Here is a 229892-nt window from a genome sequence, read left to right on the forward strand (position 1 = left end):
AGATCTGCATAGTCACGCCTGACAGGACATCAGCCTCTGGCCAGATAACTTGCGCGCCATCCCAGAAGGCTAAATTCCATATCGTGCCTTCACTTATGCGACCGGCCCCATCTTCGAAGGCGGCGTCGTCAAAGCCGCGCGCGTTAGCCCTTCTCAGATAGAACGTCTTTGAGACTTCGCCAACATGCTTGATCTGCGGCAGGTGGCGCTCATGCCGAGCCACGTCGAAGGCCATCGGGGCTGCGGGTGGCTCCGCTGGTTCAAAAACCTTGATCAGGACGTCGAGAGCACTCACCGGACCAGCTGGCATGAACTCTCCGGGTCGCGAGGCTAGGAAGCACGTCACGGACGAGTCCGGCGGTGCGGCCTCAATTGCCACACGCAGGTACTCACGGACCTGGGAATCCGGCAGGTGCTGGTCGAACAGCAGGCTGCTGGCGGTGTGGAGACGGCTCAAATGCAAGTCCAAGCCCTTGACCGAACGGTCGCGTACCTGCATGGCGGTGAAGTGGGAGTAGCCTGTGAAGGCCAACGGTGCAAGGTCCTCAGCCGTAGGAATCCGACCGTTGAAGTAAGTAAGCGAGAATGACATAACTGCAAATGTAGGAGTTGACACTAGTGTCAAAGGCAAGCCTTGGGGGCCGGAAGCTCCTCCGAGTCGGTGAAGTCGCCTCTCTCAGCGGCGTGAGTCCCCGACTTATTCGCTACTACGAGAATCAGGGCCTAATCTCGGCAGAACGCTCCTCGACCGGGCAGAGACACTTCGAAATCGCCGCGGTCGAGCAAATCCGGCACATTCGGCTGCTGCTGGATGCTGGTCTTCCCACACGCATCATCAGCGAACTCCTAGACTGCATCCACGATCCGGGGCGTTTGGAGCTCTGCGCGGTGCCAACTTTGGTTGAACACCTTCGCGCTCGTGACGAGAGAATCGCGGAACTGGTCAGCACTCGCCAGGCCCTCCAGGGATTGATCGATTCTTCCAGCCTTGGACCTGACAGACGACTAGCCGGTTCATGACCGGCCATTTTTGCATACAAAACTGCTGCACCGTATATGGGACCCTCACCGGGCAATTTTGCGGGCGGGTCTTGTGGGAATCCGGAAACTTCGGAACCGCGCGGTCTGTCGCATCGCCCGGTGGGGCATGGTGCGATAACCGGTGAGGGACCGGCTTACGGGCGCGCTGCTTTCCACCCAGCGCTACAGTTGACCGGACCGTGCGATTCATCGGTACATGGGCAGGTAGGAAGGCCGACGTTGGGAAAGTACTTTGAACATGAAGTTCTTAGGGGCTTCTACCTGGAAGACAGCTGGGTATTGGACATCAGTGCAAAGCGAGGACAACTTGTCATTACCGCGTAGTTCGTACTGACCGAGGAACACCCCTCCTATGGCCCGGCGCGCCCCGGAGAGCAATACTGCTACCGCAAGGGAGTACTGGTGTTCGACGGTGTAACAGATGTGAATTGGACGGGTCAGCTCAGTTCCCGGCCTTCGCGCGACCCTGACTGGTCAGTCGACTACGGCAATATCGACTCCCTCATCATCGAGGGAAATCACTACACCGTTGAAGGGGACCTCGGCAAAATCGACCTCCACGCTGCATCCATCCGAGTTGCACTGGTCTCGGACGGCACGATCATGACTTCGCACAGCACCCGCCACTGACCTGTAGCACGGTCCCGGTCAAGGATCCCTCACCGGAAACGGATTGAGGGTGGAAAAGCCATTCTGTCCGGCATGATCGAGGGAATCCTGAGCACACGGACGATGACCCCGGCGATAATCGACATATGACTGAGCGCCTGCCGTCCTGGCCAATCACACCACCCACATACGGTTCAATCGTTTTGCGCGAGTTTACCGACGACGACGTACATCTCGCCTTCGAGTTGGGGGACGACCCTTACATCCCTCTCATTGGGAGCCTTCCCGCCCTCCCCACAGCACAGCAGGCTCTGGAGTGGATCTACCGTCAGCGCGGCCGGTTAACCGAAGGAGCAGGGTTGTCCTTCGCCATCGCCGATGCCGAGTCCGACAACGCCGTCGGGGCCATCGGGCTGTGGCTTCAGAACATGTCGGCCGGACGCGCGACGGTCGGCTACTCGGTTGCACCCGCCCACCGGGGACGCGGGATCGCCAGCAGTGCGCTGAAAGCACTGACCGCGTTCACTTGGACCATCCCCACTCTGCACCGGATCGAGCTGTACATCGAACCGTGGAACAGCAACTCAAGTCGGGTTGCCGAGGCGGCTGGTTTCCAGCGTGAGGGCCTGCTCCGGAGCCACCAGCAGATTGGTGATACCAGGCGCGACATGCTGCTCTACGCGACAACGCGACCTTGACCACATCCTGGCTATTCGTGTTAGGTGTCCCGCTCAAGGTTCCTCAAATGGGAAAGCCACCACGACGCCGAAGACATCATGATCATCAACGTTTGGCTTAGCCTGAGGCCGGCGCTATTCGCCAACGGCATTTCGACATCGTCAGAGAGCTACTTTTGCGGCTGACGGATTGTGATCCAGTAGCGTCGCACGGCGCCGTTGTTGGTGTCCCGATCGAGCTCGAGAATACCGCCTTGACGCTCGATCGTCTTAGCAGAGGTGCTGTTGCCGTCCTCGCAGATAACCATCACTCGGTCCATGCCGAGCGCCCGCGCCTCATCTACTACTTGACCTAGTGCCCAGGTAGCCAGCCCATGCCCGCGCGAGGACGGCCGGATGCCGTAGCCGATGTGTCCAGCCTGTGCCACCAGTTCGTGGTTTTGGTGCCGCAGCGCGATCCCGCCCAGGATTTCGTCATCGTCAACGATCCACCAATAAGTACAACTGCCTGACTCGCCGGCAAGCCTCGCCAACCAGGTGTGGAACCCGGCCAGCGAGTCGACATCATCGGTGGCCAACAATCCGAAACCATCCTCGTGGAGTCCCGCCCCCCACTCGGCATGGGCCTGAAGCCAAGCTTTATGAAGCCGTTCGGTCGGTACGATCAACTCGGGCATGCCGCAACTATATCGATCAACGACAATGGCCCTTCCGCAGGCGCCCTCGGAGCGTTCAAGGTTCCCCTTATGCTTCACCTAACTGGCTTGTGAGTAGCGGCTAGTTCTCGTCTGAACGCTCGGGAAAGCGTACGGGGTGCTTGGGGTCTCTGCCGCGTACGCCCAGTATTCATCGCGCTGCCACAAAAAACCGCGTCACCCAGATGACGTAAACGATCCTGCCGAGAGCAGGGACAGCAGGCTTTAGAGGGAACTGCTATCGTCGCTCATGAGACTACAAAGTAGCGCTACTGCGATAATCCGACCTGTGCTACCGTACCGGACAGCATCCGGCCTCTGGTGGGGCCTCGTTGGAGTAGTTGCCTTCTCCTTCACGGTCCCCTTCACGAAGCTGGCAGTCGGCGGCCTATCGCCGTTGTTCATCGGATCGGCACGGGCGGTGGTGGCGGCCTTCCTTGCCGCCATGGCCCTGTCTCTGGCGAGGCAGCGCTTTCCGCGAGGCGTGCAGTGGGCCCGGCTCGCCATTGTCGCTGCAGGGATTGTCGTGGGCTTCCCGCTGCTCACGTCCTTCGCGCTTACTGCCGCGCCTGCCAGTCATGGAGCCGTCGTCATCGCTCTCTTGCCGGCGGCCACGGCTACGATGGTCGTCCTCCGCAGCCGAGAACGTCCACCGGTTGTCTTCTGGATCGTGACAGCGGTGGGTTCGGTGGCGGCGATGGCCTTCGCTTCTACACAATCGGGTGGTTTAGGGCAGCTGCATTGGGCGGACTTGCTGCTCTTCGTCGCTGTCATTGCCGCAGCCATCGGGTACGCGGAGGGAGGTTTGCTGGCCCGTGAACTGGGCGCGTGGCAGACAGTATCTTGGGCGCTTGTCCTAGCCTCGCCCCTAATGGTGGTCCTGACCGCCCTCTCCATGGCGCAGCAGGTCCCGTCCGGTACACCCTTGCAGTGGGCAGCGTTCGCCTACCTTGGGGTCGTCAGCATGTTCCTGGGTTTCTTCGCCTGGTACCGCGGCCTTGCGATCGGGCCGATGGCACAGATAAGCCAGATCCAACTGGCGCAGCCGGTCCTAAGCATCTGTTGGGCAGGTCTTCTGCTGGGCGAGACCTTGACTTCGACCACCATCATCGGCGGTCTGGCCGTCATTCTCTGCGCCGGCGTTGCTGTCCGCATACGACGGAGCCCGAGACCCAAACAGCTCCACTGATCCTCACCAATATTGGCAGTCTCCCCGAGGGGTGTTTCAGGATTCCTCGGGGCCGCATAGATGTGCCGCAAGGCCTTCGCCTTCAGTCCCGAGTAGCCTCAGTGGAAAATGACCGTTTAAGGTTCGGCTAACGCGCAGCAAGGGCCGGGTGATCGACCGGCTTACTGGCATTGAAAGCAACGATTAAAAGTCAGGTGGCCGCCGCGTCTGGGGTGCGGTTCCTTCCGACAATGACCACGAACACTGCTACCAATGACAGGGCGCTGACGGCATAGAGAACCTTGCCCCAAGGCGCGTGATCCCCGCCCGAAGTTGCAAAGGCATCAGCGAGCCCCATCCCGGCTGGAAAGGATGCCATCCAATGTGATGGTACCGCTAGCACGAGCAGCAATAGGTAGAGCCCTGCAGCGGCTCTTCTCGAGATGGAATGCTTCAGCCCCGCAATCAGAACTGCTGCAGCCAACAAAATTCCAGCGGCTGCCCATATAAGAACCGCTGGCGCCGCAAGTGATTCATTCGCCTGATCCATAAGCGCATGGATTTCGGCCAGCGTTGCGCCTGGTACAGCAGCCAGAGGGTTCCACACCAGGACCTGGAGCGCACCGGCAACTGCGTAGCCCACCACGAGCAGGAATCCCGCTACCCCTATCCATATAGCCGAGCGCTGCCTGTCTTTTCCCCCATGCCCCATGCCCCATACCCCATACTCGCAGCCTAGCGCCTGTGATCCTGTGACCCCGCCACAGGATCATCACTCACAGGGAACGGGTCCACAAATGGGGGTGAAGGCGTCCCACTTACCCTTCGGCTTACGGGCGCCAAACTCAGCCGAAACAGGTGCCGTAGACTCGCGGCATGAACGAGAAGCGGCCCTTGTCATTGCGTGAAGCAATTGAGTTGGAGCGCCCGGAAGCACTCTCCGCGTCGCGCGAAGCGTTGCTTGATCGCTGGCACTCCCTTCCGCCGGACAAAGGAACCGCTCTCAGGCTCGCATTCATCGACTGGTGGTCCTGCAGTGAACCTGACTTTCTGACGGGTCTACCTGACTACGACTACGATGCCTCTCTTTTCCCCGAACTGGCTGCCTACCTCACATCGCCTTCCGAGATTGACACCACGGTTCGGTTCGTCCTGGGTTGGATGGCGAAGTCGTTCCCCTGGTGTTGCGGCTGCGGTCCGACGTCCTGGGACTCTGTTGGGGAAAAGCTGTGGTCAGAGTTCGAGACAAGCAACGATTTGGACCTGTCGGAGTTCTCGGACGATAGCGAGTACGTGTCTACTTCACCCACATCTATGCCTCCGCTCAGCGGAAGCGGTCGGCTGACACGGGTGACTAGGGCCGCGCGCTCAAGGTTCCGCTTGCGGGCGCTGTCGCGACGTTTTGTTTTCCTTCAACGAATCAATGGAACGCTTCCACCCCCGGAGGGAAACGCTCCGAGTAGGCGCCCGGGTGCCGCAAACGACTATGCCATCAGAAGTTTTGGTCGACCTTCCGCACAAACTGACTGTCCAGTAAGTGCCCTACTTTTTCCACACAGCCTCGGTTATGCTTCCGGATCGCCTTCTGATACGCAGCGGGTATTGGGACCGGGGACTCGACAAGAATTTTCATGGTCAGTCGGCAACCAGCGGTGATGTTTTCCAGGGAGTATGTTGTCTTAACCGACGGCTGTTCTGAAGAACAGACAGACCTGGTCACGGCTGAACGGCCAGGGTCCTCGCTCATAACCTCAATGGCCGAAACTTGCCCCTCTGTTGAGATAAAACACTGCAATTCGCCTTCCCCATCTGGGGTGCCTGGCACTTTGAACGCCCTAGCAGCGCCATCTAAGAGGATGGCGGCCTCAGCGGGTCGGATCAGAGCCCAAACAGTCGCTGGTGCATGTTTGTACTCTTTAGCAGCGGATGCGTGAAAGGTGTAGGCGCGGAACGGTTTTCCTGCCAGCATCCGGCGGGTGCTTCGGACATTGCGATACTGCCGCCAGGAATAGGCCATCGTCAGTACGAGCCCGCCCCCCAGCAGGACGAGAACAGCGACGCCGCGGGGATCCTCCCCTTGGGCTTGTGACACTCCATACAGTCCGAGCGTCAGAAATCCAGCTACTTGGAGGATGACGGCATAAACATCTACTGCTCTCTTCACCCGATAACTAAAGCACGTTCACACTGGCACGCAGGGCAGGACCATACTCAAGGCGCTAGCAAATGCACTCTAGGCTCAAAAGGTTCCGCAACGGACACCAACAGTGCGGTGAGGGACCGGCTTTGGGGCGCATGAAAGAAACTTCTTTGGCACTAGAGTTCGGTCCATGATTGTTTGGCTCAATGGCACCCACGGGGCGGGAAAGACGACGACGAGCAAGCTCGTGGCAATTGCTGCCCGACGCGCGCGTCCTCGACGGTGAGAAGGTCGGTGAGGTGCTCATGGACATCAAGCCGGGACTTCCTGCAACGGACAACTTCCAGCACTGGGAGCCGTGGCGGGGGCTCGTTGTCGAAACCGCTCGGCGCGTGCTCGAGTACACCGGAGGTACACTCGTGATGCCGATGACTGTTCTGGTCGAGAGCTACTGGCGGGAGATCAGCGATGGCCTTACAAAGTACGGCATTCCGATCCAGCATTTCGTGCTCCACGCCGACCAGGCCACGCTCCGCGACCGCATACAGAACGACAAAGTACTCGGCCCTTCAACGTTCCGCTTCGCATACTTGGAGCCATACGCCGAGGCAGCTCATACCTGGCTGCACAATGAAGCCGAGGTCATCGACACCACACACATCACAGCGGACCAGGCCGCACAGCAGATCGTGGATTCGGTGCTTGACCGCTGAGAGCGCGAAACGTCCGGCGTGGTGTGTCCGCTGAGGGATCCGCTTGCGGACGTCCGCTGACGGACCGAGTTTGGGGCGGACCCTGCGAGCGCGTGAGGCCTCTCGATTCGTCTTCAGTGGATCGGGGTATGCGATGGCCAGCAGCCCGCGCATGGCCCACCGGTGGAGGAACGAGCTTTGCGCCGCTAGGTGAGATCGAGCCTTGAACGTTAAACCTTGAGCCGAGCATCAGCGCGGAGGGTCTACGATGAACGGCCAGGAAGGCAGACAAGACGACAAGGGGCGTGCCACAATGTGCGTGGGGAGGGATCACTGTGGGTGAGGTTGCTTACGGGTCATTGGCGTCTGTGTATGAGTGGCTGGTACCGGATGCTAAGGCGTCCCCGGCGGGCAATGCGCAGGGGTTCGAGATGGTGACGGCGGGGCTCGACCCAGGGGGACAGATCTTGGACTGCGCCTGTGGGATTGGGTTGCTGGCGGTGGGGCTGGCTGAGGCCGGATTCCGGGTCACTGCGTGCGATGCCAGCCCGGCGATGGTCGAGCGGACCCAGGCGCTGGCTCGCGCTCACGGAGTCGAGGTGTCGACGCGGGTATGCCGCTGGGACCAGCTACCCGATCCAGGCTGGCAGGACCGGTTCGACGCTGTGATGTGCGTCGGGAACTCGCTCGCGCACGCGGTCGGCCGCAGTGGCCGGCGCGCCGCACTCGACGGCATGGCATCCGTGTTGGCTACAGGTGGGGTGCTGGCGCTGACCTCCCGCAACTGGGAGCAGATCCGCTCAGCCGGCCGCAAGGCAATGGTGGTGTACTCCTGGCAGGTGCCGCCTTCATGGGACGCCGAACACCACCTGCAGATTTCCGTGGCAGCACTCCAGGACGGTGACCAGCTGCAGGTGACGACCGAATTGCTGCCTATCTGGCCCTTCCACCACGAGGAACTGCTAGCCGATGTCGCGGCCGCAGGTCTAAGCCTCGCAGGGTCCACGTACGACGCGACCCAACCAAATTATCTCGTCACCGCTCAGCGACGCGCAGGGTTACCAACCTGACCCACATTCTCCTCATCCCGGCGTCGCATGATCACACCGTCCGCGGCGAGACCGGACGGCCATGTAGCGTCCCGCTCAGGCACCGGCTTACGGGACGGAAGCGCTATACAGGTGGTGCCTTCGCAGTGCAGCGTCCACCGGCGGGACTAACGACGGCATTGAACCAATTACAAGTTATTGGTTCTTGTATCCCCCATTTTTCCAGGCAGAGTGTAGGGACAATCAGCAGATGCACCGTTCCAGAGTGAGTACACGAATGACATATGACCAAGAAGCTGACGCTGTGTACGTCTATTTTGCGGATGAGATCCTAGCCGGGGATGTGAAAAAAACTTATCTGTGCGATCCCATTGAAGTCGACGGAATGATCAATCTCGATTTTGACCGCGACGGACGACTCGTCCGTGTGGAAGTTCTCGATGCGAAGAGCAAATTGCCGCCAGAACTACTGGATCGACTTATTCAGGGATGAGGACCCCGCCCTGTTCGACGAACCGAATCTGATCCAGTCAGGGTTCCTCTCAGGGACGATTCTAGGGCTCTAGCCGGGACATCCCTAAAGGACAGCATTGACCCATCTAGCTGCTGAGCCGGAACCTCCAGCTGCTCTTCAGTCGTTGCAACTGTTGGACGGAGGGCAGTGGGAGGCGTTGAATGGCTCCATAGCTGAAAGCGTCGGGGGGCTTATGACTAAGCAGTTACATGTGAGCGGCCGGCACGTGCCATGGAGCCTCACCCTCAGTGTTTTGTGTTGGCTCGTTCCCGGTGTGTGGTCCGGCCTTGGCACGCTGATCCCATCCCTGTTGGTGCCGTCCCACATAAGAGACTCCGGCTGGTTCGGCTCAGGTACCCTTGTCGTTCTGGCTGGATACACAGTGGTCGTGATTGGCGTTCCGATTCTGATGCTTTACCGGTCCCGGGTAGCCAGGGCTCTGCTGTCCCTGGTCGCTGGACTGTTTGCCATTATTGTCATAGCTGTTCCCCCGATAGAGCCGATGTTCGCTTTTATCCCTGTCGCGCTCGGCGCCGTACTGATGTGGCTTCCGCCGTCGAATCAATTCCTCCGGAAACGCATCATCGCTGGAAACGGCGCCGTGCTCTGAGCGAGACTGCAAGCTCGGGGACTAACTGTCCGTTTAGGGTTCCTTGGGTTCTTGCGAACCCAAGGTTCGTCTAACGCACACAAGACGGCGCGGTGATCCACCAGCTAACGGACGTTGCCCTGTCCGGGGGTTCACGGGTGTAAAGGCGCGCAATCCTTACAATAAGAAATGGTGCAAAGCTCCCGGCATTGACATGGAGCTCCGTCGCTGGGAACCGAGACCGAGGGGACATGCAACTCGGCAGTAAGTTGAATCCGCTCCGCCTGCGCCCCTGCCCCCGTCCTGTTGATACCAGAAATCTATCCCTTAATTGGCAGAACCCAACCAATACCGGTGCAGAGGCCTACACTTTCAGCCATGGGGGACTCAGAGTCAGACGTCGGGGCAACTCCGGTGATCGTGCGGGTCACCGCCGGCATCTGCGCCGCGGCCAACCTGACCATTCTGGGCGTGCTCATCACAGGCGCGGTATCCAGCAGCACCGCCGCGGTCCTGTCCGGCACGGCACAATCAGGGCCCCTCGGGCTACTGGCCTTCGGCCTCCACGCTTCCATCGTTATCGGGCTCATCTTCGCGGTGAACTCCCTGACCGGTCCCGACCCCGAATACGGGAAGATTCTGAGTCTCTTCAGGGGCAACGACCTCAAGGGATTGAGCGACGCCGCACCAGCCATGCTCTTGGGGTTTTCGTTCCTGACTTATTGGCTTGGCTTCATCGGCGTCTCCTGGTTCGGGTGGAGAATCCACGAGCCGGCGTCTGCCATGGCAGAGGTGAGCGCCGCCCTCACACTCGTCGGCGCTGCCGCCTTGGCTCTCTGGATGATCCTGGTGGCTCTCGGCAAGAGGTCACCACACTCCGCAGGAAGTGGCGCGCAGGAGCACGAGGCAGTACTTTTGGCGAACACACTCAGCCGACCGCGGAGACGAAGGCCGATGGAGCCTTATCGACGTAATGTCGGCTTCAAGTACCGGACAATCCGAGCCACGATACCGCTCGTAGAACTCAGCGCGACCTCAGAGGAGCTCCATTTCAGGTTTCGGTTCGGTCTTGGACTCATTTTCGGGCCATGGCACTTCCGCAGGGAACAGGTATTCGAGGTGTTCACAAGACGCGGACTATTTTCCACGCGAATCCACATCCGCGGGGAAGACTTTGAGATCTATGTCTATGCGTCGCCTCCGGAACCGCTGCTCCTAACCCTCGAGGAACTCGGCTACCCCGTGGACTGGATCATGCGACGATGACAGCGCCGGAATGTGCAGGTGGGTTCGGGTGCCCGGTGAAGTATCCCTTACCCGGGCGCTGCGGTCACCCAACGCATTTGGTATGGAGTCAACAAAACCACACGGTGGGTCGTTCCCCGTGCCGGAACCCGCCCCGTTGATCATCACAGCTTCAATCCGGCCGGTCATGCCGACCGCTGAGAACGACCACGGAGAAGGACCAAGAGAATCGTTGTGACGACAGCTGCGGCGATACCGCCCAGAAGATCTGACCAAAAGATGACAGGCAGCTTGTTAATAACGAACAGCAGTTGCATCAGCGCGCTCAAGCCGGCAATCCCGGCGCCGGCGATCAATAGTCTCGTTCTATGGTCCATGCCATCCCCCAATGCAGTGGGCTGTTCCGCAGCCCGTTCGCAGTCAGCCTATCTGACGGCTTATTCTCGCTCCGGGCCGAGAATTCCTTCGGGGCACACCCTGGGTGACGACTCTGTCCCGCAGAGCGTTCATGAGCGGGCACGCGATAAACGAGCTCACAGGAAAGGCCGCCGAGAACGAGGTCTGTGGGGGCCGCTCCTGCACACAAGTTGGTCTACGGTGCGGAATCCGGCCGGGCAATTAGGGCATCATCCTCGGAGCCTGCTCTTTACGCGGATGAACAGGGCGGCCAGCGCCATCCCGAAGAAGGACGCGGTCAGGAGGGCCAGCACCGCCAGCGCCGGGTTCGTCCACAGAGGAACCATGTCGTACTCGGCGTTGCACTTGGTGGTCAGGGGGAACAGCTGGAGCTGCTCATGCCCGTTTTGACTGCGGTATTCGTGGTCGTACGTGTGTCCACGCAATTCGCACGCCTCCCCCACGTCAAGCCCGCCGGCGGAGACACCTTGGAAGAAGACCAAGAACAGCAGGAACGCGGACAGTATCGTCAGCTTGAGCCAGAAACCGGCAGGCTTCGTTTGTAGCATCTCGGCCGGTGAGGGATCCCCCTTCCGGCCATCAGTCTGCCCGGTCAGGGTTCCTCAAATGCGACGATTGGGTTCCTCCGATAGAACGTCCGTCGTTTACAGAGCTCAGGGTCGGTGCGATGCTGAACCCACTACGGCGACCCTGGGCTGTGGGCCGAATGGGGGCAAGCGTAAATGCAATGGAGAATGCCGAAACGACGACCTCCCTGGCCGCACGACATGCTGATTACAGTCAAGGATGATCCTCACCACCTGACTCTCTTGCTCTTTGTCCGGCAGGCTTGGGCGCTGGCTGGAGATGTGGACATCCCGCCCCTGGACCCTGTGCCTGACTGTGGTAGCTCCCGGATGCCTGCGTCAGCTGATGCAGAGACGTGGGACAAGCGCTGGAAAACGGCTTGGGAGCAAGCTTGGGCCTGGTACGAGATTGAGGATTCGACGCACCATCCCACGCCTTCTGAAATGCGAGAGGCCGAGGATCCTGATCACGGATTGAGCCCTTTCATGGCGCCCGGTGGATGCAGCGCTATGGGTGGGAAGGCCTGGATAGTGACGCCTACCAGGCGTGGGACCGAAGCCTTGTCCCGAAGTTTCCCCACGGTGGGGAACGTCAAAGTCTCCAGGAGCTGATCCCGGCGTGGGAGAGCGGACTCGACACCATCATTGTTCTGCCTTATAAGGGGTACTTTGCGCAGCGACTGACTCGCCGGCTCCTCGTTGTGTCCGCTGACGTCCGGAACCACCGTGAGGACTACAGCAGGGCGTTAAGAGAGAGCACACTCTAAAACGACCCATTGAGGGTTCGGCTGCGTGTGGCAGCTAGCTGTCGAGGCCCATTGAAAGCTGACCGTCCCTAGGCGGACCAATCCCAGCATTCGTGCGCGCATGGCTCCTCAAAGGAGACCGTGGCGAAATTGGCTTTGTTAGCGGATCTGCTGGTCAGGGTTTTGCAGGTCGTATAGCTCCCGTGATGCTCCTATGGAGTCTTTGTGTTCCAAGGACCAGTCTGCGAGCTGTTTGACCAGCAGGGTGAGGCTGCTTCCACGCTCAGTGAGTTGGTAGGTGACTTGGGCAGGGACAGTCGCGTAGACCGTGCGTGTAACAAGGCCGTCCCGTTCGAGGCGTCTCACCGTGAGGGTCAGCATGCGCTGCGAAATCCCTTCGATGGCCCGCTGGAGCTCGCGAAAGCGCCGGACACCCGAGGCCAGCTCCACGATGACCAGCACCGACCATTTATCCCCGATTCGATCCAGAACGTCGCGGATTCCACAGTCTGGATGGTCGGGTTCGCCGCAGGGTTCCAAGACAGGGGTTACTTCCATGTGACTGCCTAACACCAAAGTGCCTCCTTGTGGGCTCTCGCCTTGTTACCGAAGATGAGTCTAGTTACCGAAAAGTACCAGTGAAATGAGCATGCCCATGATTCTCGTAACCGGCGCCTCCGGCCACCTCGCCAAAGCAATCCTTCAACACTTCACGCAGGCGGGAGCGGCTGCAAGCGGAGCAACCCGTAATCCCAGCAGCAGCGACCAGCTTCGGGCCTTGGACTTCGACGTCCCCGAAACAATCTCCTTCGAGGGCGTGGAGACATTGGTAATGGTGTCCGCCGGAACTGAAGAAGACGATGTCGTCATCACGCGGCACAACAACGCCATAACGGCGGCCGAACGCGACGGGGTCAGGCACATCGTGTACACGAGCCTCACCGAGGCCGGCGATCATCTGGGATTCGCGTTGGCCCATCGCTGGACAGAACGCCGCCTTCAAAGCGGAAAGGCGCAGTGGACGATTTTGAGGAACGGTCTCTACGCGGAGCTGATCGGCCATCTCCTGGCTCCCCGTGAAGGAGTCATCTCTGCCCCATTCGGACAGGGCGGCGTCGCCGCCGTCGCCCGTCAGGATCTTGCAGAAGCAGCGGCAATCATCGCGCGGAACCCCGAAATACACCAAGGCAGAACCTATAATTTCGTCGGGAACACCGTCGTCACGGGGCAGAACATAGCTGACACACTGGGGGCGGAATACCGGCCGGTCAAGCTCACCGAACTACGACAGGCCCTGGATTCTGCCGCGCTGCTGCCCTTCCAGCCTCCTATGCTGCTGTCCATACATTCCGCAGTAAGCCACGGATTCCTTGAGGAAACAGGCACCGACATCACCGCCATCCTTGGACGGGAACCCCTGAACGCACTCCACATTGCCGCGGCCGCAGCGACCGCATGACCAGTAGCAACTGGCCCGAGCGCCCAGGCCGGGTGCCGCCGTCGCCCTTTCCTTTGTGGTTTGGCTTTTAGGCAGGTGACTGGGAAATCCGAATCATGTTGCCGGAAGGATCACGGAAGGCACAGTCGCGTGGGCCCCATGGCTGGTCGATAGGCTCCTGCATCACCTCTGCGCCGGAGGCCCGGACTTTCTCGAATAACCCGTCCAGATCATCAGTACGGAACACAAGCATGGGGAGAACACCCTTGACGAGGAGCTCCTGGAGTGCGTCTCCGTCGGCCTGGGAACGGCCAGCATGCGGCGAGGACAGAACGATCTCGAGGCCAGGCTGGTCCGGCATTCCAAGGGTGATCCAGTGGAAGCCGCCCTGGGCGACGTCGTTCCTGACCTCAAGGCCGAGAGCATCACGGTAGAACGCGAGTGACTCTTCGGGATCGTTGACAGTGATATTGCAGTACTGGAGTGCGATAGTCATGGTGGCAACGCTAGTCCGAAGCTGCCGGTACCGCTTCTCGAATACTGCTTTTCACGTACTGGGCGGGACGGGTCCTGATCTTGGCAATGCACGCGGGCATGGCCTCGACGGCGTGGTGCTCCCGGGAACGATACGAACTGGGCGTCTCCCCTACGATCTCCGTGAACCGGGCGCTGAACGAGCCCAACGATGTGGACCCGACTTCCATGCAGGCGTCCGTAACGCTCCACCCGGCCCGCAAGAGAGCCATAGCCCGCTCGATCCTGCGCGTCATGAGGTAGCTGTACGGCGTTTCGCCATAGGCCTCGCGGAACTGCCTGGAGAAGTGCGCCGGTGACATTAATGCCTGGCGGGCCATGGTGGGAACGTCCAGCGGACGGGCGTACTCACGGTCGATCAGATCCCGTGCACGGCGCAAAAGAACCAGGTTGGCCAGGTCCTGAGGAGTCATGTGATGAGGCTACCACCGGGGCCGAAAGTTCTCATTGGGTCGTTGACGGGGATAGGCGCTTACGCGCCCGGTGTGTCCGGACTTTCCTTGAGCCGGGCCACCAGGACCGGTGCGCCCTCGCTTTCCGGGAGCGGATCCGCGTGGCGGTGCACCACCTTCCACTCGCCGTTCTCGCGTCGCAGGATGGTGGTGACGCGGAGTGAATAGGGCTTGGTGACGGCGCCGTCAAGGGAAGCAACGGTGTGCTCGATTCCCGCGAGATAACCCAAGTCACCGCTGACGCCGGCCGCCACGACCTCATATCTGAAGGACTGGCAGTCGGAGAAACGATGGGCCAACCAGTTGAAGACAGGGGCTATCTGATCCCATCCGCTCTTCGACTGGGCCGCACCAAAAAGGGTTACGGGAGCATTCCGCGACCACATCGCAATCCGCTGAGCGGCATCCCCGTTGTGAATAGCTGTGTCCGCTTCTTCCAGGCGCGGCAATACCGATGCCAGGAATTCTTCAAGTTCGCTCATTTTGTCCCCAGACCTCGAACCGGAACCTCCACTTTCCAGTATCGGCACGGCCTTCACACGGTCACAAGGATCTGCCGGCAGTAAAAACTGCCGGCAAAGAGCAGTCAGTCCGGCTGAGACAGGCGTCGCGCGGATTCTTCAATGGCCGCACCGATCTCTTCGGTGCGGCCATCGAATTCCCGGCGTTCCCCGAAAACACAGAGGGAAGCAACGATGGTGCCGGCCGTATCCCGGAGCGGCACAGCCAACTCATGGACGCCGTGCTCGAACTCTTCCACAGCGTGGACCACGCCCCTGGGCCTGTCCCGCTCCATCAGCGCTAAAACTTCGGCAGCGGAGTGGGCTGCTTGGGGACCCCCGACGCCGATAAACTCCACGTCCGCAAGCAGCCCCTGCAATGCCTTCTCGCTGTGATCCCAGAGCAGCGCCCGGCCTGATCCGGTGCACCATACGGGGGTGACCATGCCGGGCTGCATCATTCCGCCGGAGAGGCCATGGTCACTTGAGGACCTGATGAGGATGACACGGGCGCCGTCCCGGACCGACACCCTGCCCTTGAGTCCGAGATCGGCAGTTATCCGCTGGAGCTCCACTCTTGAGGAGCTGACCCACCCGCCGTTGAGGGAAGCCGCCAGCGAGAAGAACGCAGGACCTGCACGGAAAGGGCCCCGGTCCACCCTTTCCAGCAGGTCCAGGTCACAGAGTTCCTGGGTCAAACGCGAGACCCTGCTGCGGTCCATACCCAGCTCGACGGCGATCTGGGTAACGCCGTACAGCGATCGGCCCCACTTCTCACGGTCAGCGACGATGCGGACAATCCGAAGCCCCTGTGCCAGGGATGAGACTTCAGAAGTTTCCATGTTCGTGGCTCCTCACCGCGGGACGACGCCCTATTCTTGCACAGCCGGTTCTTGCACAGCCGCTACTTTGCCGCTGCGGCCAACTGGCGGGAGCGGCCGTATTTGAAGTGGAAGAACGCGTAGCAGCCAATGACAAACGGAATTCCGAAGTAGAGGGCATAGATCTGGTTCGGGTCAAAGGCGATACCTACCAGGGATACAAGGCACAGGCTGAATGCAAGGATGGGAACCAACGGGTACAACGGCGCCTTGTAGCTGAGCGTGGAAACGTCCCCGCCGTTCCGGACGAAGGCCCTGCGGTGGAAGAAGTGGGATGCCGTAATGGACATCCAGACTCCCACCACGGCAAACCCGGCCACGGACACCAGCGCCAGGTAGACCAATTCCGGTGAGACAACGCTGCAGATCAGCGAGGCAACGCCACCCACCATGCTGACGCTCAATGCGAGCAGGGGGATCCCGCGCTTGGTCAGTCGCCGAAAGGCTTTGGGAGCATGACCCTCCTCTGAGAGTGAGAAGAGCATGCGTGCACAGGAGAACAGCCCGCTGTTTCCGGCCGAAAGCAGTGCGGTGATGATGACGAAGTTCATGATGTCCGCGGCGAAGGGAATGCCGATGGAGGAGAAGACGGTCACGAACGGGCTCTCGTCCAGTCCCACCTGCTCATAAGGGATGGTTGCGGCGATGACAGCGATGGCACCGACGAAGAAGATAAGGAGCCGGATGACGGTGGTGCGCATGGCCTTGGGGATGCTTGTTTCAGGGTTCGCCGTCTCGCCCGCTGCCACGCCAATGAGCTCGGATCCGGAGAAAGCATAGAAGACGGCGAGAGCGGTCACGAGCACGCCGGTGAAGCCGTTGGGGAAGAGGCCCGACGTCGTCGCGAAGTTTTCGAAAAGCATGGGGTGTTCGCCGCCGGCGGCAAGGGGATGGAACCCCAGGAGCGCCGCTCCACCAAGCACAATCAGGACGACGATGGCGCCCACCTTAATGATGGAGAACCAGAACTCCGATTCACCAAAAACTCGCGAGGAGATGGCATTGAGGGAGAAAAGGATGGCGGCAAAAAGCACGCACCAGATCCAGACGTCCACTTGCGGAAACCAGCGCTGCATCAGGAGCCCGGAGGCCGTGAACTCGGAGCCGATGGCAACCGCCCAGCACAGCCAGTAGAGCCATGCCGTGGTGAAGCCAGTGGCCGGACCGATGGACCTCGCAGCGTAGATGTGGAAGGCGCCGGAGACGGGATAAGCGATGGCCAGCTCGCCCAGGCAGGACATGACGAGATACACCATGAAGGCGCCCACGAGGTAAGCCAAAACGGCGCCAAGCGGCCCGGCCTGCGAAATGGTGTAGCCGGAGCTCAGGAAAAGCCCCGACCCGATTACGCCCCCCATGGCGATCATCACGAGGTGGCGCGGGCCCATGGAGCGCCGCAATCCGGATTCTTGCGCGGCCGGCGGTGCGGCCTGAGTACCCAGCTCAGTGGGTGAAGAGAGTGACATGAGGTCTCCCGGGAGTGGTGAGGATGCCAGCGTTTGCTGCACCGGCTCCGGTTGCGGCGAGTCAGGGAATCTCCGACTCCGCACTTCCAGAGGTGATGAAAGTAACACAGATCACGAGAAACAGTCATTAAAAACATCCAAATATGCATATGTTGCACGTTGCGCTCATGTATGGTCCGGCCAAAGTGCGCAGAGCATGGTCGATCTGACATGTGGCCGGTGCAGAAAGACATGGTTCGGCTGACACGAGGTGGGGCGAGCATGGAAGGACCAACCCCTCCTGACGAAGGACCATCATGACCACCTATGATCTTGCTTTGATTGGCTTTGGCGGCGTAAACCGGACCCTGGCCGAGCTGATCCACACCCGTGGCGACTCCCTCGAAGCCGAACTGGGCTTCGGTTTGAGAATTGTTGCCATCACCGATCTCCGGCTGGGTTCGCTGGTGCAGCCTGAAGGTATCGACCTCGCCGTTGCGCTGGGGCTCACCGGTGTCGGGGCGTCGTTCGCCCAGCATGGTGGCTCCGCAGTGCCCGATAATGAGGGGGTCATCAAGACCTGCTCGGCGGACATCGTCGTCGAGGCCACTTTCACAAACCCCGACGACGGCGAACCCGCCGTTTCGCACGTGCGCTGGGCTTTGGAAGCGGGCAAGCACGTGTGCACCACCAACAAGGGACCGGTGGCGCTGCGGGGCCGCGAACTGTCTGAGTTGGCACGCCGGCAGGGAGTGCACTTCGAGTTCGAGGGTTCCGTCATGAGCGGGACTCCCGTCATCCGGCTGGCCAAACAAATGTTCAGCGGGCTGCGCCTTGGCGGGTTCGAAGGGATCATGAACGGGACCAGCAACTACGTCCTGGGCCGTATGGAAGCGGGGCTCGGCCTGCAGGAAGCCGTCCGGGAAGCCCAGGATCTGGGTTACGCCGAAGCCAACCCGAGCGCCGACATCGAGGGCTTCGACGTGCAGCTCAAAGTGCTGATACTGGCCAACGAGCTCCTCGACGCCGGCCTGGAACTCCGCGATATCGTCCGCCAGGGAATCTCCTCCGTGACGGTCCAGGACGTCCGCCAGGCCTCACTGGACGGAAAGCGCTGGAAACTGGTGGGCTCCGCCCGCCGTAACGCTGACGGCTCGGTGACAGCCGGCGTCGCGCCCGTTGCCTTGCCTCTGGATCACGGCCTGGCCGGGGTTTCAGGGGCCACCAACGCGGTTGCCTTCACCACCGATCTCCTAGGGCAGGTCACCGTCTCCGGCCCCGGCGCCGGCCGGGTGGAAACCGCCTATGCCCTGCTCTCGGACATCATTGCCATGCACGCGGGGATGACCACCCAGGCTTCATCGTCCAAGGTCGTGGCAAATGCGTAGCGCCGTGGCTCAACGCCTTCCCGTCGGATACCTCACTGTCACCAGTCCGTTCGAGGGCGGAACAGTAGGAAGCGTGAGCGTCACCCCGGCGACCGGGGTAGAGGCCGTTCTGGAGAAGGCCCGTCGCGGCGCCAAGCTGGCAGGCGGTCTCTCCCGCGCAGCCCGGGCAGCCATTCTGGCCGGTGCCGCTGCAGCGATTGAGCTTCGCAGTGAAGAATTCGCCCGCACCATCGTTGCCGAAGCCGGCAAAACTATCCGCCAGGCCCGCAAGGAAGTGGTGCGTGCCGTCAACACCCTTCAGCTCTCAGCCGCGGAGGCAAAAAGCAACGCCGGCGAGGTCATTCCGTTCGATTCCTATGCGGGCTCGGAGAACCGCACCGGCTGGTTCAGCAGGGAGCCGCTGGGAATCATCGCCGCCATTACGCCCTTCAACGATCCGCTGAACCTCGTGGCCCACAAGATCGGTCCAGCCATTGCAGGCGGTAATTCAGTGATCCTGAAGCCGTCAGCTTTGACTCCACTCTCCGCCCAACTCCTCGTCGACGCCCTCATCGAAGCAGGCCTGCCGCCGGAGGTAATCACAGTGGTGAACGGAGGACGGGAGGTGGTTGCCGCCGTCGTCCGATCACGGGATGTACGGATGGTGTCCTTCACCGGCGGGTTCTCCACAGGGGAGGCCATTGCGCGGGAGGCCGGGCTGAAAAAGCTGTCCATGGACCTGGGCGGAAACGCTCCCAATCTGGTGCTGGCTGATGCCAACGTCCAGGATGCCGTCGACGCCTGCGTTTCAGGGGCTTTCTGGGCGGCCGGCCAGAACTGCGTGGGGGTCCAGCGGATCCTCGTCCAGCGGCCCGTTTATGAGGAATTCCGCAGCAGCTTCCTCGCCGCCACCAGCGTCCTTGTGACCGGCAACCCGCTCGAGGAAGCCACCGATGTCGGGCCCATGATTACCCAAGACGCCTTGCATCAGGTCCAGTTGAAGGTCGACGACGCCGTTGCTGCCGGCGCCGTACTCCTGATAGGCAACCGCGCGGAGGGCAATGTATTGGAGCCCACCGTCCTGGAACAGGTCCCGCTGGATGCCCGGCTCTGGCAGGAGGAGGTTTTTGCGCCCGTGGTGATGCTCCAACCGTTCGATTCCCTGGACGAAGCATTGGAACTGGCCAACGCGATCGAATTCAGCCTGCATGCAGGTATTTTCACCAACTCCCTGGCTTCGGCAATGGAGGCGGCGCGGCGCTTGGAGGCCGGCGGCGTGATGATCAACGACTCCTCCGACTACAGGTTTGACGGCATGCCGTTCGGCGGCTCCAAATACGGGAGCATGGGCCGGGAAGGCGTGCGGTTTGCCTACGAGGAAATGACGCAGCCCAAGGTGGTGTGCATCAGGAACTGACGGGCGGAGCGGCGGTTCCGGCGCTGGGCTGGCCTGTTTCGGGTTGGCCGGCGCCGGGACGGCGGATCACAGTGGAAAGCGTCAGTGCCGTCACGGTGTCATTGACCCCGGGAAGGCTGGCGATCTGCTCCCAGATGACCTGGATCCTGTCCAGCGACCGCGCCTCAAGGCGAACCAGCAGGTCGAAGTCGCCGCTGAGGACGTCGCACAGCACCACTTCGGGAATGGTGCGAAGAGCCGCGAGGACGTCGGCACCCCGCATCCGGTCTTTGCGATACACCAGCAGCATGGCCGAAACCACGTGCTGGCCGGGCGCTCCGGCAACCACCGTGTACCCCTGGATGTGCCCGCGGCGCTCCAGGCGGCTGATCCGCTGCCTGACGGCGTTGCGGGACAAAAGGACACGCTGGGCAAGTTCAGCGTGGGAAATCCTGGCATTTTTTGTCAGCTCGGCGATGATCGCCTCATCGATGTGGTCGATCGTGTATTGCTCCACACTTGCCTTTCGCAACCGGCCGACGCCGCTGGGGCCGGACGAACATCAACGGACCAGGTCCGCTTGGGGCACCCGAGTAAAGGATAGTCCCTGCAGCGCTACGTACCGACGTCGTCTGGCGCTTAAGATGTCCCTGCAGTTCAGGTGGTTATCCAGTAGCGCAATTTGAGCTTTGTCCCGCTTTCCTGGCCGAGGAGAGCTTCCGGAACGCCACCGCGGCTTTCGATCACGCGCCGGGAGGCGACGTTGTCGGCGTCACAGGTGAGCAGCGCTTCGCCGATCCCAAGGTTCCGGGCTTCGATCAAGGCCAGGTCCAGGATCTGCCCTGCGAAACCGTTCCTCCGGAATCTTGGGCGTACCGAGTAGCCAATATGACCCCCTACCAAGCGCAGTGAAGGATTGAGGTGATGGCGTATGAGACCCGACCGACTATCTGGCCTCCCACGTCAGCGACCAGAAGCGTTTCAGGAACATGATTCTCGGACAGATCGATCCCGTGAAGAAGACGTCCCTTTTTGTGCAGAAAATCGGCCCAGTCCATGTCGGGCTCATAACCATGGAGAAATTCAAAGCCTTCAAGGGCGAGTTCTTCATGAGCCTGCGCTGCCTCATGCACATCGTGAAGTGTGAGCCGGCGAAGTTCCATGACAAGAGACACTACCGTCTATCCGCCGATCATGAATGGGACGGGTTGAAAAGGCGCTCGGACCATCCGAACCGACCGCACGCCGTCGTCGATTCTCACCGCCCCGTCGGTGAGAAACCCATTCTTTCGGTAGAAAGCTTGGGCGCGCGGGTTAGGGTCGGCGACCCAGAGTTCAGCAGGTGCTGAGCGGTCGATGACTGTGTCGAGGAGCGCCGTACCCACCCCCGAACCATGGAAGGCGGCATAGGTGTAGAGGAGGTGCAACTGCTGTAGCCCCTCGGCGTCGTCAAGGGAGGGCCCTGACATTGCAATGCCTATCAACGATTTCCGGCTGGTCCTTGGCGACGGCGGCCACAGCCCGAACCATGCCGGCGCATTGCTCCCTGACGCGCTCAGATGGATTTGGCGGTAATTCGCTGGCATCTGGCACAAGCATCTGTTAGAGCCCTGTAATCCGTTGGCTATGCTCGAAACGTGACTTCCGATACCGCTACGGCGCTGAACCCCCACCGGGTCCAGCGCCGTACAGTCTTAATTCTTAGCCTGGCCCAGCTTCTCAGCGGGATAGGCAGTGGCGCAAGCCTGTCCGTGGGCTCCCTCCTCGCCGTCCAGCTCTCCGGTTCTAACGCCTGGGCAGGTTCAGTCACCACCATTACTACCCTGGCGGCTGCGATTGCCGCCATGCCGCTGGCGGGCCTCGCCGAACGACGCGGCCGTCGGGTTGGGCTGGTATCTGGTGTGCTGTGCGGAATGCTGGGGGCAATTCTGGTAATCGTGGCAACGGTATCAGGGTTCTTTCCCATACTCCTGGCCGGAGCCGCCCTCCTGGGACTTGCCACCGCTGCCAACCTTCAGGCCAGATTTGCTGCGGTTGACCTGGCGGAAGCCGAGCACCGGGGACGTTCCCTTGCCATTGTCGTCTGGGCTGTCACCGCCGGTGCGGTGGCCGGCCCCAATCTGATCAAGCCTGGCGCTGTAGTGGGGGAGGCGATGGGCCTGCCAGGCATCGTTGGACCCTTTGTTTTCTCGGCAGCGGGACTCGCGTTGGCGGCCGTCCTGCTCCTAATCGGCCTCCGCCCGGATCCACTGCTCCACGCCCTGGCCATCAGACAGGCAGCGGACGGAGTGGCGGATACAGCGACACGGGGTCCCCGTCGGGGCTCGCTTCGCAGGGGTCTGGCCGCCATCCGATCATCGCCACGCGCTGGTTTGGCATTGCTGGCCATCGTTGCAGCGCACGCCTGCATGGTCGCCGTCATGTCCATGACACCGCTGCATCTGCAACTGCTCAGCGAAGGACCACTTGCTTCCCAGAGTGCAGGTCACGTCGACACCGCCAGCACAGACGTCTTTGTGCTGATCGGCTTCACCATTTCCCTGCACATCGCAGGGATGTATGCGCTGTCTCCTGTGATGGGATGGCTAACTGATCGTTTTGGCATGGTTCCGACAATCGTCTTCGGGCACGGACTGATCCTGGCAGCGGCGTGCTGTGCAGGGTTTGGCGCCGGAGAGGCCATCAACGTCACAACAGGCTTGGTGCTCCTGGGACTAGGCTGGTCTGCCGCGACCATCGCCGGTTCCACGATGCTGGCCGAAAGTGTAAGTCTCGATCACCGGGTTCTGGTCCAAGGCGTCTCGGACATGCTGATGGGTGCTGCCGGAGCTGTTGGCGGCGGTTTCTCCGGCCTGGTCATGAGTTGGATCGGCTATCAGGGACTTAACCTTGTTGCTGTGGCTATTGCCGCCTTCGTGTTGGCCGTAATGTTGACGTCGAAAATGCGCAGTGGACGCGCTCAGCTCCTCGACGGCCAGCTGAGTTAACCGGGATGAGCGCTGTGTCTCCAGCAGCGTCCCAGCGTTGTCCCTAAAGCAGCTCCAGACTCAACCGGTCCATGTCCAGGAAACTTTTCCGGTGTCGACGGCGGTCCCGCCTAACGTTGCCCCGCTGGGTGACCGTTCTGTGCTGATAGCCAGCGTTGGAGGTCTGCCATGAGCGCGATGGGTGCGTCGAGCTGTATGAGGTGTCCGGCTCCGGGGACCATGGTCAGCGTACTTCCGGGGATGGCGGCTTGCAGACGGCCCGCCCGGTCGGCCGGGATCCAGGTGTCGTCTTCTCCCCAAATGATGTGGGTGGGAGCGTTGACGGAGGCCAGGTGTGGTTCGAGTTCGTCCGTGTAGCGCTGATCGGCTTGGGCGATCTGCCGGTAGAAGGCGGCTTTGCCCTCATCGTCTGTCCATGGAGCGGCAAGCAACTCGGCATCGTCAGGACGTAGTCCGCTGTGGCTCGCGCCAGCGATGTAGGAGTCCAGTGCTCCTCGATGAATGGCTGCTGGGAGTTGCGCGAAGACGTCGGAGTTCTCCTTGACCAAGGTGAAGAAGGGCGATCCCCAGGGCCGGATTGCGACGACGTCCACCAGGCACAATGATGCGAAAGCGTGCCCGTGGAGGAGATGTGCCCGAAGTGACACGGCACCGCCGTAGTCGTGGGCGACGACATGTGGCCGGTCCAGCTCCCAATGCGTCAGAAGTGATGAGAAGGCACTCCCCTGCACGCCGAGGTCGACCTCATGGTCAGGTGCCTTCGAGGATGCTCCGTAACCTGGCATGTCCCAGAGGTAGACGGTGAAGTCACGAGCGAGGGCATGGGCGAATGGAACCCACAATGCCGAGGACCAGGGTGTGCCGTGGCAGAAAACGAGCGGCGGGCCGTCCCCGGTTGTCCCCCAGGCGATCTCACGGCCGCGCCACTTGAATGTTCGGTCAAGTATCACTCGTCCATGGTTGCAGACTCGGTCGTTATTGACCCGGGAGACTTGGGAACGAAGGGGCGGGGAGGTATGACCGCGGCGGAGGTCATCGAGGGGGAATGGCGTAGGCGGGCTAAACTCGACAGACGGCTGAAGGAGAATCTTGGGGAAATTATCTTGGCGGAAATGCGGCACGTGCGGCCGCCGCATTTCCGAGCATGACCGCGATGTCCGTTTCCAACTCCCGGACCCAGTCCTCCACACTCCTGAACAACATCGAGTCGAAGGAGCGTGGCTCAGCCATAAGGACCCGAATACTTCAATAATGATGCAGATCCCCGAGATGGGCGCCTTTGTCCGGGCACTCTTGCCGGTGTCCCTTACCGAAGGCCACAGTGTGCGGTTCGGTGTATGGGTGTCTGTGCATCCGGACGATGCGCAGAGGGCTGCTTCCGTTTGGTTGGAGCCGGAATACAAGGATCTGACACTGACCGGCTACTTAGCCAACAGGATCGAACCGTGGGGCCTTCTCGCTTCTCCCGTAGATCTTGCTGTGAGAAACGTAGATCACACACCCTATTGCGTGAGCAGCTCGAACATGGAGCTTGAAGAAGTGCTGACGAAATCCTGGCCCCACAGCATCCTTGCGTCGCTTCCCTAGCGCGGGTTTAAGCGACTTCCAGCATTCGTGGACGGGGAACCAGTAACCGGCATCCCGGGGAACATACCCGGGATGCCGGACGGAGCCCACAAAATACCTAGACAGAAGCCTCAGCGAGCTTCTTGTCGCTTGAACGGGCGCTGCGCTTGCCATTGGCAGCCGGTGCGGCGCCGGCTCGTTCTTCCACGGCCTGGGCGGCAATGTAGAGACCCTCACGGTTGAGGTTTCGCGAGTAGGAGGAATCCAGGTACAGAGTGGGGAACGAGTCCACCGAGTTCATCTCGGTGGCCTTGGCCAGAAGTGCCGGGTACAGATGTGGCTTCACCGGACCTGCCCCGCCGCCGAAGACATACGCGACCTCCGTGGTCGCACCAACGACGGCCAGAACGCGGCCGAACCGCTCGGTAACTTCCTTGGCAAAGAACCGCATCTCTTCATCGACGAACTGAGCGACCTTGTCGTAGAAGTTACGCTTCAACGGCGACGCTCCGGCCTGCAGGTACTCGGCCAACTGCTTCCGGGAAGTGAAGCCATGCGAGAAGCCCTGGTCCTCCATCGCTTTGAGCGCGTCGTTAAGAACCGAACCGTAACCTCGGTTGTGCGTGGTCGAGGCGTCGGCGTTGAACTCTCCGGCGGTGAAGACAGGAAAATTCACTGTCCCTTCACCGACATCGATGCCGACAGTGTGCTCGGCTGCAAGCACGTCAGCAGATGTGATGCCCACCAGTGACAGGCCTCTGCGGCGGACATCAGCGAGCATGGCGTCCATCAACGGCTCACCCTTGGCAGTGATGGCATACTGAGCCGATGCACCCTCGGGGATCACCTGTACATCCACGAATTCAAGCTTCACGGTGACCGGGGTCTCGAAGTTATGCACGGTGACCGTATGCGTGCCGCTCGTGAACTCAGCTGCGTAGCTAGTGCGGTGTGAGATGTACTCGTTGATCGGCAGCGCAAGTGCTACCCGGGCCTCCACACTTATGGTTTCGATAGCCGGCGGCAATCCGCCGTGCTGACGCACGTAGTCACGCAGGGCCTTGGCGGCGAAAGCACCCATGACCAGAACCTTGCTCAGCTCCTGCTGGGCCTTGCTGCGACGGCCCACCACGTCGAACTCATCAAAGGCACCTTGGGCGCTCAGGGCACGCAGGCCGAAGAGCCTGCGGTGATGATTGCTGACCAGAGGGGAGATGAAGCTGACGTCCAGCTCATTGTAGAAGTTGCCTTCCATCTTCGCTGGGGCTTCATTGTCTGGGGTCGGCAGAGCGTTCGGGCGGGTGATCGTTGACACGCCGCTTGGCAGGTCGATCTCGTCCACCTTGGCGGCACCTGATGCACCGGCGCCGCGGATGAGGCCTTTGACATAGCCGTTGCCAACGTCGATGCCACCGGTGAGATTGATCGAAATGGTCATGAATGTGATCCCTTCGTGGAGTGTTTTGTGGTTACTGAGTTGCCATACAAGAGAAAGTGCGGGGAGTTGTTACGGATTAGCGCAGCATCGAGAAAATGTCGTTGACTTCAACGGCAGAAGGCTGCTCCGCTTCAGGGCTGGTCGAGGAGGAAGTTTTGATGTCGTCCTGTTGTGGTGCAGGCTTCTGAACCAGTGTCGGGGCTGCCAGGGCGATGCCGAGGATCTCGGGTTCGGTCTTTGTCTGCTGGCTGAGATCCGGATCCTCAGACGCGGCGGGTGTCGCCACCTGCTGACCCAACGCAGCCGGCGCCGCTGCCGTTTCTGCATTCCGCTGTGTGCGTGTCGATTCCTCTTCGGGACCAACAGGACGCTCCCGCGTGGGAAGCTGCGAAACTGGCCGGTTAACGACATCGACGTAGCCAAGGCGCTCGATGCTCTCACGGATCAGCATCCGAATAGACAGTGATGGGTTGTCCTGCAAATTCATCCACTCCAGCACAGCCTCATCGGCTGCGGGGACGCTCAAGCGGAATCGCTGCGGCGGCGGTTTCACAGTTGTTACAGCAGAAGTTTTTGCCGTTTTCTTAGCAGCGGCCTTCGCTTTTGGTGCTGCCACTTTGCTCTGAAGATTGGCCATGGACCCTCCCCCTCTCTTTCTCCGTTTAACAAAAGTTCATGATGAGACTCTGGCTAAACCCCACGTTCGCGGCTATTAACCCACATATGACCCGTCTCCCGGTCAATTCTGGTCAGGAACAACCCAACCTTAGCCCGCAATTTATGGTGCAACTTACCCGTCACTGCAACTGATCCTTGCACCTCGGCGCAGCGGTTTCTTTTTTGTTGGTATCTGCCCGTAGAACTAATGTTGTCCACATGAGTGCAGAACGAAAAGCCAGCCGCCACGCCCAAGAATTTCGGTGGCACCAGATTAACCTCCAGTTACCGGAGACAGAAGCTGCTATTCGTGACCTCAGGGCCCTCAGGGAGGCGGTTGACCAGCTCCTCATCGAAGCTGTCGTTCGAGCCCACGACGAAGGAATGAGCCCGGCAAGCCTTGCTGAATCGCTAGGATTTACCAAACATGTCGCAGCAGAGCGACCCTCCCCTGAAATCCTGAACCCTCCATTAGCACGTCCTTCTGGTCGCCGTGGCATTCATTTTGAGCCAATGCCCTAATTGAGTGGAAAACTACTGGAATCACAACACTGCCTTTCATGGTGAGCTGGTCGCACGCGTCACGGCCGCAGGCGGGCGTGTTCTCGACGTTGGCTGCGGCGACGGCCTCCTACTCCAGTAGACAACGGTCGTTTTCCCACGGCGCCCCTCACACTGGCGTACGCTGGCGCAGTGAACAGTGAGAGCCGGGTGCCGGTTGAGGAGCGCCTCTATGTGACGGCGCCAGGCGAGCAGTCCGACGTCGAACCTATGCCGGCGGGCGATCTCACCGAAGGTGTGGTGCGGGTGGGCGCCACTATCCGCCGCCCCCATCAGCTGCAAAGCTTTGCCGTGGCTGACTACCTGGACTGGCTGGAGGATGCCGGCTTTGACGGCGCTCCACGGTTCCTGGGCAGGGACGCCGAGGGCCGGGACGTCCTGACCTTCCTTCAGGGGCAATGCGCCGGGGCGCAACCCGAAAGGTGGGTCCAATCGGAGCAGCTGCTGGCTTCGGTGGGCCGACTGACCCGCAGCCTTCACGAAGCCTCAAAGGGATTTGTCCCCGATGCGCATCCCTTCCCGCCTCGCCCTGTCAGGCAGGATCCAGCGGAACTCGTCTGCCACTTGGATGTCACACCCCAGAACATCGTGGTGCGCAAGGGTATGGCCGTTGGCTTGGTGGATTTCGATCTCGCCGGCCCCAGCTTTGCTCTCAAGGACGCCTTCAATACAGCCATGCACTGGGTGCCGCTCCGCGACCCCGCAGACGCGTGGCCCGGCTGGGAAGGAACTGATCCCTTCCGCCGCCTCCGGATTTTCGCCGACGCCTACGGCTGGGCGGCTGAAGAACGACGGCGGGTTCCCGCCGTGGGGATCGACGCCGTCAGGTTGTCGTACGAGCGGATGGAACATAACGCCCGGATCCTGGGAGGCGGGTGGAAGCGGATGTGGGATGACGGCGTCGGCGGCCTTATTGAGCGCCGTGCGCTCTGGCTGGATGCCCACAGCGAACGTTTGCTCAGTTCCCTGATTGACGGCTAAGCCACGAGAAGCCAGCCGGAAAAGACCAATCCCTTGACTTTTTCCCGGTTCGGACGGTCAATGAAATTAGGTACGGCCGCAAAGGGGTTCCCATGGTTCATCCACATCCTTGGAGCCGGTTCGTTGCCTTGGGAGACTCTTTCACGGAAGGAGTCGGAGACCCGGAAGCGGAAAGCCCCGGCGGCCTTAGAGGCTGGGCCGACCGTGTCGCAGAAGAACTCAGTGTTGACCACCCTGATTTTGCCTACGCAAACCTCGCGGTAAGAGGGCGGCTCCTTCAGCAGATCATCAACGAGCAGTTGGAACCGGCGCTGGCCCTGAATCCGGACCTGGTCACTCTCTCCGGGGGCGGGAACGATCTCGTCTTCCGCGCAAGCGACCCGGACCGCCTGGCGGAAAAACTGGATGAAGCGGTGGACAAGCTGAGCGCGACTGGTGCGACGGTGGTGCTGTTCACAGGCCCTGATTGGGGCGCAACCCCTGTATTCGGACTGGTTCGTGGAAAGATTGCGATCTTCAACGAGCATTTGCGGGCCATTGCTGTGCGCCACGACAGTATCATCGTAGACCTGTGGGCCCTGCGGCAGTTGAGGGATCACAGCATGTGGGATCCTGACCGCCTGCACTTCTCCCCGCTGGGCCACCATACGATTGCCGCCATGGTCCTGGATACTCTGAACGTTCCGCATTCTCTCGAACCCCTGGAGCCCAAGCCGCTTCCCAAGAGCTCTTGGCGTGGAGCCAGGACGGAGGACCTCGTGTGGGCACGGGAATACCTCGCACCGTGGATTCTCCGACGCCTGCGCCATCGGACCTACGAGGAGCGGGCCGCTAAACGGCCTGAACCCGGTCCCGTCTTCGGCACCGCGATGCCGGAGCACACCTCATCGAGCGGCGGCTCCTGAACCCTTGCCTGACCCGGTTGCGCCAGAGGCAGGATCAGGACACTTTTGCGTCCGCGATCTCAAGGACCTCATCCAGGATGGAGAGTCCCCTGTTGGCGTCCTCCGCCGAAATGTTCAGCGGCGGGACAACGTGGATGCGGTTGAAGTTGGCGAACGGGAGCAGTCCGCGCGTCCGGCAGGCTGCAATAAGTTCGTTCATTTCAGGGCTTGAGGCGCCGTAGGGCGCCAGCGGCTCGCGGGTCTGGCGGTCCTTGACGAGTTCAATGGCCCAGAAGGCACCGGTACCACGCACCTCGCCCACTGACTGGTGCTTCTCCTGCAGCGCGGCAAGTCCCGGGTCGAAGACGTGGGCCCCCAATTTCGCCGCATTCTCGACGATGCCTTCATCCCTCATGGCGTTGATTGTGGCCACAGCCGCCGCCGTAGCCAGTGGGTGGCCAGAATATGTCAATCCTCCAGGGTACGCCCGCTGCCCGAAAGTGGCCACGATCTCCGGAGAAATGGCTACGCCGCCCAGCGGGACGTAGCCTGAGTTCACACCCTTCGCAAACGTCAAGAGGTCAGGAACCACGTCAAAATGGTCGATCGCGAACCATTTTCCTGAACGTCCGAAACCGCACATCACTTCGTCTGCGATGTAGATGATGCCGTATTTGGTGGCCAGTTCCCGGACGCCCTGCAGGTAGCCCGGCGGCGGCACCATGATCCCGGCTGTCCCGGGGATCGATTCAAGAATGACTGCCGCGATAGTCGTCGGCCCCTCAAGCTGGATCATTGTCTCCAGATGCTCCAGTGCGCGCTGCGTTTCTTCCTCCGGCGTCGACGAATGGAACTGCGTGCGGTAGAGGAACGGCGCATGGAAATGGACCGTCCCGGCGTTGCCGTAGTCATTGGGGATGCGGCGGGGGTCGCCGGTCACGTTTACGGCAAGGGCTGTTCCACCGTGATAGGAACGGTAGGCAGAGAGCACTTTGTACTTCCCGGTGTGCAGCCTCGCCATGCGAATGGCATGTTCGACGGCGTCCGCCCCGCCGTTCGTGAAGAAAATCCTGTTGAGCTCCCCCGGGGTCAGCTCGGCGATGAGCCGTGCTGCTTCCGAACGGGCCTCGTTCACGAACTGGGGGGCAACGGTGCAGAGCTTGCCTGCCTGCTCCTGGATCGCGGCCACGACTTTCGGATGCTGGTGGCCGATATTGGTGTTGACCAGCTGTGAAGAGAAGTCCAGAAGCCGGTTGCCGTCCCCGTCCCACACATAGGAACCCGCGGCTCGCGTGATGGTCATCGGAGTGAGCGTTTCCTGGGCTGACCACGAGTGGAAAACGTGCTTGCGGTCGAGCTCGTAGGCACGCCGTCCGGCCGCAAGTTCTTCCTCGGGTATCTGCTGTTCGGTGGTTGCAGTCATGGTTCTCTCCTCAAGGACGGCGGGGAACGCTCCAGTGACTCACTCTACGTCGTCGCCGGCAGCACCAAAGGGATACTCTTCCTCGTCAATGGGAACACTGAGAGCCTGCTCGGCCAGGTCCGCTTCCGAAGCCCCAGCTGCCGCCTCAAACGCATGCTCCGGCCTTCTCCCCTCATGACCCGGTACAGCTGAAACATGCTGCTCCAGATAGTCGGCTTCGGGAGCCTCGGACGGAATCTGCGGTGACGTACTTTTTTCGGCCGGCTCCTGGGATTCGTCCGGCAAAGCCGGCAGCTGCTGTTCGACGAGATCCGCCTCCGGCACGTCACGTGGTGACGTTGTGCCCCTGTTTTCGCTGTCCATGATTGGTCCCTTCTCGAGAGCGTCATCCACTCAGAGCGGCCCTCCCCTACGGGTCACGAGGACCTATTAAAAAGCTACACCCGGTGCCCATTCCGTGCCTCTAAGCAGCCGTAAGGGACTATTGACAAGGGTTAGAATAAGCCATAGCGTAAGCCCGTTGCTCCGCGAAATAAACCGCAGAGCTTGGACTTTACGAAGGGAAAGCAATGAAGCTTCTTGAAACCAACGTGTCCCGCCGCAATGTGCTGGCCGGCCTTGGCGCCACCACCCTCGGTGTCATCACCCTCACCGCCTGCGGCTCAAGCGGTTCCGGTACTGCCTCGTCCGGCGGGGCCAAGAACTTCGTGATGACTGTGTGGGGCGGGGACCCGGACAAGGCTGCCTACCAGACCCGCCTGGACCTGGCGAAGGCGAAGTTCCCGGACTACAAGATCACGCTTCAGATCATCCCCAACAAGGACTACGCCCAGAAAGTCCAGACCATGATCTCCGGCGGAACGGGCCCGGACATCATGCAGGTGGCCGAGGACGCGAATGCCTACAGCTCCAAGAACCAGCTCCTGGCCCTTGATGAGTACATCTCCTCCTCCAAGCTGGACCTGAATGCCACCTTCGGTGCCGTCGCTGAAAACTGGAAGTACAAGGACAAGACCTACGCTGTCCCGGACCGCGCCGGGGCAATGATCCTCTATTACAACAAGGGTGAGTTCGAAAAGAAGGGCCTGGCCATTCCCACCGGCGACTGGACCTGGGACGATCTCCTCTCCACCGCGAAGGAGCTGACGGGCGACGGAGTCTACGGCTACGGCGGAACCGAATGGTGGCCCATCTGGATGTCCTTTGCCTACCAGAACGGCGGCAAGATCATCGACCCGGACAGCGGACGTCCCACTGTGGACACACCGGAGGTCATTGAAGCCCTGCAGTTCTGCCAGGACCTGATTTACAAGCACAAGGTGGTCCCGTCCAAGGTTGACTACGCCAACATGGGTGCCGGAGTAGGCGGGGACGCCGCGTTCGCTTCCGGCAAAGTGATGATGAACAGTACCGGCTTCTGGAACATCGGCAGCCTCGCCAAGCAGGACAAGATCAGCTGGGACGTTGCGCAGATCTGGCATGGCAAAGAGAAAGCCATTTCCGCCTTCGGCTCCGGACTGGCGATCTCCCGCAGCAGCAAGAACCCGGCAGATGCCTTCAAGATCATTGAGTTCATGACCTCCGCTGAAGGCCAGAAGCCAATCCTGGACCTTGGCCAGGACGTTCCCGCCCGCCAGGACCTGCAGAACAGCCCCGAATTCCTTAAGCCTTCCTGGCTGAAGGCTGACGTGAACATGGAAGTGTTCCCGGAGTCGACGCCGTCGATCTTCAAGCCGCCGTTCATCCCTGAGTGGAACGAAATGCAGAAGGCGATCACCGACGCCACCGCAGACTTCTGGCTCGGTAAGAGCGACGCTGCAGCCACTGCCGCGGATCTCCAGAAGCGCCTCGGTTCCATCGTCAAGACCCAGGCCTAATCCGGACCGCCATGACCACCCTGCAGCAAAAGAACCCGGCTCCGGCCCGCCCGCCGGAGCCGGCAGTCACCGGGATACCAGTCAAGCCCCGTCCCAGCAAAATGAGGCGCAAGGAAGCCCGGTTCTTCTGGCTTTTCATATCGCCGTGGATCTTCGGTTTTGTGGTCTTCCTCCTTGGCCCCATGCTGGCCTCCGTCTACCTCTCCTTCACCGACTGGGACTCCTTCACGGACCCCACCTGGGTGGGTTTCGGGAACTACGTGAAGCTCATCACCGAGGACACCGTCTTCCACAAGGCGCTTTGGAACACCCTCTACTTCGCGTTCTTCTCGGTGCCGCTCGGCATGGGCATCGCCCTGTGGCTCGCCGCGTTGCTGAACAAGAAGATGAAGGCGCGGAAGATCTTCCGCACACTGGTCTACTTGCCGCACCTGGTGCCGATTGTTGCCGTTGCCCTGATCTTCCAGATGATCCTGGCTCCGGACGCAGGGCCCCTCAACCGGGTCCTCGCGATGTTCGGGGTGGATGGCCCGGCGTGGCTCTTCGATTCAGAGTGGGTCAAGCCGGCCATCATCCTGCTCTCCCTATGGCAGGCCGGCGGGGCAACGGTTCTGCTGCTCGCCGGGATGAAGGGCATCCCCCAGGAGTTCTACGAGGCTGCGGAAATCGACGGCGCGTCATCGCTCAGGCAGTTCTGGAGCATCACGTTCCCGCAGCTGACTCCCATCATCTTCTTCAACCTGATCATGGGGATCATCGGCGCGTTCCAGGTCTTCGCCCAGGTGTACATCCTGACTCAGGGCGGACCGGACAACGCCAGCCAGATGCTGGTTCCACTGCTCTTCACCGAGGCATTCCGGAACTACCACATGGGGTACGCGTCAGCCATCTCGTGGCTGCTGTTCCTGATGGTCATGGCCCTGACGATTCTCGCTTTCTCGACGTCGCGCAAATGGGTTTTCTACGAGACGGAGGTCAAGAACTGATGGCTGAGCTCAAGGTGTACCAGAGCACCGCCTTTACCTACGCGGGGCTGATGGTTGCTTCCGCGGTGTTCTTCGCTCCCCTGGTCTTTGTGGTTTCCATCGCCCTCAGCAGCGACCAGACGGTGGGCACCGGGGCGTTCTCGTTGTTCCCCACCGAGTTCCGGTGGGAGAACTTCGTGCGGATTTTCCAGACGCAGCAGCCGGTGGGGAACTTTGTGGTGAACTCGGTGATCATCTCGGTGTTGTCCGCCGTCGGGCAGGTTTTCTCCTCGGCCCTGGTGGGCTATGCTTTCGCCCGGCTCCGGGCGAAAGGCAAGAACATCACCTTTATGATCATGCTCGCCACCATGATGATCCCCGCCCAGATCACCATGATTCCGCAGTTCATCCTGTTCAAGGAGCTCGGCTGGATCAACACATTCCTGCCGCTGATCATCCCCAACTTCTTCGGCAACGCCTACAACATCTTCCTCATCCGGCAGTTCGTTTCGAGGCTGCCAGTGGAAATGGACGAGGCCGCGATGGTGGATGGCCTGGGATACTTCGGCATCTTCCGACGGATCGTCCTGCCGATGATGATGCCGGTTCTGATCGCCATCGCCATCTTCACGCTCACCTGGACCTGGGGCGATTTCATGGGTCCGCTGATCTACCTCAATGAGGACACCAAAATGCCGTTGGCCCTCGGCGTGCAGTTACTCACCAGTACCAGCCAGGAGCTTCAGACCCCACCCTGGAACCTGGTGATGGTGGGAACCGTGTTCCTGTCGCTGCCGATGATCATCATTTACTACTTTGGTCAGAAGTACATGTATGAAATGAATATCTCAACGGGCAGTGCAGGCGTTAAGTAGTCATGGACAGCACCTCCGGAATCCCGCCCGCGGGAGGCTCTGGCCTCATCCGAACGCAGAAACAGGACATGAAAAAGAGAACGTCCAAGGACATCCGGAATGAGAGCCGCTTCGCCTTGCTGCGCGGGCTGTATTCCCTCCACACCGCCACGCGGCAGGAACTGGCGGCCGCCACGGAGCTCAGTTTCGCCACCATCGCCAACATCGTCGGCGAGCTTGTCGACGTCGGCGTTTTGGTGGAGGCGGGCCGGGAGGATTCCGGAGGCGGACGGCCTGTAACAAGGCTCAGGATTTCGCCAGACCGCGGCGCCCTGGTGGGGGTGGACATCGCGGAAACGTACATCCATGTGGATATTTACGATCTGGCCCTCGACGTCATCGGCCAGGCCGAGAGTGACCTGCCCATCGACGAGAACGACCCCTCGTCGCTGGCCAGGCGGGTCGCAGGCCTCGTTGAGCAGGCGGCGGCAGCGGCAGGCATTCCCCGGGAAGGAATTCTGCGGGTGGGCGTCAGCCTCCCGGGCCAGGTTGATCCCCAGCGCGGCGTCTCCGTATTTGCCCCCAACTGGGATTGGCATGAGGTCCGGATCCAGTCGCTTCTTTCGGAAGCGATCGGACTGCCGGTCGACGTCGACAATCCCCTCCGCGCTATCGCCATCGCTGAATTGTGGTTTGGTGCGGGACGCCTGGTGGACAACGTGGCAACGGTGAACCTGGGCACGGGCGTAGGCGCGGGTCTCGCCGTCGGCGGTGATCTGGTTCGCGGAACCAGCAACACAGCCGGCGAATGGGGCCACACAACCCTGATCTTTGGCGGACGGCTGTGCCGTTGCGGACGCCATGGCTGTGTGGAGGCGTACCTCGGTGTGCCCGGGCTCCAGATGACCATGGCTGAGGTCAATGCTTCCCATGACCTGCTGACCGGGGACCGCCAGCGGGAGTTTGTGTCCGACGTCGCCAAGGGCCTGGCCGAGGGAGATCCTGACTGCATCGAACTGCTGGAGGTGACGGGCCGTTACTTCGCCGCCGCCTTGGGAAACCTGATCAACTTCATCAATCCGGACCACGTGAGTGTCCTGGGATGGACCGCCAAAGTCCTTGGTCCCGAACTGCTCAAGGTCACCGCAAAACACTTGCCGAACGAGGTGCTCCCTAGCGCAGGGGCTGCCGTCCGCGTGGAACTGTCCACGGTGCCTGGAAACTCAGTCACCCTGGGCATGGCCACTTTTGCCCTCGAGGGATTCCTGGAGCAGGTGGGGTTGCCCAGCCGCGGGCCCACCAACAGGTTGACGGCATCCCGCAAACGATCGCCGGAGGTTGCTGGCGCATGAACCGCCCTTTCCTGGACCTGCCCGAGCGGGACTATGAGCTCTCCCCCTACACCGGCCTCACCCGTGAACACTGGGCAGGCTACGCCGACTTTCTCCTCCGCTCAGTCCATCAGCACGCCTCGGAAAGCCATGCGAACATCTACCTCCCCGGGCCGGCGAGCGCCTTCGGACGTTCCAGCGATTCGTTGGAAGCGTTCGCCCGGACTTTCCTCCTGGCGTCTTTCCGCATCGCCGGGGACCCCGAGGGCACGGCTTGGCTCACTGACTGGTATGCCACCGGGTTCGACGCCGGAACTGACCCGGCCTCCCCTGAACGGTGGCCAAGGCCTGACGAGCTGGGGCAGGCCAAGGTGGAGGCCGCTTCCCTGGCCGTAGGGCTTGCCCTCACCAGGGAACACCTTTGGGACAAGCTTCCGCAGCGGGTCCAGGAACAGACGATCGCCTGGTTCGAAACGGTGATCGGCGGAGATTACCCGCCCATCAACTGGGTCTGGTTCCAGATTGTGGTGGAGACCTTCCTTTCCAGTGTCGGCGGCCGTTCCTCTCAGGAGGACATCGACGCTGGCCTTGCCATCCATGACTCCCTGTACAAGGGCGGGGGCTGGTTCGCGGACGGCCCCGAACGCGCCTACGACCATTACGTAGGCTGGGCGTTCCAGGTCTACCCGCAGGTGTGGGCGCTGATGGCGCCCGATGATCCGCGCGTGATTGCCCGCAAGGCCATGGATGCTGAGCGCCTTGTTGAATTCCTCGACGACGCCGCCCACCTGGTAGGCGCCAACGGTGCCCCGCTCATCCAGGGGCGCAGCCTGATTTACCGCTTCGCCGCTGCAGCACCCTTTTGGGCAGGAGAGCTGGCCGGAAACACCGGGCTAGCTCCAGGGCTGAGCCGGCGTGCGGCCTCCGGGATGCTGGATTACTTTGTCCGCAACGGTGGGATCGATTCCAACGGCCTTCTGTCAGTCGGCTGGCATGGCGAATACCCCGGCATGAAGCAGAGCTACTCGGGGGCAGGCTCACCGTACTGGGCGTCCAAGGGAATGATGGGCCTGGCCCTCCCGGCAAACCACCAGGTGTGGAACGCCGTCGAGGAACCCTTGCCCGTGGAGGCCGGAAACACGCGCCGGATTATCGCGGCACCGGGCTGGAACGTCAGCGGTACGGTGGCGGACGGGGTGGTCCGCGCCGCCAACCACGGCACCGATCACGCCAATCAGGGGGATGCCACCACCGACTCCGCCCTCTATGCCCGCCTTGGTTACTCCACCCACAGCTTCCCGGACCTCTCCTCCGAATCTCCGGACAACGCCGTCGTCCTGGCGGATGCGACGGGCCGGCTGACGCACCGTACGGGGTTTGAAGCCCTGGGCACGCGTGACTCCGGGGTGGCCCTCATTGGCGCCTCGAGCTGGAACGCCAACTGGATCACTCCACCTGCGGATAACGGACGGGACCATGGCAGCGGGTTCCGCGGCGAGGTTACGGCCGGCCCCGAAGTGACTGTGGTGTCAGTTACCTGCGGAGCAGCGGAGGTAAGGATCGTGCGGCTGCGTGGTACTGCCGCCTCTTCCCCCGCAAAGCTGATGATGGGCGGCTGGCCGCTCGCGCCGTCGTCGGACCTGACCAGTGTTGTCCGTCCCCTGCCCGGCTTCCCGGCTCCGGTGGGCCGGGAGCTCGAAACCGGGACGTTCGTGCGGGATACACCGCAACCTATGGGCGACGGACTCCGGATTCCGTGGCTGGGAACTGTTGGTCCGGCGGTCGACGGACTCTACGCAGCCGTGGTGGCCTTCGGCGGCGAGGGGACCCTGAAGGCGGCCGACGCCGTTCGGTACGTTCCGGATGTTTCGAAAAACAAGACGGACGACGGCGGTGCACGCCTTGAACTCGCCCGCCTTGAGTTCGGTGACGGCACCGTAGTCCCACTCCATGAACTTGCCGATCTCTTGGCACCCTAAAACTTCTAAAAGGAATGAACATGTCTACTTTTGCTGTTGGCGCGCAGGACTTCCTGCTCGACGGCGAACCGTTCCGGGTGCTCTCCGGCGCCATCCACTACTTCCGGGTGCACCCCGATCTCTGGGCAGACCGCATCCATAAAGCGCGGCTCATGGGCCTGAACACCGTGGAGACCTACGTTCCCTGGAACGAGCATTCTCCCCGGCCCGGCGAGTTCCTGACCGAGGGGCAGCTGGATCTGGGCCGCTTCCTGGACCTGGTGGCGGCCGAGGGTATGAAGGCCATCGTCCGGCCCGGCCCGTTCATTTGCGCCGAGTGGGACAACGGCGGGCTGCCGGCCTGGCTTTTCCGCGACCCCACGGTGGGAATCCGGACCAGCGAGCCCGGCTACCTTGCCGCCGTCGACGCCTTCTTCAGGGCCTTGCTCCCTGCCGTCGTCGACCGGCAGATTTCCCGTGGCGGCCCCGTGATCATGCTGCAGATCGAAAATGAGTACGGGGCTTATGGCAACGACAAGGCCTATCTTCAGCACCTGGTGGATCTGGTGAAAGGCGGGGGCCTGGACGTTCCGCTGTTCAGTTGCGACCAGCCTGCGGGAACCATGATCGAGGACGGGTCGCTTCCGGAGCTCCTGAAGACGGCAACGTTCGGTTCCCGGGCGTCGGAGCGTCTGGCCACCCTGCGGAAGCACCAGCCCACCGGCCCGCTCATGTGCGCGGAGTTCTGGAACGGGTGGTTCGACAATTGGGGCACGCACCACCACCGGACCGACGCCGCTGCTGCCGCCGCCGAGCTGGACACACTCCTGGCTTCCGGGGCGTCCGTCAACATCTACATGTTCCATGGGGGGACCAACTTCGGCTTCACCAACGGCTCCAACGACAAAGGCATCTACGAGCCCACCATCACGTCGTACGACTATGACGCCCCGCTGAGCGAGGACGGTTTTCCCACCGCCAAGTACTTCGCGTTCCGGGATGTCATCGCCAAACACTTCCCGGTGCCGGAGGAAATTCCGGCTGTGCGTGCTGATGCTGCGGCCAGCTCTGTTTCAGTGACGGACTCGGTGGCCTTGCTGGACGTCTTGGAGATGCTCGGCTCGCCTCTTTCGGTTGACGGCCCGGCTCCGACCACTGAAGACGCCGAACACTACCGCGGGTTCTCCGTGTACACGGCAGCGGTGACTCGTGGTGGCGTACTTTCCGTGGCCGAAGTGCGGGACCGTGCGCAGGTGTTCCTGGATGGACGGTCTGTTGGTGTGCTCAGCCGGGACCACGGCGAGCGCGCCATCAGTCTGCCCGCCGGGGGTCTGCTTCAGGTGCTCGTGGAGGACCAGGGGCGCGTCAATTACGGCAAGCGGATCGGTGAGGTCAAGGGCCTGATCGCCCCTGTAACGCTCGACGGCGTGGAGCTGCTGGAGTGGGAAATCCGGCCTTTGGATTTCACCGAGGTTGGTTCCCTGCGGGCGGCGGCTGTGCCAGTGGGTAGGTTAGCGGACGCGGGTGTCGCGGGCCCGTCCGTTTCCTTTGCGGACTTTGACGCTGATGGCCCCGAAGACCGGTACCTCCGGCTGGACGGCTGGACGAAGGGAAACGCGTTCATCAACGGCTTCAACCTTGGCCGCTACTGGAGCCGGGGGCCACAACGGACGCTGTACATCCCGGCACCGCTGATCCACCCCGGGCGCAATGAGCTGGCCATCCTCGAACTGCACGGAAGCGCCACAGGGAAGGTGCAGTTCGTTACCGCCCCGGACCTGGGCCCGGACGAAAAATAAGCCCGCCCCTAGTGGTGACGCGTCGGCGTATGACGTGGAGCAAGTACAGGCCTCTCTGACAGGTAGAAGAACAAGTACCGGCTACGCGTGACACTTTACGGAGGCCGATCGTAGGCTCGACTACACGCGGGGCACCGTCCTGGCAACGAAAACGGAACCTGACGTCAAACCGTTATATCGAGGCGAGGCTGATGTCCATTTCCGATTCAAACTCCACAAGGCGCGCTGAAGAGCTCCCTGGCATTCAGCCCCCGAGCCGCCGCCCCTACGGTCAGCTGAATTCCAACTCCGAAGGCCAAATGATGTTCCAGCCAAATAGACGACTATCAGCCCTCTCTTCCGCTTTCACCCTGCTCTTGGCGATCTCGACTGTGGCGTCGTGCGCGGCACCGGATGCCGGGGGGGCGCGGGCCACCTCTACGAGTACCTCGGAGCCGGCGTCGCCGTCGCCGACAGTGACGTCTGAGGCCCCATTACTGTGTGGGCCAGGGTCTGCGATCAACTTCGACAAGACCGCCTTCCAAAACTCTTCGACGATCGACAATAAGTGGTTTCCACTGAAGCCCGGCACTGAGTACACGACGACCGGCGAAGTCGTCAGTGCCGACGACACCACCGAGCGGAAGGTAACACACACCGTGACCGGCTTGACCAAGGTCATTGACGGAGTGAAAACCCAGGTGATGTGGGACCGCGACTACCAAGACGGAGTGCTCGTAGAATCCGAGTTGGCCTTCTTCGCCCAGGATAATTCTGGAACGGTTTGGCTTTTCGGTGAGTATCCCGAGGAGTTCGAGAACGATAAATTCATAGGGGCACCCAATACTTTCATCCACGGAATTTCCGGGAGCCAGGCTGGAATCGCCATGCAGGCCGAACCCAAGGTGAAAACGCCGGAATATGTCCAGGCCCACGCACCTTCAGTTAACTTCCTGGACTGCGGGGCCGTCTTGGAGCACGACGTGGCGCTATGTGTCCCCACCGGCTGCTACGGAGACGTGATGGTGATAGATGAACACAACCCGCTGGAACCAGCTGTTGGCCACCAACGCAAGCACTATTCAGCCGGGACGGGGCTCGTGAAAGTGACCGCTGTGAGCGGCGCAGACCAGGAAACCCTGGACCTCGTCAAAATTGAACAGTTCACCGATGCCCAGCTGGCCGAGGCCAATGACCAGGCACTCAAGCTTGACCAGCACGGATATGAGGTCAGCAAAGATGTCTACGCCAAGACAGCTCCCGCCGAAGTTACCACGACGACTTCGGGCGGCTGAACAAATAGGAAGAAGCAGCGGGAGCCGTAGTGGCGGCTGTACTGGCAAGACAGGGCTTCCCCGCTGCATACTTTGGACGCCTCGTCGACCGGAAATTGATCGGAATCTGCGTCGACTGTTAGATCCGTGATGAAGCTGCACAAAGCCTTTCCCACTCCTGCGGAAACGCTGCCTAAATCTGCTAACGTGCGGGGGCATGATTAATCCAACAGTCAGGAAACCCCACGGAAAATGAAAGCGGAGGCCCTCCGGTGGCAACAAAAGCAGACAAGGCGAATTACCGTTACAGCGACTTCTACTGCTTTATGTCCCTCTCGGACTTCACAGCCTACGTCTCCCGCGATGACGTTGACGGCGAGGACTTCTTCTCCATCAGCACGAGCAGGCTGGCCGCGTAAGACACTCCATCGATAGGCCAGGCCAGGCGAGTCAGCCCTCCTGCAGCGCCGCCTTAAACGAGAAGGTTGCGTTGCTCCACACCACGAAAAGCAGCGGCGCCGGCGCCAGGGCCGTTCCCAGAACCGGCTGGGTCAGCGCCGCAACTGCGACGATGCCCAGCAGCGCCAACGCCGCCAGACTGAGGTACCAGCGCTTAATAGCGAGATAGAGCGCAGCCTTGGCGAGGCTTTTGAGCCTGGCCTGGGGAAGCAGCACCATTCCGCCGATCATCAGCACGCTGATGCACACCACAAGAGCGGCCGCCGTCACTGTCAGGGGAACCAGCACAGCGGCTCCCGGCATCGACTGCAGGATCACCAGGTCAAAAACCAGAAACGCCAAAAGTACGACGGCGGCCACGCCCACCGGGGCGGCTCGGCTTAAGGACTGCTTGTAACCCCTCAGGAAGGCAGCCACCGGCCTGACGGCCGGCCCGTCCTCCTCAGCCAGAGCATAAAAGGCACTGAAAGCGCCGGCCAGAGAGGGCCCCACCGTAACGGCGAGCGCGAGGAAGAAAGGCCACGCTCCCACCGGATCGCCCACAAAGGACAAGAAGAAGACGAGGGGTGCGTTCGCCGCCGCGAGCAGGAAGTTCACGGCCAGGAACGTGTAGACGAAGCCGAAGATACTGCCGAAGGTTTCGAAGCCCGGACCTGCCCACTTCCGACTCAGCGGCTGCATGGCGTGCTGGCGCATTGTGCTCATCCCTTCATACCGCTCGTTGCGATTCCCTGGATGAAGTAACGCTGCCCCACCAGGAAGATGATCAGGATCGGAACCACCGAAATCACTGAACCGGTCATGATCATGGCAAACTCGGCGTCGAACTGGCCCACAAAGGAACGCAAGCCCAACTGCACAGTCCACAGCCGGTTACTCGTCAGGTAGATGAACGGCCCCATGTAGTCGTTCCACGTGTTCACGAACGTCAGCAGGGCAAGGCTGGCAAGGGCGGGCTTGGACAGCGGCAAGATGACCCTGGCCCAGATTCCATACTCGCTCAGGCCATCGATCCGGGCAGCTTCACACAGCTCGTCGGGGATGGTCATGTAGTACTGCCGCATGAGGAACACCCCGAATGCGCCGAACGCCTGCAGCAGGATCAGCGCATTGAAACTGTTGGTCAGCCCCAACTGCTGCATCATGATGTACTGCGGCACCATGTAGGCCTGCCATGGCACAGCGATGGTTCCGATGTAGCCGAGGAACAGCACGTCGCGTCCCGGGAAGCGCACCTTGGAGAAACCATAGGCCGCCAAGGAACCCGTGAGGACCTGCAGGATGGTGATGATCACGGACAGGTAGAGCGAGTTCTGCAGGTACCCCATCATGGGAATCCGCGTCCAGATGTCCGAATAGTTGCTCCAGACGAACTCCTCAGGGATCCACTGGATAGGGACCGTGAACACCTGGTTGTTCTCCTTCAGCGAGGAGGACACCATCCAGATAAAGGGAACCATCAGGGCGGCCACGAGGACCACGAGCACCGCGTAGACGATGACGTTGAGGGTGCGCGCCTTTTGCTCCCGCGGACTCCGCCTGCGGAATTCATCGCGGGCAGAGACGTCGTTTGCAGCGCCCGGTACGGCCTCAGCTTTGAGGTCTTGGGTCAGGTTGGTCATCAGCGTTCCCTCCGCTGCTGGATCTTGAACTGCAATACCGTCACCGTCAGGACGATGAGGAAGAGGACGAGGGAGACAGCAGATGAGTATCCGAACTTACCTTCGCCGATTCCTTCCTGGTAGATGAGCTGGGACAGAACCGTTGTTGCCCGCCCTGGTCCGCCGTTGGTCATGACCACAATGAGGTCGAACACCTTGAAGCTGGAGACGGTCAGCATCACCACCACAAAGAACGTGGTGGGCCGCAGCGAGGGGACGGTGACGTTCCAAAAGCGCTGCCAGGGGCTGGCCCCGTCCACCTCTGCTGCCTCGTATAGCTCCGTGGGGATCGCCTGAAGGCCGGCTAAGTACAGGATCATGTAGTAGCCCATGTCACGCCACACGCTGGTGATGATGACCGCGGGCATTGCCCAGTCGGAACTTGACGTCCAGCCTGGCGGGTTGGCCACTCCCACGAACTGCAGGAACTGATTGATAGGGCCATCAGTGGGGCTGAACAGCATGTTCCAGACGACGGCGACAGCCACCAGCGAGGTGATGTACGGGAAGAAGATGGCAACCCGGAAGAAGCCGATGCCTTTGAGTTTTCGGTTCAGCAGCATGGCAAGCCCCAGTGCCAGCACTAGGGTCAGCGGCACGTGGCCCACCGCGTAGATCACGGTGTTGCGGAGCGCGATCCAGAACGAATCGCTCCCGAGCATCCGTTCGAAGTTTTCCAGCCCTACCCATTTCGGGGCAGAGAACGAGGTCCATTCCATGAACGCCAAGGCGAACGCCGCCAGGACCGGGATGAGGGTAAAGGCAAGGAAACCCAGGAAGTTCGGAAGGATGAAGGTCCAGCCGATGAGTGTGTTCCGCCGCGCCTGTTTCCGGTTCCCGCTATTGAGGTTGTTCCTTCGCTTCGGGTCAGGGCCGACTGCAGGTGCCCGGAGTCGTGTTTCGGTAGTCATAATGGGGGCCCGGCGTCAGCCAGGCGTTCCTCCGTTCAGGGTCCGTAACCGGGGGCCGCGTGTGTGGCGCGACCCCCGGCGTGGCGTTTTACTTAAGGACTTCGTCCTTGACTCGCTTCCCCATTTCGGCGATGCCGTCGTCGACGGAACGTTCACCGGCCATGATGAGCTCGTGCTCCTGGGTCAGGATCTTGTCCGTTGGTGCGGACTTGTAGCTGACGGGCATCTCAAGGGCGGTCTTGTCCGGGGCGAAGGCCTCCTTGGACAGTTCATCGGAGGGCAGGCCCTTGAGCTTGAAGTACTCCTCGGTGATTTCGGCGGTCTGCAGGGCCGGAACCACGCCGATCTTGGCGATGGCCTTGGCGCCCTCCACACCTGCGGCCCACTCGATGAACTTCTTTGCTTCGTCTGAGTGCTGGGCGTTCTTGTTCACGGCAAAGGCGGTGGGAGACCCGAAAGTGGTGATGTCCCCGCCCTTTGATTTCTGCGGAAGCTGGGCGAAGCCCCAGTTGACGTTGGTCTTGCCGTCCTTCAGGGCGGCGGCAAAGCTCGAAATGTACCAGGACCCCATGGGCATCATGGCAGTCTGACCGGTCTCAAACATGGTGCGGTAGCTGGTCTTCTGGCTCTTGGCCGTACCAAAGTCCATCAACGCCCCGCTCTTCTGCAGGTCCAGCGTCATGTCGTACTGGTCCTTGAAGAAGGGATAGTCACCTCCGATCTGGTCGCCGTCGTTCTGGGCGGCTGCAACGGCCTGCACCAGCGAGCGCCAGGTGTGCTGGTACGTGCCGTAGACCTTCTTGCCGTCCGCAGCCGTCCCGGTCAGTTTCTTGGCGAGCTCAGCATACTCATCCCAGGTGATGTTGTTCGGCTCTTCGAGTCCCGCTGCCTTGAACAGGTCCTTGTTGTAGTAGAGCAGCCAGAAGTCCTGGCGGTAGGGGGCAGCGAAGTACTTCCCCTCCAGGTCAAAGGCATCAAGGCCGGCCAGGTTTTCCTTGTCCAGCTTGTCCACAACGCCATTGATCTCCTGGAGCTGGCCGTTGCTGGCGTAGCGTGAGTAGTCGATGACATTCTTCATGGTGAGGACATCGGTGGTGTCGCCGCCGGCGAGCATGGTGGTGACTTTTTGGGGGTAGTCATCGGCCAGGATGTCCACGGGTTCGATGTCCACGTTCGGGTTGGCTGCCTCGTAGGCATCGAACAATGCTTTGAACTCGGGCGTGCCCTCATAGTTCCAGACGGACACGCTGAGGGTGGTCTTGCCTTCCGCTGCGGGCTTCTCTGCGGGGCCGGCAGCGCCTGCGCAGCCGGTGAGCCCGAGTCCTGCAGCGGCAGCCAGGGCAATCGCTGCGAGAGTGGTGCGCTTCATTGCGGTTCTCCTTGTCGAGGGGGAGGTGGAACTTGATGGTTGGAGGTGTAGATGGTTTTCTCGCCTACGCGCTGACGCTCAGGTCCTCGGCGGATACCTCTGCGAGCAGGTCCTTACCCGCGAGGTAGCGTTCAAGTTCGTCCAGGGCGGTATCGGACATCCTGCGGGTTTCCGTACCGAGGGATCCTGCGATGTGAGGCGTCAGGACCACATTGGGAAGGTCGTAGAGTACTGAACCGGCCGGCAGCGGTTCGGGTTCAGTGACATCGAGGATGGCATGGATCCGGCCGTCGGAGCACGCGGCCTCAAGCGCTGCCGTGTCCACGAGGGATCCCCGCGCGGTGTTGATCAATGTGGCATTGTCCCGGAGCAGGGCCAGCTGGGGTGCGCCGATCATGTGCCGGGTCTGCGGCAAGGCCGGGGCATGGATGCTCACGATGTCCGACTGGCCCAGGAGCTGGTCAAGCCCCACGAGCTTTCCCCCTGCTGCGGCCACCGCCGCAGGGTCGGCATAGGGATCCGCGACCAGGCAGGTGACGTCCTGCAGCTGCTGGACCAGCCTCACCACCCTCCGGCCGATGCGGGAGAATCCGACAACGCCGATGGTGCGGCCGATGTTTCCTAACTCCCCGCGGCCCGACGCATAAGACCAGTCGTCGCGGCCGATCCTTGCGTCGTTGGCGAGGACCTGGGCCTTCTTTCCAGCCAGCACTATAGAGGCGAACGTAAATTCAGCGACGGGAATGGCATTGGCATCTGCTCCGTTGGTGACCAGGATGCCCCGGTCCCACAGTTCGTCGCTCACGAATGAACGAACCGTTCCGGCGCAGTGGAACACAGCGCGCAGGAGCGGCATGCTGTCCAGCCGAGCAGCATCCAGCCTGGGTACTCCCCAGCTGGTAATCAGGATTTCAACTTCGGCCAAACGGGCGCTGAGCCCAGGCTCGTCCAGCGACTCCGTCCAGGCCGGATCCACCAGCTGAACCAGTTGCGCAAGGCGGTTCATCCGCGAGGCGTCGAACTGATCATCCAGAGTTCCGCGGTTCATGAGCAGCAGGGCCTTGGGCTTGCGCGTCATTCTTCGGGCCTCCTTTCTAAGTACGTGGCCGGGCCGCCTTGCCCGGCTTTCCGTGTGTTGCATCACAACTGCGAATCAGTAGATACTCAGATGCAACAAAGTTCAATCGAGTCATTCATGATCAATCTCAACCGATCACGAACGAACAACCTAACCCAGAAGTTACGCCGCAGGAGGCACCATGCCAGGCAGCCCAACCAGCCAGCTTTCGACGCCGGATGCTCCTGTAAGGTTTTCCGCTCCAGGTGTGCGGTTCCGCGGCCCGCTGGCGGAAGCCTGGGGATCGACGGCGGGAGCACCGGACCTGATTGCCCACCTCCATGGCTTCCGCGACAGGATGAGTGTTCGCCCGATTGAGGACCAGGCGCGGTGGAGTGAGCTGCCCATCACCCGCATGGAGTGCTTGGTTCAGGAAGCCGAGAACGAAAAGCGGACGCCTTGGCCGCAGCCCTTGGTCTCGCACTACGCGAGGTACTTTCGTGACGGCAACCGCACCGCGTACGAAGACCTGGTACGGGCCCGGCAGGAGCGGCTGACGCGTGCCGTCGTGATGGCATCGCTCACTGCAGCGCGGGCATCCTGCGCTGCTTCCCATGCCTCTGACTCCGATCCAGAGGCCGAGGCATGGCTCGATGAAGTGATCGATGGCGCGTTCCTCTTGTGCGAGCAGAGCTCCTGGTGCTGGGCGGCCCACGACGACGTCCACGGCCGCCTCGGCCACGTGGTGCCGGACCGTGACCGCCCCTATCTGGATCTGGGCGCCGGTGAAGTTGCAGCACAGCTGGCCTGGCTGGACCATGTCCTCGGCACATCTCTGGACCGGCGCGCCCCCGGGCTGCGCCGGCGTATCCGGCAGGAAGTCCAGGAAAGGATCATCAGCCCGTTCCTCGAGCAGGCTGACTGGCACTGGCTGGGACTCGACGGGCATGTCCATAACTGGAACCCCTGGATCCACTCCAACATCCTGGCAGTGGCCCTTTTCCTCGTGGACGACAGTGAGCTGCAGGCCAAAACCGTGGCCAGATGCATCGAGGGCCTTGACCGTTTCCTTGCCGTCATCCCCGCAGACGGCGCCATAGACGAAGGGTTTTCCTACTGGTGGAACGGAGCAGGCCGGGCGCTCGAGGCCCTGGCGCTGCTGGAGGAGGCCACGGCCGGTGCCATCGCGGCGGACCTTCCCGTGGTGCGCGCCCTGGTTGCCTTCCCGCACCGGATGCACATCGGGCAGAAGTGGTTCCTTAATGTTGCGGACGGCCGAGCGCTGGCCGAAAGCAACCTTCCCTGGAACATGGTCCGCAAGTGGGCACTGAGGCTCGGGGACGAGGAGGCGGCCAGCCATGCCGAGGCCATGACAGCGACGGCGCCGGACGCGGCTTTCGGGCTGGGAAGGACACTCCACACCCTTCTTGAACGCGATGTTGCAGCCCCGGACAAGGCACCCACCGCTCCCCCGCTGACGGCCTTCACCTACCTGCCGTCGGTCCAGATCATGGTTGCGCGCCAGACTCCCGGGACCACCAAAGGACTCCTTGTCACGGCGAAGGGCGGGCACAACGGCGAGAACCACAACCACAAGGACGTCGGCTCCGTCACTGTTGCCGTGGACGGGGTTCCGTTGCTGGTGGATGCCGGCCAACCTACCTATACAGCCCAGACTTTCGGCCCTGATCGCTACCAAATCCGTGCCATGCAAAGCGGCTGGCACAGCGTTCCGGTTCCCTTTGGCCTGGAACAGGCTGCCGGCGCAGAATTCGGTGCCGACGTAAAGCAGGCACCAACCGTGGAGGATCCGCGGCTCGTTCTGGAACTGGCCCGCGCCTATGGCCTGGCTGGAGGTTACCGGTGGACGCGGACGGTTTCCCTGGACCGTCGCGGCTCCCGTGTTCGGATCGAGGACAACTGGGACCTGCCGCCAGCCGATGCCTCTGCGTCCTCCGCCTCCCTCGCGTTGGCAACAGAAGGAACGAATGACGTCGCCATCCACTTTCTCCTGGCAGGAACCGTCAGCCTCGGCCCGCAAGGCACGGCGACTGTCCTTCCCCGCGGCATTCCCGCCGCCGAGGACACCGGCGGCGGTGCCACGGAAATCCTGCGCGGTGGAATCCTGCGCTGGGACCAGCCGGCCGCCGTCGTACTGGTGGACGAGTGGCTGCTGGACGATCCGCTGCTGGCCTCCGTGTGGGGTACCCGGCTGACCCGCCTGCGCTTCCGGATGCCAGCGGATCAGCGGTCAGCAGGTTCATTTACCCTGACAATGGAGGCCACACCATGACGCCACGCCAAGGCCCGGAGCAGGGTGCTGAACCGGCCGGGAAGTCGCTCTTTTCGCTCCAGCGCCGGGAAAAACTCATGGACGAACTCCGGGCCCACGGCTCCATCACGGTGCGGGCCATCGCGGCCGAGCTGGGCGTCAGTGAGCTGACCATACGCCGCGACGTGAACCTTCTTGCCGTTGAAGGACTGGTTTCGCGGGTCCATGGCGGCGCCACGCTCCCGAGTCCCCTGGACCGTACGGCGTCCATGACGCGGCAGCAGACTAACCGGTACTCCATCGGCATGGTGGTGCCGTCCCTGGACTACTACTGGCCCCAGGTGATCAGCGGTGCCCGCGCTGAAGCCGACGAGCGGCAGGCCAAGATCCTGGTTCGCGGCTCCACCTACGATGCCGCCGACAACCGCCAGCAGGTCCAGGCGCTGCTCAACACGCAGAACATCAACGGGCTCATCGTGGCACCGGACACCACCGGGGAGGCCGGACGGGAATTGCTCCGCTGGCTCAATTCGCTTCCCATCCCCGTGGTGCTGGCGGAGCGTCGTTCGCCTACCGAGATACCTGCGCACCGCCTGGAGTGGGTGGCCACGGATCACGCGTTCGGCGCAGGCATGGCAACCCGGCATTTGTGGCAGGAGGGGCACAGGAAAATCGGCTGCATGACCGACTCGAACAGTCCCACGAGCGCGCACGTCGTGCGGGGCTGGCTCCAGGCTCTCGGCTCCCTGCGGATTCCGGCTGCCCAGTCCGTGAACGAGGATTCGGCTCACGTCCCTACCAGCGACCGCGCCGAGCATTTCGACCGCATCCTGCAGCTGTGCCGGGAAACCCACACCACCGCCATGCTGGTCCACTCCGACACCCAGGCCGTGGCTTTCGTCCAGCATTGCGTGGACCGCGGCGTGGATGTTCCCGGAAGCATGGCAGTGGTGGGTTACGACGACGAAGTGGCCTACCTTGCCGAACCCGCCATTTCAGCGGTGCGTCCACCCAAGCAGTATGTGGGACGACTCGCGGTTCAGCTCATCACGGCCCGCATTTCCGAAGGGCCCAAGCGTCCCGTCCACCGTGTTCAACTAAACCCCGATCTCATTGTGCGCGATTCCTCCCTCGGTGGACCGCGCTCTTCCAACCACGCCCTGGAGGACTCCCTGTGACTGAACCAACCGCCCTGCTGCTCAGCGGAACCGGACGATACTCCGACCCCTGGCACCCGTTCCCGCAGACCTCCGCCGCTATCGCTTCGCTGCTGCGCGAGGCGGGCCTTCAGGTGGAGGTGGCGGACGACGTCGACACCGCCTTGGAGGGTCTGGGCACCTCGGCGGCGCTTCCGGACCTTCTGGTGGTCAACGTGGGTCAGCCACGCGACGGCGGAACTTCCCCCGGCACGCCGGCCGCGACCCGTGGGCTTGAGGAGTGGGCCGCCGCCGGCCGCCCACTCCTTGCCTTCCACGTGAGCTCTACGAGCTTTGTGGACTCCCCGGTGTGGGAGGAGACGCTTGGTGGAAGCTGGCTCCGGGGCACCACGATGCATCCCGACTATGGTCCCTCCCAGGTGCTGATGGATGCGCGGTCAGGGCCGCTTGCCGCCGGCATCCCCGATTTCGAGGTGCTGGATGAGCGCTACAGCTGGCTGCGCACCTTGCCGGGCATCACAGTGCACGCCAGGCATGAGCACGAGGGAACACTGCATCCCCTCGTGTGGTCATATGAGCGCGGCGGCCGAACGTTCTATGACGCCCTCGGCCACGATTCCGCCTCATTTGACTCCCCCGAACACCAAGAACTCCTCAGGCGCGGAGTCAGCTGGCTGCTGGAAGGGACTCGTCCGGCAGCGCCTCAGTCCTGACGCTTCCCTTGGGTTCGGCAAACACCCGGAAGCCCAATTCTGCGTCATAGCCGTGGACCTCGCGGGTGTCGAGGGCGGCCATGAACTCCAGGGCATCCGAGGTGATCACCTGGCCGGGAACCAGAATGGGGAAGCCCGGAGGGTAGGGCGTGACGAACCCTGCGGAAATGACTTCCTCGCCGCCCGCCACCCGCCGCGAAAGCTCCGCTGGCTCGAGGTACTCGGTGGCACCCGTTTTGTACGTCTCAAAGTAGGCCGCCCTCAGGTTCCCATCGGGGTTGGTGTTGTCCGCCCTGAACCTGTCCGCGAACCGGCTGAAGTCGGGAAGGGCAATCGGAGCACTGACCGTTGTACCTTCCGGATGGCTCCCGGTGTGGCTTCCCGGATCGCTTCTGAGTGCCCGAACGCGGGCATCACGCGCCTTCAGCCCGCGCGGCCCCAGCGTCCTTTGTTCCGCATCAAAGGACTCAGCGAGCTTTACGAGGACTTCCACGAGGTAGGCCACGGCGCTTCGTGAGGTTCCGATGTTGGTCATAAAGAGGACGCTGTTGCGCGATGTTTTGTTGACCTGAATGCCGTATTTGTCCATCAGGTACTCGTGCTTGAAGGTGTCGCCGTCGATTCCGGTGAGGCCGATGTCCAGGGTCAGCCGGCTGGGGTCAACCACGAACTCGTCGCGCCTCCAGGCCTCATCCAGTACGGACAGCCCCTTGCTGAGGGGCATCGAGGTGCGCGTTTCCCGGTACTCCTCCGGGATGAGCTCGCTGGCGCCGAGCACCCGGAAGTACTTCTTCAGCAGCGGGTTCCTGGCCACGGCCTGCGCGATGCTGACAGCCAGGTCCGCCTGCTTCTGCACGAGAGCGAAGCCTTCCAGCTCCACCTGCCGCCGGCCGATGTCCAGCGACGCCAGGATCTGGTAGTTCGGGGAGGTGGAGGTGTGCGTCATGTACGCCTCCCGGAACGCTTCGCCGTTGAGGTATTCGAAGTCCTGGTCGAACACGTGGACCATGGATCCCTGGCGCAGGGACGTCAGGGTCTTGTGGGTGGACTGGGTTGCGTAGATGCGGAGCCGGGCCTTTGACGGATCCGGGATGAGCCGCGTGTTCAGCCATACCTCGTCATCCACGGGGGCGCCGGTTTCCCGATCCCAAAGAAGTTCTGCCTGTTCGGCGTAACGGAGAACGTAGTCCGGGTTCCGGAACTCGGACTCCAGTTTCCGGGCTGCTGCCATCGCAGTCCGGCGCCGGTACACCGGGTGGAAAGCAGCGAACGCGAACCAGGCCTCGTCCCAGAGGAAGACGAGGTCCGGCTTGATGGCCAGGCACTCCTCCATGACACGCTCGACGTCGTACACGATCCCGTCGAAGGTGCAGTTGGTCAGGGTGATCATTTTGACGTCGTCCAGCCGCCCCGCCCGCCGGTAATCCAGGAGCATCTTCTTGATGCTGGCCAGCGGAACAGCACCGTAAAACGAGTAGCGGTCCAGCGGGTACGCGTCCAGGTAGGCGACCTGCGCACCGGACAGCATCAGCGCATAGTGGTGGGACTTGTGGCAGTTGCGGTCAACCAGGACGATGTCCCCGGGAGCGACGATTGCCTGATGGACGATTTTGTTGGCCGTGGACGTGCCGTTGGTGACGAAGAACGTCTGCTCAGCACCAAAGGCCCGCGCGGCCAGCTCCTGCGCTTTCTTGATGGAACCATGGGGGTCCAGCAGCGAATCGAGGCCGCCGGAGGTGGCTGACGTCTCGGCCAGCAGCAGGTTCAGCCCGTAGAAGTCAGCCATGTCCCGGATCCAGGGTGAGTTTCCCACCGAGCCTCCACGGGAGATGGGGAGTGCGTGGAATACGCTCGCGGGGCGGCGGCTGTATTCCTGGAGGGCAGTGAAAAAGGGCGTCTCATAACGCTCCGCGACACCGGCCAGCAGCGATAGATGCAGGTCCAGGCGGTCTTCCCGGCGGAAGATCCTCTTGAACGGCCGGGTCAGGGAGCCCGCAAGCCCTTCAATAGCCACGCCGGCAACGAGGTACACATCCAGTTCAGGCCGAAGCTCAGCCATTCGCTCCGCCAGCCGGAGGATCCGGTCGATGGGCCGCAGCGCTTCCAGACCGTCGTCGATGTGGCGTGCGAGGAAACTCTTCAGGTCAGTACCGAGCCTCCGCCCGCCCCTGATGGTGAAGCCAGGGCGCAGGATGCAGGCCTGGATGTCAGGGTTCAGCAACACGGCTACAAGGGCATCCTCGAAGGAGGGCACCACGTTTACCTCGTAGCTGAACGCGTCTGCCGGCCGCCGTTGCCCAAGCATTTCGCTCTTGAGCGTCTCCGCTTCTTCGGCAGTAATGTCATCAACCACCAGGACCTCGAACTTGGGCCGCTCCGGAGCGTCCTGGCGGCCTTCAAGGGGTTCGCCTTCCCCGCCGTCGGCCGGATCAGCGGCTTGCCTGGCCTGTTCAGAAGTGGGACGGGTCCGGCCAATCCGGGTTCTGACGCCCTCGATCAGGTCGAATGCCTCGCCATATTCACCGGCGGCAATGATGCTGCGAAGCCTTGCCAGCATCGGCAAGCCGGGGAAGGCCCAGTACAGTTCGATGGCCTCGAGCAGGACAAGCGCCCGGCGGGTCTGGTCCTCCAGCCCGCTTTGGCTGCCCGATCCCTTCGCCGCAGACTTTCCATTCGGGCCGGTTTTTCCTGCGGCCTGCGCTCCTGCTGCGGCGGAAGCCAGTTGCTTCATGGCGTACCCCAGGAAGTCCCATGCGTCGGCGCGAACACGCCATGCCCGGCTCGGTGTGCCTATTTCCGTTCCAGCCCCGGTGGTGGGAGAGACGCCGTCGTCAATCATTTCTTCTAGTTCTCATGCTTTCTGGTCAATGTCTAAGAGGGTGCGTCGATGCACGCATGCCGGCAGAAGGCAGCGCGTATCGGATCAGGAAGTGCAGCAAAACCTGCTGCTGGTGTGGGTGAAGCTTGCCACCGTCCCGGCGACGTTGCCGGGGTGGTGGTGTATCCAACTCTAGGTCCGGGGGGATAGTTTTATGTTGGTTGCTGGGCCAAGAACGCAAGGATGAATTTGTACGCCCAGCTAAATTTCTGTCGTCATCGGGCGAGTAGCGTACTTGGCTGTGGCTGTCGCCGCAAAGAGCCGTGCCTGTGTGGCATGTTGCCCAAACAATCAGAAAGGGTCGGGGTGCCGGGGTGAGGACTGAGGAACTCAACGGAGAGCTGCCGCGGGTAGCACTCAGCGATGTCCTCGAAGACATTGGCATCGACAACGCACAGCTGCTTCTTGCCCCCGCCGCAGACAACGAGACAGTCCAGGATGCGGTCATCACCGATTCCGAAGACCATGACTCCGTGCAGCGCGGGGCGTTGGTGCTGCTGGTGGGAGCCAGGGGACGCGCGGCCTTGCCCACGGTCCGGGCGCTGATCGGCAACAGGCCCGTGGCCATTGCAATCAAGGGAACGGAAGCCGAGCTCGCCGCAGTCCGGGAAGTCCTGCGTCCCACCGGAATCGGACTGGTCGCCGTCGCCCTTTCAGCCCGCTGGAACCGTCTCGAAAGCGTCGCGACAGACCGCATCCGTGAATCGCTGCCTTCCGGCGACACCTCCACCCTGATGCAGCGGGACCTTTTCGGCATTGCCCAGACGACGGCGACGCTGACGCACGGCCACGTGGTCATCGAGGACCCCGCAAACCGCGTGCTCGCCTACTCCCCCGCGTCAAACGACGTCGACGAACTCCGCCGCTTGTCCATCCTGGCCCGCCGCGGTCCCGAGCGGTACCAGAAGCTCCTGAAAGAATCGGGGGTCTATAAACACCTCCAGGCCGACGAGGCGCCAATTCACATCCCGGCCAATCCGGACGAGGGGCTCAGGGAACGCGTGGCCATCGGCATTCACGCCGGACGGCGCGTACTCGGATACATCTGGCTCCAGGAAGGGGCGGAACGGCTTGCCCCGAACACGGACCGGATCCTGGTGGGATCGGCCCGGCATGCCGCCATCGAGCTGGTGCGCCACCGCAATGAACAATCCCAATCCATGCGCCAGGACAGGGTCTCCAGCCTGCTGAGCGGGACAGCGCAGATCCATTCGCAGGCGCAGTCGGCAGGGCTTGATCCCTCCAGGCCGGCGGCCCTGGTGCTGTTATCGTCCGGAAGCCTGCAGCAGACTCCCCCCGGGCTGCAGTTGCAGCGGGGCGAATTGGCCAACCTGATCTCTATCCATGCTGCCGCCTACCGTCCGGGAGCTGTGGTTGGCGCGCTTGGGCTGGAAACCGCCGTCATTCTTCCCGACCTGGATCCAGTGAAGTCCCCGGCTGCGATAACCCGCTTGGCCAATGTGATTGTGCGGGACGCCCGGGCACACCTGGATCTGCAGGTCCAGGCCGCCGTCGGACCTATCGTGGAGCAACTGGACCTGCTGCACACGTCTGTTGAACACGTCCGCAACGTCCTGAAAGTGCTCAAGGAGACGCCTTCCATGCGCGTGGCTTCGTTCAGCGAGGTGGAAACGACTGTCCTGGTCAACGAGCTTCTGGATCTCATCGGCTCCCGTGACCGGCTCCGCCATAAGGGCATCACCGTGCTGTGCGAACGCCATCCCGAGTTCGCCTCCACACTGCTGGCCTACCTTGAGTTTTTTGGCGACGTCAACCTCTGCGCGGAGCAGCTGAGGGTCCACCGCAATACCGTCCACTACAGGTTGCGGCGTTCCTGCGAAGTTGCCGGAATCGACCTTCAGGATTCCGGTCAGCGTCTCCTGGCCCACCTGCAGATCCGGCTTTGGGAATCAGAACACCGGTCTGCATCCGCCAACACACCATCCCCCAGCATCACCTCCCCCAACACCACATCGTAGAAGTAGAGAACCATCGGTTATGGACATGCAGAATCTCCTCGACGACATCGTCGGGACCATCAAGCCCCACCTTGGACAGGGTGAGGTAGCCGGCTATATCCCTGAGCTGGGTGCCGTGGGCGCGGACCATTTCGGAATTTCCGTTGCCACCAGGGAGGGGGAAGTCTTTGCTTCCGGGGATTCGGAGATGGCCTTTTCCATTCAGAGCATCTCAAAGGTGTTCGCCCTTGCGCTGGTGCTTGCGGACGACGGGGACAGGATCTGGAAGCGGGTTTTCCGGGAGCCGTCCGGCAATCCCTTCAACTCGCTGGTCCAGCTTGAGCACGAGGACGGGATTCCGCGCAACCCGTTTATCAACGCCGGCGCCCTCGTCGTTACAGACCGGCTCCTGAGCATTTCCGAGAACCCAGCCACGGCCGTCCGCGACCTCTTGCGGCAGGAAAGCGGCAACGATTCGCTGGAGGTTGACGCCGTCGTCGCCGATTCAGAAGCCCGGCACAGCAACCGGAACAAGTCGCTGGCACACTTCCTGGCGAGCTGCGGCAACCTCGACAACCCAGTGGACGAGGTCCTCGAGGCCTACATCAGCCAGTGCTCCGTGGCCATGAGCTGCACGGACCTCGCCCTGGCCAGCAGGTTCCTTGCCTCCAACGGCATGCGGGGTGACGGAACCGCTCTGCTGTCGCCGCCTCAGACTAAACGGATCAACGCCGTCATGCTCACCTGCGGAACCTACGATGCTGCCGGCGAGTTCGCCTACCGTGTGGGGCTACCCGGAAAAAGCGGGGTAGGCGGTGGCATTATTGCCGTAGTGCCCAACAACTGCACCGTCTGTGTGTGGAGCCCTGGGCTGGGACGCTCCGGCAACTCAGTAGCCGGTATGGCCGCCCTGGACGAGTTCACCACCAGGACAGGTCTGTCCATCTTCTGATCCGCTTAGAAAGTCTGCCCCGAATATTCGTTGGCCAGGCCCCCGATAATTGCAAAGAAGAAGATGAGGAAGACAACCGTCAAGGCGATGCCCACGTAGCCCATCACCAGTCCGGCTATAGCCATCCCCTTGCCCGCCGGCTCCTTTTTGAGCGCCATGTGGCCGAGGACCACAGCTGCAATCTGGGGCAGGATTATGAAGCCAAAGCCAATATAAATCGAGATGCCGCAGCACAGGCTGGCGATACTCAGGCCCTTGGGTTCCGGCGTCCCGTAGTAGCCGGGCTGGCCGTAGGGCTGCCCATAGGGGCTGGGTGCCTGACCATACTGCTGTCCATAAGGCTGCGAGTAGGGGCTGGGGGTATGTCCGTACTGATCCGCTGGCTGGCCATACGTCGTTTGGCCATAGGGCGATTGGTCATGCTTTTGACCATAGGCGTGGGAGCCTGAAGAGTCCGGCTGTTCGAACTTGGGCTGTTCGGACTGCTGCCCGGCCGGAGGCGCCGGCGGCGGTAGAACGTCGGAGCTATCGGAGGGAATGTACGACGGCGGCCGGTAGCCATTCGGTGTATCGTCGCCGCCGGTTTTGGGTTGCTCAGTCATGGTGGATCCCCCTCATAAAGTATTTAGGACAAGCCTACCGCCGTGCTGGCCCGAAGGCCGCGGAACCCGCCATCACTTCCGTGGTAGCCCCCTGCTAGACTGGCTCACCCTGCCAGCACGGCGCAGATGTCTGCCAAGACCTTGCCGTCGAGGGAATACGCGGTGATCGTGTTGGTGTCGGCGTCGAATGTGAAGGTCTGGTGTCCGGCGACGCTGTAAGTCTCAGTCTCTGTCACCGGGCCGTCAGGCCCTATGTCGCCAGGGATGAACCCTATAAAGAACCGGCCATTGATGGTGACGTGGAAGTCGTTGGTCGCTTCGTCGTACGTCGAAACCAAAGCGTAGCGGGACCGCTGCGTGAATGTTTGGCCGGACTCTGCGTTTGTCCATACGCCGGTGCCGACGTTGTGTTGTCAGAATCTGTCACCGGGAAGGGTTTTTTCGGAGCCCTTTACCGTGATATCCCCCAGTACGGCGAACCCGGGGCAGAACTCGCCCGCCGGAAATTCGACCTCAAATTCCTCAGCATTGGCGCTCGAAACCGGCCCGAGAAGCACGACGGACAAGATAGCTTCCGCGGCTATGGCGCGGCGTGCCAGCACGGACATGGAAGCCTCCAAGATCGGACTGTGATGTGGACGTTACGCCTCAGCATGGGCGACGGCAAGGGTACGCACGAAGGCTCACCACTGGAGCTAATCGCTCCGCCTTGGTAGCTTCAACGCATGGCCATCAAACTTGAGAATGTGGGTATCGCTGTTCGCGACATCGAAGCAGCTATCGCCTTTTTTACCGATCTCGGTCTTACAGTCATGGGCCGGGATAGAGTCAGCGGTGAGTGGGCCGATACTGCTGTTGGACTTGATGGAAACCACGCCAAAATCGCTATGCTCCAGACCCCGGACGGTAACGGCCGGCTTGAGCTCTTCGAATACATCCATCCCGCGGCGATCGAGTCGGACCCAACGCGTCCCAACGACATTGGCATGCACCGGGTGGCCTTCTCGGTAGACGACATCGATAAGGCCCTCGAAGTAGCCGCCAAGCACGGATGCCATCCCCTGCGGGGCGTGGCGACCTATGCCGACGTCTACAAACTCACGTACCTCCGCGGGCCAAGCGGAATCCTTGTGATGCTCGCCCAGGAACTGAAGAAAGACTGACCCACGGATCGGCCCACAACGGGCAGCAACCTCCGCCGTCGTTAAGAGAGCCTCCGCCGACCTTGCAAGAAAAGGTCAACGAGCCGATAGAAGGTGACGCGGGCCGTATCCGCCTGTTCTACGCAAGGGGCAGTCCTCAGTCCGCAGGGAGCGCAGGGTGTGCAGGGTGCGAACCGGCTTTTACCAATTCGTTTGTCAGGCGGGTGATGGCATCCTCAGCCGTAGGCGGCGGCCCGAACAGCTGCGCCTGTCGGCGGGGATTCGCGACATATCGGCCGGTATCGAACCAGCCGAACATGGCCGTCATGTCCTGGACTATGGGCTTGAAAGGTCCGGCGACGGCGCCTATGGCACGGGTGACGGCAGAAGGAATTGCGCGCACCTTGATCGGCTTCCCAGCGCTGACTCCCATGAGTTTCGCCACCTCGAGTACGCTGACCGGTCGGTCCCATCCGATGTCGATGCGTTCTCCGTCTTCAGCATCGGCGTCGACGGCTGCCGCCAGGTAGGCAGCGAGATCGGAGGTGTGGACGAAGGTCAGCGGGATGGACGCCTTGCCCAGCCACATCATCCGGCCCTTATCGACTGGGTTGCCGCCCATGCTGGCGACCTGGTCAATGAACGCCCCTGGACGCAGCGCTACGAACGGGACTCCGAGCTGTTCGAGCTTGTCCTCGGCGACCTTTTTGTGCCAGAAATGGGGAACATTAGGTGTCTGATCGCTGGTGAGGATGCTGGTCAGGACGAACCGCCGGATACGGGTCCGGCGTGCAGCTTCGGCGAGGTTGGAGTTGCCGATGGTGTCGATGTCCTGCGCGTTCTTGCCGCCGCGGGTGTAGCCGGCCGCGGTAGTGATCACGGCATCCGCCCCGTCCATGGCTGCAACCAGCGAGTCGACGTCGAGCATGTCGCCGCGGGTGATCTCAACACCCCTGGCCTGGAGCCGGCTGGCGTCGCTAGTCGAACGGACCAGTGCGCGGACACTCTTGCCGCGCTTGAGCAGTTCATCGACGACCTTGCCCCCGAGGGAGCCGGTCGCCCCGACGACGAGGACAGGGAGGGTCGAAGGGGTGGTAGTCATGGGGTCTCACTTTCCATCCGGTCCGTTTGGATCCGGGAGTTGATTGCGTTCACGATGGCGTCAGCGGCGGCCATCACGGACTCCGCCTGCTGTGGTGACAGATTCCGCATCGTGGTCTCTTCCAATGTCTGCCACATGGAAGCGATCGGCTCACGCATGGCTCGGCCCTTCTCAGTGAGATGGACCACCATCACGCGCCGGTCATGGTCAGCCGGTTGACGGATAAGAAGGCCGGCGTCCTGCATCCGGCGCAGGGTCTTTGAGACCGTGGAGTGGTCGAGTCCGACGCTGGCGAGAAGCTCGGACTGTGTTTGGCCGTCCCGGTCAAAGAGGTGCATGAGCACCAATTCTTGTCCCGGATGGAGATCCAGCTCCCGGAGCAGGCCGGCCGCAAATCCCCGGTGGGCGCGGGCAAGTTGAAAGATCGCGTAGCTCACCGGACCCTGGTCGAATGTAGTGGGGATGTGCAGGTGTGGAGTAGGCATCATTCAGTCCGTTCAGCCGGTGTGCGTCGGGTAGTCGGTGTAGCCTACAGCGCCGGAAAGCCTGGGCCTGGTCAGGATACGGTGAGCACGAGCTTGCCCCTGACGTGCCCGGCATCGCTGACGTCTTGGGCCCTGGCGGCCTCAGCGAGAGGGTAGGCGGTGACGGTGGTGACGACCTTTCCGATCGCAGCCTCCTGCGCCAGCGCAGATAGATGCTCAGCCGAACGCTCCTGACCGCCGGTGGCAAAAGTGATCCCCAGCTGATGAGCGCGGAAATCAGCGAGGGTGACGATCCGGTCGGTACCACCGCGCAGGGTGATGGAGTCCTCGAGCGCTCCCTTCCCTGCAACATCGAGCACCGCGTCAACCCCGTCAGGGGCAAGAGCCTGCACCCGCTCTACCAGCCCATCCCCGTACAAGGTGGCCGCGGCGCCGAGAGAGGCCACATAGTCCTGGTTGCCAGGGCCGGCCGTGCCAATGACGCGCGCACCACGGGCAGCGGCGAGTTGGACGACGATCGTCCCGACCGCTCCTGCGGCACCGTGGATCAGCAGAGTCTCCCCGGATGCGACGGCGAGCAAGTTCAAGACCCGCTCGGCTGTCTCGCCTGCCACTGGGAGCGCCACCGCGCGTTCCCAGTCGAGTTCAGCGGGCTTGGGGGCGACCGTAGTTGCCAGGGCGTACTCGGCGTAGGCGCCGGTATCTGACCACCCGAAGACCTCGTCTCCAACGCTTACCTCCGTCACGCCGGCACCCACCGCCTCCACCGTGCCAGACACCTCGTAACCGGGAATTACCGGCAGCGGCGTCGGAAACACGGCCGCCAGTACACCCGAGCGGATCTTCCCGTCCAGCGCGTTCACTCCGGCCGCCCTTACCCTGACAAGCACTTGGCCTGAACCTGGCTGTGGGACCTGAATGTCCGCCTCATGCAGAACTTCGGTTCCGCCGAACTGCTCAAACTGGATGGCTTTCATGGTCTCTTCTCCCTGTTAGAAAACAAATATGTGGCTAGCCACATACTGTACAGGAGAATCATGTGGCTAGCCACAAATACCGGAGGGACCACTCGGTAATACTCGGTTAGGAACACTGCACCGTCGACGAAGAGCAGCGTGGAATCGAAAATCAGGACCTGGTCAGGTACCAGATTTCCGGTTCGATACCATCCTCGGCATCCACCCACGCCATGAAGTCAGCCAATGACATGAAGCAGTAGTAATCGCAGTACCGTAGCGTCTGTTTCTCTGCCTTGCTCATATCCACTATTCGAAGCACGCTTCGACCGGGATGGCTCGTGGCCGGCTAGCGTGTTACCGCATTTCCTTCGCTGCGTTTCGGAACGCGGCAGGCGTGAGGCCGGCGCGCTGGCTCAGCTGACGGGAAAGACGAGCAGCGACCCGGTGGCAGTAGCCACAAGTTTGCCGCTGGCGTCGGTGACAGTGCCGTCTGCGAAAGCAACACGGTTTCCGGCCTTCGATACGACGCCTACACAGGTCAATGGGCCGCTACCGACGCGGATTGAGCGAAGATAGTTCACCTTGATTTCTATCGAGGTGTAGCCCACCCCCTTCGGCAGGGTGGTTTGCACGGCGCAGCCCAGCGCTGAGTCGAGCAGCGTGCATACCAGCCCGCCATGAACCGCGCCGATCGGGTTGTAATGGGATTCGTCAGGCTGGCATGTGAAGGTGGCCGTACCCGGTTTCGCCTCGGTCAGCGTCATGTTCAGCAGTTCGCCCATCGGCGGAGGCGGCAGCTTTCTGCCCATCATTGAATGCAGATACTCCAGGCCGCTCATGCTCGGCATGGCTGCCGCGCCGACGGCAGGGTCTTCCCAGGTGATGAGTCGTTTACGCTCTGCCACTGCCGCTCCCAAAGTTCGTTTGGTTCCGGTTGAATAAGTCCCGGAAACGTAACACGCTTGTTCCTCTTATTCCGAAATCTGTCCCTACTGAGTATCTATTAGGGTGGAATGAACCTACAGATGGAGAGACGAATGGGCCGGGCATTACGGGCCGACGCCGAACGCAGTGTGCGCGCGATTTTGGAAGCGGCCGAGCAAGTGCTCATTGATGACCCCGGCGCTTCCATGGAGCAGATCGGCGAGAGGGCAGGACTGACCAGGACCACAGTCCACCGCAGGTTCGCTAACCGGAAGGCGCTCATGGACGCCCTCGCGGTCTCCGCCAAACAACAGCTCGCCGACGCCATCGAGGCTGGCAACCCTGACTCATCCCCTCCCCTTATTGCGTTGCATCGCGTGACAGCGAACGTTCTCAGGACAAAAAACTCGTGGAGATTCACCCTTGGCAGCCCCCTGGCTGACACCAGCGCGGCTGCGGAGATCTGGGACCGGATCAACGTCCGCTGCCTCGATCTCCTCGGAAGGGCACAACGCGATGGACTCCTGGATGCGGACGCAGACCTGGAATGGACACGGCAGGTCTACTACGCACTGATGAGCGAGGCCCTGCAGAGATTCCCGGAAGATCCGGATCCCGACGCAAAGACCACGGATACGCTCGCCACACTCGTGGTGGACACCTTGCTGCATGGGACCGGCGCACGAAGTTGACGCAATGGCCTCTCGATAAAATGGGACATTTCTGGAACAGTTTATCTTCTAACTGATACAGTCATGTAACAAATAGTGCTTGCGTGACTACATACAGACTCCATGGAGGCAGAAATGGCACCAAACCAAAAAGTAGTTCTTGTAACCGGAGCGTCAACAGGCATTGGCCAAGCCGCCGCCGTCGCTTTTGTGGAAGCAGGATTCACAGTAATCGGGACAAGCCGCAACGCATCGAAGGCCCAGCCGCTCAGCGGAGTGGAGTTCGTTGATCTCGACGTCGCCAGTGACTCGTCTGTGGAACAAGCGCTCGAAGAGGTAGTCCGACGGCACGGGCGCATCGACGTTCTGGTGAACAACGCAGGGATCGGATCGTCGGGTGCAGCGGAGGAAAGTTCCGTGATGCAGGCTCAGCACGTCTTCGACATCAACGTGTTCGGAGTCATCCGTGTGACCAACGCAGTCCTTCCGATCATGCGGGCTCAGAAGGGGGGCCGCATCGTGAACCTGTCGTCGATCCTCGGGATAATCCCGCAACCGTATATGGCCGTTTATGCGGCATCGAAGCATGCTGTGGAGGGGTACTCCGAGTCCCTCGATCACGAACTCCGGGAGTTCGGCGTACGGGTCACACTGGTCCAGCCTGCGTGGACCAACACCTCATTTGAGGCTAATAGCATCAGGCCTGACCGGCCGTTGCCCGTGTACGCCGAGCGGCGCCAGGTGTTTGAGGAGTTCTCAATCGGCCAGATCAAGGATGGCGACGACGCGTCGACGGTGGCAAAGGCGATCGTCGCCGCCGCTACTGACACCAACCCCAAAATGCGGTACGCAGGCGGCTCAAAGACTGCCAGCGTGTCGAAAATGCGGCGTTTTGTGCCTGCCCGCATGTTCGACCAGCAACTACGTAAGCTCAACAAGCTTCCCGCCTGATGGCGGCTCTAACCTTTGAATCGGTCCTGTGGACGGATAGCGCGCTGTGGAGCTCCAACGGATCCTTCAGGAGGACCTCCACGGCAGATATGCACGCCGCCTGGAACCTGGTCCCGGACGGGACACCGCGATCAGGGCTGTTGCCCTCTACTCGAAACTGGGCTACACAGAATCAGCCCTCTAACCCGTCTGTCAGATGGCCTTTTGGCCAGTCCGGAGGTGTTTCTCCCATCTCCGTTAGTCATGGAAGGAAATATCCAGCATCAGAAAGCGATTGCTGAATCGTGTCAAGGGCCGAAAGCCCGAAAAATGACACTAGTTTCATGTTTTTTATGACCAAAACTCTTGATACCTCTAAAACTTGTTTACGCTAACAAAAGGAGCTGAAAGGAGTTGGGCCTGCTCGGTTCCCTGAGCTTGAAGGGCGCTATGAAACAGGTCAACGAGGTCCTGGACGCAGTCGATCAGTTGCGGACGGTTAAACCGTCCCCGTGCAGGTCCCTAAGGAGGGACTCCCCCACTGGTTGCCTCGGCCTTAATAACTTTGCTTTAACATCGCCAAGCACATCGCATCCTGGATCGCGCCCCGCGCACATTTCGGACTCCTTGTTTCGGAAACGGTCGCCGCGGAATACGCGCTTCCACGCCGCCGCCTCCGGCCGTGACAGCCCCCACCGGGCAACAGCTCACCAGCACTGCTGAACCTGTGCCGTTCCGTCAGTAGCCGTACAGCACAGGCGGCCCCGCTGGGCATTACGTCACATTTTGGCAGTTGCCCCATCTAATTAGCAGACCCTTCAAGTCCAGCTTCGCCAACGACGGCGAGGATTCACTTGGGAACCAGAAAGGACGTACACGATGTCCACGGGACCGTCACCCCTGAACGCCCGCTTGGAACCCCCGCGCGACGTCGATGCGACCCGTGCCCAAGCGTTGAACGTCCTCTCCAGGGCACCAAGAATGGCGATGCTCAGAAGCCTGCGCGGAGAAACCTGGCGTCCCTCCGGCCAGATCTACGAAGCGGCAGGGATTTCTCCCCAAGAGGGGTTGCCGCACCTTCTGGCGCTGCAGGATCTGGGAGTGGTCCGCGAGGACCAAGGCAGCTTCAGCCTGGACGTCGAACTCCTTAACCGGATCCTCGAACAGACTTCACTGTCCGCTCCGGCCACCGGAATGGCTTCCACCCACGGTGAAATAGCCTCCGCATAAATTCTTTGAGAGCTAAATTCGCTGTCATAGGAGCCGGATTGCGGACTTAGCGTGTGGAGTGACGCCTCGTCTGGCATGCTGGTGCCATGGCTAGCCGCGCGGGTACTGTTGCCCAACCCCAAGACCTTGTTGACCTCACCGCACTCCTGGATGCGTACTACGACGTTTCGCCGGATCTCACAGACCCCGGCCAACGGGTAGCGTTCGGTACGTCCGGACACCGGGGCTCCAGCCTCAAAGCCTCGTTCAATGAGCCGCATATTGTCGCCATAACCCAAGCCATCGTTGAGTACCGGGCGGGGCAAGGCATTACCGGGCCGCTGTACTTGGCCAAGGACACCCATGCGCTCAGCGAGCCAGCCCAGAACTCAGCGCTTGAGGTCCTGGCGGCCAACGGCGTGAACGTGCTGATCGACGCACGTCACGGCTACACCCCCACCCCCTCCCTGAGCCACGCGATCCTCACCCACAACCGCAACTCCCCCTCCGGCGCTCCCCAGGCAGACGGCATTGTGGTCACGCCCAGCCACAATCCGCCCGGCGATGGCGGCTTCAAGTACAACCCCCCGCACGGCGGCCCGGCTGACAGCGACGCCACAGGCTGGATCGCCAACCGCGCCAACGAACTCCTGGAAAACGGGCTTCGCGGCGTCAAGCGGATCCCTTTGGCCGATGCCCTCGATGCCGACACAACGGGCAAGTTCGACTTCCTGAGCAGCTACGTTGACGACCTCCCCTCCGTTCTGGACCTTAACGCCGTCCGGGAGGCCGGCGTCCGGATCGGCGCAGACCCCATGGGCGGCGCAGCTGTCGACTATTGGGGTGAAATCGGTGAGCGCCACCATCTCAACCTCACAGTGGTGAACCCCACCGTGGACCCGCAATGGGCCTTTATGACCCTGGACTGGGACGAAAAGATCCGGATGGACTGCTCTTCGCCCTATGCTATGGCCTCGCTCATTCAGCGGATGTCCAACGGCGGGGCAAGCTTTGATGTCGCCACCGGTAATGACGCTGACGCCGACCGCCACGGCATCGTGACACCTTTTGTTGATGGGCAGGGTGGCTTGATGAACCCGAACCACTATCTCGCCGTCGCCATTGACTACCTTTACCGTCACCGCACCGGCTGGAATCCGCAGTCCGTGATCGGCAAAACCCTGGTTTCCTCCTCGATCATCGACCGCGTGGCGGAGAGTCTCGGCCGCAAGCTGGTGGAAGTTCCCGTGGGCTTCAAGTGGTTTGTTCCCGGCCTGCTTTCCGGGGAAGGTGCCTTCGGCGGCGAGGAATCGGCCGGCGCTTCCTTCAACAAAATGGACGGCAGCGTGTGGACCACGGACAAGGACGGCATCCTGCTGGCACTCCTGGCCTCGGAAATCACCGCCGTAACAGGCAAGTCCCCCTCCCAGCTCTACAAGGACCTCACCGACCAGTTCGGTGACCCCGTCTACGCGCGCATCGATGCCGCCGCCAGCCGCGAGCAAAAGGCTGCCCTGGGCAAGCTGTCCTCCTCCGACGTCAGCGCCACCGAACTTGCCGGCGAAACCATCACCGCCAAGCTGACTGAAGCTCCGGGCAACGGGGCCGCAATCGGTGGACTGAAAGTGGTCACTGAGAACGCCTGGTTCGCGGCCCGGCCCTCCGGCACTGAAGACGTGTACAAGATCTACGCGGAGTCCTTCAAGGGTGCAGACCACCTCAAGCAGGTGCAGGCTGAAGCCAAGGCCCTGGTGGACGGCGTCATCTCCTAAGGAGCGCTGCTCCTGAGGGGACTCTGCCTCAGCCGCGGATCATCTCCTGGGCCGGATAGCGGCCCAGGAGATGATCCCGCTCGGCAAGCGTAATCGGCAGGACGGAGCCGTGGCGGGCACCGGGAGGCAGCATCGCTTCTTCCACCGGTTCCCAAATCCCGGCAGCGATATCGGCTGAGTGGAACGCCATGTAGCCGCGCCTCCCGAATTCATCCAGGAACAGGTACCAGCCGCCGCCGTCGGGAGCCTGGAGTGCAATGGGTCCCTCACCGTGCTCCATGGCCCCCGCCCCGATCCCTTCCCGCACCGGAAAGTAGTCGGGATCCAGCACGGATTCGCCGCGTTCCTGGAAGATGAACTTCGAATTGGGCCCATTGCCGGACCGCTCGCGCTCGTCTTTGGTGAACCTGTAGATCTGGCCTTCGTGCTCGATCATGGTGCTGTCGATGACGGAGTGTCCCCGGTCCAGGTACACGGCTGGTTCAGAGAACGTCACAAAGTCCGTCGTCGTGGAGTACATCATGCGGTGGTACGACGGGTCAGCGTGTCCCGCATCCTGGTACAGGGAAGATGCCCAGAACACCACGTAAGTGCCGGACTCGGCGTCGAAGAAGGCTTCGGGAGCCCAGGTGTTTCCTGCCTCCGGCCCCATCAGCTCGACCAGTCTGGGTCCTGTCCAGTCCATCAGGTTCAGCGAGTCCCACACCAGGATGCTCCGGCTGCCCTGGCGCACGGCATTTTCCCAGTTCTGGCCATGGGCGCGGAGATCAGTGGCCAGCAGATGAAACGATCCCGTCAGCACGGACCGCACCAGGAAAGGGTCCCTGACCCCCTGTTCTCCGACGTCGGAAACCAAAAGCGGAGCTCCCGCATTCAGCGGAACATAGCGCAGCGGGTCACCGGCCTCACTCACCGCGAACCGGACCTGCTCGCCGTCGGGCTCTCCCTCGGAGCAGAAATAGGCGAATAGGAAGGCCCCTTTAGCGCCATCCTGTTGACCTGCCGGTGAAGAGCGGGGCATCGAAAGCTCCAGTCCTTAGTGGGTGAAATTGGCTTAAGCTTCGAGGACAGACTCTACAACGATGTAGAAATGCCGGGCAACCTCTGGAGTGAACTTGTCCATCGATGTAGAGTCGACGCAATCCACGGGCCCTGCCCGGACCCCAGAGAAAGTGATCCATGAGCCAGACAGAGCGGCCGACCGCGTCAACAGCCACCCAGGCAGCATTGCCCACGAGGAACCCATCTCCCGCCCAATCCCAACTGCCGGGCCTGTACGCCGATCCGAACCTGATCCAGTACGGGGACACCTATTTCCTCTACCCCACTTCCGACGGCTTCGAGGATTGGGCGGGCACCTCCTTCTCGGTACTCTCCTCCCCGGACCTGGTGGATTGGACCGATCATGGCACCATCCTCACCCTGGGGACAGACGTCACCTGGGCCAGCGAGCGGGCTTGGGCTCCGGCTGCCGCCCAATGCAATGGCAAGTTCTACTTCTACTTCACCGCCAACGGAAATATCGGCGTGGCAGTGGCCGACTCCCCCACCGGCCCCTTCAAGGATCTGGGTAAGCCGCTGGTGCCGGCGGGAGTGTTTGCCGGTTTCACCATCGATCCCTCTGTTTTTGTGGACAAGGACGGCAGCGCGTATCTGTATTGGGGCAACGGCACCGCCCATGGCGTGAAGCTGAATGCAGATATGGTTTCGTTCGACGCCGGCGCCGTAGTTTCGTGGCAGCCGGAGGGTTTCCGTGAGGCCGCCTGGGTCCACCGCAACGGTAACAACTACTACCTGTCGTGGTCCGAAAACGATACCCGTGAGGACGACTACCGCGTCCGTTACGCGAGCGGACCCGGACCCCTTGGCCCCTGGACGCACCACGGAGTGATCCTCGAAAAGGACATGGAGCGGGGCATCCGGGCTACAGGCCATCATTCGATCCTGAATGTCGAAGGTACCGGGGATTGGATCATCGCCTACCACCGCTTCGCCATTCCGGGTGGAAACGGCTTCAACCGCGAAACTCTCTTTGAGCGTCTGGTTCATCAGTCGGACGGTTCAATCGCCAAGGTAGAGTTCGACGACGAGCCCTTACGGGTTCCAATTGCCCGGCAGTCTTCGCGTTAGTGCGCTCCTTAATACTCATCGGCAGTGCGGACTGCTCTGGAAATCGATGTGGGAAATCGTTATCCTCAATGACGGGACAGTTAGCAGGTCCCTGGCAAGTCCCGCCGCGCTACCAGGAGATCACATGAGCCTCGATAGTCCCCCCACCACTTCGGACGATCAGCGTGTGGCTGTTTCCAGGGCAGTGATGTCAGAGAAGGTCCGGCGGCCAAAAGCCCTTCTGGCCATGACGCCCGCAAGCCTGGCCGATCTGGTCTTCGGTGCCGGTTGGCCTGGGCTCCATGACCGCGTTGAACTGCTCAGCCCGGACGTGGTCACCGACTGGCACCTGGTGGATCCCGCCATCCTGGCCCGGACCGAAGTAGTCGTCACCGGCTGGGGCTGTCCGGCATTTACGGCGGAAGTGCTGGAGCTGGCGCCGGGATTGAAAGCAGTGGTGCACCAGGGCGGGGTCGCTTCTACGCAGCTGCCTCCCGGGGCGCGAACGGGGATCAGGTTCTCAAATGCCGGCGACGCGAACGCAACCCCGGTGGCTGAGTACACGCTGGCCATGATCCTCCTGGCCAACAAAGACGCCTTCCGGGCAATGCGCCTCTACCGTGGGGAACAGGCCGCCATCGACAGGGAAGAGCGGTTCCCGCTTTCGGGCAACTTCGGGCGCACCGTGGGAATCGTGGGCGCCTCCCGGATCGGGCGCAAGGTCATCGCACTGCTGCGTCCTTTTGATCTCCGCATCCTCGTATCGGACCCAACGCTGGATCAGCAGGAGGCTGAACTTCTCGGCGTCGAACTGGTGGACCTGGATCAGCTGATGGCTTCCAGCAGCGTGGTTTCCATCCATGCGCCGGTACTTCCTTCCACCTTCGAGATGATCGGCGCAAGCCAGCTGGGCCTGCTGGAGACCGGAGCCACCCTGATCAATACCTCACGTGGGGAGCTGGTGGACCAGGACTCGCTTCTGGCGGAGCTGCGCACCGGGAGAATCAACGCCGTCCTGGATGTGACCACGCCGGACGTCCTGCCGCCGGCGCATGAACTCTATTCGATGCCGAACGTCGTGCTCACGCCCCACATCGCCGGGTCAATGGGCAATGAGCTGGCGCGCCTGGGTGAACATGTGCTGGCCGAGCTGGATTGCTACCGGTCTGGCCAGGAGTTTGCCTACCCCGAAGTACCGGTTCGATGAGGACGGCCATGACCATCACCAACCCCATACTCCCCGGCTTTTTTCCGGACCCGTCCATTGTCCGGGTGGGAGAGTGGTTTTACGTGGCCAACAGCTCCTTTGAATGGTTCCCCACCATTCCGATCCACCGGTCCAGGGACCTGGCGAACTGGGAGTTCGCAGGCTCACTTAACGGACCCGACGTCGCCCTTGACTTCAGCGGGATCCAGGACTCGGGTTCCATCTGGGCGCCGTCACTGAGCTGGCACGATGGCACGTTCTGGCTCACGTTCACGGTGGTACGGTCCTTTGGCGGAGCCCAGAAGGACATGGACACGTATGTGACGAGGGCGGAACATATCGCCGGTCCCTGGTCAGCACCGGCCAGGGTCACCAGCACTGGCTTCGACCCCTCCATCTTTCACCATGAAGGCCGGCACTGGCTTGCGAACATGGAATGGGACAACCGCCCCAACGGCCGCGGCGGATTTGCCGGCATCAACGTCCAGGAACTGACAGCCGACGGCTCAGCCGCTGTCGGGGCGCCCCACTCCATCTTCCGCAGCGCCACACTGATCGAGGGGCCCAACCTGTATTTCCGGGACGGCTGGTACTACCTCATGACGGCCGAAGGCGGAACGGGCTTCAACCACGGCATCCTGATGCTCCGCTCCCGCGAGCTGCTTGGCCCCTACGAGGCCGACCCAGACGGGTCCCTCCTCACCAGCCGGGACGACGACACCCTCACCCTCCAGAAGGCCGGCCACGGCGAGCTGGTCAGCACAGAAGCGGGCGAGGACTACCTTGTGCACCTTGCCAGCCGCTGGATCGAGTCCGACGGCGACCGCCGGGCCATTCTCGGCCGGGAGACCTGCCTCCAAAAAGTGAACTGGACTCCCGATGGCTGGCTTCGGCTGGAACAGGGTGGCCACCATGCTGCCGAACACGTCACCGCGCCTGACGGTCTGGTCCTGGCGCCCTTGGGGTTGGTCCCGGCGCCTTCGGGGTTGCAAACGGCACCCGACGGGCAGCCGCCGGCTCCCGCCGTCGGCCCGGCCTCTGGTTTTCCGGCTGCCGGCCAGCCTCTTGCCTGGCCGTGGAGCACCTTACGCTCCCCCGCTTCGAAGGCCGACTGGCTAAGTACCACCGTCCGCCCTGGTTGGCTGCGCCTGCGCGGGATGAGGAGTACGGATTCCTTGCGCGACCAAAGCCTGATCGCCCAGCGCATCAGGAGTGAATCCGTCTCCGCGAGCGTTGTCCTAGACGCCGCGCCGGAAAACTACACGCAATCCGCGGGCCTGATCTTCTACTACAACACCAGCGCCTACTTCTACCTGAGGCTTTCGGTACGTGACAGGGAAAACTCGCTGGAACGCGTAGTGGAGGTATGGGAGCGCGACGCCGAGAAGGGACTGCTGGTCCACGCCACCGCCGTAGTTCCTGATTCAGGACCGCTCCTGTTGAAGGGCACGATGACGCCGAGTGAAGTGCAGTTCTTTTGGGGCAGCGAGGACGGCGGGCTTCAGCAACTTGCCGCCGGCCTGAACGCGACGCACCTGTCCGATGATTACGGCAGGACCCTGAGGTTCACCGGCCCGTTTGTCGGAGTCTGCGCCCAGGACCTTCGCGATCAGAGCTTCTGCGCTGATTTTTCACGGTTCACGCTGACTCCGTCGGGCCGGTCTTCGTCCGGCTGACGCCCCACCTGAGTGCTGGCGCCCGCTGTCCGGCTGCATAACTGCTTGACGGCCCCATCAACCCTCTGGAGGATAGCTGGGATGCTTCCCCTCAGCGAGATCAAGTCCCTGAACAGTACCGTCGACGAAGCCTGGCGCAGCCCTGTGGCTGACGCCGTGGCTGCCGCTTGGGGACTGCCCCCTGGAGCCGCGCTCTACCTGCGCTCGAGCGCAACCCACGTATTCATCGTGCCGGCGAAGACCAAGGCTGAAGAGACGATCTTCCTGCGCTTTGTGCCGGCAAAACTTCGCACAGAGGAGGCGCTGCTGCGGCCAGCCAGGTTGCTGGCCGCGCTTTCGTCGGCAGGGCACCCGGTGGTGTCCCCCGTGCTTTCCGGCGCTGGCCGGCTCGTGGAAACGCTCGCGACGCCGACCGGCCTGGTCCACGCTGTGGCAGTTACCGCAGCCCGAGGGGAAGAAAGGGAGCCCGACGCCCTGACCGAAAACCAATCATGGGCCTGGGGCGCCGCTCTTGCCAGATTCCATCTGCACGCGGCCACGCATTCTGGGATCTTCCTTGATCCGGACAACGCCGGGAATGCAGACAACCCGCACGCCTTGGCCACGTCCCCTTTTACCACCCTGGCCAACCTGAAGGATGATCCGCCCCTGGCCCGGGCTGCCGAAGCCCTGGCGGCCGAGTGGGCTGCCCTTCCCTGCCTTCCTGCCCAAAATGGCGTTTTGCACGGCGACTTCGAGCTCGACAATCTCCGCTGGGATCGCGATGCAGTGTCCATTTTTGATCTGGACGAGGCCCGCATCGGCCGGTTTGCAGAGGACATTGCCTCAGCGCTGAGAGACATAGTGGGACCGGACTACGAAAAGCCAACCCACCCTGCCCTGCTCGCCTCCTTCCTCGATGGTTACCACTCTGTACGCACCCTGCACGAGGACGAAATCGCCCTCCTGCCCATCTGTATGGCCTCCAACGCCGCCCGGGATCTCTTGCACGGAGCCGGTGTCCTCGATGTGGAACACGCAGCCGGAGACTCCCCACCATGGCTCCCCGACCTTCGCTCCTCCCTCGTGAACCATTACGACAAGAAACGTTCCCTGATCCTCAGAGTGGCCGAAAAGACCCGGAAATAGCTGCTCTGGACGGGTAGAAGCACCTCCTCGCCAGCAAAAAGAACACAAAGGGCGCAATGGCCCTCGCATTCCGTTTGGGAAAACGTTATCCTCAAAAGATCGTATTTCTAGGACAGTTCCGGCAAACAGGCTGCCGAACCACCACCAGGAGCCACCATGACCCTTACTCACCTCCCACCGGATGTCGAGGACAAACCACCCACCCTCGAGGTACCGGAAGGCGGCGAGATCCTCACATGGGGAAACAGCTGCATTCAGCTGCATATCCTCCATGGGGAGGACACGGCACCCCGCCTGCTCGCCCTTCATCACGCCAGCGAACCTGTTCCTGATCTCGCCGGATTGCGACGCTCAGCCCTGCCGTTGGTGGAACTGGCCCTGGCCGGGGATGGCCGCCATGGCACGGCCGGAAAACGGCATGTGGACGGCCGGGCCGCCCAGGGCTTGCGGCTCGCGGCAGTCGTCCGCAGCGAGTACGACGGCGGCAATCGCCTTCAGATTGACGCCCGCGACGGCGTATCCGGCGTCGAGGTTTCTGTCTTTTATGAGCTCTCCGACGGCTCCGCCGTCCTCCGGTGCTGGACAGAAGTACGGGCCGGAGCCACCGCCGTCGAACTTGAATACATCTCTTCCCTGACCCTGTCCGGCCTCGGGCATGGAGCGGACTGGGAAGAGCGCTTTGGTCTGTGGGAAGCAGCCAACCCCTGGTCCGGGGAGTTCCGCTGGCGCCGTTCAACGCTGGCCGAACGCGGGCTCTACAACGTCGGGATGGTCCAGTACAACCAGGTAGGCTCCAAAAACCGGATTGTCACAACGTCAACAGGGGCGTGGTCCACGGGCGAACAGCTGCCCTTGGGGATCCTCGAGGATCTGCACTCAGGCCGTATGATCGGCTGGCAGGTGGAGAACAACGGGGCCTGGCATTATGAACTCGGAGACCGTTACGACGACGTCTACCTCACCGTTTCCGGGCCGACTGCCGAGGAACACCAGTGGGCGGTGACCCTGAACCCGGGTGAGCAATTCACAACCGTCCCGGCCGCCGTCGTCGTAGTCCCGGTTGGCGGCTTGGACGCCGTGGCCACCGAGCTGACGGCCTACCGGCGCCGGATCCGCCGGCCGCATACCGACAGCGTGCAGCTGCCGGTGATCTACAACGACTTCCTCAACTGCCTGATGTCCGATCCCACCACCGAGAAGGAGCTGCCACTCATCGCTGCCGCCTCGAAGCTGGGGGTGGAGGTCTTCTGCATCGACGCCGGCTGGTATGACGACGAAAACGGCGGCTGGTGGGACTCCGTGGGTGAGTGGGAGCCGTCCTTGAACCGGTTCCCCGGCGGCGGTCTTGGCGGCCTGATCGAAAAGATCCGCCAGGCCGGCATGAAGCCTGGCTTGTGGCTGGAACCTGAAGTGGTGGGAGCCCGTAGCCGGATGGCGGACCTGCTTCCTCCCGAGGCATTTTTCACCCGTCGGGGCAAAAGAATCAAGGAATGGGGCCGCTATCAGCTCGACCTCCGGCATCCGGCGGCGCGCGCCCACCTTGACCAGGTGGTGGACCGGCTTATGGCTGACTTCGACCTCGCTTACCTGAAGCTCGATTACAACATCGACATCGGCTCGGGAACGGACTCGACGGGCGCGGCCGGCGCAGGGCTGCTTGAGCACAACAGGGCATTCCTGGAGTGGGTATCCACCGCAATGGACCGGCACCCCGGCCTCACCATTGAAGGATGTTCTGCCGGTGGTTCCAGGACCGACGGCGCTTCGGGAGCAGTTTTTCCCGTCCAGTCACTCACTGATCAGCAGGACTTCATCAAAACTCCTCCCATCTCTGCTGCCGCGGCCTTGGCGATTGCCCCTGAGCAGTCCGGGGTCTGGGCTTCAGTGGAAGGGAGCATGAACGCCGAGGAGTTGGCGTTCTCACTGAGCAGCGCATTGTTGGCGCGAGTCCACTTGGCGGGACATATCGACACGCTGAACGAGGCCCAGTTGGACGTGGTCAGTGAAGGGATTGAGGCCTACAAGAGGTTGCGGACCGGCATTGCGGCCTCGGAACCATCCTTCCCACTGGGATTGCCGGGATGGCGCGACCACTGGATCGCCCAGGGCGCCACGTTCCCGGGTATCGCAGCCGACGAGGACTCTCAGACCGACCGCTACCTCATTGCCCTCCACCGGCGTGGCGGCCTGGAAGAACAGCTGATCACACTCCCGTCCTGGCTCGGCCCGAACCCCTTGGTTTCGGTGGCGTACCCCAGCTGGGGATCGTCCGCCGTCGAAATCCTGCCGGGCGCTGCAGGCCAGTCCGCTGTGCTGAAAGTGACCATGCCCGAGGCCCCGAGTGCGCGGGTAATCGAGCTGCGGCCAGCCTAAGCAGGGTTCCCTTGCTCGTCCCCCGCATGACCGGCCCGCCCCCGACAGCCCTTGCCCAGCACGTGGCCTAACGAGCACGTGGTCACCGGCCGCTCTTGTCAGCCAGTGACCACGTGTGTTTGGGGGGCGGGATGAGCAGGCACCGTTTGCTGCAATTGCGCTACAAGGCGCTGTGGCGTGCACATGAATGCTAACCGCCCTCGAAGGCAGCCCTAATATGTCCGGACACCCCGCCCCGGCTTGTGTCAGACCCCGACCTAAGCCTGGCCTGTTGGAACGCGACCGTTAGGCCTTGATCTGCTGCTGCTGGCCGCCGGCCTGGATCTCGATCTTGCGCGGCTTGGCCTCCTCAAGGACCGGGATCCGCACCTTGAGCACACCGGCGTCATAACTGGCGTGTACGTGGTCCGTGTTCAAGGTTTCCCCGAGGACCAGCTGCCGGCTGAAGACCCCGCGCGGTCGCTCCGAAGCGACCATCTCCCTGCCTTCACCCACCGGGTCCTTGCGCTCGGCGCGGACCGTCAGGACGTTGCGTTCAACGTCGACGTCCACCGAATCGACCTCGACGCCGGGAAGATCCAGCGCAACCACAATTTCATCGCCTTCCCGCCAGACATCCATCGGCATCGCGGCGGGATGGGCTGTGGTGCCAAGCACCTGCTGAGCGAGCCGGTCCAGCTGCCGGAACGGGTCATTCAGCATCAACATCTCATACCTCCTTTTGATCCATATTTCTTAGACCGGATGTATATCCGCTGATACAGATTTTATAGCACCACACCATCGATCTCACAAGAGGCTGATACTCAGAGAACCGGTGAATTTACGCGTTTTTTCATGGATTCCCTAGGGATCAATGGACCACCCCTCCTGGTAATCCGGGTGGTTCATATAGACCGACGCCACGCACATAAGGACGTACTCGCTGGTGGCCCCAATCTGTGTCGGGATATCGGTAACGAGGGGCACATTGTCCAGGATTTTCCGCTTGGCGTTGCATTCCGCAAGGACCCGCGCGGGGTCGAACCAGCCCACAGCGCCATGGACCTCATCCCGGCTTTCGAGTCCCCGGCGGGCTTCTGCCTCTTCTTCTGCAATGCGTGCTTCCAGGAACTCGATGATGTCAGCCATACATTCATCCTTGCCCAAGTGGGCTCCAGGTCAAACAAACCCTCCTTCACCTCTCGCACCCATTCCCCCAACCCTCCATCACCTCTCGCACCCATTCCCCCAACCCTCCATCACCTCTCGTCGGCAGGATGACGAAACGTGAGCGAGCGTTTGGGATTTAAGGGCGAAACGTGAGGGAGCGTTTGGGACTTAAGGGCGAAACGTGAGCGAGCGTCTGGGGTCTGCGCTCACGATCGGGCCCAGCGGTCCTAGGGCTAGGCGGCGGACGAACCGGCTGCCGCGGTGGAGTTCCGCAGGACGAGTTCGGGTTTGACGATTGATGATGCAGAGCCGTCGGCGCCCTCAACCGCCGCTGACAGCAGCTGGAAGGCGCGCGCCCCGAGGTCCCCGAAATCCTGCCGGACCGTGGTGAGCGAGGGCCGCCAGAGAGCAACATGGGGCTGATCGTCGAAGCCCATCACGGAGACGTCTTCCGGAATGCGGCGTCCACGATCCAGGAGGGCGCTGATGACGCCGATCGCGACGTCGTCGTTTCCGCAGAAGATTGCCGTGACGTCGTCCTGGTCCGCGAGGTCCAGGCCCAGCTTGTAGCCACTGGCAGGCTCCCAGGTGGCATGGAGCACGGGAGGAACAGGGGCTCCGGCAGCAGTAAGCGCGGATTTCCATCCTTGGGTGCGGCCCGAGTGCTTGCCCATTGTGGGAACGGCGACATGGTGGACCGTCTTGTGACCCAGTGAGAGAAGGTACTCCGTGGCATCCCGGCCCGCGCTGCGCTCATCCAGGAGCGCGCTGGGATTAGATCCGCTGCGACGGGTTCCGCCGCCAGCCACCACCATGGGCACTGACGACGGAAAGGCCTTCACCGCGGCAAGGCCCGGACGGTCAAACTCGAGGATAATGACGCCGGCTACGGGTTGCGAGAGGACGAGGTCTATGGCGGCGTTGACGGCAGTTTCGCTGTCCGATTCAACCACCGCAATGATGACCGAAAGTCCGGCTTTCCTCGCTGCGAGCTCGATGCCCTCGATGGTCTTGGCATAACCGTAATTTGACGTCGCGCCAGTCAGGACGGCAACCATCGACCGCTTACCCGATCTTGTGGCGCGGGCAGCACTGTTCGGCCGATATTCGAGGTCGCTTACGGCTTTCATCACGCGTTCGCGCAGTTCGGGTGCAACGTACTTGCTGCTCGTGAGCACACGGGAAACCGTCGGCACTGAAACGCCGGCAGCTTTGGCAACATCACTAAGGACCGGGACCCTGTTCTTTGCTTCCATACTCACTCCATCAGAGTAACGCGACATAAGCCCCTCAGGACCTAAATCGCGCCATTTGGGTAATCGTTTTCCCCTAAACCTGATCCTGCTCGCCGCAAAGCGCACGGCGAACCGCTTCGGGTCAACTCAGCACGCCCACAGCTCCAGGACACGGCGAATCCTCCGGTCGCCATCCGGTGCCATGTCCACGAGGGCAACACAGTCAAGTACGACGCCGTCACCGCGGTGGAAGCGCCTCTCACCCTGGCGGGTCACATGAGGGCGGTAATTTTGCAGCGTGTAGCCCGGAGTGGATACAACCGCCCCGAGGTTCCGGACCTCACGCACGAGGTTTTCGTGGAGCTCCTGGAGGCGGGAATCCGGCTCAACGACGTTCACCTCCACCAACTGCCGCTGGCCGAACCCTGCCTCGTCCCCGATGGTAAGGCCTGTACCCAACGCTCTTTTCACCGGCCCTTCCACCTGTGCCACAACCCGGGCAACCACCTCATCGCTGCCTCCCGATTCCCCGCCCGCACGGGATCCGACGTCGAACTTTACGAGGGTGAGATGCAGCGGCCACCGCCCCCGGGGGAACTCGGAACCGCGGGTTACAGGCTCAAGGAAGGCGACCAGAATGAGGTTCTTCATGAGGCAAGTCTGGCAGCGGAAATTGGGCAACGGGGCAAGAGATGGGATTAGAATGGAAAACGGAACGGACACATGCCATGCAGTTAATCTGCAGAAATCGCGTCCCCCAGTGCCTCCGGCGTGTCCCCCATCGTGCCGGAGGCACTGCTGGTTTAAGCGCCGGAGGCGTTGGTTAAGAAGGGCCAGGAGGCAGTGCCGGTTTAGAAGGGCGCCAACCAGTCATGCAGGGCGGTAATGTTTGCACCGAACCATCTCTGCCCTTGCGGCTACCCCTTTGAAAGGCTCCTGGCTATGAGCATGCTCGGCACCAAGTGGAAACTGCACGGAACCGGAAAGTCGGTACGCCCCGGTGAGGTGGTGGCTCCGGAAGAACGGCTCACCTGGCCCCTGACCATCGGCGTGGGAATGCAGCACGTCGTTGCCATGTTCGGTGCGACGTTCCTAGTACCCATCCTCACGGGCATGCCGCCCGCCACAACTTTGCTCTTCTCGGGCATCGGCACGCTGCTATTCCTCGTCATCACCAAGGGCCGCGTTCCCAGCTACCTCGGCTCCAGCTTCGCGTTCATCGCCCCCATTGCGGCTTCCCAACAGCAGTACGGCGTGGGCGGCGCCCTGGGCGGCGTAGTGTTGGCCGGCGTCGGACTGGCAATTGTGGGTGCGGTGGTGCAGAAGTTCGGTGCAGGCTGGATCAACCGCCTGATGCCGCCCGTCGTGACGGGCGCCATCGTAGCCTTGATCGGACTTAACCTGGCGCCGGCGGCCAAAAACAACTTCGACGCCGCTCCGGTCACGGCTGTAATCACCCTCGCCACCATCATCCTTGTGAGCGTGCTGTTCAAGGGGATCCTGGGCCGCCTGAGCATCCTGGTTGGAGTTGTTGTGGGTTATCTGGCGGCCATGACCCGGGGTGAAGTGAATTTCGCCAAGATGGACGCCGCGTCCTGGATCGGGCTGCCCACTTTTCAGACCCCTGAATTCCATCTGGGCGTGGTTGGCCTGTTCGTTCCCGTGGTCCTGGTGCTGGTGGCCGAGAACATCGGGCACGTTAAGTCAGTGGCCGCCATGACCGGCCGCAATCTCGACGGCGTCTCTGGCCGCGCGCTCATGGCTGACGGTGCCGCTACAGTTCTGGCAGGTTTCGGTGGTGGCTCGGGTACCACGACCTACGCGGAAAACATCGGTGTCATGGCAGCCACCAAGGTCTACTCGACTGCTGCGTACTGGGTGGCCGGCAGCTTCGCTATCCTGCTTAGCTTTTCGCCAAAATTCGGGGAACTCATCGCCACCGTTCCCGCAGGTGTCCTTGGTGGTGCTGCCACCATGCTGTACGGGATGATCGGCATCCTCGGAGTAAAAATCTGGGTGCAAAACAAGGTCAACTTCTCCAACCCCATCAACCTGACCACCGCTGCCGTCGCCCTTATCATCGGCATTGCCGACTACACCTGGACTCTTGGGGAGCTCACGTTCACCGGCATCGCCCTTGGGTCAGCGGCCGCCCTGATCATTTACCACGGCATGAAGGCGATTGCAGCGGCACGCGGAAGTGTGGCCGAACCGGAGACGGAACAATCGTCCGCAAAATCAGTGCTGCCGCCCACTGCCAAGGTTGCAGCCGCGGCCGGACTAAAGCGCTCAGGGAAGAAGCGGCGTTAGGAGAAGTTCCAATCGCCGGAAATACGTCACACGATTGGGTCTTTTTGATTGGGCCGAACACGCCTAACGTGGGAATCAGCCAGCCGCCCGTCCGGGGCGGGCAGAACCACGGAGGATCCTGCTATGACATCGCATGTCGCCGACTGCAGCGTAACCAACTGCTCCTTCAACGACCATTCAGAGTGCAATGCGGCAGCCATTACGGTTGGCGGTAGTGAAGACCACGCTCTCTGCGCCACTTTCATTGATATTGGAGTCCATGGCGGCCTCCCCAAGGTACTCGCCGACGTCGGGGCCTGCCAGCGTACGGAATGCATCCATAACGAGCACCTGATGTGCCAGGCGCCTGAGGTTCACGTCGGGCCGGGCCGAGACAACGCCGATTGCCTAACGTACGCACACGCGTAAACCAGCAAGATCAGCCCATTATTCTGAACAGCCAGTGCCGGCCGCCCCTTGGGCGGCCGGCACTTTCTTGTTTCGAGCTTCCTAAGAAATCCGCTGCCTCCGCTAACGCAGCCTTCCGGCCGCCGTCTGCTTGGAGCTCGATTCTGCTTCTAGCCAGATTCTGCTTCTAGCCGGCGTCGAAGGTTTCCTTGTCATCGTCGCGGTCCTGCGGGGACTGCTCATCCGGAAGATCCGTTCCGCTTCCATCCGGGATCCCGGCCGCGTCCCGCTGAGGCTCGGAGGAAAAGGGGCGCCCCGCAGCGTCCTCGGTGTTGGTTTCGTCCATCTCCGCCTCCACGGAGGGGACAGCTGCGCCTGGATCGTCATAATCCGCTGAGTCATCCTCCCCCGACGGAGCGGGGAGCTGCTGCTCCGGCATTTCATCGGGATGGGCAGGAACAGGGTTGTCGAATCCCCCTGCGCCGCCGGGTCCTGCCGAGGATCCGGGTACAGGCTCGAAGCCCGGGTCAGTGCTTTCGGTTTCTGCCATCATCTGATCCTCCGTACCTCCGAAGCGGCCTGCTCCGGGCTCTCCTGCGCTGTCCTTGTCCTCAGTTCCGAACTGGCTCAAGTCCGGGGACTCCGCGGGGAACATCTCACCCTCGGGGCTGTCCTGGCTGAGTCCTGCCGCGTCGAAGACTTCTTCCTCCCGGGGTTGTGCAAACTGCTTGTTATCCCCAGGGGCCATTTCCTGCTCAGCCGTTGGGGTTCCGTAGCCCCCGGCTTCCTCCGTGACGCGATCGTTCTGGCTCTCCTCGTTCATTTCTTCCTCCTTGCTGGTCGGTTCTGAACTGGCCGGTTTGCCACCGGGGGTCCTTGGCTTGTCGGGCTCCGGATCGGGGTCCTTGGCTTGTCGGGCTCGGGATCGGGGTCCTTGGCTTGTCGGGCTCGGGATGGGCGGGCTCCGGATCGGCGGCTCAGAGGCCTTTGCCGCCGGTAACCGGGAGCACGGCCCCGGAAATGTAGGAGCCTTGCTCGGAAGCCAGCAAAACGTAGGCCGCCGCAAGCTCTGCGGGCTGGCCCGCACGCTGGAGCGGCGTGTCTTGGCCGAAGGACGGCAGCTTGTCCGGCCACTCGGTCGCGGGAATCAGCGGAGTCCAAATGGGTCCGGGGGCAACGGCGTTCACCCGGATACCCTTTGGTCCCAGCTCCTGGGCCAAGGCCTTGGTGAAAGCCACCTGCGCACCCTTGGTCATGGCATAGTCGATCAGCTGGGGTGATGGATTAAAAGCCTGGATGGACGCGGTGGTAATGATCGATGCCCCTGGTTTCAGGTGCGGAACTGCCGCCCTGGCCGTCCACAGGAGCGAGTACAGATTGGTCTTGAAAACCCTGTCGAATTCTTCCGTTGGCAGGGATTCGAAGCTGTCCCGGTTCTTCTGGTAGGCAGCGTTGAGGACCACAACATCGAGCCGGCCGAACTCAGCCAGTGTGTCCTCCACGATCCGGGAGCTGAACTCCTCGCTCCTCCCGTCACCCGCCAGCAGCAGGGCCTTCCGGCCGGCTTTCCGGATCCACTCGGCAGTGTCCTGGGCGTCTTCCTCTTCCTCTGGAAGATAAGAGATCGCGACGTCGGCGCCCTCCCGCGCGAAAGCAATGGCCACAGCCTTGCCAATTCCGGAATCGCCCCCGGTGATCAGGGCTGCCTTTCCGCTGAGGAGGTCCTTGCCTTCATAGCTCAACTCGCCGTGATCCGGCTTGGGATCCATGGGGGCTGTGAGGCCTGGCTGCTCTTGCTCCTGCTGGGGGAAGGGCCCTGAGTGGTAGCCTCCCCGGGGGTCACGCGGCTGTTCTTGCTGCTTGCCTGCATCACTCATAGTCCACCTACCCAACGTGTCGGTTTTCTTCAGAGGCCGGTCGCACCCGGCTCTTCGAAACTATCCCAGCAATCTGGTCAAGTCCACATTTACCAGAAATTAGTCAGCAAACTTATTATTGCTTGAAATTGAAGGGGCTCAAGCCTAGGTTGAGAGTTAGAACCGCTTGGCGGCCAACAACAGTGCCGGAGGTGAAGGCCATGACCGATCCCGAAGCCCAGCAACGCAGCGGCCGCAACGAAACTGTGGAAGAACAGATGGACCGGAACTGGATGGAGCTCATTCAGGAGCTCCGGGTCCTCCAGACGGGAGTCCAGATTCTCGCTGGGTTCCTGCTCACCCTCCCGTTCCAATCCCGGTTCGATTCCCTCGACGATTACCAGGTGGGCCTCTATCTCACCAACGTGGTCCTGGCCGCGCTTACCACCGCCGTCATCCTGCTCCCGGTCAGTGTGCACCGCCGTCTTTTCCGAAAGCGGCTCAAGGCCACGCTCGTGTCCAGTGCAGACAGGATCACCAAGGTGGCGCTCGGCGGCGTTGCCCTCCTCAGCGTGGGAACGTCGTCGCTGGTGTTTGACGTCGCCGCCGGCCGCAATGCGGGTATTGCCGCAGGAGCTGCACTGCTGGCCGTGCTGATCATCCTGCTGGTTTATGTTCCGATTCACCTTCACAGACAAGCTGAAAAGAGGTAGCTCCGCCGGTGGCAGAGCCGCACTACGAGACAGGCTCCCGACTCAGAAGGCGCCATCCCGTGTGCTTCACTCGGGCACTGGGCCCTGCCCGTCAGGCGCCTTCCAACACCTGGCTTGTGGCCCAGGTCAGGTATTTCGCTGCCTGAGCGACGGCGTCCTCAGGGCTTGGGGCAACATCCAGCAGTTGCGCTGCAGCCACCACGCCATGCTCGGCCAGCTCCTCAAGGGTCACCAGGATGCGGCCAGCCACCACAATGACAGGGATGCCCCGCTGATGGGCGGCGGCTGCCAGTGCAATGGGAGCCTTGCCGGTCAGCGACTGCGAGTCCATGGAGCCTTCACCGGTGATCACCAGGTCCGCTTCGGCCAGTTGTTTGGCCAGCCCGGTAAGGCCTGCCACCAGGGCAAACCCTCCTTCCAGCGCTGCATCACTGAACGCCAGGAACGACGCCGGGAACCCACCGGCTGCTCCCGCTCCGGGAATGTTGACGTCCCGGCCCGTGGTTTCGCGGAGGACGGAGGCCCAGTTCCGAAGGCCCGCATCGAGCTGCTCCACGGCATCGGCATCGGCGCCTTTCTGCGGCGCAAACACATGGGCGGCTCCCTCTGGGCCGTAGAGGGGGTTCCGGACATCCACGGCAATACGGAATTTGACCCGGCTCAAGCGGGGGTCGAGCTCAGTGGCGTCAACGGCAGCCACATCCACAAGTGATCCGCCGCCCAGGGGGACGATGTTGCCTGCTGGATCAAGCGGTTTGAGTCCGAGCGCACGCAAGGCACCGCTCCCGCCGTCGGTCATTGCTGAGCCGCCAAGACCCAACACGATCTCCGTTGCCCCCGCATCCAAGGCCGCGGCGACTAGCTGGCCGCAACCGTAGCTGTGAGCGCGCAGCGAGCCCTCCGGAGTGGGTTCAACGTGCGCAAGGCCTGAAGCCTGGGCTGTTTCGATGACTGCAGTTACTGCGCCGCTGGCGTCAGTCCGCAGCGCCCACGCTGCACCGATGGGAGCCAGAATCGGGCCGACAACGGCGTTTAGTCTTTCCTCGTAGCCGGCCGCCACTGCGGCCTCCAGGGTTCCCTCTCCGCCGTCGGCTATTGGAAACTGGGTTGCAACAGCGTCCGGATAGACCCGCAGCACTCCCTCGGCCATGGCGCCGGCGGCTTCAGCAGCGGTCAGCGATCCCTTGAACTTGTCCGGGGCAATAAGAATGCGCATGGGTCTATCCTGCCATCTAGGATTGGAAAGCGCTTACCAAGCAAGCTTTCGAATCATCTATGACCTATTGGCAAAGTCAGGCAGACAGCAGCGTCAAGATCTGGCCGGACCCCGTCCCAACAGGTACAACTGAGTAATGAACACCTCACTTTTGGTGCTCGGCCCCATGATGCGGTTCGTCGATGAGACCTCCGCAAGTATATGGGTGGAAACCCGGACTTCGGCGAAGGTGTCCGTCCGTGCAGAGGACAAAGTCTGGGGAGCACGCACCTTCTCAGTTCATGGCCACCATTACGCGCTGGTGGAGGTTGAAGGGCTGGTGCCGGGGCAGGTTGTTTCCTACTCCCTCGAAATCAATGGGACACACGTCTGGCCCGATCCCTCGTCCGGATTCCCTTCCTCAAAAATTGCTGCGCTTAAGCCCGGCCAGCCTTTGCGGATGGCCTACGGCTCCTGCCGCACCAGCGTCCCGCACGACGAAGCCGGCAACCGGACCCACGGTGTCGACTCCTTGCGGGCCTATGCCTTAAGCATGGCAACGCGGGCCCGCGAGCCGTGGCCTGACCTTGTGGCGTTCCTTGGGGACCAGGTCTACGCCGACTCCACCAGTGAGCAAATGCAGCAGTTTATCCGGGCCCGCCGCGACATCACTGAACCCCCTGGCGAGGAGCTCAAGGACTACGAAGAGTACGCTCACCTCTACTACCTGGCATGGTCAGACCCTGCTAACAGGTGGCTGCTGTCCACCCTGCCCAGCGCCATGATCTTCGACGACCACGACATCCGCGACGATTGGAATGCCTCGCTCAGCTGGAGAAAGAAAATGACCGCCGTCCCTTGGTGGCGCGAGCGCGTTGTGGCCGGGCTGACGGCTTACTGGGTCTACCAGCATCTCGGGAACCTGTCCCCGCAGGGGCGGGCAGAGGATCCTATCTGGCAGCGGGTTGCTGGTCACCGGGGCGAGACCGAACTCGACCTAAGCGCCGAACTGGACAGTTTCGCGGCACGTGCCGATCAGGACCCGACTTCCTATCGCTGGAGCTTCAGCCGGGATTTCGGGGATACCCGGCTGATTGTGCTCGACTCCCGTGCCGCCCGGAATCTGGCGCCGGAGAACCGGGCCCTTCTTGTCGAGGCGGAAATGACATGGCTCGACAACCTCATGCGTGGCGGCTTTCGACACGTGCTGGTGGCCACGTCACTGCCTTTCCTGCTGCCGATGGGCCTGCATCACGTCGAGTCCTGGAATGAAGCCGTTTCTGAAGGCGCCTGGGGGAAACCAGCCGCCATTGCCGCCGAAAAGCTGCGGCAGACAGTCGATCTTGAGCACTGGGCCGCCTTCCAGAAAAGTTTCCACGAGGTGGCCGCCATGGTGACCGAAGTTGCCGACGGCGAACGCGGTCCCGCGCCGGAAACCGTCACTTTCATCTCCGGGGACGTTCACTTCTCCTATGTGGCGGAAGTGGAGCGATCCTCGGGCAGCCGGATCATCCAGGCTGTCTGCTCCCCTATCCGCAATCCGCTGCCACGGCTGCTGAGGTCCTTCACAGCTCTCACTTCCTATGGCCTGGCCACCCCTGTAGGTGGCTTGGTGGCGCGCTCGGCGAAGGTGCCGGATCCGCCCTTCCGCTGGTCCGGCGTCAAGGGTCCATGGTTCGTCAATAACCTGGCCTGCCTTGAAGTGGCCGACGAAGGGCTGAAGCTGTGGTGGCTGACCGGCGTCGTGGAGGGTGATGACCACCTGCACCCCCGGCTGGAACGAGTGGCCTCCCTTACGTTGGCTCCGCGCCGGGCAATGCGGGTCAGCTTGGAGCCCTGATAGCCAGCAATCGACCGTTAGCAATTCCCCGAAGGAGCCCGGCAAGGTGCTGGATACCAGGGCTGGCGGTCATCGTCCTTCGGTGAACCATGCCAACGCGGCGTCCAGGCACCGGATTGCGTACCGGAACAGCCACCACGTCCGCAGGCAACGCAGGCCTGCCCAGACGGGGAACGAGGGCCACCACGGCCTTCTGCTCCACGAGAGCAATGTGGGTTGAGAAGTCCGGATCGTAGACCTGGATATCCGGGACGCGTCCCAGATCCGCAAAAATCCGGAGCAAGGCCTCGTTGCAGATGGCGCCATTCGGGGTGCTGATCCACCGCTCGTCCACCAGGTCGGCCGCTTCCACCTGGGGCCGCCCGGCCAGGGGATGGCTGCGGTGAACCAGAAGGTCTGCAATGTCCTCACACAACCACTCGAGCACCAGGTGTTCGGGAATCACCAGGGGTACGGAGTTCCAGTCGTGGACGATGCCGAGGTCCGCTTCGCCACCAGCTACGCGCGCCACCGCTTCGCGCGGATCTTCGGCCAGCACGCTGACGTCGAGGTCGGTTCCGGAGGAGGCAAGCATACCGAGCATCGGCCCAACGAGGCCGCGGCAGGCCGTGGAGAAGGCCACCACCTTCAGCCGGCCATACGGCTTCTCCGGGTCGCTGAGCAGAGTGGACTGCAGCTCTTCCAGCTCGGAAAGAATGCGGCGTCCATATGCGGCCAGAGCCAGGCCCCGCTCTGTCAGCAGGACGCCGCGGCCGCGCCGCTCCAGTACGGAGAAGCCAGTCTGCTTCTCCAGCTTCTTGATCTGCTGGGATACCGCCGACGGGCTGAAGCCCATCACGTCCGAGGCCGCGATCACGGAACCGTGTTGCTCAACAGCCGCTAGAGCCTGGAGAGATCCGATATCAATCATGAAGAAAATCTACACGATATTGCACACGAATAAACGCTTGTCCTTCATTCTTGTCTTTGCGAAAGTAAGGGGAACGGGGGCCTTCGCGATTCCATACCGCGTTCTGACCACGACCACACAAAGGACTGACCATGGCCATTACCTTGCCCACGAGCCTGACCTCCCTTGAGGACCTGCACCAGGCACAGTCGAACATCAGCACCACCTGCCTCCGCACGCCGGTCCTGCACGTCCCGCCTCATTCGGCTGGCGGCCGATCCCTGTGGATCAAAGCAGAATCCCTGCAATACACGGGCTCCTTCAAGCTTCGCGGTGCCACCAACGCAGTCGCCGCGCTCAACGAACGGGCGAAGTCTGCTGGCGTCATTGGATACTCCGCCGGCAACCATGGCCGAGGCCTGGCTCGCGCAGCCCGGCTCGCCGGGATCGCGGCGACGGTGGTGATGCCTGAGACCGCCCCTTCGACCAAGATCAACGGCACCAGGGATGAAGGAGCCACTGTGATCCTCCGTCCCCCAACCGAGACCATGACTCACGCCAAACACCTTGCCGCAACCCAGGGCCTCACAGTAATACCGCCCGACGACGACGCGCTGATCATCGCCGGCCAGGGAACGATCGGCCTCGAGATGCTCGGGCAGATCGATGACCTCGACGTCGTCCTGGTGCCTGTCGGGGGCGGCGGCCTCATTTCAGGTGTCGCAGCGGCCATCAAAAGCCTCCGCCCACACATCCGGGTGATCGCCGTTGAGCCCGAGCTCGCCGGCGACCTGGCTGAGAGCTTCGCCGCCGGTGACCGCAAGAGGTGGACCAGGGAGCTGACCGGACGCACCATCGCCGACGGCCTCCGCTCCACAATGGTCGGGGACCTGCCGTGGGAACACATCCAGGCCCTCGTGGATGACGTCGTCACCGTTTCCGAAGAGTCGATAGTCGAGACCATGCGCTGGCTCGCCGAAACCACGAAACTCATCGTCGAACCCAGTGGTGCAGTCGCAGCCGCCGCCGTCCTCCAGCACTCCGCCCGACTCGACACCGGAACCATCGCTGCAATCGCCACCGGCGGAAACATCGACCTTGAAAAGTTCGCTTCACTAATGGCTCCCTGAAGCGCCCACCTGCAACTACACCCCACCGTCAACACCCTCGACGAGCTCAACAAGCTCCTCGGTCTAAAAGGAAAAACTATGAGTTCTAAACAGAAGGACAGGGTAGCCCTTGTCACCGGAGGCAACCGCGGCCTCGGCCTGGAAATAGCCCGCCAGCTCGCCGGGCACGGCCATCACGTGATTTTGGGTTCCCGGAACAAGCCCAGCGGCGAAAGCGCAGCAGCCGAGGTCCGCGGCGAAGGGGTCCTGGTCAACGCGGCGTCACCTGGTTACACGCGGACAGACATGAGCCCGAAAGCGACCCGAAGTGTTGAAGATGGCGCCGATACTCCCGTTTGGCTGGCCACATTGCCCGAAGACGGCCCGTCGGGCGGCTACTTCTACGAGCGCTCACCCCTGCCGTGGTGACCACTTCACGGATCTAAAACAGGCGGGTTGCCCGTGAATGTGTGCGGCCACCCGTCCTAGCCAAAACCCCTCGCTTTCCCAACCCCCAACACAAGATCGGAACAAAACAATGACTAAAACCATCCCCGCCATTGACGGCGTACAGCCCGGAAGTGGGTCATACTCCCAGGTCGTCGAAGCCAGCGGGCTCGTCTTCCTCGCCGGCCAGGTAGGAAGCGTCGGAGGCCGGCCCGAGACGTATCCGGCCAACTTCGAAGCAGAAGTCCGGGCCACGTTCGCCAGCGTGGAAAAACTTCTTGTCGACGTCGGACTCGGACTTCAGGATGTCGTCCGGTGCGTCTGCTACCTCACCGACTGGGCAGACTTCGCCGAAATGGAAAAGATCTTCCGCGAAACCTTTTCCACCAACCCGCCGGTCAGAGCCACCGTCGGAGTCGCCAGCCTCGCCAGGGACTGCAAGTTCGAAGTCGAAGTCACCGCAAGCCGCTAGGCGCCAGGCACCAGGCAAGCCGCAAGGCACCGCCGGACGCTAGGCCAAAACAATCCTTTCAGAAGCGAGGAACATGACCACCCGCCACTCATTGCTCGCGGCCCTGGTCGCCGTCCTGTGGGGCCTGAACTTCGTCGCTATCGACCTGGGGCTTCACGCGAACGGCCGGGACGTTCCCCCATTGCTGTTCGTGGCGATGCGGTTTTTCCTGGTGGTGTTCCCCTGGATTCTTTTCATACGCAAGCCGGATGTCAGCTGGGCGGCCATTGTCGGCGTCGGACTCTTCATGAGCGCAGGCCAGTTCGGCTTGCTGTACCTGTCCATGGCACTGGGCATGCCGGCCGGACTGGCTTCCCTTGTGCTCCAGGCCCAGGTGCTTCTGACGGTGCTGCTTGCGGCCGTTTTCCTCCGCGAGCGCCCCAGCCGCCGCCAGTTGGCCGGGGTTGTCCTCGGCGTTGCGGGTCTGGCCATCGTGGCCGTTGGCCGGAGTTCGGTCGCTCCGCTGCTTCCCTTTATCATCGTGCTGGGTGCGGCACTTTCCTGGGCCGCCGGCAACGTGATCGCGCGTAAGGCCAAGGCGGCGTCGGGACTCGGCCTTGTGGTCTGGTCCGGTGCTGTGGTTCCGCTTCCCCTCATTGCTCTTTCGGTGGTCACCGATGGACCGGATGCCATCGCAGCTACCATGCTGGACCTCCAGGCCGGAACTGTGCTGAGTGCGATTTACACAGCGGTGTTCGCTTCCCTCGTGGGTTACGGAATCTGGAACTGGCTGCTCGCCAAATACCCGCCGTCGTCCGTGGTTCCCTTCACCCTGCTGGTGCCGGTCGTGGGGATGACTGCCGCGTGGCTGGCTCTCCAGGAGGTGCCTTCGGCGACAGAACTCGCCGGAGGGCTGCTCCTGCTGGGAGGAGTTGCGACGGCGGTCCTCAACAGAGGCGGCGGACCGCCCACACAAAAGCAGGAAGTTCCACAGCAGGTCCCGACGCCGGTTCCAGCCGAAATGACCGCCGGCGCCGAGCAAGTCACCCGTTGACGTCAGATCGAACCTCTGAAGGCCAGGCTGCTACTGGACAGGAGTATGGTTTGCAACAAATCCTTCTCGCGGTATTCAAGGCCTGATTTCAACCAAAGGAACCGAAATGGACACCACCCCATCGGAACCAACACGCACGCGCAAAGACGTCCCGGCCATTTTGGACATCGGCATCTCCCTGGATGGCTTCGTAGCCACCAATGACCAGGATCCCGCGGAGATCCATGATTGGATGTTCGGCCGCAAAACTGAGGCGGACGAGGCCTTTGCCCGGGACATCATGGACCGGGGATCAGTAATCATGGGCCGGAACACGTTCAACGTTTGCTATGACGGCAAGGCATGGGACGGCCCTGCGTGGCCGGTACCGATGTTCGTGGTGACCCATGAGGAGCGGGAGCCGTTGGACTGGGACAGTGTCCCCTATACCTTCATTTCAGGTCTGTAGGAGGCACTGACGGCGGCGACGGAGGCTTCCGACGGCCGTCCCGTGCAGATTATGGGCGGAGGGAAACTAGCCGCCGCCTACATCGCGTCGGGTCTTTTGGACGAGGTACGCCTTCATATCGCACCCGTCCTCATGGGCTCCGGTGTTCCGCTTTTCACCGCGGAGACCCCCGGTACGGTTCCCGGGAGGGTGACCGCGTTCGACGTCGTCAGCTCTGTCCAGACACCGGCGGCGACTCATCTGATACTCAAACCACGGAAAAACTGAGCCCCATCCCGGGCCTCGCTCCCCGCCAAAACAACTACTCAGTCAAGCAGCTATTCGTCGTGGCCTTGGTCGGCGCTCATCTGGTCTTCTGCAGGCGGGGTCTCTCCCGGGGGCACGCCTCCGCCGGGTTCAAGGCCTGTGATGTTTCCGTTCGCAGGATCGGGGTTGGCCGAGGCTCCTGGATCCTCACGGTCCGGTCTGGGATCGGCAGGTTCACGCCCCGGACGGTCGGGATTAGCCGGATCATTTTCAGGGTGATACGTACTCACGAAATGCCATCCTCTGCGGAACTCGTCAAGCGTTACGGGTTGGTGGGCTGCCAGCCTAGCCCCCGACAAGAAGCATCACAACACCAGGAGCATACAAGGCAAGGATCCATCACAAGCCACCCTCATGATGGCCACCCGCCTTGTCGAAGACGAGACGCGCGGGAGGGGGCCGTAGTAACGTGGGCCTTCCTGAACCGCTGTCCCGGAAGGGCAGCGACACCGGCCGCTGAGGCCCGGAACAAGGGGGTAGCGATGCACGAAGCCCGGACTGTCCGCCCGATTCAACAGGTCCACGCCGCGCCAGGTGCCGTCGAGCTCCTCCTGGTCCGCCACGGCGAGAGCCAGGGCAACGTAGCTGCAACGGTCGCCCGCCAACAGGGCGCGCACGTGATTGACGTGCCTGCCAGGGACGCCGACGTCGAGCTTTCCGCGACAGGACGCGAGCAGTCCTTGGCCCTGGGACGCCTGCTGGCGGGATTCCCCGAGGATCAACAGGCAACGTCCGTCTGGTCCTCGCCCTACGCCAGAGCACGGCAGACGGCGGAACTGGCGGTCAGGAGCGGTGGCTGGCGGGCGCCCGTGCTCGCCGACGAACGTTTACGTGACCGCGAGCTGGGCATCCTCGACATGCTGACCTCAGCCGGCGTGGAAGCCCGCCTTCCGGAGGAAGCGGCGCGGCGGCGTTGGCTGGGAAAGTTCTATTACAGGCCTCCCGGCGGCGAGTCGTGGGCCGACGTAGCGCTACGGCTTCGGTCCCTCCTCGCCGATCTGGACCGCCAACACAGCGGGGGCCGCGTCATGCTCGTCTGCCACGACGCCGTGATCTTCCTGTTCCGCTACATCTTGGAAGGCCTGTCGGAACGGGAGATCCTCGATATCGCCGCCACATCTTCAGTCCTCAACGCGTCGTTGACGCGGTTCGTGCGCCCCGACGGTTTTGGCCCGTGGGCTTTGGAGAGCTTCAACTTAGCCGATCACCTGGTGAGCGGCGGCGTGCCCGTGACCGAACACGCTGGAGATACCAATGTCCACCCCCGCTGAAAGCCCGCGCCCCGAGCTGGTAACGCCTACCCTCCTGCGCAACTGGCCTCTCCCGGGAGGCGGTTCCAGCAAAGAGGATCGAGGCTCAGTGCTGGTAATCGGTGGCGCGCGCAAGACCCCTGGAGCGGCCCTCCTTGCGGGGCTTGCTGCTTTGCGCGCGGGAGCTGGACGGCTCACCCTTGGCGTGGCGGAGTCTGCCGCAACCCAACTGGCCATTGCCTTGCCGGAATCAGGAGTGGTGGGGCTGGCCGAAACACCTGCGGGTTCCGTCCGCGGGGACGGCGCAGGCGCCTTGGCAGGAACACTGCAGAAAGCTGCTGCGGTGTTGGTAGGTCCGGGCCTGGACAACGAAGAAGAAGCAGCCCGGCTCTTGAGGGAACTGCTTCGGCTTGAGGCTGAGGTGAACGGTCCGGAAGAGGACGACGGCGGAGCGTCCGGGGGCGAGGACGCCTCGCCTCCCACCATTGTCCTCGATGCTTACGCGCTCGGCTGTCTTCCGCCGATGGTGGATGAGCTAAGTCCTTGGGCAGGCCGCTTGATCCTGACGCCCAACACGAAAGAGGCCGGAATTCTCCTGGGCCGTGATGTGAAAGACCTGACCTCGGACGTAGCGGAAATTGCTGCAAAGTTCCAGGCCGTGGTCACGTGCCAAGGCGTGATTGCCGCTCCCGATGCCAAGCTTTGGGAGATCACCACCGGCTACGGCGGCCTGGGTACGTCTGGCAGTGGTGATGTGTTGGCAGGAGCCATCGCAGGGCTTAAGGCGCGTGGAACCACCTCGGCCCAGGCTGCCTGCTGGGGCACCCATCTCCATGCGGCGGCCGGAGACCGGCTCGCCAGCCGGCTGGGAAGCCTTGGTTATCTGGCCCGGGAGCTGGCTGACCAATTGCCCCCGCTGATGATGGAACTCGACACCTGACTCGCTACTAAGAGGGAATAGTTCCCGATTCCCGGAAGCCCTGCTCCGAGGCCTTGCTCCCGTCTTTCACCCGGTGCCACACTGGAATACAGCTGGGAAAACAGTTCAGATATGGAGGTTCCGCCATGGCAAATCTTCTCGATCGGGTTATGAAAAAGATCATGAGGCGCATCGATCTGGAGCCCAACAAGTCCGACCGCGAGACCCGCATGAACGCCAAAGCGGCAGGCCCATTCACCACGGGTGGGATGAAATACCGCGGCCGTTCCGGTAACCGGGCAGGCACAGGCCGGACGCACAAGGCAGGCCGCTGGACCAATATGCTCCACCGGGGGCACTGACGTCCCAATAAGTAGATTCCTTAGGGCTGGTGAACGGCTGGCTCGTGATTCCGGGCGCCACGAATGCGGGGGCGGTCAGCTTCCGGTTTCCTCCGGATGTTCACGCGCCCTCTTCGCCTCTGCGGTGGTGGGGTCGTCGTCGGGCACAAAATCGGGATCCAGTACGGGTGAAAGAGCGTCGGGAGGCAAGAACTTGTCTCCCCGCCCATCGGTCACGGGATCCTTATCAAGCCCGGGGGTTTCATCGGCTGGAATATCACTCATAAGCCCACGGTAGGCCCGCCGGATGCTCCTGTCGAGGAAGCTGCAGGGCTCACCTTCAGGGGCGCAGCACGGACGCAAAATGCCGATTCTCTTCTAGAATTGAAGCGGGGCCGACGGCAATACAGAGCCCCGGTGAGCGGGGTGCCTTCCCAGCTGCCGCCGGCCCTTGATTCGCAGCTTTACGTCTCAGCTGCGCCGGTGCCTGTTCGGCAGTTCGGCAGCAGGCTGGGGGTGATGCCGGGCGGCGTTGGTGCACGGAGGCCAATCCACTTTCGACACCCGAAACCCGCCCGTACTGGCTTGGGAAATGTGGAATCACGACCACCCAACGGACGTTCCGGATGCCGAGGGCGGGCAGTTGCGCATCATCCACCGGGTGGAGTCCGTGGACAGCGATCTCGTCACCTTTACGGAGACGACCTCAGAGCCCGGAGGGCCAGCACTCCGGACGGACCGCGCCACCCTGGGCCGATTCTTCGGCCGCCTCGGTGCGCCGTTTCGATGGTTCCCTGCCCACACGACGTTCTGCAGCATCGATCCGTCAGGGAACCGTCGAAACGGGCATGGAACTCTGGACTAATCGTAAGCATGCTGATAAAGCTGGAAGCAGAGGCCGAATCACGCTCGATCTATCGGCCGGATTGACATCAGGGTGAGGAGTTGATGATGGGCATCGGAGACGACATCAAGAAGGCAGCCGAAAACGCCATGAAGGACCTGGGAGGCACCGCCGATCCCGTCGACGACGCGCAGGTTCCTGAGCCCGGGCAGCGCGACGAGGACATTCAGGTCCACTCCTCCATCAGTGAGGGGTCTAACGCCATGGATGACGAGGCCGACGACTATCCTCAACGCCAGGGGATGTCCGCTGGAGGTTTTGCTGAACCGGGGCAGTCCGGGCGTGGCCAATCCGGAGCAGGCAGCAGTCTTCCCGATACGCCGGAGCAGCCGCCTCCAGGCGCGCCGCCCGAGCGTCCGGAGACCCTGCCTGATGACAGCCCTCCCTTGGGAAATCCCGAGACTCCAAGCGGCCCGGCCGGTCTTCCCGATCCGGATCCGGAGGAACTTCGTGCAGACCCCTCGGAGGCTGACGGGGATCCAACGTCCAGCATGGGGAGGGGCTAGCCCTGCTTGGCCCGGAGCGCCGCGTAGTAGCCGGGAATAAGCTCAGGCCTGGACGGATCCTTCAGGGGAACGGTCTCAATGAACGTGGCGCCTTCCTCGAGCACTTCCCACTCCGAAGCGGGGAAGGCCCGTCGTCGCTCTCCTGCACCGAAATGCCCGGGCATTGGCAAGCCGCGTATGGCGCTTTCGAGTGGCGCCGGAATGGACCGGAGCGTTGCGCCGAGATGGGAAACGTAGTCGACGGGGTTGCCTTGGAAATCCGTTTCGGCAAGGAAGACGCGCCCCCGGCCACCAACCAGGACTCTGATATTCCGGGCGAGGGCGGCCTGGTCTGCCTCGTCGAGAACGTGGAGCACGCCGCGCAGGAAAACATTGACCTCTGGCGGACCTGCATCGGGCGGACCCGGGCTTCCCACATACGCTTCGGCCGCCACCATGCTGCCGGCTCGGGGACGGGTCATATCCATTGTCAAATAGGCGATGTTGGTGATACCCGTGGACTCGCTGCGCGCACGTTCCACGGCATGGGAAGAAATGTCCACTCCCACGGCTGCCGGAAAGTTACCCGCGAGCCAGCGCGTGAAAGTGCCGTTTCCGCAGCCGACGTCCAACACCGGAAGCGCGGGATCAAGGTGCTTTTTCAAGCTTCCTGCATAACCAAGGAGTTCATGGTCCCCGCCGGAGTCCCAAAGTACTTCACCCTGAGCCCCCGTGGCCTTAACACGCGCCCAATAGCGGTCCCACGCGACGCTGCGATCTTTGGGAGCACCAGCAGACAGCCATACCAGCCTGGGAACCAGCAGGTATTTCTTAAGCGCGGAGAGCATGGTCCAAATATAGATGCTTTCAATGGTCCGGCGCGGTTTATTGAGCGCTGTGGACGACGCGCCAGTTCACGCAATCCTGGTTGGAAGTGAACAATTCACCTTTTGGCGGCTGCTGTCGCCCTACAATGAACTGAACCAGAACCGGAGGGGGCGCGGGTGGTAAGACAATCAGCGGAGAAATTGCCCATGCCACGAACTGCCATCGTTGCCGACCACGACGCCGGAAGACTCGCCACCGTCGGAGCAGTGTTGAGCAGTGCCGGATACGCCATTGCAAGCGCGTCCGACCAACAGGCGCTTGCCAAGTTGCTGGCCGACCAGCCGGAGGCCAGCATCGTAGTGCTGGATCAATCCTTCGCGGAAGCTGCCACAACAGCCCCTATCCTCCTCCTCGTCGACCTGGCGGATGGTGTGGATGCGGCCTCAGGCAACTGGCATGCAGTGGCCGACTTTATCGTCAAGCCTCCATCTCCGCAGGAGCTTGTGTTCAGGGCCGATTCCATCATTCGCAGCGTGGCGGCAAGGTCAGAGGCGCGGCACCATGCCGAGCGGCTACGCGAAAGGCTTCGGGACGTCTCCGCGGCGATCCGCACCACCAACGATCCCCGATTAATTGCGGATCACGTTGTCAACGGTTTTGGTAAAACCTTCGAAGCCGACCGCGTACTTTTCACTACTTTCGAAGACCAGCGGGTTCCCCGGATCACCGCCCAGTGGAAGCGCAGAAACCTGCCTCCGCTCACCGAGGGCCTTGAGGGATCCCAGGCCGCTGCGCACCGTCTGGCGGACCGGTTGTGGGCTGAAGGTGACGTCCTCATCGTCGATGATCACAGCACCCACGAGTGGGATGCGGAAGATCTCGGGTTACGCGACTGGATGAGCGCAATGAATCCCCGGACTTCAGCGCTGATTCCGGTCGGCGAAGGAAACTCATCGCTGGGCCTCATCTGGATCACCCAGCTCGACTCGCCGCGTTTCTGGTCGCGGACCGAAATTTCCATGATCCAGCACGTCGCAGGAAACGTCGCCTACGGCCTGATCCAGGGACACCTGATCAGTGGCCAACAGCAGGTCCTCCGGCAGTTACAGCAACTGGATCAGGCCAAGACGGATTTTCTTGCCACCGTGAATCACGAACTAAGAACACCGCTGACCTCCATCACCGCCTACCTGGACATGATCCGGGATGGATCAGGCGGAAAACTCCCCGACGAGGTCAACCGGATGCTGGACATCATCGTCAGAAACTCGGAGCGTCTCCGGAGGCTGATCGAGGACATGCTGGCTGTTTCCAGACCTGACTATGAAGCCACCGGACTCCACCTGGCACCTTCCCGGGTGGGCCACACGTTGAGGATCATCACAGCGGCCCTGCGTCCCCTCGCAGAGCAGCGGCAGGTGGACATCTCCCTGGACCTTGACCGCAGGGACCCGGATGTCATGGCTGACGAAGTGCAACTGGAGCAGGTCTTCACCAACCTGGTGTCCAATGCCATCAAGTTCACCCCCCGCGGGGGAAAGATTTCGGTCGGAAACACCTACAGCGATGACGACGACGGAAACCCATGGGTGACTGTCCGGGTGACGGACACCGGGGTGGGGGTTCCCGACGAGGAAATCCCTCATTTGTTCACACGCTTTTACCGGGCGTCCAACGCCACGGCCGGTGCTATACCCGGCAGCGGTCTGGGCCTTGCGATAGCTCACGACATCGTCGAACGTCACAAAGGCACAATGGGCGTCCGTTCCAAATTAGGAGAAGGGACCACTATCGAAGTGAGACTTCCCCTGACGGGGCCTTAAGCAAAACTGCCCCCGGATTAGTCATCCAGGGGCAGTTAGTGAAGCCGAGCTTATTTCGGCCACCATCCGGACGTCTGTTCTACAGACGTCTTCGTGTTTTTATCCGACGCTGCCATGGCAGGGGCAGCAAATCCTGCCACAGCAAGGATGCCGGTGAGCAAGAATGTAGCAGCAATCTTTTTCATCCTGTGATCCTTTTATCAATTAGGTGCAGTAAATCATTACGTACGCTATTATAGCGCCTTATAATCAACATTCACCGGATTGAATTTCTAAGTTTTAGGACAGGGAAGCCGCAGGTTCCCCATCAAGGTGGATAATTGGGGAATGTCCAAGCCCGAGAAACTGTCGCCCTACGTCCTCGCCGAACTGCAGGCCCGCGAAAGCTTCAAGAACCGCGACTTCCAAGCCGCCCTGGACTCGGCCCGCGAAGCCGCGCGTGAGTCCCTTGAAGCCGGTGACCAAGCCGGCTGGTGGAACATGACATACCTGCAGGCTGAATGCCAGCGGGACCTGGAATCGCTTTGGGATTGTCTCGAACTTGCCCGGCAACTGGCCGAACATCCGCTCTCCGCCGCCAAACCGGCATTTGCTGCCCGCACCTATATCATGCTGTCCACGGCTCATCAGGGGCTGGGCCATCTCGCCGAGGCCGCCGCAAACGCTGCCCGCGCAGCCGAACTTGTATCTGGGGATGAGGAGCAGGTCGACCTGCAGATTCAGGCTCAACGCGGACTCATCGCGGCCCTCGCCGAGAGCCGCAGAGTGGATGAGGCTTGGCGGGAGTCCCTTGTGCTGGAGACGCTGGTGACGGATCTTGTGGATGAGGATACAGCGGGGAAGGCCTACTGGGTCATCGGCAATGTGGCTTTCCTCAGCAAGCGGATTGAAGACGGTGGACGGTACCACGACATGGCCGCGGAGCAACTCTCGCATTCGAAAGACGTGGATTTATGGGCACATTTCAATAGGGCTTCGGCAGTGATGCGCCTGGAGGCAAACCTGACCGATCCAGCAACGCTCCGGTGTATTGAACGGGCCGAACTTGCCACCGACATCGTGGGCGGAAGTGAACGTGACCGCCTCGAAATGTCTTTTGTTCGGGCATACTGGTATTTCCTGACAGGAGACATGGAAAACGCGCTTTCCTTACTGAAGTCTGTATGTGCCAGATCAGAATTCCTGCCTACTCAAACAGCGGGAGAAGCGCGTTTCCTCTTAGGTAAGGCACTGTTTGCCAACGGCGATTTAAGCGGCGCACGGGAACAGTTGAACACTGCACAAATGCTATTCGAAGGTGCCGCCGCTACAGAGCGAAGCGAGGAAGTCCGCGCATTTGCAGCAACAGTAGAATAGTCCTCTCATGGAACAAGGGGGCCGCAGCCCTTATTTTGCCATGCCAGCAGAATTAGTCCACCTCTTGGCTGAGGGATGCTTTACCGGCGCCGGGGCGGTATTTTAGTGACACAACCCGTCCCGTGAGCGGGGCGGAGTCGGGAGGGGCGGAAGCCTCTCCCCTAGTGCAAGCGGGGGTACATGTCAGAGTCACTAGCGGTTCCAGTGTCGCCGGGCACCCTCCCGTTGACTCGGGACGGCGCCGTTCGAGTCACCCTCCCGCTGATGGGCCCGCGAGATGTTCGCTGAAGACGACCCACGCCTGGGGCAGTTGCTTGACGGCATCGTCCGGTTAGCCGCCGGCGAGCTGCATTCCAGGATAGAAGTATCACCTGCGCGGGATGAGCTTGATGCCATCATCATGGGGACCAACCTCCTGGCCGAGGACCTCGAGATTATCTATCAGGAGCTTGAGCAACGGGTGGAAACCCGTACCCAACTACTGCACCAGGCGCACGAGGAAATGCGCGCCATGGCCCTTACCGATTCATTGACCGGCTTGGCTAACCGCAGCGCATTTGTGGCCGCGCTTACCAAGGCGCAGGCTGACGCCGCGGCAACAGACGACAGCTTGCCGCCCGCCGTCGTACTCCTGGATCTTGATGCCTTCAAAACCATCAACGACACACGTGGCCACGCTGTCGGAGACCGGGTGCTTGCCATGGTGGGGGACAGGATCCGGCGCGCCGTCCGCGAAACAGATGTTGTGGCGCGCTTGGGCGGAGACGAGTTTGCGGTCCTGATGCCCGCTACTTCCGCAACGCGTGCAGCGGGAGTGGGCACCAGAATCCTTCAGGCGCTGAACGAGCCCATTGAAATGGACAACGACAGCGTCCACTGCGGGGCAAGCATGGGCCTTCGAATCAGCGAGCCGGGCGAATCCGCCGAGCAGCTGATGGTGGAGGCTGACATCGCCATGTACGCCTCGAAGGCTGAAGGCCGGAGCAAGCTGAAAATCTTCGAGCCGTCCATGCTCCACGCCCGGCAGCTAAGGAGCCAACTGGCGGAAGACCTGCGGGGCGCCATAGCGGACTCTGAGTTGGTGCTCTTCTATCAGCCCATCGTGGAGCTTGCCAGCGGGAGGATCGAGGGTGTTGAGGCGCTGGTCCGCTGGAACCACCCGGAGCGCGGCATGGTGATGCCGGATGAGTTCCTGCCGATCGCTGAAGACGCAGGCCTGATGTCCGAGCTGGGTATCTGGGTCCTCCGAACCGCCATCGAGCAGCTGCGTCATTGGCGCGAAGACGGAATCGCGCCTCCCGAAATGTCCATGCGAGTCAACATCGCTGCCACTGACCTCCAGCGCCTGGAGTTTATTGAAGAAGTGCGGGACATTCTCACGCGCGCCGATCTCAGTCCCGACCTGCTGGTCCTTGAGCTGACAGAGCAGGCCATCATCATGGGCAACGAGCTGGACAGATACTCCCTCAACAGCCTGCGCAAGCTCGGCGTCGGGCTGGAGATTGACGATTTTGGCACAGGCTACTCCTCCATCAGCTATCTTCGCCGGCTTCCTGTTGACCGGGTGAAAGTTGACCGTTCCATCCTCATGGAACTGGGAACCGACCCGGACCAGCCTGCACTGATTGCAGCAGTCCTGCAGCTCATCCGAGCATGTGGCCTGGAAGCAGTTTGGGAAGGTGTGGAAACTGCGGAACAGGCCGAGTATCTGCGCAGTATCGGTTGCATCAGCGCCCAGGGTTACTATTACAGCCGTCCGCTGGCCGCTCTGGAAATGGCCCGGTTGCTGCAAGAGGAAAACGCGCCGTGGCATCACTCGGCGGGTTTGCACCCTGGCTAGCAGGCGCCTCGCCTAACGGGAAGCCTCGTGCCACGCCCCCCGTTCCTGCAGCACGTGCTTCAACAGATCCGCCCGGTCCGTCACGATCCCGTCCACTCCGAGGTCTAACAGCCTGTTCATTTCGGCTGCTTCATTGATGGTCCAGACGTGAACCTGCAGTCCGAGCCGGTGCGCCCGCCGAATAAGCGCGGGAGTCACCACACGTATCCGGCCTCGGCTGACAGGGACCTGCAGGGCGTGGACTCCCCGCATGACCCTCCTGAGCAGCCACGGTGGAAGGAACCGTCCCAGCAGCACAAAAACGGCACTGGTCACCGTCCCGGCCGACGCTGCCACCGGTCTGCTGAGGAGCCTGAGCACAGCCCCCCTCCGCAGGTCAGAGAAGCTGGTTATCAGGACGCGGTTATGCACCCCATGGCGCTCGATGGCCGCGGCAACGCTGGGAACCGAGCTCCAGTCCTTGACATCCAGGTTCAGCCTGACATCGGGGAATTCATTGACCAGCTCGTCAAAAAGCGGGATGGCCTCCACTCCGCCAATCTTCGCGGCAGAGACTTCTGCTGCGCTCAGACGGGAAATGCGGCCTTTCCGGTCGGTGATGCGGTCCAGCTGATCGTCATGGAAGAGGAGCAGCACGCCGTCCGCTGTGGTGTGGACGTCTGTCTCCAGATAGCGGTAGCCGAGGTCCACTGCAGCACGGAACGCCGCCATGGAATTTTCGAGCCCTTCACGGGAAAACCCGCGGTGAGCCATGGCTATAGGCACAGGAGCTCCCGCGTCATTAAGTGAAATCAGGAACGGGGGCAGCTCACTCACTCCTGAAGCGTAACCCGAAGGAGTGTGCCATCAGCTGTTGGGCAGGATCTCCACGCCGTCACTGCAGTGCACCAATGTGCGGCCGCGGCCGCCGTCGAGGTCCACCCAGACTGTGGTGTGGTCCCGGCTGACGGCGTCTACGAAGCCGCCCGTCTCAAAACCCGGGGCGCTACGGACGAGAACACGGTCTCCCTGTCGGAGGGATTTCCAGTGCACATCCGGTTCCACGTGGCGCAACGGCTGGTCTTCAACCCTGTTACTGCGGTACCTGGACATTTTCTTCCCGTCCTCTTCTAGAATGATCCTCTGTAATTGGAAGAGTAAGGGGCCAAAATGAACGTTGGTTGGCCGTTGGCCGGGAATCAGGTGGACGGTTAGGAGCGCCTAGGAAAGCGCCACACCAAGTTTCTGCAACTTGGCCTCGAGGATCTGCGCCACGCCGTCGTCGTCAATATGCGGTGCCTGCTGGCCTGCCGCGCGGATTGCGGCGGGATGGCCGCTCGCCATGGCATAGCCGTCGCCGGCCCACCGGAGCATCTCGACGTCATTGGGCATGTCGCCGAAGGCAACAACGTCTGCTGCGTCTACACCAAGTGAAGCGGCGTATTCAGCGAGGGTCACGGCTTTGTTGATGCCGGGGAAGGCGATTTCCAGCATCGCGACCGTGGGCGCGGAATGGGTTACTGACGCCAGATGCCCCACCGCAGGCGCTACCTCGGCCAGGAAATCATCGGCTGTTCCTTCCCGAATGACGGCGAGGAACTTAACCACGGCGTCATCTGCTGACAGCGTCGTGTGGAGCGGGGCAGGGGTGAACTGGGCCAGGAGTTCACTGGAATCGTTCTCGATGAACCCCGGCTCCAGATGGAAACTGGTGAGGGTTTCAGCCGCGAAGAGCGCGGAGGGCCGCAACTCCTTGATGATCCGCCGCACCTCGAAGACCGCTTTGAGATCGAGGGTCCGGGCGGAAACCAGCCGGTCGGCTTCGAGGTCCCACACAACAGCACCGTTGGAGCAGATGACCCGCCCGGTGTGACCCAGCTGGTCCTGCAGCGGGTGCAGCCAGCGCGGTGGTCTTCCAGTCACGAAGACCAGTTCGACGCCGGCAGCGCGGCAGGCGCGGAAGGCACGGATGGTGCGGTCGCTGATTTTTCCGTCGTGTCCCAGAATGGTTCCGTCAATGTCACTTGCTACGAGCCGCATGACGCAAGTCTACGTGGGCAGGTCTACCGCCGTTCAAACGTGCCCGTCAGCCTCGCGCGGCCCAAGGTATGGTTTGCAAGCTTGGACACTATCGAAGCAGCCGAATCATCCGAGGCCACGTCCAGTTGTTCGGTGTCCAAAGCATGCACCACCAACAGATAGCGGTGAGGCCCATGCCCCGGCGGTGGTGCGGCGCCTACAAACCCCGAAAAGCCGGCGTCGTTCTTAAGTTGGACAGCCTCCGGTGGCAAAAGGGCATTGCTGCGGGAGCCAGCACCGGCCGGGAGCGAGGTGGTGTCCGCAGGGAGGTTCGCAACTGCCCAATGCCAATATCCTCCGCCCGGAGCGTCGGGATCGAAGACTGTGACTGAATAGCCCCTGGTTCCTTCGGGGGCACCTGACCAGCTGAGCTGTGGGGATTCATCCTGTCCGCCGGCTCCGAGTACTCCGCTGGTTTGGGCCGGTGGCAGAACCTGGCCATCTTCAAAGGATTCGCTGCCTACTTGGAAGGATGCGATTCCGGATGCTGCTTCAAATGGATCAGGTACTGTCATGGCTGCCTTTCAACGTCGGGGACGAGGGCGTGATTGAGTTCAGCGCGGGTGGGCGGGTTGGCCCCGGCGCGGGAGACAGTTACTGCGGCGGCTGCGGCCGCATGGGAAAGGAGTTCGGCGAGGGTTTCCGCGGAGATTGCACGCAGTTCCTTTCGGTTCTGCGCGCCGTCCAGTCCCAGATCCACCACTCCTGAAAGCAGGGCCGCCATGAACGAATCACCTGCGCCCACTGTGTCGGCGACGTCAACTGCAGGTGTGACTGCTTCAGCTTCACCCGCGGCAGTGATTCCTCTGGGGTTGGCTGCGCCTCGGGTCACCACCACCATGGCCGGGCCTTCAGACCCACCGAGAGCCAGCCAGCGGCGTGCCGACTCCAGTATGTCTTCCCCGGGGTAGAGCCATTCGAGGTCCTCATCCGAGGCCTTCACTATGTCCGCAAGGGACACAAATTTCTCTGCCTGCCTCCGGGCATAGCCTGCATCGGCAACGATGCTCGGCCGGCAGTTGGGATCGAAACTGATGGTGGCGGAGGGGTGTGCGTGTTCGACGGCGGCCAGCACCTCTGCCGCCCCGGGCGCCAGCATAGTGGCAATGGATCCTGTATGCAGCAGTGTTGTTCCCTGCAGCATGAACGGCAGTCGGTCAACGAGGCCGGGGAGCTCCCAGGCGAGGTCGAACGTATAGGTGGCGGCGCCGTCGTCGTCAATCAGTGCGGTGGCCACGCTGCTGGCAGCGAGTCAGGACCCTGGGGCACCATCACTGAGCTGGACCTTAGGTGGGCCGCGACAGAATCGCCATACGCATCCCGCCCGTAGCGGCCGATGAACTGAACCGGGTGGCCGAGGCGCGCCAGCCCAACCGCCACGTTCAGGGGGCTTCCGCCCACATGGGCTTCAATTCCCGTTGGACGTTGCACAACGTCAACCAGGCCCTCGCCGATTACTGTCAGCATGGTCCCTACTCTGCCAGAGAATGCCCCGGAATGGCTGCCTTCCGCCCACCCCGGATTAGTTCAGGAGTGCTGGTCCTTGGCGTAGACGTCCGGGATGCCGTCGTTGTCAGCATCCACCTTTTCCTCTTCCTCTTCCCGGCGGTAGACGCGGTTCCTGGCACGCAACACCACGGTGGCCAGGACCGAGGCCAGAAGGGAAGCGGCCAGGATTCCCACCTTGGCGTGATCGTCCTGAACTGTTCCATGCCCAAAGCTCAGCTCCGCAACGAGGAGGGACACAGTGAAGCCGATCCCGGCCAGCAACGAGATTCCGAAGACGTCGATCCATTTGAAGGAGCTGTCGAGGGCAGCCTTGCTCGTTTTAGTCAGGACCCAGGTGGTGCCCATTATGCCAATCGGCTTTCCCAGCACCAGCGCAGCAATAATGCCGACGGCGACCGGATCGGCCAGTGCCGACCGAAGGCCTTCCCAACTGCCTACGGCGACGCCGGCGGAGAAGAAAGCAAAAATGGGCACAGCGACGCCCGCAGAGATGGGCCGGAAACGGTGTTCAAAGATCTCGGAGAGGCCGGGGCCGGTTTGGGGACCGCCGCTGGCCTGTGAACGCAGGACCGGGATCGCGAAGCCCAGGAGCACGCCGGCGACAGTGGCGTGGATTCCCGAAGCGTGCACCAGCGCCCAGACGAGGATCCCCAGCGGCAGCAGGATGAGCCAGGCTGCCCATACCCGGGTCCCGAAGAACCGGCGGTACTTCTGGGCCAGGAGCGTGTAGAGCCCCAATGGGATCAGCGCCAGCAGCAGGGGCATGGGCTGGATGTTCTCCGAGTAGAAGAGAGCAATGATGGTGATGGCAATCAGGTCATCAACAACGGCCAGCGTCAGGAGAAAGATCCGAAGGGCGCTGGGAAGGTGGGATCCAATAATCGCCAGGACGGCGACTGCAAACGCGATGTCGGTAGCCGTCGGGATTGCCCAGCCTCGAAGGGTTTCCGGGCTCGTGATGTTAATGACGGCGTAGATTACTGCCGGTATGACAACGCCGCCGGCAGCTGCAGCCACCGGAACCACTGACTTGTTGAGCTGCCTCAGATCCCCTGCAACGAATTCACGTTTGAGCTCGAGCCCCACGAGGAAGAAGAAAACGGCAAGGAGCCCGTCAGCGGCCCAGGCTCCGAGGCTGAGCTCCAGGTGCCATGGCTCATAGCCGATTTTGAAGTCCCGAAAGGCGAAGTAGCTCTCTGACGCAGGAGAATTTGCCCAGACCAACGCGATGATAGCGGCGGCAACCAACAGCGCTCCACCAACGGTTTCCTTGCGGAGAATCTCGCCGATGCGCAGGGACTCGGCGTAACTTCCGCGTCCGAAGATGGTGATGCGCGGGGGAATTGGTGCAGGCTTCTGGCTCATCTGAGTCCTCAAGGTAGCGTCGACAAAGTCACGCCGACCAGACTTCCCGGCACACCTGACACCCAGTGTAGGGGAAGGATTAGCCCGGACGCATGCGCTGCCGCGACATTACTCGGGTTGAGGCAGGCGCCCCGTCCTTCAGGCAGGCCGCACCTCCCGCTCCCCCGCACTCAGCCCAGCAGGCCTTGGACCAGTTCCCTGCATTTGCGGTATGACGGCGCCTTCGGATCAATCAACGCAAAGTGGTCACCTGGCAACTTGAGCAGCTGAACGGGTGCACCGGCAGCCCGGGCAGCAAGTGCGTAGGCCTCGGACTGGCTCAGGGGAACGGTGTCGTCGTCCAGGCCATGGACAGCGTAAACAGGCACTGTCAGGGGGACTGTGCTCATAGGGTCCACGTACATGTGGCGCTTGGGATACTTCCGGGCCGGCCCGCCAAGGAAATTGCTGACCGCACCGTTGCTGAGATCCAGTTTTTCTGCGTCCGCGAGGTTGAGGAGGCCGGATTGGCTGACAACACCTGTGAGGTGAACGGCGCCGTTGCCGTTCTTGCGGACCAACTGACGGTCGGCCTCAGGCGCGGGCAGAGTTCCGAGCTTGTCACGGCCTGCTGCCCACACGGCCAGGTGGCCTCCTGCTGAATGTCCCAGGGCAACTACGTTGCGAAGATCAAGGTCGTGCTCTTCAGCAATATCCCTCAACTTGTCGATCCCCGCCAGGACATCCTCAAAGGTGTGAGGCCAGCCCCCGCCGTTTCCTGCCCGCCTGTACTCCAGGTTCCATGCCGCCATGCCGTGCATCGCAAGATCCCGAGCCAGCGGTTCGCCCAGTTCAGCACCGTATTGGGAACGCCAGTATCCGCCGTGAATGACCACAACAACGCCTTTGGGCGTTTGTTTGCCATTGGCTTCCGGCAGGAAAAGTTCGCCCCACTGACTGGGGTCTGCACCGTACTGGTACTTGTGCCGCTTCACTGCATCCTCCTCGGGGCGTGTTCTACAGAAGGCGGACAATGCCCCAACTGTCCGCCTACTGCTGCGACGCCTGGTCTCGACGATGCACATCAGCTAGGTCTGAGCCTACCTTGGCCTTTGCCTGTCTACCGGATTTGGGATGGTCTGCGTCACCGACCTGGGAGGGCCGGTGTCACCCGGGGCGGGGTGTCAGTGCCATCGTGTCGCACCCCCACCGTAAGCTGGCTTTATGGCAACCAATTGGGACCTTCTCGACACTGCCCAGAAGCAGGCTGTGCAGGAGAATGTTGAGCTTTATGAGCGGGTGCGTCCGGCCCTGAAGCTCGTCACGCGCGAGGTTCTGCTGACCCTGCGGGGCATGCTCAAGGACACCGAAGTCACACCGTTGTTTGTTACCGGCCGTACCAAAACAGTGGACTCCTTCCGCGAGAAGATTTCCCGGACAGAGGAGCCACTGGAGCCCGGAGGCCCCCCGGTCCTGAAGTTCCCTGACCCGTTCCGCACCCTTAACGACATGGTGGGAGTGCGTGTCATTACCAAGCTTCCGGCTGAGAACGCAGTGGTGGCGAACCTCATCAAACGCCAGCGCCAGCTTTTCGACTGCCGTGGCGACCGGGAAAAGGACATCGGTTCCATTGAATCCGGGACCTATGGGTACTCCAGCCGCCACTTAATCCTACGGACCATCCAGAATGAGGCCGTGAAGGACTACCAGCAAGCCTTCAATCCGGATCTTCCCGCCAACGGCAGCTACTTCTTTGAATGCCAGATCCGTACAGTCTTTGCGCACGCCTGGAGCGAGATCGAGCACGATATCCGCTTCAAAGCTGAAGACCCCCGGGCTTGGACGCCTCATTTCGACCGACAGTTCACCGCAACGGCCGCCATGCTGGAAACAGTGGAAGGCGCATTCGCTGATCTGCACGAGCGCTATGAGGAGGTCCGCAGCTTCTGGGATACCGAAGGTGAAGGCGCGGCCCCGCTCACCCCCAACCGCATCCGGGACGTCTGGCGGACGCTCCTGCCGCACGTGGACCGCAAGGTAGACGACGATTGGGGCTGGGCGGCTGAGCTGATGGCCGCCCACAGCCTCAACCAGACAGTCCAGCTGGCCGAGCTGCTCAGCGCCAACCGGATCACTGAGGTCCGGCGTGCTTTGGACCACCGGTATTCGCCGGGACCGGACAGGCTGCTGGATGACCTCTTGCTCTGGCAATACGGTACCAAGCATATTGACCTCACCGCTGAATCGCCCGACGCCGTCCCCCACCCGCGGCGGGACAGCCTCCAGCGGAGGCTGAAGCAAATCGAGCGGTACCGCCTGACGCAATAACAGTTTCCGCTGTACACCCGGGTGCTGAGCTCAACGGTTCCCGGTAAACTCCGGCAAAAAGGTCGTTACAGAGGCGTCGGGTAGTGGGATACTTGGGCTTCACAGGCTCGTTCAGCAGGGGGAAGAAGAGCATGGTCCTCGATACAGTTACCCTCAGGGTCGCTTTCGCCGTGATGGCCTTGGTTCTCAGTCTCCTTTTCTACTTCTCGGCCTACCGCAGCACCCGCTCGGCCTACAGCGCCTGGTGGTGCTTCGCGCTCATCCTGTTTCTCGCCGGATCCGCATCGTTGCTCCTAGAAGGAACGCCCCTTCAATGGCTGGCCATTCCGGTAGGCCACGGCCTGTTGGTCGCAGGCGCCTCCAGCGTGTGGGCGGCTGCGCGCTCTCTTCGCACGTCCATACCCCGTCCCTGGCTTCTGCTGGCGGGGCCGGTGATAACGGCTTTCGCCTCATGCCTGGAGAACCCGGCAGGCAACACCTGGTCAGGAGGCGCGGTCTTCCTTGCCTCCATGAGTGTGATTATTGGATTGGCTGCGCATGAGCTCTGGCGCCTCGAGCCGGGTTATTCCAAGATCCGCATGCCCATGGCCATCGCGGCCGGATCGCTGTCCCTGTTCTATTTCCTGCGGCTGATCGCGTATCTTGTCGAAGGCCCGTACAGCCCCAATTTCCAGGCATATTTCGGGTCCGCCATCACCACTGGCATCACCATGGTTCTCCTGGTGGTCGCCTCCTTCAGCATGGCGGCACTCAGCACTGAGCAGCAGACCCAGGCGTTGCGTACGTTCGCAACGCGCGACGGGCTGACCGGGCTGCTGAATCGGGGCGGCTTTCTTGATCTGGCCGAGACAGAACTCCTTAGGCTTCGGCACACGCGCGCGCCCGGAACTCTTCTCCTTGCCGATCTGGATCACTTCAAAGCCATTAATGACACCCATGGCCACGCAGCCGGGGATCGAGCATTGCAGGCGTTCGCCAAAGCGTGCACGCAGACGGTCCGGTCTTCCGACCTGGTCGCCAGGTATGGAGGTGAGGAGTTCGTCCTGCTTCTACCGGGAGTGAGTCCCTACCGCGCCGAGGGCATAGCGACGGACATCAGCCGCCGTATGGACGCTGCTTCTGGAGAGGTTGGCATACAAATGCCCACCGTCAGCTACGGCTTAGCGGTAGTGGACCAAGATACAGAAGGCCTAGAGGAACTAATCGCAGCGGCAGACGCCGCTCTCTACAGCGCAAAATCACTGGGCCGGAACCGAACAGTCCGCTACGCCCGTTCGACCAAACCAGGGAACTGAGAAAGGGACCTTGAGAACCGGTACCAAATACCGGCCTTGACGCTGAAACTGCTAGCGCTTGCCCTTCTTTCGGGATCCCCGGCCGCGGCCCTTGTCAGGATTCGGGGCGTAGCGCTGGGCTACGGCCGGTTTCTTGGCTCCGCCCGTTCCCCGGCGGTCAGGCTTAGGGGCTTTTTTGGGCTTCTCCTGGTTCGCCGATGGCTGCCGGGAACTCTGGGCAGTGCGCCCCCGAACGATCCCAATGAACTCCTCGATCACCTCGTCGGCCGCATCGGCAGGCCAGGCGAGCGCGATCTCGGTGCCGGGCACACCTGTCAGCCTCCGCGCCACAGTGTCCTTAACATTGAAGTGCCGCGCAACCGACATCGGAAGGATCAGCAATCCTGCGCCGGACGCCACCACTTGGAGGGCATTTTCTGCTCCCCCGAGTTCAGCAGGGTCCAAAAAAGTTTCGTCTGCCAGGTCGTCGAACGCGACCTCCTCGAAGACCGAGATTTCATGGCCCTTCGGCGCAACCACAACGGGCTGTTCCTCATAAAGAGGAATAACACTGAGTCCCTCGCGCTCCACGGGGAGGCGGACGAAGCTGAGATCAGCTGCACCGTTCCGCAACACCGCAAGCTGCTCGCCGTCGTCGGACATAAAGGACTGCAACGGAACGTCCGGCATCCGCTCTTCCCAGCGTCGGATCCATTTCCCAGGCGTTACCCCAACAACGTACGCAAATCTCAGCTCGCGGCGGCCCTCATCTGGTTCCCCGCTTGACGTTTCCGTCGAAACCGGAGGAGAAGGGGGAAAGGGATGCTCGGGAGCCTGGGGGATTTCATTGTCTGCTGGCACAGCTTCACAGTACCGTCAGCCGTTCATCAGAGTCAGCCGTTCACTGCACAGTACACGCGATGGTGCCGGAACGGCGCCTGCTCTGGCGCGGTGAGCGCGCCCGTACAGATACCCTTGAAGCATGACCTCTGCAAACTCCCAGTCCATGAAGCCGGCCACAGTTGCCAAGAAACTCGGCATCTACCTGCCCGCGACACCACAGGAGTTCCAGGATTCAGTAATCACCCGCGCTGACTTCGCCGAGCTCCAGGCCAATCCGCCGGAGTGGCTGGTCGAGTTGCGCCGTAACGGCCCCCACCCCCGCCCCGTGGTGGCCCAGAAACTGAACGTCTCCATCAGCGGCCTCGCCCGTGGCGGCGTTGAAGAAGCACTGACGACGGCGGAAATCACCGCCCTGCTGCAGGCGCCCCCTGCGTGGCTGGTGGCTGAGCGCTCCACACACGCCGCCGTCCGGGCTGAGGCTCAGCGCGTCAAGGATGAGGCCGCGAAGAAGGAAGCCAAAAAGGCCCGCCAAGGCTGAACGGGCCAGAACGGGCCTAGCTGAGGCCTGTAGTGACGGCGCATACTGATACCAAGCGGCGCTCGATCTTCCAGCGGCACTGTTGGAGGACGGCGCCAAGCGGGTAATAGCGCTGGAGGTGGTCCGATGCCCGCCCTGCCTGATGCCGTAGTGATGGCGCCTGCAGAAATCGCACTGTGGGCAGGTGTGCTGGTGTTCGCTATCGCTGGAACCGTCCGTGTCCTGTACCGGAGCGTCAGCCAGACTCCTGCCGCGTCCAACGGAGGTCTGCTTTCCCGTTACAGCCCCGCCGCGGCCAACTCCAGGGAAAACAAGCCTGCAGAAAACAGCCAAGCGGGCAGGAGCGAACCAGACGCGCTGTTCTGGAATGTGTTCACCGGCCTCGTGGTAATCGTACCGGCCGTGCTGATTCCGGCCGTGTTGTCGCCAGTGATCGGACTCTTGCTGTTTACGCTCGGTACTGCCGCTGCCCTTCTGACTTTGACCGGCAGCCGCAAACTGGACCTGCGTCAGAGAAGCAAGCCGGAGAACCGTCCCGGATGGGTGGCCGCCGCGGCACGCCACGATGCTGTTCTCCGGTTGTGGAGCAGCTACGAACTGGACCCGGGAAAGGCCATCGAGTTTCCTGGCATGAGCGATGTTCGTGTCCCTCAAACGGCCGAATTCTTCCGCGCCATGAAGGAAGCCCAACGTTGCCGGCTGGCACCCGATACCGATTATGCACGGGCCGTGGAAAGGCTCGAGAAGGCCTTCGAAGCTGCAGACAAAGCGTCGGGACCGCTCAGTATCGGCTCGTAACTTTAAACTATTGTTCAACAATGTCTTGCGGAGATTGTTGAACAGTCTGTAGTGTTGCCCGTGACATCCCATTGTGACTCCGGTCACCCGCACCCTTTGGACGGACCCCGTGGAAAGCACAGCAACACTCCCAAGCAAAACGAAAGCCGGCAGGCGCTCGGCTCTCCTTGGTGCCATGTTCCTCATGGCCACCAGCGCAATCGGCCCCGGCTTCATCACCCAGACCGCGGCGTTCACAGTGCAGCTGGGGGCTGCCTTCGCCTTCGCCATCCTCGTATCGATCCTTGTGGACATCGCGGTGCAGACCAACGTCTGGCGTGTGATCGGCGTTTCGGGGCTGCGGGCCCAGGAACTCGGTAACAAGGTCCTGCCGGGTGTGGGTTGGTTCCTCGCCGGCCTCGTGTTCCTGGGCGGCCTGGTCTTCAACATCGGCAATATCGCAGGCACCGGTCTGGGCACCAACGCCATGATGGGGTTGGATCCCAAGCTCGGCGGCGCTATCTCCGCTGTTATCGCAATCCTGATCTTCCTCAGTAAGAAGGCAGGCCTGGCACTCGACAAGATTGTGGTGATCCTCGGCGCCGTCATGATCCTCATGACGCTCTACGTGGCCATCGTCTCCGCCCCTCCCCTTGGCGAAGCACTCCGGAACACGGTGATGCCCGAGAAGGTGGACTTCCTGGTGATCACCACGCTCATCGGCGGAACCATCGGCGGCTACATCACCTACGCAGGCGCCCACAGAATGCTGGATTCCGGCGCCACCGGTGTGGAGCACGTCAAAGAGATCACCCAAAGCTCCATCCTGGGCATCCTGGTGACCTGCGTGATGCGCGTCCTGCTTTTCCTCGCGATTTTCGGAGTGGTGGCTGGTGGCGTGGCATTGGCCAACAACAACCTTGCCGCCTCTGCTTTCGAAGCTGCCGCCGGTCAGATCGGACTGCGCATGTTCGGCGTGATTCTCTGGGCGGCCTCCATCACCTCAGTGATCGGTGCCGCATACACCTCGGTTTCGTTCGTGACCAAGTCCTCAACAAAGGAACGCACGCGCAACCTCATCACCGTTGGCTTCATCGCCTTCTGCGCCGTCGCCTACCTCCTCATCGGACAGGCCCCGCAGCAGCTGCTCATCTTCGCCGGTGCCTTCAATGGCCTTATCCTCCCAGTGGGCTTCGCCCTCCTGCTGTGGGTGGCCTGGCGTCGCCGAGACCTTCTGCACGGCTATGTCTATCCCAAGTGGCTGCTCATCATCGGTGCTCTCGCCTGGCTGCTGACCCTGTTCCTCGGCTGGAACTCACTGGCCGGCCTCGCCAAGCTCTGGGCCTAGGAGAAACCGTGACTGTCTCAACGAACTCCCCTGCCGTCGTCGTACTTCCTGAGAATCCGGCAGCCCTGCTGCCTTCAGAGGCTCGCGCACTTTTCCGGGCGGGCCTCGTTACCCCCACTTCCGGCTGGAGCGCCGGGTTTGCCCAAGCAAACCTGATTATTGTGCCGAAGGCACAGGCTTTCGATGTCCTGCTCTTCGCGCAACGTAACCCGAAGCCGTGCCCAATTCTGGGAGTGCTCGACGCCGGTGAGACGTCCGGCGCGCTGCTGGCCGGCGGCGACGTGCGGACCGACGTCGCACGGTACGTGGTGTATGAGGACGGGGTGAAAGTTGACGAGCCGACGGACATCCGCGCGCACTGGCGCGATGATCTGGTGACCTTCATTGTGGGGTGCAGCTTTACCTTTGAAGCCGCCCTCCAGGAGAACGGGATACGGGTGGCCCACATCGACCAAAGGGTGAACGTCCCGATGTACAGGACAAGTGTGCGCTGTGAACCTGCGGGCGCCATGGCTGGCCCTTTGGTGGTGTCCATGCGGCCCATCCCGGCTTCGCAGGTTGCCGACGCCGTCCGGATCACCTCACGCTATCCCGCTGTTCACGGCGCCCCCGTGCATGTGGGAAATCCTGGGGAGCTGGGCATCGCCGACCTTGCCCGTCCGGACTTTGGCGATGCCGTGGAAATGCCTGCCAACCATGTTCCGGTCTTCTGGGCCTGCGGGGTAACACCCCAGGCTGCCGTGACGGAGTCGAGGCCCGCCCTTGCGATCGGGCATGCCCCCGGACACATGCTGATTACTGACGCCCGGGACAGCAGCTACCTGGTGCCCTAGCCTCTGCAGCTGCTCTTGCACAGCGCCGCGGGCCCGTTATCGGTACCGCGGCGCTTTTGCACCTTCCTGGCGGTCAGGGCTCTGCGGTCATGGCCGTGCGGTCATGCCTGTGCGGCGCCGATGTGGGCCAGCAACTCATCCTCGGCGGCGTCAAGGTAGCGCCGAAGCTCTGCAGCGGCTTCTTCCCGCTGGCCTGACCGGATCTGCGCCACAAGGGCAGCGTTGCGCTCCACGTAGTGGCTGTGAAAATCCGGAGTTGTGGCCATTGCATGGAATACCAGGCGCATCTCAGCCAGAACCTTTTCCATCAGCTCATCCAACGAAACGCTGCCGGAAAGTGAGACGAGGGCTTTGTGCAGTTCCTGGTTGGCGTCTGCCATGCCCTGGATTGACCCTGCAGCCAACGCCTCGCGGGCCTGCAAGATGATGGCATCGAGCCGGTCCAGCGTATTGTCAGGAATCTCCCCCCAAAGCACTGCAGCCGGCTCAATCATCCGCCGCACCCGGTAAATCTCCCGAACATCTTCCGCTCCCGGAGCTGCCACGTACACTCCCCTGTTGGGGATGCGCTGGACCACGGACTCGCCTGCCAAGACGGTGAAGGCCTCCCGCAAGGTGTTACGGGAAACCCCAAGGGCCTCTGAAAGTTTCTGCTCCGACAGCTTGGTCCCCGGCGGGAGCTGCCCGGCGGAGATCCTCGCGCGAAGAACAGCCGCAACCCAAGCGCCGGTATGGGCATGGATGGCGTGACCGTTGTCGGCGATCCCTTGGAGTGCAGCGTTCATGGGCATGGTCCCAATCTACCTAAGCCAGACGTGATCCAGCTCTTTAGGCCAGAACCTTCCACTTCGCAGGGGCACGAAGGACCTGTCAAACGCAGGAGGAGAGTAAACAAGAATTAAAAGTAAGTAGCCTTACAAAGCTTGCGCAATGAATAGCGGGCCAATACTTTCCCAACTGGCAGTTTTACTGGGAACCCAACGAATTAAAAAGACAGCCAGAGGATCCTCAAAGTCGACCATTTCCAGCGAAATCTTGACCCTCCAAAGCGGCTTGGCCAGCTCGCGTAGCAATCGCCAGACTGCAGTGAAAGATCTCAGTCCCTCTTTTCCCTACGAACTCGGGCTTCTTTCCAAGCGTCGTCAAAGTACAGCTCTAAGCGCCGCCGGTAGTACAGTATCGATAGTTACATATCAAAAGGTTTTAATCATTCTGTTTATTAATTGGTTTGTATTGCAAATGTTGCGGACTTGACAAAGTTATGGATGCCCCTAACTATTTACCGTGGGGGAAGCACTAAAAGCACACTGCATCTGCGCGACCCGTACAACACGCGGGTCAAAGTCTGGCCCCGAACGATCTACAGGGGGTAGACCGTTGTATAAAAGACGCCCAAATGCCGATACGGCAAAAACAAAGACCAGGCCAGCCAGTGCCTCGAGACGAAGTTTAAGTCTCCTTACCAGCGGTGCACTGATCGCAGGAATCTTTACAGTGGGGGGCATCGGCCTTAGCGTGCCGGCTCCTGCGGTTGCAGCCCCACCGCTCGCATGCGAGTCGGTCTATTCCATCCAGGGCGCGTCTCCGCGCAATCTCTGGGTCGTGGATACAGCCACCGGCACCCAGACCAGCGTTGGCACTTTCAACATCAGCGGTTCAACTCAAAGTCTCAACGGCCTCGGCATTGCCGCTGACGGTAGCGCCGCCTTCGGTGTTCTTCCGAACACCGGCAATACCGGTCGTACGATCTACCGCCTTGACAGGGCAACGGACACCACTGCTCCACTCGGCGCCGGGGAGGCTGACACTCCTGTAACGCATGGTGCGATCAACCCCGCCACAGGGTTCTACTACTACGGCGGATTCAGGGACGGCACGCTCGAGATTTACGGATTCAACACGACCACCAACACATCCATTGGCCTGGTGGCCAGCGGAGTAGTTCCGAACGCCGGGGGTAGCGGCGACTGGGCCTTTGACCGGCAAGGCCGCCTTTATGTCATCGGCGGTGGATCAACCGAGAGCATTCTTACCGTCATCGACCAGCAGCTGCCGACATCGCCGGGCGCACCCATCACGATCACCGGCACGCAGATCGTTTCCGTCGTAACCCCGCAGACCGTGAACGGGATCGCTTTTGGCGGCGACGGAATGCTTTATCTCGGCAGCGCCACGGCCCTTCGCCAGGTAGACCCCGTAACCGGCACCGTGACCAGCACCCAGCCTTTCTCCGAAACCGGATCAGTGGATCTCGCTTCCTGCGCTACTCCCAACACCATCTCCGTACAAAAGGATTTCCCGGCAGGTCGCGTTGCTCCAGCCGACCAAGTGACCGTGGCCCTGAGCGGCGGCGGGCTCCCCGCGGGCATTGACGGCACTACCGCAGGCACGGATCCAGGACTCCAGGATGAGCCGGCTGAGATCGCGGGCCCGGTCTTTGGCCGCGCAGGCACCACCTATACCATTACTGAAAGTGGTGCAGGCAGCACACCGAGCAGCCCCACAGCTTTCGGATACGCCTCAAGCTGGGCCTGTATCAATGAAAACACTGGCGGAACCATCGCTAGCGGGACAGGTACCAGCGGCGAATTCGTCATGCCGGATGCCGGCGCCGCTGGCGTAGCCATTGTCTGCACGTTCACCAACGCAGCCCAGGTCACCGGCATTACATTGGATAAGCAAGCCGGCGCCGCAACAGGCAACACTGCCGGTTCGACTGTGACCTACACCTTTGATGTAACCAATACCGGTACGGTGCCGCTGGAGACAGTGACCGTAACTGATGCACTGGTTGGCACAGTGACTTGTCCGCCCGGCCCCTTGGCAGTTGGGGCCACGACGACTTGTACAGCGGCGCCCTACACCCTCTCGCAGGAGGACGTTAACGAGGGCCAGGTTGTGAACAACGCGTCCGCTACCGGGACGGTCGCCGGACTGCCCCCGGCCATCGACGAGGACACGGAAACCATTCTCATCGAACGGAACCCGTCTCTGTCCGTGGATAAGCAAGCAGGGACACCGACGGACGTCAACAACTCCGGGATCACCGACGCCGGCGATACCATCCAGTACACCTTCACCGTCACTAACGACGGAAATCTCCCAATCACCGGCTTGTCCATTGCCGATAACCTCCTGGCCGGCCAGAGCCCGGCAATTGCAGTCACCTGTGAGGAAACTGCACTTGCACCCGGCGCTTTCACAACCTGCACCGCGGGCCAGCCTTACACCATCACAGGAGGCGATGAAACGGCTGGCGAAGTGGTGAACACCGCCACCGCAAACGGCGTGGACCCGAGCAACACCCCTGTTGTATCGGACCCGGACAGCACCCGCACAGTGGTCACGGCACAGCAGAACCTGCTGGTAGTCGAAAAGAGCGCGGGCGAGCCCGTAGACGTCAACGCCTCGGGGATCACCGATGCCGGAGACACCATCCAGTACACCTTCAGGGCCACTAATAACGGGAATGTCGCTGTGACCGACCTGGTTATCAACGACGGCCTTCTCAGCGGACTCGACCCGGCAATCACTGTGAGCTGCGAGGAGACCACACTTGCCCCCGGAGAATCTACTGACTGTGCAGCCAGCGCGGTTTACGTAGTCACCGAAGCCGACGAGGCTAACGGTTCGGTGGAAAACACGGCCACCGCAGAGGGTACCGATCCCGACGGCGACCCCGTCGTATCTGTTCCCGATGAGACCACCACCGAGGTCGTCGTTCCACAGCCCGCGCTGGGGATCGAGAAGACTGCCGGGGCACCTGCGGACCTTAACAACTCAGGGATCACCGACGCCGGCGACACCATCCAGTACACCTTCACCGTGACCAACACTGGAAACGTGACAATCCACGACGTCGTTGTCAATGATCCTCTGATCGGCAGCGTCACCTGCGTCAGCACGACGCTGGTCGCAGGTGCTCCTACCGAATGCGTAGCGGACGCCGTCTATGTAGTAACCGAGGGCGACGAGGACTCCGGCTCAGTGGATAACGCCGCCACCGCTACCGGTACCGACCCTGACGACGCACCCGTGAATTCGGAAGAGGACACCACATCCACTCCGGTTACCGCACCGGCCCCGGCCCTCGGCATCGACAAAACCGCCGGAGTACCGGTGGATGTCAACAGCTCAGGGATCACCGACGCCGGTGACACCATCCAGTACACCTTCACGGTGACCAACATCGGAAACGTTCCCGTCCGGGACGTGGGCGTCAACGATCCCATGGTTGGCGAGGTCACCTGTACAGTTACGCCCGCGGTGCCGGCAGGAGACCCGATTACCCTGGCTGTCGGACAATCGTCAGCGTGTGCAGCGGACGCAGCCTATGTAGTGACAGAAGCAGACGAGGTCAACGGGTCAGTGGACAACATCGCCACCAGCACCGGCACCGACCCCGACGGCGGCACTGTCACTTCCGTGCCGGACACCACCACCACCGAAGTAACGCTGCCGGATCCCTCCCTGGTCATCGAAAAGACCGCCGGGAACCCGACTGATGTCAACAACTCCGGGATCACAGACGCCGGCGACACCATTCAGTTCACCTTCCGTGTAACCAACGACGGCAACGTGCCGGTCACCTCAGTAGGCGTGGTGGACCCGCTCGTCGGAACCGTTCTCTGCAATGAGACGGTATTGGCACCCGCTGCCTTCACCGACTGCGCAGCTGAAGCGGCGTACACCATCACCGCCGATGATGAGGTGGCCAACGTCGTCGCCAATACAGCCCGGGCAACCGGCATCGACCCGAACGAGGAACCCCTCGAGTCGGATCCGGATTCAACCAACACGCCCGTAACCGAACAGGCACCGGTGCTGACCTTGGAGAAAACAGCCGGGGAACCAGTCGACGCCAACAACAACGACACGGTTGATCCCGGCGACACGATCCAGTTCACGTTCCTGGTAACCAACGACGGCAACGTGCCGGTCCGCGAGATCGAGGTCAACGATCCCATTACAGGCAGTGTTACCTGTGAGGAGCTTCAGCTTGGAGTGGGCGAGTCAACCGACTGCTCAGCCGATGAGCTGTACGTGATCACGCAAGCCGATGTGGATGCCGGTCGGGTTGTAAACGTTGCCACGGGAGAGGGAATCGACCCCGACAACGAGCCGACTGTCTCGAACGAGGACTCAACCACAACGACGATTGCACGCTCTGCGGAACTCCAGATTGAAAAGAACGCAGAACTGATTGACGGTGACGGCGACAAGTTGGCCGATGTGGATGAGGGAATCCAGTACAGCTTCACAGTCACAAACACGGGCAATGTAACCATCACGGAAGTCCGGGTCGACGATCCCAAGGCCGGTGCAGTTACCTGTTCCGAAAATGTCCTTGCACCGGGAGCGTCCACAACGTGTTCCGCAGATGAGCGGTACGTGGTAACCCAGGCAGATGTCGATGCTGGGTTCATCGACAACGTGGCCACCGCAGCCGGCACACCGCCGGTTGGTATGGAACCGGTGGTTTCCGTTCCGGACACCACCTCCACTCAGGCGCACGTGACTCAGGCTCTCAAGCTCGAGAAGGACAACGCACTTCGTGACGGCGACGGCGACGGCGTGGCCGACGCAGGGGAGGTCATCCAGTACACCTTCACGGCTATCAACACGGGAACAGTCACCCTGAATGATCTTCAGATTGATGATCCCCGGCTGACGGCCGCGGGGGTAACCGTCTCCTGCCCCGCCACCACAGTGGCTCCCGGTGAGTCTGTCATCTGCACTGCCGACTACAAGGTGCAGGCCGCTGATGTTGCATCCGGCAATCCAATCGAGAATGTGGCCAGCGCCAAGGCCCTCGGTCTTGGTGGGGTCGCACTCTCACCGGAGGACGCAACCGAAACGCCTGTCACCAAGAAGGATGCCGGCGCTCCGCTGGCAAACACCGGACGTTCCCTCGCTAACACCGGTGGCGTTGCCTTCGCCGCAGCGGGCATGGCCGGTGTGCTCCTGCTTGGAGGACTGGCCCTGACCGTGGTGTCCCGCCGCCGCAGGGCGTAGTGGGAGTGCGGGTGCTACGGCCTTGGTCGTAGCACCCGTCTCAGGCACTCAAACAAGAACGGCACCCAGAACTGCTGCCCAAGGCTTCCCGGACCCGCTCCGGGAACACAAAAGCGGCGATTGGATCATGTCCCCCCGGATAGCCCCAGTCGCCGCTTTCGTGTGTCTGCCCGAATGACCACGCGGCCAAGTCATCAAACAAAATGCTTGCAGGATAGTAAGGATGCTGATTAACTCATGACATGGGCCGATACCCGTCGGCATTGCCATAATGAAAGGGAAGTGCAGTCATGGGAATTCTCGGATTTCTCCTGCTCGGTCTCATTGCTGGAGCAATTGCTAAAGCCATCCTTCCGGGCCGGCAAGGCGGAGGATGGGTCGTCACACTCGTTTTGGGTGTCGTCGGAGCAATACTCGGCGGATGGATCGGTTCGCTGATTTTTGGTGGAGGTCTTGGTGAGTTCTTTGATCTCCGGACTTGGCTGTTGGCCATTCTCGGCGCCGTCATAGTTCTCGCTATCTACGGTGCGGTTGCCGGCCGCAGAAGCCGGGTCTGACTCGGGGGCCCACTGACTTAAAAAGCTTTCCTGGTCTGTGGGAATGGTCATACTGAAGGGCGGGCGAATGCCCGCCCTTCAGTATGACAACAGCCAGTCACCCTGAGGCGCCGGCCGTAGGCCCGCACCCGATCTTCGGATTCACCCGACCTTCGCGAGGACCTCGCCGCTTCCGACAGCGGTGCCCGCCTCCTGCGGCCCTCTCGCCACAATCCCTGCACGGTGGGCAACAACAGTGGTTTCCATTTTCATGGCCTCCAGAACGGCCACCGGCTGACCGGCTTCCACGGCATCACCAGTCTCCACCAGCCACTTCACCAGCGAGCCGGACATGGGCGAGGTGAGACTGGCGTCGTCGACTCCCAGGGAACGAGCCGCGGAAGGAGCCGCACCGGAACCACCGCCCCCGCTGAGGAGTGCCTCATAGAGCCTGGCGGGCAACCCAAGCTGCACTGCTTTGCCGTCCAGCTCCACCGTAATCGTGCTGCGGGCGGCGTCGCGCGCGGTACGGGCGATCTCCGGTGAGGCTGCAAGGGTTTCGGCGAATTCGTTCTCGATCCAGGTTGTGTGGACCCCCAGTCGCTCTTCCGCAATGAAGTCGGGGTGACGCACTACGGCACGGTGAAACGGCAACACTGTGGGCAGCCCCTTGATCTGCATCTCATCGAGGGCGGCCCGTGCCCGGCGCAGTGCCTGGGGACGGTCCTCGCCGTAGACGATCAGTTTTGCCATCAGCGAGTCGTAGTCGCCGGGTACCACGGATCCGGAACGGACTCCGGAATCAACCCGGATGCCGGGGCCTGTCGGTGGCTCGAAGATGTCCACGGTTCCCGGTCCGGGCAGGAATCCTCGCGCGGGATCTTCAGCATTAAGCCTGAATTCAAAAGCATGTCCACTGGGTTCCGGATCTTCGGTGAAAGGCAGGACTCCTCCTGAAGCTATGCGGAACTGTTCGCGAACCAGGTCCACGCCCGATGTTTCCTCTGTCACGGGATGCTCCACTTGAAGCCTGGTGTTCACCTCCAGGAAGGAGATGATACCGTCCTTACCCACGAGATACTCGACCGTTCCGGCGCCGTGATAGTTGGCCTCCCGGCAAATTGCCTTGGCGGAGGCGTGGATCTGGGCGCGCTGCTCCTCCGTTAGGAACGGGGCAGGGGCCTCCTCCACGAGCTTCTGGTTGCGGCGTTGCAGTGAGCAGTCGCGCGTCCCTAGCACCACCACGTTGCCGTGGATGTCCGCCAGGACCTGCGCTTCAACGTGCCGGGGCTGGTCAAGGAAGCGCTCCACGAAGCACTCCCCCCTCCCAAACGCCACCGTGGATTCACGGACAGCGGATTCGAAGGCGTCCTCAATGTCCTCAAGGCGCCTTGCTACCTTCAGTCCACGGCCGCCGCCGCCAAACGCTGCCTTGATGGCCACCGGGAGGCCGTATTCCTGGGCGAACGCCAGCACCTCGCCTGCGTTCGCCACCGGACCGTCACTGCCTGGTACCAAGGGGGCGCCCGCCCGCACAGCGATGTCGCGGGCCGTTACTTTATTGCCCAATTCGCGGATGGACTGCGGCGTGGGGCCAATCCAGGTCAACCCCGCGTCCATCACGGCCTGGGCGAAGTCGGCATTCTCGGAAAGGAACCCGTAACCAGGGTGGACGGCGTCGGCCGCGGCGCGGCGTGCCACGCCGATCAGTTTGGTCATATCAAGGTATGTCTCGGCACCCGAGGTCCCGTTGAGGGCATAGGCCTCGTCCGCCAACCGCACGTGGAGGGCATCGGCGTCGGGATCTGAATAGACGGCAACAGACTGAAGGCCGGCGTCAGAGCAGGCACGGGCAATTCGCACGGCAATCTCGCCGCGGTTGGCGATCAGGACCTTTTTCATGACGGGATTCCTTCGGAAATTACGCCGCTCACGGCGGGTGCAGGGTGATGAAGCGGTACGGCTGACACAAGGGGTTCCAGTGTGGAGGGGTCCACCACGGTGAAGCGGACCCGGTGGCCTGGCGGCAGCTGTGCCGCCGTCGGAAGGTCTTCAGGGACGACGACGGCGATCACCGGATAGCCGCCCGTCACAGGATGATCGGCGAGGAAAAGAACAGGATTGCCGCTGGGCGGAACCTGAAGGGCGCCTGCCACCGCGCCTTCGCTGGCCAGCTCCCCCTCGCGATTGCGGACCAGGGATTCACCTGTGTCGCCATCAGGAACAAGACGGACGCCGATCCGGTTCGACTGCTCCGTCACGTGCCATTCCTGGCCTGAAAGACTCCCCAATGCCTGTTCCGTGAACCAGTCATCGCGCGGACCGAAGGTGATCCGGAGCTCAGCGGTCACTGACCCTGCCCGGAGGGTGGAGGCTTCCGGATGGCCCACTGGGCGGACACCCTCAACCTGGGCCACCGGCAGTTCGATTCCCGAGACCAGCGGCGGCGGGCCAACCCCGGACATCGAGTCAGTGGACCGGCTGCCGAGCACGGGCGGAACAGCAAAACCGCCGCGGGCCGCCAGGTAACAACGCAGCCCAGAGGATGGGGCACCAAGGGTGAGGCTTTCGCCGTCGAGCAAAGCAAAGGGAGCGCAGCCGATGGGGCGACGCAAGGCAGCACCATCGGCCGAGCGGATCTCGAGCGGTGCCTTGGCGCCTGCCACCGCCAGTACCTGGTCGCCCTTTGCCCGCACAGTGAGTCCGCCGAGGAGGTTCTCGACGACGGCGGCGCCGGGCTCGTTCCCTACCAGCCTGTTGGCCTGGCGGGCTGATTGCTGGTCGGCCGCCCCGGATGCCGACACGCCAAGGTCGCCAAGTCCCGGCCGGCCCAAATCCTGCAACAGCGACTGCAACCCGGACGACTCCACAGCCAGGCCATACATCAACTCATTCTGTACCACGCTCTTTGTCGCCTCGGCGCCCAAAGCGCGCGTGCGTGCCGGGCTCGCCTTGGCAGCTCCCACTGCCACATAACGGACCTTGTCTCCCGGGCGGATTAGGGCTGGCTGCTCCCGGCCGAGGTCCCAGAGAACCGCCGACGTGCGTCCGATCAGCTGCCACCCGCCCGGCGATTGCCGAGGATACACGGCTGAGAACTCGCCGCCCAGGGCCACGGCTCCGGCGGGAACGGCTGTGCGGGGTGAAGTCCTGCGCGGGACTGTGAGGCTGCTGTTTTCGCCCACGAGGTAGGTGAAGCCCGGGGCGAAGCCGCCGAAAGCCGCGGTCCAGACCTGGCTGGTGTGGGCGGTTACGACGCCGTCGGCCCCAAGTCCCGTGAGCCTGCCCACCTCGGCGAGATCCTCGCCGTCGTACACCACCTCAATGGTGACCTCGCGTCCGCCTTCGTGGCGCAGCACGTCCACGTCAAAATCGCCCACGACGGCGCGCGCTGCAAGCGCCTGCGGGTGGGTTGCGAATTTCACCAGCACGGTAGCTGCGGCAGCGACGGCGTCGAGCTGGCCGGGGAACGGCTCCGCCTGCAGCTGGTGATGGAAAGCCAGCACGGACGCGAGATCGGTCAGTTCTACCAGCAACGCCCTCGGGCCGGCCCAGCGGATTCCGATAATGCTCATGCAAAGCTCCGGACCGTGACGCCTGCGGCTTCCAGTCCGGCACGAACGGCACCGGCCATCGCTACGGCGCCAGCTGTGTCACCGTGAACGCAGATGCTGTCGGCCCGCACGTCAAGGGTGGACCCGTCCCGCGCCATGATCTTGCCCTCAATTGCGAGCCGGACCATATTCCCGGTGATCACATCGTTGTTGTGCAGCACCGCACCCTCTTCCCGGCGGGACACCAGCGTGCCGTCGGGATTGTAGGCGCGGTCCGCAAAAGCCTCCGAGAGGGCACGCAGGCCGCGTGATTCTGCCTGGCGCAAGGCCACCGAGCCGGGGAGTAGCAGCAGCGGGAGCCCGGGGCTGAAGGCATGGACGGCGTCTACCACAGCTTGGGCGTGGACCTCGTGATGGACGATCGTGTTGTACAGAGCACCATGGGGTTTGACGTACTTAACGTCCGAGCCTGCTGCCCTGGCCAGGGCCTGCAGGGCTCCCAGCTGGTACAGGACGTCGTCCGCGAGTTCCGTGGCAGAGCAGTCCAGGAATCGTCGGCCAAAACCCGCCAGGTCGCGGTACCCCACATGGGCTCCGATGGTGACGCCCGCGGCGACGGCGTCGCGACAGGTCTGCGCAATAGTGCTCGGGTCACCTGCGTGGAAACCGCAGGCCACGTTGGCACTGGAAACATGGCGGAAAACGGCGGCGTCGTCGCCCATGGTCCAGTTGCCGAAGGACTCTCCGACGTCGCTGTTCAGATCAATGAAAGGCATTGTGACCCTCGTCTCAGGTTGGCTACTCAACCATCATGCCTGATTTTTCTAGATTGTTCAACAATCTTTGATGAGGTCCGTGAAACGTGGGAAGGAGCCGTCCGTTTCAGTCCTGATGCAGCTGTACGTAGTTTCCGCAGCCGTCATCCAGCACAACTGAAATTCCAGTGGCACCGTCGGTCGGCTCAGACTGGAAAATTACGCCCTGCGCGGAGAGCCGCTTGTACTCAGCCCAGACATCCGTAACGCCCAGGACTATGGCAGGCATCCCTGAATCGTGCAGGCCGTTCATGTATGCAGCGCCAATGGGATTGCCGCTGGGTTCCAGCAGGAGGCCTACTCCTCCCTTGCCGGAATCCCCGCTGCTGTCCGGGTCCTTGACAATGTAGAGGTTGTATTCAGGCATTGCCATCATCGTTTCGAAACCCAGAATGCGGGTTTAAAACTCGCGGGCCGCTGCCGGGTCCTTCACATGGATGCTGCACATTTTCAGTCGCATGGTGCCAAGGCTACGCCCGCCTGCAGGCCTGTGAACGCGGAGCAACACGCGGGGACCTGAAACTCGCTCCGACCTGGCCCGCGCTCCCCCCACCATCTAGAGAGGGTTTCCCTTTAGGTAGGAGTTCCAGAGTTGGGCATCCGCGGCCAGAGCCGGGATGCCCAACAGGGATTTACTTTTGCCGTTTTCCCCTTGGGGGGTCTACTTTGCGAGGAAGGCGAGCAGAGCCTCGTTCACTTCCTCAGCATGGGTCCACAGAAGTCCGTGCGGAGCTCCCTCGATCTCCACGTAGTCGGCTGTGGGCAGAGCCTTGTAAAAGGGCCGCCCGGTAGCGTCGATGGGGAGGATGTTGTCCGCGGTTCCATGCAGAATGAGCGCGGGAACGTCGATCTTCGGAATGTCCGCCCTGAAATCCGTGGTCCAGGTGGGCACAGCAGCACTCGAGGCGTACCAGGAAGCGCCGGCAGCGACATTCCAGCTGTTGCGCAGGGCCTCCTCGGAGAGCCTGCTTCCCAGGTTCTCTTCCGTGTTGTAGAAGTTCTTGTAGAAGTCGGAGAAGTAGGCGTAGCGGTCGGTGGTGACGGCGTCGAGTATTCCGTCGAAGACCTCCTGCGGGACGCCTTCGGGGTTGTCTTCTGTCAGCAGGAGGAACGGTTCCAAAGACGCGAGGAAAGCTGCTTTGGCAATACGTCCGGAGCCATACGTGCCCAGGTAGCGCCCCACCTCGCCTGTCCCCATTGAGAAGCCCACCAGGACGGCGTCGCGGAGGTCGAGGGTTTCGAGCAGGACGTTCAGATCGGCTGCGAAGGTGTCGTAGTCGTATCCGGCGGTGGGCTGGCTTGAGCGCCCGAAACCCCGGCGGTCATAGGTGATGACCCGGTAGCCGGCGTTGAGCAAGGCCGCGCTCTGCTTCTCCCAAGAATGGCCATCCAGAGGGTAACCGTGGATGAGCACCACAGGCTGGCCGGCGCCATGGTCCTCGTAGTACAGCTCGATGTCAGTGCTGTTTTCTGTTCCAACCGTAATGAAAGCCATGGGCTGATCCTTTCGATTGCAGAGAACGAGCGTTCTCTGGTGGCATGAACTACTATAGAGAACGATCGTTATCCGCGCAAGTCAAACTGAAGAAGTGAGGAGATCCGGTGGCAAATGTGAGTGCACCCCTGACGAGGGGGTCTTCCGGGTCGCCTGATGATGATGCCGTGCGTGAGGCAGCTCTTGAAGCGGCGGACCGACTGTTTTACGCCAAAGGCGTCCAAGGCGTCGGGATGGATGAGCTTCGTAGCGCGTCCGGAATCTCGCTCAAGCGGCTCTACCGGCTGTTTCCGTCAAAGGACGCGATCGTTGAACAGGTCCTGCTGGGCCGTCACCGAAAATGGACGGAGGGAGTGGCAACAGCTGTAGCCCGCGAGATCCAACCCCGTGAGCGGCTCCTGGCCATCTACGACTTCCTCGCCTCCTGGTTCACCGAGGAGGACTTTCGGGGGTGCGCCTTCATCAACTCCTTCGGTGAGCTTGGAGGCACATCTCCGCGCGTCGCTGAGATCGTACGAAGCCACAAGGATGACTTCCAGAAGTACCTTTCAACGCTCACGGCCGAGATCGGCGCGCCGCCTTTTTTGGCGCCGCAGCTCGCCATCCTGGCCGAAGGGGCGCAGACCACTGCGGCGATCTCCGGCAGTGCCGAGCCGGCCAGGCAAGCCCGCGCGGCTGCCGAAGTACTGATCGACTCGGCACTGTCACACCGATAACGCCGGAGATGGCACCGCCAGTGACCACTATGCCGGAACGGTGACTTTCCCGGCGCCGGCCAGCGGAAGGTCACCGCCTCCGGTCGCCTCCACAATCCGCGCAGCCGTCAACTGCCCCATCCGAACGGCTCCATCAACATGCTGGTAACCCTCGGCGGCGAGGTCGGAAGAGGACCAGAAGATCGGCCCAACGGGGGCATGCTGATCCTTGCCATAACGATGCAACCCGCCGAGGTCGTAGCTTGAGGCGTAAGCGCCCCGCGTCCACTCCTCCGAGCCCCAATCTGATTCGTAGTACACCTCCGGCTCAAGTGCCTTGTCACCAAGGAACCCGGCAATGGATTCCAGAACTGCCCGACGGCGGTGCTCTTCGTCCAGTTCGAAGACGGCGTCCGCCTTTTCATCAGAAATGAAGCCAACCAGTGTGCCGCGGGTATCCCCGTAGTTGGTGTTGTCGTAGACCTCCTGCACCAGGGAACTGGCGCTAAAGCATGTTCCGGACAGCCCTTCGTCACGCCAGAAGGGGGTCGAATACACGGCGTGGACCTTGATGACCAGGCCCAAAGACTGGTGCTGGTGCATCTGGTGCTGCCGGCGAGGGAGCGGCGGATTGAAGGAGACGCGGGAGTACAGGTTTGGCGGCACCGCCATAATCACAAAGCGCGCCCTGACCGTGGCGCGCTCGGAAAGAACTGTCACGCGGTGATCGGGGATTTCGCGGGCCGCGGTTCCGGCTTTGCTGTCTACTGCCCAGCTGATCGTGCGAACAGGACTGTTAAGTACGACGTCGTCACCCAGTTCCGCTGCCTGCAACAGGGAGACCTGTTGCATCCCGCCGACAACCCGCTTGTCGAGGATGAAGTCCTCGTCGGTCAAATGACTGAAAGACCCTGCGGACGCTGCCATCAGGACAGCTTGGAGTGCTGAAAAGGCGTGGGCAGGTTTGGTGAGCATTCCGCCGGCGATGTACAGCCCGATATTGTTGCAGGCCTCCTCGTCGGAAGAATGGAGGCGAAGCCAATGATGGAACGAGATGGTGTCGAGTTCGCGTGCCTTCGGATGGGCCCAGGGCTCTTTTGCTCCGATCTCTGCTGCGAGCCCGTCCAGCAGGGCAATCAGCTTGTCCATTTCCGCTGCTGTTGCTTCACCAACGGGAAAGGATCCACCCGAGTACCGGTGGTGTTTTCCGTCGTCACCGACGTAGATGGAATCGCCGCTCCTGTAACGGGAATAGAGGGAAAGGCCCAGCTCGTCCAGCAGCTCCATAAGAGCCGACTGGTCCGGAGAAACCCATTGTCCGCCGATTTCCAGCATGGCTCCATCAACTGTGTCGGTCCAGGTGCGGCCGCCCACACGGTCCCTGGCTTCCAGCACAGCGACGCTGAGGCCGGCTTTTTTCAGTTCACGGGCTGCGGTAAGCCCCGATGGTCCCGCGCCCACGACGACGACGTCGCGATCAAGTTCCAGCATGATGTCCCTTTCTATGGCCGCAAGGTGATGCGTACCACTAAATGAATGCCATTCATTTATATGAAACTATAGCGCGTTCCGGGGTGCCCGGGAAGGGAGCGGTGGAATAATGCTGGGAAACCCATCTGAGAAAGGTCTGTAAATGCCGGCATCCACGCGCGCCTCCGGAGAGGCTCCCCTCCGGGCAGAAGCGGAGCGCCGCAGGGCCGGACGCCCGTCGTCGGCAGTTTTGGACAAGGCGGGAATTACGGCTGCGGCTCTGAAGCTGATCGAAAAAAGCGGCTACGACGGCCTGACTATGGCAGCTCTGGCTCGCTCACTGAACGTTGCACCCTCCGCCCTTTATAACCACGTCACCTCCAAAGACGACGTACTCCTGCTTGTGGAGGATCACCTTGCTGCCCTGGTGGATGTCTCATCTTTCGGCAGGGAACCATGGGACGAGGCCGTGCGGCAATGGGCGTGGAGCTACCGCGACGTTTTCGCCCAACACACGCCCCTGATTCCTGTCATCGCGGTACTCCCGGTCACGGACGCTCCCCAGACTCTGGCCATGTACGAGACAGTAAGCGCGGGGTTTAGCGACGCAGGCTTTCCAGCGGAACAGATCATCCCGGCCATCGTGGCTTTGGAATCGTTCATCTTCGGCTCCGCCTACGACGTCACAGCCCCCGCAGACATCTTCGATCCGGGGGACATGGCGGGCAGCACTCCAAATTTCAGCGGTGCCGTGGAGAGCCTGGCCCGGTTGGGCCATGAAAGGCCAGCGGATGTCGCCTTCACCCTGGGTCTCGATGCGCTGATCACCGGCTTTGGAGCGCTGCGTCAGCATTAAGCGTGAATAGCGTAAAAAACCAACTCCCGGGAAGCTTATAGTACAAGTAAAAAGCTTGTATTATAAGTTCCAGGCAATGCCGCCTGGCATTCAGCGCAAAGGGAGAACTATGAGCAGCATCGATCTCATCCGTCACGTCAAACTTTCGACGGCCCGCCTGCCTCTGGCTGTGCCGATCAGTGACGCCAAGGTATTCACCGGTCGCCAGAAGCCGATGACGGAAGTGGTTTTCCTCTTCACCGAAGTGCTGACCGAACAAGGCCACACCGGCTTCGGCTTCAGCTACTCCAAGCGTGCCGGAGGCCCCGCCCAGTATGCACATGCCAAGGAAGTCGTGGAGGGAGTCCTCGGTGAGGATCCCAACGACATCGGCAAGATCTATACCAAGCTGCTCTGGGCCGGCGCTTCGGTAGGCCGTTCCGGAGTTGCCACTCAAGCACTGGCGGCAATCGACGTCGCACTTTATGACCTCAAGGCCAAGCGGGCAGGATTGCCGCTTGCCAAATTACTGGGTTCCTACCGTGACTCGGTGCGGACCTACAACACCTCAGGAGGATTCCTCAACGCCACACTGGAAGAGGTCAAGTCCAGGGCATCGCAGTGCCTTGAGGAAGGAATCGGAGGTATCAAAATCAAGGTCGGCCTGCCCGATTCTGCAGAGGACCTGCGGCGTGTTGCGGGAGTCCGGGAACACATAGGCTGGGAGGTCCCGCTGATGGTCGATGCCAACCAGCAATGGGACCGCGGCACGGCCCTGCGGATGGGCAGGCGGCTCGAGGAATTCGACCTCATCTGGATCGAAGAACCCTTGGATGCGTACGACTTCGACGGCCATGCCCAACTCGCCCAGGCCTTGGACACGCCCATCGCCACAGGGGAGATGCTGGCCTCGGTGGCTGAGCATAAAGCACTGATGACCGCCAACGGCTGTGACATCATCCAACCCGATGCTCCCCGGGTAGGCGGTATCACCCAGTTCCTCCGCCTCGCCGCCCTCGCAGACGAACGGGGACTTGGACTTGCCCCGCACTTTGCCATGGAGATCCACCTCCACCTGGCCGCGGCCTATCCGACTGAGCCCTGGGTTGAACACTTCGACTGGCTGGATCCGCTCTTCAACGAACGGCTTGAAACCAAAAATGGCAGGATGCTGGTCCCCGACCGCCCCGGCCTTGGGGTGACCCTCAGCGATCAGGCACGTGCCTGGACCACCGATTCGGTGGAAGTTGGCGCGTAATCTTGGGGGCATGAGCCGAAACCTGACCGCCGACCTCGCAGCAGACCTGCGGAACCGCATTGTTGAGGGGACAATCCAGCCCGGAGAAAAACTGCCGAGCGAAAACACCTTGATCAGCGAGTTCGGTGTGAGCAGGACGGTGGTCCGGTCCGCCCTGACCCGGCTCCAGGCTGAGGGACTGGTGGAGACTGAACGCGGGCGCGGCAGTTTTGTCCTGACGCCCCCGATGGCCGGCCAAGCTGCCATACCCGGAACCCGGCCTGTGGCTACGTTGGAAGACCGGTTGCACCTAATCGAGTTCCGCATGGGGGTAGAAGGTGAAAGTGCGGCCCTTGCAGCCAAGAACCGCAGTGAGCGTCAGTTGAAGGCTGTTCAGGCTTCGCTCGAAGAATTCATGTCCAATTCAGACCACCCCGCTCATGCCATGAAATCCGACTACGGCTTCCATCGGGCAATTGCAGCCGCAACGGGCAATCCTTACTACTCCGAGTGCTTGGCCAACCTGGGTCAGACCATGATCGCCATGCCGCGAACAAGGCTCATCACTGCAGCCGAGGACTACGCCCGTGACCACTTCGAACAAGTGACACAGGAGCACAGGTCCATCTATGCCGCCATCGCGGAACAGGATGAGCCGGCTGCCGCGGCGGCCATGCGCAACCACCTGGTGAATTCGCGACGCCGGCTGATCGCGGCCCAGCGGGGTGGCTCCGACTGACTGCGCAGCCCCGGCCGACTGATTCCAAAAGCAAAACCCGATTCCGAATCAGGCTTAAAGAAAAGAACCCCGGTCCTAAGACCGGGGTTCTTAATTTGCGTGCGCGAGGGGGGATTTGAACCCCCACGCCCTTTCGGACACTGGCACCTGAAGCCAGCGCGTCTGCCGTTCCGCCACTCGCGCGCAACTTCTTTTAGCTGTTGACCGTCCAACATCAGGACCATCACCTGCGTAAAAGCAGCGAGATCAAGCATAACGGACAATCACGGTAAAACGCGAATCGCCCATACACGGGTCAGTAGGGCACCAAGCTACCGCACCGCCGTCGAAAGTGCCGCGCCCTGGTGTGCAGGACCCTGCACAGGCGGACGGAACGAACTATTCTTGCGGGGTGGACGTTGTCCATTAAGGCCATTCACAGTGGTGCCCAGTAGTATCTGATGTAGGAGTGGCTGCGCCCTGCACGCCCTCCGGGTATGAACTTGTGTCTGATCAACTTGTGTTCGAAAGCGTTAGCTGCACGGCAGCCGTGAGGAAAGGAGAGGGACCATGGGATTGCTGGACAAAGTCGAGCGCGGCATTGAAAAGGCCGTCCGCGGCGTCTTCTCCACCGGTTCCCGCGCGCAAGTGGAGCCTGTGGAAATCGCGAGCCGCCTGCGCCGCGAAGTCGACCACAAGGCCATCACCATTGCCGCCGGACGAACCCTCGCCCCCAACGTTTTTGACGTCAGGCTTAGCGACGAGGACTTCGTCAGGGCCCAGGAATGGGGCACTCCGCTCGCGGAAGAGCTCTGTGATGTTGTCATCGCCCACGTTCGGAGCCAGGGGTATACGCTCCAGGGTCCAGTGCGGATCTCCTTCCAGCGCGACGACGTCCTCCGTGCGGGAGACTTCGAAATCGGCTCCAGGACGGAGAAGTCCACGGGTGCGCCGTCAGCGCCGCCCGCTCCGCGCAGCAACCTTCCGGCAGCTCCGGCGCGTCAGCCAGTACGGATGCAGCCTGTCCTGGACATCGACGGCCAGCGCTATTCACTCAATGCAGCATCGATTGTTCTGGGCCGTTCGTCGGAAGCCGATATCCTCATCGATGACACAGGCGTTTCCCGACGCCATCTTGAGGTCCGCACCGCCAAGGGAATCACGGAAGCTGTGGACCTCGGGTCCACCAACGGCAGTTACGTCAACGGACACAAGGTGGCAGGTAGCGTGGAACTGACCGACGGCTCAACCATCACGATGGGACGGACCAAAATTGTCTTTCGCCTCCTGCCCGCCAACACCGGTGGTCGCGCGTGAATGATGTTAGTGACCTGACCATCACAGTTCTTCGCTTCGGCTTCCTTCTGCTGCTCTGGGTCCTGATCTTCAGCATTGTTGCCGCCATGCGCCGTGATCTGATGATCGGCAAGAAAGCGGCAACAGGTGTACCCACAGCGCGCCAGATGCGGCGCAATCCCAATCTGGCAGAAGCTGCGCCTCCCCCCGTAAGGCAGCAGGCACGGCAACTGGTGGTTACTGAAGGACCGCTCAAGGGACGCACCATTCCTCTCGCGGCCAGCCCTATTCTGTTGGGGCGCGCACAGGAAGCAACCCTGGTTCTGGAGGACGACTACGCCTCCGGCCGGCATGCACGGCTGTTCCCGCAAGGCAGCCGCTGGTTCATTGAGGACCTCGGCTCCACGAACGGCACGTATCTGGCTGATCAACAGCTCACCCGGGCCCTTCCGGTTGAGATCGGCGTCCCCGTGAGAATCGGCAAGACGGTTATTGAATTGAGGCCATAGCCATGGCCGCCCCGGACGTCCCCGCGGACAAGGCAGTTGCCTCGAAGCGGCCCCTCATCATGCGCTACGCAGCCCGCTCGCATGTCGGTCGGGTGCGGGCAAAAAACGATGATTCCGCCTATGTGGGGCGCCACCTGGCTGTTGTGGCAGACGGTATGGGTGGCCACGCGGGAGGGGACGTGGCATCTGCGGCGACCGTCCTGGACATGATCCACCTTGACCAGGACACCTATGAGGACGATGCCACCACCGTCCTGGCAGATGAGATCCAGACGGCGAACTCCCTGCTTTCCGAACTCGTCCACATGAATCCAAAGCTCGCCGGTATGGGTACCACCGTCACGGCTTTGCTCCTGGCTGATGGCAAGCTGCACTTTGCCCACATCGGGGATTCCCGTGCGTACAGGCTGCGTGACGGCGTTTTTGAACAGGTCAGCGTCGATCACACTTTCGTCCAACGGCTGATCGACGAAGGCCGCCTGAAGCCCGAAGAGGCAGAAACGCATCCCCACAAGAACGTCCTGATGAGGGTGTTGGGCGACGTTGACGCCAGTCCCGAACTGGATCTTGACGCCTTGGACGTCCAGCCCGGAGAACGTTGGCTGCTCTGCTCTGACGGACTGAACTACGTCGCGGGCCACGTTGTTGAACGAACCGTTCGCGAGACAAAAAGCCTCCGCGAATGCGCCGACACGCTCGTTGATCTCACCCTGGAAGCAGGATCCCCGGACAACGTCACCGTGGTGATGCTCGAAATAGCAGAGGAAACGCTCGACGACGTCAGTACAGCCGCCGTCGAGATCGTCCCGACCGATAACGCCACCACGGAGACCATCACAGCCACTGTTGCCGAGGATTTTGCGCCGTCGCCGGCCGTCGGATCCGCACCTGCAAACCCGGGTTCCACCCGCGCCGTCGTCCCGGACCGCGACGGTGCCGACGCCGACGCGCCTCCTCCTTCAGACGGACCGGCTGCAGGCAAGGAAGCTAACGGGGACGATGAGTCAGGGACGAGCACTGATCCCAACCTCGGAGAACATCTGTCAGCCGAGGTTCTGAAGGAAGAGCTGGCCAGCAGGCCGCATGAACTCGTGGGGGCCGCTGCCACTGCGGCTGAAACGGGATCCATTCCCTCCATTGCAGGACGCACTGTTGCCCGCCGCGCTGCCACCGTCCTCACTCATAAGTCTGACCAGACACGCGACGACTACGAGGACTACCGCTCGTCACTTCGGCCGCGGCGTTGGCTCAGCATGGCCGTGGCAGTGGTTGTCCTGCTTCTGCTGGGCGTTGGCCTCTGGCTCGGATACGCCTGGACTCAAACCCGCTACTACATCGGGGAGTACGACCAGCGCGTAGCCATCTACAACGGCGTCTCCCAGCGCCTTGGTCCCATCCAACTCTCCACCCTCGAAGCGGTAACCGAGATCCCAGTGTCCTCCCTGCCTGAATTTTCCCAACAGCGCGTCCGCCAGACTGTACCTGCGCGTGACCTCTATGATGCCCAGCGGATCGTGAAGAACCTCCAGGAAACCGGGACCACTTCACCTTCCGAAGCGTGCCCTTCACCCTCAGCAGGCGCAGCGCCTTCAGGTACTGCAGGCGCAGCGAGCCCCGCCCCGAGCCCCACCGGGACCCCGGCACCCTCGCCGGCGCGTACACCTTCCCCCTCTGTTTCACCGGGACAGAACAACCAGAACTGCGAGGTGGTGAAATGACGCAAACAGATGGCGCCCCCAAGCCCCGCCGCAACATCGAACTTCTGCTGTTGCTTCTGGCCTTGGCCGTTGGAATCAGCGCTAACGCCCTCGTGGGCGTGGATCAGGAAAAGGCGTTCGACACCGATTTCTGGTTCCAGTCAAGCCTGTTAGCCGTAGCGGCTCTGGTTTTTCATGTCGTTCTCCGGATTCGGGCAAAATATGCCGACCCAGTAATACTTCCGCTGGTGGTTGCGCTGAACGGCCTTGGCCTTGCCATGATTCACCGTTTGGACGGCCCGGATGATGACACGGGAAACAACCAATTGCGCTGGACCCTGATCGCCATGGCCGTTGCCATCGCCGTCATCTGGTTCCTCAAAGACCACCGCGTCCTGCGACGTTTTACCTACATTTCGCTTGCGGTGAGCGCCTTGCTGCTTGTCCTTCCCCTGATCCCCGGCATCTCCGCGGGAGAGATCCTCGGCGCCCGGGTCTGGATCCGTTTGGGACCGATGACGTTCCAGCCCGGTGAGATCGCCAAGATAACGCTGGCCATATTTTTCGCCGGCTATCTTTCCTCCAACAGGGACCTCATTCTCTTGGCCGGCCGCAAAATCGGTCCCTTGCAGTTCCCCCGCTTCAAGGACATGGGACCAATGATCACGGCTTGGCTGGTCAGCATCGGTGTGCTGATTTTCCAGCGGGACCTTGGTTCCTCGGTGCTGTTCTTCGGGCTTTTCATCGTCATGATCTACGTGGCGACCAGCCGCATCAGCTGGGTAGTAATCGGTGTGGGACTGCTCCTGGGCGGCGGGTTTGTCGCCTCCAATGTCTTCTCGCACGTGGGCCTCCGCATTAACGGCTGGCTGAACGCTTTCACAGATGAGGTCTACGGCCGGACATTCGGCGGGAGCTATCAGATCGTCGAGGGCCTCTTCGGGATGGCCAGTGGCGGGTTGGTTGGCACAGGGCTGGGGCAGGGCCGGCCCAATATGGTGCCCTTCGCCAACAGCGACATGATCATTGCTTCTTTCGGTGAGGAGCTGGGACTGTTTGGGCTGTTTGCCATCGTCATGATGTTCCTGTTGCTCTTCACCCGCGGTTTCCGTGCCGCTCTGGGAACCCGTGACGCTTTCGGGAAACTGCTGGCGTGCGGGTTGTCATTCGCCATTGCCCTGCAGTGTTTCGTGGTTATCGGAGGCGTCACCCGGCTCATACCGCTGACCGGACTCACCACTCCGTTCCTGGCGGCAGGCGGTTCCTCCCTGCTCGCCAACTGGATCATTGTGGGCCTGCTCCTGATGATCTCCCACGCCGCGCGGGGCCCGGTGGACACCACCCCCCTTCCTCCGGGCACGGAAACCGACAACAGGCAGGCTGTTCCAGCGATTCCCGGGCAACCCGTGTCCCCTGCGCCGCGGAGGACCCCGCAAATCCGGACTGACTCCCAGACTGAGGCGGTGAAACAACTGTGAACCAGGCCATTCGACACTCATGGATCGCAGCAATCGCGATGTTCGCCCTCATTTTCGGCGCCATCAGCTTTGTCCAGGTAATTGGGGCAGACGAGCTCAAGGCAAACCCCTGGAACCGCCGGGCCCTCATCCAGAACTACTGCAACGACCGCGGTGCCATCATCGTCGCCGGTACACCCGTTGCCCAGTCCGTCCCGGGTTCAGACTCCTGCAAATTCCAGCGGACCTACACCCAGCCGGAACTTTACGCCGGAATCACAGGCTTCTTCTCCAAGGAATTCGGTGTTTCCGGGTTGGAGAAAACAATGGACGAGCAGCTCACCGGCAGCTCGGACCAGCTCTTCCTGGATAGGATCGGTCAGCTCTTCTTGGGAAACCAGCCAAAGGGAGCCTCGGTGGAACTTACCCTTGACCCCGAAATCCAAAAACTGGCCTACGACCTCATCCCCGACGGTCAGCGCGGTTCCATCGTTGTGACCAACCCGAAGACGGGAGACATCATTGCCATGGTTTCCAAGCCTTCGTACGACCCCAACCTCGTTGCCACCCAGGACGAAGGTGCGGCAAAAGCGAACATCAACGAGCTCAACAAGGTCCCAGGGATCAACCTGAACCAGAACGTCAGCGGCCCCACTGGAGCCGAGCTCGCTCCGGGATCGGTGTTCAAGCTCGTAGACACCGCAGCCGCCCTCAGTTCCGGGAAGTACAACAAGGACAGTGTGCTCCCAAACCCGGCCGAACTCTCGTTTCCGGGCATCCAGTATCGGCTGCCCAACTACGCCGGCGGTAACTGCTATACGCAGAACACTGCCAGCTTCGCGTTCGCCCTCCAGCAGTCCTGCAATACTCCCTTTGCCAGTATTGCGCTCGATCTCGGCCGTGATGCCATCGCCAACCAGGCCCAAAAATTCGGCTTCGGTGAGGAACTGGGCGATCAATTGAAGCTCGATTATGCCAAGCCTGGCTTCCCCACGGACCTGGACGGCCCCGGGCTGGCCCAGTCTTCCATCGGGCAACGGGACGTAAAGGCCACTCCGCTGCAGGTCGCGCTGATGACCTCGGCAATTGCCAACGGCGGTGTTCAGATGAAGCCCAATCTCATCAAAACCCTCCGCTCACCGGATCTCCGGATTATCGACGAGCCGAAACCAGAGGTCCTTCGCACCTCTACTACGCCCGAAATCTCGCGCCAGATTACACAGTGGATGACCAGTGTGGTCAGTGACGGCATTGCACGGGGCGCTGCAGTTCCCGGTGTGCAGGTAGCCGGCAAAACCGGCACCGCGGAGCTCGGTACCGATGGCTTGAACAACTCATGGTTTACCGGGTTCGCCCCGGCCAACGACCCGCAGGTGGCAGTCACCATCGTCATGCAAGACGTGGACATCACTACCGGCGCACAGCTAACCAGTCCGAATGCAAAGAAGATTTTTGAGGCGGTGTTGAATAAGTGAGGCCTACAACGGGAATCACCCTCGGCGGGCGGTTCCAGCTGACCACTCGCATAGCGATTGGCGGCATGGGAGAGGTCTGGAAAGCCAAAGACCTGATCCTTGGCCGCATCGTAGCCATCAAGGTGCTCAAGGAGGAATACACGGGCGACCCCGGGTTCCTCCAGCGGTTCCGTGCCGAGGCACGCCACACAGCCCTCCTGAATCACGTAGGCATCGCCAACGTTTTTGATTACGGTGAGGAAGAAGGTTCCGCCTACCTTGTCATGGAACTGGTACCCGGCCAGCCATTGAGCAGCATTATCGAACATGAGCAGGTGCTCTCACCGGACCGCACCATGTCCATAATTGCCCAGACTGCCCGGGCTCTCGCCGTCGCCCATGACCAGGGCCTGGTGCACCGTGACATCAAGCCAGGAAACCTGCTCATCACCCCGGAGGGCCGGGTCAAGGTTACAGACTTCGGCATCGCTCGCCTGGCCGACCAAGTGCCGCTGACGCAGACGGGCCAGGTGATGGGCACGGCCCAGTACCTTGCCCCTGAGCAAGCCACCGGACAAACAGCTACCGGTTCTTCCGACATCTACTCCCTTGGAGTGATCGGATATGAGTGCCTGACAGGCCACCGCCCCTTCACGGGTGAGTCCCAGATCGCCATTGCCCTGGCCCAGGTGAACGACGCCCCGCCGCCTCTTCCCGAGACCCTTTCGACGCCGGTCCGGGCGCTCCTGATGTCCATGCTCTCCAAAGATCCCAAAAACCGTCCCGCCAATGCCATCAAGCTGGCAGAGGCGGCTGAGGCTATCCGCAACGGCGACATCGCCGCTGCCCACGCCGCCGTGCCCGGAATGCTGCTGTTCGAAGCCACAACCGGCCCCATCACGGCACCCGTGGATATTCCAACGGCACCCACCGGCGTCATTGGATCCAGCGCTGAAAGGAACGGTTCGGCGTCGACCTCCGCGTTGCCCGTTCTCGGCGCGGCTGCCGCCGGCGCAGCGGCAGGAGCCGCAGCCGCCAACGGAGAAGAAGGGGGAGCCCGGAATACCCTCTCGCGCGCGAATGCCCTCGCCGCCGAACGGACGTGGATCCAAGAGGAAGAGGATTACGACGAGCCCGTTGATGAGCCACAGCGTCGCGGACGCAGCCCCTGGACATGGCCTTTGATCGCACTCATCCTGTTGGTCCTTTTCGCGCTCATCGGATTCCTGCTGACGCAATCGGGCCTCTTGTTCCCCCAACCGGCGGCAACCAGTTCTGCCCCGTCGGTCAGTGCACCGACCAACAGCACGCCCACGCCCACCCGGACATCGGCCTCACCGACACCGACTCCCACGCCAACACCAACACAGAGCACTCCGGCTGCCATCAACCTCATTCCGGACGCCTACAAGGGACGTCCGTATGACGAAGTCCGGGCAGAGCTCATCGGCCTTGGGTTGACGGTCAAGGGCGACGAGGTCTTCAACGACGCGGCCCCAGGCACTGTGACGGACATCAATCCGTCAGGACCCGTACAGCCCGGCGAAACCATCACAGTGACGTACTCCAAAGGCCCGGAGATGCTTTCGGTTCCTGCCATCAGCGTCGGCAGCACCGAAACTCAAGTCCAGCAGGCCATTCAGGCTGCCGGGCTGCGGTGGGCCAAGGGTGATGACGTGACCGGCGCTCCAACTCAACCTGCCGGAACATTCGTCAGCTCCGAACCTGAAGCCGGGATGAAGGTACCCGCCGGATCCGTGGTGACCTATCACCTCTCCAAGCCGTTGGGATTGGGTTCCCGTCCGACTACCACCTCACCGGCTCCTTAGGCAGAGCAGAACTGTGTCAGACTCGCCCCGCATGCCGTCACACCGGGAGGACAGCCTCCCGGTGGATACCCAGCGCGTCCTTAACGGTCGTTACGAACTCGGCGAGCTGATTGGCCGGGGCGGCATGGCCGACGTCTATCGCGGGATTGATACCCGCCTTGGACGAACTGTTGCGGTCAAACTTCTGCGCCCTGACCTGGCCAGGGATCCCCAGTTTCAGGCCCGTTTTAAACGCGAGGCGCAAGCAGTCGCTGCCCTGAACCACTCTTCGATCGTTGCTATCTACGATACGGGCGAGCATGCAGTGCCGGGCGGCCCGGAGGACACCGTGAGGGTGCCGTACATCGTTATGGAGTACGTCTCGGGCAAGACCATCCGGGATCTAATCCGTGCAGATGAAGTCACCATCGACCAAGCAATAGATTTCTCCTTAGGCGTCCTGTCCGCACTGGAGTACAGCCACAAAGCGGGTATTGTCCACCGTGACATAAAGCCCGCCAACGTGATGTTCTGCACCAACTCCAGTTCAGTCAAGGTCATGGATTTCGGTATTGCCCGGGCCATGGCGGACTCGTCGGCCACAATGACGCAAACACAGGCCGTAGTGGGAACAGCGCAGTACCTGTCGCCCGAACAGGCGCGTGGTGAAACGGTGGATGCTCGCAGCGACCTGTATTCCGCGGGCTGCCTTCTGTATGAAATGCTCGCCGGGCGGCCCCCCTTCATCGGGGACAGTCCTGTCTCGGTGGCCTACCAGCACGTCCGGGAAATTCCTGAGCCTGTGAGCACCCTTAACCCGGACGTCACTCCTGCCCTGGACACCGTTCTGGCCAAAGCGCTCCAGAAGAACCGGGCGGATCGCTTCCAGGATGCTGCTGCCTTCCGTCGCGCCCTGCGTGCTGCACGCAACGGCGTGGCCGTGCCCGAACTCCTTGCAACTGAGGCGCCAACTGATCCGAACCATACCGTTCCCCTTACGGAGCGGGCTGTTGAGACCACAGCCTTATCCCTCACTGGCGCCAAGTTCCTCGACGAGTCGCCCAGCGGCAGGATCAGGCCTTTGAGTGACACCTCCGGAGAAGAAAGCGCCGTTTCGGTCAGCTCTGCCGCAGCCTACGATTCGCGCGGGGCAGCGGAACTGCCGCTCAACTTTGAACCGGAACGCGAGCGTACGCCGAGGCAGAGATCCCGGCGTCGAACGTGGATCGCCACTTTGGTCATCTTCACCTTGTTGGTGCTGGCTGGCGGCGGTGCGTGGGTTTACAGCATTGTTAATCAGCCCCCACCTCCGGTAGCTCAGGTGGATATCCCGGCGGTGGCTTCGCTGACTGAGTCTGAAGCCCTGCAAAAGCTCTACGGCGCCGGCTTGAGTCCGCAGATCAAACGCGTCCAGCACGACAACATTGCCAAGGGACTCGCGATCGGAACAGTTCCGGCTGCCGGGACGTCCTTGGATCCCGATTCAGATGTCATCCTGAACATTTCCGAGGGTCCCAGTGCCGTAAAGATCCCTGAAGGCCTGGCGGGGAGAACGGAGGCTGCAGTGCGGGACGTCCTCCGCCAATCTGGCCTTGCAGGGGCACCGGCAACCACCATGGCCAATAGCGCCACTGTTCCTGCGGGGATCGTCATCACCACCAATCCTGCCCCGGGGCAAGTGGTGGCAGTAGGCAGCACAGTGGAGATCGTGGTCTCCACTGGAAAGGTTTCCATGCCGGAACTGCGTGGATTGCCCAAGGCCGAGGCTGAGGCGGCACTGAAGAACCTCGGTCTGGTGATGGCGCTTCGGGAAGTCGAAAATTCCCAGGTTGAACCCGGGCGAGTGACGGAGCAAAGCGACCCGCTGAACGCTCTCGTAGAACAAGGCAAAACAATAACTGTGACCGTGGCGAAGGCCGCACCGCCACCCACGCCGAGCCCCACGCCGTCGGCCACGCCTTCCAAAAAGTAGGACCGTCCACTCAGTAAGCCGGCGCAGCCAGAGCAGGCCGATAAGTTGGCCACACCCTCTGGGCAGGCCGGCCCGCAGGCCTCAGTGCTTGAGGCCTCAGTGCTTAATGAGCGGGCTCAATTTCCCGGCACGAGCGGCAGCCCCGGTCATTCCCAAGGACTCCAGCCAGTTCCCCAGCATCTGGTATCCGCCTTCTGTCAGAACGGACTCCGGGTGGAACTGCACCCCGCTCAAAGGCGCACTCCGGTGCCTCAGCCCCATGATCACACCCGTTGCTGTTTCGGCAGTGATTTCCAGGACGTCCGGAATGGTCCCTCGTACCGCTGCCAGGGAGTGGTAACGTGTGGCGGTGACCGGAGACGGCAGACCCAGGAATACGTCTGTCCCGTGATGTTCAACCAGCGAGGTCTTTCCATGCATCAGCTCAGGTGCATGGGTTACTGTTCCGCCGTACGCTTCGGCAAGGGCCTGATGGCCCAGGCAAACTCCGAACATGGGCTTGCTTTGATCTCCGCACCACTTGATCAGTTCAATGCAGACACCTGCCTCAGCCGGGGTGCCGGGGCCGGGGGAGACCAGTACACCGTCACGGGTCTCAGCCAGCTCAATGGCCTCGGCGAGGGTGACGTCGTCGTTTCGGACCACCGTGGTTTCCGCCCCCAGCTCCTGGAGATAACCAACCAGGGTGTAAACGAAGCTGTCGTAGTTGTCTACGACGAGGATTTTGGTAGTCATGGCTGGGTTCCTGAACCAATCGTTGAGTCGGTGAACTGGGTGAACTGTGAGAGCCAGGGAAACAGAAACTGAACCATCAGGACCACTGCCGCGGCGGCGAGCACCAGCGATGTCAGGATGCGCAGCCACAGGGGCCCGGGAAGGTGGCGGAATAACCAGCCGTACACCTTAACCCTCCCCGAGGGCTTTGGCCACTTGCGCGGCGATTTCGGCCGGCGGTCCTGCCGAGGCAGGTTGCCATCGTTCGAGCACGGAGTAAGCGATGATGCGCTCCTGCGCCCCGAAGCGTGGGTTGCAACTGGTCATGGTCAGGAAGCTTTCGGTCGGTGTTGCCGCGGGTTGGGCCGGTACTGGCAGGAGAACGTCCGTGCTGGTGGGCAACACAACCTGGTTGTTACGGAAAACGTAGACGTAGTATCCGTCCTTCGTTTGGACGTAGATCTTGTCCCCGGGAACGAGCGTATGGATGTTGTCCAGTACCGCGCCGTGGGTTTGCCGGTGGCCTGCCACCGCAAAATTCCCCACGGCTCCCGGCATGGACGTGTTCTTATAGTGGCCCAGTCCAAGGGTATCCAGGACATCGGTGGACGTACCCTGGACGATCGGCCGGGTGTAGTCGGCTCCGAAGCGGGGAACGTACATGATTCCGATTGTTCCGCCATGACTTGGAGGCTCCGAGACCACCGGCGGTCCATAATCTGCCGGATTCGCAGGCGCTGCAGATGCGGGAGCGGGCGGTCCCAGTTCCTGGACGAAGTTCTTTATTGCTTCGCTCTGTTTGGCATCGGACTCGACGTTGGTCCACCACAGTTGCCAAGCCACGAACAGCAGCAGAACGACCCCCGCCGTAATGAGCAGCTCACCCAGGACCTGGACAGCGGTGCGGAGAACACCGGCGCGCGGCGGTGGCACAGCAACGCGCGTCTCCTTCTCCTGCAGCAGCACTGATTCTCCCCTTCGGCGTGAGCGGCGGCACCGGCTCCGGCTGAATTACAGCTAGAATTGGCTGCTAGTAAGAATTCAAACGTGACCAAGAGGGCACTGACCGCCGACGTTTCCTCATTGCAGGATACCAAGCCAAGGGCGCCACTCTTGATTCAGCCCGCCAAGGAGGACCCGTGCCCGAGTCGAAGCCACGCAAGAGGACTGCATCCGCGGCACAGCCAGCAGCAGCGCAGGCCTACAAGCCAAACCCGGTGTGGTTCAAGCCTGTCATGTTCGGCCTGATGATCATCGGGTTGCTCTGGATCATCACGTACTACATCAGCGAAGGCGCCTTTCCTGTCCGCGAGTGGGAGTCGTGGAACATAGTTGCCGGATTTGGCATCGCCATTCTCGGCTTCCTCATGACCACGCGCTGGCGTTCCTGAACACCTGACGTGTCCGTCCACATCCTTGGACGGGGAAAGCTGAAGCATGACTGCTGAGGGCAACGGCACCGTCGTCGGCGACGACGGACTGGCGCGACCCCCGTGGGCGGCCAGCGACCCGCTGCTGCGGGAGTACTACGACACCGAATGGGGACTTCCCGTTCGGGATGAGCAGGGTCTGTATGAGCGCATCAGCCTTGAAGCTTTTCAGGCCGGACTCTCCTGGGCAACCATTCTGCGGAAACGTCCGGCTTTCCGGGCAGCCTTCCACAACTTCCACCCCGAGACTGTCGCGGCTTTCACGGAGGCCGACGTCGAACGGCTGCTGCTGGATTCCGGAATCGTCCGGAACCGGCTCAAGATCCGTGCCGCCATCACGAATGCCCAGGCCACCATTGCACTAAGGCCCGACGGCGGCCTGGTGGACTTAGTGTGGGGTTTCAAACCTGCAACGACACCCCAGCCTGAGACGCTCGCAGAGACCGCCTCGACGTCGCCTGAATCAATCGCCCTGTCCAAGGCCCTCCGCAAGCGCGGATTTGTGTTCGTTGGACCAACCACCATGTACGCCCTGATGGAAGCCATCGGGATGATCGATACCCACCTTGTGGACAGCCACAGGAGAGGCTCCTCGGGCATCTGGAGTTCGTAACCACGGCCCTCCGTAAAAGCCGTGACGGTTCGCTGAAATGCTTACCCCGTTTGCTGTGGGCAAAGTTATCCACACTGTGCATAAGCTCTGGCCACCATGTGTGATGGGCCCCTGATAGAAGCCACAACTCTGAAGTTCCGGCACGTGATCACATTTTCCTGAGTTATTAACACTGTGGATTCACCTGTGGATATCCAAGGAGCTTCTGAAAACTTTCCAGCGGTGCGGGCTACGGTACTCTTATCCACAGAAGTTCCACAAAGTTATCCACAGTTGGGGATAACGTCTACTGGTATCCGCTACTCACCTCTATGTTCCGCCTACTGGCAGGGAATGCCCCGAACCGGCTGACAGCCCGCGTTATTAACACCTGTGCATAACGCTGCGGATTCGAGCTCCAAGGCATCCTTGGAATATTCACAAGGGAGCTTGAAGGCGGGAGAAGTTGTCCACTTAACAACAGTTGGAGCGTCCCTACTTATCCACAGTTGGGGACAAAACTGCCTGCCACTCGTGGAAAACCGCCAGCAACGGGCTTCTGTCCCGCCCAAGAACCTGAACTACAGCCATGTAAGTTACTCACAGTGTGGATAAGTCCTGTGGAAAAGTTGCATTGAACCGGCAGTCCGTCTATTCCCACTCACATCGGCCGGATAATCAGAGCCACAAAAAACCCCGGTGGCCGAAGGCCACCGGGGGATAAGTGCATCTTGATTGGGTGGGTGAACTTAAGCCATTGCCACCCGGAACCAGGACAGGGCCACCAGAGCCGCCAGTACCAGCACAAGTCCAGCGGCGTGCAGGAGCCCCCGCCGCTTGCCCTTTGGTGCATACGCAACAGCGGCGGCGCATGCCGCACCCGTCACGAGCCCACCCAGGTGAGCCTCCCACGCAATGCCCGGGACAATGAATCCAATGACCCCGTTGATTGCGATCAGGACCCAGAGTTGCCTTGTATCACCGCCACGATGCCGTTGAACCACCAGCATGGCGCCGAAGAGTCCAAAGATTGCGCCCGAAGCACCGACCACGGGTACGAGACCCTGCTGTCCGGGTATCAAGATGGGATTGAGCAGCAGATAACCAACGGATCCACCAACGGCAGAGAGGAGATAGATGGCGAGGAACCGGGCGCGGCCCAGCAGCGGTTCCAACGCTTGGCCGAACATCCACAGCATGTACATGTTCAACACAATGTGGAGGATAAACCCGGGGGAATGCAGGAAGGCCGCCGTCAGCATCCGCCAGGGCTGAAATTGTCCGTATTCCGGGCTGATGAAAAAGTTGTTGTACGCAAACTGCCTGATGACGAACTGTCCGGGAACTACCCACTGCAGCACGTACACCAATGCACAGACCGCGATAATCGCGAACGTCACCAACGGCCGGCCCGTGGCAACGGCGCCGCCATAAACGGTTCTGACACCCGGCGTCGTCCGTGCTGTTTCGTTGACGCAGTCAACGCATTGGAACCCGACGGCGGCCGCCCGCTGGCACTCCGGACACGCAGGCCGGCCGCAGCGCTGGCACCTGACGTAAGAAGGCCTGTCCGGATGCCTGGGGCAAACCGGGATCTGGGCGGACGGCTCGGCCGCCGGTATTCCGTAACTCATGGGAGCTGAATCAGAGCTGTTCGATGTCGATGCTGTTGATGGTGACGTCCTCGACGGGACGGTCGCCCATGCCGGTGCGGACACCCTCGATCGCGTCAACCACCTTCTTCGATTCCTCGTCAGCAACTTCACCGAAGATGCTGTGCTTGCCCTGCAGCCAGTCGGTGGGGATGGTGGTGATGAAGAACTGTGAGCCGTTGGTGCCCTTGCCCATCTGGATTCCGGCGTTGGCCATGGCCAGCTTGTAAGGTTCGTTGAACGTCAGTTCAGGATGGATTTCGTCGTCGAACTTGTAACCCGGTCCACCCACGCCGCGTCCCAGCGGATCGCCGGCTTGGATCATGAAGTCCTTGATGATGCGGTGGAAGATGGTGCCGTTGTACAGCGGGGTACCGGTCTTGTCCTCACCGGTTTCGGGGTGCGTCCAGGGCTGCTCGCCCGTTGCCAGTCCGACGAAGTTCTTGACGGTCTTAGGCGCGTGGTTTCCGAAGAGGTCGACGACGATGTCGCCGAGGCTCGTGTGAATGGTTGCTTTTGCAGTTGCGATGGCAGTCATAAAGCCATTCTTCCATGGTGGGTCCGGGTGCAAAGAGTCTGGAAGGGAGTTCCGCGCTGGGTGAAATCCGTCGGAATTGCCAGTGAAGAATAGCCGGTGAGGTTCAATCCACGTAGGCTAACGAAAGAACCGCCACATTAATCGGGAGGTAGTTGTGAAGAAATCGGATCGTATTGCCCGCGACGTGGAGCACTCAGTGAGCTCCGCAGTAGAGAATGCCAAGGACTGGGCCGGCCCCCGCGTGGAGGCTGCGGTGGACTGGGCAGTTCCCCGCCTGCAGCATGGCATTGACACCGCCTCTCCCAAGATCCAGGAAGGGTTGAAGTCGGCGGCCCATAACCTGGCCGACGGCGTTGCCACCGTCACCCCCCGTATCCAGGATGGCCTGGCCACCTTGGCGCCGAAGATCCATGACGTAGTAGAGGGCGCTACTCCGCGGCTTCACGAGGCTCTGGATAAGGCCACCCCCGTTATCACCAATGCCCGCGACCGCGTTGTTGTGGAATACCTGCCGCGACTTTCAGACCAGATCGGCCAGGCATCCGAAGTCGTCCATCGCACGTTGGAGAATGCTCCGGCACGGGTGGACGCAGTGGCACAGAAGCTCGGTGACGTGGGAATTGTTCACACCATCCAGGAGCAGGCGCAGACCACCAGCCACCAGCTGAAGGCCGCCGCTGCTGAAGCCACACGCGCCGTCACGAAGGAAAAGGCCGCAGCCCCGAAGTCAAAGAACCGCGGTTTGCTGATCTTCGGAGTGATCGCTGCCGCCGTAGCAGCCGGTGTCGCGGCCTGGAAGGCTTCCAAGCCGGTGGAAGATCCCTGGAAGACGCCCACCCCTGTTGGCACCGCCCCGGTGACACCTGCTCCGGTTCCCGCGACGTCCGTGGGGGATGCCCTTGCCGATGGCAAACATGCAGCAACCGGTGTGGTGGCAGATACTGGTGAGGAAGTTGCCGACGTCGCTGACAAAGCAGCCGCCTCCTCAAGCGGCGTTGCCTCGGCCGCTGGTGACGCCACCGAGGCCGCCAAGGACGCCAGTGCCAAGGTGGCCACGGATGCCAAGACTGCTGTGAAAAACATCGCCGCCGGTATGAACACAAACGGAACCAGTGAAGCGGAAAAGCCCACAGAGAAGTAACTGACACCACCCGCGCAGCGGGTGGAAAGCAGGAAAGGGCTCCGCCGAGGCGGGGCCCTTTTTGCACTCGGCTACCGTCCAGTACCGGCCGAGGACAAACCTATCAGTGCTAAATTTGGACTGATGTCACCCGATAAAGCCCCCGAGGATACCTCGAACGCTGACCCCCTGCCGAGCGTTTCCATCGTTATCCCGGCCTTCAATGAGGAGAGCGTCATACGGCAATGCCTGATCGCTGCCGTATACCAATCTGTTCCTGCCGACGAAATCATCGTGGTGGACAACAAGTCCAAGGACCGCACAGCCAAGATCGTTCGGCAGATGCAGCTCGAATATCCCGAGAGTCCCATCATCCTCCTCAGTCAACACAAGGAACAGGGCCTGATCCCCACCAGGAACTTCGGACTGGATCACGCTCGGAGCGACATTCTGGGCCGTATCGATGCGGACTCGGTCCTCGAGCCTGACTGGGTGGAACAGGTTCAAAAAGCGTTCCAGGACCCGTCCGTCCAGGCCGCAACTGGCCCCGTGGTCTACTACGACATGCCCATGCGCCGATTCGGCCTCAAGGCCGATGACAAGATGCGCCAGCTGATGCTCAAACTGGCCAAACACCAGTACCACTTCCTCTTCGGCTCCAACATGGCAATGCGCCGCTCGGCGTGGGAAACCATCCGCGAGGAGACGTGCCGGGACGAAAAAGATGAAATGCACGAGGACATCGACCTTTCGCTCCACCTGGCAGACCACGAACTCAAGGTTCAGTACTGGCCCCAGATGGTGTCCGGAATGTCGGCCCGGCGCCTGGAGGATTCGCCTCGGGACTACCGCTACTACGTAACGCGCTTTGACCGCACCTATAAAGCGCACAACGTGAAGAAAATGGCCCTGAAGGCTCCCATGGTGGTGTTCTTCTCGGTCTACTTCCCGGCCAAGCTGCTGCGGGCTATCCACACAGTAAATACTGCCCAGCCCAAGACCCGCGGAGGCCAATAGCCCTCGCGGGCATTCCCCGGATCAGTCCGTACCAAGTTCCGCGAGCCGGGGCACTGCTTTCCGGGCCGAACTGCGCTGTCCTGCGACGACGACGGCGAGGCCCACCAGGATCAGAGCCAGGCCGGCGTAGGTGCCGGCGGGCAGCGTCTCCGCCAGGAACAGGGCTGCCAGCAAAGCTGCGCCCGGGATCTCGAGCAGGATGATCATCGATACCAACAGGGGACTCATGGTCGCCAACAAATGGTTGAACGCGGTGTGGCCCACCAACTGCGCGCAGACTGTGATGGCGGCGATACCCAACCAGCCGGCAGCTTCGAACCCGATGAGAGGCTGGCCGGAGAACAAGGCCAGCACTGCTACCACGGCGGCACACATTCCATAACAGAGGGTTGTGTACGAGCCTGTGGTCATGGTCTGCCGGACCTTTCCTCCAGCTAGGGTGTACAAGCCTGCCAATGCACCTCCAGCGACTGCCAGCAGGTCTCCTGCCAGCGCCTCCGGTGAACTTCCCATATCGAAGCCCGTGATCGCAACGATGCCAACAAAGGCAATCGCCAACCCTGCCAGCACAGTCCAGCTGTGTCTGATTCCGCGGAACAGCTGAAAGACAGCAATCCAGGCGGATTGCAGGCAGACGAGGGCTGTGGCAGCGGCCACCGACGTCAGCTGGAGGGACGTGATGAAGCAGGCGAAGTGCAGGGCCAGAGCAACCGCGGCAATAAGGCACCAGCGGAACTCGGACGCCTTGACCCGCCCCAGCTCGCGCGGATCCCGGACCATTACCGGAGCCACCATGACAACGGCACCAATTGCATTGCGCCAGAAAGCAATGGCAAGAGCACTGACAGTTGTGGCACCAAGGGTCGCGGCGATGAGCGGTCCTGAGGAGGCTACGCCGAACACCCCAAGTGCCGCGATAAGAAACGTCACTTGCCCACTGTAGCCCGGCCGATCACGGCCAATGGTTAAAGCAATAAGTCCCGGCCGTTGCTGGCCGGGACTCATTCTTATGGTGGAGGCACGGGGACTCGAACCCCGAACCCCCTGCTTGCAAAGCAGGTGCGCTACCAATTGCGCCATGCCCCCATAAGAAGCAACCCGTCAATCATACCCCAGTTCCAGGAAGCCTTTTGCCAGCTTCCGGACCGGGTGTCCGTGCTAGTCAACCGTATCGGTTGATTCGCTCCAGACTGTTTTCCGGGCTTCGGATTCCTGCACTTTCCTGTAGAGCAGGACGCCTGCGACCGCCGCTGCAACAACCAGCAACTTCTTCACATGCACCCCGTTCCGACTCAGTTTTACCTGAATCTTTCCTTGAACCTGTGCAGGTTCCGTGGGCGTACCAGGACTTGAACCTGGGACCTCTTCGTTATCAGCGAAGCGCTCTAACCGCCTGAGCTATACGCCCCGATGCCTCATCGGGCCGAGATATGACTTTACAGCACATCCCGGCCCGATCTCAAATCGAGACTTTGGGGTGGAAAATCAGCTCTTAATCGTCCGTCAAAGTGACGCCGATACCGCCCACCAGGGTGGCCGAGATGTTGTAAAGCACCGCGGACAACATGGACAGTGCAGTCAGAAGGACCACATTCACGACGGCGATGATCGTCGCAAAGGACGCCACCTGTCCCAGGGATGCGACCTTCTTCAATTCAAAGCCGCCGCCTTCGGAACCGGCCAGGGTGCCCAGCAAGCTGTCCACCTGATCGAAGATACCTGTGAGGTCAAGCACGGTCCACAAGACAATTGCCGCGACCACGGTGACAATACCCAACGCTACGGACAGCAGGAAGGCCATCTTCAACACGGACCAAGGGTCAACCTTGCTGACGAGAAGCCGGGCCCTGCGGACCTTTGCCTTCGGAGCAGGTTTGATGAGCCCCGCCGTGCTTTGGCCGGACCGCTGGCCCGGTGCAGCCGCACGCTGCCCTGCTGCAGGACGCTGGCCGGGGGCTGTGGGGCGCTGTCCGGGAGCGGCAGGACGCTGACCTGGAGCGGGAGGCCGCTGCGCCGGCGCACCTGGTGTGCTGGGTCGTTGCTGCGGACGCACTGGGGCATTCACCCGCGGAGCGGTCACCGGCTGACGGGTTCCGCCTGGAACGCCGCTGCTCGGATTGGGATATGAGTCGGAATTACTCACTCGTTACCTCCGGTAGTGTCTTCGTCCAGCACATCCTCGTCCGATTCAGCATCGGACGGCAGGGACAGTACTGATTCTGCTTCTGCGGATCCCTCATGTGATCCGTTATCTTCAGCCAACGTTACGTCATCAGCGGCAATAGCCAGAGTTTCCCCCGCGCCGTCAGCGAGGCTTCCGGCTTCGTCAGCGTCCTCATCCAGGGCGCCGTCCTCGGCCTCAATACCTCTTTCACTGTTCCTGGCTACCTCGATGATGCGGTCATTCTTGTCAGGCTTGGCAAAGATCACACCCATGGTGTCCCTGCCCTTAGCCGGGACGCCCGCAACGGAGGACCGGACAACCTTGCCGCCCTCCATGACCACCAGAACCTCATCCTCTTCCTGAACAATCAGGGCGCCGACAAGATCGCCTCGTCCTTCTGCGAGCTTAGCCACCTTGATGCCAAGGCCGCCGCGGCCCTGAAGGCGGTATTCCTCGACAGCCGTGCGCTTGGCATAGCCGCCGTCGGTGACGATGAATACGTAGGATCCCTCGGTGATGACGTTGGCAGCGAGGAGTTCGTCGTCCTCACGGAACTTCATGCCCGTAACTCCGGATGTTGCCCGGCCCATGGGCCTCAGGGCATCATCAGTCGCCGTGAAGCGGATGGACTGGCCCTTGCGTGAGACCAGCATCAGATCATCTGTTTCCGAAACCAGCTGTGCCGATACCAGCTCATCGCCGTCGCGCAGGTTGATGGCGATAACACCGGCGGAACGGTTGGTGTCGTAATCCTCCAGCCGCGTCTTCTTCACAAGTCCGCGCTTGGTGGCCAGGACCAGGTACGGCGCATGCTGGTAGTCCTTGAGATCCAGGACCTGGGCAATGTTTTCGTCGGGCTGGAACGCCAACAGGTTGGCCACATGCTGGCCCTTGGCGTCGCGGCCGGCTTCAGCCAGCTCGTAGGCCTTGGCACGGTAAACACGTCCCAGGTTGGTGAAGAACAAGAGCCAGTGGTGGGTGGTGGTGACGAAGAAGTGCTCCACGACGTCATCGCCGCGCAACTGGGCACCCTTGATTCCCTTGCCGCCACGTTGCTGGGAGCGGTAGTTGTCACTGCGGGTGCGCTTGACGTAGCCGCCGCGCGTAATGGTGACCACCATTTCCTCTTCGGGGATGAGGTCTTCCATCGACATGTCGCCGTCGAATCCCATCAGGATGTGGGTCCTGCGGTCGTCACCGTGTTTGGCTACGATCTCGGCCAGCTCGTTGCTGATGATCTCCCGCTGACGCTCCTCGGAGGCCAGGATGGAGTTGTACTCGGTGATGAGGGCTTCAAGTTCGGAGTGGCGGTCCTGGATCTTCTGACGTTCCAGGGCTGCGAGCCGGCGGAGCTGCATGTCCAGGATGGCGCGCGCCTGGAGTTCGTCGATGTCCAGCAACTGCATCAGCCCATCGCGAGCCGCTTCCGTTGTGTTGGACGCCCGGATCAGTGCGATGACTTCGTCGAGCATATCCAGCGCCTTCAGGAGTGCACGCAGGATGTGCGCTTCCTCCTCGGCCTTGCGCAGGCGGTAACGCGTGCGGCGGGCGATGACATCGAGCTGATGGGTCACCCAGTGGCGGATGAAGGCATCCAGGCTCAGCGTCCGCGGCACGCCATCGACGATGGCCAGCATGTTCGCAGAGAAGTTGTCCTGCAGCTGCGTGTGCTTGTAAAGGTTGTTCAGCACCACCTTCGGCACGGCGTCGCGCTTGAGCACAATAACCAGGCGCTGACCCGTGCGTCCCGAGGTTTCATCACGGAGGTCAGCGATTCCCTGGATCTTGCCGTCCTTGACCAGCTCAGCGATCTTGATGGCCAGGTTGTCCGGGTTGGCCTGGTAGGGCAGCTCGGTGACTACCAGGCAGGTTCGTCCCTGGAGTTCCTCCACGTTGACCACGGCACGCATGGTGATGGAACCCCGGCCGGTCCGGTAGGCGTCCTCAATACCCCGGTGGCCCAGAATCTGCGCGCCGGTGGGGAAATCTGGGCCCTTGATGCGCAGCAGCAGTTCCTCGAGGAGTTCCTCTCGGCTGGCCGTGGGGTTGGCCAGGTACCACTGAACACCGTCGGCAACTTCGCGGAGGTTGTGCGGCGGGATGTTGGTGGCCATGCCGACGGCGATGCCCGAGGAGCCATTGACCAGCAGGTTGGGAAACCGCGCCGGCAGGATAGTGGGTTCCTGGTTCTTGCCGTCATAGTTGTCCTGGAAATCGACGGTTTCCTCGTCGATGTCCCGGACCATTTCCATGGCCAGCGGAGCCATTTTGGTTTCCGTGTACCTCGGAGCAGCTGCGCCGTCGTTGCCGGGCGAACCAAAGTTACCCTGGCCCAAAGCCAGCGGGTACCGCATGGTCCAGTCCTGGATCAGGCGGACCAGAGCATCGTAGATGGCCGTGTCACCGTGCGGGTGGTACTGGCCCATCACTTCGCCGACTACGCGGGCGCACTTGTTGAAGGAGCGGTCCGGGCGGTAGCCGCCGTCGAACATTGCGTACAGAACCCGGCGGTGGACAGGTTTGAGGCCATCCCGCACGTCGGGGAGCGCGCGACCGACAATGACGGCCATGGCGTAGTCAAGGTAGGACCGCTGCATTTCCGTCTGCAGGTCCACCTGCTCAACACGGTCGATCAGCACATTGCCCTCAATAACGGGTTCCAAGGCGTCACCGGACTCGCCGGGAACTTCGGGTGTTTCATCACTCATGGTTCGTTAATTCCGTTTCAGGTATATGTCGGTTCAAGAATAATCAGGGCCTAAAAGGTCTAGATATCGAGGAACCTGACGTCCTTGGCGTTCTGCTGAATGAAATTCCGGCGTGATTCAACATCCTCGCCCATCAAAACCGAGAAAGTCTGGTCGGCCGCTGCTGCATCCTCCATGGTTACCTGGAGCAGTGTTCGCCGGTCCGGGTCCATGGTGGTGTCCCACAACTCGGTGTAGTCCATTTCGCCCAGGCCCTTGTAGCGCTGGATTCCGTTGTCCTTCGGAATCCTCCGGCCGGCGGCCTGACCGGATACCAGCTTGGCGTCGCGTTCCCGGTCGCTGTAGACGTAGTCGTGGGGAGCGTTGGACCATTTGATCCTGTACAACGGCGGCTGCGCCAGATACACGAAGCCGTTTTCAATCAACGGGCGCATGTAGCGGAAGAGAAGCGTCATCAGGAGGGTGGTGATGTGCTGGCCATCAACGTCAGCATCCGCCATCAGGACGATCTTGTGGTACCGAAGCTTGGCAAGGTTGAAGTCTTCGCCGATGCCTGTGCCGAAGGCAGTGATCATCGACTGCACTTCGTTATTGCCGAGTGCCTTGTCCAGCCTGGCGCGTTCAACGTTCAGGATCTTTCCGCGAAGCGGCAGGATGGCCTGGGTTTCGGGGTTCCGGCCTCGCTTGGCCGAACCGCCTGCTGAGTCACCCTCCACGAGGTAAACCTCGCACTTTTCCGGATCCTTCGAAGAGCAGTCGGAAAGCTTTCCCGGCATGCCGAATGATTCCAGGGGGCTCTTGCGGCGCGCATTGTCGCGTGCTTTGCGGGCAGCCATGCGCGCCTGGGCGGCGGAAATGGCTTTGCGGATCACGTCCCGGGCAGGGCCAGGGTTCCGCTCCAGCCAGTCCCCGAGTTGGTCCGTGACCACGCGCTGCACAAATCCCTTGACCTCGGAATTTCCCAGCTTGGTCTTGGTCTGGCCTTCAAACTGGGGCTCTGCGAGCTTGACTGAAATGACAGCCGTCAAGCCTTCGCGGATGTCGTCACCCGTAAGGTTTTCTTCTTTTTCCTTGATGATGCTTTTTTCACGGGCGTAGCGGTTGATGAGGGAGGTCATTGCTGCACGGAATCCCTCTTCGTGGGTGCCGCCCTCATGGGTGTTGATGGTGTTGGCGTAAGTGTGGACGCTTTCGGAGTACGCTGTGGTCCACTGCATGGCCATCTCGACGGCGATGTGCCGCTCTGTGTCCTCGGTCTCGAAGGCGATGACGTCCTCGTGGACTACATCAACCTTCTTGCTGGAGTTCAGGTGCTTCACGTAGTCAAGCAGGCCGTCGTTGTACTGGTAGACCACCGTGCGGTGCTCAGCAGCGATTTCGCCCTCGGTAACGACGGTATCCAGGTTCAGGTCCCCGGCCTCGTCAACGCCGGCAGCGGCCTGGCGTTCATCCGTCAAGGTGATGCGAAGGCCTTTGTTGAGGAAGGCCATCTGCTGGAACCGGGCGCGCAGGGTCTCAAAATCAAACACCGTTGATTCGAAGATGCCGGCATCCGGGTAGAACGTTTGAGTCGTTCCGGTGGTGTCGGTTTCTTCGCCTTTCACCAGTCCGCCCTGGGGCTTACCGCCGTCAGCGAAGGACATCCGCCAGACATGGCCCTGCCTGCGGACCTCTGTATCCACGCGGCTCGAAAGTGCGTTCACCACGGAGATGCCCACGCCGTGCAGGCCACCTGATACTGCATACCCGCCACCGCCGAACTTGCCGCCGGCATGCAGGATGGTCATAACGACCTCCACGGTGGGCTTCTTTTCCGTAGGGTGCATGTCAACCGGGATGCCGCGGCCGTCGTCCACTACCTTGACGCCGCCGTCGGCCTGCAGTGTGATCTCGATGTGCGTGCAATAACCAGCCAGCGCCTCATCGACGGAGTTGTCCACCACTTCGTACACAAGATGGTGGAGGCCCCGGAGGCCGGTTGAACCGATGTACATACCGGGCCGTTTACGAACCGCCTCAAGGCCTTCGAGGACAGTGATGTCGCTGGCGCCGTATTCCCTTGGAGTCGCCTTCTCCACCGGTGTATCCGGATTAGGAATCTCTTCTGCGAACTCCGCTGTCAGGGTTTCTGTATTGTCGTTAGACACAGGCGCTTTCGACTCCTCTGTAATCGATGATGGCCGGCCGTTGCCCTCTCCAAGGGAGATTGCAGCCGCCAACAGGCACGTCACTGTTGACGCCGGCTACTCGGCTGACTGGCCGACCGCCCCCCCGCAACGCTGGAACACGCAGGAAAACGGACTCAGTCAACGCTTCACCGGCGTCCAGTTATCTCCGACCATTCTACCGTGTAACCGCGCTCAATCCCGCATTTGGGCGCCCCGTCCGGACCCAAGCTGCCCACGAGAAGCCATTGATCCATGCTGGAAGGGCCGAACACTCCACCGAATGGGTGCCTATACGGCTTGGGGCCTTTGAAGCGCCCTACACGCCGTTTGTGCATTTTTCAAGAGTCTGGACAGCGGCCTGGGGCACCAATCATGCCGGTACGGCCACACAACGCATGTTGCTTATCCGTAGGTATCGCGCGGTCCGCGTCCGTTCACAGTGCGTCCGCCCTTGCGCCAGCTTGGCGCTGCCGGGCCAAGTACCTTGATGCTTGTCACCACTCCATCGCCCAGTTCGGTCCGGAACTTCTCCAGCAGACTGATGCTGAGGAGGCGAAGCTGGGTTGCCCAGGCCGTGGAATCGCATCTGACGTGCAGCGTGGTATCAGTAAAACTTTCGGGCGTGCAGTGCGCAGAAATCTCCGGGCCGACGAGGGTGGCCCATTCAGCCATGACTGAACCCACGGCCACGGGGGAAGTCCAACCGCGTTCGGCGACCAGCCGTCCCACCACTTTGCCGAGGCCTAAAGGATCGCGGCCTGTTCCGTGGAACTGGGTGAACCCTCGGGTTCCCCTCTCGCTGCGCCCTGGTTTCTGCAGATTGCCGCCGGCGCGGGGAGCGGCACGTCGGATTTCGCCCCTGGCGGCCGCGGCTTCCCTCATCCGATTAAGTGCCACCTGGGCAGCATCGATTTCATCAGGGTCGCGGCCCGGTTGCAGGCCGCCGGCACTCTTGTCGTCCCTATTCATCGATTCCTCCTGGGATGACTTTCACCCGCCGCCCAGTCAACTCTTCCGGAATATCGGCGTCGACGGCGGCTGTAACCAGCACTTGCTCGGCGCCGCTGACGATTGCAGCCAGTTTACGCCGACGCTGTACATCCAGCTCGGCAAAAACGTCATCGAGAATAAGGATGGGGGCGGACCCGCCTGTCCGGGTGTCATCCAGCATCACGTAGTACGAAGCCAACCTCAGTGACAGGCACATGGACCAGGTTTCCCCGTGGGAGGCGTATCCCTTCGCCGGTGCCTCACCAAGAACCAACTCCAGTTCGTCCCGATGTGGCCCCACCAGCGAGATTCCGCGCTCAAGTTCCTTGCGGCGCGAAGCGGCAAAGGCTTTAACGTAGCGGTCGGCCAGTTCATCAACCGACAGGGTCCCCAGGTCCTCAGCCGCAAGCCCGGACTCCGCAGGGGCGGTTTCCGAAACTGAGGTGGCGCCGTCGTCGTCCAGTTGATTCAGCAGTGTTGAGCGATAAACGGCTCCTGCCGCTTTTGACCCATCGGTCAGTTGCTCGTAGGCACTCCTCAGATGGGGCCGGAGCCGCTCAACGAGCTCCAGCCTGGCATGCAGGAGTTCAGCGCCGGCCCTCGCCATATGCTGATCCCAGACATCAAGTGTTGCTTCATGCCCGGACGAGAATCTGCCAGTCCGGGCAGACTTCAGGAGGGCGTTGCGCTGTTTCAGCACGCGGTCGTAGTCGCTGCGGGTTCCAGCATGACGAGGCGAAAGGCTGACGAGAAGTTCATCTAGGAAGCGACGGCGGTTTGAAGGGTCACCTTTGACCAGCGCCAGGTCTTCGGGAGCGAAGAGGACTGTCTGGCAGATTCCCAGCAGATCCCTGGAGCGCACCGGGTTGCTGCGGTTAATTCTTCCTCTGTTTGCCCGGCTGGCGTTGATCTCAAGCTCAAGGACCGTTGACTGATCACCCCGGACCAGCTTTGCCCGGATCAATGCCCGGTCTGCACCGAAACGAAGGAGCGGACCATCCGAGCTCACGCGGTGGGAACTGAGAGTGGCGAGATAACCGATGGCTTCCATCAGATTCGTTTTTCCGATGCCGTTGGAACCCAACAGCACGGTGATCCCTGGTTCTAAGGTCAGGTCCACCTGGGCATAGCTGCGGAAATCAGTCAGGGAAAGGTGCTGTAGGTACACGCTTTTTTCAGAATCCTTGGGGGCGGCGTACCACCCTTATTTGGCCGGGCGGGTGGCGTGGCCGCCAAACTGTTGGCGCAGGGCGGAAACCATCTTCATAGCCGGAGAGTTGTCCTCCCGGGAGGAGAAGCGCGCAAAGAGAGCTGCCGTAATTGCAGGTGCCGGGACAGCGTTCGCAATTGCCTCTTCAACAGTCCAGCGTCCTTCGCCTGAATCCTCGACGTAATCATCAATGGAGGCCAGGCCTGGATCTTCGTCCAGGGCTTTGACCATGAGGTCCAGGAGCCAGGAGCGCACCACTGTGCCTTTTTGCCAGGCACGGAACGTGCCGGGCAGATCCGCGACGATATCCTTGGCCGCGAGCAGTTCGTAGCCTTCGGCGTAAGCCTGCATCAGGCCGTATTCGATCCCGTTGTGCACCATCTTGGCGTAGTGCCCGGCTCCCACCCCGCCCACGTGAACGAAGCTGTCGGCGCGTTCGCCTTCGGGCCGCAGCGCATCAAAAACCGGCATGGCCCGTTCGATGTCGGCCGCGTCGCCGCCGGCCATCAGGCCGTAGCCGTTCTTCAGTCCCCACACGCCACCGGACACTCCGCAATCAGCGAATTGAATGCTTTTTTTGGCAAGGGAAGCCGCATGCTTCTGGTCTTCAGTGAAGCGGGAGTTTCCGCCGTCTATGACCAGGTCTCCGGCTTCCAGCTTGTCCCTGAGGTCCGTGATTACCGAATCTGTAATCTCGCCGGCCGGAACCATAACCCAGATAATCCTCGGTGCAGGTACGGCTGCGATGAGCTCATCGACGGACGCTACATCGGTAATCTCGGGGTTTCGATCCAGACCTGTGACTTCAATGCCGCCCTGACGAAGCCGTTCGCGCATGTTGAAACCCATTTTGCCAAGGCCGATTAGTCCGATGTGCATGGGAAACCCTTTTCTGCGCTGATGGTTCTAGTTGGGAAGGCGTACTGGCATCACGAGATACCGGTAGTCATCCTGGTCTTCGCCGTCGGCCTCGCGTTGAGCCGTGATCATGGCCGGCTTGGGGGCGGTCGTAAAGGAGAACCGGACAAACGCCGTTTCAATCACGCTCAGGCCTTCCACCAGATAATGCGGGTTGAAGGCGACGGTGATGTCCTCTCCCGTGAGCTGCGCTTCAAGTTCTTCGGAGGCCTGCGCGTCCTCGCCGGTGCCGGCGTCGAGGTTCAGCAGCCCCTGGCTGAAGGCAAGCCGCACCGGAGTGTTCCGCTCTGCAACCAGGGAAACACGACGGACCGCTTCAACAAGCTCCTGAGTCCGCACCGTTGCGTAGATCGGCGTGGTGTCGGGGAAAAGTGAGCGGATCTTGGGGTAGTCACCATCAACCAACAGGGACGTTGTGGTGCGTCCTCCGCTTTCGAAACCGATAAGCCGGCTGTCATCGTCCGCCAGGGCCAGGTTGATGTCACCGCTGCCGCCAAGGGTCTTGGCTACTTCGTTGAGGGTTTTGGCCTTGACCAGTGCACTCGTGGAGATGCCGGGAGTGACCGGCTTCCAGGGCACTTCGCGCATGGCTAGACGGTAACGGTCGGTTGCCAGCAGCGTGATGAGGTCGTCTTCAATTTCCATCCGAACGCCAGTGAGGATGGGCAGAGTGTCGTCTTTGCTCGCAGCGATAATCACCTGTGAAACGGCCTGGGCGAAGGCATCTCCCGAGACTGTGCCGCTGATGGCGGGCAGGGCTGGGAGGGGCGGGTACTCAGCCTCCGGCATCGTCGCAAGGTGAAAACTGCTGCGACGGCATGTGAGCGTGACCTTGTTGCCGTCAGTCTCGATGTCCACGGGAGCGGACGGAAGGCTGCGGCAGATGTCTGCCAGGAGCCGGCCGGAGACCAGGATGGTTCCTGCGTCCGTGATATCTGCAGCGATCTCGAGCCGCGCGGAGGTTTCGTAATCGAAGCTCGACAGGCTGACGGTTCCGGCTTCGGCCTTGAGCAAAAGTCCGGAGAGTACGGGGACTGGCGGCCGCGGAGACAACGATCGGGCTGTCCATGTGACGGCTTCTGCCAGGACGTCCCGTTCGACTCTGAACTTCACGGAAGGGTGCCGCCTTTCATTGCTGCTGTCGTTTCTGATCGGGAGCTCCAGGCTGAAGGTCCCCAAACCCATGTGCCCCCACCGCCGGACCTGCATGGTTTTCACATGGGCCACCACAGAAAGTCCCAAGGATGGGAGCGCTGCTGACAGCTTAGCCCGAAGATCCGGGATTAACCCATCCCCGGTTGGCGTCATGGTGGTTCAAGCAGGGGGTTTGGCGTCCGGAAGGGACAGGTCAGGAAATTGTTGTTTGAGGGAATTTCAATTTTTTGGGATTAGTAGTGTTAATAACTGCTGTGGAAACTGTGGATAACCTGATCCTGCGGTGTGGTTCCGCTGTTCTGCCCTGTTCATGGATTGTGGGTGGAGCAGGTTTTAAACAGGGTGTGGATGGGGACAACTTTTTCGGCTGTTTCGCTGATCCACAGATGGCTTAAGGGTTTTAAGCCCATCGACCGGGGTTGTCCCCTTAACTATCCACAGGCTTATCCACATGCCCCTGTTAATAAGGTAGGAGTTGCGGACGTCGGTCCCGGTCAGGAGTTGCGCTGCTGCTGCTTAATCCGGTTGGTCAGTTCGGTGACCTGGTTGTAGATCACACGCCGCTCGGCCATCAGTTCGCGGATCTTGCGGTCGGCGTGGATCACCGTGGTGTGGTCGCGGCCGCCCAGCTCCTGCCCGATTTTGGGCAGGGACATGTCGGTCAGTTCGCGGCAGAGGTACATGGCGATCTGGCGTGCGGTCACCAGAGTCCGGGTGCGGGACTTGCTGCAAAGTTCTTCCATGCTGAGCTTGAAGTAGTCAGCTGTCTGGGTAAGGATCTGGCTCGACGTGATCTCCTGGGCGCCATCGTCGGTGATCAGGTCCTTCAGCACCATTTCGGCAAGGCCTACGTCAACGGGCTGGCGGTTGAGGCTGGCGAAGGCAGTGACGCGGATGAGGGCGCCTTCCAGCTCACGGATGTTGCTTGAGATCTTGGAGGCGATGTACTCGAGGGCATCGTCCGGCGCGGATAGTCCCTCGCTCAGTGCTTTCTTCCGGAGGATTGCAATACGCGTCTCAAGTTCGGGTGGCTGGATATCCGTAAGGAGGCCCCACTCGAACCGCGATTTCATCCGGTCCTCAAACCCTGCCAGCAGTTTGGGCGGCTGGTCAGAGGTGATGACAACCTGCTTGTTGTTGTTGTGCAGGGCGTTGAACGTGTGGAAGAACTCTTCCAGCGTCCGGTCCTTCCCCGCCAGGAACTGAATGTCATCAATGAGCAGGACGTCGACGTTCCGGTACGTGGTCTTGAAGCTTGTGCCCTCATCGTCGCGGATGGAGTTGATGAAGTCGTTCGTGAATTCCTCGGAGTTCACGTAGCGGACCCGGATCCCGCTGTACAGGCGCCGCGCGTAGTGGCCGATCGCGTGGAGGAGGTGGGTCTTACCCAGACCGGAATCGCCATAGATGAAGAGCGGGTTGTATGCCTTGGCGGGAGCTTCAGCCACGGCTACCGCAGCGGCGTGGGCGAAGCGGTTGGAGGAACCGATCACAAACGTGTCAAAAACATACTTCGGGTTCAGGCGGCCGAATTCGTGGGAAGTGCTGGGCAACATGGGCTGCGGTTTGAGTTCCACGGCCGCATCAGCGGAGAGGGAAAGTTCGACGACGGGTTCCGGTTCCCTGTGGAGGGGAACCAAATCTGTGTCGACGTCGATCGCGCAGCGGATGTCATCGGAGAAGACATTGCGGAGGGCGTCGTCGAGCGCATCTTTCACCTGGGTCTGGAGAACTTCACGGGTGAGTTCATTGGGAACAGCAACCAGGAGGGTGGAGCCGATAAGCCCTTGTGCCTGGGCGAGGATAACGAAGCCACGTTGCCGGGGTGACACCCTGTGGTCCTGTTCCATCAGCGTGACAACACGGCGCCAGGAACTTCCGACAGTATTCGCGTGGTTGGCTTCGTCTACTGTCATGGATGGTTCCCTCAAACTTGCTTGCCTGCATTACCTGCAGCCACAAGCGTGAAACCAGGGTTCTGGTTCAGCTTCATCCACAGGGTTATACACAGACCGTGGATAATCGGCTACTGGGCCACTCTAGGGGATGAAAAGGCCAGAAGATAGCTGGGAAGTGCCTTGTGGATAATTACACCGTTGTTGTTCAAAAACCGGCCTTGTGACCCACTTCATCCACAGGCAGAAACAAGGGGTTAACCACAGTTGGGGACAGCCTTGCTTGTACCTTCCAGTTTGACTGGGGGTGGCTTTTTGCCCTAACGTTGTGAAGTCCTTTGTGTCCGCTTTTCGACCTCATTGAACCTCCCGGCGCCGTGCGCATCAGGAGCTGAGAGCAGCGGACATATACAAAACTTAGCGTCGGCCAGTTCTTCCCCTTTTTGATCGGGTGGGCGCACCTTTGATCCACTGGAGTAACTAACGTGAGCAAGCGGACTTTTCAGCCGAATAACCGCCGTCGAGCCAAGAAGCACGGCTTCCGCCTTCGTATGCGTACCCGTGCCGGCCGCGCCATCCTGGCTGCCCGCCGTGGCAAGGGACGCATCGAACTGTCGGCCTAAATACTGACTCGTCGGTCAACATCCCTGTGCGAGTTTAAAGGTGCTAGCCACCAGGAACCGTCTGAGGACTTCAACCGATTTTTCAAATACTGTACGTTCCGGCGCCCGCAATGGACGCCGGAACGTAGTGTTATATACGGTAGCTATTGCTGCCGATGAACCCAGCCGGTTCGGATTCATCGTTTCCAAGAGTGTCGGGAACGCTGTGGTCAGGAACCTCGTTAAGAGGAGACTGAGAGAAGCGGCTGCTTTGTCGTTGCAGGAATATCCTGCCGGTTTCGCGATTGTGGTGAGGGCTCTGCCTGCATCCGCAACCGCGAGCTGGGACCAGTTGTCGGCAGACTACAAAGCCGCTCTGGAATCAACCATGAAACGGCTGGATGGCCGCCTTTCCCGGGCCGCTTCAGCGGCTTCAACCGAGATCCAACAGGAAGGGACACCGCGTGCGTAAGCCTAGTGCCGCCGTCGTCCGTTCCATTTCAGTCACAGCGCTGCTGCTGGGCCGGTTCATTTGGGATCTGCCCCGGAACGTCCTCATCGTTCTGCTCAAGGCCTACCGCAAGGTGATTTCCCCCCTCTACGGTCAGGTCTGCCGATTTTTTCCTTCCTGCTCGGCCTATGCCCTGGAAGCAATCACCGTCCATGGCGCCGTCAAGGGAAGCTGGCTTGCTGTCCGCCGTCTTGGGCGCTGCCATCCATGGAATGCCGGTGGTGTGGACCATGTCCCCGCCGGCCACCGGGAATGGCCTGAAAACCAGACCCCCACAATTGTTGTGCTGAATAATCCGGATAAGTACCTGGCTGCTCAGACAGATGGAGAAGGCCGCGCTGCGGCCTGACGAATAGGGATATCGTATGGACTTCTTTGAAACAATCATGTTTCCGTTCAAGTGGCTTGTGTCCGTCATTATGGTGGGCTTCCACGAGGGCCTGAGCACCATTGGGCTGCCGGAGGCCTCCGGCTGGACCTGGACGCTGTCCATCATCGGGCTGGTGCTGGTCATTCGTGCCGCCCTGATCCCAGTGTTCGTCAAGCAGATCAAAGCGCAGCGCGGCATGCAGCTGCTCCAGCCTGATCTGAAGAAGCTCCAGGACAAGTACAAAGGCAAGACCGACCAGCTTTCCCGCCAGGCCATGGCGCAGGAACAGATGGCGATGTACAAGAAGCACGGAACCAACCCGTTCTCGGCCTGCCTGCCCATGCTGATCCAGATGCCGTTCTTCTTTGCACTCTTCCAGGTCCTCTCCGGAATCAGTTCTGCCCGGGACCAGGGCAAGGGCATGGGGGCGATGAGCCACGACCAGGTGCTGCAGTTTGACGACTCCACCATCTTCGGGGCGCCGCTCTCGGCAACACTGCTGCACAATCCCGAGGGCAACGTTGTTGCCGTTTATGTCCTCTCAATCGTGATGATTCTGGCCATGACTGCCTCGCAGTTCATCACCCAGAAGCAGATCATGGCCAAGAACATGTCTGAAGAAGCCATGGCCAGCCCCTTCATGCGCCAGCAGAAGATGATGCTGTACATCCTGCCGATCGTTTTCGGTGTCGGCGGTATCAACTTCCCGATCGGTGTCCTGATCTACTGGACCACCACGAACCTGTGGACGATGGCCCAGCAGTTCTTTGTGATCCGCCGCATGCCGACGCCGGGTTCCCCGGCCGCAAAGGCCCTCGCCGAGCGCCGTGCCGCCAAGGGTCTGCCCGCCCTGCCCATCCTGGGCGGGAAAAAGGTCGAAGCCGAAGCCGCTGCCGCCGCTGCCGTTGTTGAAGCCAGGAGCCAGCGCGTCCAGCCACAACGTAAGAACAGGAAGAAGAAGTAAATGTCTGTCGAAAGCACCGAACAATCCACGCCCGTTGAGGCTGTTGAAGACCAGGACGATGCGCAGAACGACGCCGGGAACCCGGACAAGGGGTCTTCGGCAACCCGTCTGGAAGAAGAAGGCGACGTCGCAGCTGACTACTTGGAAGAGCTGCTTGATATTGCGGACATCGACGGTGACATTGACATTGAAGTCCGTAACGGACGTACCTATATCTCCATCGTGGCTGAGGATGATTCGTCCGGCCTGGAGAGTCTTGTAGGCCCTGACGGAGAAGTGCTGGAAGCACTCCAGGAGCTGACCCGGCTTTCGGTCCTGTCCGCTACAGAAAATCGTTCGAGGCTCGTCCTGGATATCAACGGATATCGTCAGGAACGTGCCGGCCACCTTCAGAAAATTGCTGAAGACGCGGTCGCGTCAGTCAAGGAATCAGGCAAGGCAGTGGCCCTGGAACCGATGAGTGCCTACGAACGCAAGATCGTGCATGATGCAGTAGCCGATTTGGGACTCGTCAGCGAGTCCGAAGGTGAAGGCGCGGGCCGGCACATCGTTGTGTCCGCCGACTAAGACTTCCGGCTGACTCATCATGGTTGAACTGACCGAAACTGAACTCAAGGCTGCCGTTGCCATCTTTGGGGAACGCCTGGATCTCGCCAAGAGGTATGTGGAGCACCTTGCCACGTCCGGCACTGAACGTGGACTGATTGGTCCGCGTGAAGTTCCTCGCCTGTGGAGCCGTCACGTCCTGAACTGCGCTGTGATCGAAAGCGAAATTTCGCACGGAAGCCACGTTGCCGATGTGGGAAGCGGTGCTGGACTTCCGGGCCTGTGTCTTGCAATCGCCAGGCCTGACTTGGAACTGACGCTCATCGAACCTCTTGAGCGGCGTGTGATCTGGCTGCAGGAAGTCGTGGATGATCTCGGTCTGGATAACGTCACAGTGATGCGGACACGGGCCGAGCTGGCCGTAGGAATGGTAACTGCCGACGTCGTTACCGCCAGGGCTGTCTCCGCGCTGTCAAATTTGGCCGGGCTCACCATCCCGCTCCTTGCAGGGCAGGGCGAAGTAGTGGCCATAAAAGGCAGAAGTGCTCACGAAGAGATTGATAAAGCCGCCAAGGTCATCCGAAAACTCGGAGGCGTTGAGACGTCGGTTGTAGTTGTAGGGCAGGAACTCCTGGAGGAGCCCACAACCGTGGTGCGAATCATCGTGAAGTCGGCTCAAAAGATCGCCTAGTCGCTGGCAATGCGCCATTCGTCTGGAGGGGTAAGCAGTTAGGCTAGTGAACGGCATGAAAAGCCGAATGAGAGTGAGAGTGTCACATGACGAGTAGCGAAGCCTCCACGCAGCGGATTCCACCGTTTGTGTCTTTGGGGTCAGCGCGTGCCATGGTCGCGCCTTCCACGACTCAGGCTTTGCCACCATTCCGTGTTGGCTCCATTTTCGGGGAAGCCAGCCTTGCAGTTTCACGTGAAACTACCTCTGGGGGGCTCAGTAACGTTATGGATACCATGGACGATTCCAGCCCCATCGCGAGGGACCTTGCGCACGAGAACCGACGACGTGAACGGCTCCTTGGGCGTGAACTTCCTAAGCCCGAGAAGACCCGCGTCTTCACCGTCTCTAATCAAAAAGGCGGCGTGGGAAAGACCACGACGACGGTTAACATTGCTGCCGCCCTGGCCGCCGCTGGACTCCATGTACTTGTGATAGACATTGATCCCCAAGGCAATGCCTCTACGGCCCTCGGTGTCGAACACCACGCCGACGTCGACAGCATCTACGACGTCCTGATCAATGACATGCCACTGCACGAAGTTGTTGCTCCCTGCCCCGACATTGAGAACCTGATTTGTGCTCCCGCCACAATCCACCTCGCCGGTGCAGAGATTGAGTTGGTCTCCTTGGTGGCCAGGGAACAAAGACTTCGCAGGGCCATTGACGTCTATGCCAAGGAACGCGTGAAGAACGGCGAGGAACGCCTCGACTACATCTTCATCGACTGCCCACCCAGCCTCGGCCTCCTCACCGTCAACGCATTCTGTGCAGCTGATGAGGTTCTCATTCCCATCCAGTGCGAGTACTACGCACTGGAAGGCCTGAGTCAGCTGCTGAAGAACATCGAGATGATCCAGAAGCACCTGAACGCAGATCTCGAGGTATCAACAATTCTCCTGACGATGTATGACGGGCGCACCAACCTGGCTGCCCAGGTAGCTGCCGAAGTTCGCCAGCACTTCCCGAAGCAAGTCCTGGGTGCCGTGGTTCCGCGCTCTGTACGTATTTCGGAAGCACCAAGCTATCAACAGACCGTTATGACGTATGACCCCTCCTCCAGCGGTGCGCTTTCCTATTTGGAAGCTGCCGCCGAAATTGCCGAACGCTAGAATTTCAAGAATTGCACCAACCAGAGCCAGGACTGCCGGGCTCGTCCAATGGAGGGAATTATCCGATGAGCGAAAAGAGACGCGGCCTGGGCCGTGGACTTGGAGCACTCATTCCAAGTTCCGCGCCGACCAACGGATCCGGCAACGGGTCACCGTCGCCGTCTCGGCCCGTGGATCTCTTCTTTCCTGAAGCACGGAAGACCGCCTCTGCGATCACTCCTCCCAATGAGGGCGACGCATCCCCGGCCCCAACGTCCGAAAAGCCGACGAGGCCTGCTGCGCGTGGAACCCAGAAGGCAGCAAGCGCGGAGACCAGCGGGCCAGCCAAGACAGCAGCTTCTGGTACGCGGAAGAGCGTCCCGGCACCGAGAGCTACCCCGGCCGCCGGTGTCCAGGCCAAGGCAGCCGAGAACGACGGTGGCAACTTGGAAACTTCAGACTTGAGCCAGGAAGTCGAGCTCGTGGAAGTCCCCGGGGTCCGTTTTGCGGAAATTCCAGTGGAGGATATTCACCCGAACCGTAAACAGCCCCGTTCTGTCTTCGATGAGGACGACATGGCTGAGCTCGTGCACTCCGTTCGCGAAATCGGTGTCCTCCAGCCAATTGTGGTGCGGACTTCAACCGAAAAAGGTGGAGAACCGTATGAGCTCGTCATGGGTGAGCGTCGCTGGCGTGCAGTGCAGGCCGCCGGCCTGGCTACGATTCCTGCAATCGTCCGTGACACCACTGATGACGATCTTCTCAGGGATGCACTCCTCGAGAACCTGCATCGAAGCCAGCTGAACCCCTTGGAGGAAGCGGCTGCTTACCAGCAGTTGCTTGAAGATTTTGGAACCACCCATGAGCAGTTGGCGGACCGTATCGGCCGTTCGCGGCCGCAGGTGTCCAATACGCTGCGATTGCTGAAGCTGCCTCCCTTGGTCCAGCGACGTGTTGCGGCCGGTGTGATTTCTGCCGGCCATGCGCGAGCCTTGCTTTCATTGCCTGACGCCGCTGCAATGGAACGCCTTGCTCAGAAGATCGTGGCAGAGGGAATGTCCGTCCGCGCCACCGAGGAAGCAGTCACCCTGTACCAGGCGCCGGCTACTGCGGCTAAGAACAACGTTCCCCGCCCCGGGGCAAGGCACGAGCGCTTGGACTATCTTGCGTCGTCCCTTTCTGACCGTTTGGACACTAGTGTCAAGATTTCCCTTGGTGCACGCAAAGGCCGTGTCAGCATCGAGTTTGCAAGCGTGGAAGACCTCAACCGCATTATGGAAGTTCTTGCTCCCAACTCGGAAAATTGAACCTGCTGCTTTGAAGGGCCTGTTTCACGTGAAACAGGCCCTTTATCTTTAGCCAGTGCGGTTTGAACAGCACCGCCTCTTTGTGGAACCTTGCTTTAGGCTATCTGCGCGAAGTTCCGGTTTGCACTGCCTATAGGTTGGATTGGCCTCGCTAGGCATCGTGGCCTTCGAGAATCGAGCCCTGTGCGTAAACCTTCAAGGTTTTCAGCCCGAATGCTGCTACCCAAGCCGGGTCAGGGCGACGGCTAAGGGCTACTAGTTTTCCTTGGCCGTCCTGACGCTTCTCTTGAGAGGGCAAATCGGGCGAATCCCCGTTGCCGGCCTGCTTGTCTTGGGAGGACAAGTGAATGTACTCACCTGGTAAAAACGCTGCGGTCCTTTGATAGCTTGTTATGCGGACTGGTGTTCGAAGTTTGATGTTTTGTCTCTATTCTGTGGAAAAGCGGCCTTGAATACGACTTCTTTTGACTGAAAGCTTCTGGACGTTGGCAGTGCGGAGGCATTGGCGGCGCGGGAATTCACGCTGCAGTAGACCCTGCAGTCGAATTAGTTGACGTACTGCAGAAGGCGGCAGCGGGTCCGCGCGCAGGTTTCACGTGAAACCAGACGATTGGATAAGAATGAAAAGCTACTCTTTTGCTGGCACTTGCGTCGTGGATGGCAATGTGGCGAACAAACATCGGGGTGAATGGACAACCCTGTTCACGACTGGCCAGTTTGGCATGATGTCGATGGGAATCGGGTTCCACGTGAAACATAAGGGCGAGCGCCCTGCTGGGGCCCTGCAATCAACTGCACAAAGTCTCAGATGGCATCAGCGATAACCGTCATGTGAAGGATTAAACCCAAGTAAACGGCGCTCGGGATCATCTGCACAGACGCCTACCGGTGCCTTGGCGTCCCAGAATGGATGATCTCTCGCTATAACAGCCATGGTTTTCAAGCGTCCTGGTTCAGCGCCAATGAGGGCATAAAATGCGAATGAACGGCGTTCGCGGTGGGGTGGGGCTGTAGAGCTATTTGCCGGACTTCTGCAGCCTTCACTGCTGCGAGTCAGCAGCCTTAGTCCTATTCTGCCGTCTTGTCCGTGTATCGCAGCGGTCTGATCAGGGTATCGATGGTCCTGTTTGAGAAGTTTCCGGACCACAAGCACGAGCTATCTCCTGAGAATTCGGCGATCCTCGTTTTGGACGCCAAGACGCTAGTGTTTCACGTGAAACGGTAGTGGAAGAGTTGTGCTCGCATCAGTTCAGAGTCACATGGTGCCCCGTCCCTCAAACGGGTACCAGCCTTCAACTGAAGAACCGGTCATTTACCATCAAAATCGGAGTATTGGCATAGGCACCTGATCGTTCCGTTTCCGGTCTCCTGCCCGAGGAGTGGGGTGCGTTGTCGAAGGAGTCCTCGTGGTTCGAGAGCCGTCGCTGCTAGTCATCCTTATACGCTGAGGCTGAACCCTCTTACCGCAGACAACCTCGGAACAGATTTGGCGCGATAGTCACGGAAAAGTCCGCGTGTTTCCGGCAGTGCATTGAACAGTCCGTCCTGGTGGAACTTCTCCAGCTGCACATCGATCCTCACTAGAACCACTGTTTGCAGTCGGCATAGCTCGTCCACTTTTTCTCCAGCTCCGTTCAGCCGTCCACTATGAAAGGGGGTGACGGGCACGGCTCTCTAAGCTGGCCTCTCCAGATACTTCGGGCTTCTCGTATGGTTCCGACGGTGGAATGTTTCACGTGAAACGTACACCAGTGTGGGCACAAGTCTCGAACCACTTCCTGGCAGCCGGCAGCAGTAGTGTCATGATGAGTGGAACATATGGAGAGGGGTGCTGGTATTTCGGCTAGAAGGTTGTGGCGCAACAGTTGGCCCCCACAAGGAGCAAGAGCGGAATCAGACCGCGCGTGGGCAGACACGCCTACGGCGATCAGGTTCCCGACGCCCCCAGAGGCGACCTTTTCACCGATACGATTTCCTCGGCATTAGTTAGGATGAGCAACAGCCCGGGAATGCTCGATGATTTCCGTGTAAGCCAATGATGGGGTTTTTAACGAGTTCCAGGGATTGCTTGCCATGCTTGGGACTGGTTCCATGGTTCTCGCTTGGAGTCCTCCAGCAGGGGCCCTTCCCGCTGCACCGTATCCGCTCAACGCTGGAGCCTCCTAGTCGACTAGGATCTCTGTAGCAGGACGACGATGGGTAGGGGTCCAGGAGGATGACAGCAGAGCAGCTGAGGGCAATAGCGGGCCTCGCCCATGGGTCAGCCCCAGACAACTGCCAGCCCTCGAAGAATAGGAACTGGACATTCCCTCTATCCATGACTGAAAGCTGTCGGTGATCAGAACGGACACGGATCGGCCAGAGGTTTCCCGTGCCGACCTTCGTCGGCCGGTCGGCCCGTGCACGTGGGTAGTTCCGTCAGCGTTCTAGAACCTGGTGCTAACGTGTCCGATTAACCGCACTACTCTGGCTATTCTCTAATCCTTCTTCGGACTGCACACCAGGCGCCTGTCGCTCCCCCCTGCTGCTGTCGGCCAACGGTTTGCTGTACTGGGCCCTTCTATGAGACGTTCACGTAGCTCTTGGCACCAAGGTTATACAAATCCTTCATGGCCTTAGGAACCGACGCCCTTTGGGAGACCTTCGACGGAGGTCTGAGATCCGTGGGTCGCACCTCTTCGTCCACGCCAATGCAAAGCTCACCATAGGGTCGGGCAACAGTAAGTCGCGTGGGAGCATGCCCCCTTCAGCGCCGATATCGGTGCTCCTAATGGATTGTGTCTGGCGCGCTTGGCTGATTCTGCCCAGGAGCTTTTCCTCTTCCGGTGGTTCAAGACCACTCCTCTCGTACTTCAGGCACCTACCTGGACGCAATGTGAATAACCGGAGAGATGGTGGATGCAGCGGTGGATATCCCTGTGGATAACTTTGTGGACAAATGTTGGGTGTCACTGGCTCGTCGCTGGATGGGCGGGACGTCATGTAGCCGCTGATTCGTTGCAGCTCAAACTCGTATCTCTGGTTTCGTGAGATGTTTCACGTGAAACGACTGCTTTGACACAACTGAACGGCAAAACGGACCAACTACCACCGAAAAGACGCACAAAAACGGTGGTTTCCTCTGTCTTCATGAGATGCCGCCTGGGATGCCATGACAACAACTTTCTTGCGCTTGGTTCCCCCGGTCCGAAACGACCGTTGGTTTGGAGCAGTTTGTCGCTCATGGTTTCAGTGCGGTCCAGCCGTGCCCCTGTGAATTACGACTCACTTGCCTGTGGGTAACGGTGTGGATAACTTTCGAGATGACTGTGGATTATTCAACGAGTAGAGCGACCAGGACTCATCCAGTTGGGTGGCCGGGTGGTCACGTGCCAGAAAAAGAGGGCGTCCGGATTGCCTCACGTCTCGGATGACGACCTCTCGCATTGTCCGAATCGATATCCGTCTTCCCTCGTCCGTGGCCACGTGTTCGACCCAAGATTTCCCGCTGTCGATTGCTAGACCGTCCGCTCGCGTCTCTTCGGTCAGATGGCGGTGCTGTCAGTTCTTCAGGGGGAAAGAGAGTCGCTGCCGGATAGTTTGTTCATAGCCCCCATGCGCATTGGGTCCGTCATGTTCTGGAAGCCCCTCTTTGTGTGAAGCCACTCAAAGGCCGACTCCGTAGGGTAGGTCTAATCCGAGCGTGCTTCTTCTGATGATCAAGGCTTGGGTGTCTCGCGGGCTGAACATACTGGTCGGCAGTCTGTGTCCTTGTGCCAGGAGTCCTGGTGGTCTGTCATGGTCCATGTGGTGCTCGCCCTCCAGCTCATTTCCTGTTCGCATCCTGGCCGGAAATCTGGCACTAGCCGTGAAGATTCGGCCAGCGATGATCGGACCGCTCGTAAAGCAGCCCACCCTGCTACGAGTTGCTTGGCTCGCATCCGATGGCGTCGATGTGTTTCACGTGAAACATTGAATGCGGACGGCGTTGACTTCCCGATCATCTGGATTGATTTCGTCGTGCAAATGCCACGGGACGGTCGCTCCAGTTGATGTGAGTGTGTGTATCGGTGAGGTGGCGTCAGGCTCTCGCTCCCGGCCCCGACCATGGCGACGACAAGACAACTCCACCACGCCGAATGGCTGGCTCGGGCGCCTAGGTGGGCGCTCCCTGGCTATCGTTCGGGGGCACGGATACTCTAAGAGTTTTTGGCTATCGCCGCAGTACCGGGACCAATGGCTTTGAAGGCTGGGATAAAGGACAAAGTTCTGCCGACTGGCCCGGCAGTGTTCGATATCGGAGGGTACTCGGCAAGAATGTACGGATCCACGTAGCGGGACATTGCAGTCCGATGGCTCGCCTAGCTCGAGGGCTCGCCTAGCTCGAGGGCTCGCCTAGGTCGACTACCAGTCGGGGGTGCTTGATCCCTTACTGTCTGTCGGTCTGATTCCGTGCCTTCACGGACAGCAGGAATCGAAGGCGAACGTGGATTACGGGCTCGTCGGACGTACTCGATCCTTTGTACGGTTTCACTGGGAACGTCTGTCACGCAACGTATGTCTAGGGAGCTACTTACTGTCATGTTTCACGTGAAACAAGATCGCCGGCATTCCTGGATGCGCGCGTAGTACGCCCTGCGATGCCATGAATAGCATGTCCCCTAGTGCTGCGACCAATTGAATAGAAGCTCAGCCGGGACCCTTGGACATTTTCCCACTTTCAGGATCCGTGCCGCTGCTTCGCTCAAGACAACGCCTGAACTTTGATTGGAAGACGAATCTTGGCCCCGTTACTGCTACAACGGGCCTGGCATAGTGGAGAGGCGGAGGCGGGAGCGGTGATTGTGGATCTCCATCTTCGTAATCGAGGTCCAACTCGCTGATTCGCCGTCATCAGGCGGAGACGGAGATGTTATTGGCATGTTCGGCACCGCCGTGGGAGTCCTACCTGCCAATGAAGACTTCAAATCCGGTCAATGATGTGGATCTCTCTCATCGCGGACCCGGATTTGTCGGAAAAGGCAACCAAAACCGTGGGCAAGGCTTCGTGTACCCGACTCAGCGTTGAGCGCATCTGGCACCTTTCACGATTCTGGCTTTGACGACGTTCGCTGAGATGCATTCAATTTGGCGCTACCCGTGCTGCAGCTCTTGTTTCACGTGAAACACGTGTAGTAGGGCGGTGCGGCGTGTAGAAACTTCCCAGAAGAGGAGGATCTGAAAATAATACGAATTCGCCCAAAAATCCTGACTGTTTATGACCCATGGCTAATGAGTGAGAAATCTTGCCTGCTAGCTTGTTATAGGTCGGTACGGTTCCGGGCGCTACTACACACCCCGTACACAGCGGTGGACACCCGCCTCTCCAAGTGAATAGGCGACGAGAAGTCACTAGACCGGGAGGTGTCGTCGCGAGAGCCCGACTGAGATACCAAGGAAGCGCGCCTACTTCGCAATGTTCTGGCGTCGATGCCAGCTTTCCCGGTCTTTGATTTGCGATTTCCGTCGAGGCGGACAACCTGGTCGAGGCGGACAACCTGGAAGTGTTCCAGAAAAGCCCACTAGAACCAGTGACTAGGAGCCCTGTTTCACGTGAAACATCGTGCACACAACTAGTCAACGGGCACTGGCAGTTCCCTCGGCGCTGACGTGTGGGGCTGAGCGCCTCTTTAGGGCCGCCGACGGGGACAGTCCTTCACGAGCCAGGCCACACGACGAGCATTTTCGAGGAAGGTTGGCGAAGTAGGTGAACGGGAGTGTTTCTCCGACAAGACGGGCTCAAATCCCGCTAGGAAATGTTGGTTGCGAGTTCATCCACGCCAGATTCTCTTCTCAGGAAAAGAAACCAAGAGAACAATGGAAATCAGCTGATTTCTAGGCACCAGCCTCATCAGGAGTGAACCCTCTCGGTCGTGGCCGATCGCTTGCGCTAGAGAAAGCAAAAGGCGACCCCATAGGGGCCGCCTTCAGCTAACTACGCATTCAGCTACCTAAGCAATCGGCTGACTACGCGTTCTGCCAACTGTCCTTCTCCGGGTCAGGACAGGACGTCCGCAAATTCCTTCTCAAAGTACTGCTTCGGCCTTGCGCCGATTACGGTGCTCTTCACTTCGCCATCTTTGAACAGGTAGACGGCGGGAATCGAGGTGATGCCGTATTCGGCGGCGATGGCCGGATTGTCATCCACGTTCACCTTGACGACTTCCACCTTTTCCCCGTACTGCACCGAAATCTCATCCAGAATGGGGCTCAGCTTACGGCAGGGGCCACACCACTCTGCCCAGAAGTCGACAATAACCGGCTTTTCTGAGGCCAATACGTCCGTGCCGAAACTGGAGTCTGTTACGTCTCTTGCGTTACTCATACCCTTGTCTTTCTCCTTAACTTATAGCGGCGCCGTGAAACGTCTGAATCTCAGGCCTGGAAATCTGCGAGGTAGTGCTCAACATCAATTGCAGCAACACAGCCGGACCCCGAGGCGGTGATGGCCTGCCGGTAGGTCGGGTCGACCACGTCGCCGGCGGCGAAAACACCCGGGATGCTGGTCTTTGAGCTGCGGCCCTCCACGGCGATAGTGCCCTCGAGGGTCAGTTCCAAGGAGTCCTTGATGAGTTCTGTTCGGGGATCGTTACCGATAGCCACGAACACTCCGGTTACCGCGAGGTCTGTCTCGGTTCCATCGACAAGATTCTTCAGTTTCAGACCGGTGACCTTCTCCTGGCCCACGATGTCCTGGACGGCTGAGTTCCAGACAAAGTTGATCTTCTCGTGAGCAAGCGCACGGTCGGCCATGATTTTGGAAGCCTTCAGGGTGTCGCGGCGGTGAACCACTGTGACAGACTTCGCAAACTTCGTCAGGAAGAGGGCCTCCTCCATAGCAGAGTCACCCCCACCAATCACAGCGATGTCCTGATCCTTGAAAAAGAAACCATCACAGGTTGCGCACCAGCTCACACCATGGCCGGAAAGCCGTTTCTCATTGGGAAGACCCAGTTCCCGATATGCCGAACCAGTGGAAAGAATAATGGCCCGTGTACGGAAGGTCTCCCCCGTGGCGATTGTCACGGTCTTGATGTCACCGTCGAGCGCCAGCTCTGTAACGTCCTCAAACTGAATTTCCGTGCCAAACCTGGCAGCTTGCTTTTCGAAGTTCTCCATGAGATCCGGGCCCATGATGCCTTCGGGAAATCCCGGGTAATTTTCAACGTCAGTGGTATTCATCAGCTCGCCGCCCGCTGTGACGGATCCGGCCAGAAGCAACGGCTTCAGATTGGCTCGCGCCGTGTAAACCGCGGCGGTGTAACCAGCAGGGCCCGAGCCGACAATGATGACATCACGCACGTCTGACGTGGCGTTTTCTGCGTTGCTCACTGAACGGTGAACCTCTTCCTTGGTCGATGCGCCCGCCTCAATGGCCGGGCACATGGCACAACTCGATCTTCCTACTGAATATTCCGGGCGCTCCCCATACTGCGGAGACACCACCACTCAGGGTACCGTCCGAGTGGGCAAGGCGTTGATTCGTATTACCGGAGTCAACTGCTCATCAAACATGGGCAAAGCATCGCGCGATTGAGCCACGGGGTGAACCAAATTTCAGCGATGAGTAAGCTATGCACCCTAACGACGAACGAAGCTACTGGACGCCAGTGAAACCCAGCTACTGAACCTTGATCTCAGCGAGCCGGAGGCCGTAGCCGAAACGGGTCTTCGGCGCAGCCAATTTAGGGAGGGTCTTGATGGACACGATCACATACTGGGCGTTGACGGGTTCGGAGAGCGGGATGGTGAGATCCGGCGAGGTGAAACTGTTTGTTCCCACCTGCTTTGCTCCGTCCAGGGAGGGACGGTCATTGGTGAGAACGCTGATGCTTCCGCCGGAGGCCCCCAACTGGCTGAGGGTAATCGACGAAATACGTGACGGACTCTTCAACTTTGCAACCAACGAAACGCCGTCCGTGGCCAAACCGCCCCAGTTATCGGTGGCGAATTCCATGTCTGACCAGTAGCTGGCGGCATTCCCGTCGAAAGTCTTGGACAGGTCGCCGTCGTACGTGGCCGCAAAGTCGAAGTTACCAAGGCGTGTCACGCCCTCCACAGCGGGAGGACCCGTCGGCGCAGCGTTTTCGGTCTGCGTAGGCTCCCCTGATGCTTGTGGAGCCGTAGCCACAGGTTCCTGGGTGGCATCAGCCTTGGGCTCGGGCTTGAACAGGCTGCCCAGATTGCCTACTGCGAAGACCAGGCCGACAATCAACACTGCCGCGAGAAGCCCGCCTACGAGCCAACGCATCGACCGTGGCTCGCTCTTCGGTTCGTCGTCGTAGTAGTCAGTGTCAGCATCCTGGGTGGATCCAGCAGGAACGTAATTACTGCGCGCATCCGAACCGTCAGCGTCGTAGGAGCCGTTATCGGATTCGGCCGGATAGTCGTAGTCATCCTCCGCCCAGAGGGAGACTTTCGGGGAATCGGCAGGTGAATTTGCTGCCCCCGCAGCAGGTACCGCAGCAGCAGGTCCCGTGGCAGTTTCCGGCCTGCCGTTACCGGCAGACACGGGCTGGGACACGGTGGACTGAGGGGGCGACGATGGAGCTTCTGGCTGCGCAGCGGTGCGCGGCGCCTGGGATGCGCCGGTTGCGGAACCAAGACCCGATGCCGCGGCTGCTCCAAACCCGGCTGCCCCCGCGGCCGCCCCAGCAGCTCCGGCACCTGTACGCCCTGAGGGAGGGGATGAGGGAGCGGAAGCCGGACGGGCAGGACGGGGAGGTGCCGAGGGCTGGGTGGCAGGACGTTGCGGGGTAGCCGGCTTCACGTTGTGGTAGTTGATGACGCCGGCGTCGACTTCTTCGTCGTCGTAGAGTCCGTCGTACGTCTCAGGTTCCTTTGAGCGTGGCTGGCCAAAGATTTCGCTACCCAGGGTGTCCGTGAAAAACGGCTCCACATACGGTGCGTGGGACGGCACCACCAGATCAAGCAGATCCGCCGCAGATGTGTGGTTGGTGATCAGGTAGGTGGTTGCATCACTGACGCCCAGATCCAGGATCTGGACGCTGCCGGGGCGTTCGCCAGTGGCCACTTCACGTGCGCTTTGGGCCACCTGGTCCGCGTTGCCCTGCCCGGCGACCAAAATGCTGACTGGACGGTTGAGAACCTGATCCACACCATCCAGCACCAGATCCTGGTCGTGAGAGGTCAACACTGTTGCGGTGACCTTGTAGCGGCCGCCAAGTACTGATCCGACGTCGATCGGGTGGGACACTGGTTCCTCCTAGACTGTCCGGGAAGCGCTGGCCAGAATGATCCCCTCAGTGATCACGGATCATCCGGAACGTCCGTCGATCCTTGGTTGGCAACTACCCTTGTTAGCTTCTGATCCTAGCCGATGCCTTGCAATTGCCGTGGGAATCAGGGCCAGGCCGGGCGATGGTCATTTTTTCTTTTTCCTGCGGGTACGGAAATACGGGTTGTGTCCGGCCGTTCCCTGATAGGTTCTGCGGCCCGGCAGGGGGATCTCCTGACGGACCATACTGCCGCGAGCGGTGTTGGGGATTTCTTCTGCAGGAAGGTACCCGGCCCCAGTGGCAACATCCTCGTCGTCGTGTTCCATCTTTGGCCCTGCCCGGAATGAAGCAGAATCAAATTCTCCCGAAATACGCGGGATCAAGCCAGTGTCCACAGAAACGGTAGCCCTGTCCGGCGATTCCGACGTCGTCCGTTGGGCAGTGGGCGCAGCGGCCGGACCGCGGCCCAGACGGCCAAGCAGCGGCCGCAGAAGGTCCCGCAGCTCGGAGACGTGGAAAGCCTTCAGCAGGAAAAGATAAGTCACCAGCATCACAGGACCGACGACGGCGATGGTCACCAGCGCCTGGATCCGGCCACTCCAGGCGAAACCGTCTTCCTGGTAGCTTCCCATCAGCCACAGGGCCACAGCTCCAGTCAGGGCAGAACCCAACGCCGCATACCCCATCCGGATATATGAATTCGCAACCCGCGGACCGTCCAGATGCCCCAGGAGCCGGCGGAGGAAAGCGGCGCTGACCATGACGGAGAGGATGTTGCCGACCGTGTACAGGATGGCGATGGCGAAGATGATCTGATCGGCCGGAAGAAACTGGATGAAGAAGGCCGCCACAACATTGACGAGTGCCAGAATCAACTGGATAAAGAAGGGCGTCCTGGCGTCCTCGTTGGCATAAAACACCCTGGACATCATGAAGTTGGCGCTCATGAAAGGTGTGCTGAGGGCCAGGATGGTGAGCGTCTGGGCGAGCATTACGCCGTCCTGCTCCTTGCCGCCGGAGAAGAACATCCCCAGCGGCCCGGCGAGGGCGAACAACGCGAGGGCCCCGAATACAGTGGCCACGGCCATGGTGCGCAGACCGTGGGACAGGGCATCCCGCAGCGCCGCACGGTTTCCGTCCTGTGATGCCCTGGTCATCCGGTTGAACAACACCGTGGCCAGGGACAGGGCAATGATCGAATGCGGGAGGAGGTACAGCTGGCTGGCCACTTCCAAGATGGCGTTGCCCGGGAGCCGCCCTGCGGCCGGATCCCCTGCTTGTTCGAGGCGCAGGCGTTCAGCGCCGGGGATGGTGGCAATACGCATTACGTACAGGAAGGCGAGTTGCCCGACGGCGGCGGTCAGGAGCGTCCAGACGCTGAGCTTCGCTGCCTGCCCCAGTCCTACACCCCTCCAGCCGAAGCGGGGCCGCAGCCTCAGGCGGAGCTTCAGCACAGGGACCATGAGGATCGCCGTCTGCGCGACGACGCCAATGGTCGAGAAGCCAGCCACCAGGAAGGTTTGGAACGGTCCCCAGGTTTCCAAGGTGTGCGGGTTGGTGACATTCGGGCCAAGGATCCAGATGAACATGCCCAGGCCAGCAATAGCCACGATGTTGTTGAGGATCGGAGCCCACATAGCCGGTCCGAACGCCCCGTTGGCGTTCAGGACCTGGGTCAGGAGGGCATACAGACCGTAAAAAAAGATCTGCGGCAGGCACCAGAAGGCAAAGGAGATCGCCAGCGACTTTTGTTCCGGGGAGTAATTCTGCGTGGTCAGATCGATGACGAGGGGTGCGAAGAGTGTCACCAGGAGCGTCAGGGACAACAGGACAATAACGGCCAGGGTCAGCAGGCGGCTGATGTAGTCCGCTCCCCTGTCCGGCGCCTTGCTGGCTTTGATGATCTGCGGAACAAGGACCGCGTTGAAGACTCCGCCCGCCACCAGGAGAAAGATGAGGTTGGGCAGATTGTTCGCGTTAATAAAGGTGTCGTTGACCGTGGAGCCCAGCCCCAGGGCGAAAGCCAGCATCCACGTCTTGCCGAAGCCCAAAAACCGCGAGATCAGGGTGCCAGCCGCCATAATGGCGCTGGAACGGGCCTCTCCTGCGTGGGCTGATCCGCCTTCGGCGGGTTCTGGTTTGGCTGCTGACATTGCCTTCATCGTCTCACTCGCAAGAGGGTATACCTGTCAGCGGGGGTGGATGGCATGAGTGACAGGGCTCTCAGAGATGTTCCGGCAGGACTTCTTTGGCGAGGTCGGCAATGCGGCGTTCGTTGGGAAAGGACAGCTTCCGGGCCAGCTCAGTGATGGGCACCCATGCGACGTCCACGGCTTCCTTATCGGGGTCGTTTTCGATGGTCAGATCTCCCCCGGTTGCCCTCAGGAGATAGTGGTGGACCGTTTTGTGGACGCGGTGCCCGCTGACTGTGAACCAGTAATCAATGCTGCCCAGGGGCGCCAGAATGATCCCGTCTATCCCGGTTTCCTCGGCGATTTCGCGGACAGCAGCTTCCTCGTTCTTTTCCTTGCCCTCCGGGTGACCCTTCGGCAGGCACCATTCAAGACGTCCTCCGCGGTTCAGGCGGGCGATAATCGCAACCCTTAGTTCGCCGTCGGACGTGTCCACCACAACTCCACCAGCGGAGATTTCCTCGACGGTGGGCAGCGAGGCCGGTGCCGAGTGCGGCGCGGGCGCGACGTGCGCACCGATTGCCGACGGCAACGGTGGGTTTGTCCTCCTGCCGGGAGCGCTCGGTACGGGATGGGCCATAACGTCCACTCTAACGACTCTTGCCCCGTGGTGATGACCGGAACATGACAGGAAAGTGGACCGGATGTGACGGGCTCCGCACCCGGAAACTTTCAATAAACCCAATTGATGGGGCTCCCGCGCCTGCTCTTTCGCAGTATGTTTCGGTACTTCAATGAAGAATGCTGGAGATTTTCTGCCAAGCTTAAGTAACTATGGCGCACGCACATCACACGACTGACTCCCACACCGTTGATTTTAAAGTGGATACGGTGGTCCTGGAGCTCGGCCAGCGCTTCGTCGACGCGGGTCACGAACTGTCCCTTGTAGGTGGTCCGGTCCGCGATCTCTTCCTGGGCCGTTCCTCGCCGGATCTTGATTTCACTACTGACGCGACGCCGGATCAGACCATCGCCCTGATCCGGAAATGGGCTGACAACTTCTGGGAAATCGGCCGTGCTTTCGGAACCATTGGACTGCGAAAAGCAGGCTTCCAGATAGAAATCACCACATACCGCGCCGAGGCCTACGATCCGGAATCGCGGAAGCCCGTGGTCGCCTTTGGCGCATCGCTGACTGACGATCTGCTGCGTCGCGATTTCACCATCAACGCCATGGCGCTCCGCCTTCCCTCCCTGGAACTCGTTGATCCCTTCGGTGGCGTCCGCGATCTTCATGCCTCGTTGCTGGCCACGCCGGGGGCGCCTGAAACGTCCTTTTCCGATGATCCGCTGCGCATGATGCGTGCCGCACGCTTTGCCTCCCAGCTCGGCGTTTCAGTCCATGAAGACGTCCGCCTCGCGATGACCAGGATGGCCGAGCGCATCACCATCATTTCGGCAGAACGGGTCAGGGACGAACTCGTCAAGCTGGTTTGCGGCCCGCAACCGCGCGTAGGCGTGGACCTGCTGGTGGAGACCGGGCTGGCGGAGTTTGTGCTCCCTGAAGTGTCGGCGCTTCGACTCGAATCAGACGAGCATCACCGGCACAAGGATGTTTACCAGCATTCGCTCCAGGTCCTTGAGCAGGCAGCTTCCTTGGAGGATGGCTCTGACGGGCCGGTGCCCGGTCCGGACTTCGTGCTGCGGTTTGCGGCCCTGATGCACGACGTCGGGAAGCCGGCTACGCGCCGTTTTGAACCCGGCGGCGCGGTGAGCTTCCGGCATCACGACATGGTGGGTTCCAAGCTCACCGCCAAACGCATGAAGGCTCTGCGCTTTGACAACGACACCATCAAGGCCGTGGCCCGGCTCGTGGAGCTGCATATGCGTTTCTACGGCTATGGAGATGCGGGTTGGAGCGACTCGGCGGTGCGGCGGTATGTCACAGACGCCGGTCCATTGTTGGATCGGCTTCACAAGCTGACGCGTTCGGACGTCACCACCCGGAACCAGCGCAAGGCTGAGCGGCTTGCCTTCGCCTACGACGATCTCGAAGCCAGGATCGCCGCCCTGCGCGAACAGGAATCCCTCGAAGCTGTGCGCCCGGACCTTGACGGTGGCCAGATCATGACGCTCCTTGGCCTGAAGCCGGGTCCCGTGGTGGGCCGTGCCTACAAGTTCCTACTGGAGGAGCGGATGGAGCACGGTCCGTTGGATCAAGGTGAAGCTGAGGAAAAATTGCGGAAGTGGTGGGAGGCTCAACCGGAGGCTCTCGCCCCTGTACCCGCCGACGTCGACCATGTCCCAACCGAGGAGTCTTAAGTGAACATAGAATTCAACACTCCCCGTCCCCAGCTTTGGATCATGCGTCATGGGGAGACCGAATGGTCCAAGAGCGGACAGTACACCGGGCTGACCGATCTTCCTCTCACCGTTGAAGGCGAGCAGCAGTCGGTGGAGGCCCGGAAGGCGTTGGACGGCGTCGACTTCGATCTGGTCCTCACTTCTCCCCTCCGTCGGGCACGCCGCACGGCTGAACTCGCCGGCTTTCCGGACGCCAAGCAGGAACCCCTGGCCGTGGAATGGGATTACGGAGACTACGAAGGAATCAGTTCGGACCTCATTCGCAAGGACAACCCGGACTACCTGATCTGGACTCACGGGGTTCCCAACGGGGAAACACTGGATCAGGTAGCTGCCCGTGCGGACAAGATCGTAGCCCGGGTACTGGAGTCCGGCCTGGACAACGTACTCATTGTGGCTCACGGACACTTCTCCAGGATCCTGACGGCACGCTGGTTGGGACTCGATGCCCAGTACGGCCGGCACTTCCTCCTTGGCACTGCAAAAGTTTGCACATTGGGCTGGGACAAGAAGACCCCCGCAGTGGTCCGCTGGGGCCTCTAACCAGTCGGTTGGGAACCCTTTGACGGGTCAATTGTGTGAATTGCAGAATAACTTTAGAGAAGTCTGTAATTCGGCTGGTCAAATGATCTGTCTTTAGTGTAATTTTATTTATGGCCCCAGTGCGTCTTGCCAGGGTCAAGGCGCGCGCAGCCCGACGAAGTCGGTTGGAGCTACGGCACAGCAGAAAAGGAGGTTGGGAAAATGATTACTTTGACTAGCGGATGGAAGATGACCGTCGCCGCGAACCCCGCCTCTGCTGCCCACGCCCGCCTTCGCACGGGAGTGACTGTCTCCTAGTGTCCGTTGGCCCCAGGGCCAGGACCTTGATAGATCCCCTACTTCTTTTGGGGATGCCCGGTAGCAGCGTCTCCACCCCTCGGTATTAAGCGGATGCGCAATTCCTCCTGAATCGGAACCAGCTTCCACTGGGTCTTTCGCATCCATATTCCACGGGTAGTTTCCCTATTTGCAATTACTTGCCCTATCGGGCATTTCTTTGCCCAATTCCGGCCAATTCCTTGGTGAATTAAGAGGCTCTAATTGGTGCGCCCAAAATCAAGTATCGGCCAGTCTGGTCGGGACTTCACTTCGAGTAAATGAGAGGAGGTGACCTACGTGACCAGTAAGTTCGAGGAATTCTTCTCGATGATCGGCATCCCGCTGCAGAACGAGAGGACTCAGTTCAACGGCGACCAGCTCGACAAGAACAGGGAAGTTGTCTTGATCGCTATGTACATGATGAGTGTGAACCGCTGAACCGATGATTCCGGTGCGGACCGCCCGCAGTACAAACGGATCACGAGTACAACGGATCACCCCATTGAAGGAGGATCTGATGATTCACATCGGAGCCAATCCGCCAGGAGCCCACGCGGCAACGCGTGGGCTCCCCCCGTTTAACGTCTTGGTCGTTGGTCTAACGTCTTGGTCGTTGGGCGCAGCCGGTTTGACTCTCCGCCGTTCAGCCGCCGGCCCTTTGCGGCGCGTGGTGGTTTACCGCGCCGGGCAGTTGTAGGAAAGCAGCAGCACCCGCTGGGAGTTCTTTACTTCGGTGGACGAGCATCCGGCGTCAGTGAATGCCCGTAGATCAGGAATGGAGCCACCCCCGGCGCCAACGAACCACACGTGGCCGCGCCCCAACAGTGCAGCCGCGGTAACTTCCTTGTTGGTACCCCAAAGCGTCCCTGACTCCGCTGGAGAAGCACCCAGGGACAGGTCCGAAAGCGACCTGAACGGTGAGGGGTAAGCAATGGAGACATCCCTTAGCTCCGGCCGCTCATAAACCACAGAAGCCGGTCCCTGCGTCTCATTACCGATGATCGCCGCTATATCCCGTTCAGTATCCTGTGGTTCGTTCAGGACGCTTTTTAGGGTCAGCTGCGGAACGAGGCTTGCGCTGAGAACAATCCCAATGGCAACGGGCAGCAGCAGGCGTTGATTGCGCCTGACGGAGTCCAGGCCGAGTCCGACGAGGAGCGCAAAGGCCGGAGCTGTGAAAGTCAGGTACCGGGCCACGTAGACAGGCTGGGCAATCAGGCTGACCACCAGGAGACCCGTCACGGGCAGGATCACTGTTGTAAGGCACAACACCAGTAGCGTCTGCAGCCTGCTGTTCCGGTCACCTCGCGCCATGCCGACAATGCCAAGGATGATCAGGACCAGTTGCGCCAATCCCAGCAGCCCGACTGCCGCGAGAATCCATGTGGGAGGAAGGTTTCCGGTGGGCCGATCGTCGCCATAGAAGAACTGTTTAACAGCGGCAGCGCTGAGGTTCTGCAGGAACGACCGGTTCTGGATCCAGTCAACCTGTGCCTTCTGCGTCAACGCGAACAGCAGGAAAGGCAGCACCAGAAGGCCGATTCCTGCCGACGTGACGAGTGTTCCAAGGATCCGTTTGCGCAGGACGAGTGCCGCTACAGCATGGGATGCCACTGCGAGGGCAAAGAACATGAAAACGAATATCCCCAGAGCAGCGCACGCTCCGTAAAGGATCCAGTCGATGCTGTGGTTCGATTCCCATGCCCGGAGCAGGAGGAGGGTGAGCACCACCGCCAGCAAGGCAGAGATTGCATACTGCCGGGCTTCCGTTCCCGACCACACCATACGTGGCAGCACAGCAAGGACGAGGCCGCTGGCGATTCCAATGCTCTCGGATCCAAGACGGCGTCCGATAAGGACAGTACCCGCGCAGGCCAGGCCTACGGCGATGGCCGACGGTGTGCGAAGCGCCAGCTCTGAGAAGCCGAAGACGGAGGTCCAAGCATGCATCAAGAGGTAGTAAGTCCCATGGACAGCGTCAACGGACTGGAGCAGCGTAAACAGCTCGGCAGGCGAACGCCCCGCTGAAGAAACTGTGGCAATCTCATCGTCCCAAAACGAGGGGATCCACGAGCCAACGAAGGCCACGAGGAAAGCGGCAACCCCCACTGCCGAAGGGCTGAGCCATGGGCGCGATGATGGGCTCCCGTTGGATGAGGCCGGGACTCCCGGCAGCTCTGAGGACCGTCGACCCTTTTGCCCGGAAGCGGGTCCGGCTTCGTGGGAAAGTTGGCGTGACATTAAGGAGCCCCCTGAGGCTGACTGATTGTAACGAGCATATACGCGGGGTGTTAGACGCGTACAACCAACCCCCTAGCCACCGCTCCCTCCAGCGGTAAGCTCAAACACATGCAGGAGATCAAGCCGCCGACGGGGCCGAAAAGGGTGCGTCTGGTCATTCCGAGCCGAAGTGATCTCCTGCTGCGGAACTTCACGGAATTGATTGGTGGCCCTATGGGCACCAGGTCCGCCCCCGGCGTCGTATCCCCGGGCTTCTTTACGGTGGAACGTGTACTCATCATCCTCACTGTCGCGGCGGCACTGACCGGCATCCTCATCAAGAGCCATTGCCGCCTCAACGGCTGGGAAACGCCCGGACAGTTCTATTCCACGTGTTACTCCGACTTCCCGGAATTGTTCAGGAACCGGGGCCTGGGTGACGGCGTCTTTCCGTTCTTCACGCAGGGCTCCTCCTTCGAGTACCCGGTACTGACAGGTCTGATTGCCGGTATCACGGCCCTGATGGTTCCCGGTGAGGGCGTCAGCGATGCCAGGATCCTCGGCTATTTCGATGTAAACGCCACACTGATCACCGCCGTGTGGATCGTCGTCGTGCTGGCGACCGCAAGGATGACCCGCCGTCGGCCCTGGGATGCCGCCATGGTTGCCCTGGCTCCGGGAATCATCCTGTCAGGGTTGATCAACTGGGACATGTGGGCCGTTGGACTGCTGGCCCTTGCCATGTATTTCCTGGCCCGGGAGCGGCTGGTGCTGGCTGGAATCTTCATTGGCCTGGGCACGGCAACCAAAATGTATCCTCTCCTGATCCTGGGCGCCATCCTGCTACTTGCCCTGCGGACAGGCCGGATCAGGCCGCTTCTGGTCACGGTCGGAGCCGCAGCCGCTGCCTGGCTGGCCGTCAACCTCCCAATTGCGGCGATAAACCCGTCCGGTTGGAGATACTTCTACGACTTCACCGAGGACCGTCCGGCCGGCTACAGCTCCCCCTGGTTTGCCTACAACCTGCTCGCTGAACGTCTCAACGGCCAGCCACTGGCTCCCGAGACCATCAACACGATGGCCCTGGGCCTGTTCCTCCTGGCTTGCTTCCTCATTGCAGTCCTGGCTTTGTCCTCCCCCACACGGCCGAGGATCGCCCAGCTCGCCTTCCTCATCGTGGCTGCCTTCGTGCTCACTAATAAGGTGTACTCTCCGCAATTCGTGCTCTGGCTTATTCCCCTCATGGCACTCGCGCGGCCCCGGTGGCGCGACTTCCTGATCTGGCAGGCGATCGAGGCACTGCACTGGGCCGCGATTTGGATGTACCTGGGGCAGGTCACGAGCAACGGGTCTGCGCAACACAATATCGACATGCCGTACTACGTTCTTGCCGTCATCCTGCACATGGTGGCCACTGGTTACCTCATGCTCAGGGTCACCTGGGACATTTGGAATCCCGACTACGACGTCATCCGAAGGCACGGCATGGACGATCCCCATGCCGGTCCTTTTGACGGGGCTCCCGACCGGCTCCGCCTTGATCTCGGCCGCCCCTCTGCCTCAGTGCTCCCTTGGAAGGATAGAAGCAATGTCTGATGTCGCCGTCGTAGGTTCAGGACCCAATGGATTGGCGGCAGCGGTGATGATGGCGCGCTCCGGCCTGGCCGTGCGCGTCTACGAGGCCGCTGAATCGGCAGGAGGCGGGGCACGGACCAGCGAACTGATGCAAACAGGGCACTTCCATGACGTCTGTTCGGCCGTCCATCCCATGGCCCTTGCCTCGCCATTCTTTCGAGCTTTCGGACTCTCTTCCCGGATTGAGTTGAAGACACCAGAACTCTCCTACGGTGCAACGCTCGACGGCGGCCGGGTCGCCTTGGCATACAGGTCACTGGAACGCACGGCAACAGAGTTGGGACGCGACGGCGAGGCCTACCGCAGGCTCATGGAACCCTTGGTTCGTATGGTGGAGGGCGTCACAGACACCGCCCTGAACCACCTTCTGCGGGTGCCGCGCCATCCGCTGGCCGCCGCAGTGCTGGCCCTTCGGACGTTCGAGCAGGGGACAGCCCTCTGGGGTAAGAGGTTTCAGGAGGATCTGGCGCCGGCGCTTCTTTCCGGAGTCACCGCACATGCCGTTGGCCGGCATCCCACCCTGGCACCAGCGGGCGCCGGCCTGCTGTTGGCTACCCTGGCCCATGTGGAGGGTTGGCCGATACCCGTTGGCGGATCAGCGGCAATCGTAAAGGCGATGACAGACGACATCCAGGCACACGGTGGCGTGATCGAAACGGGAGCGCGGATTGACTCCCTGGACCAGCTGTCTCCGGCGAAGGCCATCCTGCTCAACGTGGTGCCACCTGCCTTCCTGAAGATCGCAGGGAGCCGGCTACCCCCAGCCTATCGGCGTTCCCTGGAAGCATTCCGGTTTGGTAATGCAGCGTGCAAAGTGGACTTCATCCTGTCCGGTCCGGTCCCCTGGGCAGCCGCGGAGCTATCCGACGCAGGAACAGTCCATGTAGGCGGGACGCGGGAGGAAATAGCCGCCTCTGAGGCCGCCGTAGCTGACGGCCGGCATCCGGAACGGCCTTATGTCCTGGTGGCCCAGCCATCACAGTTCGACGCCGGCAGGGCCCCGGCCGGACGCCACATCCTCTGGAGCTACTGCCACGTTCCGGCCGGATCAACTACGGACATGACGGAGCGGGTGGTTGCACAGATTGAGCGCTTTGCGCCAGGTTTCCGTGATCTCGTGATCGAGTCCAAGGTAACTACTGCAGCGGACATGGCCAGTTACGACGCAAACTATGTGGGCGGCGATTTCAGTTCGGGAATAGTGGACGTGATGGGCATCATCAAACGGCCCACCTTTAGCCCGGTACCCTGGCGGACGCCGATTCCCGGGGTGTACCTGTGCTCGTCGTCAACGCCGCCCGGTCCCGGAGTGACCGGTATGCCAGGGTTCCACGCAGCGAAGTATGCCCTAAAGGACATATTCGGACTGCCGGTGCCTTCCTTGGGAAGGCGGCTCTCCGACACGTAGGGCCATCGGGACCAGGCGGCGTTGAAAGTGCGCTAATTGGCGGCAGTGAAGCGCGTGCGGCGGTGCTTCGGGTTTTCGATCTCGTCCAGCATTGCTACCGCGAAATCCTGGGTGGAGATCTGCGAACCTGCCGGAGTATCCAGGGCGGTTACGTACTCCCCGGTCCGCTCACCAGGCTGGATCAGCGGAGCAGGGGCCAGGACAGTCCAGTCCACGTGGTCAGGCGCCTCTTTGGCTGCCTCATAGGCTGCTGCCATGGTCAGCGCTTCTGCCTTGTAGGCTTCGGGAAAACCGGGCGAGTCCACGAGCCTCACGCCGTCGATCTCAAGGGCGCCGGCACCGCCTACGATCAACAGACGTGCCTTCGCGGCAGTGCGATAGACGCTGTTCATGGCGTCGAGCCATTCTGAATGGGCGCCTCCGGTCCTGCTCGGCACCGTAGCCAGGACCACAGTGTCGTGGGCTTCGACGATTTGAGTGAAGGAGCCTTGATCAGCAAGATCAGCGGAGAGTGCCGATGCACCCTCAACGGCGGAACCGCTCCGTGAAACTGCGGTGACTTCATGTCCCCGGCTCAAAGACTCGTTGACGATCTGGCTTCCGACCATGCCGGTGGCTCCATAGACTGCGATTTTCATGACACTCCTTCGTATTGGTATTCTCGGACAGCCCCCAAAGTATCTTTCGGATACAAAGACCTTCAAAGAAACCGAGTATCCATTTGGAAACCAACCAGCAGGCCGCCAACGTCCTGGATCCCGACTGCCCGTCCAGGGTGGTCTTCCAGCGAATCGGGGATAAATGGGCCTCCCTGGTGATCCAGGTTCTGGCCAACGGACCTGTGCGGTTCAGCGAGCTGCGGAAGATGGTTCAGGTCGTCACGCCAAAGGTGCTGACACAGACGCTCCGTTCTCTTGAGCGGGATGGTCTCATCACCCGGAAGGTGTACGCACAGGTTCCGCCGAGAGTGGACTACACGCTGACTGACCTGGGCCGGTCCCTTCTCGCACCGCTGAGCCAGCTGCGTCAATGGGCAGAGAACAACGTGCCCGCCATCATTGACGCCCGCGATGCCTACGACGAGCTTCGGGACGCGGAACTGCTGGAGGGCTGAACTGGCTCCTAAATGCAGCAACTACCCCACGTAGGGAGTGGCCAGAAGGGTACTTCCGGACTCCTCTATGTGCAGCAGGATGCCATTCCCGCGCCGCTCGAACTGGAGCGGTTCCTTAAGCGAACGCTCCATCCGGGCTTGATCGTCGTCCCACGGGAAGTGGCAGAGCCAATACCGTTTCGAGGGTTTCAGGGGGTGTAGCCCGGCGGGGGTTTTGCGGCCGGGGACGCGCCGGTCTGGTCCGGCAACGCCTGCCGCGCCCACATAGCCCTGTCCCAACGAGTTGACAACGCAATTCTCAGGGTGAGCAGGCATAATGGCGCCGTGGGGAAAATTCAGAAGATATCACTGGCACTTGTCGGGCTCATTATTGGTGGATCGTTGGTGGGTTGCGACGACGGCCGGGCAGGGGCGGAAGTCGCAGCAAAACAGCTCGCGTCCGCCATCTCAGCCCTCGACGTCGGGGGTGTTGCCTTTGAAGGCAAGGATGCTGCCGGCGCTAACGAGCAGCTCCAGGAGGTTTTCAAGGCACTTGAGCCGGGTAAGCCTGCCGTGGAACCCGGTGAGCTGAAGCTGGAGGAAGACACCGCCACCGTCCCTTTGGCATATAACTGGAAAATCGGTTCCTCGGAGTGGAAGTACTCCGTAACAGCCGAGCTCAAGAAATCCGGCGACTCGTGGCTAACGGTATGGAAGCCAGCGCTTCTGGTGCCCGACCTGGTGGATGGCGAAATTCTCACCAAGGCCACCGAATCACCTCAACGCGCCGATATTCTTGGCGCCGGTGATGCCCCGCTGGTTACTTACCGCCCTGTGGTGAACGTTGGCATCGACAAGCAACAGCTCGCCGGTGGGGATCCCGCGGCCTCTGCTGGAAAGCTCGCCGAGCTGGTGGGAGTTGATTCCGCGGCGTACGTCAGCCAGGTGCAGGCTGCGGGTGCTGAGGCTTTCGTGGTTGCCATCACCCTGCGTGACGACGCCAGCAGGACTGTCACAGATGCGCAGATTTCCGCGATTCCCGGCGCGCGTGCCATCAAAGAAAGCATGCCGCTCGCGCCCACACGCACGTTCGCGCGGGCGTTACTGGGTACGGTGGGGCAAGCCAATGCTGAACAGATTGAAAAATCCGGCGGTGCCCTGACAGCCGGAGACGTGACGGGGACCGGAGGCCTGCAGCAGCAGTACGATGCCCTGTTGCGTGGAACGGACAGAGTGATCATCCGGGCGCAGAAGGCAGACCTCACGGCGGAAGAGATCCGAGCGGCCGGCACTGATCCCCGCCGAACCGTCTTCGATGTTCCGGCCACCCCCGGCACGCCCCTGAAGACCACACTGGACCCCTCGCTGCAGCAAGTGGCCGAAGGGATACTGGCTGAAATTCAGCCCGCATCCGCCATCGTGGCGCTCCGCCCCTCGACCGGTGCGGTCCTTGCCGCTGCTTCGGGTCCCGGCAGCGACGGTTACAACACCGCCATGCTGGGCCAGTACGCTCCGGGTTCAACCTTCAAAATGGTGGATTCCCTAGCCCTGTTCCGCAACGGAATGACGCCGGATTCAAAAGTGGAATGTACGCCGACTCTGACCGTGGACGGCAGGACCTTCAAAAACGCCGAGGGCTATCCCGCTGACTCCTTGGGGTCTGTCACCCTGCGGGACGCCTTCGCCCACTCGTGCAATACTGCTTTCATCTCGGCCAGGGACTCTGTGAGTCAGGCCCAGCTTGAGTCGGCAGCCACTTCACTGGGTGTGGCCGTAGAAGCGCCGAAGCTGGGGGCCGACGCCTTCCTCGGTTCCGTCCCCGGAGAAGCCGAAGGTACCGAACACGCGGCGTCCATGATCGGCCAGGGCAAGATTCTCATGTCCCCGCTGTCCGCTGCCGTGATGGCCGGTTCTGTAGCCAACGGCTCCCCCGTGTCGCCGCAGCTTGTCCTCAACGCTGACGCCGCCGTTCCAGGCGGCGCGCCTTCCGGAAGCACGACGGCGGCCGCCGCCACACCGTCGTCGCCCGCCTCGGACGCCCCGCCACCCGCAAAAACGGCCGAGAAGCCGATCACCAAAGAGGAAGCCACAGCGCTGGCCGACATGATGCGGGCGGTAGTGACCTCTGGGCATGCCGGATTCCTTATGGACGTTCCGGGCGCACCGGTGGGCGCGAAGACCGGCACAGCCGAATTCGGCAAGGAGAATCCGCCGAAGACGCATGCCTGGATCGTGGCTGTGCACGGGGACCTTGCCGTTGCGGTGTTCGTGGAGGAAGGCGGCCTTGGTGCGGCCACCTCGGGTCCGTTGCTGAAGGAATTCCTGACCGCCGCCGGCTAACCCCCGGACGCTCCCTCACCTTTCGCAGGTTTTAACGCGACCCTCCTTCACCTTTCGTCGCTTTTGCCCCGACCCTCCTTCACGTTTCGTCGCTTTTGACCCAACCCTCCTACACCAGGTGAGGGAGCGTCCGGCATTTCGTTGCGAAAGGTGAGGGAGGGTTGGCGGCCGGATCAAGCGAAGTAATGGGGCATGGGAAGATTGCTTTTGTGGCTCATATTGACGTTTCCGGTATTGATTACTTCCTCTCTGACGGCACCCAACTGCTCAACGGCGTCACTTTCAAAGTGCCCGATGGAAGTAAGACCGCGCTGATCGGGCCTAACGGCACCGGGAAAACCACGCTGTTCAGGATCATTGCCGGAGATCTGGTCCCCGATGAAGGCGTCATTGGCCGCTCCGGGAATATGGGCATCATGCGGCAGTTTGTAGGCCAGGTCCGTGACGATTCGACCGTCCGTGACCTTTTGGTATCCGCCGCACCTCCCGCTTTGGCGGCGGCTGCCCGCACAGTGGATGAAGCCGAGCTGGCCATGATGGAGTTCGACGACGAGCCCACCCAGATGCGCTATGCCCAGGCCATAGTGGACTGGGGAGATGCAGGCGGCTACGACGTCGAGACCGTCTGGGACGAGGTCTGCATGGCCGCGCTGGGACTTCCCTTTGACCGGGCGCAGCACCGTCCGGCGTCGAGCCTGTCAGGGGGCGAACAAAAGCGACTGGTGCTGGAGGCCCTCTTCGCTGGTCCTGACGAACTGCTGCTTCTGGACGAACCGGACAACTACCTCGACGTCCCGGGAAAGCGTTGGCTCGAAGGCAAACTCAACGAATCCAAAAAGACAGTGTTCTTCATCAGCCACGACCGTGAGCTCCTGAACAATGCCGCCGGGCGTATCGTCACCCTTGAACCGGGCATCAACGGCGCCGGCGCCTGGGTGCATGGAGGGGGCTTCGGCTCTTACGTCGATGCGAGGGCTGACCGGAACGCCCGCTTCGAGGAACTGCGAAAACGTTGGGACGAGGAGCACATCAAGCTCAAAGAACTCGTCAACATGTACAAGAACAAGGCCGCCTTCCGTTCTGACATGGCTAACCGATATCACGCTGCGCAGACCCGACTGGCAAAATTCCTGGAAGTTGGCCCTCCGGAAGCCCTTCCCATCGAGCAGAACGTGAAGATGCGGCTCAAGGGAGGCAGGACGGCCAAGCGTGCCATCGTCGCCGAACGACTTGAACTGACAGGCCTCATGAAACCGTTTTCCACTGAAGTCTGGTTTGGGGACCGCGTCGGTGTTCTCGGCTCCAACGGCTCTGGCAAGAGCCATTTCCTGCGACTGCTGGCTACCGGCGGGACAGACCCTGAGCGTGAACACCTGCCGGTATCGGAAGTGGAGATTGCTGAGGTTCCGCATGAAGGAACGGTGAAACTCGGCGCCAGGATCCGGCCCGGATTTTTCGCACAGACGCATGTTCGCCCGGATCTTCTTGGCAAAACCCTGTTGGAGATCCTGCACCGCGGGGACGAGCATCGCTCCGGGTTGGGCCGTGAAGCCGCCGCGGGTGCGCTGGACGGCTACGGCTTGGCAGGTCAGTCGGAGCAGAAGTACGAGTCCCTGTCCGGGGGGCAGCAGGCACGGTTCCAGATTCTGCTGCTGCAGCTTTCGGGAGCCACCCTGCTGCTGCTCGATGAGCCCACAGACAACCTCGACCTCCACTCAGCCGAGGCTCTCGAGCGAGCCATTGACCATTTCGAGGGGACCGTCCTGGCAGTCACCCACGACCGCTGGTTCGCCCGGACCTTTGACCGCTTCCTTGTATTCGGCTCGGACGGCAAGGTGTACGAGTCCGAGGCACCCGTCTGGGACGAAAAGCGCGTGGAACGCGTCCGCTAGCCCCAACGCTCCCTCACCTTTCGCAGCTTTTTGGCAAACCCTCCCTCACTTGGTGATGGAGGGTTTGGTGTTTTGGCGCGAAAGGTGATGGAGGGTTTGGTGTTTTGGCGCGAAAGGTGATGGAGGGTTTGGTGTTTTGGCGCGAAAGGTGATGGAGGGTTCTATTTGAACGTTTTGCGCTTGGTCTCGGTGCCGTCGGCGGCGTAGGTCACCCATTCACCGGTTTTGCGCCCGACGTCGTATCTTCCTTCGTCCATCAGCTCACCGGTGCTGTGCCAGCGTTGCCAGGATCCGTCCTGCTGGCCGTCCCGGAAAGCCCCCGCTGCAGCAGACCCCCACCCTCGCGGTACCAGATGCAGGGACCGTCGAGTTGGCCGCCGGAATAGCCCACGTCTGCCTTGAGTTGACCATTACGGTAGTAGAACTTCCACCGGCCGCGCCTCTCGCTGTCGACGTAATCGCCCGTCCCCGAGAGCTTGCCGTCCTTGAACACTTCCTCAGCCATGGGGATCAGCCTGATCGAAACGCCACCCAATGTGACTAAATGATCACTTCGGACTATCATTTGAGCGTGAAGACTGAAGAAAGACACCGTCTGATCGCAGAGCTTCTGCGTCAACGGGATGAGGTCAGTGTCGAGGAGCTCATCGCTCAGTGCAGTTCCTCAGGAGCCACCATCCGCCGGGACCTTGAGGTGCTGGCGGGACACGGTGTACTCCGGCGGATCCACGGCGGCGCAAAGAGCCTGGTCCTGCGGGGCGAAAACCCTGGCTACGGTCAGCGGGAACTTGAAGACCAGGCCATTAAGGTCAGGATAGCGGCAGGCGTCGCCTCACTTTTGGGCGATCGCGAACACGTCTGGCTGGACAGCGGAACCACGGCAACAGAAATTGCCCGTCAACTGCGCCAGCGCGAACTCACCCTGATGCCGATGTCCTTGCGGTCCGTGAACGTACTGGCCGTGGATGACTGGCAGAGCGGACATCGGCCGGCACTGCTGCTCCCAGGCGGAAGCCTGATACCGGGCGAATTTTCCTTCCGGGGGCCGTTGGCGGAAAGAACCATCCGCTCCCTGAGGTTCGACACCGCCGTAGTGACACCCTGCGCCCTTAACTTCAAGGACGGTCTGCTGGCCCATGACGTCGACGACGCCGCCGTCAAGCGCGCAGGCCTGGAGTCAGCGGCCAGGGTAGTTGTTGCTTGCGCCGGCTCGAAATGGAACGGTAATGCTGTTGCACTCGTAGCCGCCCTGCCGGCCGTTGATGTCCTGGTGACGGACAGATTCCTCACTCCTGAAGAACTTGCACAACTCGAAACGTACTCGGTGAAAGTAGTGACTGTATGAGTGTCAGCATCGCGACCGGCCCCAGCCTGAAAGCGGCATCCGTCGCTACTTTCCTGATTTTCGGGGTGAACGGGCTGGTCTTTGCCAGCTGGGCGGCACGGATCCCCGCTGTCACCGAAATCCTGCATCTGACGTCGGGCCAGATGGGCACGTTGCTCCTGTGCACGGCCATTGGCTCGCTGATCGCCCTGCCCACAGCAGGGTGGGTTGTCGGCCGGATCGGGACAGCGAACACTGTTCGCGCCAGCGGGGTCCTCGCAGCACTGGCTGGCGCAGCTGTTGCGTTGTCACTGTTGGCGGAATCCGTTCCGGCTACGGCCCTGGCCCTGTTCTTCTTCGGAATGGGCATCGGTCTTTGGGACGTCGCCCAGAACATTGAAGGGGCCGACGTCGAACACCGGCTTAGACGGACCATCATGCCCCAGTTCCACGCGGCTTTCAGCGGCGGTGCTTTTGTGGGAGCCCTGATTGGCTCCGCCCTGTCCAACCTTGGTGTGAGCCTGCCCGTGCACCTGCTGGTCATCGCCGGTCTGGTTGCCGTCCTGACCCTTGTGGTGCCCCGCTACTTCCTTCCCCATATCGCGGCAGAGCGGCCAGCAGACGGGGAACCCAAGCCTGCCAAGGGACCCTCTGCCTGGCGCGACGGGCGGACCCTTTTGATCGGCGTGGTGGTCCTCGGCGCTACCCTGACCGAGGGCGCAGGCAATGACTGGATCGCCAAGGCATCAGTTGACGGACTTGGCACAACCGAGTCCACGGGCGCTTTGCTCTTTGCCGTCTTTGTCCTCGCCATGACTGCTATGCGGTTTGCAGGCGGAATGGTCATCGATCGCTATGGCCGAGTCGCGGTCCTGCGAGCCAGCATGGCAGCGGCAGCCGCCGGTCTGGGTCTCTTCGTCCTGGCAGGAAATGTGTGGTTGGCCGTGGCGGGGGCCGCTCTTTGGGGAGTGGGAGCCGCACTGGCCTTCCCCATGGGGATGTCAGCCGCTGCAGATGACCCCCGCCACGCCGCGGCACGGGTGTCCGTCGTGTCGACGATAGGCTACATGTCGTTCCTGGCCGGCCCGCCCTTGCTCGGATACCTCGGGGACATCACGGGAATCCACTTCGCACTCCTTGCTATCCTCGCCCCGATCCTGGTTGCCTTGCTGCTCGCTGGCGCCGCGAAGCCCTTGCACGCCAAGTAAGCAACCTGCGGGCGTCCGTGTTCTCCCGTACACAGGCGCTTTGAAACATCAGCCAGACCAGGGGCACTACGGCGGCGGCAAGCAGCGCACCACCCAGGGTGTCAATCAGCCAGTGCGCGCCAAGGTACGTCCGGCTGACCATCATGGCGAGTGTTCCCAGACCGGCCATCAGCCACATCCACAGCCGTCCGATCAGGAGTGCAACCACCAGCAGAAATGCGGCCGTGGCGGATACATGGCCGGAGGGAAAAGAACCCGTATCGGTGAGGACGATGGTGTTGGACGGACGGCCGCGGCCAATCCCTGCCTTGATCAGCTGGGTAAGCAGTGCCACAGAGGCAGCGGCGACAACGGAGAAAACGGCAGTCTGGGGCCTTCGCCGCACCAGCAGAATGATGACGAGGCAGGCGTGCAGCACATAAATTCCGCGGTAGCCGGCCACGTTAAGGAACTCGTTGATGCCGTCCCACGCAGGGCTGCGCAGCGTCTCGACAAACTGGTGCCATCCGCTGTCCAGGGCCAGGAAGGGTGGATCCACCTTATTGGCCAATAACAGGCCCCCCAGAACGGTCATCGATGCGAGCAGGGCCGTGCTGGCCGCGATCACCGGGCCTGGGGAATACCGCTGCGGGTCGAGGACACGCGTCATTGATTCATCCTAACGATTCGTCCCGTCAAGCAACCGGGAAATCGAACCGATGATCCAATGGGCGTGCCTTCCCCCACGCCATGCCCAACCAAAGCTGGTCAAATCCCCAGCGGGCCTTCGGTTGTAGGGTGGGGAAATGCGAAGGATGCTGAGGAGGGGCCCAGGAAGGATTGCGCGTCTGGACAGGGCACTCGTCAGGGCCGTTTCGGGTTTCCCCGGAGGTGAACACGACGACTTCTTCCGTCGGCTGTCCGCCGTTGCCAACAAAGGCAAGCTGTGGTTTGCCATAGCTGCTGTCCTTGCCATCTTCAAGGGCAGGCCGCGTCGTGCGGCCCTTCACGGCCTTATTGCCCAAGGCTTGGCTTCTGGTGTAACCAACCTCGGCTTCAAAACCCTGCTGCCGCGCGCCCGGCCTCTGCCGGAGCACCTGCCGGTGTTCCGTTTCGTTCATCCGCAGCCCACCAGTTCTTCTATGCCGTCCGGGCACTCGGCTTCGGCAGCGGCGTTCGCTGTGGGAGCTGGTTTCGTCCACCCCGTGATCGGAGCAGCACTCGCTCCTGTCGCTGCCGGAGTTGCATACTCAAGAGTGCATACAGGCGCCCATTGGCCATCTGATGTGATCTTCGGATCTGCCATCGGAGCGGGAGCCGCTCTGGTCACCCGAAAGTGGTGGCCGGTCAGGCCGCCCTTTCCTGACACACGGCGAAATCGGACCCATGCTCCCGAGATAGCGGGTGGACGCGGGTTAAGCATCGCGGTGAACACGCTTGGTGGATCCTACGGCCCGGAAACAGTAGCCGCCCTGCAGAAAGTATTCCCGTCAGCGTATATACAGCAGGTTAGTCAGGATGACGATCTGGTAGCTGCAATCCGGGCTGTTGCCACCCACCCCGGAACGGAAGCCTTAGGGGTCTGGGGCGGGGACGGGACCGTGGGCGCTGCCGCTGCATACGCCGTGGCAGAAAAACTGCCCCTGCTCGTGCTCCCTGGCGGGACCCTCAATCACTTCGCCCGCGATGCAGGCACGTCCACCCTCACATTGGCACTGAATGCTGCTGAACAGGGCGAAGCAGCACTGGCAGATGTTGGCCATATTGTGGTGGAGCGTGGCTTGCCCGACAAACTCGAGCGCCTTGAACTGACGATGTTGAACACTGCCAGCATCGGTCTGTATCCCGACATGGTCAGGCGCAGGGAGCATCTTCAGCCCAGCATGGGCAAGCCCCTTGCAGGAGTAGTCGCAATGCTTGGCACATTCGCAGCCGGCACCCCCACAACCTTGTTCGTGGATGGAGTGCGCCACAAGCTCTGGATGCTGTACGTGGGCCGGGGCAGGTACTTCCCCCGGGACCACGCTCCCTTGGTGCGCCCGGTGATGGACGACGGCGTCCTGGACTTCCGCCTCATTACTGCCGACGAATCTCTTGCCAGGCTGCGCCTGTTGTGGTCGGTTCTCACCGGGACCGTGGCGACGTCGAAAATCACCCATCTTCGCGAGGCCACCAGGATCAGGGTCGAGGCAAACGGCGCCCCGCTGACTCTCGCCGTGGACGGTGAGGCCATCCCCGGGGTCCGCAGCGTGGAGTTCACCGTGCGGCGCGGCGCTTTAAGGTATTACTCCCCCGAGCCCTGAAGGGTCATCCGATCGGACTACCCTGATTCTCCCCTGAATCATCCCTGAGACCGGCGATTTTCCTAGGGAGCATGGGTAGCGTGGTGGTTGCACCCCAACGCACCTTGCATCCACTGCTAACCAAAGGAAAGCTTCCATGATTGAAGCAAAAGGCCTGACAAAAATCTACGGTGACAAAACCGCCGTAGACGCCGTCAGCTTCACGGTCGAGGCAGGCCGGGTCACCGGCTTCCTGGGGCCCAACGGTGCAGGCAAGTCCACCACCATGCGCATGATCATGGGACTTGACCGGCCGACGTCGGGATCCGTCACGGTGAACGGTGTTCCGTTCGCCAAGCACGTAGCCCCGCTGCGCGAAATCGGATCCCTGCTGGACGCCAAAGCCGTCCACACAGGGCGCACCGCCTACAACCACCTGCTGGCCATGGCAGCAACCCACAGCATCCCGAAGAAGCGGGTGAACGAGGTCATCGAAATGACCGGGCTCTCCGAGGTGGCCCGGAAAAAGGTCAGGGGATTCTCCCTGGGCATGGGTCAGCGGCTCGGGATTGCTGCTGCCCTCCTGGGCGACCCGCAAACGGTGATTCTGGATGAGCCCGTCAACGGCCTTGATCCGGAAGGGGTCGTGTGGGTCCGGAACCTCGCCAAATATCTGGCGGCGGAGGGTCGGACTGTTTTCCTTTCGAGCCACCTGATGAGCGAGATGGCAGTCACTGCGGACCATCTCATTGTCATCGGCCGCGGCAGGATCATTGCGGATGCTCCTATCCAGGAGATCATCAACGGCAAGGGACAGAGCCGGGCGCGTGTGCGGACGGACCAGCCAGAGCACCTGATGAACATTCTCGCCGGGGATGGTGTCTCCATCCAGGTCCAGGAGCCTGAGTTGCTGGAGGTCACCGGACTTGATCCCCGCCGGATCGCCCGCATTGCACTCGAAGACCGCGTCATGATCTACGAACTCACGCCGCTGCAGGCAAGCCTCGAGGAAGCCTATATGGAGCTGACCAAGGACGAGGTCGAATACCACTCGCTGATCACTTCGGGAGCCCCTGCTTCCGTTCAGGCCGGAGGCAACTAAGCCATGAGCACGTCAAACCTGAACACGTCACTGAACCCATCAGCCCCGAACGCCCCGGCACCGAGCCTTCGCGGAACCGCTGCCGTTGTTGGCCCCGGACCCAGCTTTTTCCGGGTGCTGAATTCCGAATTCATCAAATTCCGTACCCTCACGTCCACCTTGATTTTGCTGGCCTGCACGCTGCTTGTCATGGTGGGCTTTGGCGCCCTGACAGGCTGGGGAACCGGCACCTTCGCCGAGCAGGCCCTGAGCGATCCGGAGGCGGCTGCCGCGATCGCAGCTCAAGGAGGGGATCTGGCAATCACGGTGCCCACCTCCGGCATCGCCTTTGCCCAATTGATCCTGGGCTCACTGGGCGTGCTGCTGATGAGTTCCGAATTCACCACCGGCATGGCTCGATCCACTTTCGCCGCAGTGCCCAAGCGGCTGCCTGCGTTCGTCGCCAAGCTGATTGTCGTGGTGGTGGCTTCCTTCCTTCTCACGGCGGTATCTTCGTTTCTGGCTGGACTCGTTGCCATTCCCATCCTGGACTCCTACGAACTCAAACTTGATCTGGCGGCTTCCCAGTCCGTGAAACTCCTGCTGGTCAGCAGCGTTTACGTTGCCGCGGTGGCAGCCATCGGTCTGGCACTGGGAAGCATCATCCGGAACTCCGCCGGCGGCATCATGAGCCTTGTCGGTCTGTTCTTCGTAGCTCCCATTGCACTGCAGATCATCCAAGGCGACGTCGCCAAAGAGATCAGGAAATACCTGCCAGGTAACACCGTGGAGCCAATGACTGCCGTCAAACACATGCCGGACACCCTCGAAGTCTGGCAGGCGGCCCTGGTACTCGGAGCCTGGGTTGTTGTTCCAGTGATCCTGGCCATGGTGCTGCTGAAGAAACGGGACGTGTAGCCAGCTTCTGGTTCGATAGTGAGTGAAATAGCGCCGGTAAAGGGCGCGTCGACCACACACGTCGACGCGTCCTTTGCCGAGATTACCGCCCGCCGTCGGGGGCGCCTGCGCCGTTACTTGCATGGGCGGCCCCGTTTGGTGGACCTCTTGGTTGCTGCGGGCTACCTGCTGCTGGTCACGCCCACCATCGTTGAGGCGGCGAACGACGGCGACTGGGCAGGGATAGCTCTGATGGGCACCCTCGCTGTGGTGCTGCTGTCCCGCCGGGATCAGCCGGCCATGGTGGTGACAGTGGTTGCGATTCTTGAGGTGGCAATCACCATGCTCCATCCCTGGGGACCAAACGTCTCCGCCGGATTATGGTTCGCCCTCTACGCCTTGGCTGTTGCCCATACCCGCCGTTTTGCCCTTGTGGCGCTGGCCTTGGCAACGACGCCGCTTTCCCTGGTCTACTTCCTGATGCTGGTGGGACCCCTTCCCGAAAACGCCGGAGGGCCGGGAAATGATCTGCATTTGGTCAGCCTTGTGGCCGGCATCACCATCGCGCTTTCTAACGTCATTGCTGCTGGCATCGGCTTTTCCGTCCGTCAACGGCGCCTTCACGAACAGGAAATTGCTGCATGGGCATCGCGGGCAGCCCAGCTGGGATCCGTCAATGAGCGCAACAGGATAGCCCGGGAAATGCACGACGTCATAGCCCATTCCCTGACCGTGATGGTCACCCTTTCGGACGGTGCCGCCGTGCTGTTAAAAGGAGCCCCGAACAGGCAGGTGAGGTTCTCGGTGAGCTGTCCCGAACCGGCAGGACGGCTCTGGCAGACATGCGCCGCGTGCTGGGCGTCCTGCGGAATGACGCCCCCGAAGAATCTCCTCGCGAACCTCTTGCTGGCAGTGCCACGCTGGGCAAACTTCTCGATGGGTTCCGGACGGCCGGACTCCCGCTCCATTTCTCGCACACCGGGCCGGCGCTTCCGGCTGACCCAGCCTTCCAGCTCACCGTCTACCGGATAGTGCAGGAATCACTGACGAATGTGCTCCGCTATGGCCGGGGCTTAGGCCGGGTGGATGCAAAAATTGTCCGGGACGGCTCCCGGGTGACCATAGAGGTGACTGACGACGGCAAGGGGAGCACGCCGTCGGGCCAGTCCTGGAACGGCCAGCACCATCAGACCGTCCAGTACCTTCAGGCCGGACCGGGCCAGACCGGGACCGGCCAGGGAATCGAAGGAATGAAGGAACGCGCAGGAATCTATAACGGAACAGTGGACGCCGGTCCCGGGGCAGGCGGCGGCTGGAGTGTGAGGGCAGTGCTGAACATGACTGACGAGGGGATCAAGTGAACGGCATGAGTGCTATACGGATTGTGCTGGTGGATGACCAGCCTCTGCTGCGGATGGGGTTCCGCCTGATTCTGGAGGGGGAGGATGGCATTGAGGTTGTGGGCGAGGCCTCAGACGGTGCGGAGGCGGTCCAGCAGGTGCGGACGCTGGATCCAGACGTGGTCCTGATGGATGTGCGCATGCCGGTGCTGGACGGGATCGAGGCAACACGTGCAATTTCAACGTCCGGTTCAAATGCACGGGTGATTATCCTGACCACCTTCGATCTGGACGAGTATGCCTTCGCCGGATTGCAGGCAGGGGCTTCGGCTTTTCTGCTCAAGGACGTGGCCCCGGCGGAATTGACCCACGCAGTAAGAGTAGTGGCCAGCGGCGACGCGGTGGTGGCGCCTCGGGTAACGCAGCGATTGCTGGAGACGTATGTCCGGGGCAACGGAGTCGCCGGGCAAGCCAACGGAAGCAATGAGCAGGTGGCCGCCCCACAGCGCGATCCGTTGCTGGACGACCTCACACCCCGTGAGACGGAAATGCTGGAGTCCATGGCGGAGGGACTTTCCAATGCCGAAATCGCCCGGAAGTTCTTTCTTTCGGAAGCCACAGTGAAAACCCACGTGCGGCGCATCCTCAACAAGCTCCATCTGCGGGACCGCGTCCAGGCAGTGGTCTATGCCTACGAAACCGGCCTCGTGGTGCCCAGCAACCCCGACTACTGAGAGAGCACCTTGAGGACACAGGGGAACCCCGGGAGAAACTTAAGCACAGCCGATGCACAGGAACGGTCTATGCAGTGCATAGCCGGTGGATGTTCTATTGACCCATGAACAACCTCCCTGAGCCCCACGAACCGCACCCCAACCACGACCGCGGCCTGGAATTCGACCTTTCAACGCTCATGAGCCGCCGTTCGCTGGGTCTTTTCCTCGGCGCGGGTACGGCGGCAGCTTTGGCGGCATGCACGCCTGGCGGATCAACCGGGGGCGGCACCAGCACGGCGACGTCGACCGCCACCGCAACCAGTACGACGACGGCGTCCGCCGGCACAGCGACCGCCACAGCTACACCCACCTTGACCAGGGCCATTGCCGAATGTGGCGTGGAGATTCCGGCGGAAACGGCAGGTCCTTACCCTGGCGATGGCTCCAACGGCCCCAATGTCCTGGAGGCTTCCGGCGTAGTACGGCAGGACATCAGCTCCAGCTTCGGAACATCAACCACGAAGGTGCACGGCGTCCCGCTGACCGTCACCATGACCCTCCTGGGCAACTCAAACGGCTGCGTCCCCCTTGCGGGTGCTGCCGTTTATGCCTGGCATTGCGACCGGGACGGCAAGTACTCCATGTACGATTCCGGGCTGGAAAACGAAAATTACCTCCGTGGCGTCCAGGAGGCCGACGCGAATGGCCAGGTCACGTTCAAGACCATCTTCCCCGGCGCCTACAGGGGACGTTGGCCCCACATCCACTTTGAGGTCTTTGAATCCATGAGCAACGCGACGGCCGCCAGCCAGGTGCTTGCGGTCTCGCAGATCGCGCTGACGGACGCAGCCTGCCGCGAGGCCTACGCTTCCGCAGGGTATGAAACCAGCGCCAGCAACTTCCCCAGCACCACTCTGCTATCAGACATGGTCTTTGGGGACGATGGCGGCATCCACCAGCTGGCCACCATGGGCGGATCGGTATCAGCGGGTTACACGGCAGGCCTCAACGTTACGGTTTAGGCAGAGATATCGGCGGGGATAGACTCGACGCCATGCCTTCCAAAACCAGCGCCGCCGAGCACATCCAGGACCTTTCGGCGTATGTCATGGCGTCGCCGTCGAGTTTCCACGCCGTCCATGAAGCGGGCCGGCGCCTGGACGAAGCCGGGTTCACGGGCCTGGACGAGTTGGCGTCCTGGGATGCCGCGGGCGCTGGAAGCAACGGCATGGGAAAGTTCTATGTGATCCGCGACGGCGCCCTGATCGCCTGGGTGACTCCGGCCGGGGCGGGACCCACCACCCCGTTCAACATCCTGGGCGCCCATACCGATTCGCCTTCCTTTAAGCTCAAGCCCAAATCCACAACGGGCAAGTTCGGCTGGCTGCAGGCAGGAGTGGAGGTTTATGGGGGTCCGCTGCTGAACTCGTGGCTGGACCGGGAGCTGCGGCTCGCGGGCCGGCTGGTCATGCTGGATGGCACCCAACACCTCACCGCCACAGGACCCCTGCTCCGCTTTCCCCAACTGGCCATCCATCTGGACCGCTCAGCAAACGAGGGCCTGACGCTGGACAAGCAACAGCACATGAACCCTGTCTTCGGGCTCGGGGAGCCAAACGGAGAGGACCTCCTTGCGCTCCTTGCCGGGAACGTGGCGGGCGATACGAGAGTGGACCCTGGGCAGATCGGCGGGTACGACGTCGTTATTGCAGATACGCAGGAACCAGCGGTTTTCGGGGCCAAAGGGGAGTTCTTCGCCTCCGGGCGACTGGACAACCTGTCCGCGACCCATGCGGGATTGACTGCCCTGATCAACCACGCCGCCTCATCAGGCAGTCCCGACGGGCAAGTGCCGATTGCCGTGCTGGCGGCATTTGATCACGAGGAGATCGGGTCAGCGTCCCGTTCAGGCGCTTGCGGCCCCGTCCTCGAAGACATCCTGCTCCGCGTCTCGGATGGCCTTGGCGCCTCGGTGAGCCAGCGGCGGCAGGCCTTTGCGGCGTCGTTCTGTGTGTCTGCCGACGCCGGGCACGCCGTCCACCCGAACTATTCCGAGCGGCACGATCCGGCGAACAAGCCGGTCCTCAACGGCGGCCCGCTCCTGAAGATCAACGCCAACCAGCGCTACGCCACAGATGCCGTCGGCGCGGCGCTGTGGGCACGTCTGTGCTCGGAGGCCGACGTGCCGTACCAGGAGTTCGTGTCCAACAACGTGATGCCCTGCGGTTCCACCATCGGGCCTCTGACAGCAACACGTTTGGGCATCCGGACAGTCGACGTCGGTGTTCCGCTCCTTTCCATGCACTCCGCCCGCGAGCTGTGCGGGGTGGAGGACCCGAAGAGGCTCGCGACCGTCACCCAGGCCTTCTTCGGGACGCCCGCCACGACCCTTAACTAGGGGAGCTTCCGGCAGCGATTGGGCGGGGTCGTCGCGTTCCGCCCGGGTGCGCATGATTTCCGGCTCGTTTCTGAATTGCCCCAGAGGCAACAGGGAGTGCCTATTTGGCCGGGTTCTTGTTGACTTCTCCCTTTTGTGCAGCGGGAGACTGTATGACTGCACAGATCACTGGCGCGCATCTGATGCTTAGGGTAGGAGCGATGTGATCCACGATACTAACCTCCACTGAACCCAGGAAGACGAGGACAACCGCCCATGCAGGCTGAACAGCAACTCTCGAAGTCGCTTAAACCGCGGCACCTATCCATGATCGCCATTGCAGGTGTCATCGGCGCCGGCCTGTTTGTAGGCTCCGGCGCCGCCATCCAGCAGGCGGGCCCGGGTATTCTGCTCGCCTACATGGCAGCCGGCCTCGTGGTCATCCTGGTGATGCGGATGCTCGGTGAAATGGCTGCAGCAAATCCGGAAACGGGTTCCTTCTCCACTTATGCAGACAAGGCGCTGGGCCGCTGGGCAGGGTTCAGCATCGGGTGGCTGTACGCCTGGTTCTGGATCATCGTGCTGGGTATCGAAGCCACAGCGGGTGCAGCCATCATGCACCGCTGGGTTCCGGGAATCGATCAGTGGGTCTGGGCCCTGATCCTGATGGTCCTCCTCACCCTGACCAACCTTGGCTCGGTGAAATCCTTCGGGGAGTTCGAGTTCTGGTTCGCGTCCATCAAGGTCACCGCCATTGTCCTGTTCCTGCTCTTCGGTGCAGCTGCAATTCTTGGCCTGGTTCCGGGGGTGCCCGCGCCAGGGCTGAGCAACCTTGTGGAGAACGGCGGCTTCCTGCCTAACGGTCCGGGAGCTGTGCTCGCCGGTATCCTCGTCGTCGTCTTCTCCTTTTTCGGGGCTGAAATTGCCACCATTGCCGCTGGTGAATCGGAAAACCCCGTAGATGCAGTCAAGAAGGCCGTACGCTCCACCGTCTGGCGGATCCTGGTGTTCTACATTGGCTCCATCGCCGTTGTGGTCACCCTCCTGCCTTGGAACGACGCCTCCGTTGCCAAGAGCCCGTACGTTGCCGTCATCGAGCTCTTCGGCATTCCCGGCGCGGGCACCATCATGGACATCGTGGTCCTGACATCAGTGTTGTCCTGCCTTAACTCAGGCCTGTACACCGCCAGCCGCATGCTGTTCTCCCTGTCAAAGCGCGGCGACGCCCCTAAGTCCTGGACCAAGATCTCCTCCAGGGGCGTTCCGGCGTCGGCAGTTCTCGCCTCCACTGTGGTGGGATTCGTTACCGTCGGCCTGAACTACATCGCCCCGGATACGGTGTTCCTGTTCCTGGTCAACACCTCCGGTGCTATTGCCCTGTTCGTATGGCTGGTCATTTCCGCATCGCAGCTCATCCTGCGCCGCCGGATGGGCGCAGCGGCCAAGGATCTTTCCCTGAAGATGTGGCTTTTCCCCTACCTGACGTGGGTTGCGATTGTCAGCATCGTGGCACTCCTTATCGGAATGGTGATCCTCGAATCCACCCGCGAGTCTCTCCTGCTTTCGCTCGCCCTCGCCGCCGTAGTGGTCGGGATTGGCCTGTTCCGTTATCGCAAGTCAGCTCCTACGGCTCCGCAGGCAGCGGTTCCTGCGCCGGAAGCCGACGATGTGAGCGTTGGCGCCGGACCGTCGTCGTCCTAGCCTGAATGCTGCTGCCAGCGCTCATAGGGCCCGCTGGCAGCAGCTGCTCGACTCACATGCCGCACGAGGCATATGGGAGCATGTGCTCTATGGTTCCTAAAATTGCATACCAGGGTGAACCCGGGTCCAACTCAAACATCGCCTGCATGGAAATGTATCCGCACATGCTTGCCGTGCCTTGTGCCAGCTTTGAGGACGCCTTCGGGCTGGTCACGGCCGGTGAGGCGGAGTTGGCGATGATCCCCATCGAGAACTCGATCGCAGGCAGGGTAGCTGATATCCACGCCCTCCTTCCGGACTCCGACCTCCAGATTGTCGGAGAGCATTTCCTCCGGATCCGCTTCGATCTGCTTGGTATCCCGGGCAACACCATCGAACAGGCTGAGGAAGTGCACAGCCACCTGCACGCCCTGGGCCAGTGCCGGAAACTGATTCGCTCCCGCGGGCTGAAGCCCGTCATTGCAGGAGACACTGCCGGGTCCGCCCGGGAGGTGCGGGACTGGAATGACCCCACAAAAGTATCTTTGGCACCTCCGCTGGCCGCCGGAATGTACGGACTTGATGTCCTGGCGACTGAAGTCGAGGACGACCCCACCAATACCACCCGCTTCGTGGTCCTTGGGGAGAAGCGTCCCCTTCCGGTCCGCGAGGAGTTGCCGGAAGCTGTGGTCACCAGCCTGGTTTTCCGGGTCCGGAACGTTCCCTCAGCCCTTTACAAGGCATTGGGGGGATTCGCCACCAACGGAGTCAACATGACGCGACTCGAAAGCTACATGGTGGGGGCTGAGTTCGCCGCCACCATGTTCCTGGCGGACGTGGAGGGGCACCCCGACGACGTCCCCCTGAGTTTGGCTCTTAATGAGCTTGAATTCTTCACGTCGGAAGTAAGAATCCTTGGAGTTTATGGGGCGCATGCTTACCGGCTGCAGTCGAAACAAGAGGCGTCGTAGCAGGCCGGCATCCCGTTAGCCTGCCAAGCCGATCAGTGCGCAAGGGATCAGCTTGCGAGGCCGATCACCAGATTGATGGTGGTCGCCAGGATCAGGGTGCCGAAGAGGTAGGAAAGGAGCCCGTGCTTCAGTGCCTCGGCGCGTATCCTGTGGTTCTCCAGATTGGTATCGGAAACTTGGTACGTCATCCCCAGGCTCGTGGCCACATAAGCGAAATCTGAGTACTGGGGCGGGCGGTCCTGGTTGAAGCTGATGCCGCCTGGCTCTTCCCCTCGTTTTTCGGGATCGTAGTACAACTCTGCATAACGCAGGGTAAAGAGTGTTTGAACGAGCATCCATGACAGAGCCACACATAACAGGGCGAGCAGACCGCCGGCCATCACCTCCCGGCCGCCGGGGGTGCCGCGGTGTGAATCAACGACGACGGCGGCAACAGCTGCGAGGCTGGCCAGGTTTGCGGCAAGAATGAGTAGGTCAGTGACACCCCTGGAGGGATCCTCCGTCACGGCATGGGAGCGCGTTCCCGCGGGATCAAGCCTTCCGATTACAACCCACACCCAGACTATGTAGGTCAGGGAGGTGACCGCCCAGCCGATGGCCGGGGCTTCGATCCAGCGCCCCGAAAGACCGGCAGCCAGCGTTGCTGCCAGCCCGGCAAGAACCATCACCACGAAGCGGATCCTGCTGCGCCTGACGATGGTGGCCGGCAGTTCCGGGGAGGGGAAGTCCATGATCTGTACTCTAATCCCGCCCGGGCCCGGCAGGCGGGCCCCGGTTATCCACATGGCAGTCGGCGCGCCTTCCGCGGTCTTCAACAGCGCACTAACCTAGGTATCAGCTTCAGTCCATGACTGCAGTCCAAGAGAAATCGCCTATCCGGTTCGGATGCACTAAGATAGTGAAGTCTGTGCTGCGCCCTGCCCCCACTATGGGAGCCGGGCATTGCATGACACCGCAAATGAACCTCCTGTTACGGAAATGCCGTAACCGCTTAGCCCAAAGGAGGTGGGTTCACATATGCGTCCTTACGAATTGATGGTAATCATCGACCCCGAGGTCGAAGAGCGTACCGTTGAGCCGTCGCTTCAGAAGTTCCTGAATGTCATCACCAACGATGGTGGAACCATCGAAAAGGTTGACATCTGGGGCCGTCGCCGTCTGGCCTACGACATCAAAAAGAAGTCCGAAGGTATCTACGCCGTGGTGAACTTCACCGCCAAGCCGGACACCGCCAAGGAACTTGACCGCCAGCTGAGTCTCAATGAGACCATCATGCGCACCAAGATCACCCGCCCCGAAGAGCAGAAGGTTGTTGCTGAGTAATCAGCTCCACTCTTTTATTCTTTACCCCGCAGGAACGAACAAGGAGGCAGTAGATGGCAGGCGAGACCACCATCACGGTCATCGGTAACCTCACCAGTGACCCCGAACTGAGGTTTACACCGTCAGGCTCGGCAGTAGCGAACTTCACCATCGCTTCCACTCCGCGTACCTTCGATCGTCAGTCCAATGAGTGGAAGGACGGGGAAACCCTGTTCCTTCGCGCATCGGTATGGCGTGAGGCAGCCGAAAACGTCGCAGAATCCCTGACCAAGGGCATGCGCGTTATCGTTTCAGGCCGCCTGAAGAGCCGTTCCTACGAAACGAAAGAAGGCGAGAAGCGCACCGTTATCGAGCTTGAGGTCGATGAAATCGGCCCGAGCCTGCGCTATGCCAACGCCAAGGTCAACCGCACCCAGCGCTCCGGCGCTCAAGGTGGTCAGGGTGGCTTCGGCGGCGGAAACGCGGGCGGCGGCTTCGGTGGCAACCCCGGTGCAAGCCAGGGTGGCAACTCCGGTGGAACCTGGGGCGCCAACCAGCCTGCTGCACAGGATGACCCTTGGGCTACGCCCGGAGTCAGCAATGCAGGCGGCTGGGGCAACGGCCCCGATTCCGAACCTCCCTTCTAACCACTCATTAAAGGGCCGACGTCGAGACCCGCCAGGGTGCCAACGGCACCAAGGCGACCATCGCCGTCGGACCACCACCATCCCGTGGATCAATATCCACGGGCTCCATAGATAAGGAGCTCCACGATGGCTAAGGCTGAACTCCGTAAGCCCAAACCAAAGTCCAACCCCTTGAAGGCCGCTGACATCACTGTCATCGACTACAAGGACGTAGCATTGCTGCGCAAGTTCATCTCCGACCGCGGAAAGATCCGCGCCCGTCGCGTCACTGGCGTCACGGTGCAGGAACAGCGCAAAATCGCCCAGGCAATCAAGAACGCCCGCGAAGTTGCTCTGCTGCCTTACTCCGGCGCTGGCCGCGGTTAAGGAAAGGGATTAACTAAAATGGCAAAGCTCATTCTGACCCACGAAGTAACCGGTCTCGGTGCTGCTGGCGACGTTGTCGAGGTCAAGGATGGTTACGCACGTAACTACCTGCTGCCCCGCAACTTCGCCCTGACCTGGTCGAAGGGTGGCGAGAAGCAGGTTGAGTCCATCAAGGCTGCCCGCGCCGCCCGCGAGCACGCTTCCCTGGAAGATGCTCAGAAGCAGGCCGCGGCTCTGTCCGCCAAGCCCGTCAAGCTCGTTGTCAAGGCTGGCGAGACCGGACGCCTGTTCGGCACCGTCAAGCAGGGCGACGTTGCTGACGCTGTTGAGGCCGCTGGCCTTGGCCGAATCGACAAGCGCAAGGTTGAACTGCCGGCACACATCAAGTCGGTTGGTTCCTACCAGGCCAACGTCCGTCTCCACGACGACGTTGCTGCTGTGATCGAACTCGACGTAGTCGCCAGCAAGTAGCAGGGTTCCCTGAAACCGAGCTTGCGAGGTTTTAGGGGCGCTACGCGCGGCAAGTAGCCTTCCGGCTTTTGGGCCGTCGGTTGCGCGTCCTGAACTGCTGAAGGCCCCCGCACCATAACCTCCAAGGTTCTGGTTGCGGGGGCCTTTGCTTTAACGCTCGGCACTGCATTTCCGGCCGTTTACGAGTGGTGCATCACCGTGGTGTTGTGGCGGTGGGCGGCCTGGATCAGCTCCACGAGAACGTCCTCGTCGACATCTTCGAGACTGTTGATATAGAGGCAGGCAGCGCCCAAGGTGTACTTTCCCAGCCTGGGCAGCAGTGCTGAAGCCTCCGGCGCATAAGTAAGTCCATAGAGGGAGAGGCTCCCCTTTCGGGGCGAGAACCCGACGGCCACCGTGTCGCCCTCCCGGCCGCTTTTGTAGCGATAGTGATAGCTGCCGAACCCTACGATGCTCGGACCCCACATCACCGGAGCCTCACCGGTGTTCTCTTTCATCAGCGTGAGCAGGCGGAATCCGTCCCTGCGGCGTACCGGGTGTTCGACCCCCTCCAGAAAATCCTCGACGGACTCCGGCGTTGGTTGGGTCTTGTTTTCAGCCATAACGGCAGTTTTTCAGACCTTGATTGCCTTGTCAGCAAGTGGTTGCGCTGAGGAGTGCACGAAATCGTGACGGCCGAGTACCTGCTCCGGAATAAACAAGCGTGGGCGTCGGTTCTTGAGGTAGATGCAAACGCATGTAGACCAACGATCCTTTCAGGAGCCAGCCGTGGAAACCCGCCACATCACAGTTATCTCCGCCGGGCTTGGCGTTCCGTCGTCGAGCCGTCTGCTCGCGGACCAGTTAGCTGCTGCGGCCAGCCGGGAATTGAGCGCGGCCGGCTACCTGGCCGAAGTGGACGTCGTCGAACTCCGGGACCTTGCGGTGGATATCGCCAACAACTTTGTCACCGGCTACGCCGCTCCCCGCCTTGCCGGTGTTTTGGCGGGAGTCGCTGCGGCTGATGGCATCATCGCCGTATCACCGGTCTTCAGTGCCTCCTACAGCGGCCTCTTCAAGTCCTTCATGGACGTGGTGGACCCCGCGTCACTGGAAGGGAAAGTGGTGCTGCTGGGCGCCACGGGCGGCTCCGACCGCCATCAGATGGTCCTTGACTATGCAATGCGTCCGCTGTTCAGCTACCTGCGGACGCGCATTGTACCGACTGCCGTCTTCGCTGGCCCCCAGGACTGGGGAAACATCGACGGCGGAGGGTCGCCGCTTTCTGCCCGGACCGAGCGGGCGGCGGCGGAGTTTGCCGAAATGCTTACGGCCCCGCGTCAGGCGAGGGGATCATCTTATGGACACTCTCAGGACTTGGCGTCCCTTCCGTTCGAGCAACTTCTGGCAGGCATTTCCGGTAGCCGGAACGAGTAGCGTCAGGGAAGCCGTTCCGTCCTGAACGCTCCTTTGAACTATTTCGCGGTGCCGATCGTTGTGGGGTCATGAAGTGTCCTGTGGATTCAATTGACCTGATAATGAGCGAACGCAGCGGTGTGGAGATTGACTACTGCCCGCAGTGCCGCGGTGTGTGGCTGGACCGTGGGGAGCTGGACAAGATCATTGACCGCGCCGCCGAGATGGGAACCGGGCAGGCTCCGGCGGCACCGCCTGCTCCCATGCCCCCGGCGGGCATCGTTCCTCCGCCGCTTTACAACATGGATCCCCGCCGGAATGACAGGTCAGAGCGCTACCGCCCGGAGCAACCCCGCTACGATGACCGCGGCCACGACCGCAACTACGGAAAAGGGTACGACCGGGACTACGACCGCCGGCGGCCCAAGAAAAAGGAAGGCTGGCTCGGAGACCTCTTCGACTTCTAAAGCTAGTCGTCCAGGAGGTCGATGAATTCCCGGGCCTGCTTGATGGTGATATCCGAGTGGCGGGTTAAGGCCAGGGCAGCCCCCTCAGTATCTCCGCTTTTGGCAAGGGTCCGGATCCGGCCATAGATTTCGTCGTTGAGCATGTTGCTGCTCACCTCACGGGTCACGTCGCCTTTGCTGGCGATAGCCCGGTAGCGATAGGCGAAGCGCTGCGGCGCGTCGTCGTCCTCGTCCCTCTCCGGCTGTTCTGCGGCGGGAGCGCGGAAGGGCTGCGGGTGGGCAGCCAGGGCGCCGACGGCGTCACGTGAGGCACGCAGGCCCTCTCCAGCGGCTTCGTAGTAGAGCTTGATGGCTGCCATGGCCTGCCCCTGCGCAATGAGTGCGTACAGCCGGCGGTGCTCGTCCTCCGTAAGCTTGGCTGCCGCAGCCCGCGCCAGTTCCAGCTGGGTCATAGGGGTCTGGCCCCCGGAGTTTGAGGCGTTACGGGCCCTGCCGTTCCAGGCGCGGCTGGCCAACAGAACACCGGCTCCGACGATGAGCAAGATAACGACGGGGATCACTAGCGATTCCATGGACTACAGCCGATCTATGTAATTCTTGGCGGTACGGAGGTCTGAGCGGGTGGCTTCGCGCAGCATTTTGATGGCTTGAATCTTGTGCCCGCTCCGTGCCAGGGCTTGCAGCTCGAGCTCGAAGTGGGGATTCAGTTGGCCTCCTGGGAGGACCGGTGCATGGTATCCGCTGCCAGTTGAGGCGTGCGCATGCTGCGCCCTGTCCCGGGCATTATCCCTCTGCTGCGATTGTTGTTGTTCGTTCTGACTTGGACGGGTGGAGGCATCCACACGTGCCCTTAGGGCCTCTGCAGCTTGAACCTGTTTGGCATAGTGGGCTTGGGAGCGCATGGCCAGATCCAGCTGATAGCGTTCGGCGTCTGAGATGCCGGGGTTCCGCGGCCTTAAGGCGGTGGAGAGCCCCCATAGAACTGCGACCATAATTACGGCCGGCAGTATGACTTGCAGTACATCGCCCATATTTAGAGCTTATGCCAGATGGCTGTTATCCACAGCATATTCCGCGGCTTGCATAAAGGAAGTGCGGCGACAGTTGTTGAAATGGAACGCAGCCAGAACGGACGGCATCGTCCGGGTTGCCGTTTTGCCGCTTCTATGCCTCCGTGCCGGAGTCTTTCCCCAGAGGCCAAGGTGCAAGCTGTGGATGAAGCTTTGAATAAAAAACTTTTCATCCACAGCTGCAGTCTGACGTTTGCGCAGGTCAGAGCCTTAGGGTTGAGCAAAGATTTTTTGTTTCCACAGTTTCCCCCACAGGCTGTGCACAAGCAGGAACAGGTAGTACACAGGTTATCCACAGGCGTGGACAAAGCCCCGCTTGGTGCTTTCTCCACAGCAGACTACCGTTGCGGAATACCCGAAATTTTGGGTGCCAAAAAGTGTCTTCCAATGCAAAGGACGGCTCACTGAAGGCCTTATTTTGGCTTTTTGTGGGCTGTTCTGTGGATAACTCTGTGCCAAATGGGGATAACCGCACTAGGGCGGGATCGCAAAAACTGTCGTAGCCGGCTGATACCACTGGCAGAGAGCCCACCGTGAGGTGAGACGGTCTGGTGAAGGCGGTCCGGTTAGGACTGTCTGCTAAAGACGTGGCGCCGAAGGGCAGATGGTTTACGCGCGGCTGTGTTGGAGTTCTGTGCACACAGCGCACTATGGAGGACGGCAGCTTTGTCAGTTACGCACCTGGACTCAATCGAGGGCACTCGGAGCGCGGAAGGCAGCCGCAAACCGCCTCAGGACATTCCGGCTGAGCAATCAGTACTTGGCGGCATGATGCTGTCCAAGGACGCCATCGCCGACGTCGTCGAGATCCTCCGCGGCCAGGACTTCTACCGGCCGGCCCATGAAACCATCTATGAAGCAGTGATCGACCTCTACGGCCGCGGCGAGCCCGCTGATGCCGTCACGGTGTCCGATGAACTGACCAAGCGCGGTGAGATCAACCGCATCGGCGGCCCGGCGTACCTCCACGAACTTATCCAGACGGTTCCGACCGCGGCGAACGCCGGCTACTACGCCGAGATCGTTGCCGAACGCGCCGTTCTGCGACGCCTCGTCAACGCAGGTACCAAGATCGTCCAGCTTGGCTACGGACAGGACGGTGAGGTTGAAGACCTCGTCAACCAGGCACAGGCCGAGGTTTATGCCGTGGCTGAACGCCGGACTGCCGAAGACTACGTGGTCCTCAAGGACGTCATGGAGTCAACGGTTGACGAAATCGAGGCCTCGGGTCACCGCGGCGAAGGAATGACAGGGGTGCCCACAGGCTTTTACGAGCTCGACGAGCTGACCCATGGACTTCATCCGGGCCAGATGATTGTCATCGCTGCCCGCCCTGCAGTGGGAAAGTCAACCTTCGCCCTGGACTTCGCGCGCTCGGCAGCCATCAAGAACAATCTGGCCACAGTGATGTTTTCGTTGGAAATGGGCCGGAACGAAATCGCCATGAGGCTCCTCTCGGCCGAAGCAACCATCGGCCTCCAGGATCTCCGCAAGGGCACCATCAAGGACGAACAGTGGTCCAAGATCGCCACCACCATGGGTCGCATGAACGATGCTCCCCTGTTCATCGACGACAGTCCCAACATGTCCCTGATGGAGATCCGGGCCAAATGCCGGCGCCTCAAACAGCAGCACGATCTCAAGCTGGTCATCCTGGACTACCTTCAGCTCATGAGCTCGGGCAAAAAAGTGGAGTCCCGCCAGCAGGAAGTATCTGAATTCTCCCGTGCGCTGAAACTCCTGGCGAAGGAACTTCAAGTGCCGGTGATTGCCCTCTCCCAGCTGAACCGTGGATCGGAACAGCGACAGGACAAGCGGCCCATGGTTTCTGACCTGCGTGAATCAGGATCCATCGAGCAGGATGCCGACATGGTAATTCTGCTGCACCGCGAAGACGTCTATGACAAAGAGTCCCCGCGCGCAGGGGAAGCAGACATCCTGGTGGCCAAGCACCGTAACGGTCCCACCAAGGACATCGTGGTTGCTTTCCAGGGGCACTATTCGCGGTTTGCGAATATGGCAGCCGACGCCGGTGGCGGGTTTTGACGCCAGCGGGTTTTGACACCAGCAGGCTTTGAGGCCAACGTGTTTTGACAAAAAGGGCTGCCCCACCAAAACGGTGGGGCAGCCCTTTCAGGTTGCGCTCTGCCTGGTTACGGCACCCTTGGCTACCGGGTTCCGGTATACACGATGTCCGACATCGCCGGTGTTTGCATCCCCATGCCGATAAAGAACCCGGGATGCGGTGGCTGGTTGTAGGAGATGTTCTCCCTTGCAACAGAGAGCCGGTACACAGGATCGTGCATCAGGGTGCGGAGCCGGACGTCCGTGGATGCGGACGTGGTGTAGATCCGGAGTTCCGTGCTGTCCGCTGACGGCCAGGCGATTTCCTCCCGCCAGTCACCCAGGAGGTCAGCCTGGATGGCCGGCGTTCCCTTGGTGCTGTTGTTGGATTTCGCCCCGGCGGCCGTGAGCAGCCTGTCGCTTGCCTGGGTCTCCCAGTTCCACTTCGCGATGGTGGGTGTTCCGCTGTTAGTGGTCGCGTTCCAGTCGTGGTCCACAATCTCACGCAGCAGGTCTCCGTCCCACCAGGCAAGGAAGTTGGCGGCCGGGATCCTCTCCGAAAGCAGCTCTCCCTTTGCAGAACGCAACTGCCCAACCGGTGAGTTCCAGGCGGCGTCTCCGCCGATTGCCCAGCCTTCGGCACCGGCATGCCGCGGATCCACGTCGCCTGCAGCGGCCCGTCCTGTGTCCTTGGCCGCGGGGATGCTCCAGAGAACTTCACCTGTTCCGGAGTCACGGAAGGTGGCGCCGCGGTTTCCGCTAGCTCGCATGTCTTCGTGCGCCGCGAACGTCTCCAGGCCGGGCCTGGACGGGTCAAGGTCACTGGTGTGGATGGCGTCCCCGTGGCCAAGGCGGGTGGAGTAGAGCGGTTTGCCGTCGTCGTCGATGGTCATTGAACCGAAAACGAACTCATCCTTGCCGTCCGCGTCCACGTCGGCAACGGACAGGTTGTGGTTCCCTTGCCCTGCATACTGCGGGCCGGCGGAGTCGGAGTCAAAGATCCAGCGTTTGACGATCTTGCCATCCACCAGGTCATACGTGGCAAGTACCGTGCGGGTGTAGTAGCCGCGGCTGAACATCATGGACGGCCGTTCGCCGTCGAGGTAAGCCACGGCACCCAGGAAGCGGTCAACCCGGTTGCCGTACCCGTCTCCCCAGGCTGCGACGTCACCTCGCGGCGGATCGTACTTGACCGTGTCCATGATGGTGCCGGTCTGGCCGTGGAAGACGGTCAGGAATTCGTCGCCAGTCAGGACATACCCGGCGCTGCTGCGGTAATCAACGTTGGGGTTTCCGATCACCGTTCCAGCGGCGTCCCGAGTTCCGTCAGCCGTCTTCATTGCGACTTCGGCCTTGCCATCGCCGTCGAAGTCGTAGGCGAGCAGCTGCGTGTAGTGCGCCCCGGCGCGGATGTTGGGACCCATGTTGATCCGCCAGAGTTTGGTGCCATCCATCTTGTAGGCGTCGATGTAGACGGTGCCCGTGTAGCCTGCCTGGGAGTTGTCCTTGGAGTTGGACGGGGACCACATCTGGACGACCTCGTACGTGCCGTCGCCGTCCAGGTCCGCCACCGTGGCATCTCCTGCCGAATAGCTGTAGGGCTGCCCGTCCTTGGTGTAATCGTTGGCTGGCTTGTCCAGTTTGATGGCCAGATAGTCCTGGGCCAGGGGCGTGAACTCCGCTGTCAGCTGATCAGATCCGTTGCCCACGGCCTTGACGACGTATTTGGATGACGCCGTGCCTGCCGCATCCAGATAGGTGGTGCTGTCCTTGACGGGATCAACCGTTAGCTGGACGCCGTCACGGATCACGTGGAAGCCGATGCTTTGGGAGTCGCGGCCGAGCATTCGCCAGCCCACCCGTACTCCCTGATCGGTCAGCATGGCCACAGGTGCACGGTCCAGATTCTCCATCTGACGGTTCACAATGGTGACCTTCTCTGTGCCGATCACAAGCGAAGGAGCGGACTCCCCGCCCTTGTTGATGGCTGATACCCGGTAGTAGTACCTGATGGTGGTGAGCACCGAATGGTCAGTAAAGTCCACCTCACTCGAGCGTCCCACAAAGCTGAAAGTGCCTTCCGGGGACGTCGAACGGTACACGTGATACGCCGTCGCGCCAGTAACTTTCTGCCACTTCAGGCTCACGCTGGTCTTTTCAATACCCTTCACGTCCACCTTCGCAGGTGCGGCCGGGAGGGGAGTGTTCGGGTCAGTGAGGGAAACGTCCGCAACGTTGGAGGGAACGGACTCCAGGCCGGTGTTGTCAACAGCGGTGACGTGGTACTTGTAGGGGAGTCCGGCGAAGGCGGTGATGTCCTTGAATCCGGGCGTGGAGACGTTCTCAGCCACCAGAGTCGGCTGGCTTTCGTAAAATGCCTGCCGGAAAACCCGGTAGCTTGCGGCGTCCCCTACCGCGTCCCAGGCCAGTTCGACGGCGGGAGGATCCGCTGCAGCGTCGACGCCTGTCGCCCGCAAGTTCGTCGGTCCGATGAGCAGCGGTGTCACTTCGAGCCCGTTCAGCCTCTGGCCGGACCCGCTGATGGTCAGGTTGAGCTGGCCGTCGGTGACGAGGACCTGGTTGATGATCTTTGTGGCGGAAGAGGCACGGCTGGAGGATACCTGTCCATAACCCTTTCCTTCGACCGCGACGTCCGTACGCGTCGAGCCGATCCAGTCGCTGTGGTAGGTCTTCAGGGCGTAGGTGCCGTTGGGGACGTCGAGCTGGAATTCGAAGCTGGTGCCACTGAGCACGAAGTCGCGGAGCAGCGCAGTGGTGACGTTGCCGCGGTCCCGGTCAGAGAGAACCGAGAGGTCCTTGAAACCGAAGCCCCGCTCCTTGCTGTAGGCCATGGTGCGGTTTACCTCGGTGTAGTTCGGCTCCACAGGGGCACCGACCGGGCCGAAATCGAAACGGTACTTGGCCTCTTTGGTAGTGACCGTCAAGGGGTCGCTGGGTTCGGAATCTCCCTTTCCGTTCGTCGCGGTGACGCGAACCGTATAAGAAGTACCTTCGGCCAGCCCTGAAAGATTCGTGGTGGGGACGGTGGAGGTTGTGGCGAGTTTGTAGGCCGACTCCGGTTCTGCTGCCAGTTTCCGGTAGATCTTGTAGATGTCAGCGCCTTCAGCGGGCTGCCATTTGAGCAGGGCGCCCGCGTTGGAAACACTCCCCGCGACCAGGCCCACGGGCTTGGCAGGAACGGCGGAAGGGGGTGTGATTTCCTTGACTCTCGAGGCAAGGGGAATGTTAAGTCCCTTTACGCCACCGGCTACCAGACGGGCGATGTGAATTGCGCCGTACTCCTGGAAATGGGTGTTGTCCACGGTTCCGTTGGGGCGGTTCGGGTAGACGCCGGCGTCAACGTGCAGGAAGACGGATTTGGTGGCTTCCGGGCCGATTTCGTCATAGTAGGCGCGGCTGAGGGAGGAAAGATCAACCAGCGCAACGTTTTCCTCGGCGGCCAGTTCCTTCATCTTCTCAACGTATTCCGGGAAGCTGACATTGAATTTGCCTGTAGCCTCGTCAAAGTCCCGGCGGCCCACCGGGGTCACCAGAACAGGAGTCGCGCTGCGCTGCCGGGCTCCATTGACATAGGTGCGCAGGTACTCCTTATAGTCGGCCGGTGAGGCGTAGCGATCATCGACGCCTACTGTCGCGTCATTGTGGCCGAACTGCACCATCAGGTAGTCGCCGGGGTTGATGACTCTCAGGATCTCGTCCAGGCGGCCCTGGCTGATGAAGTTCTTGGAGCTGCGGCCGCCGATGGCGTGGTTGTAGAACGTCACTTTTTCGTCGAAGTAGCGCCCGATCATCTGGCCCCATCCGGCCTGGGGCGCAAAGCCGGGATCGTAGGTCTGAACAGTGGAGTCGCCGGCAAGGTAGACACCCGGATCGGCAGTCGCGCTGCGCGGTTGGCGGGCAGAGATGACCAGGGAGTTTATCTTGGCAGCCGTTCCGGTGAAGTCCAGGTTCAGTTGACCGTCGACGAGGGAAATAGGGAATTCCATTTCGAGGAACTGGCCCGCTGGCTTGTCCGTGAGCTGCACCTTGGCGATTTTTTCAGCCGTAATTGCAATGTTGGTGGCGGCAGCAGAATCACCGGCGATGAGCTTTACGGTGTAGTCCCCGTTGGGCAGGTCCACTAGAAAGCTGCTTCCTTGTGCCTGCACAAAGTCGGAACGCAGGGCATCGGGGGTGCCGCGGTCCTCTCCGGTAGTGACGGAGGTGTTGGTGAACCCGAATTTTGATTCAAGGCTGTAGGCTTGGGCGGCATTTACCTGCGTGTAGCCCTCTTCCGTCGCCCCGGGGCCGAAATCGAAATGGAATCCCGAGCCCGCGGCCGGAAGCCCGGTTTCGGCATGGACGGCGGGAAGACCTGTAAAGGCAATGGCCACCGCCGCAGCGGCCGCCGTGAGAACCTTGGCGCTGCTCGCGGCAGCCCTGGAACGGGTCGCATGGACTGGTGCCGGACTCTGCCCGGCAGGGTCAGGCCGGAACGGGCTCTGTCCGGGCTTGGCTGGCCTGTGTCGGGTTGGGCGTGCAACATCCTGCCCTGGCGGATCTTGAGAGGGGTAGTTCACGAACATCTCCTTTGATGGCGCGTGGATATGCCAAACCACACTGTCGGGCTGTGGAACGTTTCAATCTGTGTTGCAGTCAGTCCTTTTCCAGGAACTGAAGGTGCTGCATGGTTGGGGGAGACCTGTGGCATCGGAATGGCGCGGAACCACCATGCATTGGAACCAAGGTTTATCAGTGGATCGTTTCAAACGTCAAGGCTTTTTGGTTCATTCCTGTTAGTTTTTGTTCGGATCTCACGATTAGGGCTAAGCAGGAGCCCTCGATCGGAAGCTTGCCGGGAACGTTTAACCGGCGACGGCGGCCCGCCACCGCAAAGGTGACTGGACCCGCCGTCGTCGTTGTCCTGGCCTATGGGGTTGCCTACCTGGAGGCCAACCCAGCACGGGCTAAAGCAGGCTAAGCAAGCACGCTGAGTTTGCTGCGGCTCCGGCCGAAAGTGGCATTGTCCACTGAAAGCCTGCCGGCACCGGTCAGGGCAACAGCAGCGGCGGAGGTTGCCAGGAGCAGAACCAGTTCGTAGCCGCCAGCAGCGGCAAATACACCCGCGGGGGCGTGTACCAGGAAGAGCGCACCGAGCATGTCGAGGGCCAGGAGGGCTGCAAAGACGCGGGTCAAAACCCCAAGGATGAGGGCAATTCCGCCAACCAGTTCCAGGGAGGCCACAACGGGGGCGGCGAGGTCGGCAGCGGGAACGCCCATCTTTGCGAAGGAAGCCTGGGTTCCAGCAATGGTGAACTCACTGAACTTCTGCCAACCATGGGCAGCGAAGAGAAAACCTGCAATAACGCGCAGGGCGGTCTGGGCCGTTGTGGTCATGATGGACTGGTTCATATTCTTATCACCGTTTCGTAGGGGCCGTGCCGTCAGTTGGTTGACTGCCAAGCCTTGCGGTTGGTTCAGCCTCCGAGTCTTCCGCATCAATACTTGAACTGTCAACTAAATTTCGGTACCTGTGGCGCAAAGCATGCCGCTAGGCTAAATCCGTGCCAAAAACGCCTTCCGTGACCCGGCCCGAGCCAGTCACTGGTCACCGCCGTGAGATCTTGCGGTTGGCAGTGCCCGCGTTTGGAGCTTTGATCGCCGAGCCGCTGTTCCTCCTCGCCGACTCCGCCATCGTCGGACACCTGGGCGTGGCCGAGCTGGCCGGAGTGGGACTGGCTTCGGCAGTTCTCCATACGGCAGTAGGTTTGATGGTTTTTCTTGCCTACTCCACGACTCCGGCGGTGGCACGGGCAATCGGCGACGGGAAACTACCGAAGGCACTGGCTGCCGGACGTGATGGAGTATGGCTTGCTGTTGGTCTCGGGACCATACTGGCTGCCGCAGGGTCTGTCTTCGCAACGCCGGTTCTGGAATTGATGGGAGCGCGGGGTGCAGTCCTGGACTTCGCTGGTGACTACCTCCGCTGGTCCATGCCCGGGCTTGTAGCCATGCTGCTCATCTTTGCGGGAACCGGGGTTCTGCGCGGCTTGCAGGACACCAGAACGCCGTTACTTGTGGCTACCGCAGGGTTCGGTTTGAATATCGTCCTGAACCTTGGGCTGGTGTACGGTCTCGGCTTGTCAGTGATGGGTTCGGCCGTAGGTACAAGCATCGCGCAGTGGGCCATGGCTCTCGTATACGTGATTAAGCTTCAACGGAAAGGGCGCGAGCACGGGATCTCCCTCCTCCCCAGCTGGAGCGGTATTCGAGCCATGACGACGATCGGTTCCTGGTTGATGTTGCGGACGCTCAGCCTTCGTGTGGCCATCCTGGCTACAGTCCTGGTCGTCACGTCCCAGGGACCCGTAAACCTGGCAGCACACCAGTTGGCCATGACCATCTTCACCTTCTTTGCCTTCGCACTCGATGCCCTCGCCATCGCCGCACAGGCCCTGATCGGGAAGGAACTGGGCGCTGCCCGGGCGGCTAAAGCGCGGCAGCTTACGGCAACCATGGTCCGTTGGGGTGTGGGCTTTGGAGTTCTGACGGGAGTCCTTTTGGCAGTCGCGGCCCCCTGGGCTGGCGCTTTGTTCACTTCCGACCACGATGTCCGCTCAGCTCTGACGCTGGCCTTGTGGGTCCTCGCCTTGGGGCAGCCCCTGGCGGGCTACGTCTTCGTTCTTGACGGTGTCCTCATCGGCGCCGGCGATGCGAAGTACCTGGCGATTGCCGGCGTCGTTAATCTGGTCTTTTATGTGCCGATGCTTCTGTCTGTCGTGTTCTGGGCGGCCGACGGCGTGGCGGGGCTGGTTTGGCTCTGGGTTGCCTTTGCGCTGGGCTACATGCTGGCCCGCGCTGTCACGCTCGCACTGCGCGCCCGCGGCGACCGCTGGATGGTCCTTGGCTCACACTGACGCACGGGGCACTCGTTCGGTCCGGACGCTCTCCTGGCCGCACTAAACTGGACCCGTGACTGTACCTGCAACTCCCGCCGAGCCTGCTGCCCCTGTCCCGTCGGCTGACCTGTGGAAGCCGGTTCTCACGAGGGCAAGTGTCGCGCTGGCCTTCGGTGCGGTGACCATCTTTTGGGCCCAGCCATCGGTGCTGGTCCTGGGCGGTGCCGGAGGGCTGTATCTGGTGGCAACCGGACTGGCGCTCCTGTGGTCGGTCAGAAGAACCGGTTTCAGGCGGGATGAGCTGCCAGGCCGGCTCCTTGCGGCGGGTCCGTCAATCATGACCGGAGCCGGAGTTGCTTTGCTGTTCCTGCCCGGAGACTTGATGTTCGGAGTGTTTGCGGCACTGGCACTGACTGTAGTGGGGGCGGTTGAGCTGTACGTCGGCATCCGCTATCGCCGGCATCCACTAGGGCGTGACTGGGCTATCTCGGGGGTTGTTGGCGTGGGAACCGCGGTCGCACTGCCGTTCTTCATCTCCCTCGGCGCGCACGCCCTGTTGGGAGTCGCCGGAGGAGGCGCCATTATTTCCGGTGTTCTGTGGATCCTGGCCGGATTGACTCTCCGCTACGATGCGCGTGCTGTTTCCGTAAAGGCCGTAAACTAGGAACAGGCTTCTACCTCGTGTAGAAAATTTTGTGTTGAACGTGACGACAAGTCAGTGGAGGAATCATCGTGCCAGACCAGAAACCAGGAGAGCCGCGCAACCTGCGGACCTCGGTGAAGGGACCGCTGATGTTCTCTGCGTTCTGGGCTGTGGTGGCGTTTGTTGCTGTTCTCATCTTCGCCTCGGGGGGAAGCTCACGCTCGCCCCGTTTCGATCTTGCCCTGACGGGCGCCGGGATTGCTTTCATCGTTACCCTCGTCATCGCGGCCATGCTGTCCATGAGCTACAAGGACAATGCCGAGCACCTGGGTAAAGGATCCGGCGTGAATCTCAGTTCGAAAAAACCGGGCGGTCACGGCGGTTACCGCGCAGGTTCAGGTAGCGGCGCTTCCGGAGCCGCCGGCGCTGAAACCTCCGATGGGCCGGAAGCTGACCGCCTGTAGCACTGCCCGTCGAACGGATCTGTCAGCTGGATGTCGCAGCTTGGCGGGCGCGATAGGCCGCAACGTGCGCCCGGTTGGCGCAGTTTCCGGTATCGCAGTAGCGCTTTGAGCGGTTACGGCTCAGGTCCAGCACCACAGCATCGCAATCCTCGGCAGCGCAGACCAGCATCCGGTCCATTTCCTTGCTGCGGATAATATCCACCAAGGCCATTGCCGCCTCCGTGCTCATCCTGTCTGAGAGTGGCGCTTCCCTTGTGGTGGCATGGAGATGCCAGTCCCAGCCATCGTGTTTGATCAGTTGGGGGAGGGCCTTGGCGTCACGAAGAAGCCGGTTAACAGTGGCGACGGCGGCATTCTCGTCTGCCTCCCACACCTCTGCCAGTTCTGTTCGGAGTGAGTGGATGCTGGCCAGTTCGGCCCCGTCGCGGGTTCTGGAACCGCTGAACCCCTCAGCTTCAAGAAAGGCATCCAGCTGCTCAATGGTGGCCAGATGCTCCTCGCCGTTGGCAGCGCTATTGATGAGGTTGACGACGGTGCGGAGAGCCACCTCTGTGTCAGGGGCAAAGATCACCTTGACTCCTTACTCGGGCTGAGCGTAATGTAATGACCATTACCCCACTTTACTCCTGACAGGAGGCAGTCTGTGCCTGCCGCAAACAACTCCATCCCGGCCACCGCGAAAGATGCACGCCAGCCTCGGGCGGCTACGGGTTTTTTGGCGTCCGGCTTAGGAGTTGCTCTGTTTTCCTCTGCTGTTTTTGGACTCTCAGGGTCCTTCGGCAAGGCTTTGCTTGAAACCGGATGGACTCCTGGCGCCGCTGTTACGGCACGGCTTACCGGAGCGGCCCTGATCCTCGCAATCCCGGCCATCCCTGCACTTCATGGCCGCTGGCATCAGCTGAAGGACAACTGGGTCACCATTCTCTTGTTTGGACTGATCGGCGTCGCCGCCTGCCAGCTCTTCTATTTCAACGCAGTCGAAAGACTCTCGGTGGGTGTTGCCCTGCTGCTCGAATACCTGGCACCAGTGCTGATAGTGCTGTGGCTGTGGGTCGCCAGCCGCCGGCGTCCGCGGCCTCTGACGATTGCCGGCACGTTGCTCTCCCTGGGTGGGCTGGTCCTCGTCCTGGATCTCACCGGAGCTGTGAAGATCGACTTCATCGGAGTTCTGTGGGGCTTGGCTGCAGCTGTTTGCCTCGCCATCTACTTTTTTATCACCGCCAAGGAGAACGACAGCCTGCCCCCCATTGTCCTGGCGTCCAGCGGTCTGATGGTGGGTGCGGCAGTAATGTGGCTAGCCGCCGCGACCGGACTTTTGCCCATGACCTTTAGTACCGCCGATACCAAACTGGGTCCCTGGATCACACCATGGTGGGTGTCGGTGGCTGGATTGGTAGTCCTCGCCACCGTGCTGGCGTATGTTGCGGGCGTTATGGCTGCCCGCGCCCTGGGCTCAAAAGTTGCTTCGTTTGTGTCGCTGACGGAAGTGCTGTTCGCTGTTATCTGGGCCTGGCTGCTGCTGGGTGAACTTCCCGGTCCCATCCAGCTGCTGGGCGGCGCACTGATTGTTGGCGGCGTGATTCTTGTTCGCCTGGACGAGCTCCGGCTCGCCGCCCAGCCGCATCCGGATGCGGCGGCGTCGCTGGCTGCCCAGGTTCTCGACCACGCGAACGACGTCGAACCTTTGTGCCGCACCGCTCCCACGACCGAATCGCTGGCAAAAAAGTAGGCAGAAAAAAATATGGCCCGGACGCTGAGCGTCCGGGCCATCCTGCTTTGAAGCCTAGTGAGCGTTGGAAGTGCTTTCCTGAGCCTGGGCGTTGTTCCTGGCCTTGGTGCCGGCCTCCTGGAGAGCGTTGATGACCTTGGTCAGCGCGGCGGTGTGCTCCCCGTTCCAGTCATTCTTGAAAGCTTCGGCGTCCGGGCCCTTCCAGTCGACGTTCTGGACCAAGCCGGTAAGCGTGGACTTCGTCTGCTGGATCTCCTCGGAGCCCCGCTGCAGCTTGCTGCCCAAGTCCCGCAGCGACTGTACATCTGCACCCCAAATGGCCATGATTATCTCCTTCTTGTCAACGGATTCGATTCAACAATCGGCATCCCCAGCGGCCTCCGGCTGATCCGGAAGATCCATTACCTAGAAGCTATCCCGCATCCCAAAGCGTGTCGATGGGCACCGCTCCCCATACACTGCTCCCCCATCCCTTGCCGGCATTTCGTGTTATCCGGGTGGCGGGTGAGGGGCGGGGACGTGGCTTCCGGGGGGTCGATCCTAGGCGTTCCAGAGCCTAGCATGGAGCTATGTGCCGCAATATCAGGACCCTGCATAACTTCGAACCGCACGCCACGCCGGATGAGGTTCAGGCCGCTGCGCTCCAGTACGTGCGCAAGATCAGTGGGAGCACCAAGCCGTCCAAAGCCAATGAAGAGGCGTTCAACAGGGCTGTGCACGAGATCGCCCACATCACTGAGCACCTCCTCGACGCCCTGGTGACGCATGCCCCGGCGAAGGACCGTGCCGAAGAAGCTGCCAAGGCCAGGGCGAAGGCAGCCATCCGTTACGGCACTGCCTGATCAAGCGGCGCGTGGACCTTACTTGGGCTGGCGATCCCTTGCGCCGAACCGACGCAGCCTCAGCGAGTTCGCCACCACCAGTACGGAGCTGGCAGCCATGGCGGCACCCGCGATCATGGGGTTAAGAAGGCCCAGAGCGGCTACCGGAATTCCAACTGCGTTGTAGAAAAACGCCCAGAACAGGTTCGTTTTGATGGTGGACAGTGTGCGGCGGGAGAGTTCGATTGCCTGGGCGACCTGCCCGAGGTCGTTGCCCATCACGGTGAGATCAGCCGCCTCGATGGCAACGTCAGTTCCCGAACCCATAGCAATCCCAAGATCGGCCTGTGCCAGTGCAGCGGCGTCGTTCACGCCATCGCCGGCCATGGCTACTGTTGCTCCGGCAACCTGCAGCTGGCGGACCGCGTCCACTTTGCCCTCCGGTGTAACGCCGGCGTACACATCCTCCGAATGAATCCCGACGTCGGCAGCCACCTGAGCGGCCACGGCAGCGTTATCGCCGGTCAGCAGGACCGGGCGCAACCCCAGGTTCCGCAGCCGCTCGATGGCAGCGGCGGAACCAGGCTTGATGGTGTCGCGAAGGGCGATAATGCCTGCCACTTCTCCGTCCACCGCCACCCAGATAACGGTGGCACCCGACTCCTCTGCAGTCCTGAGGGCGTTCCGCTGCTCCGAAGTGACAGGCATGCCGTTCTCCTGGAGCCACCCGGTGCGGCCCGCCACCACTTTTCGTCCTTCAACTGTTCCCAGAACCCCTCCGCCAGGAGCGGAGGCGAAGTGCTCGACGGCGGGCAGCCGTCCGCCGTCGTCGTTACCCGTGGGAAGTGAAGTGCTGTCAGCCAGCCGTCCGGCTCCAACAGTAGAGCGCGCGGCAGCGGCGACGGCATGGGCGATGGGGTGCTCTGACGCGGCCTCCACCGCGCCGGCCAGGAGCAGAACGTCTGCTTCAGAATGTTCGCCGAATGCCTGGACTGAGTCCACCGCAAGTTGACCCGTGGTGACCGTTCCGGTTTTGTCCAGCAGGATGGTGTCCACGGTCCGGGTGTCCTCGAGGACCTGCGGGCCCCTGATCAGGATGCCCAGCTGAGCCCCGCGGCCTGTGCCCGTCAGCAGTCCCACCGGCGTTGCGAGTCCAAGGGCACACGGGCATGCGATGACCAATACTGCGACGGCGGCCGTGAAGGCTGCCCGCACCTCGTCGTCTGAGATTTGGGGCCCCGCAGCCAGCAGCCACAGCCCGAACGTGACTGCGGCGATGACCAGGACGACGGGTACAAACACGGAACTGATTCGGTCTGCGAGGCGTGCGATTGGCGCCTTTCCAGTCTGGGCCTGGGAAACGAGCCGTCCCATCTGGGCCAAGGTGGTTTCAGAGCCCACCCGGGTGGCGCGCACCAAAAGGCGCCCCGAAGTGTTGATTGTGGCGCCCGTAACCAGGCTGCCGGGAGCCACCTCCACCGGCACCGATTCGCCCGTGACCAAGGAGGCGTCAACGGCAGATACGCCATCAATCACCTCGCCGTCAGTGGCAATTTTCTCGCCCGGCCGGACGACGACAACGTCTCCCACCACGAGTTGGCTTGCTGGAATGCGGTATTCGGCTCCGCCTTCGAGCACTGTTGCATCCTTGGCGCCAAGATTGAGGAGCGTCCGGAGGGCATCCCCGGCCCTTTGCTTGGCATTCGCTTCCAGATACCTGCCGAGCAGGAGGAAGGTGGTGACCACTGACGCGACTTCAAAATAGAGCCCACCTGTCTCCATCTCCGCCATGCCGACGTGTTCGGTCATACGTGGATCCATGAGCAATTGCCAGGCCGAAAAGGCGTAGGCGGCAATCACTCCGATGGAAACAAGGGTGTCCATGGTGGAGGCGAAGTGGCGGGCGTTGATAGCGGCGGCGCGATGGAAAGGCCACGCTGCCCAGCTGACAACGGGCAGAGCGAGAACGCCCACAACCCAGCCCCAGTTGGCGAACTGGAAAGCCGGGAACATCGAAATCACGAACACCGGCACCGTGAGGATGGCTGCGACGATCAACCGAGGCCTAAGTGCTTCCGCAGCGCCACCGGTCACATGCTCGGCATGCTCGGTCGGAACCGAAACCTCGTCTCTTTCGGGCTCGACGCTGCCTGAACGCGTTGGCTTTCGGATGGTTGCTTTGTAGCCGGCTGAGGCTACTTGGGCCGTGATCTGTTCGTCTGTGATGCCGTCCGGGACTGTGACGTGGGCGGACTCCAGCGGGAGGTTGACTGAGGCTTCTACGCCGTCGAGCTTGCCCAGCTTCCGTTCCACACGGCTGACGCAGGACGCGCAGGTCATCCCCTCGATATCAAGTTCAATCACCCGGCCTCCGGGCTGGTTCAGCAATTGCTCATTACTCACGGTGGTGTCCTCGGGGATTGTGGTTCAGGCTGAAGCGGGCGTGGCGGCGTCGCGGGAGCAGTACGCTCTCAGGCGTTAGTAGCAACCACCAGGTATCCGGCTTCCGCCACGGCTTCGCCGATCTCCGATGCCGAAAGCTCCCTCTCGGAAGTCACAGTGACGGTGGAGATGCCTCCGGCGTTGAGGTCGACGTCGACGTCTTCCACGCCGTCCAACGACTCCAGTTCCTCGCTGACGGCCGAGACACAGTGGCCGCAGGTCATGCCGGATACGTTGACGATGGTGGAAACAGGGCTCATGGTTGGGTCCTTCGCGTTGGAGTCGGCCGGCGCGCTGTGGTTCATCAGCCGGACGGTGTGATGGGTTTGATTGCCGCTACCGCAGCAGGCGCCCGATGGCATCGGTGGCCTCCTTCACCTTGAATTCGATTGCTTCTGCACGCAAAGCAGCGTCAGGTTCACCAGCAGCGCCTACTACGCAATGCCCGATATGCTCCTCAACCAATCCAAGGCTGACGGCGTGCAAGGCCTTCGTAACGGCAGAAACCTGAGTCAGGATGTCAATGCAGTACTTGTCTTCGTCCACCATCCGCGCGATTCCGCGGACCTGCCCTTCGATGCGCTTGAGCCGGCGCAAATACGCCTCCTTGTTGGAGGTATAGCCGTGTTGAGGCTGGGGCTCTGCCTCCGCAAGGCCTGTGACAGCTTCTTCAGGTGCGTTCATATGGCCAAGGTATACCCATAGGGGGTATAGGGTCAAGTACCCCCTAGGGGTATGCGAACCGATCGCTGGACAAAAAAGAGCTCCGGAGTGCGTTATTGGGGGATACGCACTCCGGAGCCGTCTATGGGCAGGCTCTTCTTTGTGCCTGCGAATTCCAGCATACTGTCCGATGCTGGCGCATACCAGCACCCGGAATTACTACTTTCACTTTATTTACACAATGCGCTTCAGGTACCTCGGGAGGCACCAACACAAGCGGCCGGAGTGCCTGCAAATTAGGTTGGTGGGTTGGTGGTGGGTGTTAGTCCGGGATTTCCCTGTGCGCCCCAGTGTGGGGAGGCACCACCAGGACGGGGTGATCTTGATGGTGGCTGAGCCAGGCGGCCACCGAACCATTGAGCACCTCGGAGATTCTGTGAACGAGTCCACGTTCACTGGTTCCCACGATAATCATGGAAGCATGGGCCTCTGCGGCCAGCCTGCCCAGAGCGCGGGCAGGATCGCCGGCAAGGATGCGCAAGGACCACGTGATGCCCTTGTCCTCACAGGCCGCGGATACCCTGGTTTGCAGCTCCTCCGTCACAGAGCGGATTTCGGCGTCGTCGGCGTCGGGGTGCAAGGACAGTCTGTGCGCGGAGCGGGCAGGATCCCATTCCACCAGGTAGCTTGCCTCGTCCACATAGCTGCAGATCAAGTGAGCATCGAGCTTCCCGGCCAGGGCGGCAGCCGTACTCAGCACCTCGGGGTGCTGTCCGGGAAGGAGGCCGACCACCAAGGGAGGCTGGCCGTTGGAAGATTCCGGGGACATACCCTCATTGTGGCCCTGCCGATCCAGCTTGAACAGCAGCGGAAGAGTACAGCCGGGCGCGGGAACACTTGAAAAGCCTGCCGCCGAAGTGTGGCGGCAGGCCGTTACTGGCTGGCCTACCGGCAGCAGCCGGTCTCATCGCAGCAACCATCGCCACAGCATCCCTCGGGCACCCCGCTCACCTCCTCTGCGCTTGCCGTACATTGATGATTTTCAATATGGATAGTATTTGCCTGAATATCGACGATTGTCAATGTTTAGCGGAATCCCAGGCGTCCTGCGAGGAGCAATAGTGGTTCCATACATCCGCACCGGACAGCAAGCGTAGACTGCATTCCTGACGCGGAGGCGTCGTCCTCGCCGGACATTGTCCGCCGCCGTCAACCGGCCTAACGTTGAGGCATAGGAGAGGTGGATATTGATGCAAATCTTTATGTGGTGGCTTGATCTGGATCTTGACAGCAAAGAGTGGCTCCGCGAGAACCTGCGCGCCGAGGAACTCCCGCTTCCGGTGCTTCAGGGGATTGCCGAAGCAGGCGGACCGCACCCCGACTCGCCCAGGAATGTACTGACTGAAGCCGACTGGGACTTCATTGAGACGCAATCGGAGTTCGTCGACTGATCTACCGCCGCAGGTGCTTGGAAACCATTGCCTCCTTCCGGCCGGAGTGGTTGCATGGTGGGCATGGCAACCGCAGAGCGTTATATCTTGGCGATCGGAACCAAAAAGGGCCTTTGGCTGGCGAACAGCCAAGACCGGAAGCAATGGTCCCTTTCCGGCCCCCATTTCCTGATGAGTGAGATTCCCAGCATCGGAATCGACACCCGGGACGGCAGAACCAGGATCATGGTGGGCGTTCGTTCAGAGCACTGGGGGCCAACTGTCGCCCACTCCGATGATCTTGGTGAAAACTGGACCGAGCCCGAGCAAGGCGCCATAAAGTTTCCCGAAGGCACCGACGCGGCCTTGGAGCGTATATGGCAGATCTACCCTGATGCAGAATCCCGCCCGGGTGTGGTCTGGGCTGGCGCCGAGCCCATTTCGGTGTGGAAATCTATCGACGGCGGCGAGCACTTCGAGCTGAACCGGGGGCTGTGGGACCATCCCCATCGTGGAGAATGGGGAGCCGGCTACGGGGGCGCGGCCGCCCACTCCATCGTGGTCAATCCGTCCGGAGACAACGTTCATGTCGCCATGAGTACAGGCGGTGTTTACCGCTCACTCGACGGCGGAAGCTCCTGGAAGCCCCGGAACAAGGGAATTTCCGCCTATTTCATGCCTGATCCCAATCCGGAATTCGGTCAATGCGTCCATAAGATAGCTGCTGATCCCGCCGTCGAGGGCCGCTTGTACGCGCAGAACCACCACGGCGTCTACCGAACGGATAACAACGGAGACACGTGGGAATCCATCGCGGACGGGCTCCCGGCCGACTTCGGATTCGTGATGCTGACGCATCCGCGAAGGGAGGGTACCGCCTGGGTGGTTCCCCTCAAGGCCGACGGCGAGAGAATTCCGCCGGACGGGAATCTCGCCGTGCACCGAACCGACGACGCCGGCGATTCCTGGAAGCGTTTGGATTCCGGGTTGCCGCACGGTGAATACAACGCGGTGCTCCGTGACGCTGCCTCCGTGGATTCCGCGGAACCCGCCGGGGTGTACTTCGGAACCCGCGGCGGTTCGGTCTATGCCAGCGCCGATGAGGGCGAAACGTTCAGCGAGGTCGCATCGCATTTGCCCGACGTGTTGTGCGTTCGGGCCGCGGTGGTTGCCCAAGCGGGGTAAGGATCCAGGCAGGATTCCTGAGGTGAGTCAATGAGTGAGATCAGCGTGTTGTTGCCCAGCGTTCTGCAGCCACTCGCCGGCGGGCAGTCCGTACTGACTGCGCCCGTAGACGGAGCGGTTACTGTGGCGTCGTTGCTGGACGCGGTGACCGCGGATTATCCGGTGCTCGGAAGGCGGCTGCGGGATGAAACCGGTGCCCTCCGCCGCTACGTGAATATTTACGTGAACGGGGATGAGGTCCGGCGTCTGCAGGGTCTTGATACAAAGGTGGCTGCTGGACAGGAAGTGCTGGTCATCCAGTCCGTGGCCGGCGGCTGAACTGCCGGCGGAAGGGTTGAGCTGTCAACGGAAGCCGCAAAGTGCCTCAAGCAACCCGCCACACACTGCATTCATCTGCGCTGATTGCCTTACGCATTCCGCTGACGTGGTCCATGATCCACACGACGCCGATACCCGGCGCT

General features: G+C 61.3%; 223 protein-coding genes, 3 tRNA genes and 5 pseudogenes (2 of these 231 cut by a window edge). 125 read left to right on the top strand and 106 right to left on the bottom strand.

Going from position 1 to position 229892, the window contains the following annotated elements:
* Positions 1–532, bottom strand: partial view of an aminotransferase class IV gene (locus M1E05_RS00280; RefSeq protein WP_461164081.1) — the 5' portion only. 212 nt of this gene lie to the left of the window's left edge; the window shows 532 of its 744 coding nt (coding positions 1–532); it begins with the start codon at positions 530–532; its stop codon lies beyond the left edge, outside the window.
* Between the two features lie 152 nt (positions 533–684).
* Here M1E05_RS00280 and M1E05_RS00285 point away from each other — a divergent pair, with 152 nt between their 5' ends.
* The 3 genes from M1E05_RS00285 (at position 685) to M1E05_RS00295 (ending at position 2348) form a co-directional block, all read left to right on the top strand.
* Positions 685–1020, top strand: a complete 336-nt coding sequence (locus M1E05_RS00285; RefSeq protein ID WP_461165304.1) for a MerR family transcriptional regulator — start codon at positions 685–687, stop codon at positions 1018–1020.
* 423 nt (positions 1021–1443) lie between these two features.
* Positions 1444–1671, top strand: a complete 228-nt coding sequence (locus M1E05_RS00290; protein ID WP_461164082.1) for a hypothetical protein — start codon at positions 1444–1446, stop codon at positions 1669–1671.
* Between the two features lie 125 nt (positions 1672–1796).
* Complete coding sequence (locus M1E05_RS00295; protein WP_461164083.1) at positions 1797–2348, top strand: GNAT family N-acetyltransferase; 552 nt, start codon at positions 1797–1799, stop codon at positions 2346–2348.
* A gap of 149 nt (positions 2349–2497) precedes the next feature.
* On the opposite strand, the gene M1E05_RS00300 is transcribed toward M1E05_RS00295, so the two are convergent.
* Positions 2498–3004, bottom strand: coding sequence for a GNAT family N-acetyltransferase (locus M1E05_RS00300; protein ID WP_461164084.1), 507 nt, complete (start codon positions 3002–3004; stop codon positions 2498–2500).
* Positions 3005–3272: 268 nt separating this feature from the next.
* Between M1E05_RS00300 and M1E05_RS00305 the strand changes: the two genes are divergently transcribed.
* A complete protein-coding gene (locus M1E05_RS00305) occupies positions 3273–4211 on the top strand; it encodes a DMT family transporter (protein WP_461164085.1) in 939 nt (312 codons plus the stop codon).
* 190 nt (positions 4212–4401) lie between these two features.
* On the opposite strand, the gene M1E05_RS00310 is transcribed toward M1E05_RS00305, so the two are convergent.
* Both M1E05_RS00310 and M1E05_RS00315 read right to left on the bottom strand, forming a co-directional pair.
* Complete coding sequence (locus M1E05_RS00310) at positions 4402–4902, bottom strand: hypothetical protein (RefSeq protein ID WP_461164086.1); 501 nt, start codon at positions 4900–4902, stop codon at positions 4402–4404.
* A 780-nt stretch (positions 4903–5682) separates the two neighbouring features.
* Positions 5683–6354, bottom strand: a complete 672-nt coding sequence (locus M1E05_RS00315; RefSeq protein ID WP_461164087.1) for a hypothetical protein — start codon at positions 6352–6354, stop codon at positions 5683–5685.
* 182 nt (positions 6355–6536) lie between these two features.
* Between M1E05_RS00315 and M1E05_RS00320 the strand changes: the two genes are divergently transcribed.
* From M1E05_RS00320 to M1E05_RS00340, 5 genes are all read left to right on the top strand, one after another.
* Positions 6537–7043: an ATP-binding protein gene (locus M1E05_RS00320; protein ID WP_461164088.1), complete on the top strand. Its 507-nt coding sequence runs from the start codon at positions 6537–6539 to the stop codon at positions 7041–7043.
* Between the two features lie 314 nt (positions 7044–7357).
* On the top strand, positions 7358–8092 hold the full coding sequence (locus M1E05_RS00325; protein ID WP_461164089.1) for a class I SAM-dependent methyltransferase: 735 nt from the start codon (positions 7358–7360) through the stop codon (positions 8090–8092).
* 244 nt (positions 8093–8336) lie between these two features.
* On the top strand, positions 8337–8564 hold the full coding sequence (locus M1E05_RS00330; RefSeq protein WP_461164090.1) for a DUF2283 domain-containing protein: 228 nt from the start codon (positions 8337–8339) through the stop codon (positions 8562–8564).
* 214 nt (positions 8565–8778) lie between these two features.
* Positions 8779–9195 (top strand): hypothetical protein, encoded by a 417-nt coding sequence (locus tag M1E05_RS00335; protein WP_458112724.1) that lies wholly within the window; start codon positions 8779–8781, stop codon positions 9193–9195.
* Between the two features lie 357 nt (positions 9196–9552).
* A complete protein-coding gene (locus tag M1E05_RS00340) occupies positions 9553–10440 on the top strand; it encodes a hypothetical protein (protein ID WP_461164091.1) in 888 nt (295 codons plus the stop codon).
* A gap of 164 nt (positions 10441–10604) precedes the next feature.
* Here M1E05_RS00340 and M1E05_RS00345 read toward each other — a convergent pair whose 3' ends face one another.
* Entirely contained in the window at positions 10605–10796 is a 192-nt protein-coding gene (locus M1E05_RS00345) for a hypothetical protein (RefSeq protein WP_458112722.1), read from the bottom strand.
* Between the two features lie 249 nt (positions 10797–11045).
* Complete coding sequence (locus M1E05_RS00350; RefSeq protein ID WP_461164092.1) at positions 11046–11384, bottom strand: hypothetical protein; 339 nt, start codon at positions 11382–11384, stop codon at positions 11046–11048.
* 518 nt (positions 11385–11902) lie between these two features.
* Between M1E05_RS00350 and M1E05_RS00355 the strand changes: the two genes are divergently transcribed.
* Positions 11903–12169 carry a hypothetical protein gene (locus M1E05_RS00355; RefSeq protein WP_458112719.1) on the top strand — a complete coding sequence of 89 codons (267 nt, stop codon included), beginning with the start codon at positions 11903–11905 and terminating at the stop codon, positions 12167–12169.
* A gap of 138 nt (positions 12170–12307) precedes the next feature.
* Here the strand turns inward: M1E05_RS00355 and M1E05_RS00360 are convergent, their stop codons facing one another.
* Entirely contained in the window at positions 12308–12706 is a 399-nt protein-coding gene (locus M1E05_RS00360) for a winged helix-turn-helix transcriptional regulator (protein ID WP_461164093.1), read from the bottom strand.
* Positions 12707–12803: 97 nt separating this feature from the next.
* On the opposite strand from M1E05_RS00360, the gene M1E05_RS00365 reads away from it, so the two are divergent.
* Positions 12804–13607: an NAD(P)H-binding protein gene (locus M1E05_RS00365; protein WP_461164094.1), complete on the top strand. Its 804-nt coding sequence runs from the start codon at positions 12804–12806 to the stop codon at positions 13605–13607.
* Between the two features lie 67 nt (positions 13608–13674).
* On the opposite strand, the gene M1E05_RS00370 is transcribed toward M1E05_RS00365, so the two are convergent.
* The 5 genes from M1E05_RS00370 to M1E05_RS00390 form a co-directional block, all read right to left on the bottom strand.
* Positions 13675–14082, bottom strand: a complete 408-nt coding sequence (locus tag M1E05_RS00370) for a VOC family protein (RefSeq protein WP_458112716.1) — start codon at positions 14080–14082, stop codon at positions 13675–13677.
* 10 nt (positions 14083–14092) lie between these two features.
* Positions 14093–14533, bottom strand: coding sequence for a helix-turn-helix transcriptional regulator (locus M1E05_RS00375; protein ID WP_461164095.1), 441 nt, complete (start codon positions 14531–14533; stop codon positions 14093–14095).
* Between the two features lie 59 nt (positions 14534–14592).
* On the bottom strand, positions 14593–15054 hold the full coding sequence (locus M1E05_RS00380; protein WP_461164096.1) for a YybH family protein: 462 nt from the start codon (positions 15052–15054) through the stop codon (positions 14593–14595).
* A gap of 104 nt (positions 15055–15158) precedes the next feature.
* Complete coding sequence (locus M1E05_RS00385) at positions 15159–15914, bottom strand: IclR family transcriptional regulator (RefSeq protein ID WP_461164097.1); 756 nt, start codon at positions 15912–15914, stop codon at positions 15159–15161.
* A gap of 62 nt (positions 15915–15976) precedes the next feature.
* On the bottom strand, positions 15977–17419 hold the full coding sequence (locus M1E05_RS00390) for an amino acid permease (protein WP_461164098.1): 1443 nt from the start codon (positions 17417–17419) through the stop codon (positions 15977–15979).
* 296 nt (positions 17420–17715) lie between these two features.
* Here M1E05_RS00390 and M1E05_RS00395 point away from each other — a divergent pair, with 296 nt between their 5' ends.
* Positions 17716–18786 carry a homoserine dehydrogenase gene (locus tag M1E05_RS00395; protein WP_458112711.1) on the top strand — a complete coding sequence of 357 codons (1071 nt, stop codon included), beginning with the start codon at positions 17716–17718 and terminating at the stop codon, positions 18784–18786.
* On the top strand, positions 18779–20182 hold the full coding sequence (locus tag M1E05_RS00400; protein ID WP_461164099.1) for an aldehyde dehydrogenase family protein: 1404 nt from the start codon (positions 18779–18781) through the stop codon (positions 20180–20182). Before M1E05_RS00395 ends, M1E05_RS00400 begins: the two co-directional genes overlap by 8 nt.
* Here M1E05_RS00400 and M1E05_RS00405 read toward each other — a convergent pair.
* The 4 genes from M1E05_RS00405 to M1E05_RS00420 all read right to left on the bottom strand — a co-directional run bounded on the left by M1E05_RS00405 (position 20172) and on the right by M1E05_RS00420 (position 21630).
* Positions 20172–20678 (bottom strand): Lrp/AsnC family transcriptional regulator, encoded by a 507-nt coding sequence (locus tag M1E05_RS00405; protein WP_458112709.1) that lies wholly within the window; start codon positions 20676–20678, stop codon positions 20172–20174. The genes M1E05_RS00400 and M1E05_RS00405 overlap by 11 nt on opposite strands.
* Positions 20679–20818: 140 nt before the next feature.
* Positions 20819–21064 carry a GNAT family N-acetyltransferase gene (locus M1E05_RS00410; RefSeq protein WP_461164100.1) on the bottom strand — a complete coding sequence of 82 codons (246 nt, stop codon included), beginning with the start codon at positions 21062–21064 and terminating at the stop codon, positions 20819–20821.
* Positions 21058–21324 (bottom strand): hypothetical protein, encoded by a 267-nt coding sequence (locus tag M1E05_RS00415; RefSeq protein ID WP_461164101.1) that lies wholly within the window; start codon positions 21322–21324, stop codon positions 21058–21060. The genes M1E05_RS00410 and M1E05_RS00415 overlap by 7 nt, the downstream gene beginning before the upstream one ends.
* Positions 21325–21342: 18 nt before the next feature.
* Positions 21343–21630, bottom strand: coding sequence for a GNAT family N-acetyltransferase (locus tag M1E05_RS00420; RefSeq protein WP_461164102.1), 288 nt, complete (start codon positions 21628–21630; stop codon positions 21343–21345).
* Positions 21631–21798: 168 nt separating this feature from the next.
* Between M1E05_RS00420 and M1E05_RS00425 the strand changes: the two genes are divergently transcribed.
* Positions 21799–23148: an MFS transporter gene (locus M1E05_RS00425; protein WP_461164103.1), complete on the top strand. Its 1350-nt coding sequence runs from the start codon at positions 21799–21801 to the stop codon at positions 23146–23148.
* Positions 23149–23258: 110 nt separating this feature from the next.
* Here M1E05_RS00425 and M1E05_RS00430 read toward each other — a convergent pair whose 3' ends face one another.
* Positions 23259–24098, bottom strand: a complete 840-nt coding sequence (locus M1E05_RS00430) for an alpha/beta fold hydrolase (protein ID WP_461164104.1) — start codon at positions 24096–24098, stop codon at positions 23259–23261.
* Positions 24099–24237: 139 nt separating this feature from the next.
* On the opposite strand from M1E05_RS00430, the gene M1E05_RS00435 reads away from it, so the two are divergent.
* Positions 24238–24735, top strand: coding sequence for a DUF2199 domain-containing protein (locus M1E05_RS00435; protein ID WP_461164105.1), 498 nt, complete (start codon positions 24238–24240; stop codon positions 24733–24735).
* 97 nt (positions 24736–24832) lie between these two features.
* Here the strand turns inward: M1E05_RS00435 and M1E05_RS00440 are convergent, their stop codons facing one another.
* Together M1E05_RS00440 and M1E05_RS00445 are read right to left on the bottom strand one after the other, a co-directional pair.
* Complete coding sequence (locus tag M1E05_RS00440) at positions 24833–26152, bottom strand: ParM/StbA family protein (protein WP_461164106.1); 1320 nt, start codon at positions 26150–26152, stop codon at positions 24833–24835.
* A 76-nt stretch (positions 26153–26228) separates the two neighbouring features.
* On the bottom strand, positions 26229–26789 hold the full coding sequence (locus tag M1E05_RS00445) for a hypothetical protein (protein WP_461164107.1): 561 nt from the start codon (positions 26787–26789) through the stop codon (positions 26229–26231).
* 546 nt (positions 26790–27335) lie between these two features.
* Between M1E05_RS00445 and M1E05_RS00450 the strand changes: the two genes are divergently transcribed.
* From M1E05_RS00450 to M1E05_RS00460, 3 genes are all read left to right on the top strand, one after another.
* Positions 27336–27452, top strand: a complete 117-nt coding sequence (locus M1E05_RS00450) for a methionine biosynthesis protein MetW (protein WP_461164108.1) — start codon at positions 27336–27338, stop codon at positions 27450–27452.
* Between the two features lie 50 nt (positions 27453–27502).
* Complete coding sequence (locus M1E05_RS00455; RefSeq protein ID WP_461164109.1) at positions 27503–28351, top strand: phosphotransferase; 849 nt, start codon at positions 27503–27505, stop codon at positions 28349–28351.
* Positions 28352–28443: 92 nt separating this feature from the next.
* On the top strand, positions 28444–29256 hold the full coding sequence (locus M1E05_RS00460) for an SGNH/GDSL hydrolase family protein (RefSeq protein WP_461164110.1): 813 nt from the start codon (positions 28444–28446) through the stop codon (positions 29254–29256).
* 34 nt (positions 29257–29290) lie between these two features.
* Here the strand turns inward: M1E05_RS00460 and M1E05_RS00465 are convergent, their stop codons facing one another.
* Both M1E05_RS00465 and M1E05_RS00470 read right to left on the bottom strand, forming a co-directional pair.
* Positions 29291–30658, bottom strand: a complete 1368-nt coding sequence (locus M1E05_RS00465) for an aminotransferase class III-fold pyridoxal phosphate-dependent enzyme (protein ID WP_461164111.1) — start codon at positions 30656–30658, stop codon at positions 29291–29293.
* A 39-nt stretch (positions 30659–30697) separates the two neighbouring features.
* The gene (locus M1E05_RS00470; protein ID WP_458112698.1) at positions 30698–31021 is read right to left on the bottom strand and encodes a hypothetical protein; all 324 of its coding nucleotides are present in this window, start codon (positions 31019–31021) and stop codon (positions 30698–30700) included.
* Between the two features lie 206 nt (positions 31022–31227).
* Here M1E05_RS00470 and M1E05_RS00475 point away from each other — a divergent pair, with 206 nt between their 5' ends.
* From M1E05_RS00475 to M1E05_RS00500, 6 genes are all read left to right on the top strand, one after another.
* Positions 31228–32535, top strand: a complete 1308-nt coding sequence (locus M1E05_RS00475) for an ABC transporter substrate-binding protein (protein ID WP_461164112.1) — start codon at positions 31228–31230, stop codon at positions 32533–32535.
* An 11-nt stretch (positions 32536–32546) separates the two neighbouring features.
* Entirely contained in the window at positions 32547–33521 is a 975-nt protein-coding gene (locus tag M1E05_RS00480) for a carbohydrate ABC transporter permease (protein WP_458112696.1), read from the top strand.
* Positions 33521–34375, top strand: a complete 855-nt coding sequence (locus M1E05_RS00485) for a carbohydrate ABC transporter permease (RefSeq protein ID WP_247041417.1) — start codon at positions 33521–33523, stop codon at positions 34373–34375. Before M1E05_RS00480 ends, M1E05_RS00485 begins: the two co-directional genes overlap by 1 nt.
* A 68-nt stretch (positions 34376–34443) precedes the next feature.
* Entirely contained in the window at positions 34444–35706 is a 1263-nt protein-coding gene (locus M1E05_RS00490; protein ID WP_461164113.1) for an ROK family transcriptional regulator, read from the top strand.
* Positions 35703–37664, top strand: a complete 1962-nt coding sequence (locus M1E05_RS00495; RefSeq protein WP_461164114.1) for a DUF2264 domain-containing protein — start codon at positions 35703–35705, stop codon at positions 37662–37664. The genes M1E05_RS00490 and M1E05_RS00495 overlap by 4 nt, the downstream gene beginning before the upstream one ends.
* Positions 37665–37684: 20 nt before the next feature.
* Positions 37685–39442 (top strand): glycoside hydrolase family 35 protein, encoded by a 1758-nt coding sequence (locus M1E05_RS00500; protein ID WP_461164115.1) that lies wholly within the window; start codon positions 37685–37687, stop codon positions 39440–39442.
* A 271-nt stretch (positions 39443–39713) separates the two neighbouring features.
* On the opposite strand, the gene M1E05_RS00505 is transcribed toward M1E05_RS00500, so the two are convergent.
* Entirely contained in the window at positions 39714–40103 is a 390-nt protein-coding gene (locus tag M1E05_RS00505; protein WP_461164116.1) for a hypothetical protein, read from the bottom strand.
* On the opposite strand from M1E05_RS00505, the gene M1E05_RS00510 reads away from it, so the two are divergent.
* Both M1E05_RS00510 and M1E05_RS00515 read left to right on the top strand, forming a co-directional pair.
* The gene (locus M1E05_RS00510; protein WP_458112691.1) at positions 40081–40716 is read left to right on the top strand and encodes a hypothetical protein; all 636 of its coding nucleotides are present in this window, start codon (positions 40081–40083) and stop codon (positions 40714–40716) included. The two genes, M1E05_RS00505 and M1E05_RS00510, sit on opposite strands and share 23 nt — an antisense overlap.
* Before the next feature lie 251 nt (positions 40717–40967).
* Positions 40968–41114: a hypothetical protein gene (locus tag M1E05_RS00515; protein ID WP_458112690.1), complete on the top strand. Its 147-nt coding sequence runs from the start codon at positions 40968–40970 to the stop codon at positions 41112–41114.
* Positions 41115–41145: 31 nt separating this feature from the next.
* On the opposite strand, the gene M1E05_RS00520 is transcribed toward M1E05_RS00515, so the two are convergent.
* From M1E05_RS00520 to M1E05_RS00540, 5 genes are all read right to left on the bottom strand, one after another.
* Positions 41146–41859 (bottom strand): hypothetical protein, encoded by a 714-nt coding sequence (locus M1E05_RS00520; protein ID WP_461164117.1) that lies wholly within the window; start codon positions 41857–41859, stop codon positions 41146–41148.
* Entirely contained in the window at positions 41856–42776 is a 921-nt protein-coding gene (locus M1E05_RS00525; protein ID WP_458112688.1) for a carbohydrate ABC transporter permease, read from the bottom strand. The genes M1E05_RS00520 and M1E05_RS00525 overlap by 4 nt, the downstream gene beginning before the upstream one ends.
* Positions 42776–43726, bottom strand: a complete 951-nt coding sequence (locus tag M1E05_RS00530) for a carbohydrate ABC transporter permease (RefSeq protein ID WP_461164118.1) — start codon at positions 43724–43726, stop codon at positions 42776–42778. The genes M1E05_RS00525 and M1E05_RS00530 overlap by 1 nt, the downstream gene beginning before the upstream one ends.
* Positions 43727–43814: 88 nt before the next feature.
* Entirely contained in the window at positions 43815–45095 is a 1281-nt protein-coding gene (locus M1E05_RS00535; protein WP_461164119.1) for an ABC transporter substrate-binding protein, read from the bottom strand.
* A gap of 64 nt (positions 45096–45159) precedes the next feature.
* Positions 45160–46173, bottom strand: coding sequence for a hydroxyacid dehydrogenase (locus tag M1E05_RS00540; protein ID WP_461164120.1), 1014 nt, complete (start codon positions 46171–46173; stop codon positions 45160–45162).
* A 181-nt stretch (positions 46174–46354) separates the two neighbouring features.
* On the opposite strand from M1E05_RS00540, the gene M1E05_RS00545 reads away from it, so the two are divergent.
* The 3 genes from M1E05_RS00545 to M1E05_RS00555 are packed head-to-tail and all read left to right on the top strand — an operon-like array spanning position 46355 to position 50294.
* Positions 46355–48445: a heparinase II/III domain-containing protein gene (locus M1E05_RS00545; protein ID WP_461164121.1), complete on the top strand. Its 2091-nt coding sequence runs from the start codon at positions 46355–46357 to the stop codon at positions 48443–48445.
* Entirely contained in the window at positions 48442–49602 is a 1161-nt protein-coding gene (locus tag M1E05_RS00550; RefSeq protein ID WP_461164122.1) for a LacI family DNA-binding transcriptional regulator, read from the top strand. The genes M1E05_RS00545 and M1E05_RS00550 overlap by 4 nt, the downstream gene beginning before the upstream one ends.
* Entirely contained in the window at positions 49599–50294 is a 696-nt protein-coding gene (locus M1E05_RS00555; protein WP_461164123.1) for a ThuA domain-containing protein, read from the top strand. Before M1E05_RS00550 ends, M1E05_RS00555 begins: the two co-directional genes overlap by 4 nt.
* Here M1E05_RS00555 and M1E05_RS00560 read toward each other — a convergent pair.
* Positions 50248–53133 carry an aminotransferase class I/II-fold pyridoxal phosphate-dependent enzyme gene (locus M1E05_RS00560; RefSeq protein WP_461164124.1) on the bottom strand — a complete coding sequence of 962 codons (2886 nt, stop codon included), beginning with the start codon at positions 53131–53133 and terminating at the stop codon, positions 50248–50250. The two genes, M1E05_RS00555 and M1E05_RS00560, sit on opposite strands and share 47 nt — an antisense overlap.
* Before the next feature lie 353 nt (positions 53134–53486).
* On the opposite strand from M1E05_RS00560, the gene M1E05_RS00565 reads away from it, so the two are divergent.
* On the top strand, positions 53487–55151 hold the full coding sequence (locus tag M1E05_RS00565) for a PucR family transcriptional regulator (protein ID WP_461164125.1): 1665 nt from the start codon (positions 53487–53489) through the stop codon (positions 55149–55151).
* Between the two features lie 19 nt (positions 55152–55170).
* A complete protein-coding gene (locus tag M1E05_RS00570; protein ID WP_461164126.1) occupies positions 55171–56082 on the top strand; it encodes a glutaminase in 912 nt (303 codons plus the stop codon).
* 5 nt (positions 56083–56087) lie between these two features.
* Here M1E05_RS00570 and M1E05_RS00575 read toward each other — a convergent pair whose 3' ends face one another.
* The 3 genes from M1E05_RS00575 to M1E05_RS00585 form a co-directional block, all read right to left on the bottom strand.
* On the bottom strand, positions 56088–56684 hold the full coding sequence (locus tag M1E05_RS00575; RefSeq protein WP_461164127.1) for a DUF4190 domain-containing protein: 597 nt from the start codon (positions 56682–56684) through the stop codon (positions 56088–56090).
* A gap of 104 nt (positions 56685–56788) precedes the next feature.
* Entirely contained in the window at positions 56789–57022 is a 234-nt protein-coding gene (locus M1E05_RS00580; RefSeq protein ID WP_461164128.1) for a hypothetical protein, read from the bottom strand.
* Positions 57023–57097: 75 nt separating this feature from the next.
* A complete protein-coding gene (locus tag M1E05_RS00585) occupies positions 57098–57292 on the bottom strand; it encodes a hypothetical protein (RefSeq protein ID WP_461164129.1) in 195 nt (64 codons plus the stop codon).
* Between the two features lie 117 nt (positions 57293–57409).
* Here M1E05_RS00585 and M1E05_RS00590 point away from each other — a divergent pair, with 117 nt between their 5' ends.
* Entirely contained in the window at positions 57410–57847 is a 438-nt protein-coding gene (locus M1E05_RS00590; protein WP_461164130.1) for a VOC family protein, read from the top strand.
* Between the two features lie 136 nt (positions 57848–57983).
* On the opposite strand, the gene M1E05_RS00595 is transcribed toward M1E05_RS00590, so the two are convergent.
* From M1E05_RS00595 to M1E05_RS00615, 5 genes are all read right to left on the bottom strand, one after another.
* Entirely contained in the window at positions 57984–58928 is a 945-nt protein-coding gene (locus M1E05_RS00595; protein WP_461164131.1) for an SDR family oxidoreductase, read from the bottom strand.
* The gene (locus tag M1E05_RS00600) at positions 58925–59416 is read right to left on the bottom strand and encodes a MarR family winged helix-turn-helix transcriptional regulator (RefSeq protein WP_458112674.1); all 492 of its coding nucleotides are present in this window, start codon (positions 59414–59416) and stop codon (positions 58925–58927) included. Before M1E05_RS00600 ends, M1E05_RS00595 begins: the two co-directional genes overlap by 4 nt.
* Before the next feature lie 68 nt (positions 59417–59484).
* Positions 59485–60390 carry an NADP-dependent oxidoreductase gene (locus M1E05_RS00605; protein WP_461164132.1) on the bottom strand — a complete coding sequence of 302 codons (906 nt, stop codon included), beginning with the start codon at positions 60388–60390 and terminating at the stop codon, positions 59485–59487.
* A gap of 151 nt (positions 60391–60541) precedes the next feature.
* Positions 60542–60673 (bottom strand): hypothetical protein, encoded by a 132-nt coding sequence (locus M1E05_RS00610; protein WP_461164133.1) that lies wholly within the window; start codon positions 60671–60673, stop codon positions 60542–60544.
* A 112-nt stretch (positions 60674–60785) separates the two neighbouring features.
* Entirely contained in the window at positions 60786–61277 is a 492-nt protein-coding gene (locus M1E05_RS00615) for a PaaI family thioesterase (protein ID WP_461164134.1), read from the bottom strand.
* 108 nt (positions 61278–61385) lie between these two features.
* Here M1E05_RS00615 and M1E05_RS00620 point away from each other — a divergent pair, with 108 nt between their 5' ends.
* From M1E05_RS00620 to pgm, 5 genes are all read left to right on the top strand, one after another.
* Entirely contained in the window at positions 61386–61988 is a 603-nt protein-coding gene (locus M1E05_RS00620) for a TetR/AcrR family transcriptional regulator (RefSeq protein WP_461164135.1), read from the top strand.
* A 114-nt stretch (positions 61989–62102) separates the two neighbouring features.
* Positions 62103–62918 carry an oxidoreductase gene (locus M1E05_RS00625; RefSeq protein WP_461164136.1) on the top strand — a complete coding sequence of 272 codons (816 nt, stop codon included), beginning with the start codon at positions 62103–62105 and terminating at the stop codon, positions 62916–62918.
* A gap of 46 nt (positions 62919–62964) precedes the next feature.
* Positions 62965–63102 carry a hypothetical protein gene (locus tag M1E05_RS00630; RefSeq protein ID WP_461164137.1) on the top strand — a complete coding sequence of 46 codons (138 nt, stop codon included), beginning with the start codon at positions 62965–62967 and terminating at the stop codon, positions 63100–63102.
* A 674-nt stretch (positions 63103–63776) separates the two neighbouring features.
* Positions 63777–64127, top strand: coding sequence for a hypothetical protein (locus tag M1E05_RS00635; protein ID WP_461164138.1), 351 nt, complete (start codon positions 63777–63779; stop codon positions 64125–64127).
* 86 nt (positions 64128–64213) lie between these two features.
* On the top strand, positions 64214–65878 hold the full coding sequence (gene pgm / locus M1E05_RS00640) for a phosphoglucomutase (alpha-D-glucose-1,6-bisphosphate-dependent) (protein ID WP_461164139.1): 1665 nt from the start codon (positions 64214–64216) through the stop codon (positions 65876–65878).
* A gap of 28 nt (positions 65879–65906) precedes the next feature.
* Here pgm and M1E05_RS00645 read toward each other — a convergent pair whose 3' ends face one another.
* Positions 65907–66899: a glycoside hydrolase family 43 protein gene (locus M1E05_RS00645; RefSeq protein ID WP_461164140.1), complete on the bottom strand. Its 993-nt coding sequence runs from the start codon at positions 66897–66899 to the stop codon at positions 65907–65909.
* 158 nt (positions 66900–67057) lie between these two features.
* Here M1E05_RS00645 and M1E05_RS00650 point away from each other — a divergent pair, with 158 nt between their 5' ends.
* From M1E05_RS00650 to M1E05_RS00670, 5 genes are all read left to right on the top strand, one after another.
* The gene (locus M1E05_RS00650) at positions 67058–68008 is read left to right on the top strand and encodes a family 43 glycosylhydrolase (RefSeq protein WP_458112662.1); all 951 of its coding nucleotides are present in this window, start codon (positions 67058–67060) and stop codon (positions 68006–68008) included.
* Positions 68009–68132: 124 nt separating this feature from the next.
* Positions 68133–69194, top strand: a complete 1062-nt coding sequence (locus tag M1E05_RS00655) for a hydroxyacid dehydrogenase (RefSeq protein WP_461164141.1) — start codon at positions 68133–68135, stop codon at positions 69192–69194.
* Between the two features lie 8 nt (positions 69195–69202).
* Positions 69203–70870 carry a glycoside hydrolase family 43 protein gene (locus M1E05_RS00660; protein WP_461164142.1) on the top strand — a complete coding sequence of 556 codons (1668 nt, stop codon included), beginning with the start codon at positions 69203–69205 and terminating at the stop codon, positions 70868–70870.
* 81 nt (positions 70871–70951) lie between these two features.
* Positions 70952–71998 carry a phosphotransferase enzyme family protein gene (locus tag M1E05_RS00665; RefSeq protein WP_461164143.1) on the top strand — a complete coding sequence of 349 codons (1047 nt, stop codon included), beginning with the start codon at positions 70952–70954 and terminating at the stop codon, positions 71996–71998.
* A 156-nt stretch (positions 71999–72154) separates the two neighbouring features.
* Complete coding sequence (locus M1E05_RS00670) at positions 72155–74371, top strand: glycoside hydrolase family 36 protein (protein WP_458112658.1); 2217 nt, start codon at positions 72155–72157, stop codon at positions 74369–74371.
* A 285-nt stretch (positions 74372–74656) separates the two neighbouring features.
* Here M1E05_RS00670 and M1E05_RS00675 read toward each other — a convergent pair whose 3' ends face one another.
* From M1E05_RS00675 to M1E05_RS00690, 4 genes are all read right to left on the bottom strand, one after another.
* Entirely contained in the window at positions 74657–75079 is a 423-nt protein-coding gene (locus M1E05_RS00675) for an Hsp20/alpha crystallin family protein (protein WP_458112657.1), read from the bottom strand.
* A gap of 138 nt (positions 75080–75217) precedes the next feature.
* Entirely contained in the window at positions 75218–75502 is a 285-nt protein-coding gene (locus tag M1E05_RS00680; protein ID WP_458112656.1) for a DUF6221 family protein, read from the bottom strand.
* A 254-nt stretch (positions 75503–75756) separates the two neighbouring features.
* Positions 75757–76779, bottom strand: a complete 1023-nt coding sequence (locus M1E05_RS00685) for a LacI family DNA-binding transcriptional regulator (RefSeq protein ID WP_461164144.1) — start codon at positions 76777–76779, stop codon at positions 75757–75759.
* A gap of 126 nt (positions 76780–76905) precedes the next feature.
* Positions 76906–77409: a 2'-5' RNA ligase family protein gene (locus M1E05_RS00690; protein WP_461164145.1), complete on the bottom strand. Its 504-nt coding sequence runs from the start codon at positions 77407–77409 to the stop codon at positions 76906–76908.
* 291 nt (positions 77410–77700) lie between these two features.
* Between M1E05_RS00690 and M1E05_RS00695 the strand changes: the two genes are divergently transcribed.
* Entirely contained in the window at positions 77701–79068 is a 1368-nt protein-coding gene (locus M1E05_RS00695) for a uracil-xanthine permease family protein (RefSeq protein WP_461164146.1), read from the top strand.
* A 123-nt stretch (positions 79069–79191) separates the two neighbouring features.
* Complete coding sequence (locus M1E05_RS00700; protein ID WP_458112652.1) at positions 79192–79476, top strand: DUF1540 domain-containing protein; 285 nt, start codon at positions 79192–79194, stop codon at positions 79474–79476.
* Between the two features lie 166 nt (positions 79477–79642).
* On the opposite strand, the gene M1E05_RS00705 is transcribed toward M1E05_RS00700, so the two are convergent.
* Together M1E05_RS00705 and M1E05_RS00710 are read right to left on the bottom strand one after the other, a co-directional pair.
* Positions 79643–80278 (bottom strand): hypothetical protein, encoded by a 636-nt coding sequence (locus M1E05_RS00705; RefSeq protein ID WP_458112651.1) that lies wholly within the window; start codon positions 80276–80278, stop codon positions 79643–79645.
* A gap of 154 nt (positions 80279–80432) precedes the next feature.
* Complete coding sequence (locus tag M1E05_RS00710; RefSeq protein WP_458112650.1) at positions 80433–81332, bottom strand: SDR family oxidoreductase; 900 nt, start codon at positions 81330–81332, stop codon at positions 80433–80435.
* 200 nt (positions 81333–81532) lie between these two features.
* On the opposite strand from M1E05_RS00710, the gene M1E05_RS00715 reads away from it, so the two are divergent.
* A complete protein-coding gene (locus M1E05_RS00715; protein ID WP_458112649.1) occupies positions 81533–82024 on the top strand; it encodes a DUF6328 family protein in 492 nt (163 codons plus the stop codon).
* 91 nt (positions 82025–82115) lie between these two features.
* Here M1E05_RS00715 and M1E05_RS00720 read toward each other — a convergent pair whose 3' ends face one another.
* Positions 82116–83240, bottom strand: a complete 1125-nt coding sequence (locus M1E05_RS00720) for a glycerate kinase (RefSeq protein WP_461164147.1) — start codon at positions 83238–83240, stop codon at positions 82116–82118.
* A 136-nt stretch (positions 83241–83376) separates the two neighbouring features.
* Between M1E05_RS00720 and M1E05_RS00725 the strand changes: the two genes are divergently transcribed.
* Positions 83377–85059, top strand: a complete 1683-nt coding sequence (locus M1E05_RS00725) for an alkaline phosphatase D family protein (RefSeq protein WP_461164148.1) — start codon at positions 83377–83379, stop codon at positions 85057–85059.
* Here M1E05_RS00725 and M1E05_RS00730 read toward each other — a convergent pair.
* Entirely contained in the window at positions 85043–85969 is a 927-nt protein-coding gene (locus M1E05_RS00730) for a LysR family transcriptional regulator (protein WP_461164149.1), read from the bottom strand. The two genes, M1E05_RS00725 and M1E05_RS00730, sit on opposite strands and share 17 nt — an antisense overlap.
* Positions 85970–86100: 131 nt before the next feature.
* On the opposite strand from M1E05_RS00730, the gene M1E05_RS00735 reads away from it, so the two are divergent.
* From M1E05_RS00735 to M1E05_RS00755, 5 genes and pseudogenes are all read left to right on the top strand, one after another.
* Positions 86101–87078 (top strand): threonine ammonia-lyase, encoded by a 978-nt coding sequence (locus M1E05_RS00735; protein ID WP_461164150.1) that lies wholly within the window; start codon positions 86101–86103, stop codon positions 87076–87078.
* A 78-nt stretch (positions 87079–87156) separates the two neighbouring features.
* Complete coding sequence (locus tag M1E05_RS00740; RefSeq protein WP_458112644.1) at positions 87157–87486, top strand: SDR family NAD(P)-dependent oxidoreductase; 330 nt, start codon at positions 87157–87159, stop codon at positions 87484–87486.
* 109 nt (positions 87487–87595) lie between these two features.
* Positions 87596–87976: a RidA family protein gene (locus tag M1E05_RS00745; protein ID WP_458112643.1), complete on the top strand. Its 381-nt coding sequence runs from the start codon at positions 87596–87598 to the stop codon at positions 87974–87976.
* A 73-nt stretch (positions 87977–88049) separates the two neighbouring features.
* Positions 88050–89009: an EamA family transporter gene (locus M1E05_RS00750; protein WP_461164151.1), complete on the top strand. Its 960-nt coding sequence runs from the start codon at positions 88050–88052 to the stop codon at positions 89007–89009.
* Positions 89010–89115: 106 nt separating this feature from the next.
* A pseudogene (locus M1E05_RS00755) lies at positions 89116–89724 on the top strand (dihydrofolate reductase family protein).
* Between the two features lie 50 nt (positions 89725–89774).
* Here the strand turns inward: M1E05_RS00755 and M1E05_RS00760 are convergent.
* Positions 89775–89993, bottom strand: coding sequence for a DUF6480 family protein (locus M1E05_RS00760; RefSeq protein ID WP_458112640.1), 219 nt, complete (start codon positions 89991–89993; stop codon positions 89775–89777).
* 252 nt (positions 89994–90245) lie between these two features.
* Here M1E05_RS00760 and M1E05_RS00765 point away from each other — a divergent pair, with 252 nt between their 5' ends.
* The 3 genes from M1E05_RS00765 to M1E05_RS00775 all read left to right on the top strand — a co-directional run bounded on the left by M1E05_RS00765 (position 90246) and on the right by M1E05_RS00775 (position 92294).
* The gene (locus M1E05_RS00765; RefSeq protein WP_458112639.1) at positions 90246–91034 is read left to right on the top strand and encodes a histidine phosphatase family protein; all 789 of its coding nucleotides are present in this window, start codon (positions 90246–90248) and stop codon (positions 91032–91034) included.
* On the top strand, positions 91018–91953 hold the full coding sequence (locus M1E05_RS00770) for an NAD(P)H-hydrate dehydratase (protein ID WP_461164152.1): 936 nt from the start codon (positions 91018–91020) through the stop codon (positions 91951–91953). Before M1E05_RS00765 ends, M1E05_RS00770 begins: the two co-directional genes overlap by 17 nt.
* A 125-nt stretch (positions 91954–92078) precedes the next feature.
* Positions 92079–92294, top strand: coding sequence for a hypothetical protein (locus M1E05_RS00775; protein WP_461164153.1), 216 nt, complete (start codon positions 92079–92081; stop codon positions 92292–92294).
* A 75-nt stretch (positions 92295–92369) separates the two neighbouring features.
* On the opposite strand, the gene M1E05_RS00780 is transcribed toward M1E05_RS00775, so the two are convergent.
* Positions 92370–92558 (bottom strand): hypothetical protein, encoded by a 189-nt coding sequence (locus M1E05_RS00780; protein ID WP_461164154.1) that lies wholly within the window; start codon positions 92556–92558, stop codon positions 92370–92372.
* Between the two features lie 307 nt (positions 92559–92865).
* Here M1E05_RS00780 and M1E05_RS00785 point away from each other — a divergent pair, with 307 nt between their 5' ends.
* Positions 92866–93138 carry a hypothetical protein gene (locus M1E05_RS00785; protein WP_461164155.1) on the top strand — a complete coding sequence of 91 codons (273 nt, stop codon included), beginning with the start codon at positions 92866–92868 and terminating at the stop codon, positions 93136–93138.
* Positions 93139–93221: 83 nt separating this feature from the next.
* Entirely contained in the window at positions 93222–93683 is a 462-nt protein-coding gene (locus tag M1E05_RS00790) for a hypothetical protein (RefSeq protein WP_461164156.1), read from the top strand.
* Here the strand turns inward: M1E05_RS00790 and M1E05_RS00795 are convergent.
* On the bottom strand, positions 93680–94510 hold the full coding sequence (locus M1E05_RS00795; protein ID WP_458112633.1) for a class I SAM-dependent methyltransferase: 831 nt from the start codon (positions 94508–94510) through the stop codon (positions 93680–93682). The two genes, M1E05_RS00790 and M1E05_RS00795, sit on opposite strands and share 4 nt — an antisense overlap.
* Positions 94511–94696: 186 nt before the next feature.
* Here M1E05_RS00795 and M1E05_RS00800 point away from each other — a divergent pair, with 186 nt between their 5' ends.
* Positions 94697–96313 carry a sensor histidine kinase gene (locus M1E05_RS00800; protein ID WP_461164157.1) on the top strand — a complete coding sequence of 539 codons (1617 nt, stop codon included), beginning with the start codon at positions 94697–94699 and terminating at the stop codon, positions 96311–96313.
* A gap of 50 nt (positions 96314–96363) precedes the next feature.
* On the opposite strand, the gene M1E05_RS00805 is transcribed toward M1E05_RS00800, so the two are convergent.
* On the bottom strand, positions 96364–96498 hold the full coding sequence (locus tag M1E05_RS00805) for a hypothetical protein (protein WP_461164158.1): 135 nt from the start codon (positions 96496–96498) through the stop codon (positions 96364–96366).
* Between the two features lie 142 nt (positions 96499–96640).
* Here M1E05_RS00805 and M1E05_RS00810 point away from each other — a divergent pair, with 142 nt between their 5' ends.
* Both M1E05_RS00810 and M1E05_RS00815 read left to right on the top strand, forming a co-directional pair.
* Positions 96641–97669 (top strand): hypothetical protein, encoded by a 1029-nt coding sequence (locus tag M1E05_RS00810; protein ID WP_461164159.1) that lies wholly within the window; start codon positions 96641–96643, stop codon positions 97667–97669.
* Between the two features lie 277 nt (positions 97670–97946).
* Positions 97947–99509 (top strand): putative bifunctional diguanylate cyclase/phosphodiesterase, encoded by a 1563-nt coding sequence (locus tag M1E05_RS00815; RefSeq protein WP_461164160.1) that lies wholly within the window; start codon positions 97947–97949, stop codon positions 99507–99509.
* A 12-nt stretch (positions 99510–99521) separates the two neighbouring features.
* Here the strand turns inward: M1E05_RS00815 and M1E05_RS00820 are convergent, their stop codons facing one another.
* From M1E05_RS00820 to M1E05_RS00850, 7 genes and pseudogenes are all read right to left on the bottom strand, one after another.
* Positions 99522–100262, bottom strand: a complete 741-nt coding sequence (locus tag M1E05_RS00820) for a glycerophosphodiester phosphodiesterase (protein ID WP_461165305.1) — start codon at positions 100260–100262, stop codon at positions 99522–99524.
* A 93-nt stretch (positions 100263–100355) separates the two neighbouring features.
* Entirely contained in the window at positions 100356–100601 is a 246-nt protein-coding gene (locus M1E05_RS00825; RefSeq protein ID WP_458112629.1) for a hypothetical protein, read from the bottom strand.
* Positions 100602–100709: 108 nt separating this feature from the next.
* A complete protein-coding gene (locus M1E05_RS00830) occupies positions 100710–101528 on the bottom strand; it encodes an HAD family hydrolase (RefSeq protein WP_461164161.1) in 819 nt (272 codons plus the stop codon).
* 23 nt (positions 101529–101551) lie between these two features.
* Positions 101552–102082: a YbhB/YbcL family Raf kinase inhibitor-like protein gene (locus M1E05_RS00835; RefSeq protein WP_458112627.1), complete on the bottom strand. Its 531-nt coding sequence runs from the start codon at positions 102080–102082 to the stop codon at positions 101552–101554.
* Positions 102079–103034: pseudogene (locus M1E05_RS00840) on the bottom strand (carbohydrate kinase family protein). Before M1E05_RS00840 ends, M1E05_RS00835 begins: the two are co-directional and overlap by 4 nt.
* 60 nt (positions 103035–103094) lie before the next feature.
* Complete coding sequence (gene nhaA, locus M1E05_RS00845; protein ID WP_458112625.1) at positions 103095–104441, bottom strand: Na+/H+ antiporter NhaA; 1347 nt, start codon at positions 104439–104441, stop codon at positions 103095–103097.
* Between the two features lie 170 nt (positions 104442–104611).
* Entirely contained in the window at positions 104612–105415 is an 804-nt protein-coding gene (locus M1E05_RS00850) for an alpha/beta hydrolase fold domain-containing protein (protein ID WP_461164162.1), read from the bottom strand.
* Positions 105416–105644: 229 nt separating this feature from the next.
* Between M1E05_RS00850 and M1E05_RS00855 the strand changes: the two genes are divergently transcribed.
* Positions 105645–106748 carry a GTP pyrophosphokinase gene (locus M1E05_RS00855; protein WP_461164163.1) on the top strand — a complete coding sequence of 368 codons (1104 nt, stop codon included), beginning with the start codon at positions 105645–105647 and terminating at the stop codon, positions 106746–106748.
* Positions 106749–106879: 131 nt separating this feature from the next.
* On the top strand, positions 106880–108043 hold the full coding sequence (locus M1E05_RS00860; RefSeq protein ID WP_461164164.1) for a GGDEF domain-containing protein: 1164 nt from the start codon (positions 106880–106882) through the stop codon (positions 108041–108043).
* A 51-nt stretch (positions 108044–108094) separates the two neighbouring features.
* Here the strand turns inward: M1E05_RS00860 and M1E05_RS00865 are convergent, their stop codons facing one another.
* A complete protein-coding gene (locus M1E05_RS00865) occupies positions 108095–108775 on the bottom strand; it encodes a LysR family transcriptional regulator substrate-binding protein (protein ID WP_461165306.1) in 681 nt (226 codons plus the stop codon).
* Positions 108776–109004: 229 nt separating this feature from the next.
* Between M1E05_RS00865 and M1E05_RS00870 the strand changes: the two genes are divergently transcribed.
* The 4 genes from M1E05_RS00870 (at position 109005) to M1E05_RS00885 (ending at position 112361) form a co-directional block, all read left to right on the top strand.
* The gene (locus tag M1E05_RS00870) at positions 109005–109403 is read left to right on the top strand and encodes a DUF5997 family protein (RefSeq protein WP_458112621.1); all 399 of its coding nucleotides are present in this window, start codon (positions 109005–109007) and stop codon (positions 109401–109403) included.
* Positions 109404–109529: 126 nt separating this feature from the next.
* Complete coding sequence (locus M1E05_RS00875) at positions 109530–110201, top strand: hypothetical protein (RefSeq protein WP_461164165.1); 672 nt, start codon at positions 109530–109532, stop codon at positions 110199–110201.
* A 175-nt stretch (positions 110202–110376) separates the two neighbouring features.
* Positions 110377–111528: an NRAMP family divalent metal transporter gene (locus tag M1E05_RS00880; RefSeq protein WP_461165307.1), complete on the top strand. Its 1152-nt coding sequence runs from the start codon at positions 110377–110379 to the stop codon at positions 111526–111528.
* A gap of 8 nt (positions 111529–111536) precedes the next feature.
* Positions 111537–112361: a putative hydro-lyase gene (locus M1E05_RS00885; protein WP_461164166.1), complete on the top strand. Its 825-nt coding sequence runs from the start codon at positions 111537–111539 to the stop codon at positions 112359–112361.
* Positions 112362–112462: 101 nt separating this feature from the next.
* Here M1E05_RS00885 and M1E05_RS00890 read toward each other — a convergent pair whose 3' ends face one another.
* On the bottom strand, positions 112463–113152 hold the full coding sequence (locus M1E05_RS00890; protein ID WP_461164167.1) for a GntR family transcriptional regulator: 690 nt from the start codon (positions 113150–113152) through the stop codon (positions 112463–112465).
* 811 nt (positions 113153–113963) lie between these two features.
* Here M1E05_RS00890 and M1E05_RS00895 point away from each other — a divergent pair.
* Together M1E05_RS00895 and M1E05_RS00900 are read left to right on the top strand one after the other, a co-directional pair.
* Complete coding sequence (locus tag M1E05_RS00895) at positions 113964–118376, top strand: beta strand repeat-containing protein (protein ID WP_461164168.1); 4413 nt, start codon at positions 113964–113966, stop codon at positions 118374–118376.
* 290 nt (positions 118377–118666) lie between these two features.
* Positions 118667–118933 (top strand): GlsB/YeaQ/YmgE family stress response membrane protein, encoded by a 267-nt coding sequence (locus M1E05_RS00900; RefSeq protein WP_247041639.1) that lies wholly within the window; start codon positions 118667–118669, stop codon positions 118931–118933.
* Between the two features lie 141 nt (positions 118934–119074).
* Here the strand turns inward: M1E05_RS00900 and M1E05_RS00905 are convergent, their stop codons facing one another.
* The 5 genes from M1E05_RS00905 to M1E05_RS00925 all read right to left on the bottom strand — a co-directional run bounded on the left by M1E05_RS00905 (position 119075) and on the right by M1E05_RS00925 (position 124776).
* Positions 119075–120814: an acetyl/propionyl/methylcrotonyl-CoA carboxylase subunit alpha gene (locus tag M1E05_RS00905; RefSeq protein WP_461164169.1), complete on the bottom strand. Its 1740-nt coding sequence runs from the start codon at positions 120812–120814 to the stop codon at positions 119075–119077.
* On the bottom strand, positions 120811–122487 hold the full coding sequence (locus M1E05_RS00910) for a 5-oxoprolinase subunit B/C family protein (protein WP_458112615.1): 1677 nt from the start codon (positions 122485–122487) through the stop codon (positions 120811–120813). The genes M1E05_RS00905 and M1E05_RS00910 overlap by 4 nt, the downstream gene beginning before the upstream one ends.
* Positions 122484–123242, bottom strand: coding sequence for a LamB/YcsF family protein (locus tag M1E05_RS00915; protein ID WP_458112614.1), 759 nt, complete (start codon positions 123240–123242; stop codon positions 122484–122486). Before M1E05_RS00915 ends, M1E05_RS00910 begins: the two co-directional genes overlap by 4 nt.
* A 106-nt stretch (positions 123243–123348) precedes the next feature.
* Positions 123349–123675 carry a VOC family protein gene (locus M1E05_RS00920; RefSeq protein ID WP_461165308.1) on the bottom strand — a complete coding sequence of 109 codons (327 nt, stop codon included), beginning with the start codon at positions 123673–123675 and terminating at the stop codon, positions 123349–123351.
* Between the two features lie 267 nt (positions 123676–123942).
* Positions 123943–124776: an alpha/beta fold hydrolase gene (locus M1E05_RS00925; protein ID WP_461164170.1), complete on the bottom strand. Its 834-nt coding sequence runs from the start codon at positions 124774–124776 to the stop codon at positions 123943–123945.
* A gap of 107 nt (positions 124777–124883) precedes the next feature.
* On the opposite strand from M1E05_RS00925, the gene M1E05_RS00930 reads away from it, so the two are divergent.
* Positions 124884–125492 (top strand): TetR/AcrR family transcriptional regulator, encoded by a 609-nt coding sequence (locus tag M1E05_RS00930; protein WP_458112611.1) that lies wholly within the window; start codon positions 124884–124886, stop codon positions 125490–125492.
* Between the two features lie 27 nt (positions 125493–125519).
* Here the strand turns inward: M1E05_RS00930 and M1E05_RS00935 are convergent, their stop codons facing one another.
* Positions 125520–126962 carry a flavin monoamine oxidase family protein gene (locus tag M1E05_RS00935; protein WP_461164171.1) on the bottom strand — a complete coding sequence of 481 codons (1443 nt, stop codon included), beginning with the start codon at positions 126960–126962 and terminating at the stop codon, positions 125520–125522.
* A gap of 142 nt (positions 126963–127104) precedes the next feature.
* On the opposite strand from M1E05_RS00935, the gene M1E05_RS00940 reads away from it, so the two are divergent.
* The 3 genes from M1E05_RS00940 (at position 127105) to M1E05_RS00950 (ending at position 129752) form a co-directional block, all read left to right on the top strand.
* Positions 127105–127797: a TetR/AcrR family transcriptional regulator gene (locus M1E05_RS00940; protein ID WP_458112609.1), complete on the top strand. Its 693-nt coding sequence runs from the start codon at positions 127105–127107 to the stop codon at positions 127795–127797.
* Positions 127798–127906: 109 nt separating this feature from the next.
* Complete coding sequence (locus tag M1E05_RS00945) at positions 127907–129034, top strand: L-talarate/galactarate dehydratase (protein ID WP_461164172.1); 1128 nt, start codon at positions 127907–127909, stop codon at positions 129032–129034.
* A 10-nt stretch (positions 129035–129044) separates the two neighbouring features.
* Positions 129045–129752: a FadR/GntR family transcriptional regulator gene (locus tag M1E05_RS00950; protein ID WP_461164173.1), complete on the top strand. Its 708-nt coding sequence runs from the start codon at positions 129045–129047 to the stop codon at positions 129750–129752.
* Between the two features lie 100 nt (positions 129753–129852).
* Here the strand turns inward: M1E05_RS00950 and M1E05_RS00955 are convergent.
* Positions 129853–129935, bottom strand: a tRNA-Leu gene (locus M1E05_RS00955).
* Positions 129936–130301: 366 nt separating this feature from the next.
* Here M1E05_RS00955 and M1E05_RS00960 point away from each other — a divergent pair.
* Genes M1E05_RS00960 through pknB form a run of 7 tightly spaced genes read left to right on the top strand, consistent with a single transcriptional unit; the run spans position 130302 to position 139924 of the window.
* Positions 130302–131048, top strand: coding sequence for an FhaA domain-containing protein (locus M1E05_RS00960; RefSeq protein ID WP_458112606.1), 747 nt, complete (start codon positions 130302–130304; stop codon positions 131046–131048).
* Positions 131045–131536 carry an FHA domain-containing protein FhaB/FipA gene (locus tag M1E05_RS00965; protein ID WP_458112605.1) on the top strand — a complete coding sequence of 164 codons (492 nt, stop codon included), beginning with the start codon at positions 131045–131047 and terminating at the stop codon, positions 131534–131536. Before M1E05_RS00960 ends, M1E05_RS00965 begins: the two co-directional genes overlap by 4 nt.
* A 2-nt stretch (positions 131537–131538) precedes the next feature.
* On the top strand, positions 131539–133254 hold the full coding sequence (locus M1E05_RS00970; protein ID WP_461164174.1) for a PP2C family protein-serine/threonine phosphatase: 1716 nt from the start codon (positions 131539–131541) through the stop codon (positions 133252–133254).
* Positions 133251–134711, top strand: coding sequence for an FtsW/RodA/SpoVE family cell cycle protein (locus M1E05_RS00975; RefSeq protein ID WP_458112603.1), 1461 nt, complete (start codon positions 133251–133253; stop codon positions 134709–134711). Before M1E05_RS00970 ends, M1E05_RS00975 begins: the two co-directional genes overlap by 4 nt.
* On the top strand, positions 134708–136165 hold the full coding sequence (locus tag M1E05_RS00980) for a peptidoglycan D,D-transpeptidase FtsI family protein (protein WP_461164175.1): 1458 nt from the start codon (positions 134708–134710) through the stop codon (positions 136163–136165). The genes M1E05_RS00975 and M1E05_RS00980 overlap by 4 nt, the downstream gene beginning before the upstream one ends.
* A complete protein-coding gene (locus M1E05_RS00985; RefSeq protein WP_461164176.1) occupies positions 136162–137973 on the top strand; it encodes a protein kinase domain-containing protein in 1812 nt (603 codons plus the stop codon). Before M1E05_RS00980 ends, M1E05_RS00985 begins: the two co-directional genes overlap by 4 nt.
* A 31-nt stretch (positions 137974–138004) precedes the next feature.
* Entirely contained in the window at positions 138005–139924 is a 1920-nt protein-coding gene (gene pknB / locus M1E05_RS00990; RefSeq protein WP_461164177.1) for a Stk1 family PASTA domain-containing Ser/Thr kinase, read from the top strand.
* A 96-nt stretch (positions 139925–140020) separates the two neighbouring features.
* On the opposite strand, the gene M1E05_RS00995 is transcribed toward pknB, so the two are convergent.
* Genes M1E05_RS00995 through M1E05_RS01005 form a run of 3 tightly spaced genes read right to left on the bottom strand, consistent with a single transcriptional unit; the run spans position 140021 to position 141604 of the window.
* The gene (locus M1E05_RS00995; protein WP_458112600.1) at positions 140021–140659 is read right to left on the bottom strand and encodes an aminodeoxychorismate/anthranilate synthase component II; all 639 of its coding nucleotides are present in this window, start codon (positions 140657–140659) and stop codon (positions 140021–140023) included.
* Positions 140656–140826, bottom strand: a complete 171-nt coding sequence (locus M1E05_RS01000; protein ID WP_461164178.1) for a hypothetical protein — start codon at positions 140824–140826, stop codon at positions 140656–140658. The genes M1E05_RS00995 and M1E05_RS01000 overlap by 4 nt, the downstream gene beginning before the upstream one ends.
* Position 140827: 1 nt before the next feature.
* Positions 140828–141604, bottom strand: coding sequence for a class E sortase (locus M1E05_RS01005; RefSeq protein ID WP_461164179.1), 777 nt, complete (start codon positions 141602–141604; stop codon positions 140828–140830).
* A gap of 173 nt (positions 141605–141777) precedes the next feature.
* Here M1E05_RS01005 and M1E05_RS01010 point away from each other — a divergent pair, with 173 nt between their 5' ends.
* Both M1E05_RS01010 and M1E05_RS01015 read left to right on the top strand, forming a co-directional pair.
* Complete coding sequence (locus tag M1E05_RS01010; protein ID WP_247041683.1) at positions 141778–142029, top strand: cell division protein CrgA; 252 nt, start codon at positions 141778–141780, stop codon at positions 142027–142029.
* 46 nt (positions 142030–142075) lie between these two features.
* Positions 142076–142681 (top strand): DNA-3-methyladenine glycosylase I, encoded by a 606-nt coding sequence (locus M1E05_RS01015; protein WP_461164180.1) that lies wholly within the window; start codon positions 142076–142078, stop codon positions 142679–142681.
* A gap of 728 nt (positions 142682–143409) precedes the next feature.
* Here the strand turns inward: M1E05_RS01015 and M1E05_RS01020 are convergent.
* Together M1E05_RS01020 and M1E05_RS01025 are read right to left on the bottom strand one after the other, a co-directional pair.
* Positions 143410–144294: a rhomboid family intramembrane serine protease gene (locus M1E05_RS01020; protein ID WP_461164181.1), complete on the bottom strand. Its 885-nt coding sequence runs from the start codon at positions 144292–144294 to the stop codon at positions 143410–143412.
* A 10-nt stretch (positions 144295–144304) separates the two neighbouring features.
* Positions 144305–144850, bottom strand: a complete 546-nt coding sequence (locus M1E05_RS01025) for a peptidylprolyl isomerase (RefSeq protein WP_458112594.1) — start codon at positions 144848–144850, stop codon at positions 144305–144307.
* 154 nt (positions 144851–145004) lie between these two features.
* Between M1E05_RS01025 and M1E05_RS01030 the strand changes: the two genes are divergently transcribed.
* Both M1E05_RS01030 and M1E05_RS01035 read left to right on the top strand, forming a co-directional pair.
* Positions 145005–145991 carry a hypothetical protein gene (locus M1E05_RS01030; RefSeq protein ID WP_458112593.1) on the top strand — a complete coding sequence of 329 codons (987 nt, stop codon included), beginning with the start codon at positions 145005–145007 and terminating at the stop codon, positions 145989–145991.
* Positions 145992–146114: 123 nt separating this feature from the next.
* Entirely contained in the window at positions 146115–146987 is an 873-nt protein-coding gene (locus M1E05_RS01035; protein WP_461164182.1) for a glycosyltransferase family 2 protein, read from the top strand.
* Positions 146988–147008: 21 nt separating this feature from the next.
* Here the strand turns inward: M1E05_RS01035 and M1E05_RS01040 are convergent, their stop codons facing one another.
* The 12 genes from M1E05_RS01040 to dnaA form a co-directional block, all read right to left on the bottom strand.
* A complete protein-coding gene (locus M1E05_RS01040) occupies positions 147009–147917 on the bottom strand; it encodes a DMT family transporter (RefSeq protein ID WP_461164183.1) in 909 nt (302 codons plus the stop codon).
* Positions 147918–147997: 80 nt separating this feature from the next.
* Positions 147998–148073 (bottom strand) — tRNA-Ala (locus M1E05_RS01045).
* Positions 148074–148145: 72 nt separating this feature from the next.
* Positions 148146–148262, bottom strand: a complete 117-nt coding sequence (locus tag M1E05_RS01050; RefSeq protein WP_309107949.1) for a DLW-39 family protein — start codon at positions 148260–148262, stop codon at positions 148146–148148.
* Positions 148263–148321: 59 nt separating this feature from the next.
* Positions 148322–148395 (bottom strand) — tRNA-Ile (locus tag M1E05_RS01055).
* 84 nt (positions 148396–148479) lie between these two features.
* Positions 148480–149130 (bottom strand): DUF3566 domain-containing protein, encoded by a 651-nt coding sequence (locus M1E05_RS01060; RefSeq protein ID WP_458112591.1) that lies wholly within the window; start codon positions 149128–149130, stop codon positions 148480–148482.
* Complete coding sequence (gyrA, locus tag M1E05_RS01065; RefSeq protein ID WP_458112590.1) at positions 149127–151859, bottom strand: DNA gyrase subunit A; 2733 nt, start codon at positions 151857–151859, stop codon at positions 149127–149129. Before gyrA ends, M1E05_RS01060 begins: the two co-directional genes overlap by 4 nt.
* Before the next feature lie 59 nt (positions 151860–151918).
* Positions 151919–154006 carry a DNA topoisomerase (ATP-hydrolyzing) subunit B gene (gene gyrB, locus M1E05_RS01070; RefSeq protein WP_458112589.1) on the bottom strand — a complete coding sequence of 696 codons (2088 nt, stop codon included), beginning with the start codon at positions 154004–154006 and terminating at the stop codon, positions 151919–151921.
* A gap of 423 nt (positions 154007–154429) precedes the next feature.
* A complete protein-coding gene (locus tag M1E05_RS01075; protein ID WP_458112588.1) occupies positions 154430–154996 on the bottom strand; it encodes a DciA family protein in 567 nt (188 codons plus the stop codon).
* Entirely contained in the window at positions 154989–156185 is a 1197-nt protein-coding gene (gene recF / locus M1E05_RS01080; protein WP_461164184.1) for a DNA replication/repair protein RecF, read from the bottom strand. Before recF ends, M1E05_RS01075 begins: the two co-directional genes overlap by 8 nt.
* Positions 156186–156221: 36 nt before the next feature.
* Positions 156222–157106, bottom strand: coding sequence for a phosphogluconate dehydrogenase (NAD(+)-dependent, decarboxylating) (gene gnd, locus M1E05_RS01085; protein WP_461164185.1), 885 nt, complete (start codon positions 157104–157106; stop codon positions 156222–156224).
* Between the two features lie 27 nt (positions 157107–157133).
* Complete coding sequence (gene dnaN / locus M1E05_RS01090) at positions 157134–158258, bottom strand: DNA polymerase III subunit beta (RefSeq protein ID WP_458112585.1); 1125 nt, start codon at positions 158256–158258, stop codon at positions 157134–157136.
* Between the two features lie 536 nt (positions 158259–158794).
* Positions 158795–160216 (bottom strand): chromosomal replication initiator protein DnaA, encoded by a 1422-nt coding sequence (gene dnaA, locus M1E05_RS01095; RefSeq protein WP_461164186.1) that lies wholly within the window; start codon positions 160214–160216, stop codon positions 158795–158797.
* Between the two features lie 464 nt (positions 160217–160680).
* Between dnaA and rpmH the strand changes: the two genes are divergently transcribed.
* The 8 genes from rpmH to M1E05_RS01135 all read left to right on the top strand — a co-directional run bounded on the left by rpmH (position 160681) and on the right by M1E05_RS01135 (position 166316).
* A complete protein-coding gene (gene rpmH / locus M1E05_RS01100) occupies positions 160681–160818 on the top strand; it encodes a 50S ribosomal protein L34 (protein WP_062008104.1) in 138 nt (45 codons plus the stop codon).
* 40 nt (positions 160819–160858) lie between these two features.
* A complete protein-coding gene (gene rnpA / locus M1E05_RS01105; protein ID WP_309107940.1) occupies positions 160859–161269 on the top strand; it encodes a ribonuclease P protein component in 411 nt (136 codons plus the stop codon).
* A complete protein-coding gene (gene yidD, locus M1E05_RS01110; RefSeq protein ID WP_458112582.1) occupies positions 161262–161657 on the top strand; it encodes a membrane protein insertion efficiency factor YidD in 396 nt (131 codons plus the stop codon). Before rnpA ends, yidD begins: the two co-directional genes overlap by 8 nt.
* 16 nt (positions 161658–161673) lie before the next feature.
* Positions 161674–162642 carry a membrane protein insertase YidC gene (gene yidC, locus M1E05_RS01115; RefSeq protein WP_458112581.1) on the top strand — a complete coding sequence of 323 codons (969 nt, stop codon included), beginning with the start codon at positions 161674–161676 and terminating at the stop codon, positions 162640–162642.
* Positions 162643–163209 (top strand): Jag family protein, encoded by a 567-nt coding sequence (locus tag M1E05_RS01120; protein WP_458112580.1) that lies wholly within the window; start codon positions 162643–162645, stop codon positions 163207–163209.
* Positions 163210–163228: 19 nt separating this feature from the next.
* Positions 163229–163879 (top strand): 16S rRNA (guanine(527)-N(7))-methyltransferase RsmG, encoded by a 651-nt coding sequence (gene rsmG / locus M1E05_RS01125; RefSeq protein ID WP_458112579.1) that lies wholly within the window; start codon positions 163229–163231, stop codon positions 163877–163879.
* Between the two features lie 86 nt (positions 163880–163965).
* Positions 163966–165030, top strand: a complete 1065-nt coding sequence (locus M1E05_RS01130) for a ParA family protein (RefSeq protein WP_461164187.1) — start codon at positions 163966–163968, stop codon at positions 165028–165030.
* A 65-nt stretch (positions 165031–165095) separates the two neighbouring features.
* Positions 165096–166316: a ParB/RepB/Spo0J family partition protein gene (locus tag M1E05_RS01135; RefSeq protein ID WP_461164188.1), complete on the top strand. Its 1221-nt coding sequence runs from the start codon at positions 165096–165098 to the stop codon at positions 166314–166316.
* 6016 nt (positions 166317–172332) lie between these two features.
* Here M1E05_RS01135 and trxA read toward each other — a convergent pair.
* The 5 genes from trxA to M1E05_RS01160 all read right to left on the bottom strand — a co-directional run bounded on the left by trxA (position 172333) and on the right by M1E05_RS01160 (position 178297).
* Complete coding sequence (gene trxA, locus M1E05_RS01140) at positions 172333–172659, bottom strand: thioredoxin (RefSeq protein WP_458112576.1); 327 nt, start codon at positions 172657–172659, stop codon at positions 172333–172335.
* 50 nt (positions 172660–172709) lie between these two features.
* A complete protein-coding gene (gene trxB / locus M1E05_RS01145) occupies positions 172710–173666 on the bottom strand; it encodes a thioredoxin-disulfide reductase (protein WP_458112575.1) in 957 nt (318 codons plus the stop codon).
* Between the two features lie 289 nt (positions 173667–173955).
* Positions 173956–175551, bottom strand: coding sequence for an ABC transporter substrate-binding protein (locus M1E05_RS01150; RefSeq protein ID WP_461164189.1), 1596 nt, complete (start codon positions 175549–175551; stop codon positions 173956–173958).
* A 168-nt stretch (positions 175552–175719) separates the two neighbouring features.
* Positions 175720–177735, bottom strand: a complete 2016-nt coding sequence (gene murJ, locus M1E05_RS01155) for a murein biosynthesis integral membrane protein MurJ (protein WP_461164190.1) — start codon at positions 177733–177735, stop codon at positions 175720–175722.
* Between the two features lie 61 nt (positions 177736–177796).
* Complete coding sequence (locus M1E05_RS01160; RefSeq protein ID WP_458114593.1) at positions 177797–178297, bottom strand: NUDIX hydrolase; 501 nt, start codon at positions 178295–178297, stop codon at positions 177797–177799.
* 242 nt (positions 178298–178539) lie between these two features.
* On the opposite strand from M1E05_RS01160, the gene M1E05_RS01165 reads away from it, so the two are divergent.
* From M1E05_RS01165 to M1E05_RS01175, 3 genes are all read left to right on the top strand, one after another.
* Complete coding sequence (locus M1E05_RS01165; protein ID WP_461164191.1) at positions 178540–180027, top strand: CCA tRNA nucleotidyltransferase; 1488 nt, start codon at positions 178540–178542, stop codon at positions 180025–180027.
* A gap of 42 nt (positions 180028–180069) precedes the next feature.
* Positions 180070–180612 (top strand): histidine phosphatase family protein, encoded by a 543-nt coding sequence (locus M1E05_RS01170; protein ID WP_247041842.1) that lies wholly within the window; start codon positions 180070–180072, stop codon positions 180610–180612.
* A gap of 615 nt (positions 180613–181227) precedes the next feature.
* On the top strand, positions 181228–181368 hold the full coding sequence (locus M1E05_RS01175; RefSeq protein WP_458112571.1) for a hypothetical protein: 141 nt from the start codon (positions 181228–181230) through the stop codon (positions 181366–181368).
* Positions 181369–181605: 237 nt separating this feature from the next.
* Here the strand turns inward: M1E05_RS01175 and M1E05_RS01180 are convergent, their stop codons facing one another.
* Positions 181606–183171, bottom strand: coding sequence for a glycosyltransferase family 39 protein (locus M1E05_RS01180; RefSeq protein WP_461164192.1), 1566 nt, complete (start codon positions 183169–183171; stop codon positions 181606–181608).
* A 108-nt stretch (positions 183172–183279) separates the two neighbouring features.
* Between M1E05_RS01180 and M1E05_RS01185 the strand changes: the two genes are divergently transcribed.
* The gene (locus tag M1E05_RS01185; protein ID WP_461164193.1) at positions 183280–184746 is read left to right on the top strand and encodes a glycosyltransferase family 87 protein; all 1467 of its coding nucleotides are present in this window, start codon (positions 183280–183282) and stop codon (positions 184744–184746) included.
* On the top strand, positions 184739–186193 hold the full coding sequence (locus tag M1E05_RS01190; protein WP_461164194.1) for a phytoene desaturase family protein: 1455 nt from the start codon (positions 184739–184741) through the stop codon (positions 186191–186193). The genes M1E05_RS01185 and M1E05_RS01190 overlap by 8 nt, the downstream gene beginning before the upstream one ends.
* 32 nt (positions 186194–186225) lie before the next feature.
* Here the strand turns inward: M1E05_RS01190 and M1E05_RS01195 are convergent, their stop codons facing one another.
* Entirely contained in the window at positions 186226–186831 is a 606-nt protein-coding gene (locus M1E05_RS01195; RefSeq protein ID WP_461164195.1) for an NAD(P)-dependent oxidoreductase, read from the bottom strand.
* An 83-nt stretch (positions 186832–186914) separates the two neighbouring features.
* On the opposite strand from M1E05_RS01195, the gene M1E05_RS01200 reads away from it, so the two are divergent.
* A complete protein-coding gene (locus M1E05_RS01200; protein ID WP_461164196.1) occupies positions 186915–187307 on the top strand; it encodes a winged helix-turn-helix transcriptional regulator in 393 nt (130 codons plus the stop codon).
* A gap of 21 nt (positions 187308–187328) precedes the next feature.
* Here the strand turns inward: M1E05_RS01200 and M1E05_RS01205 are convergent, their stop codons facing one another.
* Positions 187329–187622 carry a hypothetical protein gene (locus tag M1E05_RS01205; protein WP_461164197.1) on the bottom strand — a complete coding sequence of 98 codons (294 nt, stop codon included), beginning with the start codon at positions 187620–187622 and terminating at the stop codon, positions 187329–187331.
* 9 nt (positions 187623–187631) lie between these two features.
* On the opposite strand from M1E05_RS01205, the gene M1E05_RS01210 reads away from it, so the two are divergent.
* Both M1E05_RS01210 and M1E05_RS01215 read left to right on the top strand, forming a co-directional pair.
* The gene (locus M1E05_RS01210; protein ID WP_461164198.1) at positions 187632–189626 is read left to right on the top strand and encodes a penicillin-binding transpeptidase domain-containing protein; all 1995 of its coding nucleotides are present in this window, start codon (positions 187632–187634) and stop codon (positions 189624–189626) included.
* A 209-nt stretch (positions 189627–189835) separates the two neighbouring features.
* Positions 189836–191518, top strand: coding sequence for an ABC-F family ATP-binding cassette domain-containing protein (locus M1E05_RS01215; protein WP_247041762.1), 1683 nt, complete (start codon positions 189836–189838; stop codon positions 191516–191518).
* Between the two features lie 256 nt (positions 191519–191774).
* On the opposite strand, the gene M1E05_RS01220 is transcribed toward M1E05_RS01215, so the two are convergent.
* On the bottom strand, positions 191775–192023 hold the full coding sequence (locus M1E05_RS01220) for a toxin-antitoxin system YwqK family antitoxin (protein WP_461164199.1): 249 nt from the start codon (positions 192021–192023) through the stop codon (positions 191775–191777).
* 66 nt (positions 192024–192089) lie between these two features.
* Here M1E05_RS01220 and M1E05_RS01225 point away from each other — a divergent pair, with 66 nt between their 5' ends.
* On the top strand, positions 192090–192863 hold the full coding sequence (locus M1E05_RS01225) for a DeoR/GlpR family DNA-binding transcription regulator (RefSeq protein WP_461164200.1): 774 nt from the start codon (positions 192090–192092) through the stop codon (positions 192861–192863).
* Positions 192860–194050: an MFS transporter gene (locus M1E05_RS01230; RefSeq protein ID WP_458112561.1), complete on the top strand. Its 1191-nt coding sequence runs from the start codon at positions 192860–192862 to the stop codon at positions 194048–194050. The genes M1E05_RS01225 and M1E05_RS01230 overlap by 4 nt, the downstream gene beginning before the upstream one ends.
* Here the strand turns inward: M1E05_RS01230 and M1E05_RS01235 are convergent.
* Positions 193983–194699 (bottom strand): phosphatase PAP2 family protein, encoded by a 717-nt coding sequence (locus M1E05_RS01235; RefSeq protein WP_461164201.1) that lies wholly within the window; start codon positions 194697–194699, stop codon positions 193983–193985. The two genes, M1E05_RS01230 and M1E05_RS01235, sit on opposite strands and share 68 nt — an antisense overlap.
* 136 nt (positions 194700–194835) lie before the next feature.
* Between M1E05_RS01235 and M1E05_RS01240 the strand changes: the two genes are divergently transcribed.
* The 10 genes and pseudogenes from M1E05_RS01240 to M1E05_RS01285 all read left to right on the top strand — a co-directional run bounded on the left by M1E05_RS01240 (position 194836) and on the right by M1E05_RS01285 (position 205373).
* Complete coding sequence (locus tag M1E05_RS01240; protein WP_461164202.1) at positions 194836–196332, top strand: phosphatase PAP2 family protein; 1497 nt, start codon at positions 194836–194838, stop codon at positions 196330–196332.
* 136 nt (positions 196333–196468) lie between these two features.
* On the top strand, positions 196469–197413 hold the full coding sequence (locus M1E05_RS01245; protein WP_458112558.1) for an ABC transporter ATP-binding protein: 945 nt from the start codon (positions 196469–196471) through the stop codon (positions 197411–197413).
* A gap of 3 nt (positions 197414–197416) precedes the next feature.
* A complete protein-coding gene (locus M1E05_RS01250) occupies positions 197417–198310 on the top strand; it encodes an ABC transporter permease (RefSeq protein WP_461164203.1) in 894 nt (297 codons plus the stop codon).
* A gap of 138 nt (positions 198311–198448) precedes the next feature.
* Positions 198449–199104 (top strand): annotated as a pseudogene (locus M1E05_RS01255) (histidine kinase); the annotation flags it as partial.
* 216 nt (positions 199105–199320) lie between these two features.
* Positions 199321–199650 carry a sensor histidine kinase gene (locus tag M1E05_RS01260; RefSeq protein ID WP_461165309.1) on the top strand — a complete coding sequence of 110 codons (330 nt, stop codon included), beginning with the start codon at positions 199321–199323 and terminating at the stop codon, positions 199648–199650.
* A 5-nt stretch (positions 199651–199655) separates the two neighbouring features.
* Positions 199656–200363 carry a response regulator gene (locus tag M1E05_RS01265; protein WP_461164204.1) on the top strand — a complete coding sequence of 236 codons (708 nt, stop codon included), beginning with the start codon at positions 199656–199658 and terminating at the stop codon, positions 200361–200363.
* A gap of 104 nt (positions 200364–200467) precedes the next feature.
* Complete coding sequence (locus M1E05_RS01270) at positions 200468–201367, top strand: intradiol ring-cleavage dioxygenase (protein ID WP_461164205.1); 900 nt, start codon at positions 200468–200470, stop codon at positions 201365–201367.
* A gap of 32 nt (positions 201368–201399) precedes the next feature.
* Positions 201400–202743: a M18 family aminopeptidase gene (locus tag M1E05_RS01275; RefSeq protein WP_461164206.1), complete on the top strand. Its 1344-nt coding sequence runs from the start codon at positions 201400–201402 to the stop codon at positions 202741–202743.
* A gap of 255 nt (positions 202744–202998) precedes the next feature.
* On the top strand, positions 202999–204423 hold the full coding sequence (locus M1E05_RS01280) for an amino acid permease (RefSeq protein WP_461164207.1): 1425 nt from the start codon (positions 202999–203001) through the stop codon (positions 204421–204423).
* An 89-nt stretch (positions 204424–204512) separates the two neighbouring features.
* Positions 204513–205373, top strand: coding sequence for a prephenate dehydratase (locus tag M1E05_RS01285; RefSeq protein WP_461164208.1), 861 nt, complete (start codon positions 204513–204515; stop codon positions 205371–205373).
* Between the two features lie 47 nt (positions 205374–205420).
* On the opposite strand, the gene M1E05_RS01290 is transcribed toward M1E05_RS01285, so the two are convergent.
* Complete coding sequence (locus M1E05_RS01290; protein WP_461164209.1) at positions 205421–206104, bottom strand: DUF1345 domain-containing protein; 684 nt, start codon at positions 206102–206104, stop codon at positions 205421–205423.
* Between the two features lie 286 nt (positions 206105–206390).
* Here M1E05_RS01290 and rpsF point away from each other — a divergent pair, with 286 nt between their 5' ends.
* The 4 genes from rpsF (at position 206391) to rplI (ending at position 208159) form a co-directional block, all read left to right on the top strand.
* The gene (gene rpsF, locus M1E05_RS01295) at positions 206391–206696 is read left to right on the top strand and encodes a 30S ribosomal protein S6 (RefSeq protein ID WP_050683795.1); all 306 of its coding nucleotides are present in this window, start codon (positions 206391–206393) and stop codon (positions 206694–206696) included.
* Between the two features lie 53 nt (positions 206697–206749).
* On the top strand, positions 206750–207322 hold the full coding sequence (locus M1E05_RS01300) for a single-stranded DNA-binding protein (RefSeq protein ID WP_309106433.1): 573 nt from the start codon (positions 206750–206752) through the stop codon (positions 207320–207322).
* 126 nt (positions 207323–207448) lie between these two features.
* Positions 207449–207688, top strand: coding sequence for a 30S ribosomal protein S18 (rpsR, locus tag M1E05_RS01305; RefSeq protein ID WP_003800144.1), 240 nt, complete (start codon positions 207449–207451; stop codon positions 207686–207688).
* A gap of 18 nt (positions 207689–207706) precedes the next feature.
* On the top strand, positions 207707–208159 hold the full coding sequence (gene rplI / locus M1E05_RS01310; RefSeq protein ID WP_066288679.1) for a 50S ribosomal protein L9: 453 nt from the start codon (positions 207707–207709) through the stop codon (positions 208157–208159).
* A 179-nt stretch (positions 208160–208338) separates the two neighbouring features.
* On the opposite strand, the gene M1E05_RS01315 is transcribed toward rplI, so the two are convergent.
* The gene (locus tag M1E05_RS01315) at positions 208339–208761 is read right to left on the bottom strand and encodes a DUF1801 domain-containing protein (RefSeq protein WP_458112550.1); all 423 of its coding nucleotides are present in this window, start codon (positions 208759–208761) and stop codon (positions 208339–208341) included.
* Positions 208762–208927: 166 nt separating this feature from the next.
* Between M1E05_RS01315 and M1E05_RS01320 the strand changes: the two genes are divergently transcribed.
* Complete coding sequence (locus M1E05_RS01320; protein ID WP_461164210.1) at positions 208928–209575, top strand: CE1759 family FMN reductase; 648 nt, start codon at positions 208928–208930, stop codon at positions 209573–209575.
* Positions 209576–209676: 101 nt separating this feature from the next.
* Entirely contained in the window at positions 209677–210021 is a 345-nt protein-coding gene (locus tag M1E05_RS01325; RefSeq protein WP_458112548.1) for a TFIIB-type zinc ribbon-containing protein, read from the top strand.
* 2 nt (positions 210022–210023) lie between these two features.
* Here M1E05_RS01325 and M1E05_RS01330 read toward each other — a convergent pair whose 3' ends face one another.
* Positions 210024–210593, bottom strand: coding sequence for a hypothetical protein (locus M1E05_RS01330; protein ID WP_458112547.1), 570 nt, complete (start codon positions 210591–210593; stop codon positions 210024–210026).
* A 3-nt stretch (positions 210594–210596) separates the two neighbouring features.
* Entirely contained in the window at positions 210597–211052 is a 456-nt protein-coding gene (locus tag M1E05_RS01335; RefSeq protein WP_458112546.1) for a hypothetical protein, read from the bottom strand.
* A 705-nt stretch (positions 211053–211757) separates the two neighbouring features.
* On the opposite strand from M1E05_RS01335, the gene dnaB reads away from it, so the two are divergent.
* A complete protein-coding gene (gene dnaB, locus M1E05_RS01340) occupies positions 211758–213137 on the top strand; it encodes a replicative DNA helicase (RefSeq protein WP_247041818.1) in 1380 nt (459 codons plus the stop codon).
* A gap of 122 nt (positions 213138–213259) precedes the next feature.
* Here the strand turns inward: dnaB and M1E05_RS01345 are convergent.
* The 3 genes and pseudogenes from M1E05_RS01345 to M1E05_RS01355 all read right to left on the bottom strand — a co-directional run.
* Positions 213260–215074, bottom strand: a pseudogene (locus M1E05_RS01345) (rhamnogalacturonan lyase); the annotation flags it as partial.
* A 678-nt stretch (positions 215075–215752) separates the two neighbouring features.
* A pseudogene (locus M1E05_RS01350) lies at positions 215753–217741 on the bottom strand (GDSL-type esterase/lipase family protein); the annotation flags it as partial.
* Positions 217742–218132: 391 nt separating this feature from the next.
* Complete coding sequence (locus M1E05_RS01355; RefSeq protein ID WP_458112544.1) at positions 218133–218567, bottom strand: DoxX family protein; 435 nt, start codon at positions 218565–218567, stop codon at positions 218133–218135.
* A gap of 152 nt (positions 218568–218719) precedes the next feature.
* On the opposite strand from M1E05_RS01355, the gene M1E05_RS01360 reads away from it, so the two are divergent.
* The 3 genes from M1E05_RS01360 (at position 218720) to M1E05_RS01370 (ending at position 221161) form a co-directional block, all read left to right on the top strand.
* A complete protein-coding gene (locus M1E05_RS01360; RefSeq protein WP_461164211.1) occupies positions 218720–220072 on the top strand; it encodes an MATE family efflux transporter in 1353 nt (450 codons plus the stop codon).
* Between the two features lie 55 nt (positions 220073–220127).
* On the top strand, positions 220128–220718 hold the full coding sequence (locus M1E05_RS01365) for a hypothetical protein (RefSeq protein ID WP_461164212.1): 591 nt from the start codon (positions 220128–220130) through the stop codon (positions 220716–220718).
* Between the two features lie 68 nt (positions 220719–220786).
* Positions 220787–221161 carry a hypothetical protein gene (locus M1E05_RS01370; protein WP_458112541.1) on the top strand — a complete coding sequence of 125 codons (375 nt, stop codon included), beginning with the start codon at positions 220787–220789 and terminating at the stop codon, positions 221159–221161.
* A gap of 22 nt (positions 221162–221183) precedes the next feature.
* Here M1E05_RS01370 and M1E05_RS01375 read toward each other — a convergent pair whose 3' ends face one another.
* On the bottom strand, positions 221184–221732 hold the full coding sequence (locus M1E05_RS01375) for a CGNR zinc finger domain-containing protein (RefSeq protein WP_461164213.1): 549 nt from the start codon (positions 221730–221732) through the stop codon (positions 221184–221186).
* A gap of 72 nt (positions 221733–221804) precedes the next feature.
* Here M1E05_RS01375 and M1E05_RS01380 point away from each other — a divergent pair, with 72 nt between their 5' ends.
* Positions 221805–222890 carry an EamA family transporter gene (locus M1E05_RS01380; protein WP_461164214.1) on the top strand — a complete coding sequence of 362 codons (1086 nt, stop codon included), beginning with the start codon at positions 221805–221807 and terminating at the stop codon, positions 222888–222890.
* A gap of 54 nt (positions 222891–222944) precedes the next feature.
* Here M1E05_RS01380 and M1E05_RS01385 read toward each other — a convergent pair whose 3' ends face one another.
* On the bottom strand, positions 222945–223214 hold the full coding sequence (locus M1E05_RS01385; RefSeq protein ID WP_458112538.1) for a WXG100 family type VII secretion target: 270 nt from the start codon (positions 223212–223214) through the stop codon (positions 222945–222947).
* A 245-nt stretch (positions 223215–223459) separates the two neighbouring features.
* Here M1E05_RS01385 and M1E05_RS01390 point away from each other — a divergent pair, with 245 nt between their 5' ends.
* Complete coding sequence (locus M1E05_RS01390) at positions 223460–223732, top strand: DUF2277 domain-containing protein (RefSeq protein WP_247048560.1); 273 nt, start codon at positions 223460–223462, stop codon at positions 223730–223732.
* An 18-nt stretch (positions 223733–223750) separates the two neighbouring features.
* On the opposite strand, the gene M1E05_RS01395 is transcribed toward M1E05_RS01390, so the two are convergent.
* The 4 genes from M1E05_RS01395 to M1E05_RS01410 form a co-directional block, all read right to left on the bottom strand.
* The gene (locus tag M1E05_RS01395; protein ID WP_461164215.1) at positions 223751–226114 is read right to left on the bottom strand and encodes a heavy metal translocating P-type ATPase; all 2364 of its coding nucleotides are present in this window, start codon (positions 226112–226114) and stop codon (positions 223751–223753) included.
* 68 nt (positions 226115–226182) lie between these two features.
* A complete protein-coding gene (locus M1E05_RS01400) occupies positions 226183–226413 on the bottom strand; it encodes a heavy-metal-associated domain-containing protein (RefSeq protein ID WP_461164216.1) in 231 nt (76 codons plus the stop codon).
* 76 nt (positions 226414–226489) lie between these two features.
* A complete protein-coding gene (locus tag M1E05_RS01405; protein WP_458112535.1) occupies positions 226490–226837 on the bottom strand; it encodes a metal-sensitive transcriptional regulator in 348 nt (115 codons plus the stop codon).
* A gap of 301 nt (positions 226838–227138) precedes the next feature.
* Positions 227139–227645 (bottom strand): universal stress protein, encoded by a 507-nt coding sequence (locus tag M1E05_RS01410; RefSeq protein ID WP_458112534.1) that lies wholly within the window; start codon positions 227643–227645, stop codon positions 227139–227141.
* A gap of 421 nt (positions 227646–228066) precedes the next feature.
* On the opposite strand from M1E05_RS01410, the gene M1E05_RS01415 reads away from it, so the two are divergent.
* Genes M1E05_RS01415 through M1E05_RS01425 form a run of 3 tightly spaced genes read left to right on the top strand, consistent with a single transcriptional unit; the run spans position 228067 to position 229749 of the window.
* Positions 228067–228267, top strand: coding sequence for a hypothetical protein (locus tag M1E05_RS01415; RefSeq protein ID WP_247048544.1), 201 nt, complete (start codon positions 228067–228069; stop codon positions 228265–228267).
* Positions 228268–228321: 54 nt separating this feature from the next.
* The gene (locus tag M1E05_RS01420; protein WP_458112533.1) at positions 228322–229431 is read left to right on the top strand and encodes a WD40/YVTN/BNR-like repeat-containing protein; all 1110 of its coding nucleotides are present in this window, start codon (positions 228322–228324) and stop codon (positions 229429–229431) included.
* Positions 229432–229461: 30 nt separating this feature from the next.
* Positions 229462–229749: a MoaD/ThiS family protein gene (locus M1E05_RS01425; RefSeq protein ID WP_461164217.1), complete on the top strand. Its 288-nt coding sequence runs from the start codon at positions 229462–229464 to the stop codon at positions 229747–229749.
* Positions 229750–229795: 46 nt separating this feature from the next.
* On the opposite strand, the gene M1E05_RS01430 is transcribed toward M1E05_RS01425, so the two are convergent.
* On the bottom strand, positions 229796–229892 hold the final stretch of the coding sequence (locus M1E05_RS01430; RefSeq protein ID WP_247048541.1) for a hypothetical protein. The gene runs 140 nt beyond the window's last position; only the last 97 of its 237 coding nucleotides appear in the window; the start codon falls outside the window, past its right edge; it ends in the stop codon at positions 229796–229798.

This window comes from Arthrobacter sp. R4-81 (assembly GCF_054792365.1).

Coding starts and splice junctions, on each gene's coding strand:
- M1E05_RS00815 (WP_461164160.1), top strand. CDS start 97,947: ATGTTCGCTGAAGACGACCCACGCCTGGGGCAGTTGCTTGACGGCATC.
- M1E05_RS00305 (WP_461164085.1), top strand. CDS start 3,273: ATGAGACTACAAAGTAGCGCTACTGCGATAATCCGACCTGTGCTACCG.
- M1E05_RS00700 (WP_458112652.1), top strand. CDS start 79,192: ATGACATCGCATGTCGCCGACTGCAGCGTAACCAACTGCTCCTTCAAC.
- M1E05_RS00945 (WP_461164172.1), top strand. CDS start 127,907: ATGAGCAGCATCGATCTCATCCGTCACGTCAAACTTTCGACGGCCCGC.
- M1E05_RS00605 (WP_461164132.1), bottom strand. CDS start 60,390: ATGAAAGCCATCCAGTTTGAGCAGTTCGGCGGAACCGAAGTTCTGCAT.
- M1E05_RS01165 (WP_461164191.1), top strand. CDS start 178,540: ATGGCGCACGCACATCACACGACTGACTCCCACACCGTTGATTTTAAA.
- M1E05_RS00620 (WP_461164135.1), top strand. CDS start 61,386: ATGAACCTACAGATGGAGAGACGAATGGGCCGGGCATTACGGGCCGAC.
- M1E05_RS00770 (WP_461164152.1), top strand. CDS start 91,018: ATGTCCACCCCCGCTGAAAGCCCGCGCCCCGAGCTGGTAACGCCTACC.
- M1E05_RS00685 (WP_461164144.1), bottom strand. CDS start 76,779: ATGGAAGCAAAGAACAGGGTCCCGGTCCTTAGTGATGTTGCCAAAGCT.
- M1E05_RS00680 (WP_458112656.1), bottom strand. CDS start 75,502: ATGGCTGACATCATCGAGTTCCTGGAAGCACGCATTGCAGAAGAAGAG.
- M1E05_RS01180 (WP_461164192.1), bottom strand. CDS start 183,171: ATGTCACGCCAACTTTCCCACGAAGCCGGACCCGCTTCCGGGCAAAAG.
- M1E05_RS00995 (WP_458112600.1), bottom strand. CDS start 140,659: ATGACTACCAAAATCCTCGTCGTAGACAACTACGACAGCTTCGTTTAC.
- M1E05_RS01170 (WP_247041842.1), top strand. CDS start 180,070: ATGCGTCATGGGGAGACCGAATGGTCCAAGAGCGGACAGTACACCGGG.
- M1E05_RS00875 (WP_461164165.1), top strand. CDS start 109,530: ATGCCCGCCCTGCCTGATGCCGTAGTGATGGCGCCTGCAGAAATCGCA.
- M1E05_RS01415 (WP_247048544.1), top strand. CDS start 228,067: ATGCAAATCTTTATGTGGTGGCTTGATCTGGATCTTGACAGCAAAGAG.
- M1E05_RS00585 (WP_461164129.1), bottom strand. CDS start 57,292: ATGTCCGTGCTGGCACGCCGCGCCATAGCCGCGGAAGCTATCTTGTCC.
- M1E05_RS00635 (WP_461164138.1), top strand. CDS start 63,777: ATGTCCACGGGACCGTCACCCCTGAACGCCCGCTTGGAACCCCCGCGC.
- M1E05_RS00575 (WP_461164127.1), bottom strand. CDS start 56,684: ATGACTGAGCAACCCAAAACCGGCGGCGACGATACACCGAATGGCTAC.
- M1E05_RS00550 (WP_461164122.1), top strand. CDS start 48,442: ATGACGCCACGCCAAGGCCCGGAGCAGGGTGCTGAACCGGCCGGGAAG.
- M1E05_RS01280 (WP_461164207.1), top strand. CDS start 202,999: ATGCAGGCTGAACAGCAACTCTCGAAGTCGCTTAAACCGCGGCACCTA.
- M1E05_RS00735 (WP_461164150.1), top strand. CDS start 86,101: ATGGCCATTACCTTGCCCACGAGCCTGACCTCCCTTGAGGACCTGCAC.
- M1E05_RS00320 (WP_461164088.1), top strand. CDS start 6,537: ATGGCACCCACGGGGCGGGAAAGACGACGACGAGCAAGCTCGTGGCAA.
- M1E05_RS00345 (WP_458112722.1), bottom strand. CDS start 10,796: ATGGACCATAGAACGAGACTATTGATCGCCGGCGCCGGGATTGCCGGC.
- M1E05_RS00310 (WP_461164086.1), bottom strand. CDS start 4,902: ATGGGGCATGGGGGAAAAGACAGGCAGCGCTCGGCTATATGGATAGGG.
- M1E05_RS00825 (WP_458112629.1), bottom strand. CDS start 100,601: ATGTCCAGGTACCGCAGTAACAGGGTTGAAGACCAGCCGTTGCGCCAC.
- M1E05_RS00365 (WP_461164094.1), top strand. CDS start 12,804: ATGATTCTCGTAACCGGCGCCTCCGGCCACCTCGCCAAAGCAATCCTT.
- M1E05_RS00950 (WP_461164173.1), top strand. CDS start 129,045: ATGAGCCGAAACCTGACCGCCGACCTCGCAGCAGACCTGCGGAACCGC.
- M1E05_RS01385 (WP_458112538.1), bottom strand. CDS start 223,214: ATGGCCATTTGGGGTGCAGATGTACAGTCGCTGCGGGACTTGGGCAGC.
- gnd (WP_461164185.1), bottom strand. CDS start 157,106: ATGCACATCGGACTAATCGGCCTTGGCAAAATGGGTTTCAACATGCGC.
- M1E05_RS00495 (WP_461164114.1), top strand. CDS start 35,703: ATGAACCGCCCTTTCCTGGACCTGCCCGAGCGGGACTATGAGCTCTCC.
- M1E05_RS00855 (WP_461164163.1), top strand. CDS start 105,645: ATGGCAACCAATTGGGACCTTCTCGACACTGCCCAGAAGCAGGCTGTG.
- M1E05_RS01245 (WP_458112558.1), top strand. CDS start 196,469: ATGATTGAAGCAAAAGGCCTGACAAAAATCTACGGTGACAAAACCGCC.
- M1E05_RS00820 (WP_461165305.1), bottom strand. CDS start 100,262: ATGGCTCACCGCGGGTTTTCCCGTGAAGGGCTCGAAAATTCCATGGCG.
- M1E05_RS00935 (WP_461164171.1), bottom strand. CDS start 126,962: ATGCTGGAACTTGATCGCGACGTCGTCGTCGTGGGCGCGGGACCATCG.
- M1E05_RS00830 (WP_461164161.1), bottom strand. CDS start 101,528: ATGCGGCTCGTAGCAAGTGACATTGACGGAACCATTCTGGGACACGAC.
- M1E05_RS00525 (WP_458112688.1), bottom strand. CDS start 42,776: ATGACCAACCTGACCCAAGACCTCAAAGCTGAGGCCGTACCGGGCGCT.
- M1E05_RS00465 (WP_461164111.1), bottom strand. CDS start 30,658: ATGACTGCAACCACCGAACAGCAGATACCCGAGGAAGAACTTGCGGCC.
- pknB (WP_461164177.1), top strand. CDS start 138,005: ATGCCGTCACACCGGGAGGACAGCCTCCCGGTGGATACCCAGCGCGTC.
- M1E05_RS01185 (WP_461164193.1), top strand. CDS start 183,280: ATGCAGGAGATCAAGCCGCCGACGGGGCCGAAAAGGGTGCGTCTGGTC.
- M1E05_RS00590 (WP_461164130.1), top strand. CDS start 57,410: ATGGCCATCAAACTTGAGAATGTGGGTATCGCTGTTCGCGACATCGAA.
- M1E05_RS00835 (WP_458112627.1), bottom strand. CDS start 102,082: ATGACAGTACCTGATCCATTTGAAGCAGCATCCGGAATCGCATCCTTC.
- M1E05_RS01335 (WP_458112546.1), bottom strand. CDS start 211,052: ATGGGCGATGTACTGCAAGTCATACTGCCGGCCGTAATTATGGTCGCA.
- M1E05_RS00800 (WP_461164157.1), top strand. CDS start 94,697: ATGCCACGAACTGCCATCGTTGCCGACCACGACGCCGGAAGACTCGCC.
- M1E05_RS00335 (WP_458112724.1), top strand. CDS start 8,779: ATGACTAAGCAGTTACATGTGAGCGGCCGGCACGTGCCATGGAGCCTC.
- M1E05_RS00915 (WP_458112614.1), bottom strand. CDS start 123,242: ATGCCTTTCATTGATCTGAACAGCGACGTCGGAGAGTCCTTCGGCAAC.
- M1E05_RS00380 (WP_461164096.1), bottom strand. CDS start 15,054: ATGAGCGAACTTGAAGAATTCCTGGCATCGGTATTGCCGCGCCTGGAA.
- M1E05_RS00715 (WP_458112649.1), top strand. CDS start 81,533: ATGACCGATCCCGAAGCCCAGCAACGCAGCGGCCGCAACGAAACTGTG.
- M1E05_RS00785 (WP_461164155.1), top strand. CDS start 92,866: ATGTGGAATCACGACCACCCAACGGACGTTCCGGATGCCGAGGGCGGG.
- M1E05_RS00655 (WP_461164141.1), top strand. CDS start 68,133: ATGAGCCTCGATAGTCCCCCCACCACTTCGGACGATCAGCGTGTGGCT.
- rpsR (WP_003800144.1), top strand. CDS start 207,449: ATGGCTAAGGCTGAACTCCGTAAGCCCAAACCAAAGTCCAACCCCTTG.
- M1E05_RS00645 (WP_461164140.1), bottom strand. CDS start 66,899: ATGCCCCGCTCTTCACCGGCAGGTCAACAGGATGGCGCTAAAGGGGCC.
- M1E05_RS00940 (WP_458112609.1), top strand. CDS start 127,105: ATGCCGGCATCCACGCGCGCCTCCGGAGAGGCTCCCCTCCGGGCAGAA.
- M1E05_RS00910 (WP_458112615.1), bottom strand. CDS start 122,487: ATGAGCATTATCGGAATCCGCTGGGCCGGCCCGAGGGCGTTGCTGGTA.
- M1E05_RS01425 (WP_461164217.1), top strand. CDS start 229,462: ATGAGTGAGATCAGCGTGTTGTTGCCCAGCGTTCTGCAGCCACTCGCC.
- M1E05_RS00460 (WP_461164110.1), top strand. CDS start 28,444: ATGGTTCATCCACATCCTTGGAGCCGGTTCGTTGCCTTGGGAGACTCT.
- M1E05_RS00880 (WP_461165307.1), top strand. CDS start 110,377: ATGTTCCTCATGGCCACCAGCGCAATCGGCCCCGGCTTCATCACCCAG.
- M1E05_RS00725 (WP_461164148.1), top strand. CDS start 83,377: ATGAACACCTCACTTTTGGTGCTCGGCCCCATGATGCGGTTCGTCGAT.
- M1E05_RS00970 (WP_461164174.1), top strand. CDS start 131,539: ATGGCCGCCCCGGACGTCCCCGCGGACAAGGCAGTTGCCTCGAAGCGG.
- M1E05_RS00470 (WP_458112698.1), bottom strand. CDS start 31,021: ATGGACAGCGAAAACAGGGGCACAACGTCACCACGTGACGTGCCGGAG.
- M1E05_RS00740 (WP_458112644.1), top strand. CDS start 87,157: ATGAGTTCTAAACAGAAGGACAGGGTAGCCCTTGTCACCGGAGGCAAC.
- M1E05_RS00805 (WP_461164158.1), bottom strand. CDS start 96,498: ATGAAAAAGATTGCTGCTACATTCTTGCTCACCGGCATCCTTGCTGTG.
- M1E05_RS00900 (WP_247041639.1), top strand. CDS start 118,667: ATGGGAATTCTCGGATTTCTCCTGCTCGGTCTCATTGCTGGAGCAATT.
- M1E05_RS00675 (WP_458112657.1), bottom strand. CDS start 75,079: ATGTTGATGCTGAATGACCCGTTCCGGCAGCTGGACCGGCTCGCTCAG.
- M1E05_RS01190 (WP_461164194.1), top strand. CDS start 184,739: ATGTCTGATGTCGCCGTCGTAGGTTCAGGACCCAATGGATTGGCGGCA.
- M1E05_RS01135 (WP_461164188.1), top strand. CDS start 165,096: ATGAGCGAAAAGAGACGCGGCCTGGGCCGTGGACTTGGAGCACTCATT.
- M1E05_RS01410 (WP_458112534.1), bottom strand. CDS start 227,645: ATGTCCCCGGAATCTTCCAACGGCCAGCCTCCCTTGGTGGTCGGCCTC.
- M1E05_RS00560 (WP_461164124.1), bottom strand. CDS start 53,133: ATGATTGACGACGGCGTCTCTCCCACCACCGGGGCTGGAACGGAAATA.
- M1E05_RS00765 (WP_458112639.1), top strand. CDS start 90,246: ATGCACGAAGCCCGGACTGTCCGCCCGATTCAACAGGTCCACGCCGCG.
- M1E05_RS00860 (WP_461164164.1), top strand. CDS start 106,880: ATGGTCCTCGATACAGTTACCCTCAGGGTCGCTTTCGCCGTGATGGCC.
- M1E05_RS00730 (WP_461164149.1), bottom strand. CDS start 85,969: ATGATTGATATCGGATCTCTCCAGGCTCTAGCGGCTGTTGAGCAACAC.
- M1E05_RS00385 (WP_461164097.1), bottom strand. CDS start 15,914: ATGGAAACTTCTGAAGTCTCATCCCTGGCACAGGGGCTTCGGATTGTC.
- M1E05_RS00790 (WP_461164156.1), top strand. CDS start 93,222: ATGATGGGCATCGGAGACGACATCAAGAAGGCAGCCGAAAACGCCATG.
- M1E05_RS00415 (WP_461164101.1), bottom strand. CDS start 21,324: ATGGAACTTCGCCGGCTCACACTTCACGATGTGCATGAGGCAGCGCAG.
- M1E05_RS00445 (WP_461164107.1), bottom strand. CDS start 26,789: ATGGCCAATCTTCAGAGCAAAGTGGCAGCACCAAAAGCGAAGGCCGCT.
- M1E05_RS00390 (WP_461164098.1), bottom strand. CDS start 17,419: ATGTCACTCTCTTCACCCACTGAGCTGGGTACTCAGGCCGCACCGCCG.
- M1E05_RS00360 (WP_461164093.1), bottom strand. CDS start 12,706: ATGGAAGTAACCCCTGTCTTGGAACCCTGCGGCGAACCCGACCATCCA.
- M1E05_RS01300 (WP_309106433.1), top strand. CDS start 206,750: ATGGCAGGCGAGACCACCATCACGGTCATCGGTAACCTCACCAGTGAC.
- M1E05_RS00475 (WP_461164112.1), top strand. CDS start 31,228: ATGAAGCTTCTTGAAACCAACGTGTCCCGCCGCAATGTGCTGGCCGGC.
- M1E05_RS00485 (WP_247041417.1), top strand. CDS start 33,521: ATGGCTGAGCTCAAGGTGTACCAGAGCACCGCCTTTACCTACGCGGGG.
- M1E05_RS00925 (WP_461164170.1), bottom strand. CDS start 124,776: ATGGCTTTCATTACGGTTGGAACAGAAAACAGCACTGACATCGAGCTG.
- M1E05_RS01275 (WP_461164206.1), top strand. CDS start 201,400: ATGCCTTCCAAAACCAGCGCCGCCGAGCACATCCAGGACCTTTCGGCG.
- M1E05_RS00695 (WP_461164146.1), top strand. CDS start 77,701: ATGAGCATGCTCGGCACCAAGTGGAAACTGCACGGAACCGGAAAGTCG.
- M1E05_RS00960 (WP_458112606.1), top strand. CDS start 130,302: ATGGGATTGCTGGACAAAGTCGAGCGCGGCATTGAAAAGGCCGTCCGC.
- nhaA (WP_458112625.1), bottom strand. CDS start 104,441: ATGAGCCAGAAGCCTGCACCAATTCCCCCGCGCATCACCATCTTCGGA.
- M1E05_RS00570 (WP_461164126.1), top strand. CDS start 55,171: ATGGACATGCAGAATCTCCTCGACGACATCGTCGGGACCATCAAGCCC.
- M1E05_RS00355 (WP_458112719.1), top strand. CDS start 11,903: ATGCAGCGCTATGGGTGGGAAGGCCTGGATAGTGACGCCTACCAGGCG.
- M1E05_RS01230 (WP_458112561.1), top strand. CDS start 192,860: ATGAGTGTCAGCATCGCGACCGGCCCCAGCCTGAAAGCGGCATCCGTC.
- rplI (WP_066288679.1), top strand. CDS start 207,707: ATGGCAAAGCTCATTCTGACCCACGAAGTAACCGGTCTCGGTGCTGCT.
- M1E05_RS00500 (WP_461164115.1), top strand. CDS start 37,685: ATGTCTACTTTTGCTGTTGGCGCGCAGGACTTCCTGCTCGACGGCGAA.
- M1E05_RS00530 (WP_461164118.1), bottom strand. CDS start 43,726: ATGACTACCGAAACACGACTCCGGGCACCTGCAGTCGGCCCTGACCCG.
- M1E05_RS00520 (WP_461164117.1), bottom strand. CDS start 41,859: ATGAGCACAATGCGCCAGCACGCCATGCAGCCGCTGAGTCGGAAGTGG.
- M1E05_RS01420 (WP_458112533.1), top strand. CDS start 228,322: ATGGTGGGCATGGCAACCGCAGAGCGTTATATCTTGGCGATCGGAACC.
- M1E05_RS01400 (WP_461164216.1), bottom strand. CDS start 226,413: ATGAGCCCTGTTTCCACCATCGTCAACGTATCCGGCATGACCTGCGGC.
- M1E05_RS01130 (WP_461164187.1), top strand. CDS start 163,966: ATGACGAGTAGCGAAGCCTCCACGCAGCGGATTCCACCGTTTGTGTCT.
- murJ (WP_461164190.1), bottom strand. CDS start 177,735: ATGAAGGCAATGTCAGCAGCCAAACCAGAACCCGCCGAAGGCGGATCA.
- M1E05_RS00375 (WP_461164095.1), bottom strand. CDS start 14,533: ATGACTCCTCAGGACCTGGCCAACCTGGTTCTTTTGCGCCGTGCACGG.
- M1E05_RS00300 (WP_461164084.1), bottom strand. CDS start 3,004: ATGCCCGAGTTGATCGTACCGACCGAACGGCTTCATAAAGCTTGGCTT.
- rpsF (WP_050683795.1), top strand. CDS start 206,391: ATGCGTCCTTACGAATTGATGGTAATCATCGACCCCGAGGTCGAAGAG.
- M1E05_RS00625 (WP_461164136.1), top strand. CDS start 62,103: ATGGCACCAAACCAAAAAGTAGTTCTTGTAACCGGAGCGTCAACAGGC.
- M1E05_RS00490 (WP_461164113.1), top strand. CDS start 34,444: ATGAAAAAGAGAACGTCCAAGGACATCCGGAATGAGAGCCGCTTCGCC.
- M1E05_RS00600 (WP_458112674.1), bottom strand. CDS start 59,416: ATGATGCCTACTCCACACCTGCACATCCCCACTACATTCGACCAGGGT.
- M1E05_RS01330 (WP_458112547.1), bottom strand. CDS start 210,593: ATGGAATCGCTAGTGATCCCCGTCGTTATCTTGCTCATCGTCGGAGCC.
- M1E05_RS00350 (WP_461164092.1), bottom strand. CDS start 11,384: ATGCTACAAACGAAGCCTGCCGGTTTCTGGCTCAAGCTGACGATACTG.
- gyrA (WP_458112590.1), bottom strand. CDS start 151,859: ATGAGTGATGAAACACCCGAAGTTCCCGGCGAGTCCGGTGACGCCTTG.
- M1E05_RS00975 (WP_458112603.1), top strand. CDS start 133,251: ATGACGCAAACAGATGGCGCCCCCAAGCCCCGCCGCAACATCGAACTT.
- M1E05_RS01355 (WP_458112544.1), bottom strand. CDS start 218,567: ATGAACCAGTCCATCATGACCACAACGGCCCAGACCGCCCTGCGCGTT.
- M1E05_RS00505 (WP_461164116.1), bottom strand. CDS start 40,103: ATGACCTTGGTCAAGCCGGTCACGGTGTGTGTTACCTTCCGCTCGGTG.
- M1E05_RS00665 (WP_461164143.1), top strand. CDS start 70,952: ATGCTTCCCCTCAGCGAGATCAAGTCCCTGAACAGTACCGTCGACGAA.
- M1E05_RS01240 (WP_461164202.1), top strand. CDS start 194,836: ATGCGAAGGATGCTGAGGAGGGGCCCAGGAAGGATTGCGCGTCTGGAC.
- dnaA (WP_461164186.1), bottom strand. CDS start 160,216: ATGACAGTAGACGAAGCCAACCACGCGAATACTGTCGGAAGTTCCTGG.
- M1E05_RS00395 (WP_458112711.1), top strand. CDS start 17,716: ATGACCACCTATGATCTTGCTTTGATTGGCTTTGGCGGCGTAAACCGG.
- M1E05_RS01075 (WP_458112588.1), bottom strand. CDS start 154,996: ATGAATAGGGACGACAAGAGTGCCGGCGGCCTGCAACCGGGCCGCGAC.
- M1E05_RS01020 (WP_461164181.1), bottom strand. CDS start 144,294: ATGAGTTACGGAATACCGGCGGCCGAGCCGTCCGCCCAGATCCCGGTT.
- M1E05_RS01195 (WP_461164195.1), bottom strand. CDS start 186,831: ATGAAAATCGCAGTCTATGGAGCCACCGGCATGGTCGGAAGCCAGATC.
- M1E05_RS00705 (WP_458112651.1), bottom strand. CDS start 80,278: ATGAACGAGGAGAGCCAGAACGATCGCGTCACGGAGGAAGCCGGGGGC.
- M1E05_RS00710 (WP_458112650.1), bottom strand. CDS start 81,332: ATGAGTGATGCAGGCAAGCAGCAAGAACAGCCGCGTGACCCCCGGGGA.
- M1E05_RS00750 (WP_461164151.1), top strand. CDS start 88,050: ATGACCACCCGCCACTCATTGCTCGCGGCCCTGGTCGCCGTCCTGTGG.
- M1E05_RS00370 (WP_458112716.1), bottom strand. CDS start 14,082: ATGACTATCGCACTCCAGTACTGCAATATCACTGTCAACGATCCCGAA.
- M1E05_RS00545 (WP_461164121.1), top strand. CDS start 46,355: ATGCCAGGCAGCCCAACCAGCCAGCTTTCGACGCCGGATGCTCCTGTA.
- M1E05_RS01390 (WP_247048560.1), top strand. CDS start 223,460: ATGTGCCGCAATATCAGGACCCTGCATAACTTCGAACCGCACGCCACG.
- M1E05_RS00775 (WP_461164153.1), top strand. CDS start 92,079: ATGGCAAATCTTCTCGATCGGGTTATGAAAAAGATCATGAGGCGCATC.
- M1E05_RS00780 (WP_461164154.1), bottom strand. CDS start 92,558: ATGAGTGATATTCCAGCCGATGAAACCCCCGGGCTTGATAAGGATCCC.
- M1E05_RS01235 (WP_461164201.1), bottom strand. CDS start 194,699: ATGACGCGTGTCCTCGACCCGCAGCGGTATTCCCCAGGCCCGGTGATC.
- M1E05_RS01205 (WP_461164197.1), bottom strand. CDS start 187,622: ATGCCTGCTCACCCTGAGAATTGCGTTGTCAACTCGTTGGGACAGGGC.
- M1E05_RS00595 (WP_461164131.1), bottom strand. CDS start 58,928: ATGACTACCACCCCTTCGACCCTCCCTGTCCTCGTCGTCGGGGCGACC.
- yidC (WP_458112581.1), top strand. CDS start 161,674: ATGGACTTCTTTGAAACAATCATGTTTCCGTTCAAGTGGCTTGTGTCC.
- M1E05_RS01290 (WP_461164209.1), bottom strand. CDS start 206,104: ATGGACTTCCCCTCCCCGGAACTGCCGGCCACCATCGTCAGGCGCAGC.
- M1E05_RS00540 (WP_461164120.1), bottom strand. CDS start 46,173: ATGACGCGCAAGCCCAAGGCCCTGCTGCTCATGAACCGCGGAACTCTG.
- M1E05_RS00690 (WP_461164145.1), bottom strand. CDS start 77,409: ATGAAGAACCTCATTCTGGTCGCCTTCCTTGAGCCTGTAACCCGCGGT.
- M1E05_RS00610 (WP_461164133.1), bottom strand. CDS start 60,673: ATGAGCAAGGCAGAGAAACAGACGCTACGGTACTGCGATTACTACTGC.
- M1E05_RS00660 (WP_461164142.1), top strand. CDS start 69,203: ATGACCATCACCAACCCCATACTCCCCGGCTTTTTTCCGGACCCGTCC.
- pgm (WP_461164139.1), top strand. CDS start 64,214: ATGGCTAGCCGCGCGGGTACTGTTGCCCAACCCCAAGACCTTGTTGAC.
- M1E05_RS01285 (WP_461164208.1), top strand. CDS start 204,513: ATGGTTCCTAAAATTGCATACCAGGGTGAACCCGGGTCCAACTCAAAC.
- M1E05_RS01250 (WP_461164203.1), top strand. CDS start 197,417: ATGAGCACGTCAAACCTGAACACGTCACTGAACCCATCAGCCCCGAAC.
- rsmG (WP_458112579.1), top strand. CDS start 163,229: ATGGTTGAACTGACCGAAACTGAACTCAAGGCTGCCGTTGCCATCTTT.
- M1E05_RS01405 (WP_458112535.1), bottom strand. CDS start 226,837: ATGAACGCACCTGAAGAAGCTGTCACAGGCCTTGCGGAGGCAGAGCCC.
- M1E05_RS00440 (WP_461164106.1), bottom strand. CDS start 26,152: ATGACCATTTCGATCAATCTCACCGGTGGCATCGACGTTGGCAACGGC.
- M1E05_RS01315 (WP_458112550.1), bottom strand. CDS start 208,761: ATGGCTGAAAACAAGACCCAACCAACGCCGGAGTCCGTCGAGGATTTT.
- M1E05_RS00670 (WP_458112658.1), top strand. CDS start 72,155: ATGACCCTTACTCACCTCCCACCGGATGTCGAGGACAAACCACCCACC.
- M1E05_RS00870 (WP_458112621.1), top strand. CDS start 109,005: ATGACCTCTGCAAACTCCCAGTCCATGAAGCCGGCCACAGTTGCCAAG.
- M1E05_RS00745 (WP_458112643.1), top strand. CDS start 87,596: ATGACTAAAACCATCCCCGCCATTGACGGCGTACAGCCCGGAAGTGGG.
- M1E05_RS01265 (WP_461164204.1), top strand. CDS start 199,656: ATGAGTGCTATACGGATTGTGCTGGTGGATGACCAGCCTCTGCTGCGG.
- M1E05_RS00340 (WP_461164091.1), top strand. CDS start 9,553: ATGGGGGACTCAGAGTCAGACGTCGGGGCAACTCCGGTGATCGTGCGG.
- M1E05_RS01120 (WP_458112580.1), top strand. CDS start 162,643: ATGTCTGTCGAAAGCACCGAACAATCCACGCCCGTTGAGGCTGTTGAA.
- M1E05_RS01035 (WP_461164182.1), top strand. CDS start 146,115: ATGTCACCCGATAAAGCCCCCGAGGATACCTCGAACGCTGACCCCCTG.
- M1E05_RS00480 (WP_458112696.1), top strand. CDS start 32,547: ATGACCACCCTGCAGCAAAAGAACCCGGCTCCGGCCCGCCCGCCGGAG.
- M1E05_RS01025 (WP_458112594.1), bottom strand. CDS start 144,850: ATGACTGCCATCGCAACTGCAAAAGCAACCATTCACACGAGCCTCGGC.
- M1E05_RS00810 (WP_461164159.1), top strand. CDS start 96,641: ATGTCCAAGCCCGAGAAACTGTCGCCCTACGTCCTCGCCGAACTGCAG.
- M1E05_RS00905 (WP_461164169.1), bottom strand. CDS start 120,814: ATGAAAAAGGTCCTGATCGCCAACCGCGGCGAGATTGCCGTGCGAATT.
- M1E05_RS01270 (WP_461164205.1), top strand. CDS start 200,468: ATGAACAACCTCCCTGAGCCCCACGAACCGCACCCCAACCACGACCGC.
- M1E05_RS00295 (WP_461164083.1), top strand. CDS start 1,797: ATGACTGAGCGCCTGCCGTCCTGGCCAATCACACCACCCACATACGGT.
- M1E05_RS00650 (WP_458112662.1), top strand. CDS start 67,058: ATGAGCCAGACAGAGCGGCCGACCGCGTCAACAGCCACCCAGGCAGCA.
- M1E05_RS00795 (WP_458112633.1), bottom strand. CDS start 94,510: ATGCTCTCCGCGCTTAAGAAATACCTGCTGGTTCCCAGGCTGGTATGG.
- M1E05_RS01325 (WP_458112548.1), top strand. CDS start 209,677: ATGAGCGAACGCAGCGGTGTGGAGATTGACTACTGCCCGCAGTGCCGC.
- M1E05_RS01015 (WP_461164180.1), top strand. CDS start 142,076: ATGACTGCTGAGGGCAACGGCACCGTCGTCGGCGACGACGGACTGGCG.
- M1E05_RS00720 (WP_461164147.1), bottom strand. CDS start 83,240: ATGCGCATTCTTATTGCCCCGGACAAGTTCAAGGGATCGCTGACCGCT.
- trxA (WP_458112576.1), bottom strand. CDS start 172,659: ATGAGTAACGCAAGAGACGTAACAGACTCCAGTTTCGGCACGGACGTA.
- M1E05_RS00890 (WP_461164167.1), bottom strand. CDS start 113,152: ATGCCCATGAACGCTGCACTCCAAGGGATCGCCGACAACGGTCACGCC.
- M1E05_RS00400 (WP_461164099.1), top strand. CDS start 18,779: ATGCGTAGCGCCGTGGCTCAACGCCTTCCCGTCGGATACCTCACTGTC.
- M1E05_RS00535 (WP_461164119.1), bottom strand. CDS start 45,095: ATGAAGCGCACCACTCTCGCAGCGATTGCCCTGGCTGCCGCTGCAGGA.
- M1E05_RS01220 (WP_461164199.1), bottom strand. CDS start 192,023: ATGGCTGAGGAAGTGTTCAAGGACGGCAAGCTCTCGGGGACGGGCGAT.
- M1E05_RS00420 (WP_461164102.1), bottom strand. CDS start 21,630: ATGTCAGGGCCCTCCCTTGACGACGCCGAGGGGCTACAGCAGTTGCAC.